This window comes from Lysinibacillus sphaericus, from assembly GCF_015844675.1.
In the GTDB taxonomy this organism is placed as follows: domain Bacteria; phylum Bacillota; class Bacilli; order Bacillales_A; family Planococcaceae; genus Lysinibacillus; species Lysinibacillus sphaericus_E.
On the sequence record NZ_LDGC01000025.1, the window covers coordinates 173,015 to 337,916 of the forward strand.

147 protein-coding genes and 1 pseudogene (1 of these 148 only partly in view) are annotated in these 164,902 nt (G+C 38.4%); 147 read left to right on the top strand and 1 reads right to left on the bottom strand.

All coding sequences use genetic code 11. The features are described 5' to 3' along the window. From ABE34_RS08935 to ABE34_RS09665, 146 genes are all read left to right on the top strand, one after another. Positions 1–275, top strand: the 3' portion of a protein-coding gene (locus ABE34_RS08935; RefSeq protein WP_197141847.1) for a dimethylarginine dimethylaminohydrolase family protein. The gene continues 487 nt to the left of window position 1, outside the view; only the last 275 of its 762 coding nucleotides appear in the window; the start codon falls outside the window, past its left edge; it ends in the stop codon at positions 273–275. A gap of 156 nt (positions 276–431) precedes the next feature. Next, positions 432–1,856: an amino acid permease gene (locus tag ABE34_RS08940; protein WP_197142058.1), complete on the top strand. Its 1,425-nt coding sequence runs from the start codon at positions 432–434 to the stop codon at positions 1,854–1,856. Beyond that, positions 1,853–3,457, top strand: a complete 1,605-nt coding sequence (locus tag ABE34_RS08945) for a M20/M25/M40 family metallo-hydrolase (protein ID WP_197141849.1) — start codon at positions 1,853–1,855, stop codon at positions 3,455–3,457. The genes ABE34_RS08940 and ABE34_RS08945 overlap by 4 nt, the downstream gene beginning before the upstream one ends. 481 nt (positions 3,458–3,938) lie before the next feature. Further along, positions 3,939–5,144 carry a GGDEF domain-containing protein gene (locus ABE34_RS08950; RefSeq protein ID WP_197141850.1) on the top strand — a complete coding sequence of 402 codons (1,206 nt, stop codon included), beginning with the start codon at positions 3,939–3,941 and terminating at the stop codon, positions 5,142–5,144. A gap of 109 nt (positions 5,145–5,253) precedes the next feature. Next, a complete protein-coding gene (locus ABE34_RS08955) occupies positions 5,254–5,616 on the top strand; it encodes an Asp23/Gls24 family envelope stress response protein (protein WP_053594173.1) in 363 nt (120 codons plus the stop codon). Positions 5,617–5,634: 18 nt separating this feature from the next. Continuing rightward, positions 5,635–7,284, top strand: coding sequence for a DAK2 domain-containing protein (locus ABE34_RS08960; protein ID WP_197141851.1), 1,650 nt, complete (start codon positions 5,635–5,637; stop codon positions 7,282–7,284). A 351-nt stretch (positions 7,285–7,635) separates the two neighbouring features. Further along, positions 7,636–8,298, top strand: coding sequence for an L-serine ammonia-lyase, iron-sulfur-dependent subunit beta (gene sdaAB / locus ABE34_RS08965; protein WP_197141852.1), 663 nt, complete (start codon positions 7,636–7,638; stop codon positions 8,296–8,298). A gap of 14 nt (positions 8,299–8,312) precedes the next feature. Continuing rightward, positions 8,313–9,230: an L-serine ammonia-lyase, iron-sulfur-dependent, subunit alpha gene (gene sdaAA, locus ABE34_RS08970; protein WP_197141853.1), complete on the top strand. Its 918-nt coding sequence runs from the start codon at positions 8,313–8,315 to the stop codon at positions 9,228–9,230. A 603-nt stretch (positions 9,231–9,833) separates the two neighbouring features. Then, a complete protein-coding gene (gene recG / locus ABE34_RS08975; protein WP_197141854.1) occupies positions 9,834–11,879 on the top strand; it encodes an ATP-dependent DNA helicase RecG in 2,046 nt (681 codons plus the stop codon). Positions 11,880–12,008: 129 nt separating this feature from the next. Continuing rightward, positions 12,009–12,587, top strand: coding sequence for a transcription factor FapR (gene fapR / locus ABE34_RS08980; protein ID WP_079560862.1), 579 nt, complete (start codon positions 12,009–12,011; stop codon positions 12,585–12,587). Next, positions 12,584–13,579: a phosphate acyltransferase PlsX gene (gene plsX, locus ABE34_RS08985; protein ID WP_197141855.1), complete on the top strand. Its 996-nt coding sequence runs from the start codon at positions 12,584–12,586 to the stop codon at positions 13,577–13,579. The genes fapR and plsX overlap by 4 nt, the downstream gene beginning before the upstream one ends. A 377-nt stretch (positions 13,580–13,956) precedes the next feature. Continuing rightward, the gene (gene fabD, locus ABE34_RS08990; protein WP_197141856.1) at positions 13,957–14,910 is read left to right on the top strand and encodes an ACP S-malonyltransferase; all 954 of its coding nucleotides are present in this window, start codon (positions 13,957–13,959) and stop codon (positions 14,908–14,910) included. Then, a complete protein-coding gene (gene fabG, locus ABE34_RS08995; protein ID WP_197141858.1) occupies positions 14,903–15,649 on the top strand; it encodes a 3-oxoacyl-[acyl-carrier-protein] reductase in 747 nt (248 codons plus the stop codon). Before fabD ends, fabG begins: the two co-directional genes overlap by 8 nt. A gap of 58 nt (positions 15,650–15,707) precedes the next feature. Next, complete coding sequence (gene acpP, locus ABE34_RS09000; RefSeq protein ID WP_068983180.1) at positions 15,708–15,944, top strand: acyl carrier protein; 237 nt, start codon at positions 15,708–15,710, stop codon at positions 15,942–15,944. A gap of 343 nt (positions 15,945–16,287) precedes the next feature. Next, a complete protein-coding gene (rnc, locus tag ABE34_RS09005; RefSeq protein ID WP_276569488.1) occupies positions 16,288–17,052 on the top strand; it encodes a ribonuclease III in 765 nt (254 codons plus the stop codon). 3 nt (positions 17,053–17,055) lie between these two features. Then, on the top strand, positions 17,056–20,637 hold the full coding sequence (gene smc, locus ABE34_RS09010; protein ID WP_197141860.1) for a chromosome segregation protein SMC: 3,582 nt from the start codon (positions 17,056–17,058) through the stop codon (positions 20,635–20,637). Then, positions 20,634–21,887, top strand: coding sequence for a signal recognition particle-docking protein FtsY (gene ftsY / locus ABE34_RS09015; protein WP_197141862.1), 1,254 nt, complete (start codon positions 20,634–20,636; stop codon positions 21,885–21,887). Before smc ends, ftsY begins: the two co-directional genes overlap by 4 nt. Before the next feature lie 430 nt (positions 21,888–22,317). Further along, complete coding sequence (locus ABE34_RS09020) at positions 22,318–22,653, top strand: putative DNA-binding protein (protein WP_197141864.1); 336 nt, start codon at positions 22,318–22,320, stop codon at positions 22,651–22,653. Between the two features lie 12 nt (positions 22,654–22,665). Next, positions 22,666–24,024 carry a signal recognition particle protein gene (ffh, locus tag ABE34_RS09025; RefSeq protein WP_197141866.1) on the top strand — a complete coding sequence of 453 codons (1,359 nt, stop codon included), beginning with the start codon at positions 22,666–22,668 and terminating at the stop codon, positions 24,022–24,024. A 94-nt stretch (positions 24,025–24,118) separates the two neighbouring features. Continuing rightward, on the top strand, positions 24,119–24,391 hold the full coding sequence (gene rpsP, locus ABE34_RS09030) for a 30S ribosomal protein S16 (protein ID WP_053483320.1): 273 nt from the start codon (positions 24,119–24,121) through the stop codon (positions 24,389–24,391). A gap of 15 nt (positions 24,392–24,406) precedes the next feature. Beyond that, entirely contained in the window at positions 24,407–24,640 is a 234-nt protein-coding gene (locus tag ABE34_RS09035; protein WP_197141868.1) for a KH domain-containing protein, read from the top strand. 390 nt (positions 24,641–25,030) lie between these two features. Beyond that, the gene (rimM, locus tag ABE34_RS09040) at positions 25,031–25,546 is read left to right on the top strand and encodes a ribosome maturation factor RimM (RefSeq protein ID WP_197141870.1); all 516 of its coding nucleotides are present in this window, start codon (positions 25,031–25,033) and stop codon (positions 25,544–25,546) included. Then, a complete protein-coding gene (trmD, locus tag ABE34_RS09045; RefSeq protein WP_197142062.1) occupies positions 25,546–26,283 on the top strand; it encodes a tRNA (guanosine(37)-N1)-methyltransferase TrmD in 738 nt (245 codons plus the stop codon). Before rimM ends, trmD begins: the two co-directional genes overlap by 1 nt. A 116-nt stretch (positions 26,284–26,399) precedes the next feature. Further along, positions 26,400–26,744 (top strand): 50S ribosomal protein L19, encoded by a 345-nt coding sequence (rplS, locus tag ABE34_RS09050; protein ID WP_079560440.1) that lies wholly within the window; start codon positions 26,400–26,402, stop codon positions 26,742–26,744. A gap of 106 nt (positions 26,745–26,850) precedes the next feature. Beyond that, positions 26,851–27,420, top strand: coding sequence for a signal peptidase I (gene lepB / locus ABE34_RS09055; RefSeq protein WP_197141872.1), 570 nt, complete (start codon positions 26,851–26,853; stop codon positions 27,418–27,420). Between the two features lie 352 nt (positions 27,421–27,772). Then, a complete protein-coding gene (ylqF, locus tag ABE34_RS09060) occupies positions 27,773–28,648 on the top strand; it encodes a ribosome biogenesis GTPase YlqF (protein ID WP_197141874.1) in 876 nt (291 codons plus the stop codon). Positions 28,649–29,241: 593 nt separating this feature from the next. Beyond that, the gene (locus ABE34_RS09065) at positions 29,242–30,000 is read left to right on the top strand and encodes a ribonuclease HII (RefSeq protein ID WP_197141875.1); all 759 of its coding nucleotides are present in this window, start codon (positions 29,242–29,244) and stop codon (positions 29,998–30,000) included. Positions 30,001–30,447: 447 nt separating this feature from the next. Beyond that, entirely contained in the window at positions 30,448–32,340 is a 1,893-nt protein-coding gene (locus tag ABE34_RS09070; RefSeq protein ID WP_197141876.1) for a hypothetical protein, read from the top strand. Continuing rightward, positions 32,337–32,639, top strand: a complete 303-nt coding sequence (locus ABE34_RS09075; protein WP_197141877.1) for an EscU/YscU/HrcU family type III secretion system export apparatus switch protein — start codon at positions 32,337–32,339, stop codon at positions 32,637–32,639. The genes ABE34_RS09070 and ABE34_RS09075 overlap by 4 nt, the downstream gene beginning before the upstream one ends. 160 nt (positions 32,640–32,799) lie before the next feature. Continuing rightward, positions 32,800–33,960 (top strand): ADP-forming succinate--CoA ligase subunit beta, encoded by a 1,161-nt coding sequence (sucC, locus tag ABE34_RS09080; RefSeq protein WP_197141878.1) that lies wholly within the window; start codon positions 32,800–32,802, stop codon positions 33,958–33,960. 17 nt (positions 33,961–33,977) lie between these two features. Beyond that, positions 33,978–34,880: a succinate--CoA ligase subunit alpha gene (sucD, locus tag ABE34_RS09085; protein ID WP_197141879.1), complete on the top strand. Its 903-nt coding sequence runs from the start codon at positions 33,978–33,980 to the stop codon at positions 34,878–34,880. A 191-nt stretch (positions 34,881–35,071) separates the two neighbouring features. Continuing rightward, on the top strand, positions 35,072–35,968 hold the full coding sequence (gene dprA, locus ABE34_RS09090) for a DNA-processing protein DprA (RefSeq protein WP_197141880.1): 897 nt from the start codon (positions 35,072–35,074) through the stop codon (positions 35,966–35,968). Between the two features lie 91 nt (positions 35,969–36,059). Next, complete coding sequence (gene topA / locus ABE34_RS09095; protein WP_197141881.1) at positions 36,060–38,138, top strand: type I DNA topoisomerase; 2,079 nt, start codon at positions 36,060–36,062, stop codon at positions 38,136–38,138. Between the two features lie 18 nt (positions 38,139–38,156). Then, on the top strand, positions 38,157–39,470 hold the full coding sequence (trmFO, locus tag ABE34_RS09100; RefSeq protein WP_197141882.1) for an FADH(2)-oxidizing methylenetetrahydrofolate--tRNA-(uracil(54)-C(5))-methyltransferase TrmFO: 1,314 nt from the start codon (positions 38,157–38,159) through the stop codon (positions 39,468–39,470). A gap of 542 nt (positions 39,471–40,012) precedes the next feature. Continuing rightward, positions 40,013–40,912 carry a tyrosine recombinase XerC gene (gene xerC, locus ABE34_RS09105; protein ID WP_197141884.1) on the top strand — a complete coding sequence of 300 codons (900 nt, stop codon included), beginning with the start codon at positions 40,013–40,015 and terminating at the stop codon, positions 40,910–40,912. Between the two features lie 20 nt (positions 40,913–40,932). Next, entirely contained in the window at positions 40,933–41,478 is a 546-nt protein-coding gene (hslV, locus tag ABE34_RS09110) for an ATP-dependent protease subunit HslV (RefSeq protein ID WP_079560452.1), read from the top strand. Next, positions 41,478–42,878, top strand: a complete 1,401-nt coding sequence (gene hslU, locus ABE34_RS09115; protein ID WP_197141885.1) for an ATP-dependent protease ATPase subunit HslU — start codon at positions 41,478–41,480, stop codon at positions 42,876–42,878. The genes hslV and hslU overlap by 1 nt, the downstream gene beginning before the upstream one ends. Positions 42,879–42,965: 87 nt before the next feature. Next, positions 42,966–43,745 (top strand): GTP-sensing pleiotropic transcriptional regulator CodY, encoded by a 780-nt coding sequence (codY, locus tag ABE34_RS09120; protein WP_049668434.1) that lies wholly within the window; start codon positions 42,966–42,968, stop codon positions 43,743–43,745. Positions 43,746–44,657: 912 nt separating this feature from the next. Then, positions 44,658–45,050, top strand: a complete 393-nt coding sequence (gene flgB, locus ABE34_RS09125) for a flagellar basal body rod protein FlgB (RefSeq protein ID WP_197141887.1) — start codon at positions 44,658–44,660, stop codon at positions 45,048–45,050. A gap of 3 nt (positions 45,051–45,053) precedes the next feature. After that, on the top strand, positions 45,054–45,515 hold the full coding sequence (flgC, locus tag ABE34_RS09130) for a flagellar basal body rod protein FlgC (RefSeq protein ID WP_197141889.1): 462 nt from the start codon (positions 45,054–45,056) through the stop codon (positions 45,513–45,515). A gap of 23 nt (positions 45,516–45,538) precedes the next feature. Next, a complete protein-coding gene (fliE, locus tag ABE34_RS09135) occupies positions 45,539–45,844 on the top strand; it encodes a flagellar hook-basal body complex protein FliE (protein ID WP_197141891.1) in 306 nt (101 codons plus the stop codon). A 341-nt stretch (positions 45,845–46,185) separates the two neighbouring features. Further along, on the top strand, positions 46,186–47,775 hold the full coding sequence (gene fliF / locus ABE34_RS09140; protein WP_197141893.1) for a flagellar basal-body MS-ring/collar protein FliF: 1,590 nt from the start codon (positions 46,186–46,188) through the stop codon (positions 47,773–47,775). Positions 47,776–47,790: 15 nt separating this feature from the next. After that, positions 47,791–48,804: a flagellar motor switch protein FliG gene (gene fliG / locus ABE34_RS09145; RefSeq protein ID WP_079560458.1), complete on the top strand. Its 1,014-nt coding sequence runs from the start codon at positions 47,791–47,793 to the stop codon at positions 48,802–48,804. After that, positions 48,797–49,585, top strand: coding sequence for a flagellar assembly protein FliH (gene fliH / locus ABE34_RS09150; protein WP_430982157.1), 789 nt, complete (start codon positions 48,797–48,799; stop codon positions 49,583–49,585). The genes fliG and fliH overlap by 8 nt, the downstream gene beginning before the upstream one ends. A 5-nt stretch (positions 49,586–49,590) precedes the next feature. Further along, positions 49,591–50,916 carry a flagellar protein export ATPase FliI gene (gene fliI, locus ABE34_RS09155; RefSeq protein ID WP_079560460.1) on the top strand — a complete coding sequence of 442 codons (1,326 nt, stop codon included), beginning with the start codon at positions 49,591–49,593 and terminating at the stop codon, positions 50,914–50,916. 1 nt (position 50,917) lies between these two features. Then, entirely contained in the window at positions 50,918–51,367 is a 450-nt protein-coding gene (fliJ, locus tag ABE34_RS09160) for a flagellar export protein FliJ (RefSeq protein WP_197141897.1), read from the top strand. 4 nt (positions 51,368–51,371) lie between these two features. After that, positions 51,372–51,980 carry a MotE family protein gene (locus ABE34_RS09165; protein ID WP_197142063.1) on the top strand — a complete coding sequence of 203 codons (609 nt, stop codon included), beginning with the start codon at positions 51,372–51,374 and terminating at the stop codon, positions 51,978–51,980. A gap of 21 nt (positions 51,981–52,001) precedes the next feature. After that, positions 52,002–53,285: a flagellar hook-length control protein FliK gene (locus ABE34_RS09170; protein ID WP_241747159.1), complete on the top strand. Its 1,284-nt coding sequence runs from the start codon at positions 52,002–52,004 to the stop codon at positions 53,283–53,285. 2 nt (positions 53,286–53,287) lie between these two features. Next, positions 53,288–53,977: a flagellar hook assembly protein FlgD gene (gene flgD, locus ABE34_RS09175; RefSeq protein WP_197141899.1), complete on the top strand. Its 690-nt coding sequence runs from the start codon at positions 53,288–53,290 to the stop codon at positions 53,975–53,977. Positions 53,978–53,992: 15 nt separating this feature from the next. Beyond that, the gene (locus ABE34_RS09180; RefSeq protein ID WP_197142065.1) at positions 53,993–54,364 is read left to right on the top strand and encodes a TIGR02530 family flagellar biosynthesis protein; all 372 of its coding nucleotides are present in this window, start codon (positions 53,993–53,995) and stop codon (positions 54,362–54,364) included. A gap of 79 nt (positions 54,365–54,443) precedes the next feature. Next, a complete protein-coding gene (locus tag ABE34_RS09185) occupies positions 54,444–55,409 on the top strand; it encodes a flagellar hook-basal body complex protein (protein WP_197141901.1) in 966 nt (321 codons plus the stop codon). A 115-nt stretch (positions 55,410–55,524) separates the two neighbouring features. Beyond that, positions 55,525–55,746 (top strand): flagellar FlbD family protein, encoded by a 222-nt coding sequence (locus ABE34_RS09190; protein WP_197141904.1) that lies wholly within the window; start codon positions 55,525–55,527, stop codon positions 55,744–55,746. Then, positions 55,736–56,164: a flagellar basal body-associated protein FliL gene (gene fliL, locus ABE34_RS09195; protein ID WP_197141906.1), complete on the top strand. Its 429-nt coding sequence runs from the start codon at positions 55,736–55,738 to the stop codon at positions 56,162–56,164. The genes ABE34_RS09190 and fliL overlap by 11 nt, the downstream gene beginning before the upstream one ends. 31 nt (positions 56,165–56,195) lie before the next feature. Continuing rightward, positions 56,196–57,191, top strand: a complete 996-nt coding sequence (fliM, locus tag ABE34_RS09200) for a flagellar motor switch protein FliM (protein WP_197141908.1) — start codon at positions 56,196–56,198, stop codon at positions 57,189–57,191. Further along, positions 57,184–58,422, top strand: a complete 1,239-nt coding sequence (fliY, locus tag ABE34_RS09205) for a flagellar motor switch phosphatase FliY (RefSeq protein WP_197141910.1) — start codon at positions 57,184–57,186, stop codon at positions 58,420–58,422. Before fliM ends, fliY begins: the two co-directional genes overlap by 8 nt. A 21-nt stretch (positions 58,423–58,443) precedes the next feature. Beyond that, positions 58,444–58,806, top strand: a complete 363-nt coding sequence (locus ABE34_RS09210) for a response regulator (protein WP_197141912.1) — start codon at positions 58,444–58,446, stop codon at positions 58,804–58,806. A 10-nt stretch (positions 58,807–58,816) separates the two neighbouring features. Beyond that, positions 58,817–59,482: a flagellar biosynthetic protein FliO gene (locus tag ABE34_RS09215; RefSeq protein ID WP_241747160.1), complete on the top strand. Its 666-nt coding sequence runs from the start codon at positions 58,817–58,819 to the stop codon at positions 59,480–59,482. Continuing rightward, complete coding sequence (fliP, locus tag ABE34_RS09220) at positions 59,479–60,144, top strand: flagellar type III secretion system pore protein FliP (protein WP_197141917.1); 666 nt, start codon at positions 59,479–59,481, stop codon at positions 60,142–60,144. Before ABE34_RS09215 ends, fliP begins: the two co-directional genes overlap by 4 nt. Before the next feature lie 13 nt (positions 60,145–60,157). Further along, positions 60,158–60,427 (top strand): flagellar biosynthesis protein FliQ, encoded by a 270-nt coding sequence (gene fliQ, locus ABE34_RS09225; protein ID WP_197141919.1) that lies wholly within the window; start codon positions 60,158–60,160, stop codon positions 60,425–60,427. Between the two features lie 4 nt (positions 60,428–60,431). Further along, positions 60,432–61,208: a flagellar biosynthetic protein FliR gene (gene fliR / locus ABE34_RS09230; protein ID WP_197141921.1), complete on the top strand. Its 777-nt coding sequence runs from the start codon at positions 60,432–60,434 to the stop codon at positions 61,206–61,208. A 1-nt stretch (position 61,209) separates the two neighbouring features. Further along, positions 61,210–62,298 carry a flagellar biosynthesis protein FlhB gene (gene flhB, locus ABE34_RS09235; RefSeq protein WP_197141923.1) on the top strand — a complete coding sequence of 363 codons (1,089 nt, stop codon included), beginning with the start codon at positions 61,210–61,212 and terminating at the stop codon, positions 62,296–62,298. 23 nt (positions 62,299–62,321) lie between these two features. Beyond that, positions 62,322–64,355 carry a flagellar biosynthesis protein FlhA gene (gene flhA / locus ABE34_RS09240; protein ID WP_197141925.1) on the top strand — a complete coding sequence of 678 codons (2,034 nt, stop codon included), beginning with the start codon at positions 62,322–62,324 and terminating at the stop codon, positions 64,353–64,355. Further along, positions 64,352–65,548: a flagellar biosynthesis protein FlhF gene (gene flhF / locus ABE34_RS09245; protein ID WP_197141927.1), complete on the top strand. Its 1,197-nt coding sequence runs from the start codon at positions 64,352–64,354 to the stop codon at positions 65,546–65,548. Before flhA ends, flhF begins: the two co-directional genes overlap by 4 nt. Further along, the gene (locus ABE34_RS09250) at positions 65,545–66,420 is read left to right on the top strand and encodes a MinD/ParA family protein (protein WP_197141929.1); all 876 of its coding nucleotides are present in this window, start codon (positions 65,545–65,547) and stop codon (positions 66,418–66,420) included. The genes flhF and ABE34_RS09250 overlap by 4 nt, the downstream gene beginning before the upstream one ends. Then, complete coding sequence (locus ABE34_RS09255; RefSeq protein ID WP_197141931.1) at positions 66,421–67,575, top strand: protein-glutamate methylesterase/protein-glutamine glutaminase; 1,155 nt, start codon at positions 66,421–66,423, stop codon at positions 67,573–67,575. 14 nt (positions 67,576–67,589) lie between these two features. After that, positions 67,590–69,656 (top strand): chemotaxis protein CheA, encoded by a 2,067-nt coding sequence (locus ABE34_RS09260; RefSeq protein WP_197141933.1) that lies wholly within the window; start codon positions 67,590–67,592, stop codon positions 69,654–69,656. Positions 69,657–69,683: 27 nt separating this feature from the next. Then, complete coding sequence (locus tag ABE34_RS09265) at positions 69,684–70,130, top strand: chemotaxis protein CheW (protein ID WP_079560480.1); 447 nt, start codon at positions 69,684–69,686, stop codon at positions 70,128–70,130. Positions 70,131–70,139: 9 nt separating this feature from the next. Next, positions 70,140–70,772: a chemotaxis protein CheC gene (locus ABE34_RS09270; protein ID WP_132357421.1), complete on the top strand. Its 633-nt coding sequence runs from the start codon at positions 70,140–70,142 to the stop codon at positions 70,770–70,772. Further along, positions 70,773–71,279, top strand: coding sequence for a chemotaxis protein CheD (locus ABE34_RS09275; protein ID WP_197141935.1), 507 nt, complete (start codon positions 70,773–70,775; stop codon positions 71,277–71,279). It begins immediately after the preceding gene. Further along, the gene (locus tag ABE34_RS09280; protein ID WP_197141937.1) at positions 71,279–71,653 is read left to right on the top strand and encodes a hypothetical protein; all 375 of its coding nucleotides are present in this window, start codon (positions 71,279–71,281) and stop codon (positions 71,651–71,653) included. The genes ABE34_RS09275 and ABE34_RS09280 overlap by 1 nt, the downstream gene beginning before the upstream one ends. Positions 71,654–72,075: 422 nt before the next feature. Beyond that, entirely contained in the window at positions 72,076–72,846 is a 771-nt protein-coding gene (locus ABE34_RS09285) for a FliA/WhiG family RNA polymerase sigma factor (protein ID WP_197141939.1), read from the top strand. 36 nt (positions 72,847–72,882) lie between these two features. Then, positions 72,883–73,191 (top strand): RNA polymerase subunit sigma, encoded by a 309-nt coding sequence (locus ABE34_RS09290; protein WP_197141941.1) that lies wholly within the window; start codon positions 72,883–72,885, stop codon positions 73,189–73,191. 9 nt (positions 73,192–73,200) lie between these two features. Next, positions 73,201–73,797 (top strand): hypothetical protein, encoded by a 597-nt coding sequence (locus ABE34_RS09295; RefSeq protein ID WP_197141942.1) that lies wholly within the window; start codon positions 73,201–73,203, stop codon positions 73,795–73,797. 158 nt (positions 73,798–73,955) lie between these two features. Then, positions 73,956–74,675, top strand: coding sequence for a 30S ribosomal protein S2 (rpsB, locus tag ABE34_RS09300; RefSeq protein ID WP_049668466.1), 720 nt, complete (start codon positions 73,956–73,958; stop codon positions 74,673–74,675). Between the two features lie 101 nt (positions 74,676–74,776). Further along, on the top strand, positions 74,777–75,664 hold the full coding sequence (gene tsf / locus ABE34_RS09305; RefSeq protein WP_197141943.1) for a translation elongation factor Ts: 888 nt from the start codon (positions 74,777–74,779) through the stop codon (positions 75,662–75,664). 496 nt (positions 75,665–76,160) lie between these two features. Further along, positions 76,161–76,886, top strand: a complete 726-nt coding sequence (gene pyrH, locus ABE34_RS09310; protein ID WP_197141944.1) for a UMP kinase — start codon at positions 76,161–76,163, stop codon at positions 76,884–76,886. Next, a complete protein-coding gene (gene frr, locus ABE34_RS09315; RefSeq protein ID WP_079560488.1) occupies positions 76,886–77,443 on the top strand; it encodes a ribosome recycling factor in 558 nt (185 codons plus the stop codon). The genes pyrH and frr overlap by 1 nt, the downstream gene beginning before the upstream one ends. Positions 77,444–78,233: 790 nt before the next feature. After that, positions 78,234–79,028 (top strand): isoprenyl transferase, encoded by a 795-nt coding sequence (locus ABE34_RS09320; protein WP_079560490.1) that lies wholly within the window; start codon positions 78,234–78,236, stop codon positions 79,026–79,028. Continuing rightward, a complete protein-coding gene (locus ABE34_RS09325) occupies positions 79,025–79,822 on the top strand; it encodes a phosphatidate cytidylyltransferase (RefSeq protein ID WP_197141945.1) in 798 nt (265 codons plus the stop codon). Before ABE34_RS09320 ends, ABE34_RS09325 begins: the two co-directional genes overlap by 4 nt. A 166-nt stretch (positions 79,823–79,988) precedes the next feature. Beyond that, on the top strand, positions 79,989–81,134 hold the full coding sequence (gene dxr, locus ABE34_RS09330) for a 1-deoxy-D-xylulose-5-phosphate reductoisomerase (protein WP_197141946.1): 1,146 nt from the start codon (positions 79,989–79,991) through the stop codon (positions 81,132–81,134). 45 nt (positions 81,135–81,179) lie between these two features. After that, positions 81,180–82,442: an RIP metalloprotease RseP gene (gene rseP / locus ABE34_RS09335; RefSeq protein WP_197141947.1), complete on the top strand. Its 1,263-nt coding sequence runs from the start codon at positions 81,180–81,182 to the stop codon at positions 82,440–82,442. A 322-nt stretch (positions 82,443–82,764) separates the two neighbouring features. Then, positions 82,765–84,471: a proline--tRNA ligase gene (locus ABE34_RS09340; RefSeq protein ID WP_197141950.1), complete on the top strand. Its 1,707-nt coding sequence runs from the start codon at positions 82,765–82,767 to the stop codon at positions 84,469–84,471. Positions 84,472–84,700: 229 nt separating this feature from the next. Continuing rightward, on the top strand, positions 84,701–89,032 hold the full coding sequence (locus tag ABE34_RS09345) for a PolC-type DNA polymerase III (protein WP_197141952.1): 4,332 nt from the start codon (positions 84,701–84,703) through the stop codon (positions 89,030–89,032). Between the two features lie 763 nt (positions 89,033–89,795). After that, complete coding sequence (gene rimP / locus ABE34_RS09350; protein WP_079560495.1) at positions 89,796–90,266, top strand: ribosome maturation factor RimP; 471 nt, start codon at positions 89,796–89,798, stop codon at positions 90,264–90,266. Between the two features lie 30 nt (positions 90,267–90,296). Then, the gene (gene nusA, locus ABE34_RS09355) at positions 90,297–91,436 is read left to right on the top strand and encodes a transcription termination factor NusA (protein ID WP_197141954.1); all 1,140 of its coding nucleotides are present in this window, start codon (positions 90,297–90,299) and stop codon (positions 91,434–91,436) included. A 186-nt stretch (positions 91,437–91,622) separates the two neighbouring features. Next, positions 91,623–91,901, top strand: coding sequence for an RNase P modulator RnpM (gene rnpM / locus ABE34_RS09360; RefSeq protein WP_197141956.1), 279 nt, complete (start codon positions 91,623–91,625; stop codon positions 91,899–91,901). Then, the gene (locus ABE34_RS09365) at positions 91,898–92,206 is read left to right on the top strand and encodes a YlxQ family RNA-binding protein (protein WP_053483263.1); all 309 of its coding nucleotides are present in this window, start codon (positions 91,898–91,900) and stop codon (positions 92,204–92,206) included. Before rnpM ends, ABE34_RS09365 begins: the two co-directional genes overlap by 4 nt. A 14-nt stretch (positions 92,207–92,220) precedes the next feature. Continuing rightward, positions 92,221–94,476 carry a translation initiation factor IF-2 gene (gene infB / locus ABE34_RS09370; RefSeq protein WP_197141958.1) on the top strand — a complete coding sequence of 752 codons (2,256 nt, stop codon included), beginning with the start codon at positions 92,221–92,223 and terminating at the stop codon, positions 94,474–94,476. Further along, positions 94,476–94,754, top strand: a complete 279-nt coding sequence (locus tag ABE34_RS09375; protein WP_079560499.1) for a DUF503 domain-containing protein — start codon at positions 94,476–94,478, stop codon at positions 94,752–94,754. Before infB ends, ABE34_RS09375 begins: the two co-directional genes overlap by 1 nt. Positions 94,755–94,855: 101 nt before the next feature. After that, positions 94,856–95,197, top strand: a complete 342-nt coding sequence (rbfA, locus tag ABE34_RS09380) for a 30S ribosome-binding factor RbfA (protein WP_079560500.1) — start codon at positions 94,856–94,858, stop codon at positions 95,195–95,197. A 169-nt stretch (positions 95,198–95,366) separates the two neighbouring features. Next, complete coding sequence (gene truB, locus ABE34_RS09385) at positions 95,367–96,278, top strand: tRNA pseudouridine(55) synthase TruB (protein WP_197141960.1); 912 nt, start codon at positions 95,367–95,369, stop codon at positions 96,276–96,278. 13 nt (positions 96,279–96,291) lie between these two features. Then, positions 96,292–97,245, top strand: coding sequence for a riboflavin biosynthesis protein RibF (ribF, locus tag ABE34_RS09390; RefSeq protein WP_197141962.1), 954 nt, complete (start codon positions 96,292–96,294; stop codon positions 97,243–97,245). A gap of 561 nt (positions 97,246–97,806) precedes the next feature. Next, a complete protein-coding gene (rpsO, locus tag ABE34_RS09395) occupies positions 97,807–98,076 on the top strand; it encodes a 30S ribosomal protein S15 (protein WP_197141964.1) in 270 nt (89 codons plus the stop codon). A gap of 291 nt (positions 98,077–98,367) precedes the next feature. Beyond that, the gene (gene pnp, locus ABE34_RS09400) at positions 98,368–100,482 is read left to right on the top strand and encodes a polyribonucleotide nucleotidyltransferase (protein WP_197141966.1); all 2,115 of its coding nucleotides are present in this window, start codon (positions 98,368–98,370) and stop codon (positions 100,480–100,482) included. A gap of 454 nt (positions 100,483–100,936) precedes the next feature. Further along, complete coding sequence (locus ABE34_RS09405; RefSeq protein WP_197141968.1) at positions 100,937–102,160, top strand: M16 family metallopeptidase; 1,224 nt, start codon at positions 100,937–100,939, stop codon at positions 102,158–102,160. Between the two features lie 966 nt (positions 102,161–103,126). After that, a complete protein-coding gene (locus ABE34_RS09410; RefSeq protein ID WP_053594254.1) occupies positions 103,127–103,390 on the top strand; it encodes a sporulation protein, YlmC/YmxH family in 264 nt (87 codons plus the stop codon). A gap of 9 nt (positions 103,391–103,399) precedes the next feature. Then, positions 103,400–104,179 (top strand): dipicolinate synthase, encoded by a 780-nt coding sequence (locus ABE34_RS09415; protein ID WP_197141969.1) that lies wholly within the window; start codon positions 103,400–103,402, stop codon positions 104,177–104,179. Next, complete coding sequence (locus ABE34_RS09420) at positions 104,173–104,763, top strand: dipicolinate synthase subunit B (RefSeq protein ID WP_197141970.1); 591 nt, start codon at positions 104,173–104,175, stop codon at positions 104,761–104,763. Before ABE34_RS09415 ends, ABE34_RS09420 begins: the two co-directional genes overlap by 7 nt. Before the next feature lie 82 nt (positions 104,764–104,845). Continuing rightward, positions 104,846–105,883 (top strand): aspartate-semialdehyde dehydrogenase, encoded by a 1,038-nt coding sequence (locus tag ABE34_RS09425; protein WP_197141971.1) that lies wholly within the window; start codon positions 104,846–104,848, stop codon positions 105,881–105,883. A 13-nt stretch (positions 105,884–105,896) separates the two neighbouring features. Beyond that, positions 105,897–106,814 (top strand): 4-hydroxy-tetrahydrodipicolinate synthase, encoded by a 918-nt coding sequence (gene dapA / locus ABE34_RS09430; protein ID WP_197141972.1) that lies wholly within the window; start codon positions 105,897–105,899, stop codon positions 106,812–106,814. Positions 106,815–107,369: 555 nt separating this feature from the next. Then, complete coding sequence (locus ABE34_RS09435) at positions 107,370–109,037, top strand: ribonuclease J (protein ID WP_197141973.1); 1,668 nt, start codon at positions 107,370–107,372, stop codon at positions 109,035–109,037. Between the two features lie 725 nt (positions 109,038–109,762). Further along, a complete protein-coding gene (locus ABE34_RS09440) occupies positions 109,763–112,051 on the top strand; it encodes an FtsK/SpoIIIE family DNA translocase (RefSeq protein WP_197141974.1) in 2,289 nt (762 codons plus the stop codon). A 187-nt stretch (positions 112,052–112,238) separates the two neighbouring features. Then, complete coding sequence (locus ABE34_RS09445; RefSeq protein WP_079560516.1) at positions 112,239–112,967, top strand: GntR family transcriptional regulator; 729 nt, start codon at positions 112,239–112,241, stop codon at positions 112,965–112,967. 52 nt (positions 112,968–113,019) lie between these two features. Further along, positions 113,020–114,108: a BMP family lipoprotein gene (locus ABE34_RS09450; RefSeq protein ID WP_197141976.1), complete on the top strand. Its 1,089-nt coding sequence runs from the start codon at positions 113,020–113,022 to the stop codon at positions 114,106–114,108. A gap of 477 nt (positions 114,109–114,585) precedes the next feature. Next, positions 114,586–116,133, top strand: coding sequence for an ABC transporter ATP-binding protein (locus tag ABE34_RS09455; RefSeq protein ID WP_197141977.1), 1,548 nt, complete (start codon positions 114,586–114,588; stop codon positions 116,131–116,133). Then, positions 116,133–117,179, top strand: coding sequence for an ABC transporter permease (locus tag ABE34_RS09460; protein ID WP_197141979.1), 1,047 nt, complete (start codon positions 116,133–116,135; stop codon positions 117,177–117,179). The genes ABE34_RS09455 and ABE34_RS09460 overlap by 1 nt, the downstream gene beginning before the upstream one ends. Before the next feature lies 1 nt (position 117,180). Further along, on the top strand, positions 117,181–118,140 hold the full coding sequence (locus tag ABE34_RS09465; RefSeq protein WP_197141981.1) for an ABC transporter permease: 960 nt from the start codon (positions 117,181–117,183) through the stop codon (positions 118,138–118,140). A gap of 437 nt (positions 118,141–118,577) precedes the next feature. After that, complete coding sequence (yfmF, locus tag ABE34_RS09470) at positions 118,578–119,849, top strand: EF-P 5-aminopentanol modification-associated protein YfmF (protein WP_197141983.1); 1,272 nt, start codon at positions 118,578–118,580, stop codon at positions 119,847–119,849. After that, positions 119,846–121,147 (top strand): EF-P 5-aminopentanol modification-associated protein YfmH, encoded by a 1,302-nt coding sequence (gene yfmH, locus ABE34_RS09475; RefSeq protein ID WP_197141985.1) that lies wholly within the window; start codon positions 119,846–119,848, stop codon positions 121,145–121,147. The genes yfmF and yfmH overlap by 4 nt, the downstream gene beginning before the upstream one ends. After that, on the top strand, positions 121,144–121,872 hold the full coding sequence (gene ymfI / locus ABE34_RS09480; RefSeq protein ID WP_197141987.1) for an elongation factor P 5-aminopentanone reductase: 729 nt from the start codon (positions 121,144–121,146) through the stop codon (positions 121,870–121,872). Before yfmH ends, ymfI begins: the two co-directional genes overlap by 4 nt. Before the next feature lie 45 nt (positions 121,873–121,917). Continuing rightward, positions 121,918–122,175: a DUF3243 domain-containing protein gene (locus tag ABE34_RS09485; protein ID WP_079560524.1), complete on the top strand. Its 258-nt coding sequence runs from the start codon at positions 121,918–121,920 to the stop codon at positions 122,173–122,175. Positions 122,176–122,400: 225 nt separating this feature from the next. After that, positions 122,401–123,183, top strand: coding sequence for a DUF3388 domain-containing protein (locus ABE34_RS09490; protein ID WP_197141989.1), 783 nt, complete (start codon positions 122,401–122,403; stop codon positions 123,181–123,183). A 39-nt stretch (positions 123,184–123,222) separates the two neighbouring features. Continuing rightward, on the top strand, positions 123,223–124,122 hold the full coding sequence (locus ABE34_RS09495; RefSeq protein WP_197141991.1) for a RodZ domain-containing protein: 900 nt from the start codon (positions 123,223–123,225) through the stop codon (positions 124,120–124,122). 50 nt (positions 124,123–124,172) lie between these two features. Then, positions 124,173–124,751, top strand: coding sequence for a CDP-diacylglycerol--glycerol-3-phosphate 3-phosphatidyltransferase (gene pgsA, locus ABE34_RS09500; protein ID WP_197141993.1), 579 nt, complete (start codon positions 124,173–124,175; stop codon positions 124,749–124,751). A 17-nt stretch (positions 124,752–124,768) separates the two neighbouring features. Further along, the gene (locus ABE34_RS09505) at positions 124,769–126,025 is read left to right on the top strand and encodes a competence/damage-inducible protein A (protein ID WP_197141995.1); all 1,257 of its coding nucleotides are present in this window, start codon (positions 124,769–124,771) and stop codon (positions 126,023–126,025) included. 249 nt (positions 126,026–126,274) lie between these two features. Further along, positions 126,275–127,339, top strand: coding sequence for a recombinase RecA (recA, locus tag ABE34_RS09510; RefSeq protein ID WP_197141997.1), 1,065 nt, complete (start codon positions 126,275–126,277; stop codon positions 127,337–127,339). Between the two features lie 994 nt (positions 127,340–128,333). Then, the gene (rny, locus tag ABE34_RS09515; protein WP_079560529.1) at positions 128,334–129,893 is read left to right on the top strand and encodes a ribonuclease Y; all 1,560 of its coding nucleotides are present in this window, start codon (positions 128,334–128,336) and stop codon (positions 129,891–129,893) included. A 368-nt stretch (positions 129,894–130,261) separates the two neighbouring features. Beyond that, entirely contained in the window at positions 130,262–131,032 is a 771-nt protein-coding gene (locus tag ABE34_RS09520; RefSeq protein ID WP_197141998.1) for a tyrosine-protein phosphatase, read from the top strand. Positions 131,033–131,303: 271 nt separating this feature from the next. Beyond that, a complete protein-coding gene (locus ABE34_RS09525; protein ID WP_197229853.1) occupies positions 131,304–132,227 on the top strand; it encodes an O-antigen ligase family protein in 924 nt (307 codons plus the stop codon). Between the two features lie 61 nt (positions 132,228–132,288). After that, positions 132,289–133,197, top strand: a complete 909-nt coding sequence (locus ABE34_RS09530; protein WP_197142002.1) for a hypothetical protein — start codon at positions 132,289–132,291, stop codon at positions 133,195–133,197. 54 nt (positions 133,198–133,251) lie between these two features. Continuing rightward, complete coding sequence (locus ABE34_RS09535) at positions 133,252–134,004, top strand: glycosyltransferase family 32 protein (RefSeq protein ID WP_197142004.1); 753 nt, start codon at positions 133,252–133,254, stop codon at positions 134,002–134,004. Positions 134,005–134,046: 42 nt separating this feature from the next. Next, on the top strand, positions 134,047–135,591 hold the full coding sequence (locus ABE34_RS09540; protein ID WP_197142006.1) for an oligosaccharide flippase family protein: 1,545 nt from the start codon (positions 134,047–134,049) through the stop codon (positions 135,589–135,591). Then, positions 135,570–136,586, top strand: coding sequence for a glycosyltransferase family 2 protein (locus ABE34_RS09545; protein WP_197142008.1), 1,017 nt, complete (start codon positions 135,570–135,572; stop codon positions 136,584–136,586). The genes ABE34_RS09540 and ABE34_RS09545 overlap by 22 nt, the downstream gene beginning before the upstream one ends. A gap of 152 nt (positions 136,587–136,738) precedes the next feature. Next, positions 136,739–137,464, top strand: coding sequence for a YveK family protein (locus ABE34_RS09550; RefSeq protein WP_197142010.1), 726 nt, complete (start codon positions 136,739–136,741; stop codon positions 137,462–137,464). Further along, positions 137,464–138,177: a CpsD/CapB family tyrosine-protein kinase gene (locus ABE34_RS09555; RefSeq protein ID WP_197142012.1), complete on the top strand. Its 714-nt coding sequence runs from the start codon at positions 137,464–137,466 to the stop codon at positions 138,175–138,177. The genes ABE34_RS09550 and ABE34_RS09555 overlap by 1 nt, the downstream gene beginning before the upstream one ends. Before the next feature lie 208 nt (positions 138,178–138,385). Next, positions 138,386–139,183, top strand: a complete 798-nt coding sequence (locus tag ABE34_RS09560; RefSeq protein WP_197142066.1) for a TIGR00282 family metallophosphoesterase — start codon at positions 138,386–138,388, stop codon at positions 139,181–139,183. 889 nt (positions 139,184–140,072) lie between these two features. Beyond that, positions 140,073–140,339, top strand: coding sequence for a stage V sporulation protein S (locus tag ABE34_RS09565; protein WP_004224903.1), 267 nt, complete (start codon positions 140,073–140,075; stop codon positions 140,337–140,339). Positions 140,340–140,652: 313 nt separating this feature from the next. Then, the gene (locus tag ABE34_RS09570; protein WP_197142014.1) at positions 140,653–142,392 is read left to right on the top strand and encodes a 2-oxoacid:acceptor oxidoreductase subunit alpha; all 1,740 of its coding nucleotides are present in this window, start codon (positions 140,653–140,655) and stop codon (positions 142,390–142,392) included. Further along, positions 142,392–143,258: a 2-oxoacid:ferredoxin oxidoreductase subunit beta gene (locus tag ABE34_RS09575; RefSeq protein WP_079560540.1), complete on the top strand. Its 867-nt coding sequence runs from the start codon at positions 142,392–142,394 to the stop codon at positions 143,256–143,258. Before ABE34_RS09570 ends, ABE34_RS09575 begins: the two co-directional genes overlap by 1 nt. Positions 143,259–143,684: 426 nt before the next feature. After that, positions 143,685–144,392, top strand: coding sequence for a lantibiotic protection ABC transporter ATP-binding protein (locus tag ABE34_RS09585; RefSeq protein WP_197142018.1), 708 nt, complete (start codon positions 143,685–143,687; stop codon positions 144,390–144,392). Position 144,393: 1 nt separating this feature from the next. Then, positions 144,394–145,122, top strand: coding sequence for a lantibiotic immunity ABC transporter MutE/EpiE family permease subunit (locus tag ABE34_RS09590; protein WP_197142020.1), 729 nt, complete (start codon positions 144,394–144,396; stop codon positions 145,120–145,122). A 3-nt stretch (positions 145,123–145,125) separates the two neighbouring features. Next, complete coding sequence (locus tag ABE34_RS09595; RefSeq protein WP_197142022.1) at positions 145,126–145,881, top strand: lantibiotic immunity ABC transporter MutG family permease subunit; 756 nt, start codon at positions 145,126–145,128, stop codon at positions 145,879–145,881. A 28-nt stretch (positions 145,882–145,909) separates the two neighbouring features. Continuing rightward, complete coding sequence (locus ABE34_RS09600) at positions 145,910–146,572, top strand: response regulator transcription factor (protein ID WP_197142024.1); 663 nt, start codon at positions 145,910–145,912, stop codon at positions 146,570–146,572. After that, complete coding sequence (locus ABE34_RS09605; RefSeq protein WP_197142026.1) at positions 146,560–147,945, top strand: sensor histidine kinase; 1,386 nt, start codon at positions 146,560–146,562, stop codon at positions 147,943–147,945. The genes ABE34_RS09600 and ABE34_RS09605 overlap by 13 nt, the downstream gene beginning before the upstream one ends. 290 nt (positions 147,946–148,235) lie before the next feature. Beyond that, positions 148,236–148,607, top strand: coding sequence for a 2-oxoglutarate ferredoxin oxidoreductase subunit beta (locus tag ABE34_RS09610; protein WP_206700725.1), 372 nt, complete (start codon positions 148,236–148,238; stop codon positions 148,605–148,607). A 263-nt stretch (positions 148,608–148,870) separates the two neighbouring features. After that, complete coding sequence (locus tag ABE34_RS09615; RefSeq protein ID WP_197142030.1) at positions 148,871–150,127, top strand: ATP-grasp domain-containing protein; 1,257 nt, start codon at positions 148,871–148,873, stop codon at positions 150,125–150,127. A gap of 221 nt (positions 150,128–150,348) precedes the next feature. After that, the gene (miaB, locus tag ABE34_RS09620; RefSeq protein ID WP_197142032.1) at positions 150,349–151,893 is read left to right on the top strand and encodes a tRNA (N6-isopentenyl adenosine(37)-C2)-methylthiotransferase MiaB; all 1,545 of its coding nucleotides are present in this window, start codon (positions 150,349–150,351) and stop codon (positions 151,891–151,893) included. Then, on the top strand, positions 151,894–152,331 hold the full coding sequence (locus ABE34_RS09625; RefSeq protein WP_197142034.1) for a RicAFT regulatory complex protein RicA family protein: 438 nt from the start codon (positions 151,894–151,896) through the stop codon (positions 152,329–152,331). It begins immediately after the preceding gene. A 605-nt stretch (positions 152,332–152,936) separates the two neighbouring features. Further along, positions 152,937–153,566, top strand: coding sequence for an outer spore coat protein CotE (cotE, locus tag ABE34_RS09630; protein WP_346655544.1), 630 nt, complete (start codon positions 152,937–152,939; stop codon positions 153,564–153,566). A gap of 129 nt (positions 153,567–153,695) precedes the next feature. Further along, the gene (gene mutS, locus ABE34_RS09635) at positions 153,696–156,287 is read left to right on the top strand and encodes a DNA mismatch repair protein MutS (RefSeq protein WP_197142036.1); all 2,592 of its coding nucleotides are present in this window, start codon (positions 153,696–153,698) and stop codon (positions 156,285–156,287) included. A 14-nt stretch (positions 156,288–156,301) separates the two neighbouring features. After that, positions 156,302–158,173, top strand: a complete 1,872-nt coding sequence (gene mutL, locus ABE34_RS09640) for a DNA mismatch repair endonuclease MutL (RefSeq protein ID WP_197142038.1) — start codon at positions 156,302–156,304, stop codon at positions 158,171–158,173. 177 nt (positions 158,174–158,350) lie between these two features. After that, entirely contained in the window at positions 158,351–159,997 is a 1,647-nt protein-coding gene (locus tag ABE34_RS09645) for a glycerol-3-phosphate dehydrogenase/oxidase (RefSeq protein WP_197142040.1), read from the top strand. Between the two features lie 3 nt (positions 159,998–160,000). Next, a complete protein-coding gene (locus tag ABE34_RS09650; RefSeq protein WP_241747161.1) occupies positions 160,001–160,915 on the top strand; it encodes an alpha/beta fold hydrolase in 915 nt (304 codons plus the stop codon). Then, positions 160,902–161,804 carry a tRNA (adenosine(37)-N6)-dimethylallyltransferase MiaA gene (gene miaA / locus ABE34_RS09655; protein ID WP_206700718.1) on the top strand — a complete coding sequence of 301 codons (903 nt, stop codon included), beginning with the start codon at positions 160,902–160,904 and terminating at the stop codon, positions 161,802–161,804. The genes ABE34_RS09650 and miaA overlap by 14 nt, the downstream gene beginning before the upstream one ends. A gap of 91 nt (positions 161,805–161,895) precedes the next feature. Beyond that, entirely contained in the window at positions 161,896–162,126 is a 231-nt protein-coding gene (gene hfq / locus ABE34_RS09660) for an RNA chaperone Hfq (protein ID WP_197142042.1), read from the top strand. A 90-nt stretch (positions 162,127–162,216) separates the two neighbouring features. Beyond that, positions 162,217–162,519: a rhodanese-like domain-containing protein gene (locus ABE34_RS09665; RefSeq protein WP_197142044.1), complete on the top strand. Its 303-nt coding sequence runs from the start codon at positions 162,217–162,219 to the stop codon at positions 162,517–162,519. Positions 162,520–162,575: 56 nt separating this feature from the next. Here ABE34_RS09665 and ABE34_RS09670 read toward each other — a convergent pair whose 3' ends face one another. Further along, on the bottom strand, positions 162,576–162,971 hold the full coding sequence (locus ABE34_RS09670) for a hypothetical protein (protein ID WP_197142046.1): 396 nt from the start codon (positions 162,969–162,971) through the stop codon (positions 162,576–162,578). Between the two features lie 293 nt (positions 162,972–163,264). On the opposite strand from ABE34_RS09670, the pseudogene ABE34_RS09675 reads away from it, so the two are divergent. Further along, positions 163,265–164,540 (top strand): annotated as a pseudogene (locus ABE34_RS09675) (IS110 family transposase). Positions 164,541–164,902: the final 362 nt, after the last annotated feature.

Sequence of the window (164,902 nt, forward strand, 5' to 3'; positions counted from 1 at the left end):
AGACGGGCATCGCGTATGTTGGAGAAAATCGTATGGTAGTAGCAGGGGAGTTTATCGATCATCCTGCATTCGAATCCTATGAAAAAATTATTATTCCAAAAGAAGATGAGTATTCAGCAAACTGTATTCAAGTAAATGATTATGTCATTATTCCAGCAGGCTATCCAGAAACAAATCGTAAATTAAACGATCTAGGATACCAAACAATTGAGCTTGAAATGTCAGAATTTAGAAAACATGATGGTGGGCTAAGTTGTTTGTCATTACGTTTTTAGTTTGATAAAAAAATACCCAATCAATATCAATTATGCCCTGGCATAATTCCATGACACCCGCTGAAAGAAGTCAAATAGGATAGATTGATTGGGTACTTTAGTACAATTGATATCAGAATATTCAATATATTGATTACAACTAGAGAGTGGGGATGGATGTTGAGTAAAGAGGAACAACGGCAAGATCATCAATTAAACCGTTCGATGAAGAGTCGTCATTTATTAATGCTATCGCTCGGAGGAGTTATTGGAACAGGGCTATTTTTAAATGTTGGCTTTACAATTAATCAGGCAGGACCTGGGGGGGCATTAATTGGTTATTTATTTGGTGGCTTAATATTGTACATGGTTATGAATTGTCTTGGAGAATTAGCGGTTTATATGCCTGTAACTGGTTCTTTCCAAACCTATGCAACACGTTTTATCAGTCCTTCAGCAGGATTTTCTTTAGGATGGATGTATTTTGTCGGTTCAGCTGCCACAGCGGGGGTGGAATTTACAGCAGCAGGAATTTTGATGCAGCATTGGTTTCCGGATGTCCCTATTTGGATTTGGTGTGCCGTATTTATGGTCCTGTTATTTACTCTAAATGCATTAACAACAAGAGGCTTTGCGGAAGCGGAATTTTGGTTTGCAAGTATTAAAGTCATTGCGGTGATTGCATTTATTATTATAGGAGTGGCAGCAATCTTTGGAATGATTCCGTTAGCTGATCGTCCGACACCACACTTTACGAATTTAGCACCGTCCGGTTTATTTCCGGCAGGTATTTCAATTATATTCGTCACAATGATGAATGTTATCTTTTCTTATCAAGGTTCTGAACTTGTAGGTATTGCTGCAGGAGAAACTGAAAGTCCGGAAAAAAATATTCCTCGGGCAATAAAGACGATTCTTTTTAGGATTATTGTTTTCTATATTGCTTCTATTATTGTTTTATCTGCGATATTCCCTTCATCGGAGCTTGGACTATTGGAAAGTCCATTTGTCACATTGATGAATTTAGCCGGTGTTCCATATGCAGCTGGCATCATGAACTTTGTTATTTTAACGGCGATATTATCAGTAGGTAACTCGTGTCTTTATGCGTCCACACGTTTATTATGGTCGATGTCAAAAGAGGGAATGGCGCCTAAACTATTTGGACGACTAACGAAAAATAAAGTGCCATTCAATGCACTCGTTTTTACGATGCTTTTCTCGCTGCTTTCTTTATTAACGAGTGTGATGGAAGCAGATGCAGTATTTGTTTTACTCATGTCTATTGCAGGAATTTCTGTAACAATTTCATGGATGGGAATTTGCGCATCTCAATTGATGTTCCGGTATCGTTATGTGAAAGCAGGAGGGGATGTGGCTAATTTAAAATTTAAAACGCCATTTTATCCATTGATCCCGGTGTTCTGTATTATTTTTTGTATGCTAATTCTTGTCTTTTTAGCATTCGATCCAACACAAAGAGCTGGTTTATTATATGGAGTTGGGTTCTTTATTGCTTGCATGATTTTCTATAAATTGAAATTGAGTAAATCAAATACGGTTTCTTCTGAGATTGGCTCAAATGAAGGAGAATATTTATGAATGTTTATCTTTGGAATACACCTGAAAAGCTTCGTGCATTATTATGTGAAATTGTCAGTTGGAAAAGTAGGACATTAACTAAAGGTGAACATGAATTTGCCTATAAATTAAAAAATAAATTGCAAACGCTTTCTTATTTTCACGAAAACCCGGAATTTATTGAATTACATGATGCGGGCCTTGAACGTAATGCTGTAACTGCTTTGTATAAGCACTCATCTGCAACAGAAACGGTTGTGTTAATTAGTCATTTTGATACGGTCCATACTGAAGAATATGGCGAGCTGGAACCATTAGCCTTTTACCCTGAAGAGCTAACAAAAAAGCTAATGGAGCCTAAATACAAAAAGGATTTACCTGATGCGGCAAGAATTGATTTGGAATCAGGTAACTATTTATTCGGTCGTGGGACGATGGATATGAAAATGGGGCTTGCATTGCATATGCAGTTGATTGAAAAGGCAAGTATCGAACAATGGCCCATCAACCTTATTTTAACGGCGGTGCCAGATGAAGAAGTGAATTCTGCTGGAATGCGTGCAGCAGTTGTAGACCTTGTCAGACTTCGTGAACAGCATGGACTCTCTTATAAACTATTTTTAAATAGTGAGCCTTCTTTTTCACAAGGTCCGGCTGATATTAATGAATATATTTATTCAGGAACTATCGGTAAAATTATGCCTGCTGCCTTATTTTACGGAAAAGAAACACATGTGGGTGAGCCATTAAAAGGAATGACCGCAAATTTTATTGCTTCTTACATGACGCAGCATATGGAGTGGAATCCTGTTTTCCGTGAGACAGATCTCGGTGAAAGTACGCCATTACCTGTATCCTTACAATTGAAAGATTTGAAAATGGAGTATTCTACACAAACACCATATCGTGCAGCAGCCCTTTACAATGTGTTTTTATTAAAGCGCACAGCATCGCAAGTAATGGATATTTTTGAACAAGTTGCATTGGAAGCAATGTCAGCTTGTAATGAACAGTATAAGCGAATTTGTGAGCGAGAAAAGGTACAAGGTGTAGGTGAAGTAAACGTACTTCGTTATGAGGCACTTTTAGAGTATGCGATTAATAAATTAGGCGCCCGGGAAGTAGATTTAATTAAAAGTCAAGTTATTGAAAATAGCGCATGGGATGATCGAGAGAAATCTATTCGCATTGTGGATCAGCTAATCATTCGTTGCCAGGAACTATCACCAGCGACAGTGTTGTTATATGCACCACCTTACTATCCAGCAATCAATTCATCTAATGATCCTCTTGTTATTCGATCCATTGAATTGATGAAGAAAACAGCCAAAACATTTAATATTGAAGTGGAGCAAATTCACTATTTTAATGGAATTTGTGATTTGAGCTATGTCAATTATTCTGATAACTCGAATGAATGGATAGCATTCGAACGCAACACACCTGTATGGGGAGAAACGTATAGTATTCCGTTTGAAGCAATGTCCGCATTACAGGGACCTGTTTTAAATGTTGGACCGTTTGGGAAGGATGCTCACCAAAAGACGGAAAGACTACATGTGGATAGCGCATTTAAGGAAATGCCAGTGATGATTGAGGCGCTTATTAAAAGCCTGTTTTGATTTAAGGAATAGATTGGCATTAAGGGATGTACAATCGAGGCGCTGTTATAAAGTTATTCTGTATTCTGTTCGAATATATGGTGAGGAGCCGTAATATTCACTTTGAACTTTTTGGAATTTATAAAATTTAAAATCGTTTAATTTTGTTAAAAAAGTTGGTGTATATAAACATCAGCTTTTTTCGTTGTTTTATGCAGCGAAAGTGGAGTGCCAGATCTAGAAGTTTTGTTTTGACTACGAAAATCAGCTAAGTTCCTTTTTCAACAATTTTGCAAAGACTACTTGTATTTTTCATTATTTAGACGATAAAAATAGAACGAATTATCTTCATTCAACAATGTTTACTGTGCGAAAGCGAAGCGACAGCAACAAATGTTTACTGTGCGAAAGCGAAGCGACAGCAACATGGTTTTAACTGTGCGAAAGCGAAGCGACAGCAACAAAATGTTTTTGCAAGTTTGTTTTATTAGGAGCGGACATTATGGAAAATCAAGAAAAGCTAGTTCTCTCTATACAGAAAGAAATGATTCAATTTAATTTAAAACGGATGCGAGTGGTAGCGTGGACGTTGATGTATATATCAACCATCATTACGATTATTCATTATGGTGAGGTCTTCTTTTCGAATTCTGAAAGAGCGATGGTGCCTGCATATATAGCTATTCACACGATATTGTTTTATATAGATTTAACGGTGTTATTATTTGTAAAAGAGAAGAAATTTCAGGTTACAACGCTTAATATGCGAAAATATGAATCTATCTTACTTGCATATATCTATACGATATTGTTATTGATTACTGTAATAACCGTAATGGACGTTTATTTCTTTAAACATGCAGCTCTTTATGAGGTACTATTTTTAATGATTTGCACCGTTTTTTCCGTCCCCTTCCGGAAAATTTTTGGGATTATAGTAATAACAGTACCACCAATTTTAATAAGTGCTTATATGAGTGTTGGGGTATCAGGTGAAGGTATTAAAATACTTTTACCGATGTCCCTTATTATTCCTATAGGGCTAGTTATTCAGCGACATACTTATAAAATGCAAAGACAATTTACGAAAAAACATATTTTATTGCAAGAAGAAATGACAAAATCCAAAAAATTGTCAAAATTATTAGCTGAGAAAAATAATGAACTATCAGAGCAAGCGCTTCGGGACACGTTGACCAATTTACCAAATCGACGAGCTTTAAATAATAAATTGACACAAATAGGGCAACAACTTAGTAAACCAAAATCTTTATCTGTCATGATGATTGATATTGATTTCTTTAAAAATTTTAATGATTATTACGGTCATTTACAAGGTGATGAAGCATTAATAAAAGTGGCGGCTCTTTTAGATGAAATTGCAGAAAAATATAATGCATTTGCAGCACGTTGGGGAGGCGAAGAATTCGTAATCGTTAGCCAGCATGCCGCCAAGTTTTCAGAGCACGTTTGTGAGGAAATTTTAGAGGAAGTACGCAATTTAAACATTCGTCATGAACATTCGCTAGTAGCTGATATTGTAACGGTCAGCATCGGGATGTGCCATGTTAAAATTACAAATAGTGAGCAATTGAAAACATGCTGTGAATTAGCTGATCAAGCATTATACACAGCAAAGCAACACGGTCGTAACATCTTTTACAGTAAAAGTGGAAATTTCGATGAAGATGTATGTTTGCCTTTATAATGTCAGAAAAACGTTGATACAGTGCGCTTTCATGCCTTCCAAGGTTGCTTAATGTATAACGAAAGTGTTACAATATCATTTAGTCAAAAAGAGCCAAGGGGGCATTTCTATGTCAATTGAGTTAAACAATGAATTCGGCCAAATTGATATTTCAACAGATGTACTTGCACAAATAGCTGGTGGCGCTGCTGTAGAATGCTACGGTATTGTTGGCATGGCATCTAAACATCAAATTCGTGATGGTCTAACTGATATTTTACGTAAAGAAAATTTTGCAAAAGGTGTTGTAATTCGAAAACAGGACGACGATTTACATATTGATATGTACATTATTGTTAGTTACGGGACAAAAATTTCGGAAGTTGCTTATCAAGTACAATCGAAAGTGAAATATACAGTGGATAAAACATTAGGTATGAGCGTAAAATCTGTCAATATTTTTGTGCAGGGCGTTCGTGTAGCGAATGATTAAGAGGAGGAACTAAATCTAATGCAGTCTTTAGACGGAATAAAGTTTGCAGAAATGGTGCAAATGGGTGCCCATCACCTATTCCAAAATGCAAATTATGTTGATTCATTAAATGTATTTCCAGTACCAGATGGTGATACAGGAACGAATATGAACTTATCGATGACATCTGGAGCAAAGGAAACGGAGCAGTATGTCTCAGAACATATCGGCAAAACATCCCAAGCTTTATCAAAAGGTTTACTTATGGGAGCACGCGGGAATTCTGGCGTTATTTTATCGCAGTTATTCCGTGGCTTTGGTAAATTTATTGAGAAAGAAGCGACAATTGATGCTAAGGGCTTAGCAGGTGCTTTCCAAGCTGGCGTTGAAACTGCCTATAAAGCAGTAATGAAACCGGTTGAAGGTACAATTTTAACAGTTGCACGTGAAGCGGCGAAAAAAGGCGTGGAAGTTGCAGAAACTGAAACCGATATCATTGCAGTAATGGAAGCATTTACTGCTGAAGCACAGGCTTCATTAGAGCGTACACCTGATCTTTTACCTGTTTTAAAAGAAGTAGGTGTTGTAGATAGTGGCGGCCAAGGTCTATTGTTTGTGTATGAAGGATTTTTAGCATCCTTAAAAGGTGAGCCATTACCGGTGAAAAATGAAGCAACTTTAGATGATTTAATTAATGCAGAACATCATAGAGCGCAAGATTTCATGGATACTTCGGATATCGAGTTTGGGTATTGTACAGAAATCATGGTACGTTTTGAAGAAGGAAAAGAGCCGTTTAGCGAGGAGCAATTCCGTAATGAATTAAACCCACTAGGTGATTCTTTACTTGTTATTTCAGATGAAGAGATCGCGAAAGTGCATATTCATTCTGAGCAACCAGGCTCTGTTTTAGCAATGGGTCAAAAATATGGTAGTCTTATTAAAATTAAGGTCGACAATATGCGTGAACAGCATTCTGCCATTGTTGGTGAGGATCATAAAGCACCAACTCCGGTCAAAAAAGCAGAAAAGCATCCATATGCAATTGTAACGATTGCAATGGGCGAGGGAGTTGCTGAATTACTTCGTTCAATTGGTGCTTCTTATGTTATTGAAGGCGGTCAAACAATGAACCCTTCAACTGAAGATATTGTAAAGGCGGTAAAGGAAATTGGTGCTGAAAAAGTATTAATTTTACCGAATAACAAAAATATCGTCATGGCAGCAGAACAAGCAGTAGAGCTTTTAGATATAGAAGCGGCTGTAGTTCCAACGAAAACAATCCCTCAAGGTATGGCAGCGATTTTATCGTTCAATCCAGAGGCGACAGTTGAAATGAACCAAGCAACAATGACAGAAGCTTATGCAAATGTTAAAACAGGTCAAGTAACTTATGCAGTTCGAGATACATCTATTGATGGTGTGGAAATTCATAAGGACGATTTCATGGCTCTTGCAGAAGGTAAAATTGTATTATCTACTCCGGCATTAAAAGATGCCGCTGAGAAGGTAATTACTGATTTAGTGGATGAAGATGCAGAAATTGTAACAGTCATTTATGGTGCAGATACAACGGAAGAAAATGCTTCGGAATTAGTGAAATTTATTGAAGAGCATTATCCAGAGGTTGAAGTAGAGTTATTTAATGGTAAACAAGGATTATATCCATATATTATTTCAGTAGAATAATCCGATGCTACTTTTTGAATGAGTAGATAAAGCAGTGCACACAATGTGTACTGCTTTTGTTTATGGTACAAAGAGACTAGGGGATTATATTGGATATAAATCGGCTGAAATAAACGATTTGGTGTGTGTATCCAGAAGACGGTGTGTTTGTAAATGCTGGAATATCAGCAGTTTGAAATTATTGTTTATTTGGAGTAGACAAAAGTTAATTAATATTTCCACTGTATAAATTATAGTCTCTTAAATTTTCTGAAAGTTGATAAAGAAATGCTTTGCTTTTATAGTAATTATCAAGCATTATATAAGTAAAAAATCAAAAATATTATATAGATAGAATAGAGGGGTGTTAGTATGAAGTTTACTTCAGTGTTTGATATTATTGGACCGGTGATGATTGGGCCTTCTTCTTCTCATACGGCAGGTGCGGCACGAATTGGGCGTGTTGCTAGAGATTTATTTGGAAGACAACCAAAGTGGGCAACAATACACTTATATGGTTCGTTTGCGGAAACGTATAAAGGACATGGAACAGATGTAGCTTTGATTGGGGGTCTATTAAATTACGATACATTCGATGAGCGAATTAAAACAGCCTTTGCCGATGCAGAAAAAGCGGGATTAGACTATGAGTTTATCCCAGAAACAGCTAATATGGAACATCCGAATACGGCTCGCCTTGTAATTGGCGATGATGGAGGAGAGATGTCTGTTGTTGGCATTTCGATCGGTGGCGGTAAAATTGAAGTTAGTGAGGTTAATGGCTTCAAGCTGCGTCTAACAGGTGGCATGCCAGCAATTCTTGTTGTCCATGATGATCGTGCGGGTTGTATTGCCAATGTGGCGAATTGCTTAGCGATGCATGCGGTCAATATTGGGCATATGGAAGTTTCTCGTATTGAACGTGGTTTAACAGCTCTTATGGTGATAGAAGTCGATCAAAACATCGAAGATAAAGTATTACAACAAATTTCTTTAATACCACATATTTCGAAGGTTTCTAAAATTAATAACTAAGGAGGTGTCCCAATATGGACGTATTGTTTCATAATGTTCGTGAACTAGTTGAACGAGCGGAGCAAGAAGGAAAACTAATTTCTGAAATTATGATAGAACAGGAAATGTTAATAACTGGACGCACTAGGGAAGAAATTATACAGCAAATGGACAATAATTTAACGGTGATGGAGGAAGCTATTGAAAGAGGCTTGAAAGGTGTTCAATCTGTAACGGGCTTAACAGGCGGTGACGCGGTATTGCTTCAAAATTACATTGCGCAGGGAAATTCATTGTCGGGAGATTTATTACTAGATGCGGTAAGTAAAGCGGTTGCGACAAATGAAGTTAATGCGGCTATGGGGACAATTTGTGCTACCCCAACTGCAGGTTCGGCTGGAGTTGTACCAGGGACATTGTTTGCAGTGAAGAACAAGCTAAATCCGACACGTGAGCAAATGATTCGTTATTTATTCACATCGGGTGCTTTCGGCTTCGTTGTTGCCAATAATGCTTCGATTTCAGGTGCTGCAGGTGGCTGTCAAGCGGAGGTTGGCTCAGCTGCTGGAATGGCGGCGGCTGCGATTGTTGAGATGGCTGGTGGTACCCCGCAGCAATGTTCAGAAGCATTTGCCATTACACTCAAAAATATGCTAGGGCTTGTTTGTGATCCAGTAGCTGGATTAGTAGAGGTTCCTTGTGTTAAACGGAATGCTATGGGAGCGGCGAATTCACTTGTGGCAGCGGATATGGCACTTGCGGGGGTTACAAGTCGCATTCCGTGTGATGAAGTGATTGGCGCAATGTATCGAATTGGACAATCTATGAGTCCGAATTTAAAAGAAACTGCCCGTGGAGGCCTAGCTGCAACTCCAACAGGTAAAGCTATTAGCAAAGCCATTTTTGATAATGGCAATTTAGAAAGTATTAAGTCACTTCAAAATAAAAGATAGTAAACACGCTTTCCTCAGGGGGAGCGTGTTTTTTTTGAGGTGAAAATGAAAGGCATAATGGTCAAATGACAAAGAGTATAAATTCTCTTATTGATCCTGCATTCATCCTACCCTTTATAAGGGTGGGAGATTTTTGTATCTGTCGTTTCACTTACGTTACATAATACATGTACCTATTGCTACGCTTTCGGACAATATACATTCGCTGAAAGTAGTTAAAATGTACGCTATGTAAATAATTGATCTTCATACGGCTGGACGCCCCAGGAAATCGCCCTGCTGGAACGGAAATCAGCCACATGTTATGGTGATGAGACTAGAATAAATGGGGAAATAGGATGAAAAAGTGATAATTTTTTCGATATAATTAACTATCAATCAATTATTAATGAATTGAATTGCTATCTTCCTTAAAATGATAAGTTATATAATAAAATGGAGAATAATACGTGTTTAAATGTTTAAACGCTAACAACGATATAATGAAAGCTTAGAGTAATCGTAAGAAAGGGGAAACTCATATGCTGAAAAATAGTATGGTGATACGAATGACTGTAGATAAAGTACTTGTGGTGAAAAATTTAGAAGGGGCTGTCGTGCAAGGTGACTGATTTAACGAACCCCGTTACTAGTTTAAAGGGAATCGGGAAAGAAACAGCAGGACATTTAGAAGCGTTGGGAATCGAGACGGTAGCGGATTTGTTATGGACGTTTCCGCATCGACACGAGGATTTTCGCTTGAAAGATTTGGCGCAAACACCACATAATGAACGTGTCACTGTTGAGTGTAAAGTTGAACGTGAACCAACAGTATTGTTTTTAGGTCGCAATAAATCACGATTACAAGTGACTGTGCTGGCAGGTCGACATTTAGTGAAGGTTGTTTTTTTTAACCAAGGCTACTTAAAGCAAAAGCTTGTACCTGGAGCTATTATTACTGTTACAGGTAAATGGGACCGGGGCAGACAAGTGATTAATGGAACGTCTGTAGCATTTGGTCCTAAGACAGATCAAGTTGACTTTGAACCTGTTTATAGTTTAAAGGGTTTAATTCCGCAAAAGCGTTTTCGTAAATATATGCGCCAGGTGCTAGATGAGTTTGGTGCTGACATACCTGATGCTATTCCACAGCACTTACGCACGGATTATAAGCTCGCTACAATACGTGATGGGCTTGAAGGTATCCATTTCCCTATTGATGCAGGGCATGCAAAACAGGCTAGAAGGCGCTTTGCCTATGAAGAGTTGCTAAACTTTCAACTACGTATTCAAGCGTTACGTAAAATTCGAAAGGACAGTGAGCGCGGTACTGTTATACAGTTTGATTTGCAAAAGATACGTGCCTTTATTGCATCGTTACCATATGAATTAACGGGTGCACAAAAACGTGTTGTCAATGAAATTTGCAAAGATTTAAAAGAGCCACATCGTATGAACCGCTTACTCCAAGGTGATGTAGGGTCAGGGAAAACTGTTGTCGCGGCAATATGTTTATATGCGGCTATAACTGCTGGTTTTCAAGGGGCATTAATGGCACCGACGGAAATTTTAGCAGAGCAGCATGCTGAGAGTTTGAAGGAATGGTTTGAGCCATTTGGCGTACGTGTAGCTTTATTATCGGGATCGACAAAGGCGAAGGAGCGTCGTTTGCTTTTAGAAGAACTAGTAAATGGAAATATCGATATTTTAATTGGTACACATGCGCTAATTCAGCCAGATGTCGTTTTTTACAAGTTGGGTTTTGTTATTACAGATGAACAGCACCGTTTTGGTGTTGGGCAGCGTAGAATATTGCGTGATAAAGGAGAAAATCCAGATGTGCTCTTTATGACGGCAACACCAATTCCGCGTACTCTAGCGATTACAGCATTTGGAGAAATGGATGTTTCAATGATCGATGAAATGCCGGCAGGGCGTAAGCAAATTGAAACACATTGGATGAAAAAAGAGCAATTTGGCTCTGTTATGTCAAAGCTAGAATTAGAGCTTGCCGCTGGCAGACAGGCCTATGCTATTTGTCCGCTGATTGAGGAATCAGACAAGCTGGATGTGCAAAATGCTGTAGAAATCTATGAGCAGCTTGCAACATATTTTAATGGGCGTTACAATGTCGGATTAATGCATGGTCGCCTATCCGCTGATGAAAAAGACGCTGTCATGCGAGCATTTAGTGAAGGAACTATTCATGTGCTTGTGTCTACAACCGTTGTTGAGGTTGGGGTAAACGTGCCGAATGCAACGTTTATGATTATTTATGACGCTGAACGCTTCGGCTTAGCTCAGCTACATCAGCTACGAGGGCGTGTTGGACGAGGAGAACATCAGTCGTATTGTGTGTTGCTTGCCGATCCAAAATCCGATGAAGGTAAAGAGCGAATGCAGTCGATGACGGAAACGAATGATGGTTTTCGCCTTGCTGAAAAGGATTTGGAACTACGTGGTCCAGGGGATTTCTTTGGTCGTAAACAAAGTGGCATGCCAGATTTTAAAGTGGCGGATTTAGTGCACGATTATCGAATACTTGAAACTGCGAGAAAAGATGCGACGGATATGATTGAAACAGATGCTTTTTGGCATGATGATGAGTATAAATATTTACGTGAAATGCTTGAAAATTCTGGTGTTTTACAAGGGAATCGCTTCGATTAGTTGAATATCAATGCTCAATTAGGAATGTGAGCACTTGTTTATAAAACAAGTCTTGCATTCTTTTTTTATACTCTATATACTGATATTAGTACCAAGTGCTAATAACAACTAAAAAGGTGGCGAATGATGTTGAGACGAACGAAAAAAGAGCGACAGCGACTATTATCCGAAACGATAGCTGATAATCCATTCGTCACAGATGAACAGCTAGCAACACAGTTTCAGGTTAGTGTCCAAACAATTCGTTTAGATCGTATGGAGTTAGCGATTCCAGAATTACGAGAACGAATTAAAGATGTTGCTTCAAAAACCTATGAAAATGAAGTGAAATCACTACCGATTGATGAAGTAATCGGAGAAATAATTGATATTGAATTGGATAATCGTGCATTATCTATTTTTGACGTAAAAGAAGAACATGTTTTTCAGCGCAATGGCATCGCACGTGGACATCATTTGTTTGCGCAGGCAAACTCATTAGCGGTAGCAGTTATTGACGATGAACTAGCATTAACAGTACATTCTAACATTTCCTTTGTGAAACCTGTTAGAGCTGGAGATCGTGTTATTACAAAAGCAATCGTTATCGGACGTGATGAAAAAAGTCATCGTACAAAAGTAGAGTTAACGTCCACTGTTAACGGTGAAACAGTTTTTGTTGGTGAATTTGATATGTACCGCACGAAAGGTAAAGGTGAACAACAATGAAATTAGCGCTTGATGGAATGGGTGGCGACAACGCACCAAAATCAGTTGTCGAAGGTGCTTTATTAGCGTTAGAGCAAATTCCGAATTTAGAAATTCAATTATATGGTCAGCAGGAAAAGCTTGAACCATTTATAAAAATACATGATCGATTAACTGTAGTGCATTGTGATGAAGTTGTCGAAGGGACAGACGATCCAGCACGTGCGGTTCGTCGTAAAAAGGATTCATCGATGGCACGAATGATGGATGCAGTTGAAGAAGGTAAGGCGGATGCTTGTCTTTCGGCTGGTAATACAGGTGCTTTAATGGCAGGAGGCTTATTTAAAGTAGGGCGTATTGAGGGGATTGCTAGACCTGCTCTAGCTACTACACTTCCTACTTTAGATGGTAAGGGCTTTTTAATGCTTGATTTAGGAGCGAATGCAGACGCGCGACCTGAGCATTTATTGCAATATGCAATTATGGGCGATATTTATGCGAAGAAGGTAGGCGGCTTGCAAAAGCCACGTATCGGCTTGTTAAATATCGGTACTGAGGATAAAAAAGGGAATGAATTAACGAAGGCGGCTTTTGGCTTATTAAAAGAAGCAAATATAAACTTTATCGGCAACGTAGAAGCTCGAGATTTACTTGAAGGGGTAGCTGACGTTGTTGTAACAGATGGCTTTACAGGTAATATGGTACTTAAATCAATAGAAGGTACTGCTGGTGCGTTATTTTCAATGTTAAAAGAGGCGTTTATGGCTTCAACAAAAACAAAAATTTCGGCAGTACTTATGAAAAATAATTTACGTGACCTAAAAAATAAAATGGACTATACAGAGTATGGTGGTGCAGGCTTGTTTGGTTTACAAGCACCTGTAATTAAGGCACATGGCTCATCCAATGCTAAAGCAATATACAGTGCAATTCGCCAAGCGAATACGATGGTTGAGCATACAGTCATCTCGACAATTACAGATACAGTACGTCACATAGAAATTGAAAATTGATTAACTTCTTTTAGCAGGTGTTTTATGTACCGAAAGCCTAGCGATAGGTACAGTTGTCCAAACACTCGCTGAAATATAGGAACTCAGTCTAAGAACGCCACGTCCTGTGGCAAAGACTGAGTGACCAACATCACGTTGGCCCAAAGCCTCCGGCGGATGTCGCGAAATCGGAAAGGAGTTCACATAGGATGTTAGCCTAAAATCATCGCATACATGCGATAACTGCTAACTGACCTGCATCGGTAAAAACGCCACGTCCTGTGGCATTACCGAAATGACCGACGTCGTGTCGGCCCTCACGCAGGCCTAAGTACAAAGCCGATTCCGGACGCAATTATGCCGAGGCATAATTGATTAAAAAAGGGGATTATTGAGAAATGACAAAAATAGCATTTATTTTTCCAGGCCAAGGTTCTCAAGTAGTTGGGATGGGGCAAGAGTTTATTGAGAATTCGGCAGAAAGTAAAGCATTTTATGAGCGTGCAAATCAATCACTTGGCTTTGAGCTATCTAAGCTTATGCTAGACGGACCAGCTGAGGAGTTAACATTGACTTACCATGCTCAGCCTGCACTCCTAACTACAGGTGTGATGGTTGCAGAAAAATTACGTGCTGCAGGTATTATGCCAAATTATACAGCTGGACATTCACTTGGGGAATATGGCGCATTAGTAATCGCTGGTGTGCTATCGTTTGAGGATGCCGTGTCTGTTGTGCATAAACGTGGACTTTATATGAATGAAGCTGTACCTGCAGGGCAAGGTGCTATGGCTGCCATTCTAGGGATGGAGCTTGAGGCACTGCATGCAGTAACTGAAAAAGTTTCTTCAGCAGGTGATCCAGTTCAAGTTGCAAATGTAAACTGTCCTGGACAAATTGTTATTTCTGGCACAAAGGAAGGCGTTGAAAAAGCTTCTTTAGCGGCTAAGGAAGCTGGTGCAAAACGAGCAATTCCTTTAGTTGTTAGTGGTCCATTCCATTCAGAGTTAATGCGACCATCATCTGAAAAGCTAAGAGAAGCGTTGGCTGATATATCATTGTCAGTTCCGCAAATTCCAGTAGTCGGTAATGTAATGGCGAAAGTGCTAGAGGATGTTCCGGCTATTCAACATGAACTAGTAGAACAAGTATATAGTGCTGTGCAATGGGAAGCATCTGTGCGTGAAATGATTTCGCAAGGTGTGGACGTCTTTATAGAATGTGGACCAGGCAAAGTATTGAGTGGATTAGTGAAAAAAGTTGATCGATCTGTCACGACATACTGTGTTTATGATGAAACATCATTAGAGGCTGTACTAGAAGCATCGAAGGAGTGGACGATTAATGCGTAAATTAGAGGGTAAAGTAGCTGTTGTAACTGGTGCTTCACGTGGAATAGGACGTGCTATTGCATTAAAGCTTGCTAATGAGGGTGCTAAAGTTGTCGTAAACTACAGCGGTTCACAAGCAAAAGCAGAAGAAGTTGTCGCAATGATTCAAGAGAATGGTGGCGAGGCAATAGCTGTACAAGCAAGTGTTTCAAAAACAGAGGAAGTTACAGCTTTAATGGATGCAACGGTGAAAACATTCGGCTCGCTTGATATTTTAGTTAATAATGCGGGGATTACACGTGATAACTTGTTAATGCGTATGAAAGAAGATGAATGGGACGATGTATTAGATACGAACCTAAAGGGCGTTTTCCTTTGTACAAAAGCAGTAACACGTCAAATGATGAAGCAACGTGCAGGCCGTATCATTAATATTTCATCCATTGTTGGTGTAGCTGGTAATGCCGGGCAAGCTAATTACGTAGCAGCAAAAGCAGGTGTTATTGGATTAACTAAAACGACTGCTAAGGAATTAGCATCACGTAATATTTTAGTAAACGCAATTGCACCAGGCTTTATCGAAACTGAAATGACTGATCAACTACCAGAAGATATAAAGCAAGGTATGCTTACGCAAATTCCGCTAGCAAAACTTGGGCAGCCTGAGGATATCGCAAAGGCTGTAACTTTCCTAGCTTCAGATGATGCTACCTATATGACGGGGCAAACGTTACATATAGATGGCGGTATGATCATGTAATTTCAATTAGTCATAAATAATGATTTTTTGTATAATCATTTGAGGGGAGGTGAATGATTTGACTACAGTATTAGAACGCGTAACAAAAGTAATCGTGGACCGTTTAGGTGTTGAGGAAAGTGAAGTTACTCTAGAAGCTTCTTTCCGTGATGATTTAGGTGCTGACTCATTAGACGTAGTTGAGCTTGTAATGGAGCTTGAAGACGAATTCGATATGGAAATTTCTGATGAAGATGCTGAAAAAATCTCAACAGTTGGTTCTGCAATTTCATACATCGAAAGTAAAATCAACTAATGCGTTTTAACTTTATTTAGCAGAAATTAATCACCTCTAGCGGTGCTGACATGGCTGCGGTCATTTTACAATAAAAGTTTATGATTCAATAAAGTTAAAGCCTTTGGCAGAAATTACTCTTGCTTTTCTTTCGTGTGAAGAGCAGAAAAATGCTAAGGTGTATTTAAAAAAAGGGACGAAATGGTTCGTTGTGCGAACTGTGAACGTCCCTTTTTTTTATTTTGGAAAAAAATTAAATGATTAAACTTCCAAAACATTGCATTTAAGCCGAAATAATTTTGCATAAATGCCTTGAAAAAGGTACACTTAAACGGTAGAAACTATTAGGAAGGCAGATTGTTCAATGGCTATGAAAAGAAAAGGAACTATGCAGAAATCTGGCGTGCTTCCTGAAAAAGTACGCAATCAATTCGAGCTGTTACAGCATGAATTAAATATCACATTTAGTAATAAAAATTTATTGTATCAAGCATTCACGCATTCATCTTATGTGAATGAGCATCGCCGTAAATTGTTTACGGATAATGAGCGTCTTGAATTTTTAGGAGACGCAGTACTTGAACTGTCTGTTTCTAAATACCTTTTTGAGAAATACCCTAATATGAGTGAGGGTGAGCTGACGAAGCTACGAGCATCCATAGTATGTGAGCCATCACTTGTTATCTTTGCAAATGAATTAGGTTTTGGCCGCTTTGTATTACTCGGAAAAGGTGAGGAATTAACAGGTGGACGGGAACGCCCAGCGCTACTTGCAGATGTATTTGAGTCATTTGTTGGCGCCCTTTATTTAGATCAAGGCTTACAAACGGTTGTGTGCTTTTTAGAACGAATCGTATTCCCGAAAGTAGAAGTCGGTGCTTTTTCGCATGTGATGGATTTCAAAAGCCAATTGCAAGAAATGGTGCAGCAAACAAATAATGGTCTTCTCCATTATGAAATTGTTGATGAAAAGGGTCCAGCGCATAACCGTACCTTTGTATCGAGCGTACTGTTGAATGGACAGGAGCTTGGAGTTGGTCGTGGGAAATCAAAAAAAGAAGCCGAGCAGCAAGCAGCGCAATGTGCAATGCGTACGATGCGTGAACGCACTGCAAAAGAGGAGGCTTAATAGATGTTCCTAAAACGACTCGAAGTGATTGGCTTTAAATCTTTTGCGGAGCGCATTGGAATTGATTTTGTACCCGGTGTTACAGCAGTGGTTGGACCAAATGGCAGTGGAAAAAGTAATGTCACTGATGCCATTCGTTGGGTACTGGGGGAGCAATCGGCAAAGTCGTTACGTGGGGCAAAGATGGAGGATGTTATTTTTGCTGGGAGTGACTCACGTAAGCCACTAAACTTTGCAGAGGTAACGCTTATTTTAGATAACACAGATGAACAGCTTGCTTTTTCATATACAGAAGTCAGCGTAACAAGACGCGTATACCGTTCAGGTGATAGTGAATATTTACTTAATAACCAGCAGTGTCGCCTGAAGGATATTACGGACTTGTTTATGGACTCGGGACTTGGGAAAGAGGCCTTCTCCATTATTTCACAAGGCCGTGTCGATGAAATTTTAAATAGCCGACCTGATGACCGTCGTTCAATTTTTGAAGAGGCAGCTGGCGTGTTAAAGTATAAACTGAGAAAGAAGAAGGCAGAGCATAAGCTTGTTGAAACAGATGAAAATTTGTATCGTGTTTTAGATATTTTACATGAGCTAGATAGTCGTCTGGAGCCGTTAGAAATTCAGGCATCAAGTGCAAGAGATTATGTGCAAATGTCAACGGAGTTAAAGGATTTTGATATCGCCATCCTTGTGCACGATTTAAAAAATTGTGCACAATCTTTGCATGCTCTGAAAACTGAGTACACAGAACTTTATGAAACAGAGCAAAAACAAGCTCATCATATTTCTTCGATAGAAAAGCAAACTGCCAGTATTCGTAAGGTTTTAAAAGAGCTAGATGATTATTTAGATACTACTCAGGCTGAGTTTGTTAATGCAACGATGGAGGTAGAGCGTTGGGATGGTCGTAAAGCGTTAATGGCTGAAAAGCGACAAAATGCTTCTAATCAACTACTTCAATTAAATACGGCATTACAAGAAGAAAAAGATGAGGTTGAGTCTCTTATAGCTCAAGAGCAAGAGAAAAAAGAATTGTTTGGTGAAAAGCAGCAAGAGGTATCAGAGCTGAAACAAAGCATAAAGCAATTAGAACAATCTTTAAATCGCTCTGTTTCTGAAATTGAACAAGAAATTGAAGAACAAAAAAACCGATATATCGACTCCTTAAACGAAGAAGCAACGGTAAAAAATGAATTAAAAAATATTGAACAACAAATAGTACAGCAAAAAGCGATGGCGGCACGAATGTCAGGCCAAACGGATGAAATCGGGCAAGAACTTTCGCAAGTTTTAGCGGAAAAAGAGAAGCTAGTTGTTGCTCATACGACAACGACTAGCGAGTTACAGGAAAAGCTTGAGCAATATGAAGAATTGCAAATACAGCTTAAGAACGTGAATGCATCGTTTAATGAAAAGCAGGAAATGCTTTATAAAGCTTATCAGCATCAGCAGCAACTTAAGGCTAGAAAAGATACGTTAGCTGAACTAGAAGCAGATTTCTCTGGGTTCTTCCATGGCGTAAAAGAAGTATTATTAGCGCGTGATAAAGGTGAATTAGCTGGGATTGAGGGAGCTGTTGCTGAGTTAATTCAAGTGGATGGGAAATATTCACAGGCTATTGAAACGGCATTAGGGGCAGCCTCTCAGCATATTGTGACAACCGAAGAACGATATGCTCAACAGGCGATTCATTGGTTAAAACAAAAGAGAGCTGGACGCGCAACATTTTTACCGAAGACAGTTATCAAGTCACGAAAAATTAATCTATCTATGATTCAGCTAGCCACTGAGCACCCAGCATTTGTTCAAATGGCTGATGCACTTGTCACGTTCGGTGAAGAGAACCGTACAATTGTCGAGAACCTCCTTGGCAATGTCATCGTTGCATCAAGTTTAGAAGGTGCAAGTCAAATTGCTCGATTATGCGGATTTAGATATCGTGTTGTAACACTTGATGGTGATATCGTCAATGCGGGCGGTTCATTAACAGGTGGTGCAACGAAGCAACAATCGTCACTTTTTACAAGGAAAGCAGAATTAGATGGTTTAATAGTAAAGCTAGAATCGTTGGAAGCATCTATTTATAGTGCTGAACAGTCTGTAGCGGATGAAAAAGAGAAGCTTGCAGTATTACGAGACAAAGTAGAGCAATTGAAACTTGAAGGTGAACAACTTCGAAAAGATGAAATGCAGCAAGCGAGTCGTATTCGTGAGTTAGAGGTTGTCGAGAAAAGCTTATCTGCACGAGTATCTTTTGCTTCTAATGAAACGCAAGATGTAAAAACTCGCGAAGAAGCATTATTAGCTCAAAAGGAAGCGGCCACTGAGAGATTAACTTCATTAGCGACAGAGCTGTTAGAAATAAATGAAACAGTGGAACAACTAAGTAAAGTGAAGCTACAAAGTGAATCGGAAAAAGATTTACTTCGTGAGCAGTCAGCGGAAAAACGCTCGCAGTTAGCTGTAATGCAGGAGCAAATGTCACAAGTGCAAATTGCTACAGCAGAGTTAGCCCTACAATTAAACAAAGCTCGTCAAAAAGTCGACAATATTTCTCAGGAAATAATCTGGCTTCAATCTGATGAATCGACAAAACTTTTAAGCGATGAAGAAGTAGATGAGCAGGTTTCTACGTGGAAAGTGAGAAGAGATTCTCTGCAAGATACTATTTCACAGAAAAAAGATGAAAAAGTATCACAACAACAAGAGCTTACTACTTTAGAAGAACAGCTGAAAGAATTGCAACGTACGCATAAAGGTTATCTTGAGGCGATCCGTGCAAATGAATTGAAGCGTAGTCGCGTAGAATTTGAAATCAATAATTTCAATGAACAGCTAGAAGAAAATTATCAACTAACATTTGAGGAAGCTGAAGAGTTAGCTCTAGCCATTGAAGATGAAGAGCATATGCGACGTCGAGTGAAATTACTGAAGAAATCTATAGAAGAGCTAGGTCCGGTTAACTTGAGCGCCATTGAGGAGTACGAACGGGTACTTGAACGTCATTCATTTTTAACTGAGCAGCGTGAAGATTTACTTGCTGCACAGGAAACGTTACATGAGGCTATTAAAGAAATGGATGAAGAAATGACGCTGCGATTTAGTGAAACATTCTATGCGATTCGAGAGCAATTTAAACGTGTATTCCGTGAATTGTTTGGTGGAGGTCAGGCGGATTTAGTATTATTGGACCCTCAAAACCTGCTTGAAACAGGTATTGAAATTGTAGCTCAACCGCCAGGGAAAAAACTACAAAATCTAAGCTTGCTTTCAGGTGGCGAACGTGCACTAACTGCAATCGCTTTATTATTCTCCATTCTAAATATACGACCTGTACCATTCTGTATTCTCGATGAGGTAGAGGCGGCTTTAGATGAGGCGAATGTCGTTCGATATAGCCAATATTTGAAGAAGTTTAGCCGCAATACGCAGTTTATTGTCATCACACATCGTAAAGGAACGATGGAGGGTGCAGATGTATTGTATGGTATTACAATGCAGGAATCTGGTGTATCTAAACTTGTATCAGTAAAATTAGAAGATGAACCCGTACTTGCGGAGCAAAGGAGCGAACAAGCATGAGTTTTTTTAAACGTTTAAAAGATAAATTGGTAGGCAACCCAGTCGAGGAAGAAAAAAAGGTAGAAGAGATTAATGAAGAAGTTGCTGAACAGAAGCAAGACGAAGCAACTGAGCCTGCTCAAATTGAAGCAACTGTAGAGGAAACTGAAAAAGTTGAGGAAGTTTCTGTAACGGAAAGCCCAATTGAAACAGAAATTCCTGAAGATATTGACCATGAACAACTTGAGCAACAAGAAGTACAAGAGGTCGCGCTAGTGGAAGAACCAGTAGAGGAGAAAAAGCCTTCTGCATGGTCTATTACACAAAAGTTCAAGGCTGGACTGGAAAAAACGCGTAATTCATTTACTTCAAAAGTAAATGATCTAGTTGCTCGCTATCGAAAAGTGGACGAAGATTTCTTTGAAGAATTAGAAGACTTATTATTACAGGCAGACGTTGGCTTTGAAACAGTAATGGAGCTAATGGATAAATTACGCTTCGAGGTTCAGCGTAAAAATATCAAAGATACAAACGGAATTCAAACGATTATTTCTGAAAAACTTGTGGAAATTTATGAGCAAGGAGAAGATGATTTAATCGAACTTAATATGCAACCTGAAGGGGAGCTTACTGTCATTTTATTCGTTGGGGTAAATGGTGTTGGGAAAACGACTACTATCGGTAAACTTGCCCATCGTCTAAAATCACAAGGTAAAACAGTTGTTTTAGCGGCAGGTGATACTTTCCGTGCTGGTGCCATCGACCAATTACAAGTTTGGGGTGACCGCGTTGGCTGTGAAGTGATTAAACAATCAGAAGGCTCAGATCCAGCAGCGGTTATGTACGATGCTATTCGTGCAGCGAAAAACCGTAAAGCAGATGTGTTGATTTGTGATACAGCAGGGCGCCTGCAAAATAAAGTGAACTTAATGAATGAGCTTGAGAAAGTTCATCGAGTAATCTCCCGAGAGATACCGGATGCTCCGCATGAAGTACTATTAGCATTAGATGCAACAACAGGTCAAAATGCACTTGTTCAAGCACAAACATTTAAGGAAGCTACAAATGTAACAGGAATCGTTTTAACAAAGCTTGACGGCACTGCTAAAGGTGGTATTGTTCTTGCTATTCGAAATAAATTACACATTCCTGTAAAGTTTGTTGGTCTTGGTGAAAAGATGGATGATTTACAACCATTCGATGCAGAACGCTATGTGTATGGTTTATTTGCGGATGGTTTAGATAAAGAATTACAAAATAATGAGGACTAGGTTCATCACCAAAAGTTGTAGATGTCTTTTGTTAAAACGTCTACTATGTAAATAAGTTGATCTTCGTTACGGCAGGGCCGCTCCTTGGGGGAGTAGCAATAGAGGAACGGAGGCTAAAAGTATCACATCCTGTGATAACGTCTTCGTGAACCAACACCATGTTGGCCGACGCCCCCTGGAAAGCGCCTAGTCGGAATGGACATCAACCACACGTTTTGGTGATGGACCGAGGATTAATATTTGAGTAAGTAAATTTGTAATTGCGCTCGTCTGTACAGGAATCGCATTGTTTAAAAGGGAAATACTAGCTATAGGTGAAAAACGCCTAAAAAGCAGTTAATTAAGGCTTTTAGACAAGGAGATTACCTTGACACAGACGGGCGCTTTTCGATATGATACAAATGACTAATTACGGGAGGAGAAATATTCGATGCTACTTGAAAAAACAACACGCATGAACTTTCTCTTCGACTTTTATCAGGCATTATTAACAGATAAGCAACGAAGTTATATGGAACTATATTATTTAGATGATAACTCGCTTGGAGAAATCGCTGAATCGTATGGAGTTTCACGCCAAGCTGTTTATGATAATATTCGTCGAACAGAAGCGATGCTTGAAGAATATGAAGAAAAACTATGTTTATTAGAAAAATTTCAACAACGTACACAAATGCTTGCGCAGCTAACAACAGGGATTACAGAACAAAGTATGACAGGTGAAGAGCAGTTGGCGCTTATAGAACAGTTGAAAGAATGGGATTAGGAGGCGAAAGCAATGGCTTTTGAAGGATTAGCGGAACGACTCCAAGGAACGATCCAAAAGATTAAAGGTAAAGGTAAAGTATCGGAACAAGACGTTAAAGAAATGATGCGAGAAGTCCGATTTGCTTTAATCGAGGCGGATGTTAACTTAAAAGTTGTCAAAGAATTCGTTAAAAAGGTCAGTGAACGTGCTGTCGGCGTGGATGTTATGCAAAGCTTAACGCCAGGTCAGCAAGTTATTAAAATCGTACAAGACGAATTAACAGAATTAATGGGTGGCGAACAAAGCCCAATCAAATTTAATACAAAACCACCGACAGTTATTATGATGGTCGGCTTACAAGGTGCGGGGAAAACGACTACTACTGGTAAATTGGCAAATGTGTTACGTAAAAAATATAATCGTAAGCCATTGCTAGTTGCTGCTGACGTTTATCGTCCAGCGGCTGTTCAACAGCTGCAAACATTAGGAAAACAATTATCCCTACCTGTTTTTGCGTTAGGAACTGATGTATCTCCAGTAGAAATTGCACGACAGGCAATTGAGTTGGCCAAAGAAGAACATCATGATGTTGTCATAATCGATACAGCAGGGCGCTTGCATATCGATGAAGAATTAATGCAAGAGTTAAAAGATATTCGTGCGTTAAAAGAGCCGGATGAAGTGTTCCTAGTTGTAGATGCTATGACAGGTCAGGATGCTGTAAACGTGGCAGAAAGTTTTAACGAAGCAATCGGTATTACTGGGGTTGTTTTAACAAAGCTTGATGGTGATACACGTGGTGGTGCGGCGTTATCGATTCGTTCCGTTACGCAGAAGCCGATTAAATTTGTCGGTATGGGTGAGAAGATGGATGCGCTAGAACCTTTCCATCCAGAGCGTATGGCGTCTCGTATATTAGGTATGGGTGACGTTTTATCGCTTATTGAAAAGGCTCAGGCAAATGTTGACGAAGCAAAGGCTAAAGAACTAGAGGAAAAATTTAAAACTCAGAGCTTTACATTTGATGATTTTGTTGAGCAATTGCAGCAAGTAAAGAAAATGGGGCCACTTGAGGATATTTTAAAAATGTTACCAGGTGCCGGCAAAATCAAAGGCTTAGACAATGTTAAAGTTGATGATAAGCAAATGGGCCGCGTAGAAGCGATTATTTATTCGATGACACCTGCTGAAAAGACGAATCCGGAAATCATTAACGGTAGCCGTAAAAAGCGCATAGCGAAGGGCTCTGGGACATCAATTCAAGAGGTAAATCGTTTAATAAAGCAATTTGATGAAATGAAAAAAATGATGAAGCAAATGACAGGCATGGCAAGTGGCAAAGGAAAGAAAAAGATGAAACTACCAGGCTTCGATTCATTGTTTAAATAATAATTTTTAGGTGTTAAGAAAAAACACTTTACAAACAACCTAAACATTGATAATATACTATCTTGTGTGAAACTTATTCGGAGGTGCTATTAAAATGGCAGTTAAAATTCGCTTAAAACGTATGGGAGCTAAAAAATCTCCTTTCTATCGTATCGTAGTTGCAGACGCTCGTTCACCACGTGACGGTCGTTCAATCGAAACAGTTGGTACTTACAACCCACTAACTCAACCAGCTACTGTAAACATCGATGAAGAGAAAGCTCTTAAATGGTTAACTGACGGTGCAAAACCATCAGATACAGTGCGTAACTTGTTCTCAGAACAAGGAATTATGGAAAAATTCCATAACCAAAAATTCAGTAAATAATCGGGGGCGACGTCTTTGAAGCAGCTGATTGAAGCAATCGTTTTACCGTTAGTCGATTATCCAGATGAAGTTCGTATTGAGACGGATGAAAATGCAAATCGAATTGTTTATAAGCTTTTTGTTCATCCAGAGGATCGAGGGAAAGTCATAGGCAAGCAAGGGCGAGTAGCGAAAGCAATTCGTACAATTGTTTATTCAGCGGCGGGTAGTCACCATCAAAAAAAGACCTACGTCGATATATTGGATTGATAGAAAAGATTTTCACGCTCTTTTACATGCAACAAGCACTGGAGAGTCCTGATAGGTATGTTTACATGCACTTAGGAATTCGGAGTGGCTTTGAGGTAAAGCGGAAAATCTGGACTACAAAGGAAGGAGCTTGCCGGTTCCTTCCTTTTTTCATTATCATCATTACTTTGAGAAGTAATTGAACATAATGACATTAAGGGACTTCTTAGCTATAACATCGTCCGCCAAAAGTTAATCTGCTACTTTAGGTGAAAGTGAGAGAAGGTTACTTTTGTTCTGGCTAGCTAGTAGCTTGACGGGGATAGGCATGTTTAGCAATTGTGGACTGTGCGAAAAGAGATGTGACAGCACAATTATGTCAAGGCGAAATTCATACGAGGTGAGATTTGAATGGAATGGTTTAATGTAGGTCGTATTGTCAATACACACGGTATTCGCGGTGAGGTGCGTGTGTTATCAACAACAGACTTTGAAGATGAGCGCTTCGCAGTAGGAAATAAGCTTGCGGCGTTTAAAAAAGATGATAAAAAGCCAACATGGATAACAATTGAATCAATGCGTCGTCATAAAAACTTCATTTTATTAACTTTTGAAGGAATGAACAACATTAACATTGTTGAACCTTTTAAAGAAGGAATGCTTAAAATTACGAAGGATCAAATGACAGATGATTTATTAAAGGAAAATGAATATTTCTTCCATGAAATAATTGGCTGTACAATTGTATCTGAAGAAGGCGAAACGATCGGAGTAGTAGCCGATATCCTTCAAACAGGTGCAAATGATGTATGGGTAGTCAAGGGTAATAAAAAAGAGCATTACATCCCATATATCGAAGACATCGTCAAGGAAATTGATGTAGATGAGAAGAAAATTGTGATACATGTAATGGAAGGCTTGTTATGATGAATATCCATGTGTTAAGTCTATTTCCTGATATGTTTACAGGCGTTTTTGGTGCATCCATATTAAAAAAAGCACAGGAAAAAGGTGCTGTAAAGCTAGAAGTAACTGATATCCGTGGATTTTCGGGTAACAAGCATAATCAAGTAGATGATTATCCGTATGGCGGTGGTGCGGGCATGGTATTAAAACCAGAGCCGATGTTTAGCGCTGTCGAGTCTATTACAGAAGGAAGAAATCCTCGTATCATTTTGATGTGTCCACAAGGTGAGCGTTTTACTCAAAAAAAGGCAGAAGAGCTAGCACAAGAACAAGAACTAGTATTTTTATGTGGTCATTATGAAGGTTATGATGAACGCATTCGCCAACATCTTGTTACAGACGAGATTTCAATTGGAGATTTCGTATTAACTGGTGGCGAACTAGGGGCTATGACGGTTATAGATAGCGTTGTACGACTTCTGCCGGGGGTTTTAGGACAAGAGGATTCCCACATACAAGATTCGTTCTCAACAGGCCTTCTAGAGCACCCACATTATACACGACCTGCTGAATTTCGCGGAATGAAAGTACCTGATATTTTACTATCGGGCAATCATGCGAAGATTGAGCAATGGCGTGAGGAAGAATCTTTGAAAAGAACGTTCGAACGTCGTCCGGATTTACTTGAGAATTATCCGTTAACAGATAAACAAAAATTGTATTTAGAAAAACTTAAAAACAATAATAAAGATGCTTGATTGCTATCTATATTTATGATAACATCTAATCTGTACTTCTATGTGGAGTACTGAATTACGGTGTTCCGCTGTGGCATAGATTGCGTGCAAGAGCATCTGTCTAAGGAGAGAAAACAATGTCAAACATTATTACAGAAATTACTAAAGCTCAGCTTCGCACTGATCTACCATCTTTCCGTCCAGGTGATACTGTTAAGGTACACGTGAAAGTAGTAGAGGGTACACGTGAACGTGTCCAAGTATACGAAGGTGTAGTAATTAAACGTCGTGGTGGCGGTATTAGCGAAACTTTCACAGTTCGTAAAATTTCTTATGGTGTAGGTGTTGAACGTACATTCCCTGTACACACACCAAAAATCGCTAACTTAGAAGTTGTACGTCGTGGTAAAGTACGTCGTGCTAAACTTTACTACCTACGTAACCTACGTGGTAAAGCTGCTCGTATTAAAGAAATTCGATAATTATGACTTAAAAGTGAGGGGCTTGTACAACAAGCCCCTTTTCTTTTTGCTTGTCATCTTAAATAGCTATCAACTAAAATGAGGATAGACAAGGGGGCAATTCTCGATGGAAAAACAGGTTAAGGAAAAGAATGAACTATGGGAATGGACTAAAGCACTTCTAATTGCATTTGCGATTGCAGCGATTATTCGTTATTTTTTATTTACACCTATTGCAGTAGATGGAGAGTCCATGATGCCAACCCTTGAAGATGGCGATCGTATGATTGTGAATAAAATCGGTTATAAAATAGGTGAACCAAAACGCTTTGATATTGTTGTATTCCACGCTCCTGAAAAGAAGAACTATATTAAACGTGTTATTGGGCTACCAGGAGATACTTTGGAATATAAAAATGATCAATTATACATTAACGGTGAACCGATAGACGAACCTTATTTAGATGCTTACAAATCAGAAATTACAGAAGGTACTTTAACTGAGGATTTTAAGTTAAACGACATTGATGTAAACCTAAAAGATAATATAATTCCAGAAGGTTATGTTTTCGTTATGGGCGATAATCGCCGATACAGTAAGGACAGTCGTCATATTGGACTTGTTGATCAGAAAGAGATTATTGGTAATACAAGTCTGATTTTCTGGCCGTTTAGTGATATTAAAATTGTAAAGTAATTCTTGAAAGGAAGAGATCAATTATGCCTTGGCATAATTGCGTCTGGAATCGGCTTTGTACTTAGGCCTGCACGAGGGCCGACACGATGTCAGTTATTTCGGTCATGCCACAGGACGTGGCGTTTTTACCGATGCAGGTCAGTTAGCCTAAAATCATCGCATGGATGCGATGATTTTAGGCTAACATCCCCTATTTCAGAACTCCTTTCCGATTCCATGACATCCGCCGGAGGCTTTAACTTCTTTCAGCAAGTGTTTTTTGTAGCGAAAGCGAAGCGTCAGCTACAGGCGTTTGAAAACCTGCTGAAAGAAGTTAAAACTCCCTTTTTCTTTTAGTTTAGGAGGTATAGATATGACTATACAATGGTTTCCAGGGCATATGGCAAAGGCCCGCAGAGAAGTAACAGAAAAATTAAAGCTCGTTGATATTATATTTGAATTAATAGATGCACGCTTACCTCTATCTTCCCGAAATCCGATGATAGACGAAGTGATAAATCAAAAACCACGTCTTCTTATCTTAAATAAACAAGATATGGCAGATGAGCACGAAACGCGTAAATGGGTTGACTACTTTGCACAACGTGGCCATAAAGCAGTAGCAATCAATTCCCTTGAAGGCAAAGGATTACAGCAGGTGACAAAGGCTGCTCAAGAAATATTAAAAGAAAAATTTGACCGTATGAAGTCACGTGGGATGAAGCCAAGAGCTATTCGTGCAATGATTGTTGGAATTCCAAACGTAGGGAAATCGACGCTCATTAATCGCCTAGCAAAGAAAAATATAGCAAAAACGGGGAATACTCCAGGGGTAACTAAAGCTCAGCAATGGATAAAGGTTGGGAAGGAGCTTGAATTACTCGATACGCCAGGTATTTTATGGCCGAAATTTGAAGATCAAGAAGTAGGCTTCAAATTAGCCCTAACAGGTGCTATAAAGGATACTATAACGAATATGGAGGATTTAGCTGTATATGGTCTACGCTTTTTATCCATTCATTATCCAGCACGAATGGAAGAGCGCTATGGCTTCCAGTTTGTACATGAAGATTTAGTTGAGACTTTCGACCATATCGGTAAACTTCGTCGTGTGTTCGGTCCTGGTGGAGAAATCGATTATGATCAAGTAGCTCAACTAATCGTTCGAGATATTCGTGGTTTACATTTAGGCAAATTAACATTTGACTTTGTTGACGAACAACTTGAAAAAGAAACAGAGCAGCAATAAAGAAAACTGTCATACTCACGTCATAAATCGTGAGCGTGACAGTTTTTCTTTTAGGAATACTTATTCTTGCCGATAAATGATATAGAGTGAGAAAAAGAAACAATAAATATTTTTGAATCAATTAGGGGTTTTCATTATAATGTGCGAAAGCGCAGCGACAGCACCGATGTTGGTCATGGAGGCGTTATCACAGGACGTGATGCTTTTAGCCTTCGTTCCTCTATATCGCTGATCCCCGAGGAGTCGCACAGTCTCCACTCCAATCAATAAATATGCATGAAATACCACTAAATGTAATTTTAGTGATGATACAAAATCTGTTCTTTATAAAAAGTATTGTTAGTATAAAAGCATATGGAGCAAAGTGTGAGTGACGTGGAGGCTCAGGCCCCAAACACGTGCGAAAAGCGTCCTCTTAAAGTGTGTGCATACCAGTACATATTACAGAATAGGGACATATTGTGGAACGTGCCAAAATGTTAAGGTGAAACCTTAGCCCTATAAAAAACTACGAACTGAAAGAAATATCGTCGAAAACGTATTAGAACGTAAGATGAGTGATTAACTGTAAGAACCAAAAAGGGAGTAAATAGATGAAAACGATTAAAGAAATTACAGCAGCTTTGAAGGAAGCGGAGGAATGGCAGGACTGGATGACCGGTGTAGAGACGGACGGGCGTGCCGGTGTGCAAAAGGCTTGGCTAAGCTGGAAAAAGCGTCAAGATAAAAAACAACAGCTACTACAGGAACATCAAGCAAAGGTCGATTTCGATCAAAGCTATGGAGGAGATGATGCCTTCATTGCAGGGGTAGATGAAGCAGGACGTGGACCGTTGGCAGGACCAGTAGTAACGGCTGCTGTTATTTTACCTGCAAACTGTGAAGCGCTAGTCGGATTAAATGATTCAAAGCAATTATCAAAAGATAAACGCAGTACCTACGCAGGCTTAATAAAGGAACATGCATTAAGCTATTTTATCCATTTCCAATCAGCGCAACAAATTGATGAATTAAATATTTACGAAGCGACGAAGCAATCGATGAAAACAAGTGTAGAATCGTTATCTATTAAACCTAATTATGTGCTAGTAGATGCTATGACGCTACCAATCTCTATTCCGCAGGATTCAATCATTAAAGGAGATGCAAAAAGCCTAGCTATTGCAGCAGCGTCGATATTGGCAAAAACGGCTCGAGATGATTATATGGATCAACTGGATGAAGAATTCCCTATGTATGGTTTTGCTCAGCATGCGGGGTATGGAACAACACAGCATTTAATAGCACTGGAAGAATACGGTCCGACTATTCATCATCGCAAATCATTTGAGCCGATAAAGTCAATGCTTTAAGGCATTTTAAAAACATAGTAGCATACAGAAAAAAGGCGCATAACCAAAAATGATATTTACTAAAACTATCATGTGCATAAGTTGATTGGAGCGGAGACTGGGCAACTCCTTGGGGATCAGCGATAGAGGAACGAAGGCTAAAAGCATCACATCCTGTGATAACGCCCTCGTGACCAACATCGTGTTGGCCCGAGAACCTGGAGCGAGCAGGCAGTGGAACGAAGGCTAAAACCGTCACGTCCTGTGATAACGCCTTCGTGACCAACATCATGTAGGCCCAAGCGGCTCATCGGACGCTCCTAGGAAGCTTTGCTCTGTGCGAAAGCGTAGCGTCAGCAACAACAAAGCGCCCAGTCAGAGCGGAAAGCAACCCCACGCTATGGTGATGAGCCAAATAAAAATAAAAGCCAATTACGACAAGGAGTAATTGATGAAAGGAGTATGTATATGACAGCCACATCTTTTAATCCGATTCAAATGCAACAAGCTGCTATAACCTCTGCTAATCAGCCACTTACTTTAAAACAAGGACAAATATTTCAAGGAACAATCAAACAATTATATCCAGATCAAATGGCAGAAATACAGGTTGGTCAACAAAAATTTATTGCAAAACTCGAAGTTCCGCTAAAAGCAGGTGATGCGCATTTCTTTCAAGTAACTGGTACAAGCCCACAAACCGAATTAAAAGTTGTTACGGGTCCTATGGCGCAAACGGCTTCCCAAGGTCAACAGATTAATCAGTTACTTGAATCAATGAATTTACCTAAAACAGCTGAATCACAGCAGCTTCTAGCTCATTTTATGAAGGTGCAGCTACCGATTTCAAAAGAGCAGCTGATGCAGGCAGAAATGTGGTTAAAGGCATTGCCGGAGGGCGTAACAAAAATGGATGCCCTTCAAGCCATTCAAAAAATGGTAGAGTTTAAAATGCCAATGACAAATGATGTTTTTCAAGCTCTTCTAAGTGGACAAAAAACTGCGGGTATGGTTTCTGTAATGGAAAACTTTACACAGCTTTTAACGAAGGATATAGCTTTACCAGAAAACCTTAAGCAAAATCTAATGCAACAAATACAAGCAATTGCAAAGCCTTTTGAAGTAGAAACAGGTAGTTTAGTCCTTGCTAAGTCCGTACAAATATTAACTAATAGTGCGACCTCTATGAGTGAAAAGATTCAAGCTATGAATAGTTTAAAAGAGGCGGGGATACTATCTCAGCAGGCAACCTTGCAAAATTGGTCCAGCCTTAGCGATGTAAAGCCTATACAGTCAAATCAGCTGCAACAGGCTGGAGAAGTTATTCAAACAATTTTAACGACAAAATCTGACAACATTCATCATCTTGTTGATCAGCTTAGAACATGGACAGCGAATCAAAGCTTGTTAACTAATGAACAAAAGCAATCATTAAATGAACTTACCGATCGATTTAAACAGCTACCAGCAACTAAACAAACGCTAGAGATTTTTGCAAAACAAATGCAAGAACACCTTATAAAGGCATTTGCAGAAAATTCTTCGGCGCGCTTATTTACACAAGACGCGAATGCACTTTCGGTGAAGGACCATTTATTATCGCTGTTAAAGCATGAAGCAACTACTCCACTACAAAACGAAGCATTTATGCGAAATCTCATGAGAAATAGTGTTGAATCCCCGCAAGCAATGATTCAGCAAATTGTTACACAAGCGGATGCTCATGTACAAAATTCTATGGACAGTAAAGCAATGGAACATGCGCTTAAAACGGTGTTAAAAAATCTAGGAGTTAGCTATGAAGCGACTCTTAGTAATAAGTCAGCCGATTTACAGCAGATAGCCCATCAATTAAAACCGCAATTACATACATTATTGCAGGAAGCGCATGTTACTCCGCAGCTGAAGGAAGCTGCAGAAATGTTAATGGCACGTATGAATGGTATGCAGCTAGCATCAGGGGAAAATGGCCATCAGCATCAGCTTATAATGCAAGTACCATTAGAATTTTTCGGCAAGAAAATGGATGCAACATTACAGTGGAATGGACGCATGAAGGAAGATGGTAAAATTGATGCCAATTACGCACGCATCTTATTTTATTTACAAATGGAATCTATGAAAGAAACGGTTATTGATATGCAAGTCCAAAACCGTGTCGTTTCTGTGACAGTATTTAATGAAAATAATGATATTATTCCGCTTGCCGAACCACTAAAAGCAGCGTTAAAAATAGGATTAGCCGAAAAAGAGTATCAACTTTCAGGGGTTTTTATTAAACAATTTGAGAAAGCCCAACCTGGAAAAAACCCTGTAGTAGAACAGCAGGAGGAACATAGTGGGGTGGATTTTCGCATATGAGTGAAGAAAAATTTACTCGAAAAGAGGCTATCGCTCTCACGTATAAGTTAGGTCGTTTTGATAGTCCAACGGTAGTAGCAAAAGGAAAAGGGAAAGTTGCAGAAAATATATTAGCGCGCGCGAATGAGCACGATGTCCCGATATATGAGGATCCTAACCTTGTTCAACTACTCGGACAATTAGATTTAAATGAGTCAATTCCTGAAGAATTATATGAAGCCGTCGCTGAGGTTTTTGCATTTATTTATCGTCTAGATCAACAACATGCGCAAAAATATAGAAAAAATAGAGAATTCTGATTTTCGGAAATATCTGTTTTAGTACACGAAGTAGAAAAAACCGTCATATTTTTATGTAAAAAATGAATAAAAGACAAGGTATAGACTTTATCAGAATCTTTCGTTAGAATAGATTATGTTAGTAAAACAATTTTGCAAATGTTTGATGGGAGGATGTATTATGAATATCCATGAATATCAAGGGAAAGAGATTCTTAGAAAATATGGTGTTGCTGTACCAAACGGAAAAGTTGCTTTTTCCCCTGATGAAGCTGTGAAAGTAGCGAAAGAACTTGGCTCTAATGTGACTGTAGTCAAGGCGCAAATTCATGCAGGTGGACGCGGGAAAGCAGGGGGCGTAAAAATCGCTAAAAACCTTGACGAGGTGCGTACATATGCTAAAGAATTACTAGGTAAAATTTTAGTGACTCATCAAACAGGTCCTGAAGGAAAAGAAGTAAAACGCTTATATATTGAAGAGGGTTCTGATATTCAAAAAGAATACTATTTAAGTTTAGTATTAGACCGCGCAACATCCCGTGTAACAGTGATGGGATCTGAAGAGGGCGGCATGGATATTGAGGAAGTAGCGGAATCACATCCAGAAAAAATCTTCAAGGAAGTTGTGGATCCTGTTGTAGGGTTAACAGGCTTCCAGGCACGTCGCATGGCGTTCAATATGAATATTCCAGCTAACCTAATAGGGAAAGCTGTTAAATTAATGTTAGGCTTGTATCAAGCGTTTATCGACAAGGATGCTTCTATTGTAGAAATTAATCCACTTGTTATAACTGGACAAGGAGAAGTTCTAGCATTAGATGCTAAATTTAATTTCGATGCAAATGCGTTGTATCGTCATAAAGATATTGTCGAATTACGTGATTTTGATGAAGAAGATCCAAAGGAAATCGAAGCATCAAAATATGACCTTAGCTATATTTCGTTAGATGGCAACATTGGCTGTATGGTTAATGGAGCTGGTCTTGCAATGGCTACAATGGACACAATTAGCTATTACGGCGGAAGCCCTGCTAACTTCTTAGATGTAGGTGGCGGTGCAACGGCTGAAAAAGTAACAGAAGCTTTCAAAATTATCCTTTCTGATCCACATGTAAAAGGCATTTTTGTAAACATTTTCGGCGGAATTATGAAGTGTGACATTATCGCAGAGGGTGTTGTAGCAGCTGCCAAAGAACTTGGCTTAACTGTGCCGTTAGTTGTACGTTTAGAAGGTACAAATGTAGAGCTTGGAAAAGAGATTTTAAATGCATCTGGTTTAAACATCGTTGCAGCGGATTCAATGGCTGACGGTGCACAAAAAATTGTGGGACTAGTAGGCTAAGGAAGGCAGGGAGAACAATGGCTGTATTTATTGATAAAGATACGAAGGTAATTGTACAAGGTATTACGGGGGAAACAGCGCTTTTCCATACGAAGCAAATGCTTGAGTATGGTACTAAAATTGTAGCTGGTGTAACGCCGGGTAAAGGCGGTCTTGAAATCGAAGGAGTGCCTGTATTTAACACTGTAGCGGAAGCTGTGGCTGCAACAGGTGCAACAACTTCAGTTATTTATGTACCTGCTCCATTCGCGGCAGATGCTATTTTAGAAGCTGTTGATGCTGAATTAGAATTAACAATCTGTATAACTGAGCATATTCCTGTACTTGATATGGTTAAGGTAAAGCGTTATATGGAAGGTAGAAAGACACGTCTAGTAGGTCCTAACTGTCCTGGTGTTATTACGGCGGATGAATGTAAGATTGGTATTATGCCTGGTTACATCCATACGAAAGGGCATGTAGGAGTTGTTTCACGCTCTGGTACATTAACATATGAAGCGGTACACCAGTTAACACAAGCTGGTATCGGTCAAACTACAGCTGTAGGGATCGGTGGAGACCCTGTCAATGGTACAAACTTTATCGATGTTTTGGAAGCGTTTAACAACGATCCAGAAACATATGCAGTTGTGATGATTGGGGAAATTGGAGGGACAGCTGAAGAAGAAGCAGCTGAATGGATTAAAGCGAATATGACGAAACCTGTCGTTGGCTTTATCGGTGGACAAACAGCTCCTCCAGGTAAACGTATGGGTCACGCTGGTGCTATTATCTCAGGTGGTAAAGGAACAGCAACAGAGAAAATTAAGGCTATGAATGCTGCTGGTATTGAAGTAGCAGAAACGCCATCTGTCATTGGTGACACGCTTATTAAAGTAATCAAAGAAAAAGGGCTATACGAAAAGTGTAAAACCCATTAAAATGGAAGATGTAGCACATTGTGGCTACATCTTTTTCTTTAACTTCTTTCAGCGGGTGTTCAAACACCTGCTGAAAGAAGTTAAAGCTTCCAGCGGATGTCATGGACTCTGCATTATTATGCTTCTAACTCCTACTTACTTTTTGAAAAAGCGGTCATTTAATTTCTTCTATTATAAAAGGAGGCTCTTAAATGATTTTTTCAGTTGATACACAGAGATTGCTAGCTTTACATTATATATACCCATTACCACTTCAAAAACTTCAGCGATTATTGTCCCCGGTGGATATACTAAGTTATTTTGAGGAAGCGCCCCCCTACGAGATTGCAAAAGTACTGCAAATATCATTGAGTAGAGCTTTGGAGATATCCAGGGGTTTTCGACAAATTATGACATTGTCGTTTGCAGAAGCTTATGAAAGGGCCAATATTTCCCCGATACCTTATCATCATCCTTTTTACCCGGCGCAATTATTTGAAATATCAAGCCCACCTACTGTATTGTATGTGAAAGGTCGGTATTCGCTATTGACGAAAGAAAAACAAGTAGCCATTATAGGTTCTAGAAAGGCTACATCATATACAAAAACTGCGATGGACCTAATCGTGCCACCCCTTGTTGAACACGGATATACAGTTGTAAGCGGGCTTGCAAGAGGGGCAGATACGATCGCTCATGAGACAACTATAGAAGTTGGCGGTTCCACAATTGCAGTGCTTAGTCACGGGTTTAATTATATATACCCTAAGGAAAATCAGTCTCTCGCTGACCATATGGCGGAGCATCAGTTACTTGTCACAGAGTATCCTCCATATATGAAACCTGAGAAATGGCATTTTCCAATGCGTAACCGAATCATTAGTGGGTTGTCAAAAGCTATAGTTGTAACCGAAGCAGCGTTAAGAAGTGGCACGCTTATTACAACAGACAATGCATTAGAGCAAGGAAAAGATGTATTTGTTGTACCGGGTCCAATTAATGCAGAGCAATCAAAAGGTACAAATAAATTACTATTAGAAGGAGCTATTCCAGTGTGTAATGGTCACGAAATCGTTGAAACACTTACGCTCTTTTCTAACAAAAATTGAAAAAAAGTTGCATTATCTTAAAATCTGTTATACATTTTGCAACAGGTAACTTAAAAAATTAGCAATAGACCTCGCTAAGGGGGAGACATAGATGGCGGATTATTTAGTGATTGTAGAATCACCAGCAAAAGCAAAAACAATTGAACGATATTTAGGAAAAAAATATAAAGTGAAAGCGTCAATCGGGCATGTTCGTGATTTACCACGTAGCCAAATGGGCGTTAGTCCAGAAAATAATTATGAACCTAAATATATTACTATTCGTGGTAAAGGGCCTGTTTTACAGGACTTAAAGTCTGCGGCTAAAAAAGTGAAGAAAGTCTTTCTAGCGGCCGATCCAGACCGCGAGGGAGAAGCGATTGCTTGGCACCTTGCGACTGCGTTAAATATCGATATTCAATCAGATTGTCGTGTCGTTTTTAATGAAATTACAAAAGATGCGATTGTAGAATCCTTTAAAAATCCACGTCCTATTAATATGGATTTAGTAGATGCACAGCAAACACGTCGTATATTGGACAGACTTGTTGGTTATAACATTAGTCCGATTCTTTGGAAAAAGGTTAAAAAGGGATTATCTGCAGGGCGAGTACAATCTGTAGCACTACGCATGATTATTGATCGTGAAAATGAAATTAAAAACTTCCAACCGGAAGAATATTGGACAATTGAAGGTTCTTTTGAAAAAGGGAAGAAAACGTTCGATGCGCTTTATTACGGTAATGGCAAAGAAAAAATTAAATTAACAAATGAAGAACAAGTAAAATCTATTTTAAAAAATGTTAAAGGTACAAGTTTTGAAGTTGTTAATGTATCGAAAAAAGAACGTAAACGAAATGCAGCACCTGCTTTTACAACATCTTCTTTACAGCAAGAGGCAGCACGTAAGTTAAATTTCCGTGCTAAGAAAACGATGATGCTTGCACAACAATTATATGAAGGTATTGATGTTGGTAAAAAAGAGGGGACAGTCGGTTTAATTACTTATATGCGTACCGATTCTACACGTATTTCAGATACAGCAAAGACAGAGGTAGTAGCCTACATTGAATCTAAATACGGCAAAGAATTCATCTCAACAGAGTCGAAGCAGGCTAAAAAAGCATCAAATGCACAAGATGCCCATGAGGCTATTCGTCCAACTAGTACGATGCGAACTCCGGATGAATTAAAGGCAGTGCTTAGTCGAGATCAATTGCGCTTATATCGTTTAATTTGGGAGCGTTTTATCGCAAGTCAGATGGCGCCGGCCGTACTTGATACAGTAGCTGTTGATCTTCAAAATGGTGATGTTTTATTCCGTGCAAATGGCTCTCAAGTTAAATTTGCCGGCTTTATGAAACTCTATATTGAGGGTACAGATGATCAAACAGAAGAGACAAACAAGCTTCTACCTGAAATGGAAGTTGGCGATCAAGTAAAATCTCTAGAAATCGAGCCGAAGCAACATTTCACACAGCCACCACCACGTTATTCAGAGGCGCGTCTTGTAAAAACAATGGAAGAGTTAGGTATAGGGCGCCCGTCCACATATGCACCGACCCTCGATACAATTCAGCGCCGTGGCTATGTCGTATTAGATGCAAAACGATTTATGCCGACAGAGCTAGGAGAAATCGTGCATCAACTCGTACTAGAGTTTTTCCCTGATATCATAAATATCGAATTCACAGCACAAATGGAACAAGATTTGGATGATATTGAAGAAGGTGGTCGTCAGTGGAAAGAAGTTGTGCATGAGTTTTATAAGGATTTTGAGGTCCATGTAAAATATGCAGATGAGGCTATGGAAAAGGTTGTTATAAAAGATGAACCGGCTGGCGAAGATTGTGAGCTTTGTGGATCTCCAATGGTCTTTAAGCTTGGACGATACGGAAAATTTATGGCTTGTTCAAACTTCCCGGATTGCCGCAATACAAAAGCTATTATGAAACCTATTGGCGTAAAGTGTCCTTCTTGTGAAACAGGCGAAATTGTAGAACGTAAGAGTAAAACAAAGCGTTTATTCTATGGTTGCAATCAGTATCCTGAGTGTGAATTTGTTTCATGGGACAAGCCAATTAATAGACCTTGTCCGAAATGTAGTGCATTATTAGTAGAGAAAAAAATTAAAAAAGGTGTTCAAATTCAGTGTACGAAATGTGACTATGAAGAAACACCTACTCAATGATAGGAAGATGGTAAGAACATGACTGAACAAGTAGTAAATGTAATAGGCGCAGGGCTTGCAGGCAGTGAGGCTGCTTGGCAAATTGCTCAACGTGGTGTGAAAGTAAAACTTTATGAAATGCGTCCAGTAAAACAAACACCAGCTCACCATACTGATAAATTTGCGGAGCTTGTTTGTTCGAACTCCCTACGTGCAAATGGATTGACGAATGCCGTAGGTGTGATTAAAGAAGAAATGCGTATTCTAGACTCTGTAATTATGAAGGCGGCCGATGCATGTTCAGTACCAGCAGGCGGTGCCTTAGCAGTGGATCGACATGAATTTGCAGGTTATGTGACAGAAGCGGTGAAAAATCATCCTCTTGTGGAAGTCATTCATGAAGAAGTCACTGATATTCCAGAAGGTATTACTGTTATTGCCACAGGACCACTAACATCGAAAGCTTTAGCTGAAAAAGTTCAGGGCTTAACAGGTTTAGATTATCTATATTTTTATGATGCAGCAGCACCAATTATTGAAAAAGACAGCATCGATATGGAAAAAGTTTATTTAAAATCTCGTTACGATAAAGGGGAAGCAGCATATTTAAACTGTCCTATGACAAAGGAAGAATTTGATCGTTTCCGTCAAGCGTTAATCGAAGCAGAGGTTGTGCCATTAAAAGAATTTGAAAAAGAAATTTACTTTGAAGGATGTATGCCTATCGAAGTAATGGCTGCTCGCGGTGAGAAAACAATGTTATTTGGACCAATGAAGCCAGTAGGTCTAGAAGATCCGAAAACAGGGAAACGACCTTATGCAGTTGTCCAGTTACGTCAAGACGATGCAGCAGGAACTCTTTACAATATCGTTGGCTTCCAAACGCACTTAAAATGGGGACCACAGAAGGAAGTACTACAATTAATTCCGGGATTAGAGAATGTTGAAATCGTTCGTTATGGCGTAATGCATAGAAATACATTCATTAATTCGCCAAAGGTTCTAGAGAAAACGTACCAACTTCGTGAGCAAAAAAATATTTTCTTTGCTGGTCAAATGACAGGTGTAGAAGGATATGTTGAATCTGCTGGTAGTGGATTAATTGCCGGTATTAATGCAGCTCGATTAGCATTAGGACAAGAGCAAATTATCTTCCCGTTTGAAACGGCTTTAGGTAGTATGGCGCGTTATATAACAGAAGCGCAATCGAAAAATTTCCAGCCGATGAACGTTAACTTCGGAATTTTCCCTGAACTACCACCAGGGCGTCGTTCGAAGCCAGAGCGTGCAGAGATGCATGCTACACGTGCAATAAGCACAATTCGTAATTTTGTGAATTCACAAACAATTTGATTGCAAAAAGCCTCTAAAAGTTGGTATACTCTTAGAGGCTTTTTCTTTTTTTGTAGCAAAATGCTAATTTACACTTGTTTTATTATTTTGTATGGAGATTTTCTCAAAATATAAACATTTTCACTTGCTATATGATGAAGATAGGTATAGTGTCAATATGTATGTTTTCTACATTAACGATACCCAAAGTGACAAACTAAAGAGGATCATCGAAAATTGACATTCTTTTAATGGCAAGTAAAAGCACTTTAGGCTCATCAGCCAACGTTGAGGGTGGCATTTGTAAAAATGTATGCCGTTTATATAAGTTGATTGGAAGTGTAGACTAAGCGACTCCTTAGGGATCCAGCAATAGAGGGACGAAGGCTAACACCATCACGTCCTGTGATAACGCCTTCGTGATCAACATCCTTTTGGCCCAAGCGGCTCACTGGACGCCTTTAGGAAAGAGGTCATGCGGAACGAAAAATCAACCGCTCGTTATGCTGATGCCCTGTAATTTGAGAAGATTATCAATAAATCCATTGGTGGTGAATCTTTTTATGTTAGTTTCGTCCCAAGATGCACTTGAACAGTTTATGCTTTATATCCAAATTGAAAAAAACTTCTCTGTTCATACAGTGCGAGAATATGAATCGGACCTACTAGATTTTTTAGCGTTTTTGCAAGCGGAGGGCGTAAATGATTTAGCTAGCGTTGAGTATATACATGCACGTCTTTATGTAACAAAGTTGTACGATGAAAAGAGAGCAAGATCATCTGTATCAAGGAAAATCTCCTCAATACGCTCTTTCTTTCGCTTTCTAAATAAACAGCACGGATTAGATGATGGGGCATTTCGATCACTTTATCATCCGAAAAAAGAATCACGTTTACCTAGTTTTTTTTACGAGGAAGAATTGAAGCAGCTATTTGATGCGAATGTCGGCGATGATTTGAAATCATTAAGAAATATGGCTATATTGGAGCTGTTATATGCGACAGGTATTCGTGTAAGTGAGCTCACCTCAATTCAAGTAGAAGATGTTGATTTCCATTATTCGATTATTAGGGTAATGGGAAAAGGGCGAAAAGAACGCATTATTCCATTCGGGCAATTTGCGAGTTTAGCTATGCAGGATTACATAGAACAAGCTCGTCCACGATTGATGAAAAACACAAGTCATCAGCAATTGTTTGTCAACATGCGCGGTGGGGAACTTACTCCACGAGGTGTACGTCATATTTTAACTGAAATGATTGACAAAGCCTCGCTCCATACGAAAATATATCCACATATGCTTCGCCATACTTTTGCCACACATTTATTGAATAATGGCGCAGATTTACGTACGGTGCAGGAGTTATTAGGCCATGCTCATTTAACTTCTACACAAGTTTACACTCATGTAACAAAAGAGCATCTACGTCAAACATATATGAATGCTCATCCAAGGGCATAATAAGCTAAGGAGGAAGGCGAATGGGACAAATTCATGCGACAACGATATTTGCAGTTCATCATAACGGAGGTTGCGCGATGGCAGGTGATGGTCAAGTGACCCTGGGAAATGCGGTTGTTATGAAGGGTACAGCTAGGAAGGTCAGACGTCTGTTTAATGGGCAGGTGCTTGCCGGGTTTGCGGGATCGGTTGCCGATGCTTTTACACTTTTTGAAATGTTTGAAGGAAAGTTAAATGAATACAATGGCAATTTGCAACGTGCAGCAGTAGAAGTTGCTAAGCAATGGCGCGGTGATAAAATGCTACGTCAATTAGAGGCTATGCTACTTGTAATGGATAAAAGTACACTCCTTCTTGTTTCGGGTACGGGAGAAGTAATTGAACCGGATGATGGAGTTTTGGCAATTGGTTCTGGGGGTAACTATGCGTTATCAGCAGGTCGTGCCCTGAAAAAGTATGCAGGTGATACAATGTCTGCTCGTGAAATTGCTGAAGCGGCATTAGAAACCGCAGCTGGAATCTGTGTGTTTACGAATCATAATATTATCGTGGAGGCGCTTAACTAATGACAAAAAATAATTTAACGCCAAGACAAATTACTGAGCATTTGGATCGTTATATCGTTGGACAAAATGAAGCGAAGCGAGCGGTAGCTATTGCACTACGTAATCGATATCGTCGCTCACTGCTAAGTGATGAGATGAAGGCTGAGGTAATTCCGAAAAATATTTTGATGATTGGACCTACAGGTGTCGGAAAAACAGAAATTGCACGAAGAATTGCAAAGCTAACGGGTGCACCATTTGTAAAAGTTGAAGCAACGAAGTTTACAGAAGTAGGATATGTAGGACGAGACGTAGAGTCAATGGTACGTGATGTAGTAGAAGCTTCCCACCGTCTTGTAAAAGAAGAAATGATGGAGTCTGTGAAGGACCAAGCTGAAGAATTAGCAAACGAAGCGATAGTTAAGTTATTAGTTCCTTCATTACGAAAAAAACAGTCCATGCAAAATCCGTTTGAAATGTTATTTGGCGGAAAAGAACAGCAAGCCAATGATGATTCTTCTTCTGAAGAAACTGAAGTGCGCTCCAAACGTGCGCAAATCGCTATCGATTTACGTAATGGTAAATTAGAAAATGAATGGGTTACAGTTGAAGTAACTGAACAAAATCCTTCTATTTTTGATGCGTTACAAGGAACGGGTATGGATATGTCTGCAAACAATGGCATGCAGGATATGCTGTCTAGTTTAATGCCTAAAAAGCAGAAAAAACGTCGTCTACAAGTGAAAGACGCGCGTCGTATTTTAACGATCGAGGAAGCAAATAAACTCATAGATGCAGACGAAGTTGCTCAAGAAGCCATTTCAAGAGCAGAACAATCAGGTATTATTTTTATTGATGAAATTGATAAAATCGCTAGTAAGGATAGTAACTCCTCTGCAAACGTATCGCGTGAGGGTGTGCAACGTGATATTCTACCAATTGTTGAAGGTTCTACTGTAACGACAAAATACGGTGCTGTAAAAACTGACTTTATGCTTTTCATTGCTGCTGGAGCATTTCATATGTCGAAGCCGTCAGATTTAATTCCTGAATTGCAAGGTCGTTTCCCGATTCGAGTGGAGCTTGAAAAATTAACGAAACAAGATTTTGTGCGTATTTTGCAAGAGCCAGATCAATCACTTATTTTGCAATACAAGGCCTTATTAGAAACCGAAGGCGTGGAGATAAACTTTACAGAAGACGCGATTGAGCGAATTGCAGAAATTGCAACTGAGGTCAATCAGGAGACTGATAATATTGGAGCTCGACGTTTGCACACAATTTTAGAACGCTTATTAGAAGAATTATCATTTGAAGCTGCTGAAATTGCACCCGCAAATATTCCAATCACTGCTGCATATGTAGATCAAAAACTTGCGGGTATAGTAAAAAACAAAGATTTGTCGCAGTTTATATTGTAAGATAAGGCTGAATAGTTTCATTGAGTTGAAAAAACATTTAGAATATTAAGAAAATACTCTTCGGATTATTTATAGGAGGAACATATAATGAATTTATTAGAAAAAACACGTAAAATTAACTCGATGCTCCAAGCATCTGCTGGTAAACCGGTAAACTTTAAAGAAATGGCAGATACATTAGGAGATATTATCGACAGTAATGTTTATATTGTAAGCCGTAAAGGGAAGCTTTTAGGTATTTCAATTCACCAACAAATTGAAAACGAGCGTATGAAAAAGATGTTCGAAGAGCGTCAATTCCCAGAAGAATATACACATAGCTTGTTTACAATTTCTGAGACATCTTCAAACTTAGATATTAATGACGAACATACTGCTTTCCCAGTTGAAAACAAAGAGTTATTCCAAAACGCATTAACAACGATCGTACCGATTGTTGGTGGTGGTGAGCGTCTTGGTACATTAATTCTTGCTCGTTTATCTTCACAATTTGAGGATGATGATTTAATTTTAGCTGAGTACGGTGCAACAGTAGTTGGTATGGAAATCTTACGTGAGAAATCTGAGGAAATTGAAGAGGAAGCTCGTAGCAAAGCTGTTGTACAAATGGCAATCAATTCACTTTCATACAGTGAGTTAGAGGCTATTGAACATATCTTTGAAGAGCTTGATGGCCATGAAGGCTTACTTGTTGCTTCAAAAATTGCAGACCGAGTTGGTATTACACGTTCAGTAATCGTAAACGCATTACGTAAACTAGAATCTGCAGGTGTAATCGAATCTCGCTCTTTAGGTATGAAAGGTACTTACATTAAAGTACTGAACGATAAATTCTTAAATGCATTAGCTGAAATTAAAATGAAATAATAAAATAGCGTCCTTTTCGGACGATCTGAGGCATCTGGAATAATTTTGTTCCAGATGCCTTTTATCATATAGAGAATCGAAATGGCTAAGTGAAACTTTGTGAATGTTGTGGCCTTACTATCCCCTTTCCAGGCTACTTACTATCCTGTAACGAGCGTCGACCACCACTTCCTCCTTTTAGTTCCCTATATTGGCACTGCGCTTACGCACAACACTGCGCTTTCTCACAAATTTGTTGTCCTAAAGCCTTCGGCGGATTTGACACAAAAAATTCATTGGAAACAGAAAGGTATCTGGGATAATCTTGTTCAGATGCCTTTTATAATTCGACGAAATTTGCGGTTGGGTTTACATGCTTTAAATATGGCGAATCATGTTTTAGTACTAAATAAGGGGGAGGAATCATCTATATTTTAATCTTTTCTCTTATTTTTATAGGTAAGTTCTCGACCCTCTTAGACGCTAATATCATTGCTTTATCCCTAAATTTGTCTTTTGACATATGCGCTACTTTTTTCGTAAGTGAAAAAAGTATATGCTCCAATTGTTACTTGTAAGACAGTATGGAATGACTATTCTGAATTTTTTGTAATATCATAGCCTTATGTTCAAATAGTAAAAAGGAACTCTAATTTAGACATTGTGTCTACTGTTGTTTTGGTAAAAAAAGGAATAAAATAGATCCTAAAACCGTAAACACTGTCGAAATGGTGTAAATTGACTAGTGTAGGGGAGGGTGGCTATGAATCCAGTGGTATCAAGGGATGCGGAAGTATTGTCCTGGTTATTTGCGTATAAAAATGGGTCGTTTATACTATCAAAAAGTGACAAAAGACAATAGACACTACGTATCATCTTAATTACAATTGTATTATTGGATAAAATAAGAAGTACAAGAATGAGGTGAGCTTTTTGGATTTGTTTGGAGGAACTATTAGTAAGCTGGAAAACGGACTTTCTTATGCAACTTTGAATCATAAAACGATCGCTAATAATATTGCGAATGTCGATACGCCGAATTATAAGGCGAAAAATGTAAGTTTTAAAGATATGTTGGAGAAAGAACAAGAAATGTCAATTTCGGCATATCGTACGGATAATAGACATTTTGATTTCGCGATTCGACAATCAACGCCTGGTGTGAATAATATAAATGGCTTGCGTTATCGAAATAATGGTAATGCCGTAGATATGGATGCTGAACAGACAAAGCTTGCGGAAAACCAAATTTATTACAACGCATTAATTGAACGCATGAACGGTAAGCTAAATACTCTAAATACGGTTATTAAAGGAGGTAAGTAATAGATGTCTATTTTTCATGGAATGAATACTACTGCCTCAGCATTAACGGCACAGCGTTTACGAATGGATGTAGTTTCGTCAAATATGGCAAACATGGATTCAACCCGTGCTAGACAGGTGAACGGGGAGTGGGAGCCATACCGCAGAAAATCTGTAACGTTTACAGCGCAAGAGGGACAGTTTTCAAAGTTCTTTAATGCCGCAGTTGGCAAAAATGCAAAAAGTGGTGTTGGCAACGGCGTAAAAGTTACGCAAATAAAAGAAGATAGAGAAACACCTTTCAAACTTGTGTATGATCCAACTCATCCAGATGCAAATGCAGATGGCTATGTAAATATGCCGAATGTAGATCCATTAAAAGAAATGGTAGATTTAATGTCAGCTACTCGTTCCTACGAGGCAAACATAACTGTATTGAATGCAAATAAATCAATGCTGACAAAGGCTTTAGAGATTGGAAGATAAATAAGAGGAAGGGAAGATACATAATGACAATTTCGTCCGTTTCACAAATGACACCTACGCAGGTTGTAAATGAAACAAATAAACTTAATGTGACACCTTATGAAGCACAACAAAGCTTTGCGAACTCGTTAAAAGAAGCAATATCGAAGGTTAATGATCAACAAATTACTTCTGATAACCTTACTCAAAAGTTAATTAATGGTGGAGATGTAGAGTTGCACGAAGTGATGATTGCATCACAAAAGGCGAGCATTACATTAAATGCAACAATTGAAGTTCGCAATAAGGTGATTGAAGCTTACCAAGAAATAATGCGTATGAGTGTCTAACTTTAATTGAATAAGCACTATTGAAGTAAAGAATTTATCCCATATTTTAAATGGATGATTGATGTGGAGGTTGGATGACTCATAGGGATCACGTTCATGATACAGAAGGTGATAGCCTTGAAGTGAGTGAGACAATAGAAAAGCGAAGGCAATTACATCATGTCTTGTGATAATGCTTTCGAGGCCAACATCCTGATTGCCCCAAATGGTTTATCGGACGCTCCTAGTCGAAACGGAAATCAATACGTTATGGTGATGATAATGATTGAATGTTATGGGATATCACTGTTTTCGCGAATTATTAGATGGATAGGTTGTTCACTATAACCGGAGGATTCATAATGAATGAACGATTGACGAAAATAAAAAACGACACCAGCCAGTTTTGGACAAGTCGTAGTAAAAAACAAAAATTTGTAATGATTGGTTCAGTGGTAGGGGTTATAGCACTTGCTGCCGTTATTACACTTTTTGCAACAAAAATTACATATGTACCACTTTATAAAGATTTATCGACAAGAGAAATCGGACAAGTGAAAGAAGCGTTAGATAACCAAGGTGTAAAATATGAGCTGGCACCGGGAGGAACATCGATTTTAGTGCCAGAAGAACAAGTTGATTCATTGTTAGTGCAGTTGGCATCGGAAGGATATCCGCAAACAGGATCGATTGATTACTCTTTTGCAAATAGCTCTGGATTTGGTATGACAGATAATGAGTTTAATCTATTAAAAAAAGCTGCGACTGAAACAGAAGTTGCAAAGCTCATTAAAAATCTAGAGGGTGTAAAAGATGCAAAGGTAATGATCAACGTCCCAGAAGAGGGCGTTTTCCTAAAGGATGTTAAAGAAGATGCGACAGCATCTATTGTTTTGAATACTGATCCTGGCTATAAATTTACTGAGCAACAAATTGCCACTATGTACAATTTAGTTGCCAAAAGTGTTCCAAATTTAAAGACGGACGATATTGTTATTTCTAATCAATTTTCTGAGTACTTTGATCTGAATGCTGCGACTACTGATGGAACTTCAACAACGACAGCTGAAGGTCAGTTACAAGCGAAAAAATTGGTTGAACGTGACCTACAACGACAAGTTCAAAGTATGCTAGGTACGCTTATGGGGCAAGACAAAGTAGTCGTTTCTGTGACAACAGACATTGATTTCAAAAAAGAAAATCGTGAAGAAAACCTAGTTACACCGGTTGACGAAGAGAATATGGCAGGAATAGAAATTAGTGCTCAACGTATTACAGACCAATATTCTGGAGGGGCTGCAGCTACTGGTACACCTGAAGCTGAAACTACCACAGATAACTTCACAACGTATAACGAAGGTGTAAATGGTAATGGAGAAGGCGAACATACTGAAGAAACAATTAATAGTGAGGTAAATCGTATACGCAAAGAGATCCAAGAGGCACCATATAAAATTCAAGATATTGGGATCCAAGTGATTGTTGAACCGCCGACAGCAACTGATGCAGCAACATTACCAGATGGGATTCGTGAGGATATCCAGCAAATTTTAAGTACGATTGTTCGTACGACGATTTCTAAAGATGTAGCAGCTGAACTTACTCAAGATCAAATCGATGAAAAAGTAGCTGTTTCAGTGCATCCTTTAAATGGTAAAGCAACAGAGACAGCTAGTGAAAAATCTGTTATTCCATGGTGGGTTTGGGTAATCGGCGGCATTTTACTTGCTGTCATAGTATTGCTTGCATTCTTCATTATCCGTTCACGTAAACGTGCACAGGAAGAAGAAGAACTAAGTATCCTAGATGAACAAGAAGAACTAATGATTGAAGATATAAATGAAGAAATTGAAACGGAAGCTACAATGCGTCGTAAGCAGCTTGAAAAAATGGCCAAAGAAAAGCCAGACGATTTTGCGAAGTTACTGCGTAGTTGGATTGCGGAAGACTAACTAGGAGGTTCGGCTGTGTCCAAGAAAGATAAGGAATTAACAGGCAAACAAAAGGCCGCTCTCTTGTTAATTTCATTAGGGCCTGAGGTTTCAGCTTCTGTCTATAAACACTTAACAGAAGAAGAAATTGAACGTTTAACATTAGAGATTTCAAGCGTTAAAAAAGTAGAAGCAAATGTGAAAGAGGAAATTATTGAGGAATTCCACAATATTGCACTTGCACAAGATTATATTACACAGGGTGGTATTGGTTACGCGAAGACAGTATTGGAAAAAGCTCTTGGTGTAGAACAGGCGCAAACAATTATTAATCGCCTTACATCTTCTTTACAAGTACGTCCTTTTGACTTTGCGCGTAGAGCTGATCCAGCACAAATCTTTAACTTTATTCAAAATGAACATCCACAAACAATTGCCCTTATCCTCTCATATTTAGAGGCAGGGCAAGCTGGTGTGATTTTATCTTCATTGCCACAGGAAGTACAGGCTGATATTGCTAAGCGTATTGCTGTAATGGATTCAACTTCACCAGAAGTTATTAGTGAAATTGAATCTGTTTTAGAGCGTAAATTATCATCGACTGTGACACAGGATTACACTGAAACTGGTGGCATTGATGCAGTTGTTGAAGTGTTAAATGGTGTAGACCGACAAACGGAAAAAACAATTCTCGATGCACTCGAAATTCAAGATCCAGAGCTTGCAGAAGAAATCAAAAAACGTATGTTTGTATTCGAGGATATTGTTACGCTCGACAATCGTTCGATACAACGTGTTATTCGCGATTGTGAAAATGAAGACTTACTGCTTTCAATGAAAGTTTCAAGTGAAGAAGTAAAAGACATTATTTTCCGCAATATGTCACAACGTATGGCTGAGACATTTAAGGAAGAAATGGAAATTATGGGTCCTGTTCGTCTGCGTGACGTAGAGGAAGCGCAATCTCGAATTGTTGCGGTCATTCGTCGCTTAGAGGATGCTGGTGAGATTATTATTGCACGTGGTGGAGGAGATGACGTCATTGTCTAGAATCATCCGTTCTGTACATACACAGTCCAATGGTGATCATGTCAAAAAGATTCAAATCCGTGAAATGTTTGAGTTGCATGAGATAGAAGATGGAGAAATTCAACCTCAAAAACAGATTACTATGGAAGAAGTGCTAGAAGAGCGCGAGCGCTTGCTTGCAGAAGCTAGAGCTACTATACAGGCTGAACGCGAGGCTTTTGAACAAGAAAAGCAAATATTCTCCCAGGAAATAGAACGTTTAAAGCAAGACTGGGAAGAAGAACGACCTAATCGAGTGCAAGAAGCTTATGATGAAGGATTTGGTCAAGGTTATGAGGATGGAACAAACAAAGCGAATGAAGCGATGGTGCAATCTCTCCAAACGGCCAATGAAATAATTATTCAAGCGGGGGAGAATGCTCGGAAATATATTGAAGATCAAGAATCGATTATTTTAGAGCTAGGTTTAACCGCCGCAGAGCGAATTATTAATACATCTTTAGAGCGAGACAACGAATTATTTGTGTCAATCGTTCGTAGAGGACTTAAAGAAGCAAGAGAAATGAAAGAAATAAAAATCTATGTTGCACCTACTTACTATGCATTAATTACTGGTAATCGTGATGAACTGGCTGAAATGTTCCCAACTGATGTACCATTTATGATTTTTGTAAATGAAGATTTAGAAAATGAAACAGATTGTTATATAGAAACAAATCATGGTCGAATTGTTGTAAGTATTGACGAGCAATTAAACGAACTAAGATTGAAGTTACATGAAATATTAGAAAGTAAGGAATGATCTAGATGAAAACGGCTCAATTAATCGAACAAATTCCTCAAATACCAACCTTTAAAAAGTTTGGTAGAGTTACTAGAGTTGTCGGCTTGATGATTGAGTCGCAAGGTCCAGATAGTTCCATTGGTGACGTTTGTAAAATTTATGTGGAAACTTCTAAAAACGGTCATCAAATTATCTTGGCAGAGGTTGTAGGCTTCAAAGATGAAATTGTCGTCTTAATGCCTTTTACCTCCCTAAGAGAAATATCAATTGGCTGTCTAGTTGAAGGTACAGGGGCCCCACTTGAAGTAAAAGTTGGCCCCGAGCTAATCGGTAAAGTACTTGATTCTATGGGGAATCCGATAGATGGAACTTTATTACCGAAAGGATTAATGTCAGTTCCGACAGAGCAGGACCCACCAAATCCGCTAACACGCCCACCTATTAATGAAAGACTCGAAGTAGGTGTTAAAGCAATTGATGGCATGCTTACAGTGGGTAATGGACAACGTGTTGGTATTTTCGCAGGATCTGGGGTCGGGAAAAGTACATTGCTTGGTATGATTGCGCGAAATACACAAGCGGATTTAAATGTAATCGCACTAATTGGAGAGCGTGGTCGTGAAGTTCGTGAGTTTATAGAGCGAGACTTAGGGCCAGAGGGTTTAAGTCGTTCTATAGTTGTCGCTGCCACTTCCGATCAGCCTGCGCTGATGCGCATTAAAGGTGCCTTTACCGCAACAGCGATTGCCGAATATTTTAGAAATCGTGGTTTAAATGTCATGTTGATGATGGACTCCGTGACTCGTGTTGCTATGGCACAGCGTGAGATTGGTCTTGCGACAGGTGAACCACCAGCTCAAAAAGGATACACACCATCTGTTTTTGCGATTTTACCTAAATTATTAGAGCGCACAGGTACTAATGAGAAAGGCTCTATTACTGCATTTTATACAGTGTTAGTAGATGGTGATGATATGAATGAGCCGATTGCTGATACTGTGCGAGGGATTTTAGACGGTCATATAGTCCTTGATCGAAACCTTGCCAATAAAGGTCAATATCCAGCTATTAATGTATTAAAAAGCGTCAGCCGTTTGATGAATCATGTGGCAGAACCAGAGCACAAAAAGGCTGCGGAACGATTAAGAGAGCTTTATTATACATATGACAAGTCGGAGGATCTAATTAATATCGGTGCATATAAGAAAGGAACATCAAAAGAAATTGATGAAGCTATTTACTATGAACCGCTCATTACCGCTTATTTAAAGCAAGGGTATTTAGATAAAGTGACCCTTGAGGAAAGTATGAATGAGTTAATTTCATTATCGAACGGTGGTGGACATTAGAGTGGTAAGTTATATTTATCGTTTTGAAAAAGTGTTAACCATTCGAGAGCAGGAAAAAAATGAAACTGAAATTGCCTATAAAGAATCTGTACGTTCTTTTGAGGAAGTAGCGACAAAGTTATATGAGTTGTTAAAAAAGAAAGAAGATTTAATAGAGTTTCAACAGGAGCGTTTAGCTGTAGGTTCATCAATAGAGGAAGTTCATCATTATGCACGTTTTATTGATAGCCTCGAAAAAACAATTGCTGATGTACAGCAGAAAGTTGTTCAAGCTCGTGCAAAAATGAATTGGCACGAAGAAAAATTATTAGAAAAAAACTTGGAAGTACGTAAATTTGAAAAAATGAGAGAAAAAGATTTCAAAGTGTTCCAGCAAGAGCAGGATCGTATCGAAGGTATTTTTTTAGATGAGATTTCAACGCTTACGTATAACAAGAGAGAAATCAGGTGATTTCATGACGAAAAAAGACAATCGACTTAAGACGGAATTAGAAGAACAACTGCCTAAACGTAAATCAGGAGGCCTTCGAAAGTTTTTCACATGGTTTTTAATACCGGTTATGTTTGTAGCGGCAATTCTACTTGTTGTTGCAACCTTAATGAATACGAATGTCTTTGATTTAGGGAAGAAAGCATTCGAAAGTTTACCATTCGTTCCTTCAGAAGAACAACAAGCAAGAGATGCCATAGTAAATAATGATTCGAAGGTTGTAAATTTACAGGCTGAAATACAAGAAAAAGAAGCAGAAATTGTACAGTTACAAAAAAAGATCGATACATCAACAACTGAAAAAGAAAAGTTAACGACAGAAAATGAGCAGCTGAAATTTGAAGTTGAAAAATTAAATAGGGAGCAAAGTGACGTAAAGCGTGACTTTACTGATATTTTAAAAACATTCGATAAGATGTCCCCTAAAGCAGCGGCGCCAGTTCTAATTAAAATGAGTGATACAGAAGCACTTCGTATTTTAACAAATTTAAAGCCAGATAAATTAGCGGCGATTCTAGAAAAGATGGAACCACAAGATGCAGCTAAATATACAGAAATGATGGCTAAACAATAAGAATATCTGAAAGGAGGTGAAATGATGGATGTAGCTATGATGCAAATGATGTCTAAGGCTATACCAACTAAAAACGCGGCTACAAAGTCTTCGACAACAGGCGATTCCAATGTGACAGCAAATGGACCGTCGAACAAAGAAAAGTTAGCAACGTTTGGATCAGTGTTTGGTAAGGTTATTTCTTCTTCAAATCAAATACAGCAGCAAACACAGTCAACAGATACAAAAGATATCTCTGATTTAGCAGCTGTTTTAAATGCTGAGTCTATAGAAGAAGTACTAGATGTACTAGGTATCCCTCATGACGATGGCTTGTTAATGCTTCAAATTGGTGAAGAAGGTAAAGCTGTTGCAATAGATGAAATGTTAAATGTTGATCACTTAATGGATGCATTGGGGATTGAGACCGGGCAACTCCAACAATTAGTACAACAGTTGTTAGGGGAAGATCAAGAAGCAAGAGATATATGGGAGCTTTTAGCGCTAGTAGACGCTCAGGCACCAATGCTTCAAACACAAATCGTAGCAGCTATACAAGGTGATGGACAAATGACACCGAAAGAAATAGCGCCATTGCTTCAAGTGTTAAAATTAGCACAGCTAGTTGGACAAAAAACAGACTTAACAGCTTCACAAGAAAACGTACTAACTAACGTCAAGAGTCTTTTGACAACGATGCAAACACAAGTTGAGACGCTTCAAACGGCACAGCAAGTAACAACGAAAACAACAGTAACACTTCCGTTACAAGGCTTTCAGAAAGTAGTTCAACAAGTTCAAGTTACAAAACAGACAGACACAAGTGCGAATGAAATGGTGACTACCAATACAGTCCAAACAAAAGCAGATACGTTCCAAGTGACACTGCCTGCTGCAAAACCGGCGCAGTCAGAGGCATTATTAAAAGAGATGCAAGCAATTATCAATAGAGCCCAAATCTCGAATGCACAAGGTATTACCCGCTTAACATTGAAATTGTATCCAGAAAATTTAGGAACAATTCGTATCGAGCTTGTGCAAAATGACGGTGTCCTTACAGCACGTTTGCTAGCTTCAACAGCACAAGGTCGTGAATTACTTGATAGTCAATCGCATCAATTAAAGCAAGCCTTCGTACAGCAAAATATTCAAGTGGATCGCCTTGATATTGCCCAATCACTACAAGATGCAGATCGTCAACAACGCGACCAAAGCTTCTTCAATAATTTCTTTAAGCAACAGCAGCAAGATGAGGAAGAGCAAAAAAGCGACGATGACGATGAAGGCAAGTCCTTTAGTGACTATCTAATTAGTGAGGAGGTGTAGAGATGGCAGAAGCAACGACTGATAAAATGACTGGAAAAATAACGGATGATTTTTACTATCAGAATTATAAGAAGCCAGTTAGGGAAACGGGTAATAAGGAACTCGGTAAGGATGCTTTTCTACAATTATTAATTGCACAATTAAAACATCAGGATCCAACAAATCCTATGGACGACCGAGAATTTATTTCTCAAATGGCGCAATTCTCTTCTTTAGAACAAATGCAAAATATGACAAAAGCGATGAATTCATTATTAGCTTCACAGCAACAAACACAGCTTATGAGTTATACAACATTTGTTGGTAAAGAAGTAAAATGGCATGAGATAACAGAAGAGTTGGATGAAGACAAGAAACCTATTATCAATGAAGGAACAGGCATTATTGAATCGTTGAAATTTGTAGACGGAGATATAGTATTCGTATTAGCTGATGGTAAGGAAATAACGCCTGGCAATATTTCAGCTATTTTAGGCGGTTCAGGAACGAATTCGAGTGATAACAATACTGAAAAAGAATCTCCTCTTGTACAAGCAAGCAAGCTCATTGGTAAAAAAGTTACCTATAAAGACGGCGAGCAAGAACTACAAGGACGTATCGTTTCTGTCTCGAATAAAGATGGCGTTATTTATTACGTATTAGACAATGACAAAAAATTAACACAAAAAGAATTTACCGAAGTAAGCGAATAGAGGTGGAGAAGAATGATGGATCAGTTTTCATTACATCGTGTACCATTACATCCATCTATTCGCCAGACACAACCAACGCCAATAAAAACACAGCAATCGTTTAAAGCTCATTTACAAGAAGCTACCAAGCAACAAGAATTAAAAGTGAGCAAGCATGCGCATGAACGTATTATCGAGCGTAATATAGCGATTTCTAAACAAGAATGGCAGGTTGTATCAGAAAAGGTATTTGAAGCACACTCAAAAGGTGTCAAACAACCATTAGTCTTGATGGATCAAGCAGCTTTAATTGTCAGCGCTAAAAACGCAACTGTCATTACCGCGATGGACCGCACGGAAGCAAAACAGCAAATATTTACAAATATTGATGGCACAATCGTGCTGTAAAGGCTGGACCTGTGATAGGAGGCCTAGGCGTGCTGATTGATAGAAGCATGCAATTAATAGACGAGGGGAGAACGACATTATGTTACGTTCTATGTATTCTGGTATTTCAGGTTTAAAAAACTTCCAAACGAAGCTCGATGTAATTGGAAATAATATTGCTAATGTTAATACTTACGGCTTTAAAAAAGGACGTGTAGTATTTAAAGATTTAATGTCTCAAACGTCAGCGGGTGCCTCTTCACCTACTCAAACTCGTGGTGGTGTTAACGCTAAGCAAATTGGTTTAGGTTCACAACTCGCTGCAATCGATACAATTCACGGTTCAGGGTCAATGCAAACAACGTTTCGTGAGTTAGACTTAGCTATAGCTGGTGATGGATTCTTTATGGTAGGTGATGCAAATGGTGCACCTAATGAAGACGGGGAACTAGATGCAGAGGGTTACAACAATATTCTCTATACACGTGCTGGTAACTTCTACATGGACAGAAATGGATATTTAGTGAATGCCGATGGTAAATATTTAGTCGGTCACGCAAGTGATGAGTTATCGATTTCTGCTGATGGTGATTCAATCGATGGTTCTCAAGCTGAGGAACAAAAAGAAGGGAATGGACTTGCTGATTTAGAAGGTAATATCGCTGATGGAATGGATTTTGCAGCTGATATTTCACCGATTCGTATCCCTACAACAGCGCAATCAATGTCTATTGGTCAAGATGGTACAGTTACGTATGTAGACTATAAAGGTGACCGACAATATGCAGGTCAACTCATACTCGCAAAGTTCCCAAATGCTGGAGGTCTTGAAAAAATGGGTGGTAACTACTACCAACCTACAGCAAACTCTGGAGAACCATACGCTCAAGTTGGAACAGTAGGTGGGATTGGTTCTGTTCAAGCTGGATCCCTAGAAATGTCCAATGTAGACCTTTCAGAGGAGTTTACAGAAATGATTGTAGCGCAACGTGGTTTCCAATCAAATACACGTATTATCACAACTTCTGATGAAATTCTTCAAGAGCTTGTGAATTTAAAACGCTAAGTAATTTGTAAGTAAAGAAATACTGGTTAAGATTACAAAGTGCTCAAAACTAAAAACATAATTTCATATGAGGGAGGGTCGGGCCGGCTCTCGTGCTAGACCCGGCCCTATTTCAATGATTGAACTAACACGTTTAAATGGCAAAGTATTTACATTGAATGCTTTATACATAGAAACGGTCGAATCTTTTCCAGATACGACCATTACATTAACGACTGGAACTAAAATCATTGTTTTACAGAGTGAAGATGAGGTGCGACAAAAGGTAACAGCCTTTTATAAAAATATACAAATACTATCAAACCCGCATCTACGAGGTGAAGAAGATGAAGAATAACAAAGTGTTAACGATGATTATCATCGTACTAGTAGCAATCATACTTATTGGGGGGATTGGGTTTGTGTTATATACCCAATTTAATAAGCCAGCAGGATCTCTTGAGCCAACCATTGATGAAATCGTAGAAGCTTCTGTAGAAATTCCAGAAATTACGACAAATCTAGCTGATAACAAAATTGTACGCATATCGTTAAAAATTCAAACAACAAATAAAGATGCTGGTACTGAGTTAACGAAGCGTGATTTCCAAGTGAAAAACATTGTTATTCAAGAGCTTTCTGAAATGGAGCAAAAGGATTTAGAAGGTAAGCAAGGTAAACAAATTTTCCAAAAATCATTAAAAACACGATTAAATGAACTGATGCAAGAGGGAGAAGTTCAGGAAATTTATATTACCTCCTTCATCACACAATAATAAAGAAACTGCTTGAAATGGAGGTGGGCAAATGGCAGGAGATGTATTATCTCAATCAGAGATAGATGCGCTGCTTTCCGCAATATCAACGGGGGAAATGTCAGCTGATGATATGAAAAAAGAGGACGAGGTGCGTAAGGTTAAAGTGTATGACTTTAAACGTGCACTACGTTTCTCAAAAGATCAAATCCGAAGTTTGACCCGAATACATGAAAATTTTGCACGATTACTGACAACCTTCTTTTCTGCACAGCTGAGAAGCTATGTGCAGATTACTGTTGCATCAGTGGACCAAATACCATTTGAAGAGTTTGTACGTTCGATTCCGAATATGACACTCATTAATGTGTTTGAAGTGCCGCCATTAGATGGTAATATCCTAATGGAAATAAACCCAAACATTGCCTACTCTATGTTAGATCGTTTAATGGGCGGTAGTGGAGCGAGTCATAGTAATGTGGATAACTTAACAGAGATTGAAACTAAAATTATGACAAACCTTTTTGAGCGCTCATTCGACAATTTACGCGAGGCATGGGAAAATGTTGCGGAAATTGATCCGATTTTAGTGGAGCTTGAGGTCAACCCTCAATTTTTACAAATGATTTCGCCAAATGAAACGGTTGTCGTTATTTCCTTAAATACGATAATCGGTGAGACAAGCGGTATGATTAATATTTGTATTCCGCATGTTGTATTGGAGCCTATTGTTCCAAATCTTTCTGTTCGCTACTGGATGCAGGCAAATACAAAAGAAATGTCTCCAGAGCAAACTAAAATGCTTGAAACAAGCGTGAAACAAGCACAACTACCGGTTTCTGTTGAACTAGGTATTACCGACATTACCATTGAGGATTTCCTCACAATGCAAATTGGGGATGTCATTCAATTAGAACAAAAAATTGAAGATCCACTACTATTAAAGGTAGGAACATTACCGAAATTTACAGTTCAACCAGGAAAACAAGGTAAAAAATTAGCAATCCAGATTATCGACCCTTTGAAAGGAGGAGACGAAGATGAGTGATGAAATGCTCTCCCAAGAAGAAATTGAAGCGTTATTAAGGGGCGAAACGTTGGAAGATAAAAACAGCGGCACTGAAGCTTCTACAAATGAAGATATGAATGATTTAAGAGTAGAGGATTACCTCGATTCGTTTGCCCAAGATGCGTTAGGTGAAGTAGGAAATATATCTTTTGGAAGCTCTGCCACAGCGCTTTCAGCGTTACTAGGGCAAAAGGTAGATATTACTACCCCAAGTATTTCAATGATTAACCGAAATAAATTAGAAGAGGAATTTCCTCATCCTTATGTAGCCGTACAGGTTGAATATACAATCGGATTAACAGGTATGAATTTACTCGTTATTAAGCAATCCGATGCAGCGATTATTGCTGATTTAATGTTAGGTGGAGATGGCTTAAATCCGAAACCAGATTTAGGTGAGATTCAGCTAAGTGCCGTGCAAGAAGCTATGAATCAAATGATGGGTTCTGCGGCTACTTCAATGTCGACAGTATTTAATAAAAAAGTGGATATTTCTCCACCTACTATCGATTTAATGAATATTTCTCAAAATGAAGGACGAGAAAATATTCCTGAAGATGATTTACTCGTAAAAGTATCGTTCAGATTGAGAATTGGTAATTTAATTGATTCGAATATCATGCAATTATTACCGCTGAAATTTAGTCAAAACATTGTTAAATCTCTATTAGGAGAAACAGAATCAATCGAGGAACCTGTGGCTGCAACACTAGCTCCTGAAGCGCCAGTAGCACCGTCGCCTGTCCAACAACAAGCGCCTATGCAACAACAAGCACCTGTAACACCACCGCCTGCGCAGCCAGTATATCAACAGCAGCCAGCGTCGGTGCAGCAACCAATGTATCAAGAGCAACAGCAGATTCCGCAAGCGACAAGACCTGTTCAACCGGTCAATGTTCAACAAGCACAGTTTGCTAGTTTTGATCCGAATGTTATCTCGCAATCTGAAGCTAGAAATTTAAATATGCTACTTGATATTCCATTGCAAGTTACTGTAGAGTTAGGACGTACAAAGCGTTCTGTAAAAGAGATATTAGAACTATCTAGTGGTTCGATTATTGAACTAGATAAATTAGCTGGTGAACCAGTTGATATTTTAGTTAATAGCCGTTTAATAGCTAAAGGTGAAGTCGTTGTTATTGATGAAAACTTCGGTGTCCGTATTACAGATGTTTTAAGTCAAGCAGAGCGTTTGAATAATTTAAGATAGTTTCAATTGGAGGAGTTAACCATGTCTAAAAGAATTTTGATTGTAGACGATGCCGCATTCATGCGCATGATGATCAAGGATATTTTATCGAAAAATGGATTTGAAGTTGTTGGGGAGGCAGCTGATGGTTTACAGGCTGTTGATAAGTACAACGAATTAAAGCCAGATTTAGTAACAATGGATATTACAATGCCAGAGATGGACGGTATTGCAGCTCTTAAAGCGATTAAGGGTTCAGATCCAAATGCAACTGTCATTATGTGTTCAGCAATGGGACAACAAGCAATGGTAATCGATGCAATTCAAGCAGGTGCGAAAGACTTTATAGTGAAACCTTTCCAAGCTGATCGTGTAATTGAAGCGATTCAAAAAGCTCTAGGATGATTGAATGCAAATGTTAAAATCATTTCGTCTAACGATGATTTTCGCATTTCTTGTATCCTTCCTGTTTTTGTACCCTACAACGACTTCTGTATATGCAGAATCTGACACGAATTTTGTGAGCGACTGCATTAAAGGAGATTGTAAAGAAGATAGTACTCCAGCTGCTAAGAAAGATTCAGATGAACCAGCGGCTGGAGGCTTATCTGCGTGGGAATACATAAAAATGGTTTTGGCGCTTATTTTTGTTGTAGTTTTATTTTATGGATTAATGAAGTTTTTAAATAAAAGAAATTTAAACTTTCAACGTAATCAATTAGTACAAAATTTAGGCGGTTTATCACTAGGTGCTCAAAAGTCAGTACAACTATTACAAGTAGGTAAAACACTCTATTTAGTTGGGGTCGGTGAGGATGTCCAGCTATTACGTGAAATTACTGATCCTGATGAAGTTGCAACACTTTTAGCGCTATATAATGAACGACAAGAACTTGCAGCAACATCACCGTATATTGCAGAAGTATTATCTAAGTTTAAGAGAAATAATAATGAAAGTTCATCCGTACAGCAAAAACAAACCTCTTTTGGTGAGATGTTCGAAAAAAAGATTTCCGAAATTAAACAGGAGCGCAATGAAGAACTGGAGAAATGGAAGCAAAAGGAGAATGATGATAAATGAATGATGTAATCAGTATTTTTTCCAACAGCGACCCGACAAATGTCTCCAGCTCTGTGAAGCTTCTATTGATGTTAACAGTTCTTTCACTGGCACCAAGTATTTTAATTTTGATGACATCGTTTACGCGAATTGTTATTGTTTTATCGTTTACGCGTACTGCATTGGCGACACAGCAAATGCCACCAAACCAGGTCATTGTAGGTCTTGCTTTATTTTTAACTTTCTTTATCATGGCCCCAACATTTCAAGAGGTCAATAAAGAGGCATTACAGCCATTGTTTTCTGAGGAAATTGGCATTGAAGAAGCATATGATCGTGCCAGTGAGCCTTTTAAAGAATTTATGAGTAAGCATACAAGGCAAAAGGATCTTGATTTATTTTTAAAGTATAATAAGGCAGAAAGGCCAGCATCTGTAGAAGAAATCCCTCTTACAATGCTAGTACCTGCTTTTGCATTGAGTGAGATTAAAACAGCATTTCAAATCGGCTTTATGATTTTTATTCCATTCCTAGTAATCGACATGATTGTCGCAAGTACGCTAATGTCGATGGGGATGATGATGTTACCACCGGTAATGATTTCATTGCCGTTTAAGATTTTATTATTTGTACTCGTGGATGGTTGGTATCTTGTGATGAAATCATTACTACAAAGTTTTTAGGGGATGATACAGTATGACAGGTGAATTGGTTATTTCAATTGCAGAGCGTGCCATTATGATTATCCTTCTAACAAGCGGTCCGCTACTATTAGTTGCTTTAATCACTGGTTTAGCGGTAAGTATTTTTCAGGCAACAACATCGATTCAAGAGCAAACTTTAGCATTCGTTCCAAAAATCGTCGCTGTATTAGCAGCCATCGTATTTTTCGGTCCTTGGATGTTATCACAAGTGACTAGCTATGCGAGAGACATTTTTGAGAATTTAACGCGTTATATAGGGTGAGTAGATGAATGAATTAATCCCGCATTTTACGGTTTTTTTATTAGTACTTGTGCGCGTATCGGCATTTTTTGTCACGGTGCCTTTTTTCTCGTACAGAACGATTCCGCCACAAGTTAAAATAACTCTCGCATTAGTTTTAGCTTGGATGATGTATTACACAATTGACGTCGAACCATTTGTATTTAATGGTGATTACATACTTTTAGTGATGAAAGAAGCGCTCATTGGACTGTTACTCGGTTTAGTAGGCTATATCATCATGTCGGCAATTCAAATTGCCGGAAGCTTTATAGATTTTCAAATGGGTTTTGCCATTGCCAATATTATTGACCCGCAAACAGGTGCACAAAGTCCATTGATCGGACAATTTTTTAATACGCTAGCATTACTTTTCTTACTAGCTATAAATGGACATCATATGATTCTCGATGGAATTTATTATAGTTATCAATTTTTACCGATGGATCAAGGGTTTCCTAATTTCGCAAATGACGGATATATAGAGTTTATCATCACAACATTTACGGCTGTTTTTGCGATCGCCTTTCAAATGGCTGCTCCTGTTGTAGCAACTTTATTTTTAGTCGACTTGGCGCTAGGGATCACAGCGAAAACTGTACCACAATTAAATATTTTTGTTGTCGGTTTTCCTATTAAAATAGGCGTTAGTTTTCTAGTTTTATTTACAATGATGGCTGTAATGATTCAAGTTATTCAAAAGCTTATTACCATAATGATTTATGCTATGCGTGATGTAATGGCTATTTTAGGTGGTGGGTAAAATGTTGCTACTGCTGGATTTAGATTTACAGTATTTTGCGGGAGAAAAAACGGAAAAGGCGACGCCTAAAAAGCGACAAGATGCTCGAAAAAAAGGTCAGGTTGTCAAAAGTCAGGATATTTCCAGTGCAATTGTCATGCTCATGGTATTTATCTTTTTGTTCTTCTTTGCAGGTTCACTGCGAGACGATCTTTTAGCTTTTTTCAGGCAAACTTTTATTCATAACATACGCGTAGAAACACTAACAATTGATAGCGTGATGAGCCTATTTACAGAAACATTAGTGCAAATGGCTTTTATTATTGTCCCAATAATGGGAATTGCATTTGTAGGAGCATTAGCAGGTAACTTCCTACAGTTCGGTTTCCTATTTACATTAGAGCCGATGAAGTTTGATTTAAAAAAAATGGACCCGATCAAAGGGTTGAAAAAAATATTTTCTGTCAAAGCCATTATAGAGCTTCTCAAGTCAGTATTAAAGATTGGCTTCATAGGTGGCGTTACGACAATTATCGTTTGGACGAATTTACCGGAAGTTTTGGCGTTATCCTTTAAAAGCCCATGGATGACTCTTATTACAGTGGGTAAGCTTGTTGGTATCATGGGGATTGCTGCTTCGCTCGTCTTACTATGTGTATCCCTTTTAGACTGGATGTATCAAAAACATGATTACGAAAAAAATCTTAAAATGTCTAAACAAGACATTAAAGATGAATATAAAAATAGTGAGGGCGATCCCCTGATAAAATCGAAAATTAAACAACGCCAACGCGAAATGGCGATGCGTCGAATGATGTCAGAGATTCCAAACGCCGATGTTGTCATAACAAATCCAACTCACTATGCGATTGCCATCAAATATGATGATGAAAGTATGGATGCCCCACGCATCGTTGCAAAGGGTACGGACTTTATCGCTCAAAAAATTAAACTGATTGCGAAAGAACATGATGTGGTTATGGTTGAAAATAGACCATTAGCACGGGCAATGTACGATCAAGTAGAAATCGGCGATCAAGTACCAGAAGAGTTTTTTAAAGCAATAGCAGAAGTGCTTGCTTATGTTTATCGAATTAAGCGGAAAATTTAAAGCTTTTAGTAGGAGGGACACAAATGAAAGTTCGCGATATAGGGGTATTAGGTGCGGTTATTTTAATCGTTGCGATGCTCATCATCCCTCTTCCTCCGTGGATGTTAAGTTTCTTAATCGTCATTAATATTACATTAGGATTAATAGTACTTTTAACAGCAATGAGTATGAAGGAAGCGCTAGACTTTTCTATTTTTCCTTCAGTTATTTTACTGTTAACTTTGTTCCGACTCGGACTGAGTGTTTCTACAACACGTGCCATTTTAGCAAAAGGTGATGCTGGTTCTGTTGTAGAAACGTTTGGGGACTTTGTAGTCGGCGGGAATGTACTAGTTGGTTTAGTTGTATTCTTAATTCTTGTGTTAATTCAGTTTATCGTTATTACAAAGGGAGCGGAGCGTGTAGCAGAAGTAGCAGCACGTTTCACACTTGATGCGATGCCAGGTAAACAAATGAGTATTGATGCTGACTTAAATGCAGGAGTTATTTCTGAGCGGGAAGCACGTGAGCGACGCGAGAAAGTAGCGGGTGAAGCGGATTTCTACGGAGCGATGGATGGTGCCACAAAATTCGTAAAAGGGGATGCCATTGCCTCAATGGTCATGGTTATTATCAACTTATTATTTGGTATCATCATCGGTGTTGTGCAGATGGGCCTTCCATTTGCAGATGCAGCAAATCATTTTTCTAAGTTAACAGTGGGAGATGGTATTGTCTCACAAATTCCTGCGCTACTTATTTCTACAGCGACAGGGATTGTCGTAACACGTGCATCTTCTAAAGGAAGTCTTGGTGAAGATATTACAGGGCAGCTTTTTGCTCAAGCGAAACTGCTTTATGTAGCAGGTGGTACAATACTTTTACTTGGATTTTTCACACCTATACCTCTCTGGATAACAATTCCAATTGGTGGTTCACTAATTGCTGGTGCTTATATGATGGATCATAAGAAACCAGAAGATGAAGAAGAATTACTTGAAATTGAGGAAGAAGTGGCAACAGACGGCATGAAGAGCCCTGAAAACGTTGTGAATTTACTAAATGTGGACCCAATCGAGTTTGAGTTTGGCTATGGTTTAATACCGTTAGTAGATGCTGCACAAGGCGGCGATTTATTAGATCGAGTTATTATGATACGTCGACAGTTAGCATTAGAATTAGGGATTGTCATTCCAGTTGTCCGTATTCGAGATAATATTCAATTACAACCAAATGAATATCGAATCAAAATAAAGGGTAATGAAATGGCACGTGGTGAACTTCTGCTTGATCATTATTTAGCAATGAGTCCAGGAGATGATGATTCTATCGAAGGAATTGACACGGTTGAACCGTCATTTGGCCTACCTGCAAAATGGATTACGGAGCAAGTGAAAGAGGATGCCGAAATGTTTGGCTACACAGTTGTTGACCCACCAAGCGTTGTGTCGACTCACTTAACGGAAATGATTCGTGCAAATGCTTATGAATTACTTGGTCGTCAAGAGACGAAGCAGTTAATCGATCATTTACGTGAAACGCATCCAATTTTAGTTGAAGAGTTAACACCTGCTCCATTATCGACTGGAGAAATTCAAAAAGTACTAGGTAAACTTCTACGAGAAAATGTTTCAGTGCGAAACTTACCAATTATTTTTGAGACTCTAGCGGACTATGCAAAGTTAACGAGTGATACTGATATATTAACTGAGTATGTACGTCAAGCATTGGCACGTCAAATTACTTCTCAATACGTAGGAGACAGCACATCATTAAAAGTTATTACCGTCTCTGGTAAAGTAGAGAAATTAATTGCTGATAGTATTCAACAAACGGATCATGGAAATTATTTAGCGATGGATCCACAAGATTCTCAAACGATTTTAGAGACCATTGCTGCAGAAGTGGAACGCGTTTCCTTTATGGAACAATCTGCTATTATTTTATGCTCTCCAGCAGTTCGTATGTATTTACGTCAACTTACGGAGCGCTATTTCCCGCAAATTCCAGTTCTATCTTATAACGAACTTGATGCTACGGTTGAAATTCAAAGTGTTGGGGTGGTGAATGTTGAATGAAAATGAAAAAATATTATGCATCCTCCATACCAGAAGCGATGAAGCTTGTGCGTGCTGAATTAGGTGAGGACGCTGTCATTTTGAACTCAAAAGTAGTCGTTACAAAAAAGTTTTTTGGAATCATTAAAAAGAAGAGCTTTGAGGTTGTTGCAGGTATTGATTCAATGGAGCCAAGTAATATGGCTCCAGCACCTGTAGCTTTACCTACATCAACAACTAAACATGAAAATGCAAGGTTACACGAGATTACGAACGCTGTTCAGGCTAAAATACACCAAGAACAGCCGCAGAATGATGCGCCCTTACATGGGGAAGTTAGCATTTCTGAAGATTTGAGGAAGGAAATTGCAGATTTAAAATCTTTAATGCATTCGATGCATAAGAAGACAATCCAAGATCAATATCCAGATGAACTCTTATCCTTCATTGAATACTTAAGACAACAAGAGCTAAGTGAGGAGCTCATCACAACGATTGGTGATGAGCTTTTTACGCATGTCAAAGAAGCGTCAGACATTAATTTTTCGCAATGTAAGATGATTACGAAAAGCTTATTGCGCAAAAAATTAGAGGATCTACCAGTTGGAGGTATTTCCTATGAAAAAAAATATATTAATGTGTTAGGACCTACAGGTGTCGGCAAGACTACGACAATTGCTAAAATGGCTGCTAGAGCAGTTTTAGAAAAAAAGAAAAAAGTAGGATTTATCACGACAGATACTTACCGTATTGCCGCAATTGAGCAATTAAAAACGTATGCTGGACTGTTACAGGCTCCTGTCGAAATTGCCTATAATGCAACAGATTATGAACAAGCAATCCACCGACTGTCCCATTTAGATATAGTGTTTATAGATACGGCAGGCCGAAATTATAAAGAAGTAAAATATGTAGACGATTTACAGCGTCTTATTAAATTTGATGATCAAGCAGAGTCCTTCTTAGTACTTGCAATGACAACAAAAGAAAAGGACATGGCAAACATTGTCGAGCAATTTAAGCAATTACCAATTGAAAAATTAATTTTTACAAAGATTGATGAAACAAATTCTATTGGCACAATGATTAATTTAATGATTAAATATAATAAGGGACTTGCTTACTATACGAATGGTCAAGAAGTACCAGAGGATATTGAAGAAGCTGATCTAGAAGCAGTACTAAATTTATTTTTTCAAGGTGAGGAAAAATGAGAGACCAAGCTGAAACATTACGCTTGAAAATGTTGAAACAGCAGGGTGAATTAGGTAGGGCAATTGCGGTTGTAAGCGGCAAAGGTGGGGTCGGTAAAAGTAACTTCACGACGAATTTTGCCATTACATTGGCCAATAAAGGGAAAAAAGTTGTCATCGTTGATATGGATATTGGTATGGGCAATATCAATATTTTAATTGGAAAAAATGTTTCTTATAGTTTAAAAGATTACTTGGAGGGAAATGAGTTACTGGATGATGTAATATTTGAAGGTCCTTACAATTTAAGGTATATTTCAGGTGGGTCTGGTATGTCGGGCGTCTTAGAATGGTCAGAGACAATGTTTGAACGACTCGTTTACGCATTTGAGCAACTTCAACAAACCTTTGATTACATTTTGTTCGATATGGGAGCAGGAGCTACTAATTGGTCATTAGATTTATTAACTTCTATAGATGAAATTATTGTTTTATCTACGGCAGAGCCAACATCTATAACAGACGCTTATTCAATGATGAAATATATTCATATGCGAGATGCGGATAAGCAATTTTATGTACTCTGTAACCGAGCCTATAGTAAAGAAGAAGGACTGGAAACCAATGAGCGACTAAAGCGTACGATGAAACGGTTTTTGGACAAAGAGGTTACGATACTAGGCTCATTACCTGAAGATTCTGCTGTGCGTAAGGCTGTGCGTGAGCAGGTGCCTTTTTCAATTTCCTATCCAGACGCACTTATTACGAAGACACTTCAACTAATAGTAGCGCGTTTTATGGAACAACGTGTGGAAGAAGTTCATGCACATGATCAGTCAGCAGGTAAATTTTTAACAAAATTAAGAAATATTTTTTCGAAAGGACGTGATTAATTGGACTTTGTACATAAAAGCAAGCTATTAGTTGTTGATGATTCTGCTTTTATGAGAAAGCTAATTAGTGACTTTTTTGTTGGCAACTCGAAGGTTGAGGTAGTTGGAACAGCACGAAATGGGAAAGATGCGGTAAAAAAGATTCAAACATTGCAGCCAACAGTTGTGACGATGGATATTGAGATGCCTGAAATGAATGGGCTTGATGCTTTAAAAGAAATTATGACTGTATGTCCAGTACCTGTTGTTATGCTCTCTAGTACAACTCAACGAGGAGCAGAAAATGCCTTATCGGCAATTGAATTTGGAGCAGTAGATTTTGTCGCTAAGCCGAGCGGATCAATTTCTCTTGATTTACATAAAATCCAAACTGAACTTGTCCACAAGGTTGAACAAGCATCATTGGTGCCTATTTCGAAATTAAAGAAACCTTCTAGTACTAAAAGACAACAAGAACAGCCATTACAAGCGAGTATCATTAGAAGAAATTTACTTAGTGAAGACAGGGTGACTCCTTCTGACAATGTTTTTCCGACAAGGGCAGAACTATCAAAGCCACATGTAGAATGGAGTAAAGTAGGTCGGAAAATTGTACTGATTGGTACCTCCACAGGCGGGCCTAGAGCTTTACAAGAAGTAATTACAAAAATCCCAAAATCAGTTCAAGCTCCCATTTTAATTGTCCAGCATATGCCGGCAGGGTTTACAAAATCTCTTGCTAATCGTCTGGATCAATTGAGTGAGATTACAGTAAAAGAAGCTGAGCAAGGTGATATTCTGCAAAATGGAGTAGCGTATATTGCCCCTGGTGGGTATCATTTAAAACTTAGAAAAATAGGTACCTCCTTTGGCATAGTCCTTGATAATAATGAACCACCTAGATCTGGACATCGACCTTCAGTAGATGTGATGTTTGAAGATGTGAGCCAATTTAAAGATTTTGATAAAGTGGCTGTTATTATGACAGGTATGGGCCATGATGGGTCTAACGGACTAAAAGCACTAAAAAGCACTGGAAATGTGATGGCAATCGCTGAGTCAGCAGAAACTTGCATTGTGTATGGTATGCCGAAAGCGGCAGTGGAAACGCAGCTTGTCGATGAAGTAGCAGATGTAGATGATATTGCACAAACAATAATGAAATATTTGCCTTAAAGGGGTGTCCTCTTATGGAAGTCAATCAATATTTAGAGATGTTTATTGAAGAAAGTAAAGACCATTTACAAGCATGTAGTGAACATTTATTAGAACTAGAAAAAAATCCAGATGATTTGGCGATTGTCGGAGAAATTTTCCGCTCTGCGCATACATTAAAAGGTATGTCTGCGACAATGGGCTTTGAAGATTTAGCGGATTTAACTCATAAAATGGAAAATGTGTTGGACGCGATCCGAAACGAAAAAATCCATGTATCTCCTGAAATTTTAGATGTTGTTTTTGAGTCTGTAGACCATCTAGAAGAAATGGTGATGGACATTGCGAATGGCGGAGATGGAAAACGTGATGTATCTTCAACTGTTGCTCAATTAAAGCGTATTGAATTAGGTGAAGAAGCGATTCCTGAAGTGGTAGGAACTACTGAGACACCAACTACAGCTGTAGCAAGTACATTAGAGTATGACGGCTTTGAGCAAACAGTTATTTCACAATCTGCTGAGCAAGGTTTCAATGCATTTGAAATTTCAGTGAAATTACGTGAAGACTGTCTTTTAAAAGCAGCACGAGTATTTATGGTGTTTGAGATTTTAGAAAAAGATGGGGAAGTTATTAAATCAAGTCCGTCTGTAGAAAAGCTTGAAGACGAACAGTTCGATCAACAATTTTACGTAGCTTTTGTAACAAAAGAATCTGCTGAAGATATGCAGAAAAAGATTATGAAAGTCTCAGAAGTTGACGAAGTGATTGTCGCCGCTATTGATCCTAAGCAACATCGTGAAAAGGAACAAGCCATTCAAGAAGTAGCAGCAACGGCAACGGTAGAAGTAGAGGCTAAACCTGCTACGGTTCCAGAAAAAAATAGTGCAGCACCTAAACCTGCAACAGCAGCGGCTCCTGCTAAGGCTGATAAAAGCCATGCGCCTGTTGGTAATAAAACAATTCGTGTGAATATCGATCGACTTGATATATTAATGAATCTATTTGAAGAGCTTGTAATCGATCGAGGTCGACTACAGTCTATTGCAACTGAGGTTAACCATGGAGAGTTAAATGAAACTGTAGAGCGAATGAGCCGCGTCATGGGTGACTTACAAACCATTATTTTAACGATGCGTATGGTTCCAGTTGAAACAGTATTCAATCGCTTCCCGAAAATGATTCGTCAGTTATCACGTGATCTAAACAAGAAAATTAACCTCGAAATTATTGGTGCTGAAACAGAGCTAGATCGTACAGTAATCGATGAAATTGGGGATCCACTTGTTCATTTGATTCGTAACTCTGTTGACCACGGTATCGAAAATCCAACGACTCGCCTTGCAAAAGGTAAACCAGAAGAAGGAACAGTTGTATTGCGTGCTTATCATAGTGGTAACTATGTCTTCATTGAAATTGAAGATGATGGAGCAGGGATTAACCGTGAAAAAGTACTAGCGAAAGCCATTTCTAAAGGTATCGTTACACAAGAACAATCATATTCGATGTCAGATAAGCAAATTAATGAGCTTATTTTGGCTTCAGGTTTTTCAACAGCAGATGTTATTTCTGACGTATCAGGTCGAGGTGTTGGATTAGATGTTGTTAAAACAACAATCGAATCATTGGGTGGAAATATTTCGATTGAATCTACACAAGATGTAGGCTCAGTATTCTCGATTCAATTACCACTGACATTATCAATTATTTCTGTCATGTTAGTAGAAATCGAAAAAGAAATTTATGCAATTCCACTTTCATCTATTATTGAAACTTCAATTATCCGTTCATCAGAAATTATGAATGCACATAATCAAAAAGTAATCGATTTCCGTGGCAAAGTAGTACCACTAGTATTTTTAGAAGAAATCTTTGAGGTACCTCGCAAAGAACCGCAGGGTGACGAATTCCATTCAGTGGTCATCGTCCGAAAAGGTGAGAAACTTGCTGGTTTAGTTGTGGATTCATTTATTGGCCAACAAGAAATTGTGCTGAAATCATTAGGGAATTACTTAACGAATATCTTTGCAATTTCAGGTGCAACAATTTTAGGTAACGGGAAAGTTGCCTTAATCGTGGATTGTAACGCACTTATTAAATAAGGTGAATGAATAAGAGAGGTGTAAACAATGACAAATGCAGTGGAACAAGAAAGTATTAAAGTAATTGTTTTTCAACTAGCAGATAAAGAATATGCAATTCCAGTGTCACATGTACAAGGGATTGAAAAACTAATGCATATTACACGTGTACCGAAAACGGAAAAATACGTAAAAGGTGTTATTAACCTACGCGGTGTCGTAACGCCAATTGTTGATTTACGTGAACGATTTGAATTACCGATCTCTGAGCATGAAGAAACAACACGCATCATCATTATATCATTAGAAGATATGGAAGTAGGTTTCGTCGTGGACTCTGCAAATGATGTGTTAGACATCCCAGCTGACTCAATTGAACCACAGCCCGAAGTAGTTGGTTCACTGGAAGAAGAGTTTATTTCAGGGGTAGCCAAAATAGATAAACGATTATTAATTTTATTGCATTTAGAGAAAGTACTAAATCCACTAAAGTAGGGATCGAAAATGACATATAATCAAAAGATTACATCACTACATTTAGACGTATTAAAGGAAATTGGTAATATAGGTGCTGCGCATGCTGCGACAGCACTTTCCAATTTGCTTGGTAAAAAAATTGATATGCGAGTACCAAAGGTCGAAATGGTGTCCTTTAATGACATGATGGAGCTTGCAGGAGGATCTGAAAATGTCGTGGTAGGAATCTATTTACGCATTGAAGGTGATGCTGAAGGTAGTATGTTCTTTATCCTGCCAATTGAACAAGCAAATCGTTTTATCCGTCGTCTCATATTTGATGAATCATTCGACTTTAAAAAACGACCTGTTTCAGAGTTAGGGTTATCAGCTATGCAGGAAATGGGTAATATTTTATCCGGCTCTTATTTATCGGCATTATCTGACTTTACTAATTTGAAAATTTATCCAACTGTGCCAGGGCTAAGTGTTGACATGTTTGGTGCCATTATTAGTATTGGCTTGATTGAATTATCACACGTTAGCGATAATGTTATCGTCATAAACACATCCATTTTTGAAGACGGTGTAGAAGATCAGGAAACAGTAAGAGGTCATTTCTTCTTATTACCAGATCCAGACTCATTTGATGCTATTTTTAAAGCATTAGGAGTTTCATAGATGATACTAAACAGTAGTGATGGCCAAGTTATAAAAGTTGGAATTGCACAAATGGATGTAGTAAAGTTACCGAATACGATAAGAACATCAGGTCTTGGGTCTTGTGTAGGAGTCATTTTATATGATGAATCAAAAAAAATTGCTGGTTTAATACATGTGATGTTGCCAGATTCGAGTTTAGGTAGACAAGAGTCAATAAATGTGGCTAAATTTGCTGACACAGGCATTGCGGCAATGATTGACTTGTTAAAGTTAGAAGGCGTTCAAAAATTCAAGCTAAAGGCAAAAATTGCGGGCGGTGCGCAAATGTTTCAATTCACTTCAGATAAAGACTCCATGCGCATCGGCCCACGTAATGTAGAAGCTGTAAAGCATGAGCTGAAGCGTCATGGAATTCGTTTAGTAGCCGAAGACACAGGCGGCAACAGTGGTAGAACAATTGAATTTAATCCTGCGACGTCGACATTACATATTCGAACGGTTAACCAAGGAGTGAGCGAAATATAATGTTCGGTTCTATTTTTTATAACCTATGGGGTGCGTTAATTGCCTTTTCTATATATTTTTTTAGTACATTTCTAAAACCCTATACACCACTACGTATTATCGTAGGGTCGTTTGTGGCGGGAATAATTATGTTTTTCGTCATGTATATTGTCAGATTTTTAATTGCTTACGTTTTATTCACACCTGAGGGCGATGAAGAACTCGTTGAAGGTGAGCGTGAAGAAAATGAATCTGAGAATCCAGAGGAAGAAAATCAAGAAACACCGACGGCTAATTCAACCGTGGAGTTTCAAGATGAGAACTCGGAAGAGATTGCTCAGGCTGTACGAACGATGATGAATCGTGAGGCGGATCAACAATTAAATAATGCTTAAAAAAGGGAGTCGCAAGTAGCGGCTCTTTTTAGTTATCTTAATTCTTTTGCAAATTCTTATTTTATAGCTTAGGGTGTTTTAACGGGTTTTGACTATATCCGAGCTAACATATACTGACACATAAATGTAAAGAATCTGTGATAGGGTACGAGAAACAAATGAAATTATAGTCGATTCTTGTTATAATATAGGAAAGAATTAGATGGGTTTTTATGTTAAGGTCTAATAACTAGTAACGCTTTGTTGCTTATGCCGAGGCATAATGGATTTTCTTTCAACAATGTTTACGTAGCGAAAGTGAAACGACAGCTACAAGTGTGTTCGTAACGAAAGTGAAACGTCAGTTACAAATATTTTTTGTATTGATATAAGACAGTGGCAAACAGGCGCATAAATGCGTTTTTCTTAGAGAGGTGGATTACATGACACAACCAATTCTGAACGATGAACAAAAGCTGTGGAACCGCTGGATAAATGAACGTGATCCAGATGCAGGTGATTTGCTTATAAAAAAATATATTTCGCTAGTATCTTATCATGTACAACGCATTGGAGCGGGCTTACCAAAGAGTGTATCGCGAGACGATTTAATGAGCTTAGGTATGGTAGGTCTGTTTGATGCGTTGAATAAATTTGATATTAATAGAGACTTGAAATTTGATACATATGCTTCTTTTAGAGTAAGAGGTGCCATTATTGATGGTTTACGTAAAGAAGATTGGTTGCCACGGTCAGCACGTGAAAAGGCGAAAAAGTTAGATGTACAGATTGAGCAGTTAGAACAAAAATATATGCGTCATGTAACACCTGAGGAACTTGCGGAACATATGGCTTTACCAGTTGAGGAAGTTTACCAAACTGTACAGGAGCATTTCTTTTCAAATGTTCTTTCCATTAATGAGCAACAAGATCAAGAGGAGACTGATGGAAAGTCATTTGTTATCCGTGATGATACGACGAAGACACCTGAGCAAGCTGTCGTTAAATCAGAACTGCTTGGGGATTTAGCGAAAAATATCCAAAAGCTCAATGATAAGGAGCAGCTAGTGCTTAGTTTGTTTTATACGGAGGAATTAACACTAACAGAAATTGGGGAAATGCTTGAATTATCTACATCACGCATTTCACAAATCCACTCTAAGGCGCTATTAAAGCTACGGAAATTATTAACAAATGAAATGATTAATGCATAACAATCCTTATATACATATCGTTGAAGGAGGGGTCTTATGAGTTTAAAAGGTGTCGAACTACAAATAGCTATTCCTAAAACATTTGAAGCAGGAAAAATGGCTGATCAGGCACAACAACAAACTTTGGCTCAGCAAGCACATGCAAATGAAGCGTTAAAAAAAGAAGTAGAACGCAAGCAAAAAGTTGTGAATACTTCAGAGGGTATGGATGGGATTAGTGAAGAGGAAGAAGCAGGTGGCGAGTATATAAAAGGTACTCAAAAAAAGAAAAATAAAGATAACGAGAAGCGAGAAAAGCAAGCGCAGCATCCGTTTAAAGGAAATTTCGTGGATTTTAGTGGATAGGAGTTTACTATGACAATCATACTAATTGCGGTTCTATTTATTTTACAGCTACTTTCATTTTATTTCCTTATCATACTAAATACGAAGCTAGCAAAATTTAAGGATTTAGAAAAAAAACAGGAGCGCTTAATGCGTGAAATGGATGACACCATCAGTGTCTATTTAGCTGAGATGAAAGATGAAAATGATCGCCTCATTCAAGAGCTGCAAAGAGTTTCAAAGTCTGAAACTCAAAGGTATGCTGTGAAACAGGAAGAACAGATTGTGAGACAAGAGGAGAAGGAACAACCACCTTCTCTGACAAAGGAAGAAAGCGCAGTAGACGGTTCTATTAGTCTAGAACAGGAACCGCGCATTTATGTGCCCAAAAATATCGTAGCCAATGCTTATTCACGCCAGCAGCAAACTGGAGCTAAAGCTGAAGCTAAGGTGGTACATTCGGCCCAACAACCAAGTGATGCAATCGATAAGGAAGAAGCTAAGCCATTAACATTGGAACAACAAGCTATTAAATTAGCGAAACAAGGTAAAACATCAGAAGAAATTGCAAAACAGCTTCAAAAAGGAAAAACAGAAATCGAGCTTTTATTGAAATTTCATAACTAAAACAGTTGCGAATAGGGTAAAGCTATGATATAGTTGCAAATGGTGTTATTAATACACACGCATTTTGATGTAGTAAGTGGTGCTCTATTGCTTAGGGTAGCTTGTTGCAAGTGATAAATGCGGAGGATAAAAACCAAACATACTAGGAGGAAATACACATGTCAGTAATTTCTATGAAACAATTACTTGAAGCTGGTGTACATTTCGGTCACCAAACTCGTCGTTGGAACCCAAAAATGAAGAAATATATCTTCGTTGAGCGTAACGGGATCTACATCATCGACTTACAAAAAACTGTTAAAAAATTAGAGGAAGCTTATGACTTCATGCGTCAAGTTGGTCAAGATGGTGGTAAAGTTCTTTTCGTTGGTACGAAAAAACAAGCACAAGAAGCGATCAAAGATGAAGCTGAACGTTCAGGTAACTACTACATCAACCAACGTTGGTTAGGTGGTACTCTTACAAACTTCGGTACTATTCAAAAACGTGTTGCACGTATGAAAGCAATCGAAAAAATGGAAGAAGACGGAACTTTTGAAGTTCTTCCTAAAAAAGAAGTAATCCAACTTAAAAAAGAACACGAACGTCTAATCAAATTCTTAGGCGGTATCCGTGATATGCACGCTCTTCCAGACGTAATGTTCGTGGTTGACCCACGCAAAGAACGCATTGCTGTTGCAGAAGCTATTAAATTAAACATCCCTCTAGTAGGTATTGTTGATACAAACTGTGATCCAGATGAAATCGACTACGTAATCCCTGCTAATGATGATGCTATTCGCGCTGTTAAACTTTTAACTGCTAAAATGGCTGACGCTTTAATCGAGTCAAAACAAGGTGAAGAAGAAGCTCCAGCTGTAGAAGCTGCTGCTGAGTAATTCACGTTTAGAAAAAGGTGATAAGTGGCTCAGGACCCTTATCACCTTTTTTAGAACCTATCACTAAAATTTATACAACCAATTTGAGGAGGAAACACTAAATGGCAAACATTACTGCACAATTAGTAAAAGAATTACGCGAAAAAACTGGCGCTGGAATGATGGATTGTAAAAAAGCGTTAGTACAAACTGATGGCGATTTAGATGCTGCAATCGATTTCCTACGTGAAAAAGGTCTTTCTTCAGCTGCTAAAAAAGCTGACCGTATCGCTGCAGAAGGTACAACTTACATCTTAGAACAAGGTAACGAAGCAATCATCCTTGAAGTAAACGCTGAAACTGACTTCGTTTCTAAAAACGAAAAATTCCAAGTATTAGTTGCTTCTCTAGCTGAGCAATTACTTGCTGCTAAACCTGCAACAGTTGAAGCTGCATTAGAGCTTGCAAATGCTGAAGGTGTGAAAATTGCTGACCAAATTTCAACTGCAGTTGCAACAATCGGTGAAAAAATCACTCTTCGTCGTTACGAAGTGAAAACAAAAACTGATGCAGATGCATTTGGTTCTTATTTACACATGGGCGGACGTATCGGTGTGTTAGTTACTTTAGAAGGTTCTACAGATGCTGCTGCTGCAAAAGATGTTGCTATGCACATTGCAGCTATTAACCCTACTTACGTTTCTCGCGATGAAGTTTCTGCTGAAGAAGTTGAACGTGAGCGTAAAGTATTAACTGAACAAGCTCTTAACGAAGGTAAACCAGAAAACATCGTAGCAAAAATGGTTGAAGGTCGTCTTGGTAAATACTTCGAAGATGTTTGCTTACTTGATCAAACATTCGTTAAAAATTCAGATCAAAAAGTACGTGCTTTCGTTGCTTCAACTGGAGGTTCAGTAAACGGCTTCGTACGTTATGCTGTTGGTGAAGGTATCGAAAAACGTGAAGACAACTTCGCTGAAGAAGTAATGAGCCAAGTTAAAGGTAACTAATTTAGCTTGCATTTGATCCTAATCAAATAATATCTAGATTTTCTAGACAAAAAATGGGGAACACAACATAGCGTGTTCCCTATTTTTCCGAGATTAGCGAAAAAAATATAATTGGCTCGTCACCAAAAGTTGCGGATAACATTTGTTAAATCGTATGCTATGTATATAAGTTGATTGGAGTGAAGACTGGGCGACTCCTTGGGGATAAGCGATAGGGGAACGAAGGCTAAGAGCATCACGTCCTGTGATAACGCCTTCGTGACCAACAACCTGTTGCCCCAAGCGGCTCATCGGACGCCCCCAGGAAGCTCTGCGCTGCGCGAAAGCGAAGCGACAGCTACAAAGCGCCCAGTCGGAACGGGAATCAACCAACTTTATCGTGTTGAGCCACATAATTTTCTATTTTGCCTTATTCATAACTAGAAATTATTGTTATTTATACTATAATGGAAAAGGGAATAGAGATGTTTTAAATAAAGTCTGACGGAGGTTTACAATGAGTGTGCCACAATATAAACGAGTAGTTATTAAATTAAGTGGTGAAGCGTTAGCTGGAGAAGCGGGCTTCGGTTTATCACCAAAAATAATCAAGGCTGTTGCAGAAGAAGTAAAAGAAGTAGTAGATCTTGATGTAGAAGTTGCTGTTGTTGTAGGTGGCGGTAACATATGGCGTGGAAAAATCGGTAGCGAAATGGGAATGGATCGTGCAGCAGCCGACTATATGGGTATGTTAGCAACGGTTATGAACTCTTTAGCGTTACAAGATGCACTGGAGAAATTAGGAATTGAAACGCGTGTACAATCTTCAATTGTAATGACACAAGTAGCAGAGCCATATATTCGCCGTAAAGCAGTTCGTCATCTAGAGAAAAAACGTGTAGTAATTTTTGCAGCAGGTACAGGTAACCCATTCTTCTCTACGGATACTACAGCTGCATTACGAGCTGCTGAAATCGACGCAGATGCGATTTTAATGGCGAAAAATAATGTAGATGGTGTTTATTCCGCAGATCCGAAAGTAGATCCAACTGCCGTTAAATATGATACACTCACATACTTAGACGTTATTCAACAGGGCTTACAAGTAATGGATTCAACAGCTTCTACTCTATGTATGGATAACGATATTCCGTTAATTGTCTTCTCAATTACGGAACCAGGTAATATTAAACGTGCCGTACAAGGCGAGAAAATTGGAACAGTTGTTAGGAGGAACGCATAATGGCTAAACAAGTATTAGAACAAGCTAAAGAAAAAATGAACAAAACAATTGCCGCTTTTTCACGTGAACTAGCTTCAATCCGAGCAGGTCGTGCAAATGCTTCTCTATTAGATCGCATTACGGTTGATTATTATGGTGCACCAACACCGATTAATCAGCTTGGAGGTGTTTCGGTACCAGAAGCGCGCTTATTAGTTATTACACCTTACGATAAAACAATCTTAGGTGAAATCGAAAAAGCAATCATGAAATCGGATATTGGTATTACACCAACTAATGATGGATCTGTTATTCGTTTAATGATCCCGGCTTTAACAGAAGAGCGTCGTAAAGATCTTGTGAAGCAAGTGAAAAAAGAAGCAGAGGATGCAAAAATCGCTGTACGTAATGTTCGTCGCGATGCTAATGATGATCTGAAAAAACTTGAAAAAGCTGGCGAAATCACAGAAGATGGTCTACGTGGATATGGTGAAGATATTCAAAAATTAACGGATGAATTTATTGTTAAAGTAGATCAAGTAACGAAAGAGAAAGAAAAAGAAATTTTAGAAGTGTAAGCATAATTTGCTTTGCATATCTATGATGGAACTTTTTGATGAGATGAAGGCGTCCTATATATATAAAGGACGTCTTTTCTCTTTACTTTTAAATGATTATGTAAAAGGTTTAGTAAAGTCTTATACATTAAACATTAATTGCTTTAGGGAATACCTTTCAACTATTTTTTCTTTCTTTTAAGATTAAGAAGAACTGTTTTTTACGTGAAGAGAAAAACATTATTGAGGAATGAACGAGATAAGGGAAATACCTCTTAATAATCATACTTGAGTGGGCGTGAAAAAAGTTTTCTAGCCTTTCTTTATAAAAGAATTATCAACCAAAAGTTGGGGATGACATTTTCTTAAAACGTATGTCATGAGGATAAGTTGATTGGAGTGGAGACTGGGCGACTCCTTGGGGATTAGCGGTAGAGGAACGAAGGCTAAAAGCATCACGTCCTGTGATAACGCCTTCGTGACCAACATCGTGCTGCTGCCGCTACGTTGCACTCACGCTTTCGCGCAAAAGACATCTGTTGGCCCGAGACCCTGGAGCGAGCAACGCGAGTGAAGTGGCTCGTCGGACGCCCCCAGGAAGCTCTGCTCTGCGCGAAAGCGAAGCGTCAGCGGCAAAGCGCCCAGTCGGAACGGAAATCAACCCCACGTTATGGTGATCCTAAAATGTGTGTAGTTCTAAAATAAGATAGTTCATACATAGTCAATTTAGAGGGGAAAAAAAGACAAAAAGCGCTTTTGTTTGTTATGATAGGTTAGTATACGTCCGATTAGTTGTAGTGGGGGAGTTAGCATGTTTAAAAAGCTATTAGGTAAACAAATAAATATGGATTCACAATCATTGGAGGAACGTGTTGCCCTTGCTAAAAACGAGCCGATTCCTGCCCATGTAGCGATTATTATGGACGGAAATGGACGTTGGGCGAAGAAACGTGCCATGCCACGTGTTGCTGGGCACCACGAGGGTATGAAGACAGTCCGAAAGGTAACTAGATTTGCATCCGATTTAGGTATTAAAGTTTTAACGGTATATGCGTTTTCTACAGAAAATTGGAAGCGACCAAAACCTGAGGTCGATTTTCTAATGCGTTTACCTGTAGAATTTTTAGGTTCCTTTTTACCTGAAATGATGGAACGTAATGTACGTGTTGAAATGATAGGGGATCCATCTTTATTACCTGCACATACGCAAAAAGCGTTGTATGAGGCGATGGAGGAAACGAAACATAATACAGGATTAATATTAAATTTTGCCCTGAATTATGGAAGTCGTTCCGAAATGGTTAGCGCCATGAGAACAATGCTTCAAAAGGTGCAGGATGGTCAATTAACGATGCAAGAAATAACAGAAGAATGTTTGACATCTCATTTAATGACAGCTCATCTGCCAGAGCCAGATTTATTAATTCGAACAAGCGGTGAAGTACGCTTAAGCAACTTTATGTTATGGCAGCTCGCCTATACAGAATTTTGGTTTACAAATACATTGTGGCCAGATTTTAGCGAGGAAAACTTACTGGAAGCGGTGGAAAACTACCAGAAACGTAATCGCCGTTACGGTGGGTTGAAGGGAGAAGGAACAACTTGAAACAACGAATTATCACAGCAATAATTGCAGCAGCGCTATTTATTCCATTTGTTATTTATGGAAAAGTGCCATTTACAATTCTTGTGCTTGCAATGGCTGTTGTCGGCTTTTATGAAATACTAAAAATGAAAGGTATTTCACTTTTTTCAGTGCCTGGTTTTTTAGGGCTACTCACATTAATACTACTTGTTATACCAAAGGACTGGTCAAGTAAAGTAGTAGAAGCAATTGGCTATTCCTCTGATTTAATGGTTGTGTATGGTCTAATGATGCTATTGCTCATTTACGTAGTCCTTGTGAAAAATAAAATTACATTCGATGAAGTTGCATTTATTTTATTAGGTGCGTTTTATGTCGGATTAGGTTTCCATTTCTTAATTGAAACACGAAACTATGGTCTAGAGTTTGTCGTATATTGTTTACTAGTAGTTTGGACAACTGACTCAGGTGCATATTTTGTTGGAAGAAAATTAGGTAAAAATAAGCTTTGGCCTGAAATTTCACCGAAGAAAACTGTGGAAGGTTTTGTAGGTGGCATTGTCATAGCTGTAATCTTTGCTATCGCGATGCAAGCAATTTATCCATTTGCAAAAGGTTATGTCTCACTTATTTTCATCACAATCATTGCGTCAATTATTGGGCAAATGGGCGATTTAGTGGAATCTGCTATAAAGCGACATTTTGATGTAAAGGATTCAGGAAATATTTTACCTGGGCATGGCGGTATTTTAGACCGCTTTGATAGTCTGCTATTCGTCGTGCCTTTACTACATTTTTTACAACTTTTTTGGTAACTAAAAACAATAGGTGCTCATCGGACGCCTTAAAAAAGCGCCCAGTCGGAACCGATATCAACTCTACGATTTGATGATGAGCCATAATAATAGCATTTTCCTCTAGACAGAGTGGTAATAATCGTGCTATATCATTTGCTGAGATAGAAAAAGGGGACAATTTGTCGTGAAAAAAATTAGTTTACTTGGTGCAACTGGTTCAATCGGTTGGCAAACCTATGATATTTTAAAAGAACAACGCGATGCCTTTCATTTAGTAGCGTTTTCTTCAGGAAAAAATATCGAAAAAACGCGTGAAATGATTGAAACTTTAAAGCCAGAGCTTGTATCTGTTCAATTAGAAGAAGATGCAGTTATGCTCGCTAAAGAATATCCACAAGTACAGTTTACGTTTGGTGCAAAAGGGCTTGTAGAGGTTGCTACACATCCTGATTCAACGGTGCTTGTAAACGCGGTTCTTGGAAGCGTTGGACTAGAATCGACATTAGCTGCAATTCGCAGGGGCAAAAAAATTGCCATCGCCAATAAAGAAACGCTTGTAACCGCTGGACATTTAGTAATGGCAGAGGCCAAGAAATATAATGCAACAATTTTACCAGTAGATAGTGAGCATTCTGCGATTTTCCAATCGATGAATGGTGAGAATCCGAAAAATATTGAACGATTAATTATTACAGCTTCTGGTGGTAGCTTCCGTGACAAAACACGCGAGGAATTGAAGCATGTTACGGTTGCAGATGCATTAAACCACCCGAATTGGTCAATGGGTGCAAAAATTACGATCGATTCAGCTACAATGATGAATAAAGGACTAGAAGTTATTGAAGCACATGTCTTATTTGATATGCCCTATGATAAAATAGATGTACTTTTGCATAAAGAAAGTATTATTCACTCCCTAGTTGAGTATCATGATACTAGTGTCATTGCACAGCTAGGTACGCCGGACATGCGTGTACCTATCCAATATGCATTAAGCTATCCAGATCGTATGCCACTGCATAACGGACAACGACTTAATTTAGCACAAATTGGTCAACTTCATTTTAAAGAAATGGATTTAGAACGTTATCCAGCATTACGTCTAGCATATGAGGCAGGGCGCACAGGCGGTACAATTTTAACAGCGATGAACGCAGCGAATGAAGCGGCAGTTTCGGCATTTTTACAAGGGAAAATAACATTCCTTGAAATTGATGAAACGATTGAGCGTGTCATGCAAGCACATAACAATATAGCAGTACCAGATTTGCAAACGATTTTGCATGTAGACAGTGAAACAAGAAAAACAGTGTTAAACATGGTAAAATAAAGAGAGAAGATATCGTTAACTATTCGCTTTTAAAGGTGGGGTATTATGCAAACAGCTATTGCATTTATTTTAATATTTGGCCTACTTGTATTCTTTCATGAATTTGGTCACTTCTTGTTTGCGAAACGAGCAGGCATTATGGTTCGAGAATTTGCAATCGGTATGGGACCAAAAATTTATGGGAAAACACACGGTGAAACAATCTATACAATACGTTTACTGCCAATTGGTGGTTACGTTCGTATGGCTGGTGAGGACATGGATGGTACCGAACTACAGCCGGGTTACCGAGTAGGGCTTATTGTAGATGAAGATAATGTTGTAAAGAAAATAATCTTTAATCAAAATAATAAGCAACTACCAGATTTATTATTTTTAGAAGTTGAGCGTGCCGATTTAGAAAAGGCATTGTTTGTAGAAGGCTATGATGAAGAAGAAAAATTAGTTCGTTATAATGTCGCAAGAGATTGTATGCTCGTAGAAAACGGTAAAGAAACGTTAATCGCCCCATATGATCGTCAATTTAACGCTAAAACAGTTGGTCAACGTGCTATGGCAATCTTTGCTGGTCCGTTATTTAACTTTATATTAGCTTTTGTTATTTATTTGCTAATTGGATTAATTAATGGTGTACCTACGTATGAGCCAATCATAACAGAAGTTGTGGAAAATGATCCAGCTGCACAGGCTGGCATGCTTGCAGGTGATAAAGTAGTTGACATTGGCGGACAAGCGGTTGAAAAATGGCAAGATTTAGCCGCCATTGTACAAGATCATCCAGGCAAAAATATTAATGTTACGGTTGAACGAGATGGTCAGCGAGTTAACCTAAATATGACGGTTAAAGAAGTAGAACAAAATGGCGAAAAATACGGTCAAATAGGGGTTAAGTATGAGAGCCCGCGTGAATTTAATCCGTTAAAGGCTGTTGTTTATGGCGCTCAAGAAACGTATACTATGACTGCTCGAATATTTGAATTGCTTGGTATGTTAATCACCGGTAAATTCACGATTGATGCGTTATCAGGTCCAGTAGGCATTTATAAAGCGACTGAGCAGGTAGCTCAATATGGATTCATGAATTTAATGAATTGGGCTGCGATGTTAAGTATTAACCTTGGAATTATGAATTTATTACCGCTTCCAGCACTTGACGGTGGCCGTCTATTGTTCTTCGGCTTCGAAGCAGTAAGAGGTAAACCAATCGATCGTCAAAAAGAGGGTCTTGTGCATTTTGTAGGTATCGTACTATTGATGATCTTAATGGTTGTTGTTACATGGAACGATATACAAAGATTTTTCTTTTAACATATTTCAGCAGATGCCAAACATCCGCTGAAATATGTTAAAGCCTCCGGCGGATGTCACGAAATCGGAAGGGAGTTCTTTGTGCAAGCACAAAGCCGATTTCGGACGCAATTATGCCTAGGCATAATTGATCTAATAAATGAAGTTAAGTTTTTCAAGTGAAACATTATTTAGAGGAAGCCCTGGCAATTTCGCCAAGGTGAAAATTGATTGGAAAAACATAGCTTTGAGCGCAATTTTTTTGAAACATTGCGTTCAAAGCTAAATTTGTTTATGCTAATTAGAGTATAAAACTTATTTATTAAAAAAGGTGGAACACTGAATGAAGCAAAGTAAAACATTTATCCCAACGCTACGTGAAGTACCTGCTGATGCAGAGGTAAAATCACATAAGCAATTACTGCGTGCAGGGTTTATTCGTCAAAATACAAGTGGGGTATACTCGTATTTACCGCTTGCAAAACGTGTGTTAACAAAAATAGAAAATATTGTTCGTGAAGAGATGGAAGCAATCAATTCAATTGAACTTTTAATGCCTTCATTACAATCTGCGGAACTATGGCAGGAGTCAGGCCGCTGGGAAAAATATGGTCCAGAATTAATGCGTTTAAAGGATCGTCATAATCGTGATTTCGCATTAGGGCCAACACATGAAGAAGTGATTACAACATTAGTACGTGATGAAATTAAATCATATAAAAAATTACCGTTAACACTTTATCAAATTCAAACTAAATTCCGTGATGAAAAACGTCCTCGCTTTGGTTTACTACGAGGCAGAGAGTTTATTATGAAAGATGCGTATTCTTTCCATGCATCGCGTGAAAGTTTAGATGAAACATATGATGATATGTATCGTGCCTATTCAAATATTTTCTCTCGTCTTGGTTTAAACTATCGTGCAGTTATTGCAGATGCAGGCTCAATTGGTGGGAAAGGTACACATGAATTTATGGTGCTTTCTGAAATTGGGGAAGATACAATTGCATACTCTGATACATCTGACTATGCTGCGAACATTGAAATGGCAGAAGTTCTTGTAGACTATCAACCATCAGATGCAACATTAAAAGACCTTGAAAAAGTGGCAACACCAAATCAAAAAACGATCGAAGAAGTAACAGCTTTCTTAAATGTTGACTCTTCAAATGTCATCAAGTCATTAGTATTTGACGTAGATGGTGAATTAGTAGTTGTTCTTGCTCGTGGAGATCACGAAATTAATGATATTAAACTGAAAAATGCACTGGATGCTGGTTCTGTTGAACTTGCTAGTGAAGAGGCAATCCGCGAATTATTAGGCTGTGGAGTTGGTTCAATCGGTCCTGTTAAATTACCAGTAGACGTAAAAGTAGTAGCTGACAATGCTATTAAATCGATTCGTAACGGTGTAGCCGGTGCAAATGAGGATGGGTTCCATTTAGTAAATGTAAATCCAGAGCGAGATTTTGCAGTGAATGAATACTTGGATATTCGATTTATTCAAGAGGGTGATCCATCTCCAGATGGACAAGGTATTATCAAATTTGCAGAAGGTATTGAAGTTGGTCATATTTTCAAATTAGGAACAACTTACTCTGAAAAAATGAATGGTACATTCTTAGACGAGCAAGGTAAGGCACAGCCATTTATTATGGGATGCTATGGTATTGGAGTATCACGTATTTTAGCTGCTGTTGCAGAGCATTTCCAAGATGAAAATGGTTTTGTTTGGCCAACACAATTAGCTCCTTATGATATTCATGTTGTACCTGTTAATACGAAAGATGAATCACAAGTTGCCTTAGCTGATGAGCTATACGGTTTATTAAAATCATACCGTTATGATGTGCTATTAGATGATCGTGCAGAGCGTGCAGGGGTTAAATTCGCAGATGCTGACTTAATTGGCTTACCTGTCCGTGTTACAGTAGGTAAAAAAGCAACTGAAGGTATTGTTGAGGTTAAATTCCGTCAAACAGGTGAAACGTTCGAATGGAAAAAAGAAGAGGTCATTGATCGCTTAAATGAATTTTTCCGCAAACATTAAATTCCTTTAGAAGAACCGCTGTCCTAAATGGTATTAAATAGATAAAAAATTCGCGCCACTTCTCGGGGACAGCGAGCCAAGCATGAATTCATAGATGTTTAGGATTTGTGAAGCTTGACGGTCGCCCGTGGAAAGGGTGCGAATTTTTTTCTTCAAATTGTAAATGTTGGTGAGGAAATAAAAATGGGGCATGTAAGACTGTCTCTTTCTGAAAGTAGGTGTCAATAGATTGGAACAGCAACAAGAAGCAAGAGTAAGGTTTCAAACGCTCTTGCAACAACTAGAATTAACAGAAGATGTGTATATGTCCTTTTTTGAGGAAGGTGAATTATCACGACTAACTGTACACAAAAAGAACAGGCTATGGAATTTCGCCATTAAATTACGAGATATACTTCCTTTTTCGCTATACCAACTTTTTCGTACTCGTTTAGCTGAGAAATTTTCAGCTATCGCTGAAATCCACACAACTTTTGATACGGTAGAGAAAAATGTGACGGAGGAGCTTGTCCAACAATATTGGTTAACAGTAGTAGAGCAAATCGATGATATGGCGCCACCTTTAAAAAATTGCCTAGTATCGCAAGTCCCTATGTGGAATGGGCAAAAAATTACGTTATCCTGCATGCAGGAAATGGAATTTATGATGCTGAAAACAAAGTATGCAGAAAAGCTTTCTGCAAGCTATAGTCAGTTCGGCTTTCCGCATATTGTGCTAGATTTCGTACTTCAAGATCAAACAGAAGAAATGATTGCGGCACAGGAAGCTTTCATGGAACAGAGGCGTTTGGAAGAAGCCGCTTTAGCTCAGCAAGCGATAGAAGACTACCAAAAACGTGAGAAGGAGAAGAAAGAAAATCCTGCTCTTGCGAATCTTGGTGATCGACCATTCCAACTTGGTATGTTAATTAAAGATGATGAAACAATGGAAATTAAACGCATTGTTGAGGAAGAACGTCGTGTAATCATTGAAGGCTTTGTATTTGATGCAGAAGTTAAAGAGCTGAAAAGCGGTCGTTCTTTATTGCAAATTAAAATTACCGACTATACGGATTCCATCGTTGTAAAAATGTTCTCACGTGATAATGATGATGCGGAACTTATGCAACATTTGAAAAAGGGTATGTGGGTAAAAGTCCGAGGCTCCGTACAAACTGACACATTCATTCGTGATTTAATCGTTATGGCAAACGATATTAATGAAATCAAAAAAGAAACACGACAGGATAAGGCACCAGAGGGAGAAAAACGGGTTGAATTGCATTTGCATACACCAATGAGCACAATGGACGCTGTGACACCAGTTGATAGACTTGTTTCTCAGGCTGCGAAGTGGGGTCATCCAGCCGTGGCTATTACCGACCATGCTGTTGTACAATCCTTCCCAGAGGCTTATGCAGCAGGGAAGAAACATGGTATAAAAGTTATTTATGGATTGGAAGCGAACTTAGTAGATGATGGTGTACCGATTGCTTATGCAGCTGAGCACCGATTATTAGATGATGATACTTATGTCGTGTTTGACGTAGAGACGACAGGTCTATCTACTGCTTACGATACAATCATTGAGCTTGCCGCGGTGAAAATTAAAGATGGGCAGGTAATCGACAAATACGAAAGCTTTGCTAATCCCCATCACCCACTTTCAGCCACTACCATTGAACTGACAGGCATTACAGATGATATGGTACGTAACGCGCCAGAAGTGGAACAAGTCATTAAGGAGTTCCATGCATTTATCGGAGATGGTATAGTAGTAGCCCATAATGCATCATTTGATATTGGCTTCTTATACACAGGCTATAAAAAATATGGATTAGAGGGAACAATTCATCCAGTTATTGATACATTGGAGCTAGCTCGATTACTTTATCCAACGATGAAAAACCATCGACTAAATACACTTTGTAAAAAATTCAATATCGATTTAACTCAGCATCACCGAGCTATTTATGATACCGAAGCAACCGGCTTCTTACTTTTACAGCTGTTAAAAGATGCAGATGAATTAGGTATTAAATATCACGACGACTTTAATAAGCATGTTGGTGGCGGGGACGCCTATAAAAAGGGAAGACCAATGCATTGTACGATATTAGCTGTAGATAATGCTGGACTAAAAAATTTATTTAAATTAGTCACCCACTCCCATACAAAAACGTTCTATCGTGTTCCTCGTGTCACACGAGCGGTCTTAGAGCAATATAGAGAAGGATTATTAATCGGATCAGGTTGTAATAATGGTGAGCTATTTGAGACGATGATGAATAAATCCCCAGAGGAAGCAGAGCAAGTTGCGAGATTCTATGATTATATTGAAGTTCAACCAAAGGCCGTGTATGCACCGTTAATTGAGCGCAATGTCGTACGTGATGAATGGACACTTGAAGATATTATTCGCAAGCTCGTAAAGCTAGGGAAGAAAATCGATAAACCCGTTGTAGCAACCGGTAATGTTCATTACTTAGATCCGACAGATGGGATGTTTAGACAAATACTAATTGGCTCTCAAGGTGGTGCCAACATATTAAATAGATCGAAGCTGCCTGAGGTTCATTTCAGAACGACGGATGAAATGCTTAAAGAATTTGATTTTTTAGGGCCGGATCTTGCGAAAGAAGTAGTTGTTACCAACTCTCAAAAAGTCGCAAATATGATTGGTGATGTTAAGCCCATTAAAGATGATCTATACACACCAAAAATTGAAGGCTCAGATGATGAGGTCACAAATTTAACTTATGAAATGGCTCATAGTATATATGGAGAAGAGCTACCAGAAATCGTGAAGGCCCGAATTGAAAAGGAATTAAAGTCGATTTTAGGTCATGGTTTCGGAGTAATTTACTTAATTTCTGCGAAGCTTGTGAAAAAATCATTAGCTGATGGCTATTTAGTAGGTTCCCGTGGTTCAGTTGGATCTTCATTAGTGGCGACCTTTATGGAGATTACTGAGGTAAATCCACTTCCTCCTCATTATGTTTGTCCAGATTGTAAGCATTCAGAGTTTTTTAATGATGGTTCAGTAAGCTCAGGCTATGACTTACCAAATAAAGATTGTCCGGAATGTGGATCACCTTATAAAAAGGATGGGCAAGATATCCCATTCGAAACGTTCCTTGGCTTTAAAGGAGATAAGGTACCTGATATTGATTTGAATTTCTCCGGGGAATATCAACCACAAGCCCATAATTATACGAAGGTATTATTCGGTGAAGATTATGTATTTCGTGCAGGAACAATCGGTACAGTTGCAGAGAAAACAGCGTATGGCTACGTAAAGGGCTATGCCAATGATAATAATCTACATTTCCGCGGTGCCGAGGTAGATCGTTTAGTACAAGGCTGTACAGGCGTAAAACGTACAACAGGACAGCACCCTGGAGGAATTATCGTAGTACCAGATTATATGGATATTTTTGATTTCTCACCAGTACAATTCCCTGCGGATGCACAGGATGCAGAATGGCGTACAACGCACTTTGATTTCCACTCCATTCACGATAATATTTTAAAACTTGATATACTGGGGCACGATGATCCGACTGTGATTCGGATGTTGCAGGATTTATCAGGGATAGATCCAAAAACCATTCCAACAGATGATCCAGTCGTTATGAAAATCTTTAGTTCGCCAGAAACTTTAGGCGTAACAGAAAAACAAATTGGCTGTAAGACAGGAACACTCGGCATTCCAGAGTTCGGTACCCGTTTTGTACGCCAAATGCTTGAAGATACAAAGCCATCAACATTCTCGGAGCTCGTGCAAATTTCAGGACTATCACATGGAACAGACGTATGGCTTGGTAACGCGCAAGAGTTAATTCAAAATGGTACATGTGTGCTGAAAGAAGTAATTGGCTGTCGTGACGATATTATGGTGTATTTAATTTATCAAGATTTAGAACCGTCACTGGCGTTTAAAATTATGGAATCCGTGCGTAAAGGGAAAGGATTATCTGACGAATTTGAAGCGGAAATGCTAGCGAATAAAGTACCAGGCTGGTATATCGAATCATGTAAAAAGATAAAATACATGTTCCCAAAAGCCCATGCTGCCGCCTACGTGTTAATGGCAGTGCGTATTGCATGGTTTAAGGTACATTTCCCAATCCTTTATTACGCAGCGTATTTCACAGTTCGTGCAGATGATTTTGATTTAATTGCCATGGTACAAGGTCCGCAAATGATTCGTACTAAAATTGATGAAATCAATCTGAAGGGCTTAGAGGCTTCAACAAAAGAGAAAAACCTATTAACTGTAATGGAATTAGCACTTGAAATGTGTGAGCGTGGTTTCAACTTCCAGAAAGTGGACTTATATCGTTCGCAAGCTAGTGAATTTATCATTGATGGGAACTCTTTAATTCCACCATTCGATGCGATACCTGGACTTGGTACAAACGTTGCTAAACAAATTGTGGCAGCACGTGAGGACGGAGAATTTTTATCGAAGGAAGATTTACAGCAACGAGGTCGTGTATCCAAAACGTTAATAGAATACATGGATCAATTGGGTTGTTTAGAAGGAATGCCTGATGCCAATCAGTTATCACTTTTCTAATCTTCAATATGATAGTGTTGTATCAAGCGATGTCTAATTGTATCACTATCAATTATGAATAACTTATCCGATTTTTGATCAAATTAAGTTCGTCATCAAAGTAGAGATGACTTTTGTTAAGACATAGGTCATTCATATAAGCTGATTGGAGTGGAGACTGGGCGACTCCTCGGGGACCAGCGATATTGAGGAACGAAGGCTAAAAGCATCACGTCCTGTGATAACGCCTTCGTGACCAACATCCTGCTGTTGCCGCTGCCGCTTCGCTTTCGCGCAGACCATTTTGCTGTCGCTGCGCTTTGGCACAAACAAAACCAAAACCCTATGCTGCCGCTACGTTGCACTCACGCTTTCGCGCAAAAGGCATCTGTTGGCCCGAGACCCTGGAGCGAGCATCGCGAGTGAAGCGGCTCATCGGACGCCCCTAGGAAAGCGCCCAGTCGGAACGGAAATCACCTCCACGATATGGTGATGAGCTTAAATTAAGTATAAAATTCAATTTCCAGACACAAATTATGGCTATACCTAATAGATGTCTAGAAAAAGGAAATTTGCATTGTGCTGTAAACTATGCTATCCTTATGGTAATAATTTGTTGATATTTTTCCAGCAAAAGAGTGGGACCTTCCCGCTCTTTTCTGTTGTTATACCGTAGCAAAACAAATTTTTGACTAACAGCAGGTAAGACCGTTAAATTTCACCAAAGCTACTGGTGGAATTTCTGTTTTATTACGCCAGAATTTGATAGATACAGGAGGAAACAATGAGCAAAGTACCATCTTTAATTGAAGAGCTCGCTAAACCGATTGTTGAAGAGTTGAATCTTGAGCTTGTAGATGTCGAGTTCGTAAAAGAAGGACGTAACTGGTTTTTACGTGTTTATGTGGATACACCTGAAGGTGGAATTGACATTGAACAATGCGCTCAAGTTAGTGAACGACTAAGTTTGCTATTGGATGAAAATGATCCAATTACACAAAACTATTATTTAGAAGTTTCTTCACCTGGAGCAGAACGTCCATTGAAAAAAGACACTGATTTTGAAAAAGCGATTGGCAAATTTATTTATGTTAAAACCTATGAGCCCATTAAGGACATGAAGGAATTCCAAGGCTACTTAACGTCATACGATGAACATACATTAGTGATGGAAGTACGCATTAAAACGCGTAAAATTACAGTAACAATTGAACAAGAAAAAATCGCATTGGCACGACTTGCCATCGATTTTTAAGCATATTGCATATTTAGGAGTGAAAATAAAATGAGTAGTGATTTGTTAGATGCGCTAAATGCGCTAGAAGAACAAAAAGGAATTTCAAGAGATGTGTTAATTGAAGCAATAGAAGCGGCATTAGTTACAGCTTACAAACGCAACTTCAATCAAGCACAAAATGTTCGTGTGGACTTAAATTTAGATAAGGGCTCTATTCGTGTCTTTTCACGTAAAGATGTTGTTGAAGAAGTAGAAGATGATCGTTTACAAATCTCTGAAGAAGATGCTAAGGCAATCAACCCTGCATATCAATTAGAAGATATCGTGGAGCAAGAAGTGACACCTCGAAACTTTGGTCGAATTGCTGCACAGACAGCGAAACAAGTTGTTACACAACGAGTGCGCGAAGCAGAACGTGGCTTAATTTACGAACAATATGTGGACCGTGAAGATGATATCGTAACGGGTGTAGTTGAACGTCTAGATGCTCGTAATATTTACGTAGGTCTAGGAAAAGTAGAGGCTGCATTACCACAAAATGAACAAATTCAAGGTGAAACATATCATCCACACGACCGTATCAAGGTCTATATTACAAAGGTTGAACGTACAACACGCGGACCACAAGTAATTGTTTCACGTACACATCCTGGTTTATTACGCCGCTTATTTGAAATGGAAGTACCTGAAATTTACGAAGGTATCGTAGAAATTAAATCAATTGCTCGTGAAGCAGGTGACCGTTCTAAGATCTCTGTTTATGCACATAACGAAGAAGTAGATCCAGTAGGTTCATGTGTAGGGGCAAAAGGCGCTCGTGTGCAAACAATTGTAAATGAATTGAACGGCGAAAAAATCGATATCGTTGAATGGTCAGAAGATCCAGTTGTATTTGTAGCAAATGCTCTTAGCCCATCAAAGGTTTTAGATGTTCAAGTTGATGAAGAAGAAAAATCTACTACAGTTGTTGTTCCAGACTATCAATTATCATTAGCAATTGGTAAACGTGGTCAAAATGCTCGTTTAGCTGCGAAGTTAACTGGCTGGAAAATTGATATTAAGAGTGAAACAGATGCTCGTGAGTTAGGTATTTATCCATCTGCTACAAGCACTTTCATACCTGCTGAGGATGAAGAAAGTGATTTTGATGATGTGACAGTTGACTTATATCAAGACGACGAAGAATAAGTAAGAAAGCCCGTGTGACTAGTTAACTACCATTATTCAGTAGGCGTTGGGCTGCGCCGACTGAATAATGGCAGAGCCTACAATTGAAAATAGTACGGTATTTAATTAAAATGCAAGTATATAACCAATGTAGTGCACGGCTAGTCCACCTCTTACGACAAGCTTCAGAGAGGAAAGGTGATTCTTATGGTTATTAATAAAAAAGTACCTCTTCGAAAATGTGTAGCTACTGGAGAAATGCTACCGAAGAAAGAAATGATTCGTGTCGTTCGTTCGAAAGAGGGCGAGGTAAGTGTAGATGTTTCCGGGAAAAAACCTGGACGTGGTGCCTATGTCTCTAAATCAGAGAAAGCGATTGAAATCGCCCGTAAGAAAAATGTTTTAGGGCATCAACTTGATGTGAAAATCCCTGAAGAAATCTACGAAGAACTTATTTTGTTGATTCGTAGGGAGTCTATATTATGATCAATCAAGCAGTGCATAATTTGCTTGGAATAGCGGCAAGAGCCCGTAAAGTGATTTCAGGAGAAGAGTTAGTAGTAAAGGAAGTCCGCAATGGTAATGCTAAGCTAGTACTGCTTGCAAACGATGCTTCTAAAAACTCTAGCAAAAAAATTCAAGATAAATGCACGTACTACAACGTTGAGTATCATGTAATTGGTGATCGTTATGATCTAGGACATGCTACAGGTAAGGAGGCCCGAGTGGCTTTAGCTATTACCGATAAAGGTTTTGCAAGTAAATTGTCTAGTCTACTCAACGAAAAATAATCGGGGGTGAGCAGATGACCAAAATCAGAGTTCATGAATATGCGAAACAAGTGAATAAAACGAGTAAAGAGGTTATTGAAGCACTAAATAAATTAAATGTGAGCGTAACAAATCATATGTCAATGTTAGAAAACGACATAGTGACAAAGTTAAACCAATCATTTAAAAATAATAAAGATGTGAAGCAACCTACTCAAAATGTTTCGCAAAAACAGCAGCAACCGGTAAAAAAGCAAGAAGGGCAAAAGCAACAATCTGCTACTTCTAAGCCTAAAGCAAATAATCAGCAACAAACGCGTCAAAACTCAAATTCGTCTAACGAAAAATCTAAGAATATAAAAGGTAATCAAAATAGAAATATGACACAAAATAATAATAATAACAATAATAATAATAATCGCAGAGGTGGCGGTGGTTACAACCAACGTCCAAAACCAGGAATCCATGGCGGAAAACGTCGCCATCCAAAAACGCATCAACCGAGCCTGCCAGTGAAACAAAAGGAATTACCAGAAAAAATTACTTTTGTTGAATCACTTTCTGTAGCGGAATTAGCAAAAAAATTACACCGTGAACCATCAGAAATTATTAAAAAATTATTTATGCTTGGTGTGATGGCAACAATTAACCAAGAATTAGATAAGGATGCAATTGAATTAATTTGTGCAGACTATGGTGTAGAAGTTGAAGAAGAAATTCGTGTAGATATTACGGATTTAGAAACACACTTCGAACAAACAGAAGAAGTTAACGAGGCGGAGTTATCAGAACGTCCTCCTGTAGTAACAATTATGGGTCACGTTGACCATGGTAAAACTACATTGTTAGACTCTATTCGCAATACTAAAGTTACCGCTGGCGAAGCTGGAGGCATCACGCAACATATCGGTGCATATCAAGTTACTGAAGGCGACAAAAAAATTACATTCCTTGATACACCAGGACACGCTGCGTTTACAACTATGCGTGCGCGCGGTGCGAAAATAACTGACTTAACGATTTTAGTAGTAGCTGCGGATGATGGCGTTATGCCACAAACAGTAGAAGCAATTAACCACGCAAAAGCAGCAGAAGTACCAATTATTGTTGCAGTCAACAAAATGGATAAACCTTCAGCTAATCCAGACCGTGTAATGCAAGAGTTAACAGAGCATGGCTTAGTTCCTGAAGCTTGGGGCGGCGAAACTATTTTCGTACCAATCTCAGCATTAAAAGGCGAAGGCATTGACACATTACTTGAAATGATTTTACTTGTCGCTGAAGTTGGGGAACTAAAAGCGAACCCTAAACGCTTAGCACTTGGTACAGTAATTGAAGCACAACTAGATAAAGGTCGAGGCTCTGTTGCAACACTTTTAGTACAAGATGGAACATTAAAAGTTGGAGATCCAATTGTTGTCGGCCATACTTATGGTCGTGTACGTGCTATGGTGAATGACAAAGGCCGTCGTGGAAAAGAAGCTGGACCATCAACGCCAGTAGAAATTACAGGTTTAAATGATGTACCACAAGCAGGCGACCGTTTCGTAGTCTTTGAAGACGAAAAAACAGCACGTCAAGTTGGTGAAACTCGTGCAATGTCAGCGATTCAAGCACAACGTTCAGAAAAACAACGCGTAACGCTTGATAACTTATTCGAACAAATGAGTCAAGGCGAAATGAAGGAGCTTAACTTAATTGTTAAGGCTGACGTTCAAGGTACTGTAGAAGCTATGGCTGCATCATTAATGAAAATTGATGTTGAAGGCGTAAACGTGAAAATTATTCACACTGGCGCTGGAGCGATTACAGAATCTGATATTTCTCTTGCTGCAGCTTCAAATGCAATTGTTATCGGCTTCAACGTTCGTCCGGATGTCAATGCAAAACGCGCGGCAGAAGAAGAGGGCGTAGATATTCGTCTACACCGCATTATCTATAAAGTAATCGAAGAAATTGAACAAGCAATGAAAGGTATGCTTGATCCAGAATTTGAAGAAAAAATTATTGGTCAAGCAGAAGTTCGACAAACAATTAAAGTATCAAAAGTTGGTACAATTGCTGGTTCATACGTAACAGAAGGTAAAGTAACTCGTGATTCAGGCGTACGTGTAATTCGCGATAATGTAGTAATTTTTGAAGGTGAATTAGATACACTTAAACGTTTTAAAGATGAAGTAAAAGAAGTTGCCCGAGGTTACGAATGTGGTATTACAATTACAAACTTCAACGATATTAAAGAAGGCGACATTATCGAAGCCTATATTATGGAAGAAGTTAAACGTGCTTAATGATCGTTTACGCAGAGGTTGAATTCATTATTCAAACTGCCCATTCGTTGAAGGAAAAACGAGCTGTCTTACAGCGTATGATTACCCGAACGAAACAAAAATTTAATGTATCGATTGCGGAAATTGATCATCAAAATGTATGGCAACGCACGAAAATAGCGCTTGTTGCTGTTTCTTCTTCAAAAGAAGCAGCCGAGCGTGAAATTAATCACGCGCTTCACTACTTACAGTCAAATCCATCTTGGGAACAGCTAAATGTGTGGCGGGACTATTTATAAGTTACATTAGAAGTCGTGTTGTATGATTTACCACTTTGCATGAAAAACTATGTGTAAGTGAGAACACAACTTTCTGTACATCGAAATTGAGGTGACAAACTATGTCTCTACGCTCAAACCGTGTCGCTGAGCAAATGAAAAAAGAGCTTGGTGATATTATTGGACGTAAAATAAAAGATCCGCGTGTTGGTTTTGTTACTGTTACTGGTGTTGAAGTAACAGGTGATTTACAGCAAGCGACAATTTATATTACAACTCTAGGCAATGAACGTGAAAAAGAGGATACACTAAAAGCTTTATTAAAGGCTTCTGGTTTTATTCGCTCAGAAATCGGTTCACGAATCCGCTTACGACGTACACCAGAACTAATTTTTGAATTCGATTCATCGATTGAATATGGGAACCGTATCGATACATTGCTACGTGGTTTACACGAAGAATAAGATAACTAAAAAAGTCTGCCATATGCATGTTCATGCAGGCAGGCTTTTTTACATTGATTGAAATATAACAAGGCATTTTGAGCCCTATCACTTCTATTAAAAAGGTGATAAAAGTTAGCGGACTCTCAAAATAGGCTAAAAATGAATTGATATTTTTAGGAGGAAATTTATGAACGGTATTTTACCACTTTGGAAGGAACGCGGCATGACAAGTCATGATTGCGTCTTTAAATTACGAAAAATTTTACGCACAAAAAAAGTAGGACATACAGGCACGCTTGACCCTGGTGTCGAGGGGGTTCTCCCAATTTGTATTGGTCAAGCAACACGCATTGCAGAGTATTTAACGGATGCAGGAAAAACCTATGAAGCAGTTATTTCAATTGGCCGTACAACGACAACTGAAGATGCAGAAGGAGAAACGGTTGAGCAAGATCATACGAATAAAAAGTTCACACGTACTCAATTGCAAGAAGTTTTAGCCTCGCTTACAGGTGTCATTCAACAAACGCCACCAATGTTTTCAGCTGTCAAAGTAAATGGTAAACGTCTCTATGAATATGCTCGAAAAGGCGAAATCGTCGAAAGACCGACACGTCAAGTTACTATTTATGCATTAGAGCTACTAGATGATGCTGAACTATATGAAGGACAAGAAATTACATTCCCTGTACGGATAGCGTGTAGTAAAGGGACGTATATTCGAACACTAGCTGTCCAAATCGGAGCGGCGCTTGGCTATCCTGCGCATATGAAAGAGCTCGTACGCACAGCCTCAGGTACGTTTACACAAGAAAATTGCTTTACATTGGCACAGGTAGCTGAGCTGATGGAAGCTGAACAAATCGATACATGCATTTTACCAGTTGAGTATGCATTGACAGACTATCCATTTATTGAAATAACTTCTGCTAATGAAAAAGAAATTTTCAATGGACAAGTGCTTCCCGCAGATGCATTATTAAAGATACATGATAAAATTGTTTTTGGAATCAGTGGGAAAGCAGTTGCGGTCTATCAAGCCCATCCTACAAAGGAAGGGTTTATGAAGCCACATAAGATGTTTCCGACGATAGAGTAGGAGGATTTTTTGTATGGAGGTCATTCATTTAAAATACCCACATCAGCTACAGCAACGAGAAAGCATGCAACCGTATTCATTGGCACTTGGCTTTTTTGATGGTGTACATAGAGGGCATCAGGCAGTTATTCAGACAGCGAAGGAAGAAGGAGACAAGCGTCAAATTCCAACGGCTGTTATGACATTCGATCCACATCCTTCTTTAGTGCTAGGCGGTCGTAACGAAAAAGTATTTTATATAACGTTATTACAGCAAAAATTGCAGCTATTTGAAGAACAGGGCGTTGATACAGCATTTGTTGTACATTTCACTTCTGATTTTGCAAAGCTTTCACCTGATGCATTTATTGATACATTTATTCGTGGGTTGAACATTCAACATGTTACAGCTGGCTTTGACTATTCTTTTGGTGCATTCGGTAAAGGTAAAATGCAAGATATGCGTGCATTGAGTAATGGAGATTACGGCGTAACAGTTGTTGAAAAGAAAACCGACGATATCGAAAAAATTAGCTCTACACGTATCCGAAAGCTTTTACAAGAGGGGGATATGGAAGCAGCAAGATTGCTTCTAGGAAGACCATTTGAGATTACAGGTATCGTTGTACATGGTGATAAGCGAGGGCGCACAATTGGTTTCCCAACTGCCAATGTCCAAGCGTTAGAGGGAACTTATATCCCAGCAAGCGGTGTATATGCGGTTCGATTACTTGTGCAAAATAACTGGTATGATGGTGTATGTAATGTAGGCTATAAACCAACATTTAAAGATCCAAATGACAAGCAATTATCCATCGAAGTCCATATATTAAACTTCGAAAAAAATATTTACGGTGAAGAAGTACATGTCGCTTGGTATAAACGTATAAGAAGTGAACGAAAATTCGATGGTATAGAAGCTTTGAAAGCCCAAATCGAAAAGGATAAACAAGAAGCAATTGACTATTTTGCGCTTATGAAAAGCTAAAACGTATGCCATTTCTATAAGTTAATTGGCGTGGAGATTGGGCGGCTTTTTAGGCTTACCTGATCACTTTTCAGGGATACCTGATCATTTCCGAGGCTAACCTGATCACTATTCTGGGATACCCGATCATTTCCGAGGCTAACCTGATCACTTTTCAGGGATACCTGATCATTTCCGAGGCTAACCTGATCACTTTTCGGGATACCTGATCATTTCCGAGGCTAACCTGATCACTTTTCAGGGATACCTGATCATTTCCGAGGCTAACCTGATCATTTCCGAGGCTAACCTGATCACTATTCTGGGATACCCGATCATTTCCGAGGCTAACCCGATCACTTTTTAGGAGGACCCCAAGAAAGCTAACGCTTCGCTTTCGCGCAAAAACATCTGTATCTGCTTGACTCTATGACTAGATGCTTACGTTAACGCTTGCTTGACCTTTTGATTTATGGTAACATTCATAAGTGCATAATATGCTTAACCTTAGCTCGGTATATCGATGACTCCAACGTTTACTGTGCTAATGGGGATTAACAATTATTTAGGAGGTCCATACAAATGGCTATTTCAAAACAACGTAAAAACGAACTTATTGCTGAGTACCGTACTCACGAAAGTGACACTGGTTCTCCAGAAGTACAAGTTGCAGTATTAACAGAGGAAATTAACTCTCTAAATGCTCACTTACGTACACACAAAAAAGATTTCCACTCTGAGCGTGGTCTTCTTAAAATGGTAGGCCGTCGTCGTCACCTATTAAAATATCTTCGTGAAACTGACGTACAACGTTACCGTGAACTAATCACTCGTTTAGGCTTACGTCGCTAATTGTCGATCGAAAAGCGGGATTAATCCCGCTTTTTCTTTATGTTTATAAATATTAAGAAGACGGTTAACTTTACTATTGCGAAAAAAAGCATATATATGACACGAATTTCAAGCAAAAAAACTTTGTTTCAATCAAATACAGAAATAAATCCTAAATAAATTGGCAATAACTGAATTTAAATGTATGATTATTTGATGAAATATTTAGCATAGAACAAGCATTTTTGGTACACTTACTATTAGTACATACAGACGAAGTAAGTGTTTTTATAATAGAGAGGGGTTCATTGAATGAACGAAAAGAAAGTCTATTCCTATGAATGGGCTGGCCGTCCGCTTGTAATCGAAGTCGGACAGTTAGCAAAACAAGCAAATGGGGCCGTTTTAGTACGCTATGGTGATACATCTGTACTTTCAACAGCAACAATGTCAAAATCACCGAAACCACTTGATTTCTTCCCATTAACAGTAAACTACGAAGAACGTTTATACGCAGCAGGTAAAATTCCTGGTGGCTTTATTAAACGTGAAGGACGTCCATCTGAAAAAGCAATTTTAGCAAGCCGTTTAATCGACCGTCCGATTCGTCCGATGTTCCCAGACGGTTTCCGTAATGAAGTACAAGTAATTTCAATGGTCATGTCTAACGATCCAGATTGCACGTCTGAAATGGCTGCAATGGTTGGTTCTTCATTAGCGTTAGCTATTTCAGATATTCCATTTGACGGACCGATTGCGGGTGTACAAGTTGGCTATATCGACGGTAAATTTATCGTGAACCCAACAGTGGAACAATCTAATCAATCAACAATCCATTTATCTGTAGCAGGTAACGAGGATGCTATCAACATGGTAGAAGCAGGTGCACTAGAAGTACCAGAAGAAACAATGCTAGAAGCCATCATGTTCGGACATGAAGAAATCAAAAAAATTATTGCTTTCCAAGAGCAAATCGTTGCAGAAGTAGGAAAAGAAAAATTACCAGTAACGTTATTTGAAATTGATGAAGCGATTCAAGCCGATATAAAAGCAGCTTGTGAGACTGACATGCATGACGCTATTCAAACTGCTGAAAAACATGCACGTGATGAAGCTATTAAAGCGGTAAAAGACCGTGTTATCGCTTCTTATGAAGAGCAAGAAGCTGATGATGAAACAATGAAGCAAGTTTATACAATTTTAGATAAAATGGTTAAAGACGAAGTACGTCGTCAAATTACAGAAGATAAAGTACGTCCAGATGGTCGTAAGTTAGACGAAATCCGTCCACTTTCTTCTGAAACTGGTCTATTACAACGGACGCACGGTTCAGCATTATTTACGCGTGGACAAACACAAGCCCTTTCTATTTGTACATTAGGTGCACTTGGAGATGTGCAAATTATCGACGGTTTAGGTGTAGAAGAATCAAAACGCTTTATGCACCACTATAACTTCCCACAATTCTCTGTAGGGGAAACGGGCCCAATCCGTGGACCAGGTCGTCGTGAAATCGGTCATGGTGCATTAGGCGAACGTGCTCTTGATGCGGTTATTCCAGATGAAACTGTATTCCCATATACAATCCGTTGTGTATCGGAAGTACTTGAATCAAACGGTTCTACATCTCAAGCTTCTATCTGTGCTTCAACGTTAGCGATGATGGATGCAGGTGTTCCATTAAAGGCACCTGTAGCAGGTATTGCAATGGGTCTTATTAAAAAAGGAGAACACTACTCTATTTTAACTGATATTCAAGGTATGGAAGACCACCTTGGAGATATGGACTTTAAAGTTGCAGGTACAGCTAAAGGTGTAACAGCACTTCAAATGGACATTAAAATTGATGGTTTATCACGCAATATTTTAGAAGAAGCATTAACACAAGCTAAAATTGGCCGTATGCACATTTTAGAATCAATGCTTGCTACTCTTGCAGAACCACGTGGAAAATTATCTACATTTGCTCCGAAAATTGTAATCGTGAAAATTAATCCTGATAAAATTCGCGATGTTATCGGACCTGGCGGTAAGCAAATTAACAAAATTATTGAAGAAACTGGCGTAAAAATTGATACAGAGCAAGATGGTACAATTTACATCTCTTCTGCAGATGAAGAAATGAACGCTCGTGCAAAACAAATTATCGAAGACATCGTACGTGAAGCAAAAGTTGGTGAGTATTACTTATCAACAGTGAAGCGTATTGAAAAATTCGGTGCGTTCTGTGAAATATTCCCTGGTAAAGATGGTTTACTTCACATCTCTGAAATTCAAGAGGAACGTACAAAACAAGTTGAAGATGTATTAAAACTTGGCGATCAATTACTTGTAAAAGTTATTGAAATTGACAAGCAAGGTCGTGTGAATTTATCTCGTAAAGTAGTTATCCAAGAGGAAAAAGAACGCGCTGAGCAAGATAAATAATAAATTGTAGAAAAGGCTGCGTATAATGCGCAGCCTTTTTTAAATCAAATATAAGGAAACTGGTTCAATAAGGGATGTTTTGGTTGAAGCTTCACATTATGGTTCATCACTAAAAGTCGTGGATGACTTTTGGTAAAACGTATACTATGTAAATAAGTTGATTGGAGTGGAGAATGGGCGACTCCTTGGGGATTAGCGATAGGGGAACGAAGGCTAAAACCATCACATCCAGTGATAACGCCTTCGTGACCAACATCGTGTTGCCCCAAGCGACGCCCACAGGAAGCTCTGCTCTGTGCGAAAGCGAAGCGTCAGCAGCAACTGTTTTATCTGTGCGAAAGCGAAGCGACAGCAACAACAAAGCGCCCAGTCGAACGGAAATCAACCACACGTTTGAGTGATGATCCCACATTATGCCTTTGATGTGAACCAGAGATAAATTGGGGGAGATTTTTTGGTACAAGTACATACATGTCAGAATGGTGTGCGTATTGTGTCTGAGCAAATCGATCATGTAAGATCCGTTGCGCTAGGCATTTTTGTTAATGCAGGATCTCGTTATGAGCTACCTGAGGAAAATGGTATTACTCATTTTATAGAACATATGCTTTTTAAAGGGACAAAAACTCGAACAGCTCGCCAAATTGCTGAAGAATTTGACCGAATTGGTGGCGAGTTAAATGCTTTTACATCTAAGGAAAACACTTGTTATTATGCAAAGGTTTTAGACCATCATGCTGAGCTCGCCGTTACAATATTAGCGGATATGTTCTTTAATTCTACGTTTGCAGAGGAAGAGTTAGAGAAGGAAAGACAAGTTGTACTAGAGGAAATACTAATGAGTGAAGACGCACCTGATGACGATGTTCATGAAAAGCTATGGGAAGTCATGTATCCAAACGATGCACTTGGTCGTCCAATACTAGGAACTGCCGCTACTTTAAAAACGTTTACAGCAGATATGATCCGCAACTATATGGCTAAACATTATGGTCCAGAGTCTGTTGTTATTTCAATAGCAGGAAATACTTCTGCAAAGCTCATACAAACAATTGAAGACTTATTTGGCCACTATCAGCCATCTCCACTTGTAGTTGAGCCTGTGTTAACGAATCCTCATTTTTATCCAGGAGAGATTTCAAAAACTCGCGATACAGAGCAGGCGCATCTGGCCATTTCTTATCCAGCAATTGGTGTAAAGGATCCGGATATGTATAGCTTTATTGCACTTAATAATATTATTGGTGGTAATATGAGCTCTCGTTTGTTCCAAGAAGTACGTGAAGAACGTGGTTTGGCATATTCGATATTTTCTTATCAATCATGTTATGCTGATGTTGGCGCATTTACGATTTATGGTAGTACAAGTCGTCAGCAATTATCACAACTTCAACATACAATTGATGCGACATTACTTGATATCGTAGCAGGTGGTATGACAGAGGAAGAACTTATGAATGCGAAGGAACAGCTGAAGGGTAGTTTTGTTCTCGGTCTAGAGGGGACAGGTGCTCGTATGAATCGCAACGGTACAAGTGAGTTAGTGCATCGTAAACATCGTTCGGTTGATGAAGTATTAGCGTCCATCGATGCCGTATCTATGGAATCGGTAGATCGCTTAATAGCAAAAATCTTAAAAGCTGAGCCAGCCATTTCAATAATTGGTCCAGAAGCTTAAAAATAAGGCTGGGGCATAACTAATTTGTACTTTATGAAAAACGTATAATTTTAAATGAATATAAACAGAAAACCCGAACAATTACGAAACACATGCTGAGCGTTTCGTGATTAGTTCGGGTTTTTCATTGGCTAAAATCCTTGTGTCCCAGCCTCATTCTTCGTAGTGTTGAAAACAATAAGGTTAAAGAAATCTTTATGAATTGGCGTTGGATGTGAGCGATCCTCTTTGCCTCATTTAGATGATGGATATAAAACTTAATAATAAGTATCGAAGGCTTTTCATTGTAAACTTTATTTTTATGAACTAGTGCATCTGGTATTTTGCTTACTACCTCATTACTTCCTTTAAATAGCAGCAACCACTATCCCATATTTTAAAAACTTGGTCTTGTTGAGTTGCGTCGCATTGAGCGTTTCAAGTATATGTAAATCGTCAAAAACTACACTGATGTCGTTTTTTATCGGTAATTCATGTTCGACAACATCCTAGTTGAATAGCAAAATTTCGCACTATTATTTTTGAATAAATATCGTAGTCGACCCCTTAGAACAGTAAAACCAATGATAGCCTCAGTACCGAAAACCTTACATCATTAAGAGAAAACCATTCATGCTTTTAAGGAAAGTATGAAGTTCGATAGTATCCATAAATAACTCTTATACTTCCTCTTTTGTTAACCCAGCAGTTAAGACAGTTCTATCCGTTTACTGCATATACTCTTAAAAATGACGCAATAATTCCTCGCGTAGAAAATCTTGATTACTTACTGTAACAAATTTCCTTTTTTAGTTATCGTTTCGATAAATGAAAATGAATTTGCATAATTTCCTCACGTCACAAATTTGTATATATACACTATTTGTAAATGTGTTAGTAAATGTACATTTCAGACTTTGGGTAAGGGTCACGAATTGCAAAAACTCGGCATATATTGGGGTAACGGTTCAAGGAGGGAGATGAGGCATGCTACTATCAGAGATGGTGGATAAAGAGTTAATTCAAGTTGAGGGTGGCGTACACTTTGGCATATTGGCACATACGGAATGTCTATTAGATGTGCAAACAGGAAAGATTCATGGTTTTGAAATTGTGAAAGATAAATTGCCATTTCAGAAAAAGAAAGTGAAAGTAAGTGAAATGATACCTTGGCACGAAATTATACTAATTGGCGAAGATCGAATTTTATTTAACAAAACAACGACAGTACAGTCAGAATTTTTACAGTGAGGTGAGCTTTTGGAAAATGAAAAATGGCTTGTTATCGGTGAGGATCTAAGGTTAAAGGAATTAGCTACCATGCTAAGAAGCCCATCGAGAACTGTATTTTATAAAAGAACATCAGTTTGGAATGAAGAGTTGAATAAGCTTGTATTAGAATTCCAACCAAATAGAATTATTCTTCCTATCCTTCCACTAAAAATTGAAGTGGAACAGCTTTATGGGATATCTCAAGTTAAGTTTTATACAGGGCGTTTAACGATGCATTGGAAGCAATTGCTTGAGAAAAATGAAACAAATTGCTATTTACAACAAGAATCATTTATTTGGCAAAATGCCAGATTAACAGCGGAGGGATTTATCGCCACGTTTTACGGACTCGAGCAAAAATGTATTTACGGACAAAACTTTACTATCGCAGGATTTGGGCGCACAGCCAAAATGCTCGCATCTTTACTCGTCAAGATGGGCGCTAATGTCCATATAGTAGCGCGTTCAGTTGTACAAGTGAGTGAAGCAAAGGCATATGGTTATAAAGCTACGGATTTAGATGACCGTCAATGGTCAATTAATGATGGGATTTTTGTTAATACGATTCCTGCTAAGTGGATTACTGAATCATTCCAAGAACATGTCCCGGCTGTACTATATGATTTGGCTTCAGAGCCTGGCTGTTTAGATATAGACGTTGAACAATTACAAACGTACGTGCTATTGCCGTCATTACCTGGGAAATACTTTGCACATGATGCAGCGACAATATTGTGCAAGGCAATAGAGGAGGAAGAAAATTGCTAACGGGGAAACGAATTGGTCTAGGTATTACAGCCTCCCACTGTACGTATGCGGACGTAGTACCTAAAATCCAAAACTTTATAGATGTAGGAGCAATAGTTGTTCCAATCATTACACACTCCGTTTTACATGCAGCTACACGTTTTGGTACTGGGGAGGAGTGGATTGCCAAAATAGAGGAATTAACTGGAGAAAAGGTTGTTTCTTCTATTAAAGAGGCAGAACCATTTGGACCATCCAATCCATTGGATGCGATGGTTATAGCTCCGATGACTGGAAATAGTATTAGTAAATTTGCAAATGCAGCAACAGATAGTCCGGTATTGATGGCTGCGAAGGCAACATTGCGTAACGGTTCACCTGTTGTTCTAGGTATATCAACGAATGATGCGCTTGGCTTAAATGGTATGAATATCATGAGGCTGCTAAATGCTAAAAACATTTATTTTATTCCCTTTGGGCAGGACGCACCACATTCAAAACCAAATTCCTTGATTGCTGATTTTGATCAAATGGTCGCGACTGTTTATGAAGCAATTACTGAGAAAAAGCAATTACAGCCACTGTTGGTACAATATTTAAAATAATTCTCGGATTACACACAATTTTCAGTATTTTTATGATACAATAGCACACATTATGTAACTTGTATTCAAGGAGAGATGACAGATGACAAAGCAGTTAACAGTTGCGGTAGTTGGAGCAACAGGAGCAGTAGGCACAAAAATGATGGAACAACTAATTAAACGAAATTTTCCAATCGGAGATATAAAGTTTTTAGCTTCAGCACGTTCAGCAGGAAAATCAATCGATTTTAATGGGAAGACTTATACAATTGAAGAAGCGACACCTGAAGCTTTTGAAGGCGTCAATGTCGCTTTATTCTCAGCTGGTGGTTCGGTATCAGCAGTGCTAGCGCCAGAAGCGGCAAAACGCGGTGCAGTAGTGATCGATAACACGAGCCATTTCCGCATGGATCCAGATGTACCATTAGTTGTTCCAGAAGTAAATCGAGGTGATCTTGCTAAGCATAAAGGGATTATTGCAAATCCAAACTGCTCTACGATTCAAATGATGGCTGCACTTGAACCTATTCGACAAGCATTTGGTTTAACGAAAATTATTGTATCAACATATCAAGCGGTTTCAGGTGCAGGTGTTTCTGCTATTCAGGAATTAAAGGCACAAAGTGCAAATTGGGATGCAGGTAAGGATGTAGAAGCAAATATTTTACCTTCTGGTAGCGACAAACGTCATTATCCAATCGCTCGTAATGTCATTCCACAAATTGATAAATTTACAGACAATGGCTTTACATACGAAGAAATGAAAATGATTAATGAAACGAAGAAAATTATGCATGCACCAGAGCTAAAAGTAGCCGCAACTTGCGTTCGTGTGCCAGTCGTTTCTGGACACTCTGAATCTGTTTATCTTGAAGTAGAAAAAGAAGCAACAGTACAGGGAATTTTTGAAGTATTACGCAATGCGCCTGGTGTCGTATTACAAGATGATATCGCAACACAAACTTACCCAATGCCTATTTATGCAGAAGGGGAAGACGCTACTTTTGTAGGGCGTATCCGTCAAGATTTAGACAATAAAAAAGGATTCCACATATGGATCGTTTCTGACAATCTTTTGAAAGGCGCTGCATTAAACTCTATTCAAATTGCTGAAGCAATGCTAGAGGATAACTTACTATAAGAGGGGTGTAAGGATGAATTTAGGTCGAATTGGAACGGCGATGATTACGCCGTTCAAAGAAGATGGCACGATTAATTATCCAGAACTAGAACGTATTATTAATCATTTGATTGATAATGGTACAGATTGTATTGTCGCATGTGGCACAACCTCTGAAAACCCAACTATGTCCACAGAAGAAAAAATTGAAGTTGTACGCTTTACAGTAGAGAAAGTGGCAGGTCGTGTACCGGTTATTGCAGGTACAGGAGATAACGAAACGGCTTACTCTATAGCAATGACGCACAAGGCTGAAGAAAATGGCGCAGATGGTATCATGCTTGTAGCACCATATTATAATAAGCCAAATCAACGCGGTATTTTTGCACATTTTGAAACGATTGCAAAAGAAACAAGTTTACCTGTCATGCTTTATAACGTGCCAGGACGTACAGGCGTCAATGTTGCCTATGAAACTTCTGTTGCTTTAAGTAAAATTTCTAATATTGCCTGGATAAAAGAAGCGAGTGGCAATTTAGATCAAATGGGCGATATTATTGAGAATGTTGATTCAGATGATAATTTCTTAGTGTATAGTGGGGATGATGGTTTAACACTCCCACTACTAGCAATTGGCGGAGCAGGAATTATTTCAGTTGCTGCCCATGTTGTAGGGAATGATATGCAATTAATGATTAAAGCGTTTGAAGAAGGAAATCACGAGCTAGCAGCCAAAATTCACCGAGCATTATTACCACTTGTACGTGCGCTGTTCGCACAGCCAAACCCATCGCCGGTAAAATACGCGATGACCAAACTAGGCTTTGATACACTTAATGTTCGTTTACCAATGATGGAAATGACAGATGAAGAAAAAGCAAACTTTGACCGAATTTGGGATACGTATCAAGACAAAGCGAGAAGCTTTAGAGAAATAAGTACCTTTAGTTAATTTGTAGAGGTAACCCTCAGACCGTAGACAAACTAGAAATTCTTTAGTTTGTGTACGGTCTTTTTTCCTTTGTAAGTAATATAGAAGAAAACAAGAGAAAAGTCTCGATAAACCTCAAATAAGTCTCGATAAACAATCAAAAGTTCTCGATAAATCTCAAGAAAGTCTCGATAAACAATCAAAAGTTCCTCGATAAATACGCCATGTATAAAAGCCTGATAACGCCTTCGAAACCAACACCAAGAGCGGCTCATCGGACGCCCCCAGGAAGCTCTGCTCTGCGCGAAAACGAAGCGTCAGCAAATGTTTTAACTGTGCGAAAGCGAAGCGCCAGCAACAAAGCGCCTAGTTGGAACGGAAATCAACCCCACGTTATGTTGGTACCCTTCAAGATGTCACATCTCCATTCAACTTTCCATCTATTAGTAATAAAATTAGTAATAAATTTCAGTTTCTATCATGAAAGATGTATTTTTAATTTGTGCAAAAGCTTTGCAAACCTTATAATGAATCTTAAGTGGTTGCTGTTCGGGATATTTTTTAGGAGGAAATAAATTGACAAAAAAGAAAAATGAATTAATTCGCATCATCCCACTTGGTGGCGTTGGCGAAATTGGGAAAGCAATGTACGTAGTAGAAATCGACGAAGAGCTATTTGTAGTGGATAGCGGATTGATGTTCCCTGAAGACGAAATGCTGGGCATTGATATCGTAATTCCAGATATTACGTATTTAGAAGAAAATAAAGAGCGTGTGAAAGGAATTTTCTTAACACATGGTCATGAAGATGCAATTGGCTCAATTGCTTATGTATTACAAAAAGTGAAAGCGCCAGTGTACGGATCAAAATTAACAATTGCACTTGCAAAGGAACATTTAAAGGAATTGCCTGCACCACATCAGGTGAAATTCTTTGAGGTTACGAACCGTAGTCGTATGAATTTTAACTCAACGTATGTGACATTCTTCCATACAACACATAGTATTCCCGATTCGTTAGGGGTAGTGTTCCATACATCTGAAGGAGCAATTGTTCATACAGGTGAGTTTAAATTCGATCAATCCGCGACAGGTAAATTTAAGCCTGATTTAGCAAAAATGGCTCAGCTAGGAGAAGAAGGCGTATTTATGCTGTTATCTGAGTCGAGTGAAGCTGAGCGACCAGGTTATACGACATCTGAGATTGTGATTGAAGAGCAATTATCAAAAACATTCCATTCAGCACCAGGTCGTATTTTAGTTGCTGTTTATGCATCGAATTTTATTCGTTTACAGCAAGTATTGACACAAGCTCAAAAGTCGTTCCGTAAAGTAGTAATTGTAGGAAAACCTTTAGAAAAAGCTGTGGATTTAGGTGCACATCTAGGTTACTTAACAGTAGAAGAAGATACAATTATCCCTATCTCGGAAATGCAAAAGTATCAAGATGATGAGATTATTATTATCGCTACAGGTAATAAAGGGGAGCCACTTGATGCATTAGAGAAAATTGTTCGCAAACACCACCGAGACATTAAAATTAAAAAGAACGATACAGTATTAATTACATTTACACCGTCTCCTGGTATGGAAGTACAGATGGCTAATACGATGAACTCGATCGCAAAAGCAGGTGCTGAAATTCTCACATCTAGCAAAAATGTACATGTATCGGGTCACGGTAGCCAAGAAGATTTAAAGTTAATGCTAAACTTAATGCAACCAAAGTACTTTATCCCTGTGCAAGGTGAGTACCGCATGCTTATTGCTCACTCTAAGCTTGCTCAACAGCTAGGTATGCAAAAATCACAAATTTTTATCGCCGATAAAGGGGATATTGTAGAATATAAAAATGGTAAAATGCGAATGAGTGGCCGTGTACAAGCTGGTAATGTTTTAATAGACGGTATCGGTGTAGGTGATGTAGGTAACATAGTACTTCGCGATCGTAAGTTATTATCGCAGGATGGTATTTTCATTGTTGTCGTTACATTAAACCGTGCTCAAAAGAAAATTGCATCTGGTCCAGAAATTTTATCGCGTGGTTTCGTATATGTACGCGAATCAGAAGAATTAATGGTAGAAGCTTCTGAAATTGCCAAAAATGTTATTGAAAAATACGTTGGTAAAGATACATTTGAATGGACAAACATTAAACAAGAAATTCGAGATACACTGAATACGTATTTATTCCAAAAAACGAAGCGCCGCCCAATGATTATTCCAATCATTATGGAATATTAACTTCTTTCAGCAAATCATTTTTGTACCGAAAGCGTAGCGGCAGGTACAGAAGTCTCCCCCTCTATAGGTGGTGAGATGAATGCGAATGTAAGCTATTTTTCAGCGGGTGTCCAAACGCCCGCTCAAATAGAGGAACTCAGTCTAAGAACGCCACGTCCTGTGGCAACGACTGAGTGACCAACTTCGTGGTGGCCCAAAGCCTTCGGCGGATGCCATGGAATCGGAAAGGTGTTCTGAAATAGGATGTTAGCCTAAAATCATCGCATCCATGCGATAACGGCTAACTGACCTACATCGGTAAAAACGCCACGTCCTGTGGCATTACCGAAATGACCGACGTCGTGTCGGCCCTCACGTTGGGCCTAAGCATAAAGCCGATTCCAGACGCAATTATGCCAAGGCACAATTGATAAGTGAAAGATCATCGTTGATTGAAAAAGGATTTTCTAACCGAATGTAAACGGTGGAAAATCCTTTTTTGCCTCAATACGGAAAGTTAGATATCGCATTTATTGTAAAATATGCCATGTATAATAAGTTGTTCTGCGTTACGGATGGGCGACTCATTGGGATTAAGGGCTCATCGGACGCCCCCAACAAAGCGCCCAGCTGGAACGGAAATCTACCCCACTTCCTATGGTGATGAGTTTTTTTGGAATAATCAAGTTCTACATGTTATTATTTGCTACATATTAAAGAATGGATTGCAAAAGAAGGTGAAATAGATGGCGACTAGTAAAAAAAGAAAAGTCACGAAAGGAAAAGCGACGACAGAGAAAAAAGAAATGCATCCGCTTATGTATGAAATCTTAGGTCTTATCTTAATTGCATTTGCGGTTATTATGATTTTTGAATATGGCATGATTGGCCGTGTTTTACAAACAATTACGATGTTCCTTTTTGGGAATTTACATTTTGCTGTGCCGTTTATGCTTATTTTTGTTGCGGTGTTACTGATGATTGGGCGGAAAAAAATAAGCATTTATGATCGTGTCATATTAGGTATGCTCCTAATTGTTATGAGTTTAACAATTTTTAGTCATGGCATTTTGTTTGAACAATTATCAAAATCTGGTGGTTTATTATCAGACTCTGTTTTGCGAGAATCTTGGCGAATTTTAATTAATTCTGAGGGTATCATCAATCGAAGTAATGCACTTGGCGGTGGAATGGTGGGTGCACTGTTATTTAGTGCTCTACATGTTTTATTTGAGGCGGCAGGTGCGAAAGTCGTTGCATGGGTTATTTTCTTTATCGGATTAATATTAGTAACAGGAAAGGCACTTGTTCCATATTTAGCGAAAAAAATGCCCGACCTTTTTGGCAAATGGCAGAAGAAACATCGTGATAAGAAAAAGAGTATGCCGAAAAAACCTACTAATCGCCGTTCAAAAGTAGAAAGCAAGGATGAAGTTGCGGCCGTTGATCAGGAGCCTGAAGTACAAGAGGAAGAAGAGATTTCTCATGAACCAATCATCTCTGCTTTTACTCAAAATGTGTCTCATGAACGAGAGTCATTTGCAATGGCCGAAAATGAAGACATTGAACATGGTGAGATTGTTGATGATGTTCATATTGAAGGCGCAGATGCTGTGGAAAATGCAGACTACCAACTTCCGTCTTATAATTTATTACAATTACCGCCACAACATGATCAAAGTGGCGAATATTCTGTCATACAGGCAAATGCGAAAAAGCTAGAACAAACGTTGCAAAGCTTTGGGGTAAAGGCAAAAGTTACACAGGTACATTTAGGTCCGGCTGTAACAAAGTACGAAATATTACCAGATGTAGGTGTGAAAGTAAGTAAAATTGTAAACTTACAGGATGACCTTGCCTTAGCACTTGCTGCGAAGGATATCCGTATGGAAGCACCTATTCCTGGGAAGTCAGCGATTGGCATTGAAGTACCAAATAGTGAGGTAGCTATTGTTACACTACGGGAAGTGTTAGAGTCTAAGGACGGCGCAAAGCCAGAAGCATTATTGCAAGTCGCATTTGGTCGTGATATTACTGGACAAGCAGTACTTGCTGAACTCAATAAAATGCCACATTTACTTGTTGCGGGTTCGACGGGTAGTGGGAAAAGTGTGTGTATAAATGGTATTGTCGTATCAATCCTAATGCGTACAAAACCACATGAGGTTAAGCTGATGATGATTGACCCGAAAATGGTGGAGTTAAATGTTTATAACGGTATTCCACATCTACTGGCACCAGTTGTTACGGATGCACGTAAAGCATCTCAGGCGCTGAAGAAAGTTGTGGCAGAAATGGAACGCCGCTACGATCTATTTTCTCATACAGGTACCCGTAATATCGAAGGTTACAATAGTCATGTACAAAAAGTTAATGAGCAAACAGATGAAAAACACCCTAAATTACCATATATTGTAGTGATTGTAGACGAGCTAGCGGACTTAATGATGGTTGCCTCAAGTGATGTAGAGGATTCTATTACACGTTTAGCACAAATGGCACGTGCAGCAGGGATTCATTTAATAATTGCAACTCAACGACCAAGTGTAGATGTGTTGACAGGTGTTATTAAAGCAAATATTCCTTCGCGCATTGCCTTTGCAGTGTCGTCTGCAATTGATTCTAGAACGATTTTAGATATGGGTGGAGCTGAGCGTTTACTCGGTCGAGGAGATATGCTGTTTTTACCAGCGGGTGCATCTAAACCAAAACGTGTGCAAGGTGCTTTTTTATCAGATCAAGAAGTTGAGTCAGTTGTTAACTTTGTTATAGAACAGCAAAAGGCACAATATCAGGACGAAATGATTCCGACAGATGAAGAGACAATTTTAGAGGAAACAGATGAATTATTTGATGAGGCTGTACAGTTAGTTGTTAGTATGCAGACGGCCTCTGTTTCGATGTTGCAACGCCGCTTCCGTATCGGTTATTCGAGAGCTGCTCGCATTGTCGATCAAATGGAACAACGCGGTATTGTCGGGCCTTCAGAGGGGAGTAAACCTCGACAAGTGCTCATTCATCAATACGATAATTAGTGCCAAAATAACGTTAAAAAATTGAACAATATTGTATACATCGAGCAGGCCTAAATTCATTTGAAAATTCGAAAGCAATTACATTAAGTGTAATTGCTTTCAGTCTATAAAAATGTTATATTTATGAACGATTAGTAGGAATGTTGTACATCAGATGTCTGATCTCTCGATTTTGGTGGTGATATATGTGACTATTAAAGCAGATCATCGTCATCTCTATCTTCAAGTAATTGATCGTTTAAAGTCTGACATTGAAAAAGGCGTTTTTAAAGAAAATGAAAAACTGCCTTCAGAGTTTGAATTATCGAAATCACTAGGAGTCAGTCGAGCAACTCTTAGAGAAGCGCTACGACTGTTGGAAGAGGAAAATGTGATTGTGCGTCGACATGGGGTGGGCACATTTGTAAACCCTAAGCCGTTGTTTACATCAGGCATCGAGCATTTATCGAGCATTTCTTCCATGATCGAGGCAGCGGGTATGGAACCCGGTTCCCGCTTTTTAAAGGCGACGGAGAGCATACCAGCTGAAGAAGATTTAAAACGCTTCCAGTGTGATGGCGAGGATAAAATACTCACAATTGAACGTGTCAGAACAGCGGATGGTGAGCCGGTAGTTTACTGCATAGATAGATTACCAGCAAGCTTCCTGCCAACTGACTTTGTAGAAAAAAAAGAAGTTTCACTTTTCTCTGCACTTGAACAATCCGGTAAAATTCATGTTGCCTATGCTGTTACATATATTGATCCAATTGGGTATCATGAGCAAGCTTCACCGATTTTAAATTGCGGACGTGAAACAGCTCTTTTAGTATTAAAGCAGTTACATTACGATGATCATGATCAAGTAGTGCTGTATTCAAAAAATTATTTCCGAGCTGATAAATTCAGCTTCCATGTAGTTCGTAAACGGGTGTAGAACATTTCTAATTTTTTCCTGCTAATTACAATACCTTTGGGGGGTTAATCAAATGAAAAAACGTAAATTTGGCTTAGTATTATCATCAGTTTTAGCTGCAAGTGCAATCTTAGGTGCATGTGGTACGAAAGAAGAAGAAAAAACTAAAAATGAAAATGAAAACGCTTCAACGGACGAAAGTAACAAAGAAGATGCGTTCTCAGTAGCAATGGTAACTGACGTAGGTGGTGTTGATGATAAATCATTCAACCAATCAGCTTGGGAAGGTGTTCAAGCTTTCGGTAAAGAACATAACCTAAAAAAAGGTGATGGCGGCTTCGACTACTTACAATCAAAATCAGATGCAGACTATGATTCAAATTTAAACGCGTTATTACGTCGTGACTTTAACTTAATCTATGGTATTGGTTTCATGATGGAAGATTCTATTACTGCAATCGCTGAAGAAAATCCAGATAATCATTTCGCAATCATTGACGCTGAAGTAAAAGCGGACAATGTAGTATCAGTATTGTTCAAAGAGCAAGAAGGTGCTTTCTTAGCTGGTGTAGCTGCTGCGAAAATGTCTAAATCAGGTAAAATCGGTTTCGTAGGTGGCGTAGATATTCCAGTTATCAACCGCTTCGAAGCTGGATTTTTTGAAGGTGCAAAAGCTGTAAATCCAGATATCGAAATCACATCAAAATATACTGCTGCATTCGATAAAGCTGACCTTGGTAAAGTTACTGCAAACAGCATGTACTCTTCAGGTGTAGATGTAATCTTCCACGCTGCTGGTGCAACTGGTAACGGTGTATTCTCTGAGGCAAAAGAACGTAAGAAAAAAGACCCTAATGCAAACATTTGGGTAATCGGAGTAGACGCTGACCAATATGAAGAAGGTAAAGTAGACGGTAAAACAAATGTTACTTTAACTTCTATGTTAAAAGGTGTTAACACAGCAGTTGTAGATATTTCTAATAAAGCGAAAAAAGGTGAATTCCCAGGTGGCAAAACGCTTACTTATGGCTTAGCTGAAGACGGCGTGAAGCTTGCGGATTCTCGTGGAGCAATCCCAGAAGATGTACTAAAGGTTATTGAAGAATATAAAGAAAAAATTGCTAAAGGTGAAATTAAAGTTCCAGAAAAAGTGAAAAAATAATTCACCTTTTGATCATCATAAGGGACTTTTTATGAAGGCCCTTATGATGATTTTTCAATCTATCGTTATATTTTGACTATTCGCAACATTCTATTTAACTATACTGATCATTACCGTAGAGGTAGAATTTTATATGAGCTTATCGCAAGAATAGTAATGATGGTAACAAGTTAATAGAAGAAAGGTTTCTAACGATGACCTTTCCTGTATTAATTTATCTTCATTTAGAAGAATATCTACCTCTATTAGTGGGACAAGATAGGCATTAATTTTGAATAGGGTGCATAATGCCCAATGAACGAAGAGATAATCTCTGGCTGAAGTCGTTGTTGTGCGAAAGCGCAGTGCAACGAAGCGACAGCAACAAATGTTTTCTGTGCGATAACGTAGCGACAGTTACAAAATGTTATCAGTGGCGACAGCCACAATTACGTCAAGGCGAAATTGATAAAAGTGCCTATTAAGGGAGTGACAAAATTGGAATACGTGATTGAAATGCTAGGAATCCGAAAAGAGTTCGGTAATTTCGTGGCGAATAATAACATCACCCTCCAGCTGAAAAAAGGCGAAATCCATGCACTGCTAGGCGAAAATGGTGCAGGTAAATCGACTTTAATGAACGTCCTTTTTGGTTTGTATCAACCAGAGGGTGGCGAAATTCGAGTTCGTGGGAAGGCTGTTAAAATTACAAACCCGAATGTGGCCAATGATTTAGGGATTGGTATGGTTCATCAACATTTTATGTTAGTGGAAAATTTCACAGTAACAGAGAACATTATTTTAGGTTCTGAACCAACAAAAATGGGTATTGTTAACATTAAAGATGCAGCGAAGAAAGTACAAGCACTTTCTGAAAAATATGGCTTAGATGTTGATCCAAATGCCAAAATCGAAGATATTACTGTGGGGATGCAACAGCGTGTTGAAATTTTAAAAACACTATACCGCGGTGCAGAAATTTTAATCTTTGATGAACCAACTGCATCTTTAACACCACAGGAGATTACAGAGCTTATTCAAATAATGCGCCGCTTAATTGCAGAGGGCAAATCTATTATTCTAATTACCCATAAACTAAAAGAAATTATGGAAGTCTCTGACCGTGTGACAATTATTCGCAAAGGTGAAGGGATTGGAACAGTTATCACTGCTGAAACAAATCCTAACCAATTAGCTGAAATGATGGTTGGTCGCCAAGTCGAATTTAAAACCGAAAAAACAGAAGCAACCCCAACTGATGAAGTACTTGCAATCGATAATTTGGTTGTTACAGACTACCGTAATATTGATAAAGTAAAAGGCTTAAACTTAAATGTACGTAAAGGTGAAATTGTTGGTATTGCAGGTATCGATGGTAACGGACAATCTGAGTTAATCGAAGCCATTACGGGTCTACGTAAAATAAAGAGTGGTACTGTTAAATTAAACGGCAAAGATATTACAAATATGAAGCCTCGGAAAATTACTGAGGAAGGCGTTGGACATATTCCGCAAGATCGCCATAAGCATGGTTTAGTTTTAGATTTCCCAATAGGTCATAATATCGCACTACAAACATATTATCAGTCACCAATCGCTAAGGGCTTTGTTATGGACTATAAGAAAGTGTCTGAAAAAGCACGTCAAATCATTGAAGAATATGATGTGCGTACTGGTAATGGTGAAATGACACCAGCACGTGCACTTTCGGGTGGTAACCAACAAAAAGCGATTATCGGTCGTGAAATTGATCGTAATCCAGACTTATTGATTGCTGCACTACCAACACGTGGTCTTGACGTAGGGGCAATTGAGTTTATTCACTCTCGCCTGATTGAGCAACGTGATAAAGGAAAAGCGGTACTGTTAATTTCATTTGAATTAGATGAAGTCATGAATGTTTCGGACCGTATTGCTGTTATTTATGACGGTCAAATTGTTGATGAGTTAAATCCAACAGAAACGACAGAACAAGAGCTAGGTCTATTAATGGCAGGACAAAAAAGTGGAAATAAAAAGAATGGTGCGAAGGAGGGGAATGACTAATGTCAAATCGTGTCATTAATATTCTCGTTCCCATCATCTCTATCATTATCGGTTTAATTGTTGGGGCTATCGTGATGTTAGTTAGCGGCTATGACCCAGTACAAGGTTATATCGCACTTTGGACAGGTATTTTTGGAGATTCATATTCTATTGGGAACACAATCCGTCAAATAACACCATATTTATTGGCGGGTCTAGCGGTAGCATTTGCCTTCCGCACAGGTTTATTTAACATTGGTGTAGAAGGTCAGTTAATTTTAGGTTGGCTAGCAGCCGCTTGGGTAGGCTATGCGTTTGATCTACCTAAAATCATTCACTTACCATTAGCATTACTTGCGGCAGCAGCTGCAGGTGCATTTTGGGCCTTTATTGCAGGTTTCTTAAAAGCGAAATTTAAAGTTCACGAAGTTATTGCGACAATTATGTTAAACTACACTGCGCTTTATATTGCGAATGCAGTGATTAAAAAATTGTCTGACGGTGGCTTTAAAACAGAACGCGTTCATGAATCAGCTTCTTTACGTTCTCCGTTTTTAAGAGAGCTTACAGACAATTCAAGTCTTCACTATGGCATCATTGTTGCACTGTTAATGGTCATGGTTATGTGGTTCATTTTAGAAAAAACAACACGTGGATATGAGCTTAAGGCGGTAGGCTTTAATAAGAATGCTGCAGACTATGCTGGTATGAGCGTCAACAAAAATATTATTTTAGCTATGACGATTTCAGGTATGTTCGCGGGTCTTGGTGGTGCTATGGAGGCATTAGGTACTTTCCAAAACGCTTCTATTAAACCAGGCTTTACTGGTATAGGTTTTGATGGTATCGCCGTTGCCTTACTTGGTGCGAATACGCCACTTGGGGTTGTATTCGGAGCTTCATTATTCGGCTCACTTAAATACGGATCATTAAATATGCCAAATGCTGCGGGTATTCCTGAGGAAATCGTATCTATTATTATTGCGTTAATTATTTTCTTCGTAGCATCGGGCTATATTATTCGAGTAGCATTGCAAAAGTTGAGCAAGAAAAAGGAGGGACAATAACATGAGCTTTTTAGAAATGTTATATTTCATCATCCCTTCTGCAATTTTCTTCGCAACACCTTTAATTTTTACGGCAATCGGTGGTGTATTCTCTGAACGATCTGGTGTTGTCAATATTGGACTAGAAGGTTTAATGGTTGTTGGTGCATTTGTTGGTATTTATGTCAATTTAGAATTTGCTTCAACATTTGGTGCAGCAACAATTTGGGTAGCTATGCTGGCAGCTGTCATTGCTGGGGGAATCTTCTCTCTATTCCATGCAGTTGCTTCGATTTCCTTCCGTGCCGATCAAACGGTATCAGGGGTTGCTATTAATTTATTAGGTTTAGCGGTAACTGTATTCTTAGTAAAAATGATTTATGGTAAAGGGCAAACTGATATGATTTCCCAACCAATAACTCGTTTCGCTATCCCTTATTTAAAGGACATTCCGTTCTTTGGTCCATTATTATTCCGTGATGTCTATAGTACGTCCATTTTAGCTTTTGCAGTAGCTATCGGGGCATGGTTTATCATTTATAAAACGCCATTCGGTTTACGTTTACGCGCTGTCGGTGAGCATCCAATGGCTGCAGATACGATGGGCGTAAATGTTAATAGAATGCGCTATATTGCTGTTGTCATCTCTGGGGCACTAGGTGGTCTTGGTGGTGCAGTGTATGCGCAATCAATTACAAGCGATTTCTCACATGCAACAATTGCTGGACAAGGCTTTATGGCCATTGCTGCAATGATTTTTGGGAAATGGCATCCAATCGGTGCATTAGGTGCAGCTTTATTCTTTGGAGTAGCACAAACGTTAAGTGTTGCAGGAAGCACAATTCCTTACGTTCAAGACATTCCTGCTGTATACTTGCAAATTTTACCGTATGTATTAACAATCCTTGCATTAGCAGGATTTATCGGTAAAGCAAATGCACCAAAAGCTAGTGGTCAACCTTATATTAAGGGGAAACGCTAAAAACAACACGAAAGACTGGGCGAAAATGCTCAGTCTTTTTCCTTGTACATAGCTCAAGTGTTTGGGAAAATAATGGTTAGGTTGATCTTTACTTGGTTCATCAATCAACTAAACATAATTTTTCAGGCGTGTTGATTAGGAAAAAGTAGGTTTATTATTAAACGATAAAAGGATTTTTTTGTTGAATGTTTTGCTAATATGTGCCCATTTTCAACTGATTGTAGCGTAGGGCTACTCGACTCCCGCGGGAAAGCGAGTAGCCCTTAGCGGAAATTAGAGCCTTCAAAATAGAGTGGATAAAAATGGTTAATCAACACACCTGATAATTTTTACTTTTCATATACATACTTTGGATTGTTTTTGCAATTATAGACAATAGACATGTATAGTATGTGTAGTACTTTGTTATATTAAGAAAGATAAGGAGGGTTCTATATATGTTTAAAACAATCCCTTTTGCAAAAGGTGTCAATTTGCATATCCGACAAACGACCCAATTTAAAACCGTAAATTTTTCAATTAAATGGAGAAGAGCATTAACAGCTACAAATGCGTCTGAACGCACAGTGTTAACAAATGTGTTGCAACACAGCAATGCTAAATATAAGACAACAGCTGCATTCCGAGGTTTCTTGGATGACTTGTATGGCACAGTGCTATATTTTGATACATCTAAACGTGGTAATGAGCATACAGTTCTGATGAATGTAGAATCCGTTAACGATCATTATTTGGCAAATACAAGTGTTTTAAACGAGGTACTAAGTTTATTGCATACAGCAATCTTTGAACCGAATTTAGAAAACGGTGTATTTAAAGAATCGATTGTAGAGCGTGAAAAGAAAACAGTCATTCAACGTATCGAGTCAATTTTTGACGATAAATCTCGATTTGCGCAGCAACGTATTCAACAGATTTTACGTCCAAATGAACCGGCCTCTATTTCGGCTAACGGAACTGTTGAGGACATTCAAAAAATTACCCCTGCGTCATTGTTTGAAGCATATCAATCGATGCTTGCTAACGATAAAATAGATATTTATGTCGCGGGTGATATTAATGAAGACGAAATAGTGGAACAGCTGAAAAAAGCACTACCGTTTAATGATCGTACACCTGAAGAAGTTCCTGCTGTGCTTCCGCAACAGCATCCACAAAATGATTATGTACGTGAACAACAAGATATGAAGCAAGGAAAGCTGCATATAGGCTTTAGTACACCAGTACGATTTGGTGATCCTGATTTTGCTAAAATGCAAATCTTTAACGGCGTATTCGGTGGCTATCCTCATGCCAAATTATTTATGAATGTTCGTGAAAAGGAAAGTTTAGCTTACTATGCGTCTAGCTCCTATGCATCACATTATGGCTTAGTCTTTGTTGTATCTGGGATTGAACCAAAGAATGAAGAAAAAGCACTATCACTAATTAAAGAACAAATTGCTGTTATGCAAGCAGGCGACATTACTGATTTAGAATTAGAGCAAACAAAGGCAATGCTGACGAATCAGCTAAAAGAGTCTTTGGATTCTGCCCGAGGACAAATAGAAATTTTTGACCAATATAAAGATTTACCCGAGGAGTTCTCTGTTGAAGCTTGGGCAAATAAATGGAAAGCTGTAACGAGAGAAGATATCGTTGAAATGGCGAAGCAAATTCAGCTAGAAGCGGTCTATTTCTTATGTGGGAAGGAGCAAGCCGCACAATGAAGACAATTGAATTCAAACAATTAGATGAAACATTGTATTATGAAAAATTAGAGAATGGCTTAGATGTCTATATTTTACCGAAAAAAGGCTATTCCAAAACATATGTGACGTTCACAACTAAGTACGGTTCTGTTGATCGTACATTTGTGCCACTTGGTGAGACAGAAAGCATTACAGTCCCAGATGGCATTGCTCACTTTTTAGAGCATAAAATGTTTGAAAAAGAAGATGGAGATGTATTCCAAAAGTTTAGTGAATTCGGCGCTTCAGCAAATGCCTTTACATCATTTACACGTACGGCGTATTTATTTTCTTCGACGGACAATATTTATAAAAGTACAGAAACATTATTAAATTTTGTGCAAGAGCCTTACTTTACGGAAGCGACAGTGAATAAGGAGAAGGGTATTATTGGTCAGGAAATTACGATGTACGATGATCAGCCAGATTGGCGCTTGTATTTTGGTACGATCGAAAATATGTATCATAATCACCCAGTAAAAATTGATATCGCTGGAACAATCGAGACGATTGATGGCATTACTGCGGATCACTTATATACGTGCTACAATACGTTCTATCATCCATCCAATATGTTATTGTTTGTTATTGGTGCCGTAGACCCTAATGAAATGATGACGTTTATTCGTGACAATCAAGGGAAAAAAGAATTCACTGAACCAACACCAATACAACGCTACTTTGATAAAGAACCGACTGAGGTTGCTATCAAAGAGCGTGAGTTGCATATGGATGTACAAAAGCCAAAGGTTTATATCGGCTTAAAAGCAAAAGAAACAAATCTTTCTGGTCGTGATATGTTAAAACATGAGCTATCTGTTCAAATTGCACTTGAACTTATTTTCGGACGTACATCTGAATTTTATGAGCACATCTATGAAAATGATTTAATTGATGAGACGTATGCATTTGATTTCACGTTAGAAAACGGCTTTGGTTTTGCTATGATTGGCTCGGATTCTGCAGACCCGGCTGGATTAGAGAAAGCTATTAAAGATGAATTGGCAAAGTATGATGGAGATGCACAATTTGAAAGTGCCGATTTAGAACGAGTGAAACGTAAGAAAATTGGTTTCTTCCTACGTGCGCTGAACTCTATTGAATTCATCGCCAACCAATTTACACGTTATTCGTTTAATGAGATGAATTTGTTCGATGTTGTACCTGTACTAGAAGAACTAACAGTTGAAGATTTGAAAAAAGCATTTTCTTCAATTCAAGGTGAATCTCAACAAACTGTCTTTAAAATTTTACCTACAGAGAAGGGCGAACAGTGAAAAAGTTTGCCCTCGTGTTAGGTGCATCGGGTGAGATTGGCCGTGCTATTTGTCAGAGTCTGGCAGAAGGCGGCTGGTCCATCTACATACACTTTTCAAACAATGAAAAAGCAGCGCAGGCTTTATACCACTCTCTTTCAGAAAATTTCCCTGCACAGGAATTTATGCTTGTGCAGGGAGATTTTTCGAAAGCATCCGGGGCACAATTACTAGCAGCACAAATTTTTAATGTGCAAGCAATTGTCTTTGCAAATGGTCAGGCGCATTATTCTCTACTTGAAGATACTACTGTGGAGGACATGGATGCATTATGGCGTGTCCATGTGCAAAACCCAATGCGCCTGACGGCATTGCTGTCATCAAAGCTTCGTGCTCATGATGTCAGCTATGTACTTTTTATCGGTTCGATTTGGGGAGAGGCTGGATCGGCTGGTGAAGCTCTTTACGCAGCTGTGAAGGGCGCCCAACATGCTTTTGTAAAGTCATATGCGAAAGAAGCGGCACTGTCACGTATTCGTGTTAATGCCATTGCACCTGGCTTTATAAATACCTCGATGAACAGTCATTTAAGTGAAGAGGAGCTTGACTATATTTTAGAGGACATTCCGCTTGGGATAGCTGGACAAACAACGGATGTTGCTAAAATGGTGCGCTTCTACCTTTCTGGAAATGCAGATTATGTAACGGGACAAGTAATTCGATTAAACGGTGGTTGGTACATATAATGTTCTTTTTTGCACATACTACATGTGTAAAGGAGGAGGAACAGTATGACTATCTTAGAGAACTGGCATAAATGGACATCGTTTTTAGGTCAAAATGTTATGCGAGCAGAATCAAGCGGTGTGCCATCGCAAATGATTCAACAAGCTGCTGTACAAATTGGAGAATATTTGGCGACAAATGTCGATCCTAAAAATGAACAAGAACGAGTGCTGTCGGATTTATGGGGCGTTGCCTCTGAAGAAGAAAAACACGCACTGGCGAATTGTGTCGTTAAACTTGTGCAAAATAAACCTGTACAGTAAAAAAGAGGAGAGTGATCTCCTCTTTTTTCTATGTAAAAAAGCAATTTCTGAATAGAAAAGGGAACGTATGTAAGCCTATTTAGGATGTTCAAAAAAAAAATAGTAAGTTTTTAAAAATAACGCTATAATTCCATGTATTCTAACTTTCCATTACATAAAAAATCAGCTATGATGGAACTTATAAGGGATTTTTTACGTTAACTAATAGGAAGGGAACGAATGTGTTTGAGCGATTGGTACTTTGAATATGAAATTCAGGTGAATCGCCCTGGATTATTAGGAGATATTGCTTCACTTTTAGGGATGCTTCGTGTCAATATTATTTCAATAAATGGTGTCGATGAGGATCGACGTGGTATGTTAGTGCATACAGACAACGATGAGACAATTGAGCGTTTTCGTACAATTGTTTCGACAATGGAACATATTAACGTAACCAAATTTCGACAACCTAAACTCCGTGATCGTTTAGCCATAAGGCACGGTCATTATATTCCTCGAGATGCAGATGAAAAAAATACCTTCCGCTTCGTCCGAGATGAACTAGGTATTTTAGTTGACTTTATGGCTGAGCTATTTAAAAAAGAAGGGCATAAGCTTATAGGAATACGTGGAATGCCTCGAGTTGGAAAAACTGAATCGATTGTAGCGGCTAGTGTATGTGCCAATAAAAAATGGATTTTTTTATCATCTACAATGATTAAGCAGACTGTTCGCAATAAACTCGCTGGTGATGAATTCAGTGACAATAATATTTTTATATTAGATGGCATTGTAACACGTCGTTCCTCTGATGAGCGGCATTTACAACTAGTGCGTGAAATGATGAATATGCCTTCCATAAAGGTCGTCGAGCATCCAGACATGTTTGTTCAGCATTCAGATTATAGGATAGAGGATTTTGATTATATCATTGAATTACGTCATCACCCAGATGAAGAAATTACGTATGAGATAATGGAAAAAAACCATATGATGTCCGAATCCAATTCATTTGGAGGATTTTAGGATTTAATTTTTAAATTGATGTTAAAGTAGGTGTTTTGAGTGGCAGAATTAGGGACTCGACTGAAAGAGGCGAGACTGTCTAAAGGCTACAGTTTAGACGATTTACAAGAAATAACAAAAATACAAAAACGATATTTAATAGGTATTGAAGAGGGCAATTATTCGATTATGCCTGGTTCGTTTTATGTACGAGCTTTTATTAAACAATATGCTGACGCTGTAGATTTGGACGCAGAGGAAATTTTAGAAACGTATAAAAGTGAGCTACCAGGTACTTCAAACAATCAAGTAAGTCAATCGATGACGAATAGTCCAAGTAGAAGAAAAATTTCAAAAGGCCCTTCGACTAAAATGATGGAGGCAATGCCGAAAATAATCGTTGGTTTATTTATCATTGTCATTATTGTAGTAATTTGGGTACTCATGCAGTCTAAAAATAGTGCAGTACCGAATGCTGGAGATGAGACACCTCCAGAAATGCAATACGATACAAAAGCAAAACCTATAGATACAGAAAAAGAAAAAGAAAAAGAAAATAAAAAAGCTCAATCAAATGACAAACAAGAGTCAACAGATTCAACAAAGGAAACACCTGACGAAACGGAAGAGGTTAAGCAATCGATTTCAGCGGGGACTGTTGAAGCGGATGGTGCTACAACTTCATATACGTTAACAGGTGCAGATACATTTAAAATACGTATCGAAGTATCGGGTCCTACATTTATCGGTATTCGAGACCAACAGCAACAAGAAATACTAACAGATACTCGTGTATATAATGCAGGAGAAGTAGTAGAATTTGATGCAACATCTCAAAATTATGCTCGTATCCGATTAGGTAATTCAACGCAAGCCAAGGTATACATTAATGACGAGCCTTTAACGTATGCACAGCAAGCTGTAACGCAAAACATCGTCATCAATTTCAATAAAGAATAGTAGTCATCTAATGATGACTACTTTCTTTCATCATGAAAGGTGTTAGAAAAATGAACATTCCAAATAAAATTACCATCTCTCGAATCTTACTTATTCCGTTCTTTGTCATTGTTATGATGTTTGATTTTGGCTGGGGAACAATGTCACTATTTGGTGCGGATATGCCTGTTCATCATTTTGTAGGTGCACTTATTTTTATTTTTGCTTCAGCGACTGATTGGGTGGATGGTTATTACGCACGTAAGTATAATCTCGTGACAACATTTGGTAAATTTTTAGACCCACTTGCTGACAAATTACTAGTTTCAGCAGCTTTTATTTTAATGGTAGAGCTTAATATGGCGCCTGCATGGATAATAATTATCATTATTAGCCGTGAGTTTGCAGTAACTGGTCTGCGTTTAATATTGGCAGGTGAAGGAGAAGTTGTTGCGGCTAACCAGCTTGGTAAAATTAAAACGTGGGCCCAAATTGTGGCCATCGGAGCAGCACTTTTACACAATACAATCTTTACACTTATTGGTATTCCATTTGATACAATTATGTTATATATTGCATTGTTCTTTACACTATGGTCTGGATGGGATTATTTCTATCTAAATCGACGTGCCTTACTTGATTCTAAATAAGAGAGGTCTTGAGGATCATGAATGCTGAAATTCTTGCAGTTGGCTCAGAGTTATTGCTTGGTCAGATTTCGAACACAAATGCAAAGTTTATTTCTAGTCAGTTGTCCGAATTAGGGATAAATGTGTATTATCACACTGTAGTTGGAGATAATGCACAACGTTTAGATGAAGCTATTTCCATTGCAGAGACTCGTGCTGATTTAATCATTTTTTCTGGTGGGCTTGGACCTACAAAGGATGATTTAACAAAGGAAACGATTGCTCGTCATCTTGGCGTTACTCTTGAATTTGACGATATCGCGCTGACATATATTGAGCAATTTTTTGCAAAGCGAGGACGTCCAATGACGGACAATAATCGTAAGCAGGCTTTAATACTAGCAGGTAGTGAGGTGCTTGCAAACCATCATGGTATGGCACCTGGTATGATACTAACGAAAGATGAACGTACTTATATTTTGCTTCCGGGGCCACCTAAAGAGCTTGAACCAATGTTCCAGTTTGAAGCAAAGCCAAAGCTTGGTGCGATGTTAAATGCTGGAGGGGTTATACGATCGCATGTGATGCGTTTTTATGGCATTGGAGAGGCAGAGCTTGAAGTACGTGTCCAAGCTATTTTAGATTCGCAAACAAACCCAACTATTGCGCCACTTGCTTCTGACGGCGAAGTTACACTGCGTGTGACTGCCAAGGCAGAAACGGAGCAAGAAGCACAGCAGCTTATTGCTGCAAAGGTAGCAGAGCTTCAAGCGCTTGTAGGTGACTATCAATACGGTATAGATGATGATTCTCTAGCCTCTAAAACAGTAGAAATGTTACTAGATAATCAGTTAACAATTTCTGCGGCAGAAAGTTTAACAGCGGGATTATTTCAGTCTGAGCTTGCAGAAATACCAGGTGTAGGGGATGCCCTAGTTGGTGGCGTTGTTACGTATACAGAAGAAGCTAAAATAAAGCAGCTCGGTATTTCTAAAGAATTATTAACTACACATGGGATTGTAAGCAGTGAATGTGCAGCGGCTATGGCTAGTGCTGTACGTAAAAAATTTGATACTGATATTGGAATTGGATTAACAGGTGCGGCAGGTCCTACAGCTCATGATCATCAACCAGTGGGGACAGTTTGGATTGGTATCGCAATTGGTGATGAGAAACCGATCACGTACTTACTTCATTTATCGGGCATGCGTAATACAAATCGACTGCGTGCTGCGAAATTTACTTGTCATTATTTAATGCAGCTTTTAGAAGAAAGAGGCTTTAAAAAACGTTAATAAATAGTAGACTTGTTGATTAGGTGAATAGTAGCCCGTAGCAAGAATAAATTACAGTGGATAAAAATGGTTAATCAACACACTTGATTAAATATCGTTAAAATAGAAATTTGGGTAATGGAAAGTTACCCAAATTTTTATTTTGAAGAAAATCGAATAAACGTTCGCTTTTTTCTTGCGTCTTCTCTTAAAAACAAGTATAGTAGAGATAGAGAAAAACAGTGAACAGTTTTCGAAGGAGGAAAATGAATGAGTGATCGTAAAGCAGCCTTAGAACAGGCGTTAAAACAAATTGAAAAGAACTTTGGTAAAGGTTCTATCATGAAACTTGGCGAAAAGACGGATTTAGAAATTGCTACATCTTCAAGTGGTTCGCTAGCACTTGATGCTGCATTAGGTGTAGGTGGTTATCCACGTGGACGTATTATTGAAGTATACGGCCCTGAATCATCAGGTAAAACAACGGTTGCGCTTCATGCCATTGCAGAGGTTCAGGCAAATGGTGGACAAGCAGCGTTTATCGATGCTGAGCATGCATTAGATCCAATATATGCACAAAAATTGGGTGTCAATATTGATGAGCTTCTATTATCTCAACCAGATACAGGAGAACAAGCGCTTGAAATCGCAGAGGCATTAGTACGTAGTGGCGCTATCGATATTATCGTTATAGACTCAGTAGCAGCATTAGTTCCGAAAGCGGAAATCGAAGGAGATATGGGTGACTCGCATGTTGGTTTACAAGCGCGTTTAATGTCTCAGGCTTTACGTAAACTTTCAGGTGCTATTAATAAATCAAAAACGATTGCTATTTTCATTAACCAGATTCGTGAAAAGATCGGTGTTATGTTTGGAAACCCAGAAACAACGCCTGGTGGTCGTGCACTTAAATTCTACAGCTCTGTTCGCTTAGAAGTACGTCGTGCAGAAGCCATTAAACAAGGTAATGACATTATGGGTAACCGTACTAAAATTAAAATTGTGAAAAACAAAGTAGCTCCACCATTCCGTACAGCTGAAGTTGATATTATGTACGGTGAAGGAATTTCAAAAGAGGGCGAAACAGTCGATTTAGGTGTTGAACTAGATATCGTTCAAAAAAGCGGTTCTTGGTATGCTTACGGTGATGAGCGCCTAGGTCAAGGCCGTGAAAATGCTAAACAGTACTTAAAAGAAAATCCAGCAGTGCTTGACGACATCGCAAATAAAATCCGTGCTTCTTACGGTATTGCATCATCATCTTACACAATTGCTGCGCATGGTGATGAGGAAGAAATGGATGAGGAATTAAAGCTTCTTCTTGAAGATGAATAATATAAATGCATTGTTCCCACTCTTTATAGTGAGGGCAATGCATTTTTTTATTGTTAAGGAAACTATAGAATTTTTTGCCTGTGGATCAACTAAAGCATAGTCGGCGTCTAGGCTAAAGCGCTACATCTTCGAGGTCGCTGTGATTCCTCGGGCAAAAGTGATGGAGCGTTTACTTTTACATCGGCCTCTCCAGCGCTTATCGGATGTAAACGAGCGCTTTAGCGCATTTGTTCTTTACACATACTGGGGAATTTGGTTGTATAATATTTGTTAGGATATCCATATATTTAGTGATGAAGGCCATTGCCAGAGCTATGAGTCGGCAATAGGAAGAGGTACCGAAGGGTAGAATCAAAAAAAGTGATAGATTGAACGTCATAAAGGGAAGTGGGGATCATATTTTCCTCACGGTAAATTGATATAGCAGCGGGAATAAATAGCTTTCACCAAAAGAAAATAATATTTCCTAAGTACTGCTTCTATGTATGAATATGAAAAGTTAAAATTAACGTTAGTGTAAAAGTAATAGGTAATTAATTCTCCTAATGGATATGACTGACTTTTTTTCTTTTGAGAGGCGAACAGATGCCCGACTATCCTTGACAGAGCTTGAGGCTAGTTATACAATTAAATATGTATAATTTCTGAATTATGACTTTAAATAGGCAGTACATTACATTTTGACTTCATTTTGGAAATGCTTTTAAAGATCTCGTAAATGAAGTTTTTGAAGCCTCTGACAAATGGCAAGATTTTGAACAGACAATTATGCATAAGAATGTTCGCCTTAAAGCTTCGCATCTTGCGAAAACGGCTAACTAATTTGTATAGGTAAAACACTACGTCCGGTGACTTTACCGAATGCCCGACATCGTTTCGGTCCTCGTGCATACTTGAACACAATTCAAAATCCAGGACATAGTTATGCCAAGGTGAAATGAATGTATGCGCCGACTGAAACTGTATTACCCAAATAGCAAGAGGAGGTGTTCATATGGATGCAATTACTATCATCTCCGCTTTGCTTGGACTCATCGTTGGTGCCGCTGTTAGCTATATCTACATGAAAAAAGTGAATGACTCAAAAATCACTGGTGCTAAACATGTCGCTGAAACAATCGTTGAAGAAGGAAAACGAGAAGCGGAGGCATTGAAGAAAGAAGCACTACTTGAAGCCAAAGATGAAACTCACAAATTTCGTACTGAAGCAGAAAATGACATTCGTGAACGTCGTTCTGAGCTTCAGAAACAAGAGAACCGTTTATTGCAAAGAGAAGAGAATCTTGATCGCAAAGATGATGCTCTAAATAAGAGAGAAGCAGGTTTAGAGCGTAAAGAACAAGCTCTAAGCGAAAGACAACAGCATATTGAACAGATGGAAAGCAAAGTGGACGAGCTCGTTGCCTCGCAAAAAACAGAGCTAGAAAGAGTTTCAGCTTTAACTAGAGATGAAGCAAAAGCTATTATCTTAGGAGAAGTAGAAAAAGAGCTAGCAACTGATATTGCTGTGATGACGAAGGAAGCTGAGACACGTGCGAAGGAAGAGTCAGATAAAAAAGCGCGTGAAATTTTATCACTGGCACTGCAGCGTTTTGCAGCAGATCACGTTGCAGAAACAACAGTATCTGTCGTGAACTTGCCAAATGATGAAATGAAAGGTCGTATTATTGGGCGTGAAGGTCGTAATATTCGAACTTTGGAAACGTTAACAGGTATAGATTTAATTATTGATGATACTCCAGAGGCAGTTATTTTATCAGGCTTTGATCCAATTCGTCGTGAAACGGCTCGACTTGCACTTGAAAAACTTGTACAGGATGGCCGCATTCACCCTGCTCGAATTGAGGAAATGGTGGAAAAAGCTCGTCGTGAAGTGGATGAACAAATCCGCGAAACAGGTGAGCAAACAACATTTGAAATAGGCATTCATAACTTACATCCAGATTTAATGAAGATTTTAGGCCGCATGAAATACCGTACAAGCTATGGACAAAACGTCCTAAAACATTCAATTGAAGTCGCATATTTAGCAGGCTTACTTGCTGCTGAGCTTGGTGAAGATGTAGCATTAGCTCGCCGTGCAGGCTTATTACATGATATTGGTAAGGCAATTGACCATGAAGTTGAAGGTAGCCACGTCGAAATCGGTGTGGAATTAGCTACAAAATACAAAGAACATCCGATCGTTATAAACAGTATTGCTTCTCACCATGGTGATACTGAAGCAACATCTGTTATTGCTGTATTAGTAGCTGCAGCTGATGCGTTATCAGCAGCTCGTCCAGGTGCTCGAAGTGAGACGCTTGAAAACTATATCCGTAGACTTGAAAAGTTAGAGGAAATTTCCGAAAGCTATGATGGTGTAGAAAAATCCTTTGCGATTCAGGCTGGTCGTGAAATCCGTATAATCGTACAACCTGAAAAAATTGATGACTTAGCTTCACATCGCTTAGCGAGAGATATCCGTAAGCGAATTGAAGAAGAGCTCGATTATCCAGGCCATATAAAAGTAACGGTCATTCGTGAAACACGTGCCGTGGAATACGCGAAATAATTGTCATACAGAAACGTCTTTTACTCAAAATAGAGTAAAAGACGTTTTTTTATAGTTAAGGAAACTATAGATTTTTGGCCTGTACATAACCTAAAGCGACCTCGAGGATCTTGGCTAAAGCGCTACATCCTCGAGGTCGCTTCGTTTCCGCGGACAAAAGTGGTGGAGCGTTTACTTTTGCTTTGGCCTCTACAGCTCTTTTGCGCATTTGTTCTTAACGGGTTGTATGTAAGCTACTGTCATATTTATCGTGAAAATAGGCATATATACAATAAGTGCCTTTATTTATCAGCAATAAAATTTCTACTAATAATTTAAATTGGTGAAAAACAGTTAGGTGATGAATTGGAGTAGGGAGATGATAGAGCATGGTTGATACTCACAGCCACTTATTATACGGAGTTGACGATGGACCACAACAACTTTCAGAGTCATTGCAATTACTAGAACATGCTGTGATGCAAGGTATAACGGCTATTATTACGACCCCACATGCCAAGCACCCAATGTACGATGTGCCATATGAAAATGTATTACATCAAGTACATACTTTACAGCTAGAAATAGAAAAAAGAGCATGGCCAATCAAACTATTTCCTGGACATGAAGTGCGCATCCATGAAAATATTTTAAAGTCTATCACAACTAAACAGCTTCATACGTTAGCAAATTCAAACTATCTATTACTGGAATTATCTTCGAAAACAATCCCTTTCTATTGCAAGGAAATTATTAGATTATTAGTTGCATCAGGTATTACACCGATTATTGCGCATCCTGAGCGAAATGGAGCTATTCGACAAAACGTAGCACTCCTTGAACAATTCATTCGTGATGGGGCATTAGCACAAATTACGGCAGGTAGCATTGCGGGGCATTTTGGCAAAAAAATTCAACAATTTGCAATGGATTTAATAGAAGCAAGACTTGTTCATACGTACGGTTCAGATGTCCATAATATGTCTACAAGTCCATTGCTTTTTGAAGTTGGGTTAGATTACTTGGAGAAAATGAAACAGCTGAATATGGTCGATCTTTTCCTTGAAAACAATGAACGTATTTTAGAAAATAAGCAGCTATTAATTGCGGAGCCAATCGTAATAAGTGAAAGAAAATGGTGGCATCTTTTCACAAAATAACATACGAAATGAAGCTATAGTGAGGGTGATGAAAGTGCGGTTTTTTATCCTAACGATATGTATGAGTGTATTACTACTTTCCAGTGCATTATCTTATGAAGTATCTATACTAATTTACATTACTGTCTTTTTTTCCATCTTTCCGATCATCCTTTTCATCTATAATCGCAGTGCAAATATTCGTAGAATGTATGTGAGCGATATATTTTTCTTTCTATTTATTATTTGTGGGCTAATAAGTGCTTTAGCCAATTCCGATATGGAATCACTTATGAATATTGTATGTATGCTTACGATGTATATAGGGTTATCGATTATATATAACTCTTTTCAAACAGCTACTTTACATGTGCTAGCTATTAGTATTTGTCTCTCGCATCTTATTATTTTGCTCTTATCTATTTTCATGAATCGAGTTGTTTTCAACGCATTTGCGGGGATTTATAGCAATCCGAACATGATGGGATTGGTTATGGCATTATTAGCAGTTGTATTACTAGCTGGGATTGTTCAGGGTGCTACGAGAAAGGTTACTATCGTATTCCTAATAAGCCTATTCTTTTTTGTTTTTTATATTGTTTTGCTAACACAAAGTAGAACGGCTGCCATCGCCGTACTAATCGGTGTCCTAATAAGTATGGCCTTGTTAGCTATTCAAAACGCTTCAAGTATTAGAAAAGTGGGCGTACTCGTAACGGTTCTATGTGTACTAAGTATGACATTCATGTTTAGTCTAAGTAAAATTCCGATACTAAACGAAGCGATTCAAAAAATTGTAGGGAAATTTCAGCGGAAATCGGCTGATCTATCCGATGGTCGAATGGCTATTTGGCAAAACATCATAAAAGATTCCACATTATTTGGACATGGAGAAAATTATCATGTTGGACAATTGGATGCACATAATACCTTTATGGCCCTATTAGCTGAGTATGGTTGGTTGGCCGTTACATTTTTTCTACTATTCGTAGCAACATTATTATGGAACGCATTTTCTTTTGCTAAAAAACAAGTTAAGTATACGAACATGCTGCAACTATTGCCGTTTTTAATACTTATTACCTATGTTTTACTTTCAATGACGGAAATTATTATTTATACAACGCCGATAATGATCGTTTTATTTGTTCTTTCCGGTAATTCATTTACCCATCATAAACTCGTACTTAATAGTTCAAATATGAATGAAACGTGAAATTAATAGACAGACCATTTTAAATGAAAATGAGCAGTTGTAAGAAGGGGGAATCATCTATTTGAAGATTGGATTTGTCAACAACGGAAAATCATTTTTACCAGAAGTCTCAGCCTATGTAGCGTATTTGAATCAGCAGGATAATATTGAAGCCATCACCATTTTAACAGCGGAGATAAATGAAATTCCAATAACCAATATAGATTTATTATGGAAATTTCCTGGTTTAGATATTAAAAAAAATTCAAGAGAGACAAAAATTATTCATGAATATAATTCGTTATCAACTGGTCATTTTCCGATGTTGAAAAATTTTGTAAAAAAGACTTGTAATGTTAAACCGAATGGTCGCGTATTTTTGAATGAACTTGTGGAAAAGGATTTTAAGATGAAGGACAATGTTCCAAAAATTCAGCGAGATATGGGAATATCAAAAGACTTTTTCATAAAAACATCCAAAAAAGAGTACGACTTTGTATATGTCGGCGCAATGGGAACTGAAAGAGGTACCGCTGCTGCGCTAAAGCCCTTTACGACAACTTTGAAGGATAACACAATTTTATTAATAGGAAATCCAACAAATGAATTATATAAATCTTTCAAAGACTATAAAAATATCATCTTTTCAGGATCACTTCCTTATCATGAAGTTCCTTTTCTAGCGTCAAAAGCAGAATACGGGCTGAATTATATGCCTGATGTGTACCCTTTCAATTTGCAAGCTTCAACAAAGCTCCTGGAGTACTGCGCATTAGATTTGAAAATTGTTACGACCGATTATCCTTGGGTCAACAATTTTGAACGGAAAACACAAGGACGCTTTTTTAAACTACACCGAAACTTAGCAAACTTTACAATGGCAAATTTAAGTAGCTTTGAATTTGTGACACCAGATGTTAGTTATTTAGAGTGGAACTTATTGTTAGAAAGGGTAAAACTGATGGAGTTTATCAAGTTAGTAATGAAATAGTTTGATATGTGATATGCCTTTAGTTTATTTGGATAACAGAAAGGAAATTGTATAATGATCCCTAAAAAAATTCACTTCTGTTGGTTTGGCGAAAATCCGTATCCGCAGGTAGTTGAAGCGTGTATGGCCTCCTGGCAAAAATTAATGCCTGACTATGAACTAATTGAATGGAATGAAAAATCATTTGATATTCAATCCAATCAATTTGTACAAGAAGCCTACGAATCAAAAAAATATGCTTATGTAGCTGATTATGTAAGATTATATGCACTATACACACAAGGTGGCATTTACTTGGACTCAGATGTAGAAGTTGTGCAATCGTTAAATCCTTTTTTATCGCATCAAGCATTTACGGGCGGAGAAAATAGTGATACATGTGTAACCGGTACAATGGGGGCTGTAAAGGGGCATCCGTGGATTAAGTTACTGCTGGATTATTATGAAGATAAAAGCTTCTATACGGAAAAAGGTCAACAAACAAATACTGTTATCATTACGGATTTAACGAGAGAAATATATGGATTTACAGAGTCCAACCAACATAGGCAGTTGGATGACGATCTACACATATATCCATTTGAATATTTCTGTGCGAAGGACTTCGAATCAGGAACGATTAACCAAACTGTTAATACTTTTACGATCCATCACTTTAATGGTTCATGGTTGTCAGAGCAACAAAAAAAACGACATAAAAAAGTAATGCGTTATAAATATGCTATCAACAAATTATTTGGACCGAATGCTTTTGATCAGTTAAATAAAACACGTAAAAAATTAAATGGTATTAAGATTTTTGAGTAAAAATGTAATCCATAAAAGGACAAGTGGAGGCAAGGTGGACTAATGAAGGAAATTCGGATGGGTGCTATTCTCTCTTACTTATCTATTGTTTGTACGTTTATAGTAGCAATTGTGTTTACCCCTATTATGATTCGAATTCTTGGCCAAGAAGAATACGGATTATACACATTAATTACAGTTTTTGTTGGGTATTTAACAATATTAGATTTTGGTTTAGGGAATGCAATTATTCGTTATATTTCTAATAATCGAGTAGTCGGTGATAAGGAGATGGAAGCTAGATTAAATGGCTTTTTTCTGCGGCTATTTTCGATTATAGGTGTGTTTACACTTGCCATTGGTTGTTTTGTGTATTTCCAAGTAGAGACAATTTTTGGACAAAGTTTATCTTCATTGCAAATCGAAAAGGCAAAAGTAATGGTAATGGTGATGACCGTAAGCTTTACCTTACAATTTCCATTAAGTGTTTTCTCTTCTATCCTTCAAGCCTATGAAAAATTCATACTGATTAAGTTAACTTCATTTATAAAAGTAATAGTACAACCGATACTGATGCTGTTTTTTTTGTTACAAGATGCTGATGCGGTGGGGATGGTTTATATTGTAGCTAGCTTAAATGTATGTGTATTAATAATAAACTCTATTATTTGTTTGAAAACTTTAAAAGTACGATTTATCTTTTCAGGTTATAATCCAGGCCTTATAAAAGAAATATTCGTCTATTCATTTTTTTTGTTTGTGACAGTCATAGTGGATAAAATTTATTGGCAAACTGACCAAGTATTACTAGGGATTATGAAAGGAACAGAAGATGTAGCCATTTATGCAATTGCTATACAATTTATTATGATTTTTATGGCACTAGCACTTGCCATAAGTGATTTGTATTTGCCAAAGATTTCAATGTTGGTGACACAAACGGATGGACTAATGGAGATTAATCGGTTATTTGTCAATGTTGGCGCCATTCAGCTAATGATTCTTGGATATGTACTAAGTGGCTTTTTTTTATTTGGTAAAACTTTCATCTCATTATGGATAGGGGATGAATATTTAATCGTCTATCCGATCGTACTGATCATCATGTTGCCGTTCTCTGTCGATTTAATTCAAAATATAGGCCTGAGTGTGTTAAAGGCAAAAAACATGTTTAAGTTTCGAACGGTATTATTAATTACACTTGCTAGCACAAATATTATTCTATCTATTCCTGCTATCTATTTTTTCGGGGGTATTGGAACAGCAATCATAACCGCGGTATCGTTATTTATTGGAAATGTTTGTATTATGAATGTTTACTATGCAAAAAAAATACAACTAACTATTAAAAAATTTTGGATACGTATTAGTAAGATTTTCGTAGCTATTGTCATTGCGTCTCTTTTAATGAAAGGCATACTAATTGTTTTCCCACTTCCGAATACTTGGTACATTTTAGGGCTGTATATTGCCTTATACAGTATGATTTTCGGGATATCTTTGTTCACATTTGGAATTACTGCTTCTGATCGAAAATATTTAATTGGAAAAGTGAAAATGCTCAGCCTAGCTGGAGGGGTGAAATTTTGGGGTCAGAAATCCTCGTAACTGTTATTATACCGGTATATAACGCAGCACCGTATTTAAAGAAATGTCTAGCAAGTATTTGCCAACAAACATTAAAGCCAATCGAAATTATTGCGATTAATGACGGCAGTACTGACGATTCTCTTTCTATTTTACATCAGTTGGCCTTACAAGATCAGCGAATAATCATTCATAATAAATCAAATGGTGGGGTTAGTCATGCAAGAAATATAGGGATTAACGAGGCAAGAGGTCAATACGTTACGTTTGTCGATGCGGATGATTGGGTAGAGCCATCTATGTTGGAACGATTATATAGCGCTATTCAAAAAACAGAAACTGAAATAGTTAAATGTGATGTTTTTGTTGATGGTAAAAATGATGGCAATCGTCTGAACTATCCGTCGACTGCAAATGAACTTTTTGACTCTCAGAAATGTTTGCATTTATTATTTACTGAATTTCATGAAAAACATTTCGGTTTTGCTTGCTGCAAATTGTATTCTAAAGCCTTTCTTGATCAATTTGAAATTCGATTTGAAGAGGATATGAATTTTTCTGAAGATGTTTTATTTATAATAAAAGCGATCACAAAGAGTACGGCAATTTGTTATGTGCCTCAGCAGCTTTATCATTACAATGTGTTGCCACAGCAATCATTAACGAGAAGCTACAGTAAGAATGAGCGAGAAAAATATGATGTAATCTATGAACGTATTCGTGAGACATTAGTAGCTGAAAATATTTTTACATCCATTGAAACTAGCTTTAATGGATATGTATTTTCAGGTTTAGTAAATTTAACATTTCATATGCAGGGTTCCCCATATAAGGGGCTCGATTTATTAAAAGAGATTAAAGAAGAAATAGTCAGTTTTGTTCATGACTACCCTAAAGTTCTTGAGTTAAACCCAATAAAATTTTCATTGAAAAAAAAGCTCTATTATCAGCTGTTGAAAAAAAATGCTATATCTACGCTAGCATTTTTCATTTTTTTATCTATGAGGAAAAAATGAATTACTTGTTGTATTAGGAATAACATAGGACAAAAGTTTATATAATAAATATATAAATTAGTATTTGATTTTACTAGCTACTATAACAATTAACTATGAATATCACACTCCATACACAAATTTAGATAGTTTAGGGGAAGGAGATATATTCGATGGAGAATTCTATTCAAGTAAAGGCGATCGTAAAAATCTTACGAAAACGTATACTTCTTATTCTTTCGATAATCATAATCGCGATGGCATTGGCTGCTTATGTTAGCTACTATGTCATCACACCCGTATATCAAACTGAAACTCAAATATTAATCAATCAAAAAAATACGGATCAACAACAAATGTATCCGGGTGCGTATTCAATTGAGACAGATTTACAATTAATTAATACGTATAATGTCATTATAAAAAGCCCAGCTATTCTATCAAAAGTAATTGAAGAGTTGAAATTAGAATTATCTCCCGAACAATTAGCAGAAAAAATTACAGTCAATAATGAAAGCCAATCACAAGTAGTTTCTATAAAAATTATTGATGAAAAACCTGCACGAGCGGTGGAGATTGCCAATACGATAATAGATGTCTTTAAAGAGGATATTCAAAAACTGATGAACGTAGATAATATCAATGTCCTTTCAGTAGCTAAATTAGCTGAAGACCCACAACCAGTGAAGCCGAAAAAAATTCTAAATATTGCGATTTCTGGTTTTCTTGGGTTACTTTTAGGAACAGGCATTGCATTTAGTGTAGAATTTTTCGATTCAACAATAAAGACAGAGCAAGAAATTGAAGAACTATTAAATTTACCGATATTAGGTTTCGTAAGTTCAATAAAAGAAGGCAGAGGATCAATCTCTACTAAAAGAGGGAGACGAATCACATAATGTTTAAAATGAAAAATAAAAAAAAGAAAGCACTAGCGATGATGCAACGGAAACTATTGACTAACGTACACAAAACTTCTATTATTTCTGAGCAGTTTCGAACAATTCGAACAAATTTAAAATTTGCACTCCCTAATTTATCGTGTAAAACAATTTTAGTGACATCATCTATCCCTGGTGAAGGAAAGACAACGAATGCAGCAAATATTGCGATCGTTTTTGCTCAAGAAGGTAAAAAAGTTTTGTTAGTGGATGCTGATATGCGAAGACCTGCTATCCACTATACATTTGAATTGCTTAATATTTCAGGTCTATCAAGTGTATTAATACAAAGTGACAAGTTGAACGAGGCGATACAAGAAACATATATAGAAGGATTATTTGTCCTCACTAGTGGACCAATCCCACCTAATCCCGTAGAGCTTCTTGCTTCAGAAATGATGGATACGTTAATAGAAAAAATGATAGCTTATTATGATGTAATCATCTTTGATACGCCACCTGTTAATTCAGTGACCGATGCACAAATTTTGGCGAATAAAACAGATGGTGTCCTACTTATTGTAAATACAGGAGTGGTAGAGAAATCTAGTGTTGTCAAAGCGAAAAATTCCTTACTAGTAGCACAAGCCAAAATATTAGGCGTTGTTATGAATAACTATGCTCTGCCCAAAGAACAATATAAGAGCCAGTATTATCATACAAGGAAATAAAAATTAGTACCGTCCGTCTGACAAGTATCTAATAACTTGTCAGTTTTTTTATCGACAATTAGAAAGAGTATCAGCGCCTACATTTTCAAGACCATTTAAATTCACCTGTTTAAATACGCTGGCCGGACATGCTAGACATAATTTTGCGTTTGTCTTTGAATTGATGGTAAAATATAAGGTGCTAATTAATGAAAGTGTGGTTATGAAAATGAAAGTTTTATTTATTGGGGATATTGTAGGTTCAATCGGCCGAGATGCAGTGGAAAAGTATTTACCACGCTTAAAGAAAAAATATAACACAGACGTTATTATTGCTAATGGTGAAAACGCAGCAGCAGGACGTGGGATTACGCGTAATATTTATAATGACCTATTGCAAATGGGTGTAGATGTTATTACGATGGGCAATCACACTTGGGATAATAAAGATATTTTTGATTTTATAGATGATGCCGATTATTTAATACGCCCTGCAAACTTTTCAAGTGATGCACCAGGTAAAGGTATGGTGCAAATTTCAAAAAATGGTGTAACACTATCTGTTATTAATTTACACGGTCGAGTGTTTTTACCTCCTCATGAGGATCCATTTGCGATGGCTGAGAATTTAATCGAAGAAGCGCATAAAACGTCACCGCTTGTATTCGTGGATTTTCATGCAGAAGCGACAAGTGAAAAAATTGCACTTGGCTGGCATTTAGATGGAAAGGCTTCGGCAGTAGTTGGTACACATACACATGTGCAAACAGCTGATTCACGTATTTATCCAAACGGAACAGCCTATATTACGGATGTTGGTATGACAGGGCCATACGATGAAATTTTAGGGATGACAAAGGAAAGTGTCATTTATAAATTCCAAACAAATATGCCATCTCGTTTTGAAGTGCCTAAAAAAGGACGCGATGTGTTAAGTGGTTTCTTTGTAGACATTGATGATAAAACAGGAAAAGCTCGTCATTGTGAGCGAGTGTATATAAACGAAGATTATCCGTTCCAAGCATAAGAAGAGAAACTATTGTGTATGAAAAAATGCACAATAGTTTTTTGTTTTGAAAATTTGTTAATTCAATGAAATTAAAGCATCATAATAAAATATGACTCTTCGGCAAAACGAGGGGTTGATTTCCGTTCCGACTGGGCGCTTCTGGGGGCGTCCGATGAGCCGCTTCACTCGCTCCAGGGTCTCATCTGTGACGCTAATCCCCAAGGAGTCGCCCAGTCTCCACTCCAATCAACCTCTTCCCTTAGCTTGTAATTCTGGCATGTTAATCTAATTTATAGTGATAAAATAAAGCTTCAACAAGATGCGTTTTCAGTGCGAAAGCGAAGCAGCAGCAACGACATATATACAATCACCTTAACTGTTATAAGTTTCTATTCTGAAGAGAGTAACCATTTAGGTTTCACTTTTGAAATACTTAAATTTTATAAAAGTTCTACACTATTGCTGATTGTAGTGGAAGGCTACTCGACTCCCGTGGGATAGCGAGACAGGCGAGACCCTGAGGCCAACATGATGTTGGTCACGAAGGCATTGTCACAGGACGTGACGAATTTAGCAGCCTTCGTTCCTTTAGCGGAGGAAGCGGCTCGACGCTCGCCCACAGGAAGCTTTGCTCTGTGCGAAAGCGTAGCGACAGCAACAACAAAGCGAGTAGCCTGGAACGGAAATCAACCCTTGCTTTGCCGAAGGCCCATACTTTATCTCAGGGCCATAGATTTTTCAATGTAAATTTTCACTCTTTTTCGATTATTTCAATATATAAGAAATGAAAATAGTCTATTTCCTTCTCGTCGAGCATAAAATGACCTATCGACAATAACTTGAGGTCCAAAAGGGGGACATGAGTTGTTGAGCGTAAACACTATTCGCGAAACGGGGAGGAATAATTGTGGATTCATTAAAAGTATCATCACGCTCTAATCCAAATTCAGTTGCAGGTGCATTAGTCGCGGTAATCAGAGAAAAAGGGCAAGCAGAAATGCAGGCAGTTGGGGCAGGTGCACTTAACCAAGCCGTGAAAGCAGTGGCCATTGCACGCGGATTTGTAGCGCCAAGTGGCACAGATTTAATTTGCGCACCGGCGTTTGCCGATATTTTAATTGCTGGTGAGGAACGTACAGCCTTAAAGCTTCTTGTGGAAAAACGTATTCGATAAAAAAGTAATTGAAGTAAAATGTCTTGCACATAATAAGCTGCAAGGCATTTTTTTCGTTTATATAGACAATAAGGATATCAGGAAGAGAATCCCTCATGCTCTACATACGAACATGTTAAATGTCACTTGAAATCAGCAAGTTAATTTTTTAAACTTAATTGATTTGATAATTACAACTTTATGAACGCCATTTTCAGTCAAAGGTCTGAATTTCACTGAAATCGCGTAATAACAATAGTGCAGACCGTTTCTTCGTGTTAAACTTATGAAGGAAAAATAATAGTATATACATTGGATCTAAGGAGTTGTTGACATGTTACATCAGCTTTCATGGAAAGTCGGTGGGCAACAAGGTGAGGGGATTGAAAGTACAGGGGAAATTTTCTCAATGGCAATGAATCGATTAGGTTACTTCCTATACGGTTATCGTCATTTCTCTTCTCGAATTAAAGGTGGCCATACGAATAATAAAATTACAGTTCGTCCAACAGAAGTACGTTCAATTGCGGATGATTTAGATATTTTAGTAGCGTTCGACCAAGAAACAATCGACGTCAACTATAAAGAGTTAACAGAAAATGGAATTATTTTAGCGGATGCAAAATTTGATCCAGTGAAGCCAGAAGATTCAAAAGCGCCATTATTTGCGGTACCTTTTACAGAGGTAGCTGCAGAGCTGGGCACTTCGTTGATGAAAAATATGGTGGCAATCGGGGCAACGGCTTCATTGCTAAACCTAGAAGACGAAGTGTTCCAAAATGTTGTAGATGATATTTTTGGCAGAAAAGGTGAAGAAGTTGTTCAGAAAAACATGGAGGCAATTACACGTGGCCGTGAATTAATGAATGAGCTTTTAGGCGATCGTGTAGGTGAATGGGCTTTAACACCAGCAGATGGCAAACGCCGTATGTTCATGATTGGGAACGATGCAATAGCACTTGGTGCACTTGCAGCTGGGACACGCTTAATGGCAGCTTACCCAATTACACCAGCTTCTGAGATTATGGAATACCTTATTAAAAAATTACCGAATTTCGGTGGTACGGTTATTCAAACAGAAGACGAAATTGCTGCAGCGACAATGGCAATTGGGGCAAACTTTGGTGGTGTTCGTGCCTTTACAGCTTCAGCTGGTCCTGGTCTTTCATTAATGATGGAAGCAATTGGTCTTTCAGGTATGACAGAGCAGCCACTAGTAGTTGTTGACACACAACGTGGTGGTCCATCAACAGGGTTACCAACAAAACAAGAGCAATCAGATTTAATGGCGATGTTATATGGTACGCATGGTGAAATTCCTAAAGTAGTGATTGCACCTTCTACAATGGAAGAAGCATTCTTTGACACAATCCAAGCGTTTAACATAGCGGAGGAATTACAATTACCAGTTATTTTAATGACTGACTTGCAATTATCTCTAGGGAAACAATCTGTAGAGCCATTCGATTACAATAAAATAGAAATTCGCCGCGGTAAAATTGTTACTGACGACATTGAAGAAGCAGCTGATAAAGCATACTTCAAACGTTATGAGAATACAGAAGACGGTATTTCACCGCGTGTGCTACCGGGTACATTAAACGGTATTCACCATGTAACAGGGGTTGAGCACGATGAAACAGGTAAGCCATCTGAAGCAACTGGTAACCGTCAAGTACAAATGGATAAACGTTTCCGTAAGCTAGAGGCATTGAAATTTGATAATCCAGTATTTTCAAATACGCCTCACGAAGAAGCGGATATTTTATTAGTTGGCTTTAACTCAACACGTGGAGCTATTGAAGAAGTACAAGAACGATTAAATGCTCAAGGTATGAAGGTGAATCATGCACATATTCGTTTAATTCACCCATTCCCATCTGCTGAAGTGGCACCACTTGTAGCAAAAGCGAAAAAAGTAATTGTTGTAGAAAATAACTACACAGGCCAATTAGCAAATATTATGAAGATGAATATTGGTGGTCACGATAAAATCGAGACGATCACAAAATATAATGGTACACCATTCTTGCCAGGTGAATTAGAAAATCGCGTAAAGGAGTTGACTCGCTAATGGCAACATTTAAGGATTTTCGTAATACAGTGAAACCAAACTGGTGCCCAGGCTGTGGTGACTTCTCTGTACAAGCAGCGATTCAGCGCGCCGCGGCTAACGTTGGTATTGAACCAAACGAACTAGCTGTTATCTCTGGGATCGGCTGTTCTGGTCGTATTTCAGGTTACATTAATTCTTACGGTTTCCACGGTATTCATGGCCGCGCATTACCAATTGCACAAGGTTTGAAAATGGCTAACCGTGATTTAAACGTTATTGCTTCTGGCGGTGACGGCGACGGCTTTGCGATTGGTATGGGTCATACAATCCATTCCATCCGTCGCAACATTGATATCACATACGTTGTTATGGATAACCAAATTTATGGTTTAACAAAGGGGCAAACATCTCCACGTTCTGCAGCAGGATTTATTACAAAATCTACGCCAGGTGGTGCGATTGAACCTTCACTTAAGCCATTAGAAGTCGCTTTAACTAGTGGAGCAACATTTGTGGCACAAGGCTTCTCAACAGATATTAAAGAGTTAACAGCTTTAATTGAAGCGGGCATTAATCATAAAGGCTTCTCATTCATTAACGTATTCTCACCTTGTGTTACGTATAACAAAGTGAATACGTATGATTGGTTTAAAGAAAACTTAACGAAGCTTGCTGATATCGAGGGCTATGACAATGCTGACCGTGCTATGGCAATGCGTACAGTGATGGAGCATGAAGGTTTAGTAACAGGTATTATTTATCAAGATACGGAAACAGCTTCATATCAAGAAAAAGTACCAGGCTACTCAGAGCTACCATTAACAGACATTGATATTAATATGAGCGAAAATGATTTTAATAAATTAGTGAAAGAATTTATGTAAATCAAATTTTATATTGTATGAAAAAAGCATTTGGAATATCTTCATTCCAAATGCTTTTTATGTTTTTGAAAGGGTTGTTATGTCAACGAAATAAAGATGTTAAAACATTGTTGCTGCCGCTTCACTTTCGCAAAAAAAACATTGCTGAAGTTTCGTTTATAAATGAGTAGATACATGCTCTGTGAAGTGGTTGATTGGAGTGCAGGCTGGGCGACTCCTCGAGGATCAGCGTCACAGATGAGACCCTGCAGCGAAGCGAAGCGGCTCATCGGACGCCCCCAGGAAAGCGCCCAGCCGGAACGGAAATCAACTCCTCGTTATGCCAACAAATTTGATTTTTATAGGGTTGTTCACAAAAATCTTCGCTATCCTTATAAAATCCTTATAATCATTTTTTACACTATAATCATCGAAAGGAAGATGATTATGGAAGATATTATTTTACAAACAGAAAATCTTAGTAAAAGCTTTAAGGGGCAAAAAATTGTAGAGGATCTGTCGTTAACGATACCCCGCAATACTGTTTACGGTTTACTCGGTCCAAATGGTGCTGGGAAATCAACAGCGTTAAAAATGATAACAGGGATGTTGCGTCCGAATGCTGGAAAGATACTTTTTAATGGACGTGAATGGAATCGTAATGATTTAAAAGACATTGGTGTATTAATTGAAACACCACCGCTTTATGAAAATTTAACGGCAAGAGAAAATCTCAAGGTTCGAACGATTGCTCTCGGATTGCCTGAATCGCGTATTGACGAGGTATTAAGAATTGTTGACTTGACCAATACAGGGAAAAAAAGAGCAGGACAATTTTCATTAGGGATGAAACAACGCCTAGGAATCGCAATCGCGCTATTAAACTATCCAAAGCTTTTAATTCTTGATGAGCCAACAAATGGTCTCGATCCAATCGGCATTCAAGAGCTTCGAAAATTGATTCGATCTTTTCCGGAGCAAGGGATTACGGTTATTTTATCTAGCCACATCCTGTCAGAGGTAGAACAGGTCGTTGATGAAATTGGCATCATTGCAGGAGGGAAAATAGGTTATCAGGGAGCTGCCCCACAAGGTCAGGAATTAGAATCATTATTTATGCAAGTAGTGTCTACTAATAGAAAGGCAGGCATGTAATATGATTTCAATTATGAAGGCTGAAAGATTAAAATGGAAAAAGACTTTTATTCCAAAATTAGTGTGGCTAGCACCCATTGTGGCGATAGTACTAACTGCATTATTAATGGGAGGAAGCTTTTTTCAAAAGGGTGCTTATAATTGGTGGTATACAATGCTCTTACCGGGTGCACTGACGATATGTTGTGCATTAGTGGTGGAAAAGGATGCCAAATTGAAATATCATAGTATTCTCGCAATGCCGATTGATCTGAAGAAGATTTGGTTTGGTAAAATACTTGCATGTAGTGCCTGGTTGTTATTAATTACACTTATTTTCTTTGCAGGTATTACTGCTGGTGGGATACTTTTTGGCAATAGCTATTCTTTCATAAATAGTCTGACAGGTAGTTTAGTAATTTTCGTCACGTTTTTATGGCAAATTCCACTTTGTTTATTCCTTGCGGCAAAATTAGGAACTTATGTGGCTATTTTTATAAATTTAGTTGGCAATCTTGCTGGTATGATTGCATTTGCGAATGGGGATTTTTGGTATAGTGTTCCATATGCCATTACAGCAAGACTAATATGTCCAACATTAAAGATTTTACCAAATGGTCTGCCAGTGCCTGAGGGTAGCCCGTTATTAAGCATGTCGGTTATAGTTCCAGGTATATTAATTGCTTTAGCATGGTTTGCATTAATTAGCTTCCTTACTGCACGTTGGTTTCAGAAGAGGGAGGCGAAATAGTGTATGATAATGTTAAGATTACTAAGGGCAGAGTTTCTTAAAGTAAAAAGAACGCCATTTTTACTAATTCATCTCCTTGTACCGATTATTATTTCTGGGCTGTTTTTAGCATACTATTCTTATTCACCATGGGATTTTGATTGGAAAATATCCGGTTATTTTCAGGCTCTTTCATGCGGGTTTCCAATTATTATTGGAATAGTTTGTGCAATGGCTGCGGAGCAAGAAGCTAATGCAGGACATTTTCAGGGGATGCTATCAGCTACTAAAATAAAAATAGTGGCCTATTTAAGCAAGTTGATACTGTTATTGTTATTTAGTTTTGGGGCAATATTACTGTCCTTCGGTACTTTTAGTGTTGGTTTTATTGAACTTTTGCATGAAGATACATTTGGATATCAATTTTATTTCATAGCTGGATGTATTCTATTTGTTAGCTTTGCATTTTTATATATTTTACATTTTTTTGTTAGTCTTCATTTTGGTAAAGGTGCCTCAATTGGATTAGGAATTGTGGGGTCACTAATAGTAGCCTTATTACTCACTGGATTAGGTGACGGCATTTGGTCATTTATACCTTATGGTTGGGGTGGTCACTTTGTTTCAATGTGGGCAATGAAGGCATCGGGGCTTGACCTATCAACGGTGGAAGTAGGACTACAAGAAGGTATTATTGCTTCAGTTTGTGGAACATTGCTAGCGTTAGTATTATCTTGTTTATGGTTTTGGAAATGGGAAGGAAGAAAGTCTGATAATTAGGGTATGAAGAAATGATGAGGGTAGAAATATGGCAAAAATATTAGCAGTAGATGATGAAAAAGATATTTTAATATTGATAAAAAATGCATTACTAAAAGAAAAACATTTAGTAACGGCAGTCTCTGATGCAACAGAGGTAAGTAAAATGAACCTTGGTACTTTCGATTTAATTTTATTGGATGTGATGATGCCTGAAATTGATGGATTTACTTTATGTGGCCAAATACGCCATGCTGTAGATTGTCCCATCCTTTTTTTAACGGCTAAATCATTGGAGGAAGATCTAATGTATGGTCTAGGACTTGGTGCAGATGATTATATTATCAAGCCGTTTGGAATTGGGGAGCTACGAGCAAGAGTGAATGCGCATTTGAGACGAGAAAAAAGAGAAAGACGCAGTATCCTTTTTGTAGATAACATTCACTTCAATCTTTCTGGTAAAGAGCTGTTTGTAAATGAGGAAAAGGTAATGCTGACAAAAAGCGAATATGAAATATGCGAATTTCTAGCTAGAAACCGAGGACAGGTATTTTCGAAGGAAAAGATTTATGAAACTATTTTTGGGTTTGATGGGAAGAGTGACAGTACTGCCATTACTGAGCATATTAAAAATATCCGTTCAAAGCTACATGCCTTTCATATTGACATCATAGATACTGTTTGGGGGATCGGATATAAATGGAGACAGTAAAGCCCGCTAAAGGAACACGGCTACATACTTTTTTTCTTCGATATCTCCTTTTCCTAAGTTTAGGCACCATTCTGTTAGTAGCACTGTTGATCGGTTTAACGATGTTTGCCCTTTCTACTAACATCATATTACCTGCAAATTATGCAGAAGCTCAAATTTCATCATCAAGAGATCGCATTGCGTCTAGTAGTACGGTTACAGCTGATATGATCCCAGACCTTGTTGATTACGCAGTCTTTTCTAAAGAAGGTAAACTTCTTGCAGGGAATCTTTCAGAGAAGGATGCCTTAAAAGCTTGGGATGCAATGAAAAAAGAGCAAACTCAAGGCATCGCTCAATTTTACTCGTTTATAGAGCGAGAAAATGAGATTTGTATATTGCGGTATTATATATTGCCGCAGTATCGTTCGGTTATTATGAGAAAATATTTACCCAATCCACAACTGTTAGATATTTTATTATTTATTATAGGGGTAATATCGCTAGTGACTGGACTTGCTATCCATTTTGGAAGAAATCTTAAGAAAAAAATGTTTGGCTTGCAGGAAGCGATTGAAAAAATACAAAATCAAAATTTAGATTTTACGATAAATCCCTCTGGAATCCGTGAAGTAGATGAAATATCAAATTCTCTTGAGCAGATGAGGGAGGCTTTAAACAGCTCCTTAAAACAGCAATGGGAATCGGAACAGGCACGTAGAGAACAAATATCTGCTCTTGCTCATGATCTGAAAACCCCACTTACGATTATTCGAGGGAATGCAGAGCTATTACAAGATACTGATCAAGATGATATTCAAAAACAATATAATAATTATATTTTGAAAAATACAATAGAAATAGAAAAATTCACGAAAGAGCTGATTGATTTATCGAAAATGAAAAATAATATTTTCCGTGAAAAAAAGAATGTTAAAACGGATGTATTTATGACAGAAGTAGAGCATCAAATGAGAGCTCTTTCGTTGGAAAAAAAGCTTCAAGTATTTGTCCAAAAGGAAATGCTTCCCGCACTTATATGGATCGATGAAGAGCAGTTCTATCGAGCGATGATAAATGTTATTGCTAATGCGGCAGAGCACACACCTGAAAATGGTAAGATAACATTAACTGTGCAAGGTGCTAATGATGTGATTCAATTTACCGTTACCGATAGCGGCTGTGGATTTTCTCCGAGGGATTTAAAAGAAGCTACCAAACAGTTTTATCGCGGAGATCCAAGTAGAAATGCAGGAAATCACCATGGGATGGGGCTTTATATTGCCCAATCAATTGTTCAGAGTCATAGTGGAACACTGAAAATTGACAATGATTTAGCAGCTGGTGGAGGAAAAGTGACCATAACAATCCCAAGCAATTTTTCCTTGAAGTAATTGTTTTTACTGTCACTTTGCTTCGGAAAGTTAAATAAAATTATTCAAAATGCGGGTAATTATTTTTCTGATAGAAGGATCTTTTGTTCTGCATATTTTGGTACGGAACGGAAATCAACTCTACGCTATAATGGTAAGCTAAATTAATAAATATCTTGAGAAAAGAATGACTTTGGCAAAGTTGCTAATATCATTCTTTTTGTTTTTGGAAAAAAGGAAGAAATGGGGAGCGCGTTCAGGCAATAATATTCTAAAAAATGCTACAATAAAAGAAAAAAGAAGAGGCGATGATGCACGTGGATAACGTCATTGATTTTATTGCAAAGAAAAGAGAGCGCGAAGAAAAGCAGCGCGCGCAGGATTTAGAAAAGTATGTTGCGACACAATGTAATTTCCATCAACCAGAAAATATTGATGCACTTGTTGAAGGAAACATGATTGAAGTCAAAGATCATACGTTATTTTTAGGTTTTCTCTCAATATTAAAAGATGAAAAAATTGATCCACTTGATATTTTTCAAGACGTATTTACATTAGAACCTTCCCGCTTTGAAATGTCCTACAATATGAGATGGTGGTCAGTCGTGCAGCTTGCATTTACATTTTTAGCAATTTTAAAGGAAAACGAGCCACATACATATGCAGATTTTCTTGGTTTATAAAATTAATCTAGAGTGTGTGCACGTCTTGCAAATGCTACATTAACGTGCGCATACAGAACTAGATTCCTTCTTATTCCCCTAAAATAACCCCCTTAAATACGTTGCATATTGCGAATTTTTATTCACGATTGAGTGACAACATCACGGTAGTCCAGAGCACCCGGCGGATAAAAAAGACAGACTCATAGTGTTATTAGTATTAAGTACAGGATAGAACGCATACAAATGATTAAATTCATTTTTAATATGAGAGGCGAGTAAAATTGTCAAAAACAGTTGATCAACCCTTTTTACCAGTTATTATACAATCAGGTCAATATGCATATGGGGTAGCCCGTTCCTTTTATGAGGCGTATCGTATGAAAAGTCTTGTATTAGAGCCAGCTATGAAAACAAAAGATATTCGAACGCTCCTACTAGGTGGGGCGCTAGGAATAGCGACTCAAAATAGTGGTATCCTGGATTTTCAATATGTGGACCGTTTAGATGAACCAGATTATTTTGTACAAGCTTTAATAGAAGTAGCGATGCAGTTCAAACATAAAAAATTAATTCTTCTTGTATGTGATTGTTATTATGCGGAGCTTATCATTATTAATAAACAGACACTACAACATTATTTTATTTTGCCTTATATAGATGAGGATGTAATGAAGCGGGTTCAAACAAAGGAAGAATTTTATAAGCAATGTGATTTATATAATTTAAAATATCCCAAAACGATTGTATTGACAAAGGAACATCGTGTAACAAGTGAAATACCCTTCGATTATCCAATAATAATCAAGCCATCGAATTTCGTTGAATATTCGCGTTGTTCCTTCCCTGAGAAGAAAAAAGTATTTCTTGTAAATAATGAAGAAGAGAAGCGGCATATTATTAAAAGCATTTATCGCTCTTCCTATAAAGATTCTTTAATTCTTCAAGAGTTTATTCCAGGTGATGATTCTTATATTCGGGTATTAGACGTTTACGTAGGGAAGGACAAGAGGGTTAAACTGATGTGTTTAGGGAACAAGCTCCTTGAAGATCCATCACCACAAAATATCGGAATTTCCTTGGCGATTATGACAGATTTCGATAAACAACTTATGGACAACTTGTGCTATTTTTTGGAGGGCATTGGCTATAGTGGTTTTGCAAATTTTGATATGAAACTAGATGTTCGTGACGGGGAATATAAAATATTTGAAATGAACTTACGATCAGGTGCCTCAAGCTATTACGTGACAGCAAGTGGTCATAATTTAATGCAATGTGTTGCTAATGATTATGTATTCAATGTACATCAAGAGCTAACGTATGTACAGACGAGGCATTTGTGGTCACTTATTCCAAAAAGATTGTTATTCAAAGGCTTGAAAAATATAAAACTGAAAATAGAAGCTAAGCAATTAATAAAACATGACAGGTATTCGAATGCTCTATATTTTAGAGAGGATATGAATGTAAAGCGTTGGGTAAAGCTTAAACTATATAATTTTTATTTAAATCTAAAATATAAAAAGTACTACAAATAAGTCAAGATAGGGGACCGAACACATTTAATGTGGATTCCTATTATTTTGGAGATCTAAAAGAAGCAAAGCGATGACGGAAAAATTCTGCAAACTACGTGTAATTAAGTCTAAACCGCGACATTTAGTACACAAGCCTTGTAGGATGTTGCAATTATTCAGTATAATAGTAAAACGGGATTTCAAATGTATGGAATTCGTTTGAAAGGAGTTACCTGATTGCAATGAATGAAGAACAACGCTTAGCTAATCAACAAGTCAATCAACCAAAAAAAGAAGACAAGCCTGAAAAGGATTATAGTAAATATTTTGAAACGGTCTTTACAGCACCTTCATTAAAAGATGCTAAAAAACGTGGGAAAGAAGATGTTAAGTACCATAAGGACTTTAACATTGCAGAAGAGTTTGCAGGTATGGGGACAGGGCGTACTTTCTATATTCGTACGTATGGCTGTCAAATGAATGAGCACGATACAGAAGTTATGGCTGGGATTTTTATGCAGCTAGGATATACGCCTACAGATATAATTGATGAAGCTGACGTCGTATTACTGAATACGTGTGCTATCCGTGAAAATGCAGAAAATAAAGTATTTGGAGAACTTGGCTTTCTGTTAAAATATAAACGTAAAAATCCAGAAATGTTGATTGGGGTTTGTGGCTGTATGTCACAGGAAGAATCCGTTGTCAATAAAATTTTAAGAAGTTATCCGCATGTCGATATGGTGTTTGGTACACATAATATTCACCGTTTACCGAACATTTTAAAAGAAGCATATATGTCTAAGGAAATGGTCATTGAAGTTTGGTCTAAAGAAGGCGATGTAATTGAAAATCTGCCGAAAAAACGTCTTGGCTCTATCAAAGCTTGGGTAAATATTATGTACGGCTGTGATAAATTCTGTACGTATTGTATTGTACCTTATACACGGGGTAAGGAACGTAGTCGACGTCCCGAGGAAATTATTGCTGAAGTTCGTGAACTAGCGGCTGCAGGTTATAAAGAAATTATGCTTTTAGGACAAAATGTCAACGCTTACGGTAAGGATTTTGAGGATATCGAATATCGACTAGGTGATTTGATGGATGAATTACGAAAGATCGATATCCCACGTATTCGATTTACAACGAGTCATCCACGTGACTTCGATGATCATTTAATTGAAGTACTTGCAAAACGTGGTAACTTAGTGGAGCATATTCACTTACCAGTACAATCTGGTTCAAATGATGTGCTAAAAATTATGGCGCGTAAATATACACGTGAGCATTTCCTTGGATTAGTAGCGAAAATTAAAGCGTCTATTCCGGAAGTAACACTAACGACTGATATTATTGTAGGTTATCCTAACGAAACTGAAGAACAATTTGAGGAGACATTATCCTTGTACCGTGAAGTAGGTTTTGAAATGGCCTTTACTTATATTTATTCTCCTCGTGAGGGTACACCTGCTGCCAAAATGGTGGATAATGTACCTGAAGAAGTGAAAAAAGAACGTCTTCACCGATTAAATGCGGTTGTAGGGGAATACTCTCGCAAAGCATTAGAGAGCTTGAAGGGTGAAATAGTAGAAGTATTAGTCGAAGGAACGAGTAAAAAACGTGATGATGTTTTAGCTGGCTACACGCGTAAAAACCGTCTTGTAAACTTTAAAGCCCCAGCAGATCTAATTGGTCAATTAGTGAAAGTAAAAATAGTTGAAGCTACTTCATATTCACTGAGTGGTGAATTCGTAGAAGTAGTAAAAAATGAAAAGGTGGAAGCGTAAATGACACAAGTATTATATACAAAAGAAGATTTAATCAAGAAGTCACATGAAATTGCGCATATGATTGCTAATACGCCAGAAGTTGAATTTTTCAAAAAGGCAGAAGCACAAATTAATGAAAACCAACAAGTACGTGAGCGTATTGCAAGTTTAAAAAGCCTACAAAAGCAAGCTGTTAATTTCCAACACTTAGGAAAAGAAAAAGCGCTTAAATTAATTGAAGATAAAATCGAAAAAATCGAAGAAGAAATTAACGCAATCCCAGTAGTTCAACAATTTAAAGAATCTCAAGGGGATGTAAATGATTTATTACAACTAGTGTCAAACACAATTGCAAACAATGTTACAAATGAGATTGTTCGTTCAACGGGTGGGGATTTACTTCGTGGAGAAACTGGCTCATACGTAGCAAATACAAAACCAGGCAGCTGCTCATAAAAATAATAGAAGAAATAGTGGGTGGGACAAAACTGGTCAAAACCTTAAAAAGCGTGAGAAATCAATTTAGAAACGTTGATTTCTCACGTTTTTTGATGTTTAAAATTTTGCCTTGAAAATATGCTTATGTCATAAGCGACGCAAATTGTTAGTGCGATCAGATTTGAAGGTAGATGTCGATATTTTTCGAAAGTTGGTCGATAAATCGATAAAGTTGGTCGATAAACAATCAAAAATTCTTGATAAACAATCAAAAGTTCTCGATAAATCTCGAAAGTGCAGCGACAGCAACAAATACGCCAAAGCTTTTTCAGACAACATACTATAAAATAAAGATAAAGCCTCCGGCGGATGTCACGGATTTTTAAAGGAATGAATAAAGGATTTTAGTCTAAAATCTTTGCATCCTGTGAAAACGGCTAACTGACCTGCAACGGTAATAACGCCACGTCCTGTGGCATTACTGAAATGACCGACGTCGTGTCGGCCGGGGCACAATCCAACAGACATCCGGACTCAATTACGCCAAGGCGAAATTAATCAGTAGCAATTCGATTCTATAAAAATATATGTTCACCCAATAGGCGCAACCTGCATATGATGGAGTGAAAAGAGTCGAAGGAGGAATTGCGCTGAAACGTTTACGACAAATCGTGACGAGAGCAGTAGTTGCCAAGGGGAAGAAGAGAACAGAAGAACGTGTAACATTATGTCCATCAAATAAGCCGACAAGCATTCTCGGTTGCTGGGTTATTAATCATACTTGCTCCGCGAAAAAGGTCGGTAAATTTGTAGAAGTATCAGGGAAGTTTGATGTCAATGTATGGTATGCCTATAGTAATCATTCGAAAACAGCAGTGTTTTCTGAAACGGTGCACTATAAAGACAAAGTGAAGCTTTCATTTAGAGATGGCGAAGTAAGTGTTGGTGATGATGTACGTGTACGTGTCATTCAAGAGCCAAACTGCATAGAGGCAATCATTTCTCCATGCGGAACGAAATTTGAAATCTTAGTAGAACGTGAAGTCGTTGTAGAGGTAATGGGAGAAACGACGATTTGTATTAGTGTACATCCACTAGATTTCGAAGAGGAATGGAACTTTGATGATGAGAGCTCATCTTCGTCTTCATCTAGTTCGAGCTCAAGTTCAAGCTCATCTTCTTCGTCTAGCTCTAGTGGAGAAGGCAGGTATGTTTTAGAGTCTTCATCGTTTCCTGATGAACGACAAAGATAATAATAAAGACCATATTTCTTTTATACATGCGAAGCGCTAGCATCTTAAAAAAAGGTGATTGAAGCGTTTCGCATGTATCTTTTGTTATAATAAAAATATCTATATGATTAGAGCGAGGGAATTTTTAAAATGACAACATATACACCAATGATGCAACAATATTTGCAGGTAAAGGAAGATTACAAGGATGCCTTTTTATTTTTTAGATTAGGCGACTTTTACGAGATGTTTTTTGAGGATGCTATTAATGCCTCACAACTTTTAGAAATTACATTAACGAGTCGAGATGCTGGTGCAAAAGAGCGAATTCCAATGTGTGGTGTTCCACATCATTCGGCAAAAAATTATATTGAAACACTTGTGCAAAAGGGCTATAAGGTTGCAGTTTGTGAGCAAACAGAAGATCCAAAGCAAGCAAAAGGTGTAGTGAAGCGTGAAGTCGTACAACTTATTACACCGGGTACGATCATGGAAGGTAAGTCGCTTGATGGTAAATCCAATCATTTTATTGGTGCTGCGGAGCAATTTGATGATACGACATTTGGCTACGCTTATTTAGACTTATCTACAGGTGAAGCGGTAGCCTCCTCGATTGAGGGCGACGGTAAAGCACTTTTAATGCAAATGCAGGCATACGGTATTCGTGAATTAATTGTCACGGAAAATTTGCAACTGCTATTAGCAGAGCACGCAGTCAATGTCGGTATCGTCCTTTCTATTGAAACAGATGAAATGACGTTGGCTAAAGCTGCACATTATGTAGAAGCGGTGCCGAATGATTTACAAATTGCCTGCCTTCGTTTACTTCATTATATCGATAAAACGCAAATGCGTTCATTATCACATATTCAAGCATTTACCTACAATGAAATGAAAAACTATTTACGTATTGACTCTAGCTCTAAGCGTAATTTAGAGCTTATTCAATCGATTCGCGGCGGCGATCAAAAGGGCACGCTTTTATGGTTGTTAGATGACACCGTGACTGCAATGGGGGGACGAAAATTAAAGCAATGGTTACACCAACCTCTTGCCTCACGCTCTGCCATTGAAGCGAGACTAGCGAATGTCACAGATTTGTTGGAGGAGTATTTTGTAAGAACAGAGCTTCAAGCCTCTTTAAAACAAGTATACGATTTAGAGCGTTTAGCTGGACGTGTAGCTTTCGGTAATGTAGGTGGACGTGATTTAGCGCAGCTACGTGATTCATTGCGTCAAGTACCTGTAATTCAGCAGCAATTACTTGGTGCTAATAAGGAAACATTGCAAAAGCTAGGTGCAGCACTTGATACGTGTGAGGATGTAGAGGCACTTTTAGCTCGTGCAATTACGGACAACCCACCAATTACGATTAAAGAGGGTGACGTTATTCGCGATGGCTATAATGAGCGTTTAGACGAGCTACGCTATGCCTCACGGAATGGGAAAGATTGGATCGCACAGCTAGAGCAAGAGGAACGGGCGAAAACAGGCATTAAAAACTTAAAAATCGGCTACAATCGAATTTTCGGTTATTATATTGAAATTACAAAATCTAATATCCATTTAGCGGATTTAACTCGCTATGAACGTAAGCAAACTTTGGCAAATGCTGAACGTTATATTACACAAGAGCTTAAGGAAAAAGAAGCATTAATTTTAAATGCGGAGGAAGAAAGTTTAACGTTAGAATATAATTTGTTTGTGGAAATACGTGATGAATTAAAGGCGTTTATTCCACGTGTACAAGCATTAGCGGCAAGTATTAGTGAGCTGGATGTGCTAGTAAGTTTTGCGAGTGTTTCAGAGAAATATCGTTTTACGAAGCCTGAGTTTCATGAAGGGCGTGCGCTAGAAATTATTGAAGGGCGCCATCCAGTTGTTGAGAAAATGCTGAATAAGCAGATGTATGTACCAAACGATTGTGTTCTTGAGGATAATAACAATATGATGCTGATTACAGGTCCGAATATGTCCGGTAAAAGTACGTATATGCGTCAAGTTGCACTAATTGTTGTGATGGCACAAATGGGCTGTTATGTGCCTGCTGAAAAAGCTAGATTACCAATTACAGATCAGATTTTTACACGCATCGGTGCGGCAGATGATTTAGCAGCGGGACAATCAACCTTTATGGTGGAGATGTTAGAATCTCAGCACGCCATTACGCATGCTACAAAAAATAGTTTAATGCTGTTTGATGAAATTGGTCGAGGGACATCTACTTATGATGGCATGAGTCTTGCTCAATCAATGATGGAATACATCCATGATAAAATTGGAGCAAACACACTATTCTCGACTCACTATCACGAATTAACGGCACTTGAAAAGGAACTTCCGCGACTGCAAAATGTACATGTATCTGCTACTGAAAAAAATGGTACAGTTGTCTTTTTGCATAAAGTGAAAAAGGGGGCTGCCGATAAATCTTACGGGATTCATGTAGCACAGCTTGCCCAATTGCCAGAGGAAATTTTAGCAAGAGCACAAGTACTGCTTGAAAACTTCGAGGCAGGACGCGAGGCTGGACAAGAAGCCGGAAACGAAGTAGCCGAGGTACAGGAAGTTGAAGAAAAGCCAATGCAAATGTCCCTGTTTACAGAAGAAGAACCGATCTCTCCTGCAGAATCTGAGGTGCTTAAAAACCTAGAAAAGGTAAATATTCTAGGCACTTCACCAATGCAAGCGATGAATATTTTATATGAATTACAGCAACAACTAGTAAATGCAAAAAAGTAAAGGAGTGATGCGCTATGGGAAAAATACAAATTATGGACGAGTGGCTGTCCAATAAAATCGCGGCAGGGGAAGTAGTAGAAAGACCGGCCTCTGTCGTTAAAGAGCTTGTTGAAAATGCCATTGATGCAGGAAGTACGTCCATTGATGTTTTTTTACTAGAAGCGGGCCTCACTTCAATTCAGGTCATTGATAATGGGAGTGGTATGGATGAAGAGGATGCATTAATATCATTCTCTCGCCATGCGACAAGTAAAATTCATCAGGAGCATGATTTATTTCGAATTCGTACACTTGGCTTCCGTGGTGAGGCATTAGCTTCCATTGCATCAGTGTCAAAAATGACACTTATTACATCGAATGGTGAATCAGGAACGTATTTAGAGCTTGAAGGTGGGCATATCGCCACACATAAACCAGGCCCATTGCGTAAGGGAACAGATCTTACAATAGCACAGCTATTTTTCAATACACCCGCAAGGTTAAAATATATGAAAACAATACAGACCGAGCTTGGGCATACAATTGATCTAATGAACCGCCTTGCACTTGGAAATCCACAAATTGCGTTTAGATTGCTGCATAACGGCCAGCAATTGTTACAAACAAATGGACGAGGGGATGTTCAGCAAGTATTAGCGGCCATTTACGGTGTGCATAATGCTAAAAAAATGGTGGCATTCAGTGGAGAATCGCAGGATTATAAAATTTCTGGCTTTGTAACATTACCTGAGGTGACTCGTGCCTCGAAAAACTATATGTCGTTATTTGTGAATGGTCGCTGGGTGAAGCATTATTTAATACAAAAAGCGATTGTAGATGCTTATCATACGTATTTGCCCATTGAACGTTTTCCGATTGTAGCGCTCTTTATAGAGGGAGATCCTTATTTAACAGATGTCAATGTTCATCCTGCCAAGCATCAAATACGTTTAAGTAAGGAACCTGAGCTTCTTAAGCTAATTGAAGAAACGATACGAGAGAAAATCCGCCATGTTATTCGAGTACCGCAAATGGAAAAGAAGGAGAAAGTGGCAAAGTCTGAGACCGAGCAGCTAAATATTTGGAAACCTGCACCAAAGCTTAATGTGGAGAAAATGAATGCTATTGTAGAAAAGCTTTATGATGTACAAACGGTTCAAGAATCCAACAAATTAGATCCGATAGTGCCACAATCTGAATCTGTCCCTACTGTCATTGAAGATAGCTGGCAACCGACACCAGTGATGGAAGTGAACCGTCCTGAAGAAGAAGTGAAGCTAGAAGAGCCAATGGAAGTTTTGGAGGATGAGCCTACGAAAGAACCATTCCCTGTACTTGAAGTGGTAGGGCAAATTCACGGCACGTATATTGTTGCGCAAATGGAGGATGGCTTTTATTTAATTGATCAGCACGCAGCTCAGGAGCGTATTAAATATGAATTTTTCCGTGAAAAGGTCGGTCAGGTGAATCCAAATGAGCGTCAGGCTTTATTGCTGCCATTGACTTTCCATTATGCTGCTGACGAAGCTCTTATTTTAAGAGAAAATCGACAGGAGTTAGAAGCTGTAGGCGTATTTTTAGAGGAATTTGGTCAGGCATCATTTGTCGTGAGAGAGCATCCAAGCTGGTTCCCTAAAGGGGAAGAACAGGAAATTATTGAGGACTTAATTGAACAAGTGCTGACAACTAAAAAAGCGGACGTCAAAAAATTACGTGAGGCGGCAGCGATTATGATGAGCTGTAAAAAGTCGATAAAGGCCAATTATTATTTAACGAAAGAGCAAATGGAAGTGTTATTGCGAGATTTACGCAATGCCGACAATCCATTTACATGCCCACACGGACGTCCAGTACTTATTCATTTTACTTCTTATGAAGTTGAAAAAATGTTTAAACGGGTAATGTAATTGGAACGATGTTGAGCAACATCTAATCTGCGCTGCATAAAAGGAATTTTTTAGGTAAAGCCTATTTCAAATGAATGTAGAATTTCTATGCCTAAAGGTATTGCTAGTTTAATCAGGTTAGCATACGCAGCAAAAGTTACACGTATTTTCAATTTATAGCAAATGGGGGAGAAAGATATGTTTTCATTTGAACATCGTCCTAAAATTATGCATTTTTTAGAACAATATAGCTTTGACGTTTTAGTCATTGGTGGCGGCATTACTGGTGCTGGCATAGCACTTGATGCAGCATCGAGGGGGTTATCAGTCGCCTTGATTGAGAAGCAGGATTTTTCTGCTGGTACATCAAGCCGTTCAACAAAGCTTATTCATGGTGGACTTCGTTATTTAAAGCAACTTGATGTAGGTGTAGTAGCGGAGGTTGGGCGTGAGCGTGAAATTGTATATGACAATGCTGTTCACGTTACAACGCCTGAAAAAATGCTACTACCATTATATAAAAAGGGCTCACTTGGACCATTGTCAACATCATTGGCATTGAAGGTCTATGATCGATTAGCAGGTGTTAAAAAGCATGAACGTAGAACGATGTTAAACGCCCAGGAAACGGCAGCGCTAGAGCCTTTACTCAATCAAGATGAGCTTATTGGTGGTGGCTATTACGTTGAATATCGTACAGATGATGCCCGTCTAACTATTGAAGTGTTGAAAAAAGCTGTGGAATATGGGGCGCTTTGTTTAAATTATGCGGAAATGACAGGGTTTTTATATGAGAAGAAAAAGCTTGTTGGGGCACAAGTGACGGATCATGTTACAGGGAAAACGATCGAAGTGCATGCTGCGCAAATCGTCAATGCAACTGGTCCTTGGGTAGATGAAGTCCGTCAAAAGGATAAAGTAGTAGACAAAAAGCAATTACGTCTCACAAAAGGGGTCCATATTGTCCTTGATCAAAAGGATTTTCCATTACAGCAAGCCGTGTACTTTGATATAGTGGATGGGCGTATGGCCTTTGCAATTCCACGTGATGGTAAAACGTATGTAGGAACAACAGATACAGTTTACGAGGGAGACCCTACACATCCGGTCGCTACCCAAGAGGACGTTGATTATTTAATTGTAGCTGCAAAAACAGTGTTTCCAACTGCAAATATTTCAAGAGATACGGTTGAATCATCGTGGGCAGGTGTGCGTCCACTTATTTATGAAAAAGGCAAGGATCCATCCGAAATTTCACGCAAAGATGAGATATGGACGGCTCCAAGTGGGCTAATAACAATTGCTGGTGGTAAACTAACGGGCTACCGTCAAATGGCAGAAACAATCGTTGATAAAATTGTGAAGATCCATAAATATAAGCACGCAAGTCCATGTGTAACACGTGAGTTATCTCTTTCCGGTGCAAAGGGCATTAATGCCATTAATTTCTCTGATTATAGTTCTTATAAAGCTAAAGAGGGCGTTCAGTATGGCCTTAATTATGATGAAGCAAAACAGCTTGTACAAAAATATGGGACAAATGTTGACGCATTATATAACCAGGTAAAATATTTACATGAGCACGGAAGTACGATGCCTTTAGTTTTACATGCCATGTTACTTTATGGCATAGAAGCGGAAATGGTGTATACGCCAAGTGATTTCTTTATTCGTCGAACAGGCTTATTATACTTCGATATTGATGCAGTAAAACGTTATAAACAGCAGGTCATTCAAGTTATGCAACAACATTTTCACTATACAGAGTCACAAAGAAATACTTATGTAGCTCAATTAGAGCAAGCTATTTTAGATGCGACAAATTTTGCAGAGGAAGGAGTGTAAGCAATGCGTTATATTGAAATGTCAGACGGCCATTTTTTGTTTACTCGAACATTAAAGCCATCGAAGCCATGTATTGGTCATATTCATATATTGCATGGTATGGCGGAGCATAGTGGACGTTATGTTACATTTGCCAATAGCCTAAACGAAGCGGGATATGCAGTGACAATGCATGATCATCGAGGGCATGGAGAAACAGCAGCCTATAATGGCACATTAGGGTTTTTTGCTGAACAAAATGGGTTTGATCGTGTCGTAGAGGATGCGCATGAAGTAGTAACATTTTTGCATGAACAATTTGCAGGGGTACCTTTAATTATATTTGGTCATAGTATGGGATCGTTCATTACTAGAAGATATATACAATTGTATAGCGATCAAGTGGATCATGTGATTCTATGTGGAACAGGGAATGTTACAGCATTGCATACGATGGGGAATTTAGTTTCAAAAGTATTAGCCAAACAGCTTGGTAAAGAGACAGAAAGCAAGCTATTAAATAAGCTGAGCTTTGGTAGCTTTAATAAACAGTTCCCCAATTCGAAGACTGCTTATGATTGGTTATGTTCAGTAGAGGACGAAGTGGAAAAATATATAGATGATCCGTATTGTGGCTTTATCCCAACAAATCAATTTTTTGTCGATTTAACAACAGGTTTCAGGTCGTTAAATCGTAAAAGTGAAATAGCAAAGGTAAAGAAAGACTTACCGATATTATTGATAAGTGGTAGCAAAGATCCAGTAGGAGAACAAGGTCAAGGTGTATACGCTGTTGCAGAACAATTTACAGAAGCAGGCATACAGGACGTGACGGTCTACTTATTTGAGGATAAGCGCCATGAAATCCTAAACGAGGATAATCGAGAGGCAGTCTATCAAGTTTTATTACGGTGGTTAGAAAAATATGATACAAGATAAAATACAACAGGCAGAGGTCGTAGCAATCGTAGGACCTACAGCATCTGGGAAAACAGCACTAAGTATTGAGTTAGCGAAAAAATATAATGGAGAAATCATCAACGGTGACTCCATGCAAATCTATCGAGATTTAGATATTGGTACAGCTAAAATTACGGAAGAAGAGATGGAGGGTGTACCCCATCACTTACTAAGCTTCAAAGAGCCAACAGAGTCCTTTTCAGTAGCAGACTATCAAAAATTAGTGCGAGCTAAAATTGCGGAAATTCAAACGCGTGGCAAGCTGCCGATTATTGTAGGGGGCTCAGGTTTATATGTGCAGGCAGTACTCTTTGATTTTCAATTTACAGAGGAGCAGGTAGATGAGGTGGCACGGAAAGCCTATTATGAAGAGCTGGAAAAATTAGGTCCAGAGGCGATGCATGCTAAGCTGAAAAAACTTGATCCACAAACAGCGGAGACTATTCATCCAAATAATACTCGCCGTGTCATACGTGCGTTAGAGATGATGGAGCTTAGTGGCGTTTCAAAGGCATCCGAAGCACAAAATCGTGGAGAGGTTCCGCTGTACAATCATGTGATTTTAGGGCTCGGGCAAAATATGTCACGTGAAGTGCTCTATGATCGTATTAACCGTCGTGTTGATATAATGATGGAAAAAGGACTTTTAGAAGAAGTAAAGGGCTTATGGCAGAAAAATATTCGTGGTGTGCAATCAATCCAAGCAATCGGCTACAAAGAATTATATGATTACTTAGATGGTAAATGCTCTTTAGAAGTAGCCATTGACAGCTTAAAGCAAAATTCTCGCCGCTATGCGAAAAGACAGCTAACATATTTCCGTAACAAAATGGATGTATATTTTGTTAATAATGAAGAAAAACTTTGAATAATTTCTAAAAATTACTAATTGCCAAATTGGCAGAACATGCTACTATAGGAATGGAGAGGTAGAAAGAGAGTATAGGGAGGCATATTTGATGAAATCAATTAACTTGCAAGATACATTCTTAAACCATTTACGTAAAAATAATGTTTTTGTAACTGTGTTTTTGTTAAACGGATTTCAGTTAAAAGGAACTGTGAAATCCTATGATAATTTTACAGTATTATTACTAGATGCTGATAGCAAACAACACCTTATTTACAAACATGCTATTTCTACATTTGTTCCAGCAAAGCAAGTGGATTTTTTAGAGACAGATAACTAGAGTAAAACAGTTAGTGTTCTTGACACTAGCTGTTTTTTTGCCTTCAGGCTATAATGTAAGAGGAAATTGACATTTTGGAGGACTACACAAATGAAATCTATGGATACAACAGAAATAGTAGAACTATTAGATGCAAACGAAGATCTATTCATTATTGATGTTCGTGAAGAGGATGAGGTAGCTCAGGGTATGATTCCTGGTGCTCAGCACATTGCTCTTGGGACAATCCCTGAGCGCTTAGAAGAGTTAGATGCTTCTAAGCCATACATTATCGTTTGCAAGGCAGGCGGACGTTCAGCAAATGCCTGTGCATATCTAGAAGCTCAAGGCTATGACGTAACAAACCTTGAAGGCGGCATGCTTGCTTATGATGGAGAGTTAGAATTTAAATAATGACATATTAAAAAAAGAAAGAGCCTTTCATTATTCGCTCTTTCTTTTTTTCTTGCTTATTTTTTTAGCGAGTCTATGATAAGGCTAAAATTTTTTTCGAAATGATTGTATGGATTTTCATTTTTTAGCTCACGAATCTTTATGTTATAACAGGCAAAGTTTAAACCGGCACCGTAAATTTGTAACGCACCATTCGCAAGATCTCCTTTCTGAAGAAGTTCTATACCTTCCATTAAGAAGTTTTCGCTCTCATCGAAGTGACATTCAGTAATGTTTTTATTCCCATTGTAAAATAACTTAAGGTTTTCAATGATTTTATTCGCTGTATCTTCACTTATTGAAGCGTCTACATTGATTAATAATTGGTTTATTGGTTTTACTAGCTGGGCATATAGGCTATCATAATTTTCACATGTTTCAGCAATGGCGTTTCTTAGCTCTTTTGTATCCATCGTCTCTTCTCCTACCTTTTTAATTTTGTCCTGCCTAAGATTTTATTAACTCTCAAACGTGGCGAGCATGCCAGTTTTCAATGATTTTTATTGTTTTGGCACTTATCAAAAGATAACATCTAGCATTAATATTATTATGTATGAATATTCAGAAATATGTTACAATTAAATTCGTTATGGAGCATTCCTGGTTAGAAGGATTTTCAGGGGCTTGAAAAAGAAAAAGTCCTCTTGTATGATGCATGAGTGTCAACGCCTAAATTGACCCATTATCACACAGGAGAACCCCATTTATGAATTCTATTACGAACCAAAAGATTAATCAAGTTACTGAAAAAACGCTCGTCATTGGTATCGACATTGCCAAGCGTACACATTACGCATGCGCGGTTGATGAGAGAGGACGCGTGCTCCAAAAATCGTTCCCTTTCTCTCAATCAAGGGAAGGTTTCGATGCTTTTTATGAAAGATTACTTGTTTTACGTGCTGCACATGAAAAAAGCGAAGTGTTAGTCGGTTTCGAGCCGACTGGTCATTATTGGATGAATCTCGCTGCTTATCTTAGTGCACACGGGATTCCATTTGTCATGGTTAATCCTCATCATGTCAATCGTTCAAAAGAATTGGATGACAATCTTCAAACGAAAAATGATCAAAAGGATGCCCTTGTCATTGCACGCTTATTGCGTGATGGGCGTTTCAGCTATCCGCGCCTTCTAGAAAACGTAGAAGCTGAATTACGAAACGGTGCAACGTTACGGTCCAAAATCCAAGAAGATCTAAATGCCTTACAAAATCGTATCATTCGTTGGATTGATCGTTTCTTTCCGGAATTTACGATGGTGTTCAAAGACTTCGGAAAAATGGCTTATGCGGCGCTTGAAATGACGCCACTACCAAGCGATATTCAAGGGAAGGCACCCGAGGAACTATTATTTTTATATCGCCAAGTCGAAGGTATGAAATCGCCTCAGCTACCAAAAGCGAAACAATTAGTTGAGGTAGCACAGCATTCCATTGGACTGACAGAGGGACTCGTGATGGCACGAATAGAAATCGCCACACTTCTCACACAGTACAAATTGATGCAAAGCCAACTAGTAACATTAACAGAACAGCTAACCGAAATAGCGAAAGAAATGACGGACTATGAGTACTTAAATTCCGTCCCAGGCATAAGCGACGTAACGATTGTCGAGCTACTTTCAGAAGTCGGTTCACTCACACACTATGAACATCCACGCCAATTAATCAAACTAGCGGGACTCACATTGCGTGAAAACTCTTCTGGGCAACGCAAAGGACAAAAACGGATATCCAAGCGAGGAAGAAGAAAGTTACGGGCTCTGTTATTTCGAGTCATGATGCCGTTACTTCGTCACAACGAAGCTTTTAAGAAATTACATGAATATTACTACACTCACTATCAATCCCCTTCGAAAGAAGCAATCGATTGTCGTACTGTGTGGAAAGTTACTGAAGATTTTACACACTTTGTGCAAGAAGAGAGTGTATTTTGATGTGAATCACATGATAAAAGATATTTATTGTCTCGTAGAGGCAGCCTAGCAACATCAAAGCTCGACCTACAACAAAAGGATGACACGGAGAAGCCGGCATTATTTATTCCATCCGACTTTGAGTCCCTAAAGGAGCATCGCCAGCCTCTGCCTTATGAATAGACCGAACGAAGGAATGTAATGCGCAAGGACGCCAAGAGACATGGGAGGGTACGTCATCATAAGCATCGCAGAGATCCATTAGTGCATCATATAATGGAATTTAAAGTTAATTTTGATGAATTAGCTTTAGCAAAGCGTACTCACCAAATGACAATGTATTGAAAAACTAGAAAACATTATATGTAATATTGGTGAAAAAATATTTTTCACCACTTTAAAAACGGGTCAAACCGTTGATATATCAACATT

Bases quoted from the DNA above. Each gene is read 5' to 3' on its own strand.
- ABE34_RS08940 (WP_197142058.1), top strand. From the start codon at position 432: ATGTTGAGTAAAGAGGAACAACGGCAAGATCATCAATTAAACCGTTCG.
- ABE34_RS08945 (WP_197141849.1), top strand. From the start codon at position 1,853: ATGAATGTTTATCTTTGGAATACACCTGAAAAGCTTCGTGCATTATTA.
- ABE34_RS08950 (WP_197141850.1), top strand. From the start codon at position 3,939: ATGGAAAATCAAGAAAAGCTAGTTCTCTCTATACAGAAAGAAATGATT.
- ABE34_RS08955 (WP_053594173.1), top strand. From the start codon at position 5,254: ATGTCAATTGAGTTAAACAATGAATTCGGCCAAATTGATATTTCAACA.
- ABE34_RS08960 (WP_197141851.1), top strand. From the start codon at position 5,635: ATGCAGTCTTTAGACGGAATAAAGTTTGCAGAAATGGTGCAAATGGGT.
- sdaAB (WP_197141852.1), top strand. From the start codon at position 7,636: ATGAAGTTTACTTCAGTGTTTGATATTATTGGACCGGTGATGATTGGG.
- sdaAA (WP_197141853.1), top strand. From the start codon at position 8,313: ATGGACGTATTGTTTCATAATGTTCGTGAACTAGTTGAACGAGCGGAG.
- plsX (WP_197141855.1), top strand. From the start codon at position 12,584: ATGAAATTAGCGCTTGATGGAATGGGTGGCGACAACGCACCAAAATCA.
- fabD (WP_197141856.1), top strand. From the start codon at position 13,957: ATGACAAAAATAGCATTTATTTTTCCAGGCCAAGGTTCTCAAGTAGTT.
- fabG (WP_197141858.1), top strand. From the start codon at position 14,903: ATGCGTAAATTAGAGGGTAAAGTAGCTGTTGTAACTGGTGCTTCACGT.
- rnc (WP_276569488.1), top strand. From the start codon at position 16,288: ATGGCTATGAAAAGAAAAGGAACTATGCAGAAATCTGGCGTGCTTCCT.
- smc (WP_197141860.1), top strand. From the start codon at position 17,056: ATGTTCCTAAAACGACTCGAAGTGATTGGCTTTAAATCTTTTGCGGAG.
- ftsY (WP_197141862.1), top strand. From the start codon at position 20,634: ATGAGTTTTTTTAAACGTTTAAAAGATAAATTGGTAGGCAACCCAGTC.
- ABE34_RS09020 (WP_197141864.1), top strand. From the start codon at position 22,318: ATGCTACTTGAAAAAACAACACGCATGAACTTTCTCTTCGACTTTTAT.
- ffh (WP_197141866.1), top strand. From the start codon at position 22,666: ATGGCTTTTGAAGGATTAGCGGAACGACTCCAAGGAACGATCCAAAAG.
- rpsP (WP_053483320.1), top strand. From the start codon at position 24,119: ATGGCAGTTAAAATTCGCTTAAAACGTATGGGAGCTAAAAAATCTCCT.
- rimM (WP_197141870.1), top strand. From the start codon at position 25,031: ATGGAATGGTTTAATGTAGGTCGTATTGTCAATACACACGGTATTCGC.
- trmD (WP_197142062.1), top strand. From the start codon at position 25,546: ATGAATATCCATGTGTTAAGTCTATTTCCTGATATGTTTACAGGCGTT.
- rplS (WP_079560440.1), top strand. From the start codon at position 26,400: ATGTCAAACATTATTACAGAAATTACTAAAGCTCAGCTTCGCACTGAT.
- lepB (WP_197141872.1), top strand. From the start codon at position 26,851: ATGGAAAAACAGGTTAAGGAAAAGAATGAACTATGGGAATGGACTAAA.
- ylqF (WP_197141874.1), top strand. From the start codon at position 27,773: ATGACTATACAATGGTTTCCAGGGCATATGGCAAAGGCCCGCAGAGAA.
- ABE34_RS09065 (WP_197141875.1), top strand. From the start codon at position 29,242: ATGAAAACGATTAAAGAAATTACAGCAGCTTTGAAGGAAGCGGAGGAA.
- ABE34_RS09070 (WP_197141876.1), top strand. From the start codon at position 30,448: ATGACAGCCACATCTTTTAATCCGATTCAAATGCAACAAGCTGCTATA.
- ABE34_RS09075 (WP_197141877.1), top strand. From the start codon at position 32,337: ATGAGTGAAGAAAAATTTACTCGAAAAGAGGCTATCGCTCTCACGTAT.
- sucC (WP_197141878.1), top strand. From the start codon at position 32,800: ATGAATATCCATGAATATCAAGGGAAAGAGATTCTTAGAAAATATGGT.
- sucD (WP_197141879.1), top strand. From the start codon at position 33,978: ATGGCTGTATTTATTGATAAAGATACGAAGGTAATTGTACAAGGTATT.
- dprA (WP_197141880.1), top strand. From the start codon at position 35,072: ATGATTTTTTCAGTTGATACACAGAGATTGCTAGCTTTACATTATATA.
- topA (WP_197141881.1), top strand. From the start codon at position 36,060: ATGGCGGATTATTTAGTGATTGTAGAATCACCAGCAAAAGCAAAAACA.
- trmFO (WP_197141882.1), top strand. From the start codon at position 38,157: ATGACTGAACAAGTAGTAAATGTAATAGGCGCAGGGCTTGCAGGCAGT.
- xerC (WP_197141884.1), top strand. From the start codon at position 40,013: ATGTTAGTTTCGTCCCAAGATGCACTTGAACAGTTTATGCTTTATATC.
- hslV (WP_079560452.1), top strand. From the start codon at position 40,933: ATGGGACAAATTCATGCGACAACGATATTTGCAGTTCATCATAACGGA.
- hslU (WP_197141885.1), top strand. From the start codon at position 41,478: ATGACAAAAAATAATTTAACGCCAAGACAAATTACTGAGCATTTGGAT.
- codY (WP_049668434.1), top strand. From the start codon at position 42,966: ATGAATTTATTAGAAAAAACACGTAAAATTAACTCGATGCTCCAAGCA.
- flgC (WP_197141889.1), top strand. From the start codon at position 45,054: ATGTCTATTTTTCATGGAATGAATACTACTGCCTCAGCATTAACGGCA.
- fliE (WP_197141891.1), top strand. From the start codon at position 45,539: ATGACAATTTCGTCCGTTTCACAAATGACACCTACGCAGGTTGTAAAT.
- fliF (WP_197141893.1), top strand. From the start codon at position 46,186: ATGAATGAACGATTGACGAAAATAAAAAACGACACCAGCCAGTTTTGG.
- fliI (WP_079560460.1), top strand. From the start codon at position 49,591: ATGAAAACGGCTCAATTAATCGAACAAATTCCTCAAATACCAACCTTT.
- ABE34_RS09165 (WP_197142063.1), top strand. From the start codon at position 51,372: ATGACGAAAAAAGACAATCGACTTAAGACGGAATTAGAAGAACAACTG.
- ABE34_RS09170 (WP_241747159.1), top strand. From the start codon at position 52,002: ATGATGGATGTAGCTATGATGCAAATGATGTCTAAGGCTATACCAACT.
- flgD (WP_197141899.1), top strand. From the start codon at position 53,288: ATGGCAGAAGCAACGACTGATAAAATGACTGGAAAAATAACGGATGAT.
- ABE34_RS09180 (WP_197142065.1), top strand. From the start codon at position 53,993: ATGGATCAGTTTTCATTACATCGTGTACCATTACATCCATCTATTCGC.
- ABE34_RS09185 (WP_197141901.1), top strand. From the start codon at position 54,444: ATGTTACGTTCTATGTATTCTGGTATTTCAGGTTTAAAAAACTTCCAA.
- ABE34_RS09190 (WP_197141904.1), top strand. From the start codon at position 55,525: ATGATTGAACTAACACGTTTAAATGGCAAAGTATTTACATTGAATGCT.
- fliL (WP_197141906.1), top strand. From the start codon at position 55,736: ATGAAGAATAACAAAGTGTTAACGATGATTATCATCGTACTAGTAGCA.
- fliM (WP_197141908.1), top strand. From the start codon at position 56,196: ATGGCAGGAGATGTATTATCTCAATCAGAGATAGATGCGCTGCTTTCC.
- fliY (WP_197141910.1), top strand. From the start codon at position 57,184: ATGAGTGATGAAATGCTCTCCCAAGAAGAAATTGAAGCGTTATTAAGG.
- ABE34_RS09210 (WP_197141912.1), top strand. From the start codon at position 58,444: ATGTCTAAAAGAATTTTGATTGTAGACGATGCCGCATTCATGCGCATG.
- ABE34_RS09215 (WP_241747160.1), top strand. From the start codon at position 58,817: ATGTTAAAATCATTTCGTCTAACGATGATTTTCGCATTTCTTGTATCC.
- fliP (WP_197141917.1), top strand. From the start codon at position 59,479: ATGAATGATGTAATCAGTATTTTTTCCAACAGCGACCCGACAAATGTC.
- fliQ (WP_197141919.1), top strand. From the start codon at position 60,158: ATGACAGGTGAATTGGTTATTTCAATTGCAGAGCGTGCCATTATGATT.
- fliR (WP_197141921.1), top strand. From the start codon at position 60,432: ATGAATGAATTAATCCCGCATTTTACGGTTTTTTTATTAGTACTTGTG.
- flhB (WP_197141923.1), top strand. From the start codon at position 61,210: ATGTTGCTACTGCTGGATTTAGATTTACAGTATTTTGCGGGAGAAAAA.
- flhA (WP_197141925.1), top strand. From the start codon at position 62,322: ATGAAAGTTCGCGATATAGGGGTATTAGGTGCGGTTATTTTAATCGTT.
- flhF (WP_197141927.1), top strand. From the start codon at position 64,352: ATGAAAATGAAAAAATATTATGCATCCTCCATACCAGAAGCGATGAAG.
- ABE34_RS09250 (WP_197141929.1), top strand. From the start codon at position 65,545: ATGAGAGACCAAGCTGAAACATTACGCTTGAAAATGTTGAAACAGCAG.
- ABE34_RS09260 (WP_197141933.1), top strand. From the start codon at position 67,590: ATGGAAGTCAATCAATATTTAGAGATGTTTATTGAAGAAAGTAAAGAC.
- ABE34_RS09265 (WP_079560480.1), top strand. From the start codon at position 69,684: ATGACAAATGCAGTGGAACAAGAAAGTATTAAAGTAATTGTTTTTCAA.
- ABE34_RS09270 (WP_132357421.1), top strand. From the start codon at position 70,140: ATGACATATAATCAAAAGATTACATCACTACATTTAGACGTATTAAAG.
- ABE34_RS09275 (WP_197141935.1), top strand. From the start codon at position 70,773: ATGATACTAAACAGTAGTGATGGCCAAGTTATAAAAGTTGGAATTGCA.
- ABE34_RS09280 (WP_197141937.1), top strand. From the start codon at position 71,279: ATGTTCGGTTCTATTTTTTATAACCTATGGGGTGCGTTAATTGCCTTT.
- ABE34_RS09285 (WP_197141939.1), top strand. From the start codon at position 72,076: ATGACACAACCAATTCTGAACGATGAACAAAAGCTGTGGAACCGCTGG.
- ABE34_RS09290 (WP_197141941.1), top strand. From the start codon at position 72,883: ATGAGTTTAAAAGGTGTCGAACTACAAATAGCTATTCCTAAAACATTT.
- ABE34_RS09295 (WP_197141942.1), top strand. From the start codon at position 73,201: ATGACAATCATACTAATTGCGGTTCTATTTATTTTACAGCTACTTTCA.
- rpsB (WP_049668466.1), top strand. From the start codon at position 73,956: ATGTCAGTAATTTCTATGAAACAATTACTTGAAGCTGGTGTACATTTC.
- tsf (WP_197141943.1), top strand. From the start codon at position 74,777: ATGGCAAACATTACTGCACAATTAGTAAAAGAATTACGCGAAAAAACT.
- pyrH (WP_197141944.1), top strand. From the start codon at position 76,161: ATGAGTGTGCCACAATATAAACGAGTAGTTATTAAATTAAGTGGTGAA.
- frr (WP_079560488.1), top strand. From the start codon at position 76,886: ATGGCTAAACAAGTATTAGAACAAGCTAAAGAAAAAATGAACAAAACA.
- ABE34_RS09320 (WP_079560490.1), top strand. From the start codon at position 78,234: ATGTTTAAAAAGCTATTAGGTAAACAAATAAATATGGATTCACAATCA.
- rseP (WP_197141947.1), top strand. From the start codon at position 81,180: ATGCAAACAGCTATTGCATTTATTTTAATATTTGGCCTACTTGTATTC.
- ABE34_RS09340 (WP_197141950.1), top strand. From the start codon at position 82,765: ATGAAGCAAAGTAAAACATTTATCCCAACGCTACGTGAAGTACCTGCT.
- rimP (WP_079560495.1), top strand. From the start codon at position 89,796: ATGAGCAAAGTACCATCTTTAATTGAAGAGCTCGCTAAACCGATTGTT.
- nusA (WP_197141954.1), top strand. From the start codon at position 90,297: ATGAGTAGTGATTTGTTAGATGCGCTAAATGCGCTAGAAGAACAAAAA.
- rnpM (WP_197141956.1), top strand. From the start codon at position 91,623: ATGGTTATTAATAAAAAAGTACCTCTTCGAAAATGTGTAGCTACTGGA.
- ABE34_RS09365 (WP_053483263.1), top strand. From the start codon at position 91,898: ATGATCAATCAAGCAGTGCATAATTTGCTTGGAATAGCGGCAAGAGCC.
- infB (WP_197141958.1), top strand. From the start codon at position 92,221: ATGACCAAAATCAGAGTTCATGAATATGCGAAACAAGTGAATAAAACG.
- ABE34_RS09375 (WP_079560499.1), top strand. From the start codon at position 94,476: ATGATCGTTTACGCAGAGGTTGAATTCATTATTCAAACTGCCCATTCG.
- rbfA (WP_079560500.1), top strand. From the start codon at position 94,856: ATGTCTCTACGCTCAAACCGTGTCGCTGAGCAAATGAAAAAAGAGCTT.
- truB (WP_197141960.1), top strand. From the start codon at position 95,367: ATGAACGGTATTTTACCACTTTGGAAGGAACGCGGCATGACAAGTCAT.
- ribF (WP_197141962.1), top strand. From the start codon at position 96,292: ATGGAGGTCATTCATTTAAAATACCCACATCAGCTACAGCAACGAGAA.
- rpsO (WP_197141964.1), top strand. From the start codon at position 97,807: ATGGCTATTTCAAAACAACGTAAAAACGAACTTATTGCTGAGTACCGT.
- pnp (WP_197141966.1), top strand. From the start codon at position 98,368: ATGAACGAAAAGAAAGTCTATTCCTATGAATGGGCTGGCCGTCCGCTT.
- ABE34_RS09410 (WP_053594254.1), top strand. From the start codon at position 103,127: ATGCTACTATCAGAGATGGTGGATAAAGAGTTAATTCAAGTTGAGGGT.
- ABE34_RS09425 (WP_197141971.1), top strand. From the start codon at position 104,846: ATGACAAAGCAGTTAACAGTTGCGGTAGTTGGAGCAACAGGAGCAGTA.
- dapA (WP_197141972.1), top strand. From the start codon at position 105,897: ATGAATTTAGGTCGAATTGGAACGGCGATGATTACGCCGTTCAAAGAA.
- ABE34_RS09440 (WP_197141974.1), top strand. From the start codon at position 109,763: ATGGCGACTAGTAAAAAAAGAAAAGTCACGAAAGGAAAAGCGACGACA.
- ABE34_RS09450 (WP_197141976.1), top strand. From the start codon at position 113,020: ATGAAAAAACGTAAATTTGGCTTAGTATTATCATCAGTTTTAGCTGCA.
- ABE34_RS09460 (WP_197141979.1), top strand. From the start codon at position 116,133: ATGTCAAATCGTGTCATTAATATTCTCGTTCCCATCATCTCTATCATT.
- ABE34_RS09465 (WP_197141981.1), top strand. From the start codon at position 117,181: ATGAGCTTTTTAGAAATGTTATATTTCATCATCCCTTCTGCAATTTTC.
- yfmF (WP_197141983.1), top strand. From the start codon at position 118,578: ATGTTTAAAACAATCCCTTTTGCAAAAGGTGTCAATTTGCATATCCGA.
- yfmH (WP_197141985.1), top strand. From the start codon at position 119,846: ATGAAGACAATTGAATTCAAACAATTAGATGAAACATTGTATTATGAA.
- ABE34_RS09485 (WP_079560524.1), top strand. From the start codon at position 121,918: ATGACTATCTTAGAGAACTGGCATAAATGGACATCGTTTTTAGGTCAA.
- pgsA (WP_197141993.1), top strand. From the start codon at position 124,173: ATGAACATTCCAAATAAAATTACCATCTCTCGAATCTTACTTATTCCG.
- ABE34_RS09505 (WP_197141995.1), top strand. From the start codon at position 124,769: ATGAATGCTGAAATTCTTGCAGTTGGCTCAGAGTTATTGCTTGGTCAG.
- recA (WP_197141997.1), top strand. From the start codon at position 126,275: ATGAGTGATCGTAAAGCAGCCTTAGAACAGGCGTTAAAACAAATTGAA.
- rny (WP_079560529.1), top strand. From the start codon at position 128,334: ATGGATGCAATTACTATCATCTCCGCTTTGCTTGGACTCATCGTTGGT.
- ABE34_RS09520 (WP_197141998.1), top strand. From the start codon at position 130,262: ATGGTTGATACTCACAGCCACTTATTATACGGAGTTGACGATGGACCA.
- ABE34_RS09525 (WP_197229853.1), top strand. From the start codon at position 131,304: ATGAATATTGTATGTATGCTTACGATGTATATAGGGTTATCGATTATA.
- ABE34_RS09535 (WP_197142004.1), top strand. From the start codon at position 133,252: ATGATCCCTAAAAAAATTCACTTCTGTTGGTTTGGCGAAAATCCGTAT.
- ABE34_RS09540 (WP_197142006.1), top strand. From the start codon at position 134,047: ATGAAGGAAATTCGGATGGGTGCTATTCTCTCTTACTTATCTATTGTT.
- ABE34_RS09550 (WP_197142010.1), top strand. From the start codon at position 136,739: ATGGAGAATTCTATTCAAGTAAAGGCGATCGTAAAAATCTTACGAAAA.
- ABE34_RS09555 (WP_197142012.1), top strand. From the start codon at position 137,464: ATGTTTAAAATGAAAAATAAAAAAAAGAAAGCACTAGCGATGATGCAA.
- ABE34_RS09560 (WP_197142066.1), top strand. From the start codon at position 138,386: ATGAAAGTTTTATTTATTGGGGATATTGTAGGTTCAATCGGCCGAGAT.
- ABE34_RS09570 (WP_197142014.1), top strand. From the start codon at position 140,653: ATGTTACATCAGCTTTCATGGAAAGTCGGTGGGCAACAAGGTGAGGGG.
- ABE34_RS09575 (WP_079560540.1), top strand. From the start codon at position 142,392: ATGGCAACATTTAAGGATTTTCGTAATACAGTGAAACCAAACTGGTGC.
- ABE34_RS09585 (WP_197142018.1), top strand. From the start codon at position 143,685: ATGGAAGATATTATTTTACAAACAGAAAATCTTAGTAAAAGCTTTAAG.
- ABE34_RS09590 (WP_197142020.1), top strand. From the start codon at position 144,394: ATGATTTCAATTATGAAGGCTGAAAGATTAAAATGGAAAAAGACTTTT.
- ABE34_RS09595 (WP_197142022.1), top strand. From the start codon at position 145,126: ATGATAATGTTAAGATTACTAAGGGCAGAGTTTCTTAAAGTAAAAAGA.
- ABE34_RS09600 (WP_197142024.1), top strand. From the start codon at position 145,910: ATGGCAAAAATATTAGCAGTAGATGATGAAAAAGATATTTTAATATTG.
- ABE34_RS09605 (WP_197142026.1), top strand. From the start codon at position 146,560: ATGGAGACAGTAAAGCCCGCTAAAGGAACACGGCTACATACTTTTTTT.
- ABE34_RS09610 (WP_206700725.1), top strand. From the start codon at position 148,236: ATGCACGTGGATAACGTCATTGATTTTATTGCAAAGAAAAGAGAGCGC.
- miaB (WP_197142032.1), top strand. From the start codon at position 150,349: ATGAATGAAGAACAACGCTTAGCTAATCAACAAGTCAATCAACCAAAA.
- ABE34_RS09625 (WP_197142034.1), top strand. From the start codon at position 151,894: ATGACACAAGTATTATATACAAAAGAAGATTTAATCAAGAAGTCACAT.
- mutS (WP_197142036.1), top strand. From the start codon at position 153,696: ATGACAACATATACACCAATGATGCAACAATATTTGCAGGTAAAGGAA.
- mutL (WP_197142038.1), top strand. From the start codon at position 156,302: ATGGGAAAAATACAAATTATGGACGAGTGGCTGTCCAATAAAATCGCG.
- ABE34_RS09645 (WP_197142040.1), top strand. From the start codon at position 158,351: ATGTTTTCATTTGAACATCGTCCTAAAATTATGCATTTTTTAGAACAA.
- ABE34_RS09650 (WP_241747161.1), top strand. From the start codon at position 160,001: ATGCGTTATATTGAAATGTCAGACGGCCATTTTTTGTTTACTCGAACA.
- miaA (WP_206700718.1), top strand. From the start codon at position 160,902: ATGATACAAGATAAAATACAACAGGCAGAGGTCGTAGCAATCGTAGGA.
- hfq (WP_197142042.1), top strand. From the start codon at position 161,896: ATGAAATCAATTAACTTGCAAGATACATTCTTAAACCATTTACGTAAA.
- ABE34_RS09665 (WP_197142044.1), top strand. From the start codon at position 162,217: ATGAAATCTATGGATACAACAGAAATAGTAGAACTATTAGATGCAAAC.
- ABE34_RS09670 (WP_197142046.1), bottom strand. From the start codon at position 162,971: ATGGATACAAAAGAGCTAAGAAACGCCATTGCTGAAACATGTGAAAAT.